This is a genomic window from Novosphingobium sp. BL-A-41-Hi4A-0G, assembly GCF_055521735.1.
Genome location: NZ_CM145501.1, coordinates 1,850,345 through 2,072,723 on the forward strand (window position 1 = coordinate 1,850,345; position 222,379 = coordinate 2,072,723).

Genomic DNA, 222,379 nt, shown 5'->3' on the forward strand with positions numbered 1-222,379 from the left:
AGCGCGGCAAGGGGTTGACGTCGAGCTGTGGGTGCCCGGCCCCGCGCCGTCGGACTGGCTGCCGCCCGAGAGGCCGCGTCCACCGTACTCCGTGGTCTGGATCGACGCCGGCTATCCGGAGCGAGGCGATCCGACACGCGAACAGCGCTATACCTTTTGTGCTGCGGTCAATGATCGGGCGCAGGCACGTGCCGACGGCACCGATGCCCCCGACATTCTGCACGTTGTGTTCGGTGTGTTCGTGATGGAGGTGCTGAACACCGAGGCGTTGCGTCGATCCGGATTGCCTTGCGTAGCTACGGTTCACAACGTTCCGCCGCAAGAATGCCGTTTGGTGGCGCCGGGCGCGGCCCTTCCCATGCGGCTGAAGGAGGAAGCGCGGCTCCAGCTAGTCGGGTGGAAGAACCGCACTCGACTCCGGGCGCATCGCTGGGATGAGGTAGTGGTGCCATCGGAACCGGTGCGCGACTTACTAACCCAAATCGTACCGGGTCAGAGTATCACCGTGATCGGCCACGGCCCTACGAGTGAATTGATAGAGCGGATGAATCCACCGCGCACACGGCGGCCCGAGCCGGGCGCAAGTGTTAGATTGCTGACTGCAGGCGGCTTCGCGCCCCACAAACGCCAGCACCTCATCCCCGAGGTTGCGGCGATGCTGCACAAGGCTGGCGTAGACTTTGAGTGGGATGTGGTCGGTCCAGCGGGCCGTGTCCCTAACTATCATGACGTCGTGGTCCGAGCGGTCGAGGCGACAGGGCTGTCTGATCGGGTGCGGATGATCGCGGGCGTGCCTATCGACAAGTTGGCCACACTTTACGATTCTGCACATATTTACGTCCAGCCGTCGATCGAGGAGGGTTTCTGCATTACTGCACTGGATGCGGCCGCGGCGGGGCTCCCGGTAATTGCTTCGCCCGCCGGTGCACTCGCGCGCATTGCCGAGGCATCGTCCGGGGCGCTGGTTCACAGCGAGCCTAAATCACTGGCGCAGGCTGTAGCAGATTTTGTAGCTCAGGATCGCTGGGGCAACGCCTCCGAGCAAGCACGATCGGTGCGAGCACAGTTTTCCTGGGGAGTGGCTGCAGAAGCCTTGATGGAACGCTATGCTGTCCTAACAGCGCGCTTATAGGTCACAAATGTCTCATATTATACGTGTCGCCCTACTTACCTCGAAGATGTCGTCTGCGGCGGGAGGATTGTCGGTGTCGGTTCCCGGCATGGCCTATGGTCTTGAAGTCTTTCATGACGTCGAAAGTCACGTGCTAGGAACTCTCGATCCGGCCGATCCGGATGCAGCGCAGAAATGGGGGCAGCGGGTGCAAGCCTTTCCGGTCTCCGGGCCCGCCGCACTCCAGCGAGCACCGGACATGGCGCGAGCGCTGGAGCGGCTGAACCCCGATATCGTCGATGTACAAGGTATTTGGACGTGGTCCTCCAAAGTTAGCCTCGATAGGCATCGCCGGCATAGGACACCTTACATTGTCACGCCGCGGGGCATGCTTGATCCTTGGGCGCGCCGCAATTCGGCCTGGAAGAAACGCATGGCTGCGATCTTGTTCGAGACAGCGCATTTGAACGGCGCCTACGCCTTGCGTGCCACCGCCGAGATGGAGGCACAACATTTCCGCGACATGGGCCTCACTAATCCCATCGCGATCGTGCCCAACGGGTTGAACCTTCCTGATCTGGCGCCCCGAACTGATCGCCCCTTACGCTCTGTTTTATTTCTTAGCCGGCTCCACCCCAAGAAGGGCGTGGATTACCTCCTACGAAGTTGGGCTGTGCTGCAGGCGGACTTCCCGGGCTGGGAGATCGTGATCGCTGGCATCGATGAAAACGGTCACGAGGCTGAATTGCAGGTTCTCGCCGCCAAGCTACGGCTCGACCGCGTGCGGTTCGTTGGGCAGTCGCATGGGGCAGCAAAACAGGGTCTTTACCGCGACGCAGATCTCTTTGTGCTCCCCACCCATGCCGAGAACTTCGGACTTGTCGTGGCCGAGGCGCTGGCACAGGAAACGCCGGTCATCACCACTCGGAACGCGCCCTGGGCAGGGCTTGAAACACAAGACTGCGGATGGTGGATCAACCTCGACCAGACCTTACTGATCGAAACAATGCGCGCCGCCATGTCCTTGCCCTCGCAGACGCTCGCAGCTATGGGCCGGCGTGGACGCGTTTGGGTGCAACGTAATTTTGCGATGGCGAAAGTAGCCGATCAGATGCGCGACGTGTATCTTTGGGCCGCTGGCAAAGCGGCGAAACCGGATTGCGTCGATGTCTGAACCCATTCAAAGGCTCGACCTTTTCGAGAACGCTTCTTTCTCGCGGGGAGCATCACGGCTGACGGAACTAGTATGGCTGACCCTGTCAGGCATGTTGGTCTCGAGCTGGCTTCCAGGCTCTGGCTGGCGCGTAGCGATCCTACGTGCATTTGGGGCAAAAATCGGGCGCGGCGTGGTTATCAAGCCCCATGTCACGATCAAGTTTCCCTGGCGGCTGGAGTTGGGCGATCATGTCTGGATCGGCGAATGGGTCTGGATTGACAACTTAGCAAAAGTGACGATCGGATCGCAAAGTTGCATTTCGCAAGAGACCTACCTCTGCACCGGCAGCCATGATTGGAGCGATCCACGGTTTGGCCTGGTTACGCGGCCCATCACCGTTGGCCGCGGCTGCTGGGTGGGGGCTCGCGCCACGCTGGCGCCTGGCTGCGAGATGGAGGACGGCGCGGTTCTAGCTATGACCGTGCTAGGAAGCGGGCGATTGGCGGGGGGCACTATCCACCGCGCCGATGGCAGCACGAACACCCGCCCGACAGCCAGCTCGAGCACGCGATGAGCCTGTCCTACCGTCCAGAGATCGACGGCTTCCGCGCACTGGCGGTGGCCACGGTGGTGCTGTTCCACGCAGGTGTTCCAGGCTTTCAGAACGGCTTTGTTGGGGTCGACATCTTCTTTGTCATCTCGGGATTCTTAATCACCTCGATCATCGTTCGCGAACAGGCGGAGACGGAGTTTTCCTACACCCGCTTTATGATGCGCCGGGCCCGCCGCATCCTGCCGGCGCTGGTGGTCATCATGCTGGCCTGCATTCCCTTCGCCTGGTTCCTTATGTTGCCCGACCCGCTGGAGAACTTCGGCCAGTCGTTGGTTGCGACGGTCTTTTCGGCCAACAACATCCTGCTCTGGCTGACCGCAGGCTACTGGGACCTAGCTTCGGATTACAAGCCGCTGCTTCATACCTGGTCGCTAGGGGTCGAGGAGCAGTTCTACATCCTCTATCCCATGCTTCTGGTTTTTGCTCTGCGCCTGCCGATGCGGGGCTGCTACGCCCTGCTCGCGGCCGTGGCAGCGCTGTCCTTCGCGCTGATGATGTCGGCACTGCAGACCGATCCGGCGGGGGCCTTCTACCTGTTACACACCCGGGCCTGGCAACTGCTGGCTGGCGGCATCGCTGGGCTGATCGCTGGGCGCTCGGGCTCGAGCTTAAGCGGACGGCCGGGCATGGCGGGGCTGGGACTGGCGATGGTGCTTGCTTCGCTGGTCCCATGGCTCAGCATGTCGATGGCGGTGAGGCTGGTGTTGGCCACGCTAGGTACCGCGCTCTACCTCCTATGGGCGCGCGCCGACAGCATGGTGGCTTGGGTCTTCACCCGCCGCCCGGTGATCTTTGTGGGTCTTGTCAGCTACAGCCTCTACTTGTGGCACCAACCGGTCTTTGCCTTCTTGCGTGTCGATCTGCCGAAACCTCCCGGAGGGGGGATGATTGCCTTTGGGATCGCGCTGGCGTTCGTGCTGGCGGTGCTAACTTGGCGTTTCGTCGAGAAGCCATTCCGCTCAGCCCGTCGGATCGGACCGGGCACGTTTTGGACCTTTGCGGGGGGCGGCATAGCGCTAACGGTCTGCATCGGCTTGGCCATGCACCTAACTGCAGGGTTTCCGCAGCGGCTAAACTATCCGGTAGACGAGGGGTACGCGGGGGTTTCCATCACCTACAACGAGCGCGTCCGCGCCCTGCTGCCCCGCGAAATCCCCGAGGGTGCCGAAAGGCCTGCCGTGCTCTTGGCCGGCAACAGCTTTGCCCGCGACTTCTCAAACGTGCTGCTGGAGACGGGACTCGGCCAAAACCTCTCACTACTCTACCGCGACGATCTGTCTGTCTGCGCCGCGGACTGGTCCGACACCGAGCGCGCCCTGGTGGCCCGGCTGGATATGCTGGTCTTCGCCAGCGGCTCCTACCCCGAAAACTGCGTCAATGAGACCCTCTCCGTTGCCCGTCGGGAAGGGGTGCCAGTCTTCTTCGTCGGACCAAAGGAATTCGGCGAGAACCTAAACCCGCTGCTGCGGTTGCCGGCAGAGGCACGCAGCGCAGCCCGGCTGCGGATCAGCGACAGGGTCCGGCAGATCAATGAAAAACAGAAGACGCAGATTGGTTCGCGCTACGTCGATCTCCTGTCGGTTCTGTCCGAGGACGGCGGCGCGACCGTGCGCGTAGCCGACGAGGCAGGTATTCTCCTTACCACTGATCGGGTGCATTTTTCACGGGCGGGAGCGCGTCTTGTCGCGCGCCGGCTGCACGATCTATTTCCTGCGATTTTCGCACTGGCCGGGCAGGATCACACTCTAGATGCAGGACGCTGACACGTGCCGTTCGGATACACCCTCCTAGATCCGCTTGTCGTCCTGCTGGGGACGGCCTTGGCGGGTTATTTCCTTTGCACTAAGCCGATAAGGCTGATGGCTTGGCTGCCGTCCATGCTTGTGCTTTACTTCTTCATTCCCGTCGTAACGCTGCTAACACTGTCGCAGACAGTTCCGCTGCTGCTGGCAGGGCGGGCGTTGTTGAAGGGGCAACTCCAGGCATACGGTCCAGCAAAGCCGGTCCTGCTCTTCTTGCTAGTCGTATTCGTCGCCTCGGCTTTCTATAGTTTGCTACTGGGGCAGGACGGGCCCCGAGTGGCCCTCCGCATCCTCTACTACGTCGGTGTTTTCGCGGTCATGTCCTTCACCTACGAGATGGCGCGCAGAGAAGGTAGCTACGAGCTGTTCCTGAAGGGGCTGGTGCTGCTGGGCATCGCGCTGTCGGTCTATGGGCTCTACCAGATTGTTGCAATCTATACCGGCCTACCCTTCCGTGGCATCCTGCGTGGCGTTGACGGAACGCAGGCGGCATTTGAAGGCAGTTTCTTCCGCATTAACAGCCTGGCCAGCGAACCCAAGCGCTTGGGCTACGTGATGTTTGTCTGTGCGTTGGCCTGCCTGTTTTTGGCCCAGCTCCGGCCGCAGCGCGCGCTCTGGTTGAAATGCACAGGTGCGGGGATCCTAGTGATGTCGATCTTAACATTTGCGACCTCTTACTTCGTCGCGATCATGTGCTTTGCCCTGGCCGCATCGTTCTTATATCCGTCCCGATCGGCGACTTATATCTTTGGCCTCGGACTGCTGTTCGTCGCCGTCCAGACCCTTTTTCCAGAGCTTGGGCTCTTCGATGCCATCCAGGAAGGCTTCGGTCGCCGCAGCCGGGAATTCGAGGTCGGCCTGGATGGGCGGCAAGTCTATCGGCAGGAATTTTTTGCTTGGGATTACTTGGGCAACCACCCGGAGGCATGGCTCTTCGGCGTGGGCCTCGGGCAGTATTTTCAGACCCTCTCTAACACATACGGCTTCGTTGCGGGGATCAGCGAATATGGTACGCTGCTGCCCCTCAACTCTAACGCCCTTGAGTTGGTGTACGACTTTGGCGGGATCGCGACGGCAGCATTTTATGGCGCGATCTTTTTGCTGATCCTTGCTCTGCGCAAGCAGGGGGAAACCTTCGTGTGTCTCGCACTGCTGTTTGTTGTGGTGCAGAGCTTTTTTATCTTGACGCTGAATTTTGTGGTGCTCTTCGCCGGCATCGGCGCAGGCCGTCTGGCGCTGGCTCGGTTGAGACTTAGACAGGTCTCGGCACGGGCGCTCACCGCCAGGATCCAAATGTCCTAGCACTGTTTGGGCATCTTTATGATTGGAGGGTCTGTCGCAGGGAAAGCGGGGGCGGCTCAGGGCCCTGAAGGCGCTTGATGGATACAGCTGCTAGTTGGCAGGCTTGCCTTTCAAATAACCAATCTCACCCCCCCACACCGCCAAAAACAAAGACGATTGCCTTCGTGACAAAACTCTGCACTGGACCATTTAGTAATGACGATTTCCATCATCACCGCCGTATTCAATAGAGCCAGCTACATTGCGCGCGCCATCGATACCGTTCAGCGGCAAACTTTTGCTGACACTGAACACCTCATTATCGATGGGCAGTCTACAGACGGTACGCTTGAGGAGGTCTCACGCCGTCGCACGCATTCGCTGCGCCTTATCAGCGAGCCCGACAGGGGGATCTATGATGCCCTCAACAAGGGAATAGGCTTGGCGCGCGGCGATATTCTCGGTGTGGTGCACTCAGACGACTTTCTTGCCCATGACCGCGTTCTGGAGCGCGTGGCGGGAGCCTTCGAAGACCCCGCAATCGACGCAGTTTATGGCGACCTCGATTATGTTTCGGCAGACAATCCCGACCGTATTATCCGGCATTGGCGTGCGGGGAGTTTCAGGCATGATAATCTGAGGCGGGGGTGGATGCCGCCACACCCGGCGCTGTTTATCAGGCGCCGGGTGGTTGAAGCCCACGGGGCTTATGATCTGCGATATCGCATCGCGGCCGACTACGACGCCATCCTGCGCTGGTTCGGCCGCGGCGGCATTCGCGCGACATACATCCCCGAGGTTCTTGTCAAGATGCGCCTGGGAGGCGAAAGTAACCGCTCACTCGAGCGCATCCTGCTCAAGAGCCGGGAGGACCTTGAGGCCCTGCGCAGGAACGAGATTGGCGGCCTCGGGACCCTTGCGCTGAAGAACATTTCTAAACTCAACCAGTTCATCATTCGACCCCGAAGGCGCAGCACATGAACAAGAGTGCACTCATCACCGGCATAACGGGACAGGACGGGTCCTACCTCGCCGAATTTCTGCTCGCCAAGGGCTACGAGGTTCACGGCATCAAGCGCCGCGCCTCGTCCTTCAACACGCAGCGCATCGACCATATTTACGAGGATCCCCACACCCCCCACCCGAAGCTCAAGCTGCACTATGGGGACCTCACTGACACGTCGAACCTGACGCGCATCCTCCAGGAAGTGCAGCCCGACGAGATTTACAATCTCGGCGCGCAGAGCCACGTCGCGGTAAGTTTTGAGGCGCCGGAATACACCGCCGACGTCGACGCGATCGGCACGCTGCGCCTGCTCGAGGCGATCCGCTTTCTCGGCCTCGAGAAGAAGACGCGCTTCTACCAAGCCTCGACCTCGGAGCTCTACGGCTTGATCCAGGAGAGCCCACAGCGCGAGACGACGCCCTTCCACCCGCGCTCGCCCTACGCCGTCGCCAAGCTCTACGCCTACTGGATTGCCGTGAATTATCGCGAAGCCTACGGTATTTACGCCTGTAACGGCATTCTCTTCAATCACGAGAGCCCGCGCCGCGGCGAGACCTTCGTCACGCGCAAGATTACCCGGGGCCTGGCCAACATCAGCCAGGGCCTCGAGAGCTGCCTATACATGGGCAATATCGACGCCCTGCGCGACTGGGGCCACGCCAAGGACTACGTCCGCATGCAGTGGATGATGCTGCAGCAGGATGCGCCAGAGGATTTTGTCATCGCGACGGGCCTCCAATACTCCGTCCGCGAATTCATTACCTGGGCCGCGGAGGATCTTGGAATTACGCTGAGCTTCGAGGGCGAGGGCCTCGAGGAGCGCGGCGTCGTCGAGACCGTCAGCGGCAACATCTCGACGGCCCTGAAGCCGGGGGACGTCGTCGTCCGGATCGACCCGCGCTACTTCCGGCCTGCCGAGGTCGAGACCCTGCTGGGCGACCCGACGAAGGCGCGGGAGAGGCTGGGATGGGTCCCTGAGATCACCGCCCGGGAGATGTGCGCGGAAATGGTTGCCGCAGATCTCGAGACTGCCCGGAGCCACGCGCTGCTGAAGGCGCATGGATTTACGGCGCCCTTGGCCTCCGAGAATTGAGGGGAGGCAGGCAATGCGCATCTACGTCGCCGGACACCGCGGCATGGTTGGGTCTGCCATCGCGAGGAGGCTAGAGGCTGAGGGGGCGACCCTGATTGTCCGCACGCGCGCCGAACTTGACTTGACCAGCCAGATCGCCGTCCGCGACTTCATGGCCTCTGAGAAGCCAGACGCCGTCATTCTGGCGGCCGCGAGGGTGGGCGGCATTCTTGCCAACGACACCTACCCCGCTGAATTCATATATGAAAATCTGATGATGGAGTGCAACGTCATCCATCAGGCCTTTAGGGCCGGAGTTCGGCGGCTCCTCTTTCTCGGATCTTCATGCATTTATCCGCTCGATGCGGCGCAGCCGATGGCGGAAGAGGCGCTGCTTACGGGTGTGCTGGAGCCAACCAACGAACCATACGCCATCGCCAAGATCGCTGGCATCAAGCTGTGCGAGAGTTACAATCGGCAATATGGTACGGACTACCGCAGCGTGATGCCTACCAACCTCTACGGACCCGGCGACAACTTTCACTACGAGAACTCGCATGTCCTCCCCGCCTTGCTCCGTCGTTTTCATGACGCTGTCGAGACGGGGCAGGAAGAAGTGGCCATCTGGGGAACGGGCAGGCCAAGGCGCGAATTTCTTCACGTCGACGACATGGCCGAGGCCTCACTCTTCGTAATGCATCTCGACTATAACACCTATCGTGCAAATACCCAGCCGATGCTTAGCCATATCAATGTTGGTTGCGGTGCCGATGTCTCGATCGCAGAGCTGGCCACGATGCTCGCAGAGGTGACAGGGTTCAAGGGGCGCATCGTGTTCGACGCGACAAAACCCGACGGCACTGCGCGCAAGCTGATGGAAGTAAAGCGCCTGACTGCGATGGGTTGGACGGCGCGAATACCGCTTCGGAACGGGATTGAGCAAACCTATCAGTGGTTTCTTGATAATCAGGCAGCCCTCAGATTGAAGTAAGTGGGAGGCCGAATGATGCCATTCGCAATTCGAAATGAACATCCAATGATGGGTAAACGCAAAAGCCCCCACGTGCTGTGTTTGGGTGGCTTGTTTGATGGCAGGTTTTTGGGGAGAGCGGATGTCGGTCCAATTGTAGGGCAGCAGGTCGTCGATGGGATCTTCATCACTGCGAAGGACGATCCGGCTGAATTGAAGGCATATCCTTCCAAGGTAGCCATCTAAAGAGTTTTGCGGACGCGGTAGCCTCACACTGCTTGTCCAGTGACACTGCCAATGAAGGCCTGATCCATCTCCGGCTCATGCCATTTTTCCGTGAGCCTGCCCCAACGATCGAGACTATTCTGGAACTCATAATCATCGATCAGCAGGTGATATGTATAGATCCTGTTCACGATTTGCATCATCAGGGCACGCATCTGGCCCTGGTCGAGGTGAGCGGCGCAGTTCCAGGCAATTTCACGCCCATCAGCGTCAATGACGCGAACGTCGGAGTAGTCGCCGGCATGAGTGACCGGGACGATGCCGGAATGAAGGGTTTCAAGCCCGGTATTGCGGACGCACATCATGGCGAGCGTCTTCGCCATCATGGCGGCAATGCGCTTTTCGTCGGCCTTGGTCATGAACGCAGTATATCGGCAATTGCCCGTGGGTATAGGTGGCCGAAACGGACTGAGGTCGAGTGGCAGACCTCAGCCCGCTTGCACTAAGCGGCCAACCAAACTCGGTTAAGAATTTCCGCCGCCAGCGCAGCCTTATCCTGCGGCAAGAACCTGCCATAATGCTTGGCCACCACCTCAGGCGTGTCCTGAATAGCGTAGCTCGCTTGTTCGTAGGACCCAGTCTGCTTAAGGATATGTGTCGCAAGCACGTCGCGCACATTATGGGGCCCATGCGGCAATAGCCCCTTAATCACGCCGCGACCGGTGTACGGGTTCCAGATACCGTAACGCTGGATCGCTAGTCGCCAGGCCTCGTAAAAGGCGTTCTGGTCGTAGGAGTCATCCTGGCTGGTGATCTTCACCGTCTTCACGAACAGCGTTCCGGGATCGGGCGCGTCGATCAGAAGCTGGTGGCGATGGGTTCGGATATAGGCATCGAGGTATCGATAGAGGCCGCCCAGATCAGGCAAAACCAGCCGGAACGGTCGCCCGCCAAAAAAGGAAGATCCTGCATTCTTGAACGCCGCGGCGGGGATCAGAACTTCCCAGCCATCCGCCCGGTCGCTCCAGCGCAGCTCTCCCCGGCGCATCGTCTCCAACTGGCGTTCCGTGCGTGGGTTCTGCCCACGCGGACAGAGCATCAACTGCCGCAGATTTTTCTGCCGCAGCCCCAGGTGCAGACCAAGCCGAAGGATCAGAAATGACCGAACCGCCTCGGCAGCCTGCCGCGGATAACGGCGTGCGTCAGGCAAAGTACGCAGGATCTCCTCGGTGATCTTGCGGTATTCGGCAACTGGGCTGTCAGCCTCCAGGATCGGCAGGATCGGCTCGAACGGGTCACGGTGGACCTGCGCGACGCGCTCCACTCCTTTTGCCCGGGCCGTGCCGTGCGCATACATCGCGTCACAGGCAGCTGCCCAATCCGACTGGGCCAGTTCGATATCAGCCTCAGACACCAGATTAGGGATCGGCCGCAAGCGATCCGCCAGATGGGGCATCTGCCGTATCCAGCCGGTATCGGCCCGCGTCAGAGCAACCCCGAGGCGAAGCATGTCGACTTCCCAGCGCGTGTAAAACCCGCGGCGCCGTTCACGCCACTGCACATACCAGTCCCAGACTGTCGGGAAGACCAGAAGCCCAAAGGTCAGATCGGAAAGCGCCACACCGAAGCCGGCAATTACGCCCTTGGGAGCAGCAGCCAATGCCCCAAACATCAGGCCAAGATGCTCGATCTTCTGGGCCGAGGTTTCTTCACCCCACACCCCGTTCCGCTGGTAGCCAATCTCGGTCAGTGTCGCTGTCTTGAAGGAGACCAGTCGTTGCATTTCATCATTCAGGCGTGGTGGTGCATCATAGGCTGCAGACAACGCCTCGGGGTCTTCGTCAGCGACTGCCTCGGACGCAGGCATGGGGCTGCGCTTACGGCCCGTGATGGCCGGAAAGCGGATGGCATAACGATGCTTCATCGCCTCGGCTTGGAACCGCCGATATTCGGTCGATCCGGTGATGATATGAGTGCGCACCCATTCGACGATCTCGCGGCGCTCCCTCGCTGAGCGGCTATTGAAATCGTCCGGCAGGTGCCAGGCCAAACGGCGCTGTTCAGCCGGCGCGATCCCGATCAGCTTGTGCCCGGACACGGCTCGGGCCGGGTGCGGAAGCAATGCACGAAAATGGCCAGTTGGTAGCCGGTAGCGATCCTCGATTCGAGAAAGCATCTCGAAGCTCTTGGCACTGCGCGGGGCTCTGCGACCGGCCGTCCAGGATTGGATCGTGGTCCGGTCGAAGGTTTCTCCCGGGCGAATGAGAGCACGCCATAGCCCCCAATAGGTGTCGCCATGGCGGCGCATGTGGAGCGCGAGGGATTCGTTAAAGGTGCCGGGTTCGATCCAGTCCGTGAACAATGGCTTGGGGTATTCGACAATGGGAGCCGGCTTTTGACCGCGCCGTCGGCCGGTGGTGATGGCGGTCGTTGGTTTGGCGGAGACCGAGGACTTACGACGTACAGGTTTACTTGAAGGCATGGATAATGTGGCCCGTGTTTTCAGTTGATATGACTTGCCGCTGGGCGGCGAGCCGGGCCGTAACGGGCTCACCCGCCCTCAACACACGCATTGCAATTTGTGCACAAAATCAGACGCGTCATCTGATTCAAGTGGCTGTATTTAAGCCATTTCGTATTTTCGACCCCCGGTCGCTAATTCGCGGTTGCGTGAATTTTGGATCGGAGGCGGTTTCCCCCTCGAACCCTTTATAGTTTTACCCTCCCCCCCCGGGGGCGCGGAAATTCCCGCCAGTCAGGCCACCAACTCCGCGCCTGTCACCACTTCGCAGTCGGCTAATGCTCCCAGCCGCTCGGTGAGCCACGCCGCAGGGTCTGGGATCAAATTCAGGTTGAACATCGCGGTCCGGACCTTCTGACCGGATCCCTCAGGCCGGTAGGTCACCGCAGCCGAGGAGCGGGACATTTCGCTATTATAGAAGATCCTATAATAGCAATTTGTCCCGGTCCTCTGCCCGTCCTTCCGCGCCGCCTCGTAGTTTGGCCACAGGTCGGGGAAGCACTTCGCCCGGTCCGCGGCGTTGTCGAGAACTGCCCCGCGCACCGCCATCATGTCGGTGCGGCTGGGAACAAGGTCAGCCCAGTCGATCACCTCGTCTGCGGTGATGGGCAGGACGATATCCGTCAGCAGATCGACCTGAAGAGGGCTCTCGGCGGTGCGGTTGACACCCCGGCCCCGTCCCAGCGCCTGAACCAGTTCCGCCTCACAGATATTCCAACGGATGGCCTCTGCAATCGGGTCGGGATGATGTTCCCCCATGACCATGCGCGATCGACCATTAGGACGACGGATCACACGCTCGGTCAGCGGGTACCACCAGCTTTTGAACCGCCCCGGCTTTCCCGGAGGCTCCTATCTGTGAGAAGGAGCCACGATGAGCGCTACAAGGAACAAGTTCTCGCCTGAGTTTCGCGACCGTGCGGTGCGGATGGTGGAGGAGCACCGGGGAGATTACCCGTCGGAGTGGGCGGCGATGACGTCGATCGCCGGGAAGGTTGGCTGCACGACCGAGACACTGCGCCGCTGGTGCCGTGAGGAGGCGAGCCGACGAGCAGGGCCAGCGGCGCAGGCTGTCAGTGATCGTGATCGGGTCAAGGCCCTGGAGCGCGAGGTCAAGGAACTGCGCCGGGCCAACGAGATCCTTCGCAAAGCCTCGGCATATTTTGCGCAGGCGGAGCTCGACCGCCACGGCAAATGGTGATGTCGTTCATCGACGCTCACCGGAAGGAATTGGGTATCGAGCCGATCTGCCGGGAACTGGCAATCGCCCCTTCCTCCTACCACGAATATGCCGCCCGCCTTGCCGATCCCGGCAGGCGCCCCGCCCGTGTCCGGCGCGATGACGAGATGCGCGAGGCGATCAAGCGCGTCCACGAGAACAGCTTTGGCCTCTATGGTGCCCGCAAGGTCTGGCACCAGATGCGCCGCGAGGGGATCAAGGTGGCCAAGTGCACCGTCGAGCGGCTGATGCGCACCATGGGCCTGGCAGGCGTGCGCCGGGGCAAGACGACGGTGACGACCATCAGCAACCCCAAGGCACCGTGCCCGCTGGACAAGGTCAACCGCGAGTTCCGCGTCAGCCGGCCCAATGCGCTGTGGGTGGTCGACTTCACCTACGTCCATACCTGGGCCGGGTTCGTCTATGTCGCGTTCGTGATCGATGCCTTCGCCCGCCGGATTGTGGGCTGGAAGGTCAGCACCAGCGCCACGGCGGGCTTCGTACTGGATGCCCTGGAGCAGGCGATCCATGCCCGCAGGCCAAGTCCAGATGATGGCTTGATCCACCACAGCGACAGGGGCGTTCAATACCTGGCGATGAACTACACGCAGCGTCTGGCCGAAGCCAACCTCGTGCCGTCTGTGGGCAGCGTCGGCGACAGCTATGACAACGCCTTGGCCGAGACCATCAACGGTCTCTATAAGGCCGAGGTCATCTGGCGGCAGCGCTCATGGCCGAGCGCATCGGCCGTGGAAATGGCAACGCTGCGCTGGGTGGACTGGTTCAACAATCACCGCCTGTTCGGACCCATCGGGCACATCCCACCCGCCGAAGCCGAAGCCAACTACTATGCGGCCAACGAGACCCTCGATATGGTCGCATGACTCAATTGAAAATGCCTCCGGGAAAGCCGGGGCGGTTCACAGCCACCCGTTACGTTCTTTGGCGACGCCAGCAGCAAGGGCCATGATTTCATGGTGGCAGGCGGTTTTGCCGTTTCGTCTCACCGCATACAGGAAATCGAACAGAAAGTCGCCACTCTACGAGAAATAGCCGGTGTGAGTGAGTTCCACTGGTCTGAGTATTCAGGTGGGGCAAGCCGTGCCGGGTACGAGGCATTGGTCGATTATGCGTTCGAATTGGTAAGGAACGGTAATGCAGCCCTGCACGTGATCATTGCTCCGTTCAAAGGATATCGGCACAAAGCCAAGCCCGGTCAAAACCGGGATACGAGCGTCAACAGAATGTATTTTCAATTGCTCCTGCATCGCCCCGCGCGGTTCTATGGGAAAACCAGGCATATCCACGTTCGTCTAGATGGCGGCAGTGACTCAAAAGACATTTGCGAGATGCGTAACGAACTGTGCGCGAAAGCCTATCACCAGCACAAGACACGTCCCAACTGCATCCGCAGCCTGCAATCAATGCCGTCGCACGTATCGGGCATAATCCAAATGGCAGACGTGATACTTGGCGGTATCGCGGCTAAGAGAAACGGCTTAATTCACAAGACGGAAAAAGGCCCTCTTGCGGACCGCATTCTTGATAAGTCGGGTCATGGAGCTTGGCACTTGGACACTCACATCAACGCTCGAAAGCTCACAGTGTGGAATTTTAGCGGGAGTTGATGGGGTTACCCCGTAGCCTATCCGCAGAAAACTGCGTCACGGGCGCTCTGGCCGTATTCGGACTACGGGGGCCTAATCCTACTTATACCGATCAAATACGAACTCAAGCTGAACCGCATCCACCTAACTCAAGCGAGGGTCAGCTTGCCGAAACAGGCCCACCATAGCTCAGACGCTTGCCGATGATACCACGCAGAACATTCCCAGCGCGATCCTTATCGTTGCAACCGAGCGTTTCGCCGTTGTTATAGCGGAACTCATATTCGGCAAGGTAGCGGTGCAGGTGCTGTTCCAGATAAAAAGGTACTGTCACGCACTTCGACGCTGTGGACCCGTTCTGGGGTGTGCGTCGAAAGGATAAAGGGTTGTTCCTCTCGGCCATGGTCAGTTCGTACAAGTTGCGGTTAGGGCCGTTCGTTCCTGCCGTTGGCGTCGCCTGCAATCTGACCCGCTCGACTGTCAGCTATTATCGCCAAAGTGGTTGCGATACGCAGTTCGAGATCAGGAAGATTTACTGAACCCTTCGACTGCGCAGAATCGTGTGCATAGAGGAATCGTGGGTCCCATCTGCCAAGATTGGGGGGTGGCACCCCGGTGGGGTTCGGTAATGGCGATTTTCTGGAGGGGGTGGGGGCATCAAACTGCCCACCCACCGCTTGCACGGTTCGAACCCAATTCCGGTTGGTGGGTGGAAAGGTGGGTAGCTTGGTGGCTATGCTCGTAAGCGCCTGATTTTATTCAGGTGGTGGCGGAGCGGGAGGGATTCGAACCCTCGATACGCTTTTGACGTATACTCACTTTCCAGGCGAGCGCCTTCGACCACTCGGCCACCGCTCCGCATTGCTCTGGAAGTGCGCCCCTAGCGGCACATGATCGCTTTCGCAAGGCGTCGGTTCCTGCAATGATCAAGTAATGTCGATCCTCGCCTTTCTTGCCGCTGTCGCGGCCTCGCCTGCCCCCGCAACGCCGGTGCTCTCGCCTGGCGAAATCGTGGCTGCATCGCCCGCGACCGACTGGTCGCCGATTTCTCCGGACGACCTTCTGGTCATGGACCTCGCCCCCGAAGCTTCGGGCAAGCCACGCCGCGTCGTGTTCCAGTTGCTGCCCGATCCGTTCTCGCAAGGCTGGGTCGGCAATGTCCGCACGCTGGCCGCCACGCACTGGTGGGACGGGCTCTCGGTCTATCGCGTGCAGGACAACTGGGTGGCGCAGTGGGGCGATGGCGAAGGCGAGGACAGGCTGAAGGCCAAGCCCCTGCCTGAAGGCCTCGCCCGCGTGCCGCAGGAGCGCTACGTGCTGCGCCCCGAAGGCCCCGAACGCAGTGCCACGCATGAAGAACTCGACACCTGGCTTGCCACGATCGAAGGCACCCACGGCGCGTGGCATGCGCTGACCGGGAAAGGCGCCGCGATCAAGGATACCGACCCTTACGCCGACGAGACCTTCTTCTATCGCGGCTGGCCGCTTGCCGCCTCGCGCAAGGGGCCGAGCGCCTGGCCGGTGCACTGCTATGCCAGCATCGGCGTCGCCCGCGACGGCCCGCCCGATACCGGAACCGGCGCCGAACTTTACGCCGTGATCGGCCATGCGCCGCGCCAGCTTGACCGCAACCTTGCGGTGATCGGTCGCGTGATCGAGGGCATCCAGTACCTCTCCACCCTGCCGCGCGGGGCTGCGCCGATGGGCGTCTATGCCGATCCGGCAGAGCGCACGCCGATCATTTCGCTCCACCCCGCCGCAGAAGTGCCCGACCTCCCACCTTACGAATACCTCTCCACCGAAAGCCCCTCGTTCCGCCGTTATGCCGATGCGAGCGCCAACCACCGTGAGCCGTTCTATGTCCAGCCCGCCGGCGGCATCGACATCTGCAATCTCAAAGTCCCGGTGCGCCACCGCAAATGAGCGACGCTGCCTATGACGTGACGACAACGCTGTGGCGCTGGTCCGGCGGGGTCAATGGCGGCGACTGGTTCTTCGTCACGCTGGATGGCGCGGTGGGTGAAGCGCTCTCTGCCACGGCACTGATGCACCGCCTCGAAACGGGCCGCCGCTCCGGCTGGGGCTCGGTCAAGGTCGGGGTGCAAGTCGGCGATACCGAATGGCGCACCTCGGCATTCCCCAGCAAGGAGCACGGCTGGATGGTCCCGATCAAGGCCGCCGTGCGCCAGGCCGAAGGACTGGCTGAAGGCGAGCCCTTTGACCTGACACTCAAGTTCTAGGCCCCTTGCTCACCCCCGACCCCTCCCGCCTGCGGGAGGGGAGGCCAAACGCAGCGCAGCAAATCCAGCCCTACCGCAGGCGGGAGGGGCGCGAGACTTGGCCTTTCGCAGAAAGGCTTAGTCGCAGCGGGGTGGGCAATCCGCAGCCAAGACCGTAAACCCTGCCTTCCCGCCAACCCCAAGGACACCACGTGCCCCACAACGTCGCCCTCGTCGGCTATGGTTACGCCGGAAAGACCTTCCATGCCCCGCTGATCATGGCCGAACCCGGCTTGCGCCTTGCCGCCGTCGTCTCCAGCGATCCGGCCAAAGTTCATGCCGACCTGCCCGGAATGCGCGTCGAGACAGACATCGCCACCGTGCTTGCCGACCCGGCAATAGACCTCGTCGTCATCGCCACGCCGAACGACAGCCACGCCCCCCTTGCCCACGCCGCCATCGCGGCTGGCAAGGCGGTGGTCGTGGACAAGCCCCTCGCTCTCACCCTCGAAGATGCCCGCAGCATCGCGGCGCACGCCGCCGGGAAAGGCACTCTGCTCAGCGTGTTCCACAACCGGCGCTGGGACGGTGATTTTCTCACGATCCAGAGCGCCTTGCAGCAAGGCCTGATCGGCAAGGTTGCCCACTTCGAAAGCCATTTTGACCGCTTCCGCCCGCAAGTGCGCGATCGCTGGCGCGAGAACCCCGGCCCCGGCAGCGGCGTCTGGGCCGATCTCGGGCCGCACCTCGTCGATCAGGCGCTCTGCCTGTTCGGCCTGCCAAGGCGCGTGCTAGCCAGCCTCGGTGCCTTGCGCGAAGGCGCGCGAACCGACGACTGGTCGCATGTCGTGCTCGAATATCCTCGCCTGCGCTGCGTCCTCCACGCCGGAATGCTGGTGGCAGGTGGCTCCCCCCGCTTCGTCGTCCACGGCAGTTCCGGCAGCCTGGTAAAGCACGGCCTCGACCCGCAGGAGGCGCAACTGCTCGATGGTCTGCGCCCCGGCGCGCCGGATTGGGGCCGCGAACCGTCTCCCCTCACCCGCTACGATGCCGAGGGGCAAACCCATCCACTCGCCATGCATCCGGGTGCCTATCAGGCCTATTACGCCGGGATTGCGGCGGCTCTCGACGGTGCGCCGCTTGCCGTAACGCCTGAGCAGGCACTAGCAGTGATGGCCGTGGTAGAAGCCGCCGCCGAGTCCGCACGCACCGGCATGGCGCAAGCGGTCCCACCATTCCGGTTGTAAATCGCCTGTCCTACACGCCCGCATCCGGGGCAGGCTCCGCTGTGCTCCTTGAACCGTCAATCGCTCGTGCCTCACTGGACACTAAGCCTGCGCCCTTCGTACATCCGGCACGCAGGCTTGGGTCAGCGACTCACCACTGACTCGTCATTGCGAGCGAAGCGAAGCAATCCAGAGCGTGGCGGGTTGTGCTCTGGATTGCTTCGCTTCGCTCGCAATGACGAATGGGAAACATTCGGTCAGCATCCCCGAAAATCACCACGAAAAGGCCCCCGAAGTTTTCTCTCTGGACAGTGTAAACAGCGTAAACCCCTGTTCACATATGCGAACAGGCTATCGCCCGCGCAGCACCGTCTCCACCGCATCGCAGATCTGCTGGACCGAGAAGGGCTTGGCGAGGAAGTGCATGTTGGGAATGTCGATCTCGCGCCGCAACTGCTCCTCGGCATAGCCCGACATGAACAGAAACGGCAGTTCGGGGCGAAGGGTGCGAATCTCGCGGGCCATTGCCGGGCCGTCCATCGTCGGCATGACCACGTCGGAGACGACCAGATCGAAGCTGCCCTTGCCGATGGCTTCAAGCCCCTCCTCGCCGTCAGCCGCGGTCGTCACCTCATAACCCTGCCGCACCAGCGCGCGTTCGGCGACGGCCCGTACGGTGTCCTCATCCTCCACCAGCAGGATGCGCCCGCCGCCCGACCATTCGCGCTTCGGCTCGGCCGTAGTGCGCACCGCAGGCGCTGCTTCGGCGGCATCGGGAACGTGGACGGGCAGGTAGATGCTGAAGCGGGTGAACTTGCCGACCTCGCTTTCGGCAAAGATGAAGCCGCCCGATTGCTTGACGATGCCATAGACCGTCGACAGCCCGAGCCCGGTGCCCTTGCCCTTTTCCTTGGTGGTGAAGAACGGCTCGAAGATCTTGCCGATCTGCCCAGGCTTGATGCCATGGCCGTTGTCCTCGACGATCAGCGCGGTGTAGTCCCCCACCGGCAGAATCTCGCTCTTCATCGCGCGCACGTCGGCAGCGGTCACGCGCCGGGTCATCAGCTTGACCACGCCGCCGCCCTTGGCGCCTGCTGCGGAAAGCTTGTCGTTGATCGCATCGCGCGCGTTGACCGCGAGGTTGAGCAAGACCTGTTCAAGCTGGGTCGGGTCGGCCCGCACGAAGCCGAGATCGCGGTCGTGCGTAACTTCGAGCGTGATCTTCTCGCCGATCAGCCGCTTGAGCAGCGCGGAGACTTCGGCCACGACATCGGGCAGCTGGAGCACCTGCGGGCGCAGCGTCTGCTGTCGCGAGAAGGCGAGCAACTGCCGGGTCAGCGATGCCGCACGGTTCGAGTTGGCCTTGACCTGCTGGATGTCGTCATAATCGCTGTCGCCCGGCGTGTGACGCATCAGCATGAGGTCGCAGTAGCCGATGATCGCGGTCAGCACGTTGTTGAAATCGTGCGCGACGCCGCCTGCCAGCTGGCCCACCGCCTGCATCTTGGTCGCCTGAGCAATCTCGCGCTTGAGCCGGGTCTCTTCGGACGAGTCCTTGAGGCTGAGCAGCACCGCCCCCTCGCCAAGCCCGCGCACGCCGGCAAGGCTGAGCGAGACGGGCTCGTCAGGCGCAGCGCGAAGGCGCACGGCCACGTCGCCCGCCGTTGCCTGGCCCTGCGCGTAACGGCGCACCGCATCGAGCAGCGCGCCCTTGTCTTCCTTGATCACGAGGTCCGACGGGTACGGCGGCGGAATGCGGTCCTCATGTCCCGCGGCGCGCAGGAACGCGGCGTTGGCGAAGAGGAAGCGGCCATCGCGGTCGGTCATGGCAAGGCCGAGCGGCAGACGCGCCAGCAGCGCCTCGATCTGCGGCAGCCCCGCGCTCACTTCGCCGACGCCGCCCTGGCTGTCGATCAGCAAGAACAGCGAGGCGGTGCGCGCCGGGTCGATATTGGCGATGCCGTCGGGGTCGGCGACTGGCAGGTGGACGAGCTTGACCGGTGTGCCCTTGCGCCCCTCGCGGGCATAGAAGATGCGGTCGCTCTCGTCGCTGGCGAGGTAGGAGACGAAGTCCGCGCCGGTCAGATCCTGCGTGGCCGAGCCGGTGGCGCGCTGGGCGAAGGCGCTGTTGGCGGCGAGGATTGCACCGTCCGGCGCGACGACGGCGGACTGCAGCCCCTCGCGCGCCAGGGCACGGCCGAGCTTGCCGCCGATGTGCCCGGCCATGTCGGCCACGAGATCGTGGGTGACGACGGGCAGGAACCGCCAGACAAGAAAGTCCTCGCCCCGCCCTGCCCGCGACAGTTCGGCGCGCCATGTGCCTTGCGAGGACGCCAGCCCTTCCGCCGAGGCACTGCCATCGCGCCAGGCGGCACGGGTGGCGGCTTCGAGCAGTTCGGTCGAGGCGCGCTCCAGCGGCAGGCGCGGCGGCGCGGCGGCAGGGCCGAACCATTCGCCCATCAGCGCGTTGGCGCAGACCAGACGCCCGGCACGGTCGGTAATCGCGATGCCAACATCGCTGCGTTCGATCGCGGCGTTGGTCACCGACCAGTCCGGAATAGCGAACTCGGCTTCCGTCGCAACTTGCGGAGACCGGAACGCAAGACGCAGCGCGGCACCGATCACGCCTACGCCACCGACGAAGCCTGCAACCAGCAGGGGCTGGCCCGAGACCGCCCACAACACGCCAGCGCTCGCCAGCACGGCAGCGCCAAGCATCAGCCAGTCGCGCAGCGGCGCGGGCGCGTCAGGTACCGTCGCCGCCTCGCTGCCCGAGCTGGGCATCAGTCAGGGAAATCCCGCGCGGCGGCGCGGAGTTTGCGGACCTTGCGCTTGTGCGCGGTCCACCAGCGCCAGCCGAGTGCGGAGATGACATAGCCAATGCCTGCCGCCACCACCGAAATCAGGAACAGCCCGATGATCAGCGACGGCGCAGCATCGGTTCCGAGCCAGGCGAGCCAGTCGGAAATGCTCGCCCCCTTGGCGACAAGCGCGTGGACGGTCGAAAAATCGGCGTGGTAGCCAAAGCTGTTGCCCACCGCGATGGCGCCGGGGAGGAATACGAACAGCGTGGTCGGCGGGATCGAGATGAAGGTCATCAGCACGGCAAGCGGGATGTTGCCCCGGCACGGCACGCACATCAAGGCCGCGCCGACGATCTGCACGCCGGGGATCAGCGCGAAGATGCCGATGAACAGGCCAGCGGCCACGCCACGCGGCACCGAACGGCGGGTGAAGCGCCACAGTTCATGGCGCGCGGCGAGCGGACGGGCGAAGCGGTTCTGCTCCATCTGCTCGCGCGTCGGCATGTTGGCCCGCGCCCAGTTGACGATCCTGTCGAACATCGCCTGCTTGTTCTACCCGTTTCCCGTCCGCCCCGCCACGGGACATCACATCGCAACTAGACCGGAATTCCTTGCCGGTCGGTGAAGTGGATTACCGCTGAGGTGACTTAGCCGTGATCCTTCATGATCCGGGCCTTGTCCCGCTTCCAGTCGCGGTCCTTGATGGTGGCGCGCTTGTCGGCAACGTTCTTGCCCTTGGCGAGCGCGAGTTCGACCTTGGCGCGGCCCCGGCTGTTGAAATAGATCGACAGCGGCACCAGCGTCATGCCCTTGCGCTCCACCGCGCCTGTAAACTTGGCGATCTGCCGCTCTTTCAGCAGCAGCTTGCGCGGGCGCTTAGGGACGTGGTTGAAGCGGTTGCCATGGCTGAATTCTGGCACGTTGGAATTGACCAGCCAGACCTCGCCGTTCTTCACCTCGGCATAGCTTTCGGCGATCGAGCCTTCGCCGAAGCGCAAGGATTTCACCTCGGTGCCGGTCAGGCAGATGCCCGCCTCGTACTTCTCCTCGATGAAGTACTCGAACCGCGCCTTGCGATTCTCGGCGACGACTTTGGTCTTGTCGAATTCAGGATGTACGGGACGTGCCATGGTCCCGCCCATGTAGGCGCTGCCCCGACAAAGCGGAAGGGGAACTTCGCACTTTGTCGGGCAGCTGTTCCTCAGATCAGGCCAGCGTGCTCCAGCGCGGCATCGACCTTGGCGCGGGCTTCGGGGCTGGCGGGGACGAGCGGCAGGCGCAGCTCGTCGGTCAGGCCTTCGAACACGCGGCTGAGCGCGTACTTCACCGGCGCGGGCGAGGCGTCGGAGAACATCGCGTAGTGCAGCGGATAGAGCTTGTCGTTCAGCTCGCGCGCCTTTTCGAGATCGTTGGCGGCGCAGGCGGCCTGGAATTCGGCGCAAAGCTTGGGCGCGACGTTGGCCGTCACCGAGATGCACCCTACGGCCCCGGCAGCGTTGGCGGGGAGCGCCAGTTCATCATCACCCGAAAGCTGGCAGAAGTGCTTGCCGATGCCCATCCGGTGGTCGGTCACGCGCGAAAGGTCGCCGCTCGCGTCCTTGATTGCGATGATCTTGTCCGGATAGCGCTTGGCCAGTTCGCACACCGTTTCGGGCAGGATGTCGGTCACCGTGCGACCCGGCACGTTGTAAAGCACGATCGGCAGGTCGTTGTGCTCGGCAAGGTAGCTGAAGTGGGCGATGATGCCCGCCTGGCTTGGCCGGTTGTAGTAGGGCGCAACGCAGAGCGCAGCCGAAGCGCCGCACTTCTTCGAGAAGTTCATGTGCAGCAGCGCGTTCATCGTGTCGTTGCTGCCGCAGCCTGCGATCACTGGCACGCGGCCCGCTGCCTGTTCGACGCAGACTTCGATCACGCGATGGTGCTCGGCATTGGACAGGGTCGATGCCTCACCGGTAGTGCCGCAGGGCACCAGCGCGGACGAGCCGTTCTCGATCTGCCAGTCGACCAGGCGGCGGAAAGTTCTCTCGTCAAACGCTCCATCGCGAAAAGGAGTCACAAGGGCCGGAATCGAGCCGGAAAACATGGACAATATCCCTCAATTTATCCCATAGTCGTGTTCGGCTTACGACGAGCCGAACCCGGCGGGGGTCTGTTCAGCGCCTGATAAGGAGCCGCTCCATAGTATGTCCGGCATGGACGTGAAAGCCTTGATGTTGCGATGGGGTCTGGCCGGGGTGCTGTTGCAGACGGTTGCCGCGTCGAGCGCGGTTCACGCAAGCGGTGCCGATGGCGCGGACGGGTCCGACTGGGACCGGGCGCGGGCCAATCTGGTGGCCGGTCAAGGCGGGCCGATGATGGCGGCGGTGGAGCGGTGGAAGCTGCTCTCCAGTTCCAACCGCTTCGGCTTTTCCGATTATTCGAGCTTCGTCCTGTCCTATCCGGGCTTTCCGGACGAGGAGAAGCTGCGTCGCTATGCCGAGCTTTCGCTGGAGCGGGACTTTGCCGATCCTTCGCGCCTCGTGGCCTATTTCAGCCAGAAACCGCCGCTGACCAACCTTGGCCGCGCGCAATATGCGCTGGCTTTGACGCAGCTTGCACGGCCTGAGGCGCGCGAGGCGGCGCGGGCGGCATGGCGTGGTGGAGCAATGACCGATGCTGCCGAGAGCGCGCTGTTCTCGGCCTGGGGCACGAGCTTTACGGCTGAAGATCACGATGCGCGGATGGACGCGCTGCTGTGGGCAGGTGCGGCGGATCAGGCGGCGCGGCAGATCGTGTGGGTCAGCCCCGCGCGCAAGGCGATTGACGGGGCGCGGCTGGCGGCGATGCAGGGGGGCGATCCCTATGCCCTGCTGGCAGGCGTGCCCGCGCAGCATTTCAACGCCGATCCGGGCTTCATCTTCCAGCGCGTGCGCCAGTTGCGCAAGAGCGGACAGGGTGCGGCGGCACGCGATCTGCTGGCCAATCGTCCATTGCTGGCAAGGCAACCGCTCGACCGTGAAAAGTGGGTCGAGGAACTGCTGGTCAATGCGCGGGGCGCGGCCACATCAGGCGATGCGCGTGCGGCGATGCGGATCGCGGCGGGGATCGATGACGCCTTTGCGCCGGGCGAGGACGTCAGCCAGCTGAACTACGGGCTGCGCGATGATTACACCTCGCTGATGTGGCTTGGCGGCACGCAAGGGTGGTTCAACCTTGGTGACTATGCGGGCGCGGCGCCGCTGTTCTGGCGCTATGGCGCGGCTGCGCGGACGCCGGGGACGCGCTCGAAGGGGTTCTACTGGGCTGGCAAGGCCGCGGCGCGAGCCGGTCAGCAGGACGAGGCGCGGCGCTATTTCGAGATGGCGGCGCAGTATGGCGACCAGTTCTACGGGCTGCTGGCGCTGGAGCGGCTGGGCCGTCCGGTGCCGCAATATGCGACCGACTCTTCGGTCCAGCCCTCACCCGACGAGCGCAGCCGGTTCTACAGCCAGCCGCTGACGCTGGCCGTGCGCGAGGTTGCCCGCAATGGCGACTGGAAGACGACCGTGCGCTTCTTCAAGGAAGTGGCAGAGCAGCAGCAGAGCGAAGCGCAGCACATGATGGTGGCGAACCTTGCGCGCGAGCTGGGGCGGCGCGATCTGGGCGTGATCGTAGGGCAGGCAGCGGCCGCACGCGGCTACCTCGATTTCCAGCACATCGCCTTCCCGCTGATCCCGGTGCCGCCGGGTTATGAGGCCAAGTGGACCAGCATTCACGCGATCAGCCGTCAGGAAAGCCAGTTCGCGCAGAACGCCGTCAGCCATGCCGGCGCGCGGGGCCTGATGCAGCTCATGCCGGGGACGGCCAACGAGCAGGCGGGCAAGCTCGGCCTGTCTTACAACGCCTCGGCTCTGACGCAGGATGCGGGGTATAATCTGCAGCTCGGCTCAGGCTATTTCCAGCGGATGCTCGATTATTACGGCGGTTCGTGGCCACTGGCGGTTGCAGCCTATAACGCGGGGCCGGGCAACGTGAACAAGTTCCTGCGCGCCAACGGCGACCCGCGCAAGGGCGAGATCGACTGGATCGAATGGATCGAACGCATCCCGCTCTCGGAAACCCGCAACTACGTCCAGCGCGTGCTGGAAAACGCGGTGGTCTATGAGGCAATGAACCCGCAATATGCGAGCTATCGGGGGAGCAATCCGATGAGCTACTTTATTGGCAAGCGGGAGCCGGGGTGAGTGGGTTCACCTGCACAGCTTTGACGTGGGCTGCCTGACATATACCAGCCGTGTGCCATCCGAAGCATATATCTCAAAGCGTCCGGAATACTCGCGAGGATGCCTAATTCGGTTTCGATTTTTTCCTTCTTCAGGAAGAAGCGACCAGAAGTAACCGATCCCCCTTGCCTGTTCGAAGTGGTACTTCCCGTCTGCTTGGAGTTTGGGCTGCAGGGCTGGCCTGACGCTTAGCTGATAACTCGTTTTTGATTGTTGCGGCTCGTAGCTCAATCTTCGCGCATCAGGCTCCGCGATGCGGATTGTCGACAATCCGATTTCGAGTGGCGGAGCCCCGGGTGCGGCATAGCAACCAACGACCATGCTGGGTTGAATCTCTTCTCTTTGCACAAACAACGCGATGAACACCATGGGCACAACCACCGCCCCCATGGTCAATGCGAAGAAGGTGATGCGAACGCGGAGGGGAACGCCAGAGAGGATACTTGATGCCATTGCTAAAATCATACAGCGGCTTGATGGCGTAACAACCGCAGACGTCGCTGAAATGGCATCAGCGAACGGCCTGTTCCTTGGGACTTGCAAGGAAAAGCGGGATCCCGGGTCGAGCCCGGGATGACGGGGTTGGTGTTAAGATAGCAGTTATTCATCCTCCCTGTTTTTGCGGAGCACAAATGGGGAGGTGTCAGCGGCGTAGCCGGTGACGGAGGGGTTCTTCGTTTCTGCCCCCTCCACCAGCCGCTGCGCGAGCGGTCCCCCTCCGCATTTGTCCTGCGGAAAAATGGGGTGGATTTGTTGTTTCGACCAACATCATCGCCCACAAGCGCCTCATGAAGCCTGACGGTCACCCCATTACTCCCGCCGGATTTGCCGCCTTGCGCGCGCGGTACGATCATCTGCTCGGCACCGAACGGCCCGCCATTGTCGAGATCGTCAGCTGGGCTGCGGGCAACGGCGACCGGAGCGAGAACGGCGATTATCTCTATGGGCGCAAGCGGATGCGGGAGATTGATCGGGAGCTGGCGTTTCTGGCGCGGCGGATGAAGGCGGCGCGGGTGGTCGATCCCCGGGCGCAGGAGGACCGGACGCGCGTGCTGTTCGGCGCGACGGTGGAGATTGCCGACGAGGACGACAACCGCCGCGTGCTGACGCTGGTGGGGGATGACGAGCAGGATGCCTCGAACAACCTGATCGGCTGGAGCGCGCCGATTGCCAAGGCCCTGCGCGGGGCGCGAGTAGGCGATTTGCGCGTGGTGCGGCTGCCTTCGGGGGAGAAGGAGTGGGAAATCATGAGCATTTCCTATCCCGACGCCGCAGGCTAAAGCCCTGCCCATGAAACGCGGTCGCTTCTATATCATGCGCCATGGCGAGACGGTCTATAACGCGACGCGTCGGCTGCAGGCGAACCACATCCATACGCCGCTGACCCGGCAGGGCTTCGAGCAGGCCGTCGCGATGGGCTGTGCGCTGCGGCGCGAACTGGGCGAGCGGCCGCAGGTGACGCTGCATATATCGGATACCGGGCGGGCTTTGCAGACGGCGGCGCTGATTGCCGAGGAGCTGGGGCTCGACTGGTTTTCAGGGCGGCGGACGCTGGATCTCAAAGAGATCGACATGGGATCGTGGTGCGGGCGGTCCTATAGCGACGTGGAGGACGAAGTCGGACCGATCGTGGTGGAAGACCACCTGCTGCGCCCTGCCCCCGATGGTGAGGACTACCCGATGATTGCGGCGCGGCTGAACCGCTGGCTTGATGGGCTGGAGGATGACAGCGGCGATCACATCGTGGTGATGCATGGCATTTCGAGCCGGGTGCTGCGCGGCATCATGGCGGGCTATCCGGTGCATCCCGTGCATGGCGCACCGATTGCGCCCTCGCTGGTGCAAGGCTCGATCGCGCTCGTGGAGGATGGCGCGGAGAGCGTGCTGTTCGGATCGGAACGCGGGATCGAACACGCCTGATGGGCGAGGTCGTGAACCTTCGTGCCGTGCGCAAGGCCAAGGGGCGCGAGGCGCGGGCGGCGGAGGCGCAGGCCAACCGGGCGAAGTTCGGGCGGACCAAGGGTGAGAAGCTGCGCGAGGTGCAGGAGGCCGAGCGGGCGGCGAAGGTGCTTGAGGGCGCCAGACGGGAGGAGCCGTGAGGAAGCTGCTGCTCCTGGCGGTTCTCGCCCTATCTGGCACCGCAATCGCGCGCGACAGCCTGGGCGTGTTCGGCGCCTGGGGCGCGTTCCGCGATCCGGGCGTGCCACGCTGCTATGCGATTGCCATGGCCGAGAAGGTGGCGGGGCGCGAGCAGGCGTTCCAACCTTACTTTACCGTGGGGTACTGGCCAAAGCGCGGCATTCGTGGCGCGGTGCATGTGCGGCTGGCGCGGCGGCTGGCGGCGGGATCGAAAGTGATCGTCTCATTCCCGGAAGCCAACTTTGCGCTGCAGACGGGGCAGGCCGATGCCTGGCCGGTTGACCAGACCGCCAACGCCGGGATCGTCGCGCAGATGCGCAGTGCCGGGAGCATGGTGGTGATTGCCAAGGGTGCGGATGGGCGCTCGTTCCGGGATCGCTATGTGCTTGAGGGTGCGGCTTCGGCGATGGATGCGGCAGCGTTGGGGTGTGGGCGGTAGGGTTTCGTATCGTCGTAACAGGCCCTCCCCCGGCCCCTTCCGCCTGCGGCAGGGGAGGCAGCGAAAAGGGCGAGCCTTGCGGCCCGCCCTTCCCGTTTTGCTTCTGGCGTGACGATTAGAAGCGCACGCCGACGCCTGCCGTCACCGAGTGACGGTCGGTGTCGATGTTGAAGCGGCTCGAGTCCGGCGTGTCGCCGTTGAAGTCGAATTCGCCCTTGCTGTAGTTGGCGTACTTGTATTCGAGCTTCACGAACGCGTTGCTGCCGACCTTCTGTTCGACGCCTGCGCCGACGCGATAGCCATCGGTGTCGAGACGCTGGCGAAGATTGACGGTGCCGTTGGTGCCCTGAAGGTTGTAGCGGGCGTTGCTGTAGCCGCCCTTGACGTAGACCATCGTGCTCGGGCTCATCGCGTAGCCGAGACGGGCGCCCACGTAGTACTGGCGACCGGCTTCAACGCGGCCGAGGTTGAACACGTTGGGCTGGTCGTTGTTGTTGTCCCACTTGGCGCTGCTGTCGGTGATTTCGGCTTCGACACCGGCGACAAGGTTGGTGCCCAGCGGGATGTCATAACCGATCGCACCACCATATTCGACGCCGTCGATCGACTGCTTCAGGTCGCGGGTGCCATCGACATCTTCGGTGCTGCCCGAGCGGTTGTGGTCGTAACCGACAAGAGCTTCGGCATGGAAACCGCTGAACGCCTCGGCGGGGGTGGCGTCCTGCGCGAACGCAGGAACTGCGGCGAGCGCGGTGCCGGCGGCGAGGATTGCGCAGATCTTTTTCATGTCAGACTCCATTCGAAACATAGGCTGCCGGTTCTCGTTATCGTTGCGACCCGACAGTGGTTCTCCGAATGCGTGGGGAAGCGATCCGGTTTCATGAACGTGAGACAACAAGAAACCGTGATATTTCAGCCACATCTCTTGCGACGATATGGTAGCTGGAACCGATGAGCCGGGGGAACAGGATGGTCTGTGCGACGTTCGCGCGAGCTGGTTCGCAGCCTGTTTGCTTGTGCGGGCGGCTCGCACTATATGCGCGCGATGCAGTGCTCAGCCGATCCCAGCCCTTCCCTGCCCGCCAACATGCCGATTGCAGGCCACTTCGATCCCGTGCCTGTGCCGCGCGAGGTGACCGCGCGCGAGGATGGCCGGGTCGACCTGATCGGGTTGACCAAGAAGCAGATTGCCGGACTGTTCGAAGCTGCAGGGCTGGACGCCAAGGCGGCCAAGCTACGCGCCAAGCAGGTGTTTCACTGGCTCTACCATCGCGGCGTGACCGATTTCGAGGCGATGACAGACATCGCCAAGACCATGCGGCCGTGGCTGGCCGCCCGCTTCGTGATCGGGCGGCCGGAAATTGTCGAGGCGCAGGTTTCGACCGATGGCACGCGCAAGTGGCTGCTGCGTACGGCCGACAACCATGACTTCGAGATGGTGTTCATTCCCGACGCGGACCGGGGCACGCTGTGCGTTTCAAGTCAGGTGGGCTGCACGCTCAACTGCCGGTTCTGTCACACCGGCACGATGCGCCTGGTGCGCAACCTGACGCCGGGCGAGATCGTCGGGCAAGTGATGCTGGCGCGCGATGCGCTGGGCGAGTGGCCCAAGGCAGGCGGCACGATGGCGGGCCTCGATTTCGATGACGACGACGAGGATGCCGCCAGTGCCTATACCCCGGATGGCCGTCTGCTCACCAATATCGTGATGATGGGCATGGGCGAGCCGCTCTACAATTTCGATAATGTGCGCGATGCGCTCAAGCTGGTGATGGATGGTGATGGCCTTGCCCTGTCGAAGCGCCGCATCACGCTTTCGACCAGCGGCGTGGTGCCGATGATGGCGCGCGCGGGCGAGGAGATCGGCGTGAACCTTGCCGTCTCGCTCCACGCGGTGACCAAGGACGTGCGCGACGAGATCGTACCGATCAACCGCAAGTACGGCATCGAGGAACTGCTGCAGGCCTGTGCCGACTACCCCGGCGCTTCGAATGCACGGCGGATCACGTTCGAGTACGTGATGCTCAAGGACAAGAACGACAGCGACGAGGACGCGCGCGAGCTGGTGCGGCTGATCAAGCAGTACAAGCTTCCGGCCAAGGTCAACCTGATCCCGTTCAACCCGTGGGACGGCGCGCCTTACGAATGTTCCAGCCCCGAGCGGATCAAGAGCTTTGCCAAGATCGTGTTCGACGCAGGCATCAGTGCTCCGGTGCGCACCCCGCGCGGGCGCGACATCGATGCGGCTTGTGGACAGCTGAAGACGGCTGCGGAAAAGAAGAGCCGCGCAGAACTCGACCGGCTGGCGGAAGAAAAGCAGGCTGCGCTGGGCTAACCCGCCTCAGCCGACCTTGCGCTGGACGACCGCTTCGGGCTCTGACGTCACGGGTGGCTTTCCGGCGACAGCGGCAATGCGGCCGCCTTCGTCAAGGCGCAGCGGCATCGAGAACTCGACGCCCATGCGATCATCGCTCGACCAGCGGCAGGTGGCGGTCACGGCGTGATTGTCGGCCAGCAGCACGCGGAAGATCGTGCCGGGGGGCACGTTCCACAGCCCTTCGATCAGCGCGCCGGTCTGGCTGATGTTGCGGACCATGGCGTTGTAGCGATGGCCTCCGTGATCCAGCACGACCTTGCGCAGCATCGACTGGCGCGCTGCGCGGGAAGATCGAGGGCCCTGCGCGATGGCCATGAGACCGGTGGAAAGGCGCGCGGCGGCATTCATGGCCGATAGCGGACGCTCGTAGATGTAACCCTGCACATGGCTGCAGCCGAGCATGCGGACGAGATCGAGCTCGTCGAGCGTTTCGACGCCTTCTGCCGTGGTTTCCATGCCGAGCGCTTCGGCAAGGCTGACGATCGAGGCGATGATCGCGCCGTTGCGGCTGCCGGGCTGGGTCGCACCGCGCACGAAGGACTGGTCGATCTTGATCTTGTCGAAGGGCGCCGAGCGCAAGTAGCCGAGCGAGGAATAGCCGGTGCCGAAATCGTCGAGGGCAAGGCGGACGCCGATGGCCTTGAGCGACTTGAACATCTGGTCGGTGCCCTCATCATCGTTGAGGAAGACGCTTTCGGTAATTTCCAGTTCAAGGCGCTCGGCAGCAACCTGGGAACTTGCCAGCGCATTGGTGACGACGATGGGCAGCGAGGGGTTGGCGAACTGCAATGGCGAGACGTTGACCGCGACACGCACGTTCTCAGGCCAGCGCGAGAGGTCCTGGCAGGCGGTGCGCAAGGCCCACTCCCCGATGGGGGCAATGAGGCCGGTGTCTTCTGCGATGGGGATGAACCGGGTCGGGCTGATCCAGCCATGCTGGGGGTGGTTCCAGCGCAGCAGCGCCTCGAAACCGGTGATCTTCTCGGTCGCTGTCTGGACGACCGGCTGGTAATAGAGCTCGAGGCCGCCGTTGGAGACCGCGTCGCGCAGGTCTTCTTCCATCTGGCGGCGCTCTTCGGCGTCGCTGTGAAGGTCGGCTGCGTAGAAGTGATAGCGACCGCGCCCGCCATCCTTGGCGGCATAGAGCGCAAGGTCGGCGTTGCGGATCAGGGCTTCGCTGGTCACGCCGTCGTCGGGCGCGAGTGCAATGCCGACCGATGCGCCGATCATCACGCGGCTGCCCTCGATCGAATAGGGCTGGGACAGGCTCTCGATGATACGGTGTGCAAGGTGACCGAGCTGCTCGCGCTCGATCTTGCCGGGCAGGATCACCTGGAATTCGTCACCGCCCAAGCGGCCGACGCGGCCCATCTTGCCGACAACACGCTCGAGCCGCTGGGCAACCTGCTTGAGCAGGGCATCGCCCGCCGGATGGCCAAGAGTATCATTGACCTGCTTGAAGCGGTCGAGATCGAGCAGGAAGACCGAGCAGGCGCGATGGTGGACCTGCGGGGCGAGGAGGATTTTCTCCAGCGTCTGCGACATGCGGAAGCGGTTGGACAGGCCGGTCAGCGAATCGTAGTGCGCAAGGCGCGAGGCGTGCTCCTGCGAGCGGCGCTTTTCGGTGAGATCGGTGCCCGAGCCGCGGAAGCCGGTGAAGTTGTTGAAGGTGTCGTAAGTCGGGCGGCCAGTAATCGACCACCAGCGCTCTTCATCCGAGGTTGCCGCGCGCACGGCCAGTTCGCTGAAGCTGGAGCGGGCCGAGAGGTGGAAGGCAAGGGTGCGCTCGCCCTCGCCCGATTGCTCGGTCAGGTTGAACAGTTCGGAGAACGGGCGACCGATGAGGTCCGGCACCTTGCGTCCGAGAATCTCGGCAACGGGCGTGGAGAGGTAGGTCAGCTGACCGCGCCGGTCGGTTTCCCAGAACCAGCCCTGCCCGGTTTCCTCGTAGTCGGCGAGGATTTCCTGCGCACGGGTCTGTGCGCGCTGGTCGCTCTCCACTTTCTCGCGCAGGAGCAGGTCGATCTTGCGCTGGCGCAGATAGGCGACGATGGCGATGGTCACGCCGATCGCAAGCGAGAAGTAGCCTCCGAATGTGCTGGCAACGCAGGTTATTCCCGACCAGATCGATACCTGCGAGGCCAGAACGCCAAGCAGGCGTCCGGACTGGACAACGGTTGCGAGAAGCGAAACCGTAGCGACCGCGACAAGGCAGTAGAACCAGTCAACCTGCCCCGAACTGCCCCAGACGCCCATAGCCGAGCCAAACAGGAACATCGGCAGCGCGACGGCGAGCCCCATCGCAATCATGCGCTGGCCGGTCTCCATCTGCCGTGTTTCTTCCCGGCGCACGGCCAGACGCGAAAGATGGGCAGCAATCGCAGCCATAACGGCGAGAAGTGCGGCAAGGGTCTGTGGGATGACGAGGTTGTAGGCTGCAATTGCGATCGGAATCAGCAGCATGGGAATAGCCATTTGCGGCCATTCCGGCGCGACCAGCCGATTCGTCGGGTCGCTGCCGAACAGGAAGCTGGCCCCGGCTTCGCGGCTCGCCGGAACGGGCACGCGCTCGCGCCGCCGGGTGCGGGCGAAATCGCGTTTGGCTCCTTCCTGCTTCGTTTCGGCGGCAACTTCTGCGGACATATCCGCTTTCTGCACCGTCGGGCTTTGAGAAACCGTTAAGCTCACACCATTGAGGTGCTTTTGCTGCGACTGCGAAGGTGCTAGGCCGCAGTTGGAACGTGGGGGTTCAGTGTCGGATACAGTTGATATGGCAATGATCGGCGTCGCCGGACGCAGGCTGCACCTCGCGCGATGGCATGAGGGCAGGCGAAGTGCACATCGCCCTTTGCTGATGCTCAATGGCATCGGCATGAATCTCGAGCTACTGGAGCCCCTTGCCCGCGCGCTGCCCGAGCGCGAGGTGATCTGCTTTGACATGCCCGGTATCGGCAGTTCGCCCGATCCGATCCTCCCTTACACCATTCCGAGCATGGCGCTGACTACTGCGGCACTGCTGGACCGGCTGGGCATCGACGAGGTCGACATTCTCGGGATCAGCTGGGGCGGCGCGCTGGCCCAGCAATTCGCGTTCCAGCATCGCGCCCGCACTGGCCGCATCGTGCTGGCCGCAACGGCTTCAGGTGGTGCGACGATGGTGCCGGGCAACGCTTCGATGCTGGCCCACCTTGCCGACCCGCGCGAATACACGGTCGAGAGGACACTCAGGCGCAACCTCGCCTCGATCTACAATGGCGGTGGCAGCGGCAAGGTCTCGCTCAATGCGGCAAAGGCGCCCTCGCCGCTTGGCTTCTCCTACCAGATGATGGCCTTTGCGGGCTGGTCGAGCGTGCCGTTCCTGCCGCTGCTCAACATGCCGGTGATGGTCATGGCCGACGAGGAGGACCAGTTGGTCCCGCCGTCCAACGCGCATTTCCTGCACAACGCCATCCCGCACAGCCGGATCGAGATGTTCCACGGCGGCGGACACCTTTTCATGCTTTCGCAGCGGGACCGCTTCATCGACAAGCTGCGCGACTTCCTCGACGAGGATATCCACTACGGCTGACACGCCCCAGCCTCTCCCCGCTTTCCTTTTGCCGGTCAGGCGATAGCATCGCGCAAAGACTCGAAAAGGCTGAGGAGAGGCCATGCGGCATATCGCGATCGTCGGTTCAGGACCGGCCGGGTACTACACCGCAGAGGCCGCGCAGAAGCAGTGGGGCGACGATGTCCTGATCGACATCTTCGACATGCTGCCGGTGCCATACGGGCTGATCCGCTTCGGCGTTGCCCCCGATCACCAGTCGATCAAGGGCGTGACGCGCAGATACGAGCAGACCGCTCTGGCGGACAACGTGCGCTTCGTCGGCAACGTGAAAGTCGGCAGCGACGTTTCGATTGCCGAACTGCAGGACCTGTATGATGCGGTCGTGCTGGCGACCGGCGCGCCCCGGGATCGGGATATCGGGGTACCTGGCGATCACCTGAAGAACGTCTTCGGCAGTGCGGCCTTCGTCGGCTGGTACAACGGCCACCCGGAGTTTGCGGCGCTCGATCCCGATCTTTCCGGGCATACCGCCGTGGTCATCGGCATGGGCAACGTCGCGCTCGACGTCACCCGCATTCTTGCCAAGACCCGCGAGGAGTTTGCCGGAAGCGACATCGTTGCCCACGCGCTGGAAGGGCTGATGGCGTCGAAGATCCGGCGGATCGTCATTCTCGGTAGGCGCGGGCCGCACCAGATCATGATGACGCCCAAGGAACTGGGCGAACTCGGGCACCTTTCGCGCACCGCCCCGTGGGTCGATCCGCGCGATCTGCCCGAGGAAGCGGAAGATGCGCTGCTGGAGCCGGGCATCCGCAAGTCGGTCACGCACTTGCGCTCCTTTGCCGCGATACCGGAGAGCCATCGCGCCGATCTGCCGCTTGAAGTTGAGTTCGACTTCTTCGGCGCGCCGCGCGGGTTGCTCGGTGAAGGCAAAGTGCGGGCAATTGCGGTGGAGCGCACGCGTATCGAAGCGGGGCGCGCGGTCGGCACGGGCGAGTTCTACGAAATCCCGGCCAATCTGGTGGTTTCTTGCATAGGCTACCAGACCTCGCCGATCGAGGGCGTACCATTCGACGACCGGGCGGGACGCTTTGCCAATGACGAGGGGCGCATCCTGCCAGGGCTCTATTGCGTCGGCTGGGCACGGCGCGGACCTTCGGGGACGATCGGGACCAACCGACCGGACGGGTTCGGCGTGGTCGAAATGATCGCCGAGGACTTACCCTACGGGAGCCGCAAGGCCGGACGCGCTGGCTTCGACTTGCTGGCCGCAGCGCGAAAGCTGGACATCGTGAGCTTCGACGACTGGAAGAAGATCGAGGAAGCCGAGGAGCAGCGGGCTCGCGATGATTCTCCGCGCGAGAAATTCGTCGATGTCGAGGAAATGATCCGGGCCAGCGGGCACGATTGACGGTTTGGCTACCGGCGATTGACCCCGAGGCAAAGCTCTGACTTAATCGCACGGTTAACGCGACAGGCCGCCGCTGTGAGTCGGCCTGCGTGGGAGAAGGAGCAGGCCAATGGCTGTCTATGACCTCATCATCCGCAATGGCACGATTGTTGATGGCACCGGCGCGCCACGCTTTACTGGTGACGTCGCCATCAAGAACGGACTGATCGCCGCTGTCGGCACGGTGCGTGGCGATGCCGCCGAGGAGATCGATGCAAGCGGGCGCGTGGTGGCACCGGGCTGGGTCGACGTCCACACGCACTATGACGGGCAGGCCACGTGGGATCCGGAAATGGCACCGTCCTCGTGGCATGGCGTGACCACGGTGGTCATGGGCAACTGCGGCGTGGGCTTTGCCCCTGCAGCGCCCGACCGGCACGACTGGCTGATCGGCCTGATGGAAGGCGTTGAGGACATTCCCGGCACCGCGCTGGCTGAAGGGATGAAGTGGGACTGGGAAACCTTCCCCGAGTATCTCGATGCGCTCGAGAAGATGCCACGCGCCGTGGATATCGGAACCCATGTCCCCCACGGCGCAGTGCGCGCCTATGTGCTGGGCGAGCGGGAGAAGCCGGGCGCTGTCCCGACCGCCGACGACATCCGCAAGATGGCCGAGATCGTGGAAGAAGGCGTGCGCGCCGGGGCTCTGGGCTTTTCCACCAGCCGCACGGTGATCCACAAGTCGGTTGATGGTGAAGTGGTGCCGGGCACGACCGCAACCGCTGAGGAACTGATCGAGATCGGCCGGGCGATGGGGCGTGTCGGTCATGGCGTGTTCGAGATGGCTTCGGACATGAAGCGCGAATGGGACGAGTTCGGCTGGATGGGGGCATTAAGCCGCGAAACCGGCCTGCCCGTGACTTACGCCGCACTCCAGTCGATCGCCAAGGAACTGCCGCTGGAGGAACAGATCGCCGAGATGCGCCGCCAGAACGCGCAAGGGGCGAACATCGTCGCGCAGATTGCGCTGCGCGGGAACGGCGTGGTCATGGCGTGGCAGGGAACGATCCATCCCTTCCGCTTCCGCCCGAGCTATGCTGCGATTGCCGACCTGCCTTGGGATGAGCAGCTTGCGCAGCTCAAGGACCCGGCGTTCCGTGAAAAGGTGCTTTCGGAAGCCAACGTCTATCCGGAGAGCGACATCATCGGTCTGCTGATGATGATCTCGCAAGGGTGGCACAACCAGTTCATCATGGACGACGGCTTCGACTACGAGCCTCAGGCCGAGGCCAGCATCCTGGCCAATGCGAAGGCGGCAGGCGTCGCGCCTGATGCCTATGCCTACGACAAGCTGATGGAGAATGACGGCACCGGGTTCATCTACCTGCCGATCCTCAACTATGCCGATGGCAATCTCGATTTCCTCGAGGCCTTGCAGGCATCGGACGACACGGTGAACTCGCTGTCCGATGGTGGCGCGCACTGCGGCACGATCTGCGACGCGGCGAGCCCCACCTTCATGCTCGAACACTGGGTGCGCGACCGCAAGCGGGGCGGCCGCATCAGCCTCGAGCACGCGGTGAAGCGGCAGTGCCACGACACGGCACGGCTCTACGGCCTCGACGACCGTGGCATCCTGGCTCCAGGCTACCTTGCCGACATCAACGTGATCGACTTCGAGAACCTGAAGCTGCTCAAGCCCTGGCTGGCCTTCGACCTGCCGGCGGGCGGCAAGCGCCTGCTCCAGAAGGCGGAAGGCTATGACTACACGATCAAGGGCGGCAAAGTGACCTTCCGCAAGGGCGAATGGACAGGCGCGACGCCGGGCGGGCTGATCCGCGGGCCGCAGCGCGCAGATCTGCTCGAAGCTGCAGAGTAAACGGCCACCTCAGGCGGCGTGACGCAGGCCGGGTGGACCGGCCTCGGCGCCGCCTTCGAGCCGGAAGCGGTCAACCAGCGAAGCGAGGCGCGTGGCCTCTCCGGCGAGGCTGCGAGCAGCCGCTGTCGCCTCTTCGACCATGGCGGCATTCTGCTGGGTCATCGTGTCCATCTCGCGCACGGTCTCGCGAACCTGGCCGATGCTGCCCGCCTGCTCCTGCGCCATTGCGGCAATGCTGCTGGCCAGTCTGGCGACGTGACCGACCTGCTCGACGATCAGGGCAAATGTCTCGCCGGTCTGGCCGACGAGGCTCACACCGCGTTCGACCTGGGTCGAACTGGCCGTGATCAGATGCTTGATATCGCGCGCTGCATCCGCCGTGCGCTGGGCAAGCGCGCGGACTTCGGTCGCCACGACGGCGAAACCACGCCCGGCATCCCCGGCACGCGCGGCCTCGACCCCGGCATTCAGCGCCAGCAAGTTCGTCTGGAAGGCGATCCCGTCGATCACCGAGATGATCTTGCCGATCTCCTGCGCGGAGTTGTGGATGTCATTCATGGCCTGAACCGCCTCACTGACGACGGCCCCGCCCTTGAGCGCTTCACCATGCGCCTGCTGCACGGAATCATGCATGTGAGACGCATCGTCAGCGGTCGTCTTGACCGTGGCGGCGAGCGTCGTCATCGCGGCGGACGCCTCTTCGAGGCTTGCAGCCTGCTGCTCGGTCCGTCGAGCGAGATCGTCGGAGGCCTGCCTGATCTCGCGTGCTCCAACGCCCACTGCGCTCGAAGTATCGGCCACATCTCCAAGCGCGCCCGAGACCTGTCGGCGCATATCGTCGAGATGACGTTGCAGTTCCGCGAAGGCATTGGGGAGATCAGGAGCATGCGTTGCGAAATCGCCCTCTGCCATGCCTTGCAGTGCAGAGCTGACCTCATCGATCACAGCCACGCGTGCCGCTTCCTCGGCGCGAAAGTAGGACGAGATAGCAACCTCCATGTCGAGCAGTGCCATCTTCACCATCGAAGCGACTTCCGCTCCGGCATTGCGGCGCCGCAGGAAGCTGCCCGACCCGGAGAGCATCTTGTCGATGATGCGCTCCAGCACGCTGGCGTAGGCACCGATGTACCATCCAGGTTCAAGGCCGATGCGAGCGTGGACGTTGCCGACGCGTTCGGCGCTGTCGAAATAGCTGCGATCGAGCTTTCCGCCGAACATGCCCGCCCAGTGCTCGATCTGCTTGTCGCGCGCATGGCGCATCATCTGACGCGAGCCGAAGAACCTTGCCGTTTCGGGAGTTGCGGCAATCTGGTCGTAGAGCTGATCCAGTGCGGCGGGCGCATGCTGTGCCATTGTCCGACCCAGCGAACCAAAGCGCGCAATGTCTGCACTGCCAATATTGAAGAAGGCCAGCTTCTTCGAGATTTCCTGATCGGTGAAATTCTTCGCCATACGCGTTGCTCCTCGTCCGGAAACAATCGCGCTTGGCAGTGAAGATCAGCGAAAGGGCTATCGGCGTGGCAATACTGTGCAGGTTGTTGCCACCCGTTAATCTTTGCCCCCTGGTGACCCGAGCCGCAGGACCCTGAAATTACAACAATCTCTGTCAACCTGCCCTTTAGGACATGTCTGGCAGAGATCAGACTCGCATCGGCATAAGTACGTAGAGTGCCGGCGACTTCTCGTCCCGACGGATCAGCGTGGGCGCGCCAGCATCGGCAAGATGCAGTTCCACCGTGTCGCCATCGATCTGGCTGAGGATGTCCTTGAGATAGTTGGCATTGAAGCCGATTTCGAACCCGGCGGACGTGTAGTTCGCGGGCAGTTCTTCGGCGGCGGTGCCATTGTCGGGGCTGGTCACGGACAGCGTCACGCGATCGGTTTCGAGCGCCATCTTGACCGCGCGGGTCTTTTCGGTGGCAATGGTCGCCACGCGATCGACGCCCTCGAAGAACGAACGCGGATCGAGCTTGAGCAGCTTGTCGTTGCCGGTGGGAATGACGCGGCTGTAATCGGGGAACGTGCCGTCGATCAGCTTGCTGGTCAGCACGACGCCGTTTTCGCCGCCAAGGGTAAAGCGGACCTTGCTGGCCGAAAGATCGATCAGCACAGCCGAATCCAGCACTTCTTCGAGCAGCTTGCGCAGCTCGCCCACGCATTTGCGCGGGACGATCACGTCGGGCATGCCTTCCGCACCTTCGGGGCGGGCGATGGTGAAGCGGGCGAGGCGATGGCCGTCCGTCGCTGCAGCCTTGAGCACCGGCTGGGCATCGTCCGAAACGTGGAGGAAGATGCCGTTGAGGTAATAGCGCGTCTCTTCGGTGGAGATCGCAAAGCGCGTGCGGTCAATCAGTTCGGCCAGCGTTCGCGCCGGAATCTCGAAGCTGGTCGGCAGGTCACCCTCGACGATCACCGGGAAATCATCGCGCGGCAGGGTAGGCAGTTGGAAGCGGCTGCGCCCGGCCTTGACGATCATGCGGTTGTCGGACGTTTCGAGGCTGACCTGCGATCCGTCCTGCAGCTTGCGGGCGATGTCGAACAGGAGGTGCGCCGAGACGGTGATCGCCCCTGCCGATTCCACCGAGACGGCGGCCATCGTTTCCACGATCTGCAGATCAAGGTCGGTCGCCATCAGGCGGACCGTGCCATCGGGCGCAGCCTCGATCAGCACGTTCGACAGGATCGGAATCGTGTTGCGGCGTTCGACCACCGACTGGACGTGGGACAGGCAGCGCAGGAGCGTCGCGCGTTCGATCGTCGCCTTCATTCTCGTCTCGATCCCCCCGGGGAGTGGGCCGATAGCCTGCCCCCGTGAATATGGCTGAACCGGGGAATCACGCTCCCCGGCGTATGGTTCGAACTATCTGTCTTAACGCAGAGGCGAGGCTCGGCAAGCACCGGCCCCGCCCTTGCGCCCTAAGTTGGGGATAAAACCGCCTGATTCAGCCCATAACGGCGAATTACGAGATCCCCTAGGACATCATCGCCATGCCGCCGTTGACGTGCAGAGTCTGGCCGGTGACGTAGCCGGCTTCCTTCGAGGCGAGATAGGCAACAGCCGCGCCGATGTCCGAGCCCTCGCCCATGCGGCCCATCGGGATGCGGGCATTGAGCGCGTCCTTCTGGCCATCGGGCAGGACGTCGGTCATCGCGGTGCGGATGAAGCCGGGGGCGACACAGTTGACCGTCACGCCGCGGCTGGCGAGTTCCTGCCCCAGCGACTTCGACATGCCAACGAGGCCCGCCTTGGCTGCGGCATAATTGACCTGCCCCGGATTGCCGGTCGCGCCGACGACGCTGGTGATGGTGACGATCCGGCCGAAACGGGCCTTCATCATCGGCTTGGTGGCGGCGCGCATCAGGCGAAACGCAGCTTCGAGGTTCACGCGGATGACCGCGTCCCACTCCTCGTCCTTCATCCGCATGGCAAGATTGTCGCGCGTGATGCCGGCGTTGTTGACGAGGATGTCGAGCTTGCCGAGCGTATCCATGGCAGCGGGCACGAGATGCTCGACCTGCTCGGTGTTCGACAGGTCGCAGGTGATCTCGACGTGATCGTGACCGTATGTGTCGTTCAGCTCCTCGCGGAAGGCGCGCAGTTTGGCCGGGTTGGTGCCGGACAAGGCAATGCGTGCCCCCTGCTTGGCGAGCGCGTGACAGATCGAAGACCCGATGCCACCGGCTGCGCCGGTCACAAGGGCAGTCATGCCGGTCAGGTCAAAAAGGCGGTTTTCCATGGGCTCACAGCTCCTTGAGGATGGCTTCGATGTCGGCCATGCCGATCACGCTGGTGACGGAGACGTCGGCGACCGAGCGGTTGATCATGGGGCCGAGGACCTTGCCGCCGAGTTCGATGAACTGTTCGACGCCCGCATCCTTCATTGCAATGGCGCTTTCACGCCAGCGGACGCGGCCCGTGACCTGTTCGACGAGGAGACGCTTCACTTCGGCAGGGTCTGTCACGACCGATGCGGTGACGTTGGCGAAGAGGGCCACGCGCAGCGCAGCGGGCGGCGTCTTTTCGAAGGCTTCGGCCATCGCATCGGCAGCGGGCTGCATCAGCGGGCAATGGAACGGGGCCGAGACGGGCAGCAGCACGCCGCGCTTGATGCCGTGGTCCTTGACCAGCGCGACCGCGCGCTCGATCGCGGCCTTGTGGCCCGACAGCACGACTTGCGTCGGGTCATTGTCATTGGCTACCGTGCAGACTTCGCCTTCGGCTGCGGCTTCGGCCAGAGCGGTGGCCTTCTCGATGTCGGCACCGAGCAGCGCACACATTGCGCCTTGCCCGACCGGCACGGCAGCCTGCATCGACTGGCCGCGCAGCTTGAGCAGACGAGCGGTGTCGGAAAGGCTGAAGGCGCCAGCGGCGCAGAGTGCGGTGTATTCGCCGAGGCTGTGGCCGGCGACGAAATCGGCCTTCTCGGCAAGGGTGATGCCGCCTTCCCGCTCGAGCACGCGCAGCACGGCGATGGCATTGGCCATGATCGCGGGCTGGGCATTTTCAGTAAGGGTGAGAACGTCTTCGGGGCCTTCCTTCATGATCTGGAAGAGCTTCTGGCCGAGAGCGTCATCCACTTCCTCGAACACCTCGCGCGCGGCGGCGCTCGCCTCGGCTAGTTCGAGGCCCATGCCGACTTTCTGGCTGCCCTGCCCCGGGAAAACGAATGCTCGCATCGAACTCTCCTGTTTCGCGCCCTGATACATTGGTCGCGCGCCCTATTGCCGCCGCCCGTTTCAGGCAAGCCCGAAGGGGACGATCCTGTTGTCTATGTCGTGACCGATGTCGGCTGAACCGAGGAACGGAATGCCTGTCCGGGCACACCAGTGACGGGCCATTTCCTCCACTTCGCAGCCGAAGGGCCGGTCGTTCTCGGGCACCTGGCTGACGCGACCGAGGCGCAGGCCTGCAATGCCGGTGGAAGCAAGGTTATTGGTCACGTGGAACAGCAGGCGGTCCACCGCATAGTGGTATTCGGCCACTTCCTCGACCATCACGACATGGCCGGAAAGGTCGGGCATGAACGGTGTCCCGCAGAGCATGGCCAGCGTCATCAGGTTGAAGGCAACGGCAGGTCTGCCATCAGCAAGTGACGGCTCGAGCCCGTCACGCGATCCGGACAGCCAGCCGAGCGTTCGGCGCACCGCTGCCTCTCCGCCCTCGCGGCGCAAATCCACCGGCATGGGGGCATGGACAGAACGACCGATGCGCGCGCGGTACAGCGCGGCAAGCAGCGTGCCGCCATCGGAATAGCCAAGATATTGCTTGTCGTAGGCCGCGGCTTCGAGCAGCGGGAGCGCGTCCATCGCGATGCGGTTAGCACCATATCCGCCGCGAACGAACCATACGGCATCGAAAGCCGGGTCGTTGGCGCATTCGACAAAGGCCGAGAGACGCCGGGCATCCGGTCCGGCGAAATGGCCCTCGCTGGCAAAGCACTGGTCGTCGAAGACAAGTTCGAGCGACGGAAACTCTTCTTGCGCAAGGGCAGAAACACGGGCCGCATCATCGCGGGTGAACGGCGTCGAAGGGGCGCAGATGGCGATGCGTCGGGTCACGCCCCATCCCTAGCCGGTTTCGTCCATGCGGTAAAAGCGGCAATCGGGTGGTTGTCACCGGCGGCGCGGGCGCATACCGGATAGTCATGACCGACGCCGTGCCCCCAGCCCCCTCTCTCACGCCGAGCGATCTTGCCGATCGCGACTGGTTTTTCTGTGGCATCGGTGGATCGGGGATGCTGCCGCTGGCGCTGATCCTGCGCGGCATGGGCGCCAGGGTTGCCGGGTCCGACCGCAGCCGCGATCAGGGGCGGACGCCGGAGAAGTTCGCCTGGCTCGAAAGCCTAGGGTTTGCACTGTCTCCGCAGGACGGATCGGGGATCACTTCAGCCGAACAGATTCTTGTCGCCTCGGCGGCAGTGGAAGACACCGTGCCCGAAGTGGTCCGCGCAAAGGCGCTGGGCTGCACACGGATGAGCCGCGCGCAGCTGCTCTCGGCCCTGTTCAACGCCGCGCCGCAGGGCATTGCGGTGGGGGGCACGAGCGGCAAGTCCACGGTCACGGGCATGATCGGCTGTATCCTCAGCGGCGCGGGCCGCGATCCGACGATCATGAACGGCGCGGTGATGAAGAACTTCGTCTCGCCCGATGCCCCGTTTGCTTCTGCCCGGGTCGGGCAAGGCGAGGCATTTGTTTCGGAAGTGGACGAAAGCGACGGCTCTATCGCGCTCTATGACCCCGAAGTCGCCGTGCTCAACAATGTAAGTCTCGATCACAAGAGTCTCGAAGAACTGCGCGCGTTGTTTGGGGATTTCGTCGCGCGGGCAAAGGTCGCGGTGATCAATGCCGACGATGCCGAGAGCATGGGCCTGATCGGGCGTGCGAGCCGTGTAGTGACATTCGGCTTTGGTACCGAAGCGCAGATCTCGGTCGAAGAAGGCAGCGTAAGCGAAGGCCCGACAAGCATTTCTGCGCGAGTAATCGACCGGCGCGACGGTTCGGTGCATGCGCTCGCACTACAGGTGCCGGGGCGGCATAACCTTGCCAATGCGCTGGCGGCGATAGCGGCAGCAACAGCCGCCGGTATCCCGATGAACGAGGCCGTGGCGCAGCTTGCCGGATTTGCAGGCCTTGCCCGCCGGTTCGACATTGTCGGCACGTCAGCTTCAGGCGTGACGGTGATCGACGATTTCGGGCATAATCCCGAGAAGGTCGCGGCGACCCTCGCCACGCTCAAAGCCCATCCGGGGCGCGTGATCGCATTCTTCCAGCCGCACGGTTACGGCCCCTTGCGGCAGATGGGGCACGAACTGGCCGAAGTTCTGGCCACGCGGCTTTCGCCCGATGACATCACGATCCTGTGCGATCCGGTCTATTTCGGCGGCACGGTCGACCGCTCGGTCGGTTCCGAGCGGATCGTGGCGATGATCCGCGAGCATGGCGGACTTGCCGAACATGTCCCGTCGCGCGCCGATTGTGCCGACAGGATCGTCGAACTCGCCCGCCCCGGCGACCGGATCGTGGTGATGGGCGCACGAGACGACACGCTCGCCAGATTCGCACGCGAGATACTGGACCGATTGTCCTGACCTGCACGGCGGACAAGGTTTGAGCCCCGTCCGCCGGTTGACGCGAACACGCCCCGATGGCGCTCAGTCGAAGCGCTTTTCCAGCAGGACCAGATGAGGATCGCCCTCGATGCCGTGGGGCACGAAGCCTCGCTCACGTTCCAGTTCGATTGCCGCGTGGTTGTCACGGTCCTCGATCGAGATCACACTTTTGAGGCCGCGCTTGCGCGCTTCCTCGCCGAGCATATCCAGTATCGCCCAGCCAATGCCCCGGCCGCGATAATCACCATCGATCGAAACGGCGATCTCGCCAGTCTCCATCCTCGCATCGCAAGCAAGCATGGCCGAAGCGACCAGTGCGCCGGTCTCATGTTCGAACACCAGGAAGCTTTCGGTACGCCAGTGATCGCAGTGGGTCAGCGGTGCGAGTTGATCATGCCCGACATGTCGCGCAGCCGAGAGAAAGCGGAACCGGCGATCATCGTCCCTGACCCGCTCGAAGAACGCTTCGAGTGCGGGTTCATCTTCGGCGAAGGCAGACCGCACATCGAGTTTGGTGCCGTCACGGGTCTCATAGATACGATGCGGCGCAAGGTCCGCGAGCGTGGCACAGGTCATTGGTCGGTCTCCTCCGAGATGCTTGAAGTCGACCGACCTGTTACCACCGGCCGCAACTCCGGACTTGATCCAGCGCAACCGCCTTCGGCTATGCGCTTGCAAAGAACGCCGCCCCGCTTGCGAGGGACGCGCGAAGCATGAAAAAGCACCTGCCCCTGAAAGTTGGCGAAATCCGGTCGTTCTTACGCATGTGGTTAACGCATCAGGAGGACTTGCCATGTGGCTCGAAAATCATGCGGACGAACACGATGCCAAGCGCCGCGCGCCGCGCGTCGGAATCGAGCTTCCCGTGCGCTGCAAGCGTGGTGCAACACGGTCAACGGTCATGCTTAAGGATCTCAATCCTTACGGCGCACGGATCGAGGGACTCGAGAAAATGCGGGTCGACGAGCCGATCTACCTGATGCTCCCGGGCCTGCAGCCCAAGCTCGCCTTCGTGGTGTGGAGCCGCGACCGGGTTTCGGGTCTCGAGTTCGAGCATCGCCTGCATGACGATGTATTCGAAACGCTCGTCAGCGAGTTCGCGATCCGGCACTATCGCGAGGGCAACGCGCCCAAGCTGGCGCCCGTCCGCCACGCCGCCTGATGCGGCAGGATCAGTGCTTGCCCCGCGCCTTGCCGATCATGTGGACGACAAATGCAACGATGCTGCCTAGCACCAGCCCGACGAGCGCTGACGACACGGCGTAAGTCAGCCAGCCGAGCACGCCGCCGAGCGCTCCTGTAGCATGTTCAACCGCGTGCTGGGCGGCATGGGCAACTCCGGCAGGGCCGGACACGCCGAGAACTTCCAGGCCGTGCAGTATGATGCCGCCTCCAACCCAGAGCATCGCTGCGGTGCCGACCGTTGCGAGCAGCGACAACAGCACCGGCATGGCGCGCAGGAGGAATGCACCCGTGCTGCGGGCGAGAGCGGATGGCTTCCTTGCCAGATGCAGGCCGATGTCATCCATCTTCACGATCAGGCCGACCGCGCCATAGACAGCCACGGTAATCGCGATACCGACGACCGCGAGGATCAGCGCCTGCTGGACAATGCCTTCGCTGGCCACTTCAGCCAGCGCGATCGCCATGATCTCGGCCGAGAGAATGAGGTCGGTCCGCACCGCACCGGAAACGCGCTCGTTCTCGAACGTCGTGGCATCGGTAGGGTGGTCTTCCAACGTCTGCCCATGCCTTTCGCCACCGAGCTTCTCGATCACCTTCTCGGCGCCTTCGAAGCACAGGAACAAACCGCCCGCCATGAGCAGCGGCGTGATCGCACTGGGCAGGAACGCGCTAAGCAGGAGCGCGGCCGGAAGCAGGATGACCAGCTTGTTGAACAGGCTGCCCCGGGCAATGCGGGCGATCACCGGAAGTTCGCGGTCCGGCGTGAACTCCGTGACGTAGGACGGGGTCACCGCCGCATCGTCGATGACCACGCCTGCAGCCTTGGTCCCCGCCTTGGCAGCGGCGGCGCTCACATCGTCAAGCGAAGCAGCGGCAGCACGGGCAATGACGGAAACGTCGTCGAGCAGGGCGACTAGGCCGGAGGGCATGAGCGGGAAACGTCCTTGAGAAATGCGATCGCGGCGCAGATGTGCGGTAACGACCGACGGAGCGCAAGGGTCCCGAAGCGGCTTTTTACGTCCTGTCGCGCGATCCCGGCACTGCAACCTGAATGAAACGGGGCTTGCCCTTGGGTTCGGCAGCCGCCGAAGCTGCAGCCAGCGTCGAGGGCGGGACGCGGTGCCGGGTGCAGAGGCCTCCTGCCCCATCGCTGGTCAGAGACTGCTCGAATTCGACGCCGATGACCGCCTCTTCCGATCGCACGACCATTGACACGACAAGTTGACCGCCGCCCAGATCGACCACCAGACTCGTGCCGACCGGAACCCCCAGCAGGCCATCGATACGCGCACCGGTCCGTGAAAGATCGCGCATGACTGCTTCGTAACGATGGTCTTCGTGGATAACGGTGACCCGGCGGAACACCGAGCGCCGCTCGGGGCGATGGCGTTTCGGTCCGCTGGGTTCCAGCTTGAGATCGCCGCTCGCAAGCTTCGTCTCGACCTCAGCCAGTGGCATGGCGCGGGCAAAGAGGTGCCCCTGCACGAGCTTCGCGCCGCGCTTCTTCACGACGTCCAGCTGGTCGAAGGCCTCGACGCCCTCGACCGTGGTCTCCATGCCGAGCGCATCGGCAAGCCCGAGAATGGCGGAGATGATCTTGGCGCTGTTGTTGTCTTTCGCCGCGCAGGTCTCGACGAAGCTGCGATCGATCTTGAGCTTGTCGAACGGGGCCGAGCGCAAGTAGCTGAGCGACGAATAGCCGGTACCGAAATCGTCCAGTGCCAGGCGAACCCCAAGGCCCTTGAGCGCCGCAAACGTCTCGTCCACCGCCTCGCTTTCGCGCATGAACACGGTTTCGGTCAGCTCCAGTTCCAGCCGTTCCGGATCGAGCCCACTGACGGCGAGTGCCGAGGCAACCGACCCGACAAAGCCTGGCACTGCGAACTGCACCGCCGAGACGTTGACCGCCAGCCGCACGTTGTCGGGCCACTTCGCCGCATCCTCGCACGCCTTGCGCAAGGCCCATTCGCCCAGCGGCACGATCAGGTTGCTTTCCTCGGCAATCGGAATGAACAGCGAGGGCGGAATTGGCCCCCGCTCGGGATGATTCCAGCGCAAAAGCGCCTCGAAGCCGACGACGTAGCTGTCGGCAATCCGGACCACGGGCTGGTAATGGAGTTCGAGTTCGTCGCGGGTCAACGCTTCGCGCAAGTCCTGATTGAGCACGGTGCGCTCCTGCGCCTCGTCCTTCAGGTCTGCCGAGAAGAAGCGGAACTGGCCACGCCCGCCGTTCTTTGCCGCGTAGAGCGCTAGGTCGGCCGAGGCGACGAGCGCTTCGCGATCTTCGCCATCGTGCGGGGATACCGCGATGCCGACGGACGTCCCGATCACCGCGCGCTTTCCGCCAATGGCATAAGGCTGCGACACCATCTGGATGATCTTGGCGGCAAGCTCTCCCAGCCGTCCGCGATCGTCGAGATCGGGAAGGATTACCTGGAATTCATCCCCGCCAAGGCGTCCGATGTCGCCCCGCTCGCCGATCACCTTGCGCAGGCGCTCGGCCACCTGCCGCAGGAGTTCGTCGCCGGCGGGGTGGCCCATCGTGTCATTGACGTGCTTGAACTTGTCGAGATCGAGCATGAGCAGGCCGCAGCAGCGCCCCGCCGGGCGGAACGCGGCAAGCACGGCGTCAAGCCTGCGGGTCATACGATGGCGGTTGTACAGGCCGGTCAGCGAATCGTATTCGGCGGCGCGCTCGTCATCGCGCTTGCGGGTGTATTCGCGGGTAACGTTGCGCGCGAACCCGGTGTAGCCGACGAAGCTGCCGTCCTCCGACAGGCGGGGTTGTCCGGAAAGGGACCACCACCTCCCATCCTCCTTGTCGACCGCAAGGCGGACGATGAGGTCGGCGATCCGGCTGCGCGCGGAAAGCTGGAAGCCAAGCGTTCGGGCCGACTGTTCCTGCGCCGCATCGCTGTCGGTTTCGACAAGCGTGGTGAAAGGACGGCCAATCAAAGCCGATGCGCCGGAAAGGGCCGCCGGAGAGATATAGCTCAATCGCCCTTCAGCGTCGGTCGCCCAAAGCCAGCCGAGGCCTGAGCGTTCGAACTCGCTCATGACGGAGAGGCGAAACGCAGGATCGAGATCGGCCGCTTCAGATCGGACGGACGCAGGTTCGGAAGCGTGGCTATTGTCCACGCTGCCCTGCCTAACCAGACTTCTGAAGATTCCTCTTACCGCCATTGTATTCCGGCATTTGCCTTGCAATTTGCACCATGTGCAGCGTGCCCGCATAAACGAAGCCGGTTACTTTCGGCCTAACGCCCGGGACCACCCCAGCCTCGTCTCTGTGAAAACACCATCTCGCGCGCGCGCCACAATGTCGCTAGAGCGCCGGCGATGACGCCGCCCGCCAAACGCCTGCACCACCTCGACGCGGCCCGCGCGCTGTTGCTGTTGCTGGGCCTGCCGTTCCACGTGGCGACCAAGGCGATCTTCGAAAGCGATCCTGCGGCGACCGACTTCCAGCAATCTCTGCTGATCGGTGGATGGGCCTCGATCACCCACGTCTTCCGCATGTTCGCCTTCTTCATGCTGGCCGGATACTTCGCGGGCATGATCCGCGAGCGCAAGGGTACCAAGGCCTGGATTGTCGAGCGGACGCGCCGTCTTGGCCTGCCGTTCCTTGCCAGCCTGCTCACGCTGGGCGCCTTGCAATACCAACTGCAGGACAGCCTGCTGGGCAAGACATCGCCGACCTTCCTAGGCCTGCCGCTCGCACTCGACCACCTCTGGTTCCTCGTCGTGCTGCTAGGGTTCTGCCTGACTTACGCCGCCGTGCCGATGCGCTGGCTGCAACCGGGCGAGCGGATGCAGCGGGCAATGCTGCTGTCAGGTCCAGGGGCTCTGGTCCTGCTCGGCCTGCTCGGCGCCTGGGGACTGGTGCGCTATGCCAGCGAGCAAGTCCCGCCAATTCCGAACGCGCCAAGCGAGACGCTGCTGTGGCAGCAATTCGTGTTCCATGCTGCGGGCTTCGCTCTTGGCATAGTGGCTTGGCATGGCCGCATTGGCGAAAGCCTGTTTGCACTGCGCAGCCGGTGGATCGTTCCGGGCATCGTCCTGCTGCTGGTGCCCTATATCCCGCTCGATCCGCTGATCCGTCCGGCGCTCGGCAAGGATATCTATCCCGATCTTGCAGGCACGCTGGTGCTGCGCGCACTCGAACTGCCGCTGGCCTACCTCATGTCGCTGGCGCTGTTCCGGCTTCTGGCGTGGAGCATACGCGGGCCGAGCCGCGTGGTGACGTTCTTCGTCGACGGCGCACTGGCGATCTACCTGTTCCATCTCGTCTGGGCGATGATGCTACTGCCGCACGCCCGCAGCCTGCCGCTTCCACCGGAAGGGCAATGGCTGCTCGGCGCCTCGGCCGTACTGCTCATGGCCGTGGCGAGCTATCTGGCCGTGCGTTCGACCAATCTCACGTCGATCCTGTTCTGCGGATCACCGCGCACTGTTGAAGAGCAGCGCTTCAGTCCCGCTGCGCCAACACGCCCCTGATTATCAGCGCGAAGGCGCCCACCATCGCAAAGGAAAGCGCGAACAGCAGGCCTCCGACAAGCCATTCCTGCCAGTCGGCCCCAGTGTGTCCTGCAGCGGTGAGCGGCATGGTCAGGCTGCCGACGCCCCAGATCGCGGCAAGAAGCGTCGCGAACCAGTTGGCCGTGGTGCCGAAGAGCAGCAGGCCCCAGACCCACCGCTCCGCGCTGGCACCCAGCTGGACATGCCGCCATGCCGCTCCGAGCGCGATCAACAGGATGCCGTTCATCAGGCCTTCGAGATGCGCGACCAGACCCATGCGTGGATTGGCCAGGGCTCCCGAAACGAAACCGGTCAGCATTCCCGCCATGAGCAACAGGGCTCCAAGAGCCACGAGCCTGCGTTCCATCGTCATTGCCCCTCTCCCTTGCTTTCCTTATCCTTGCGACCGCCCCCGCTCGATCACGGCCAGACGGCGCGCTTCGACGTCGGCGGCGTCGACCTTGCCGTTCATCGCCGTCGAAACCCGCGCTTCCAGCGCCAGCGCCTCGCCAAAGGGAAGCGCATAGCCATCGTCGATCAGCTGCTTGTAGGCGCTTGTCATGCGCGGCTCGATGCTTGCCATGTCCTGCGCCAGCGCAATCGCAGCAGGAAGCAGGTCGGCCGGTGCCACGACGCGATTGACCAGCCCCCACGCCAGCGCCTGCCCGGCGTCGATGAAGTTGCCGGTGAGCGAGAGCTCCTTCGCCCGCGAGATTCCGATCATCCGCGAGAGCTTCTGCGACAGCCCCCAGCCCGGCATGATCCCGACCCGCGCATGGGTATCGGCAAAGCGCGCGTTTTCGGAAGCGATCAGCACATCGCAGGCGAGTGCCAGCTCGAAGCCGCCGGTTATGGCCACGCCGTTGATCGCGCCGACCACTGGCTTGCGGCACTGCTCCACCGCCTTGACCGGATTGCGCGTTGCCTCAGCAGCGTTGGCATCGCCGAGATTGGAGGTGTCTGCGCCAAGCTCCTTGAGATCGAGTCCGGCGGTGAAGGCCCGCTCACCCGCGCCGGTCAGAACCACAGCGCGCACGCCCTCATCGGCATCAACCTCGCGCATGACCCGCGCCAGTTCAGCCCGCAGCGCAGACGACAGCGCGTTCATCGCTTCCGGACGATTGAGCGTGACCACGGCAACCGCGCCATCGCGTTCGATCTTCACAAGCATCGAAATCTCCCTTAAGGGGACGATTAAACGCACTACACGGAGGCTTGGCAAGAGCCCGGACGACAAGATCGCGCTTGCTTTCCGTGCCAGAATCGCTAAGCGCCGCCCCTTCACCGGCATCTGGCCAGTGAAATGCAAGAAAGCCGGAGGGGCCCCGCAATCCCGCGGATCAGCCAGCGATCGGTTAGAGAGATAAGGAAGCACAAAGCATGCCGCTTTACGAGCATGTCTTTTTGGCTCGCCAGGATCTGAGCCAGGCTCAGGTTGACGCGCTTGCCGCCGCCGCCACCGAAATCGTCGAGAGCAACAACGGCAAGGTCACCAAGACCGAGACCTGGGGCCTCCGTTCGCTGGCCTACAAGATCCAGAAGAACCGCAAGGCACACTTCGTCCTGCTGAACATCGAAGCTCCCGGCGCCACCATCGCCGAGCTCGAGCGCCAGACGCAGATCAACGAAGACGTGATCCGCTACATGACCGTCCGCGTTGACGAGCATGAAGGTGGTCCGTCGGTGATGATGCGCAAGAACGACCGCGAGCGCAGCCGCCGCCGCGAACGCGAAGGGGAATAAGACATGGCTCGTCCGTTTTTCCGTCGCCGCAAGAGCTGCCCGTTCTCGGGCAAGAACGCGCCGAAGATCGACTACAAGGATGTGCGCCTGCTTCAGGGCTTCATGTCCGAGCGTGGCAAGATCGTCCCGTCGCGCATCACCGCCGTTTCGGCGAAGAAGCAGCGTGAGCTGAGCCAGGCGATCAAGCGCGCCCGGCACATCGGCCTCCTGCCCTACATCGTCAAGTAAGGAGCGCTACCCATGCAGATCATCCTGCTCGAGCGCATCGAGAAGCTGGGTTCGATCGGTGACGAAGTCACCGTGAAGGACGGCTACGCACGCAACTTCCTTCTTCCCAACAAGAAGGCCCTGCGCGCCAACGAAGCCAACCGCAAGGTCTTCGAAGCCAACCGCGCCCGCATCGAAGCCGAAAACGCCGCCCGCCGTGAAGACGCCAAGGTCGAATCGGCCAACGTCGAAGGCAAGGAAGTCGTGCTCATCCGCGCCTCGTCGAACGCCGGCCAGCTCTACGGCTCGGTCTCGGTCCGCGACATCTCCGACGCACTGGCTGAACAGGGCGCCAAGGTGACCAAGTCGATGGTCGTGCTGGAGCGCCCGATCAAGACGCTGGGCGTGTACACCGTCAAGGTCGCACTGCACCCGGAAGTCTCTGTCAACGTCAAGGTCAACGTCGCCCGTTCGGCCGACGAAGCCGCTCTGCAGTCGCAGGGCGTCAACGTCATCGACGCGATGTTCGACACCGAAGTCGGCGGCTTCACCGAAGCCTACGACCCGAACGCGGAACCCGGTGAAATCCCGGCCGAGCTGCTGGAAGGCAGCGAGGAAGCAGAAGCCTGAGGCTTCGCTACCGCTGCGGCAAACTGAATTGGGGGCGTCCTTCGGGGCGCCCCTTTTTCGTTGGGGCGACTTGGTTGGTGCAGCGGCAAACGCCCTTTTTCGCCGCGCTTCTTTGCAGCGCAACAAAGCCGCGCTACATCCTGTCCGATGGCTACAACCGAAACGATCCTCGCCGAACTTTCCCGCCTTTACGACAGCGCCGTTGCCCAGCTTCGCGAAGACATCGCAGCCTATGCCAACACCGGCGCCACCCCTTCGATCAACAAGCGCCACGATGGCAGCTACTGCTATCCCGAGCTGCGCATCAGGCTGGAAAACGATCCGGACAACGAATCCACAGGGCGCGCCTTCGGGCGGCTGACGCAGCGTGGCGACTATGCCTGCACGGTCACCCGCCCCACCCTGTTTGCCGATTACCTGGCCGAACAGATCGAGCTGATCCGCTCATCCTACAACGTGCGCATCGAAGTCGGTCGGTCACGTCAGGAAATCCCCTTCCCCTACGTGCTCGACGGAGCCTATGGCGCACAGATCGGCAGGGTCAGCCCGCCGGAACTGGCCAAGCATTTCCCGGCCACCGACCTTGCCCATATCGGCGACGAGATTGCCGATGGAGAATACAACGTCGGTGACGGTCCGATGCCGCTCTCACTGTTCGATGGCTTGCGCACCGATTTCAGCCTCGCCCGCCTCGCGCACTATACCGGCACGCAGATCGAAGACTTCCAGCGCTACATCCTGTTCACCAACTATCATCGCTATGTCGACGAATTCGTCGACTGGGCGGGCCAGCAGATCGATGGCGAGAGCTACATCGCGCTCACCGGCGCAGGTGGCCTGAGCCTCGACGCACGGACGGACAATGCTCGCGGGCGCCTGTCCGACACCGCATGGCGGCGGCACCAGATGCCCGCCTACCACCTCGTCGCGCCGGACAAGTCAGGCATCACGCTGGTCAACATCGGCGTCGGCCCGTCCAATGCCAAGACGATCTGCGACCACCTCGCTGTGCTCCGCCCCGAGGCCTGGCTGATGATCGGCCACTGCGGCGGCCTGCGACCCACGCAGAAGATCGGCGACTACGTGCTCGCCCACGCCTATCTGCGCGACGATCACGTGCTCGATCCGGTGCTGCCACCGGAAATCCCCATTCCCGCCATCGCCGAAGTTCAGGTCGCGCTGCAGAGGGCGGCCGAACTCGTCTCGGGCGAAGGCGGCACAGATCTCAAGAAGCGCATGCGCACCGGCACCATCGTCACCACCGATGATCGCAACTGGGAACTGCGCTACAGCCACTCCGCCCGCCGCCTGTCGCTCAGCCGCGCGGTCGGCATCGATATGGAAAGCGCGACGATCGCCGCCCAGGGCTATCGCTTCCGCGTGCCCTACGGAACGCTGCTGTGCGTCTCGGACAAGCCCCTGCATGGCGAGATCAAGCTGCCGGGGCAGGCCAACCGCTTCTACGAGGAAGCCATCGCCGCACACCTCGCCATCGGCACCACCGCCTGCGACCTACTGCGCCGCGAAGGCCCCCGCCTCCACAGCCGCAAGCTGCGCGCGTTCAACGAACCGCCGTTCCGTTGAGGCAATGGGTGGTCTGTTTCTGAAACGTCATGGGCCCCGGCCTTCGCCGGGGTGACGGTGGTGAGATATGGTTAGTTTTCTCGTCACCCCGGCGAAGGCCGGGGCCCATAACCTCTGCCGTGGCACCCGAACCCAGCCGCGCAGAACGACTTAACCAGCCCAACACCTAAAAAGAAAAGGCAACCCGGAGCAGCTAGCCCTGCTCGCGGATTGCCCAGGTTGCGTCCCTGCGCCCGGGGTGGCCGGGGCGGGCTCCGTTACTTGAAAACTTCGGTGCCGAGCGTGTCCATGGCACTGCGGAACATGTCGACCGCATTGGAGAAGACCTCGAAGTCGATGCCCTTTCCGGTCACCACATCCCATGTCATCATCACGCCATCTTCCTTGCCCAGCGATACCGAGGCGAAGCGGGTGTTGCGGTTGAAGCGCACCGCATCTTCTGCGGTGAACTTCTTCTCCGGCGTGAAATTGGCAACGAACTGCAGCGACTGGCAGCTGTCGTGGGTCTTCTCGTTGCATTCGTAGAACAGCAGGGCCGCCTGCCAGCCGCCGATCTCGGTATTGATCAGGGGATCGCCGTTTGCGTCCTTGGCAAGTTCTGCGGTGTAACCGAGGTTCTTGAGCGCTTCGGCAACGCTGTCCGGCTTTACGGCGGACACGGTCGTCGCAGCATTGGCAGCTGCGGGAACCAGAACGCCTGCCAGCATCGCGGCAAGCAGCTTCCTTGAAATCATTGCATCCTCAATCCCGAGAGAGCTCTTGTCGGCCCGTTCGTTATGGAGGGAAGCTGCCACCAATGCCTGAGGTCGGCAAGGGGGTCTTGCAGCCTTTTTCAGTCGCGCAGGAAAGCGACCAGTTCGCGCCCCATTTCGGGCCGCGTCACGCAGCTCATGTGCGTGCCGGGGATGAAGGTCAGCACGGCATCGGCCAGCACTTGCGCCAGCCTTTCGGCAGAGCCGTTGTCGTTGTCCTGATCGCCGCACAGCACCTGCGTCGGCATGGTGATCGCGGCAAGCTCGGCCGGATCGGTATCGGCCATCGTCCCCAGAAGCAGGCGCGCCGCCACGCGATCGACGCCCATGGTCTTGAGGAACTGTTGCGAGAAATAGGCGGGGTCGTCGCGCTTGATCGTGCCGAACCGGTCGATCACGTCGAGGAAGAAATCCTGCCGCCGCGCCCATCCGGCAAGACCCTCGAGCCCCATGCCCGAAAGCACCAGCCTGCGCGGTCGCATCCCGGCAATTACAGCTCGCGCCGAGGTGCGCGAACCGAGCGAGAAGCCGACGAGGTCAAAGTCCGTGAGGCCAAGATGCGCAACCAACGCTTCCAGATCGCGCACGAGCACGTCCTGCGGATAAGCGTCGGGATCGTGTGGCGCGGCGCTCTGCCCATGCACCCGCAAGTCCGGCATCAAGCATTCGAACCCGGCCTCTGCCAGTTGCGCTGCCGTTCCGAACTTGATCCAGTTGACCTCAGCCGAGGAAAACAGCCCATGCAGCAGCACCACCGGCCTTCCCTGCCCCATCCGGTGCAGCGCCAGCGGCGCGCTGCCGTGGCCGGGGAAGGACTCGGTGGTGACTGCCGTCATGGAATGGCTCAGCCCTTCTTGAGGTGGCGGCGGCCGAGCAGTTCGGCGATCTGCACCGCGTTGAGGGCCGCACCCTTGCGCAGGTTGTCAGACACGCACCACAGCGAAAGGCCGCTGTCGACGGTCGGATCTTCACGCACGCGCGAGATGAACGTGGCATAGTCACCAACGCATTCGACCGGGGTCACGTATCCGCCGTTCTCGCGCTTGTCGATCAGCATGACGCCGGGAGCTTCGCGCAGGATGTTCTGGGCCTGCTCGGCGCTGATCTCGTCCTCGAACTCGATGTTCACCGCTTCGGAGTGGCCGACGAAAACCGGCACGCGCACGCAGGTCGCGGTCAGCTTGATCTTGGGATCAAGGATCTTCTTGGTCTCGGCAACCATCTTCCACTCTTCCTTGGTGGAACCGTCGTCGAGGAACACGTCAATGTGCGGGATCACGTTGAACGCGATCTGCTTGGTGAACTTCTTGGCTTCGAGCGGATCGCCCACGAAGATCGCGCGGCTCTGCTCGAACAGCTCGTCCATGCCTTCCTTGCCCGCGCCGGAAACCGACTGGTAGGTGGCAACGACGACGCGCTTGATCCTTGCGGCATCGTGGAGCGGCTTCAAGGCCACGACCAGCTGCGCGGTCGAGCAGTTGGGGTTCGCGATGATGTTCTTCTTGGTGTAGCCGTCGATGGCGTCCGGGTTCACCTCAGGCACGATCAGCGGCACGTCCGGGTCCATGCGGTAGAGCGACGAGTTGTCGATCACCACGCAGCCTGCAGCGGCAGCCTTGGGGGCATAGATCTGGGTCGGGCCCGAACCTGCGGCGAAGAGCGCAATGTCCCAGCCGGCGAAGTCGAAGTTCTCGATGTTGCGGACCTTGAGCTTCTTGCCGGTCTCACCAAAATCGATCTCGGTGCCCTGCGAGCGCGGCGAGGCGACTGCCGCGATCTCGTCGCAGGGAAACTCGCGCTCGGCCAGAATGTTGAGCATCTCGCGGCCCACATTCCCCGTCGCGCCGACCACTACAACCCGGTAACCCATTTCCATTCCCTTCCTGCGGCCCGCCCTTCGTTCAGCGGACGGGCCGTGCTCTAGCGGCTGGTTCCGACCAGCCAAGTGTTTTGGGCTTTAGGCCCATGAAGTGAGGCTACTTCCCGCTCCCCGCGCCATTACGGTCAAGGAAGCGGAAAATCGTCTCGTACAAGTGCTGGCTCACCTTCGGGCCGCTGATGCGGTGGGTGTAGCCGGGATAGAGCATCATCTCGAACGGCACCGCCTCGGCCTGCATCTTGGCGATAATCGCGCTGGCGTTCTCGAACACCACGTTGTCATCGGCCATGCCGTGGATGATCAGCAGCGGATCGCTGATCTTGCTCGTTTCGGCCAGCGCGTTCGACTTTTCATAGACCTTTGGCAGCTTGGTCGGGTCGCCAAGATAGCGCTCGGTATAGGTCGTGTCGTACATCTGCCACTTGGTCACCGGCGCCACGGCGATGCCCGCCGCATAGGCGCCCGGATTGGCCTCGAGCATCTTGATCGACATGTATCCGCCATAGGACCAGCCGAAAGTGCTGATCTTGTCAGCATCGACGAACGGCTGCTTCTTAAGCCACATCGCGCCTGCCAGCTGGTCCTCGACCTCGACCGAGCCCATCGCATGATGCAGCGCCGAGGCGAACTTCACGCCACGGTTCTCCGACCCGCGATTATCGATGGCGAAGTAGATGTAACCCTTGTCGACAATCGCCTGCGCCAGCGCACCCTGGAAGCCCTTGCCCACCACCTGCGCGGTCGGCCCGCCATAGTGGTAGGTGAAGACGGGGTACTTCTTGCCGGGCTCCAGCGGCGGCGTGATCATCATGTAGTACAGCGGGGTACCGTCAGCCGCCGGGATCGTACCGAACTGTGCAGGGCGATGGCTGGCAAGGTAGGGCGCATAGGGGTGCGCGCCTGCAACCTTGTTCTCCTCGATCCACGCAAGGCGCTTGCCGGTAGTGTCGGCAATGTACGACTGCGCCGGCTGCGCGTCTGACGAGCGCGAGATCATCAGCGTCTGCCCGCTCTTGTCCATGCTCGCGCCGTTGACCCAGCCGAGCTCGGTCAGTCGCGTCAGCTTGCCCGGAGCCTTGAGGTCCATCGCATAGACCTGTTGCGCCAGAACGTCGTCCTTGGTGCCGGTGAGGTAAAGCTTGCCGCCCTTCTCATCGACGCCGACGAGCCCGGTAACGACCCACTCGCCCTTGGTCAGCTGGCTCCACTTGCCCTTGTTGAAGCGATAGAGGTGCCCGAACCCGTCACGCTGAGACCACCAAACCAGACTGCCGTCCGAAAGGAAGCGGTAGCTGTCGGACAGGTCGATCCAGTGCTTGTCCGCTGCCTTCTCGCTGAACAGCACGCTCGACTTGCCGGTTGCAGGATCGACCTTGAGCATGTCGAGCACGGTTTGCTCACGGTTCATCCGCTGGACGTAGAGCGTCTTGCCATCGGGTGCCCAGTCGACGCGGGCGAGGTAGATGTCCTTGTTCGCGCCAAGGTCGACCTGCACCCGGTTCGAACCGTCCGGACCCATGACATAGAGCGAGACTTCGGCATTGGGCGTGCCCGCCGCCGGATAGCGCTGGTCGAAAGTCTTGGTGCCTTCCGCGCCGATCGCCGCGCGCGTGACCACGCCGACCATGCTCTCGTCGAAGCGCTCGACCGCAATGCGGCTTTCATCGGGCGACCACCAGAAGCCGTTGAAGCGGTTCATTTCCTCCTGCGCAACGAACTCGGCCTCGCCCCAATGGACGTCTACGTTCGTCTCCTCGGGCGTAATCGCCTGCGCTGCTGCACCGGTCACCGGCCCCGCCCACAAGCGCCGGTCGCGCACGAAGGCGATATGCTCGCCCTTCGGCCCGAGCTTCGGCGTCAACTCACCGCCCTTGGTACCCTCGACCTTGCGCACCGATCCGTCGAGACCGGCCAGCAGCAGATCGCCGTCCACCGGCACCAGCACCGACTTGCCGTCCGCAGCCCACTCGTAGGAAACGATGCCCTTGAGATCGCCGATGCGCTGCCGCTCGCGCTGCATCTTCTCGGCCTCGGTCAACTGGCGACCGGACGAGAGCTTGAGCGAATCCACCAGCATCTTCCACTCGCCGGTCTGGCGGTCGAAGCCCCACAGGTCGTAGCGCTCGCGGTCGTCGGCGCGGTTGCGCAGCAGCGTCAGGTAGCGGCCATCGGGCGAAAGCTTCACCGCGCGCGGTGCCGGACCATTCAGGCTCGGGCTGGCAAAAACGCGCTCGAACGTCAGGTTCTTGGCTTCAGCGGGCGCGGCAGTGGTCATCGGTGATCCCTGTTGGGCAAGCGCGGGCGCGGCGATGATGGTTGAAAGCGCGCAGGCGGCGAGCAGGCGAAAATGACGCATGGGTTTTCGGTATCCTCTGGCCCGGCTTGTCACCGGGGCATGTTTGCGATGCGCCTAGGTGGCCCGAAATGGTTGCGTATGAAAGCAGAAAAGGCGCCCTGGCTCTGAGCCAGGACGCCTTTCTAACACGTTAGCCGTGTCGCGGCGTTTAGTCCCTTGGGCTCAGGCCTTGGTGACCTTGCGCTCAGCAATACGCGCCGATTTGCCGGTGCGGCCACGAAGATAGTAGAGCTTCGCACGACGCACGACACCACGGCGCACCACGGTAATCGAATCGATGTTGGGCGAGTAGAGCGGGAACACGCGCTCCACGCCTTCGCCGAACGAGATCTTGCGAACGGTGAAGTTCGAGCCGAGGCCACGGTTCGAGCGCGCGATGCACACGCCTTCGTAGGCCTGGATACGGGTACGCTCGCCTTCGACGACGCGCACGCCGACGCGGACGGTGTCGCCTGCGCGGAAGTCCGGAATTTCCTTCTTCGCCTTGAATTCGGCGATGGCTTCAGCTTCAAGCTGCTGAATCAGGTTCATTTTCAATCGTCCTGCACTTCACGCTGCGCGCCAGAGGCAGACTGGACCCGAGCGCCGATGTGGCGCTCCCAAAGGTCCGGCCTGCGTAACCGTGTGTCGATCTCGGACTGTGACTTGCGCCAAGCCGCGATCTTCGCATGATCCCCCGATCGCAGCACTTCAGGGATCGTGCGCCCTTCCCACTCAGCAGGTCGGGTGTAGTGCGGGTATTCAAGGAGGCCGTTCTCGAACGACTCCTCATGCCCGCTAGAAGCCGCGCCCATTACGCCGGGAAGCAGCCGAATGCAAGCGTCGAGCAGCATCAGCGCGGCACATTCCCCGCCCGAAAGCACGATGTCGCCGACCGAGACTTCCTCGACCTCTCTCCCCTCGAAAATCCGCTCGTCAAACCCCTCGAACCGGCCACAGAGGACGATCACGCCAGGCCCCTCGGCAAGCTCCCGAACGCGCTCCTGCGTCAGCGGCTTGCCGCGGGGAGTCATGGCGATCACAGGGCAGCCGGGGTGGCTTTCCCGCGCATGGTCGATGGCTTTGGAAAGCACATCCACCCGTAACACCATCCCCGCCCCGCCCCCTGCCGGCGTGTCGTCGACGGTCCTGTGCCTGTCGATGGCAAAGTCCCGAATCTGCACCGCATCCATCGCCCACGTCCCCTCCCGCAACGCGCGCCCGGCAAGACTGACGCCAAGCGGGCCGGGGAACATCTCGGGGTAAAGGGTGAGGACTGTGGCGGCGAAGGTCATGGTTCCAGCCAATGGCCTGCTTCGATCACTTTCGCAATGTGCCCCAGCTCCAGCCGCTCGTAGGGGCTGGGGTCGAAAAGCCGCCCCCGGATCGGCCATGTGATCAAGCGCCAGACCAGCCAGAATGGAGCCAATGGGGATATGCCTTCATCGAGCAAAGCGAAACGCTGCCAAGGCCATTGCCACACTTGATCGCCAAACTCCTGCGCGAGTGCTTCGGCAAGGTCTTCGACGTCACCACCGGATATGCCGATATCCTGATCAATCGCAGACGCAAAAGTCAGTCGATCCCGCCGCACACCTGTCTGTTCAGCGACAATCTCCATGACCCGGTCCAAAGTCGAGGACATCAAACCGTCCAGTTCTCAACCACCAACCCCGGCACATCCCGGAAGTCCGCTTCGTTGTCCGTCACCACGATCAACCCGTGCGACAGTGCATGCGCCGCGATCAGCCGGTCATAGCTCGCGCGCTTGAACGGGAGTTCTGCATAAGCCTGCGTCGCCTTGAAATCGAAGTCCAGCACCGGCACTTCCTCCACGAACGCCCTAAGCTGCTCAGTCGCAGGTGGCTTTTCGTTCGCCGATCCAAAGGCGACCTCGGCGTAACAGATCGCCGACGTCACCATCTCGCCCGCCTCGCATTGCGAAGCACGCGCATAGACGCCCGCATCCTGATTCATGACCAGCGCGATGATGATGTTGCTGTCGAGCAGGTATTTCACTGCCCGTCCTTTGAAGGATCACGGCTGCGCAACGGGCGATCTTCGAAGACCCGATCCTCGCGCCGGATCGGCTTGAGGCTCGTCGCAGAGCCCGCAACCTTGGCAATGTTGAACATCCGCTTGGGCTGCTCGACAGGCTCGTAGGAAAGGAACTGCCCATCCTCGACCAAAAGGTCCATCTCCATTCCGGCGGAAAGCTTTGTGCCAGCCGGGATGCGGACGGCAAGAGAATTACCCGACCTGAACACCTTGGTGCGGTGACGCTGCTTCTCGATGGTTTTCAGCCAAGGGGCAGAACCAAACACCCGCATGTTGAATTTCTTGCGTTCTTCGCGAACCTTGCCGTCTTCCGCCATCACGGCCTCCGTATATACGCAATGTATATACTACTCCGCCCAGCCCGCCTCAATCACAATCCGCTCGTCGGTCCATTCCGGAACCGCTTGCGGCTTCATCGGCACCATGAAGGTCTTGCCGTCGGCCTTGCGGATCTCGATCACGTCGCCCGCGCCGAAGTTTTCGACGCCGACGCATTCGCCAAGCGTCTCGCCCTCGGTCGATACCGCAGGCAGGCCGAGCAGGTCGGCGTGGTAATATTCGCCCTCGGCCAGTGGCGGGAGCGAGGAGCGGGGCACCGTCAATGCCGTGCCGCGCAGCTTTTCCGCCGCCGTGCGATCAGTGACTTCGGCAAAGCGGGCAATTGCGCCGCCCTTGCCGTCATCGCGCATCGACGTGACGGTAAGCGCAGAATCGTTGAAGGCGCGGTAACGCTTCAACGCGCCCGCGCCTTCACCGAACAGCTTCAAGCGGACCTCGCCCGCCACTCCATGCGCGCCGATGATGGCGGCGAGAACAACCTGCCGCTCAGCCATGCGCAGCCCCTCCCGCAGGCGGGAGGGGTTTGGGGTGGGCGCGGGAGGGCACTGCGCTGTGCAGGCCCACCCCCAGCCCCTCCCGCTTGCGGGAGGGGAGAAGCAGCATCAGGCTTCCGTCTGCTCTTCAGCAGCGGCTTCAGCCGGAGCTTCTTCAGCCACGGGAGCGGCCGATGCGGCAGCAGCAGCTTCAGCGGCTTCACGAGCCTTCTCGGCCTTTTCCTCGGCGCGCTCCTTGGCCTTCTTGCCGGGTTCACCAGCCTGCGGGTTGTTGGTAGCCTTGCGCTCCTTGATGCCGGCCTTGTCGAGCATGCGGGCAACGCGGTCGGTCGGCTGGGCGCCAACGCCGAGCCAGTAGCGCACGCGGTCTTCGACCAGACGGACGCGGTTTTCATCGTCCTTGGCCAGCAGCGGGTTGTAGGTGCCAACCTGCTCCAGGTACTTGCCGTCGCGCGGGGCGCGGCTGTTGGAGACGACGACCTTGTAGTACGGGCGCTTCTTCGAGCCACCACGCGAAAGACGAAGAGAAACAGACATTTGATCAACCTTTCAGCGAAACTGTATTAATCGGGAAACTTCAGGAAATTCAGCGCTTCTTGAGCAGGTCACCAAGGTTGCCGGGAAGCCCCCCGGAACCGAGGCCGGGCAGTCCGCCCCCGCCCATGCCTCCCCCAAGACCACCGAGGCCTCCGGGACCCATTTGCTGGTCGAGCCCCGGCATGGCGGCACCAAGGCCACCCTTGCCGAACAGCGCGCCCAGCCCCTTGAGGCCGCCCATCTTCTTGATCTGCTTCATGGCCTTGGCCATTTCCTGATGCATCTTCAGAAGCTTGTTGACGTCCTGCACTTGCGTGCCGGAGCCCTTGGCCACGCGGATCTTGCGCTTGGCGTTCAAGAGTTCGGGCTTCTCGCGCTCCTTGGGCGTCATCGAACCGATGATCGCGTCCATGCGCAGCAGCACCTTGTCGTCCATGCCGGACTGCGCCATCGCCGCCTTGGCCTTCTTCATGCCGGGCATCATGCCCGCCAGAACGCCAAGACCGCCCATGTTCTGCATCTGCCGCAGCTGGGTGCGAAGGTCGTTCATGTCGAACTGCCCCTTCGACATGCGCTGCGCCAGCTTTTCGGCATCTTCGGCATCGATCGTCGCCGCCGCCTTCTCGACGATGGAGACAATGTCGCCCATGCCGAGGATGCGGCCCGCCACGCGTTCCGGGTGGAACGGTTCGATTGCGTCGAGCTTTTCGCCGGTGCCGGCAAACTTGATCGGCTTGCCGGTGACCGCGCGCATCGACAGCGCCGCACCACCGCGCGCGTCGCCGTCCATGCGGGTCAGCACGACACCGGTAAGATCAACCTCGCCCGAGAACGACTGCGCGACGTTGACCGCGTCCTGACCCGTCAGCGAGTCAACGACGAGCAGCGTTTCGCGCGGCACCGAGACGGCGGCGACCGCCTTCATCTCGTCCATCAGCGACTGGTCGACGTGGAGACGGCCTGCGGTGTCGAGCAGAAGCACGTCGACAGCCTGCAGCTTGGCGGCATTCACCGCGCGCGTGGCAATGTCGACCGGCATCTGGCCTGCGATGATCGGCAGCGTGGCAACGCCCGCCTGCTCACCCAGCACCTTGAGCTGCTCCTGCGCCGCCGGACGGTTTACGTCCAGCGAGGCCATCAGGACCTTCTTGCCCTGCTTTTCCTTCAGCAGCTTGGCGATCTTGGCGGTGCTGGTCGTCTTGCCCGAACCCTGCAGGCCGACCATCATGATCACGACCGGCGGCGCGGCATTAAGGTCAAGCTCAGCGGTGCCACCGCCGAGCATCTCGACCAGCGCATCGTTGACGATCTTGACGACCTGCTGGCCGGGAGTAACCGACTTCAGGACCGACTGGCCGACGGCCTGCTCGGAAACGGAATCGATGAAACGGCGAACAACGGGCAGCGCAACGTCGGCTTCGAGCAGCGCGATGCGCACTTCGCGCATGGCCGCAAGGACGTCTTCCTCACGCAGCGCGCCGCGGCCGCGCAGGCGGTCGAATACGCCTCCAAGCCGGTCTGACAGACTATCGAACACGCGTCGTTCCCATCACCATGCCCTTGATCGCATGCCATTTTCGCGTAACGCGAAAAACGCCGGTGGGCGAAACCTCGCCGACCAGCGTGTGGCATCCTGAACAGGGGCCGTTGTCGAATCCGCAAGACGCAAAGGCGCTTGCAGGGGCGGCCCTTAGCCTTGCTTGCGCCCGAAGGCAAGCGGATTGGCCCGGTCCCATGCCAGACCATGCTGCCGGACGCCCGGAACACCGCGAGGTTAAGGACGGCCTTAACCAAAACTTCAGGACGTTCCCCTACCTCTAACGCCGTAGGGCCAAAGGCACGTCCGACAGGGACCGGTCTGCGGCGCGGAGGAAGGCGAAAGCAGGGGTATGGCGACAGCGCCGCTAAACGCAGGACCAGCAGGTCCGGGACCACTCACGAGCGAGGGGACAGACCCGTCGGGCCATCGCAACCCCCACGATTTCGTGGGGCTCGGCATCATCGTTGCCGCGGTTCTGCTGTTCGTCGCCAACGGTTCCTCCGTGCTGCACGATTTTCTGCAGGCACTCGCCACCGGTACGCGTCCGCGCGAACCGATGCTTGGCACCGCGTTGGTCCTCAACATCGCGCTGCTGTTGTTTGGCTGGCGCCGCTACGTCGATCTGACACGCGAGGTCGATCAGCGTCGCGAGGCCGAAGAGACTGCCCACAAGCTCGCCCACACCGATCCGCTGACCGGCTGCCTCAACCGCCGCAGCATCGGCCCTGCCTTGCAGGACATGATCCAGACGGCCCGCACCACCGGTCACGAGGTCGTGGCGATGATGATGGACCTCGACAACTTCAAGCGCTCGAACGACGTCCACGGCCATCAGGCGGGCGACGCCGTGTTGCTCCACACCGCCGAACGCATCCGCGCGATCCTGCCCGAACGCTCGATCATGGCGCGTCTCGGCGGCGACGAGTTCGCCTTCGCCGCGATTTACGATCCCGACCATGCCGAAGCGATCGACCGGCTGATGATCCGGCTCAACGCCTCGATCGCTCGACCGGTCGATGTCGATGGCATGTCGCTGGAGGTTACCGCGTCGATCGGCCTTGCCAACACCACGCCCGCCGATCAGGCGATCCTTGCCGAAACGCTGCTGCACCGCGCCGACCTTGCTATGTACCAGGCAAAGAAGGCCGGACGGAACCGCTACTGCTGGTTCGAACACAACATGGAAAGCGAACTGCGCTTCCGCAGCGAACTGGAACGCGGCATCCGCGAGGGGATTCCGCGGGGCGAGTTCGTCCCCTATTACGAAAAGCAGATCGATCTCGATACCGGCGAACTGGCGGGCTTCGAAATGCTGGCCCGCTGGAAAAGCCCCAAGCACGGCCTTCTGAGCCCCGAACTGTTCATCCCGATTGCCGAGGAGATCGGCCTGATCTCGGAGCTTTCGGAAAACCTCATCCGTCAGGCACTGCGCGATGCGCGCGAGTGGGACCCGAAGCTCACGCTTTCGGTAAACATCTCGCCGCTTCAGTTGCGCGATCCGTGGTTTGCGCAGAAGCTGCTCAAGCTGCTGGTGGAAGCCAACTTCCCCCCGCACCGCCTCGACATCGAGATCACCGAGACCTGCCTGCACGAGAACATCGGCGTGGTCCGCACGCTGATCACCAGCCTAAAGAACCAGGGCATCCGCATCAGCCTCGACGATTTCGGCACGGGCTATTCAAGCCTCGCGCAATTGCGCACCCTGCCGTTCGACCAGATCAAGATCGACCGCTTCTTCGTGTCGAATCTCGGCAAGAACAAGGACAGCGCGACAATCATCGAGGCGATCTCCTCGCTCGGCAAGGGCATGGACCTGCCGATCACCGCCGAGGGAATCGAGACGCCGGAGGTTCTGGACGAGCTGCGCAAATATGGCTCGTTCAAGGGGCAGGGCTTCCTCTATGGCCAGCCCGCCGATGCCGACGCAGTCCGCGCCCTGCTCGCCGACAGCAAAATGCTGCCCTCGGCTCCGGAAGTCGAAGCCACGGAAGAGACACCTCGCTCGGCAACAGCCTGAATTCGGCTCTTTGCATTGCCATGAAGCGCACGAATCCCTAAGTCGCGCGCCATGCGCATTTCCTTCCGCAAGATGCACGGCCTCGGCAACGATTTCGTCGTGATCGACGCCCGCGAGGCGCCGGTTCCCATGACCACGCGGCGCGCTGCCGCACTGGCCGACCGCCGCACCGGCATCGGCTGTGATCAGCTGATCGTGCTCGAACCGTCTGATGTCGCGAATGTGCGGATGCGGATCTTCAACAATGATGGCAGCGAGGTCGAAGCCTGCGGCAATGCCAGCCGCGCTGTTGGACTTCTCCTTGGCGGCACCCAGAGCATCGAGACGCTCGGTGGCCTCATTCGCTCCGAAGCGGGTGTGGAAGGGGTGTCGGTCGATATGGGTTCGCCCCGCTTTGGCTGGCAAGAGATACCCCTGAGTTATGCCATGGATACCTTGGAGTTGCCGGTTGGCTGGGAAGAGTTGGAGAATCCCGTCGGCGTCAATGTCGGCAACCCTCACGCGGTATTTTTCGTGCCGGATGCCGATGCCGTCGACCTCGAAAGACTGGGTCCAAGTATTGAAAATGACCCGGTTTTTCCCGAACGCGTGAACGTCAATGTCGCCAGCGTGGTCGGCCCTGACCACCTCAAGCTGCGGGTGTGGGAGCGTGGTGCGGGCCTGACGCGGGCTTGCGGCACCGGGGCATGTGCCACGGCCGTCGCCGCCATGCGCCGCAAGCTGACCGGCCGCAAGGTCCGGGTGGACCTGCCCGGCGGACCGCTGACGATTGCCTGGCCCAAAGGCGGCACCATCGAGATGACCGGCCCTGCCGCGCTGAGCTTCGAAGGATCGTTCGAGGACACCGACTTCCCGGCATGAGCGGGCCGATCGTCTCTCTGGGCTGCCGCCTCAACATTGCGGAAAGCGAGGCGATACGCGGGTTTCTCGCCGATGGTCCGCCGACGGTCGTGGTCAATTCCTGCGCGGTGACGGCAGAAGCCGTGCGCCAGTCGCGCCGTGCGGTGCGGCGGCTGCGGCGCGAAAATCCCGATGCGCGTCTGGTGGTTACGGGCTGCGCGGCAACGATTGAACAGGACGCCTTTGCCGCCATGGCCGAGGTCGATGCAGTGGTGCCCAATGCCGACAAGCTGAAACCGGCAGCCTGGCATACAAGCGATGGCAGGAAGCCGGTCATTTGCACCGAGACGAGCAAGCATACCCGCGCTTTCATCCCGGTGCAGAACGGCTGCGATCATGCCTGCACGTTCTGTATCATCCCGCAAGGCCGCGGCAGCAGCGCTTCACTTGCCGTGGCTGACGTGATCGAGGCCATCGCCCGGCATGACGGCGTCGGCGAAGTCGTGCTGACGGGCGTGGACGTCACCTCGTGGGGGGCGGACCTGCCGGGCGAGCCGCGCCTTGGCGATCTGGTTTCGGCGATCCTGAACGCCTTCCCCGCCCTGCCCCGCCTGCGCCTGTCCTCGCTCGACGGGGTGGAAATCGACCCGCTGCTGTTCGACCTGATCACCACCGAACGACGCGTGATGCCGCACGTCCACCTCTCGCTGCAATCGGGCAGCGACATGATCCTCAAGCGGATGAAGCGGCGGCATTCTCGCGAGCAGGCGATCAGGCTGGTGCAGCAGATGAAGGCGCTCCGGCCCGAGATTGCCATTGGCGCAGACCTGATCGCGGGTTTTCCAACCGAAACTCCCGAAATGCATGCCGACAACGTCTCGATCGTGCGCGAGTGCGGCATCGTCCATGGCCACGTGTTCCCCTATTCCCCCCGCCCCGGCACGCCAGCGGCGCGAATGCCGCAAGTCGAGCCGGTGATCGTGCGCGAGCGGGCCGCCGAGGTGCGCGCTGCCGTTGCCGATCAACGTGCGCGCTGGCTCGCCTCATTGCTCAGCCATCCGGCACAGGTGCTTGCCGAGCGCGATGGAACCGGCCATGCGGGACACTTTGCAAGCTATCGCGTTCCGCAAGGCACTCCGGTGGGCAGCCTTGTCATGGTGACGCCGACAAAGATCGTTGAAGGAATACTGGAATGAGTGGCGAAAGCTGGTCCGATCGAATCCTCGGGGGCTTCCGCAAGACGTCCGAGCGGCTCGCCGAGAACCTCGGCGGCATTGTCGGTGCCTCGCGCCTGACCGAGGCGCAGCTTGACGATATCGAAGATGCGCTGATCCTTTCGGACCTCGGCCCGCGTGCAGCAGGGCGCATCCGCGAACGACTGAAGGGCGCACGGTTCGAGAACGGCGTGGACGAGCAGGGCTTGAAGGAAGCCGTCGCCGAGGAAATCGCTGCGATCCTGCGCCCCGTGGCCAAGCCGCTCGAGATCGTCGCCTTCCCGCGCCCGCAAGTGATCCTCGTGATCGGCGTGAACGGATCGGGAAAGACCACGACCATCGCCAAGCTGGCCCACCTGTTCCAGGAGCAGGACTACGGCGTCATGCTGGCAGCGGGCGACACCTTCCGCGCGGCTGCCATCGGCCAGCTCAAGGTGTGGGCCGAGCGGCTTGGCGTGCCGATCGTGACCGGGCCGGAAGGGGGCGACCCTGCGGCCATCGTGTTCGATGCGGTGAAGACCGCGACCGACACCGGCATCGATACGCTGATCGTCGATACCGCAGGACGCCTGCAGAACAAGCGCGAGCTGATGGACGAGCTGGCCAAGGTGCGCCGCGTGCTTGGCCGCCTGAACCCCGAAGCGCCGCATGACGTGGTGCTGGTGCTCGATGCCACCAACGGGCAGAATGCGCTGCAGCAGATCGAGATCTTCAAGGAGGTGGCGGGCGTGACCGGGCTTATCATGACCAAGCTGGACGGCACCGCGCGCGGCGGCGTTCTGGTTGCAGCAGCAGAGCAGTACGGGTTGCCGATCCACGCCATCGGTGTGGGCGAAAAGATCGACGACCTGCGGCCCTTCGACCCCGACCTCGTCGCCAAGGTCATCGCGGGAGTGTTCCGGTGAGCGAAGTCCAGAAGAAGTCCGAGACGAAGCCAAAGTCCTCCTGGGTCAACCTGCTGGTGGACTACGGCCCGCTGCTCGTGTTCTTCCTCGCCTATCGCCATTTCAAGCGCGATGGTGGCGATGCGGGGCTTGCCGAAGTGGTGGCGGTGACCAAGGGCACGGCGGCGTTCATGGTCGCGACCGTCGCGGCGCTGATCATCTCGAAGCTGCGCCTTGGCAAGATCTCGCCGATGCTCTGGCTGTCGACGGTGCTGATCCTCGGATTTGGCACGCTGACGGTCCTGCTGGGCGATCCGTTCTGGATCCAGGTCAAGCCGACCGCGATCTACCTGCTGTTTGCCGCTGTCCTATTTGCCGGGCTCGCCCGAGGCAAAGCGATGCTGCGCTATCTGCTGGAAGCCGCGTTCGACGGACTGGACGAGCAGGGCTGGCTCAAACTTTCGCGCAACTGGGCGTTCTTCTTCCTGTTCCTCGCCGCTCTCAACGAAGTGCTGCGCTACTTCTTCAACACGCAGAACGGCAATTTTGAAATCTGGCTTCAGGCCAAGCTCTGGGGCGTCACCACGCTGTCCTTCCTGTTCACTTTCGCGCAGATTCCGATGCTGATGAAGCACGGGCTTGCGGTCGAGGCCGAAACCGACGTCGAGCAGAACCCGCCGCACGATTGAACGTCCTGCCGACGCCAGCACTCTGCCTGCCCCTAATTTCGTGTGACATTTGCATCACAGCGCCTAATATGTGCGCCAACCGTGGGGGCATGGTCGTGCTCCCGCCATACGACGGTTGCACCATAAGGGGGAAATCTCATGGCCAAGTTCTTTGGCAATCTTCATCTCGTACTTGTCGTCGGCCTCGTCGCAGCCATTGCAGTGATGGTGGGCTACGGGGAGTTCGTTCCGCTCGATGCAAACTCGGTGCTGCGCTGGCTCCACACGTTCTTCGGCATCCTCTGGATCGGTCTGCTTTATTACCTGAACTTCGTCCAGGTGCCGACCATGCCCAAGATCCCCGCCGAGCAGAAGGGCGCGATCACCGGGCATATCGCACCGAAGGTCTTCTTCTTCTTCCGCTACGCCGCGCTGCTGACCGTGCTCACCGGCCTCGCGATCTCGATCGTCAACGGCTATGGCCATGCTGCCCTCACTTTCTCGGGTGAAGACAACGTGAACCTGATCGGCCTTGGCATGTGGCTGGCGATCATCATGGCGTTCAACGTGTGGTTCATCATCTGGCCCGCCCAGAAGAAGATTCTCGGCATCGTCGAAGCTTCGGCTGAAGAGAAGGCTGCTGCCGCTCCGCGCGCCCTTGCCGCCAGCCGCACGAACCTGCTGCTGTCGCTGCCGATGCTCTATTGCATGGTGAGCGCAAACCTCGGCTGATCCCTGCGATCAAGCGAGCCTGAAAAGGGCGCGGCGTCTGGTGACGCTGCGCCTTTTTCTTTGCCCCGGCGAGCCGCTGCACACGCAAAACCCGCAGCGGGATAACAATGCGCTTTCGTGCGTTACTCCTTCGACCCGCCTTGCGGGTGCTACACGATAAGGGGAGTTTTCCACCACATGCGCAAGTTCACACATTTCGCCGCTGCTGCGGCCACTGCGCTTACGCTTTCGGCCTGCTCTGAAAAGACGCAGGATTCGGCCGCCACGACTGCGGAATCCGCTGGTAACGACGTCGCGAACGCAGCCGACAAGGCTGCCGCTGCAACCGATGAACTCGGCAGCAAGGCAGCCGCAGCCGTAGATGACGCAGCTGCCAAGACCGACGAAATGGCCGACAATGCGGCAGCCAAGACCAAGCAGGAGGCGGCTGAAGCCGAAGCCAGCCTGCACAACGAATCCGTCGCGGAAGCCAAGAAGGACTGACGTGACGAACGCCGGGGCGGCCACGCCGCTCCGGCTTTTCCCTAGGTCGTAAACTCATAAAGCGCACCATCGAGGCGCCAGAATGGCGAACATATCGGGCCCAAAGGTCCGCCGCAGGGGCTGGTTGCCCCTGTAAGGGCGTTTCGGTTCGAGATGGAAGCCATTCTGGCGTCCCTTCGGGATTTGACCAAAACGGCCATCTGCTGCGTCAGTCGGGCTTGAAATATCGACATATTCCTGCGCCCTCCTTCCTTGCACCTGGCCGTTTTGCCTCAAACCTCGATGGTGCCCTTTATGAGTTTACGGCCTAGAACAAGGCCGAAAGCTTCTCGATCAGATTGGCCGAGATATAGGGCTTTCCCAGGATCGGACGATCCGCGAACGGCGGCTCTACAGAACCATATCCCGTGGCAATGACGAACGGGATGCCCCGCTCGGCAAGTGCTTCGGCCAGCGGCGTTCCCGGCTCGCCAGCGAGGTTCCAGTCCAGCACTGCGGCATCGACGCCGCCTTCAGCGATCATGACCAGACCCTCGGCGACACGTCCGACAGGTCCGAGCGGCACCGCGCCATTGTCTTCAAGTGTATCGCACAGCATGGCAGCGACGATGAATTCGTCCTCGACCACCAGAATGCGCTTGCCGTCGATCATTGTGCCATCCTGTCCTGCGGAACCGCGATCTGGCATCGCAGCCCCCTGGCGTCGTACTCGAGATTGACACGTCCGCCGAGCTGACGTGGCACCGCTTCTGTCAGCAGACGTGAACCAAAGCCTTTTCGCGAAGGCGGCGTTACCACGGGTCCACCGCTCTCCACCCAATCAAATTCGACCATGCCGTCGTCCCGCACGGACCATCGCACGGAAACGCGTCCGGCGAGGCCCGACAGCGCGCCGTACTTCATCGCGTTGGTCGCAAGCTCATGCAGCACCATGACAAGCGAGACCGTGGCGCTTGCCGGCATGACGACGTCGGGTCCCGCAATATCCACACGCAAGTCATCCGGGCCACAGATGAGCAGCCCCTGCCGCACGATATCGGAAAGGCATGCGCCTGCCCAATTCGTCCGGCTCAGCGCATCGTGGGCACCAGACAGGGCCGAGAGCCGATTGGTGAAGGTCGAGACCTTCCGATCTGGTGCGTCTGCGCTGCGGAACGTCTGATGCGCCATGGCCTGCACCACCATGAGCGTATTCTTTACCCGATGATTGAGTTCCCCGACCAGCAGTTCAAGCCGTTCTTCCAGCTGCTTGCGTTCAGTGATGTCGATCCCGGTGGACTGTGCGACCGACCATGCGCCTTCGTAATCAAATTCCAGCGCATGATTTCGCCACAGCATCCAGCGAGTGCCGCTGGCGGTCTCGAACCGGTTCTCGATAGTGAGTTCGGGCTGTTCGGGCGTGAGATGCCGGAGCATCTCGCGAACGTGTTCCTGATCCTCGCCACTGACGAAGTCCCACAGGTTTCGCCCGGTCAGGTCCTGGGGCTCATGCTCCAGCGTGCGGGCATAGGCGCGATTGACGAACAGGATCGTGCCATCCGCCCTGAACCGGCAGACCGTTTCCAGCTGTGCATCAAGGATTTCGCGCAGCAGCGCGCTATCGGACATTCCTGCGCCCCTGTTGGCCCGAGTTAACGATAGCTAACGGATTTACGCAGAAATCCAAGGGGCTGAAGGCAAAAGCACGACGAAGCGAGTAGCTGAACGCAGGCGTCAGATCTTCAACTGGCTGCCCAGTTCGACGACACGGTTGGTCGGCAAGCGGAAGAACTCCATCGCGCTGGCGGCATTGCGCAGCATCCAGGCAAACAGCTTCTCGCGCCACAGCGCCATGCCCGGCTTGTCGGACGGAATGAGCGTCTGGCGTGAGAGGAAGAAGCTGGTCTTCATCATGTTGAACGGCTCACCGCACATGCTTACGCCCTGAAGCGCGGCAGGAACGTCGGTCTCCTCAAGGAAACCGAAGCGCAGGGTCAATCGGTAGAAGCCGTTGCCGAAGTCCTTCACCGAATAGCGCTCCTCGGGATCGACGTAGGGAACGTCCTCGATCGAGACAGTCAGGATCACCACGCGTTCGTGCAGGACTTTGTTGTGCTTGATGTTGTGCAGCAGCGCCGAGGGCACGCCTGCGGCGGTCGAGGCCATGAAGATCGCCGTTCCGGAAACACGGGCGGCGCTGGAGTGGGCAGACTTGGTGAAGACCTCGAGCGGGATCGTGCCTTCGGCCATGTTCTCGCGCATCAGCGCACGTCCGCGCGACCAGGTGGTCAGCAGCGTGAAGATTGCCACGCCCATGACCAGCGGCACCCAGCCGCCATCGGGGATCTTGGTCATGTTCGCGCCGAGGTAGGCCCCGTCGATCGTGAAGAACAGCGCGAGCATGGCAATGGCCACCGGCGCCTTCCACTGCCACAGTTTGAACAGCACGACGGCGAGCAGGAAGTTGTCGATCAGCATGGCCCCTGTCACCGCGATGCCATAGGCGGCGGTGAGGTTGGACGAGCGCTGGAACACCAGAACCAGCAGGATCACCGCAATCATCAGCGCCCAGTTGATCACCGGGATGTAGATCTGGCCCGCCGCCGTGGAGGTGTGCTTGATCGTCATGCGCGGAATGAAGCCGAGCTGGATCGCCTGCTGCGTCACCGAGAACGCGCCGGAGATCACGGCCTGCGAGGCAATGACCGCCGCGCATGAGGCGATGAACAGCAGCGGCCACTGGAACCACTCAGGCGCCAGGTAATAGAACGGGCTCTCGAGCGCGGCCGGATTGCGGATCAAGAGCGAGGCCTGTCCGAGGTAGTTCAGCACCAGCGCCGGCAGCACGAAGACCAGCCACGAGATGCGGATGGGGCTGCGTCCGAAGTGGCCCATGTCCGCGTAGAGCGCCTCTGCACCCGTCACCGCCAGCACGGCCGCACCCATGGCCAGAAAGCCCCGGTAGGGGTCGGCGAAAAACATGGTCACGGCATGATGCGGGCTCAGCGCGCTTATCACTTGCGGATATTGCGCAATGCTCAGGGCGCCGAGCACGGCGATCGTGCCGAAATAGAGCAGCATGATCGGGCCGAAGAAGGTGGCGACCTTTTCGGTGCCGCGGCTCTGGATGAAGAACAGGCCGATAAGAATGCCGACGACGAGCGGCACGATCAGCGGATGCAGGTCGGGCCGGTAGACTGCGACACCTTCGATGGCGCCCATCACCGAAACCGCCGGGGTGATCATGGAATCACCGTAGAACAGAGCGGTTGCAAACACCCCGAGAAGGATGATGCCCTTGCCCCAGCGCTTGCCGTCGGTGTGCTGGTTGATCAGCGCGAGCAGCGCGAGGCTGCCGCCTTCACCCTTGTTGTCGGCACGCATGATGATCGAGACGTACTTGAACGTCACGATGATCATCATCGACCAGAACATCAGGCTGATGATGCCGTAGATGTGCAGCAGGTCGAGTGGAAGCTTGTGATGCCCGGCGAACGTATCGCGCAAGGCGTAGAGCGGGCTGGTGCCGATATCGCCGAAGACGACGCCGATGGCGCCGACCGCCAGCTTCATCAGCGAACCGTGAGAATGTCCCCCGTGGGCATGGCCTGCCGGATGGGTAACGGCATGCGCAGGCGCAGCCGCGCTGGTACGTTCCGCATCGCTAACGGCATCACTCATGGCAACGGTGCCCCCGGCCTCAAAGCCTCGAACGCTTGCGCCGGAACGGCGGAAACGGCGCGGCGCTTTAGCACTGCCCCAATGGCCCTGCAATGGGCTGGGATGCGCATCTGCCGGTACCTAACGAACGGCAGGGAACGACGTTCCTCGCGCCATATTTTGCAAGATTATTCAGCTGCTTGGCCAGATGACGCAGGTTCTTCCGGCGGGGTCGGAACGGGGGCACCGGCAGTGCCGGCTCCGGAGCTTTGGGCGATGATCGAATCGATCCGCTGGATTCGCTCCACCAGATCCGCGCGATAGGGCGCATCGTCAGGCGAACGGCGCAGGAGTTCAGCCCACATCGCGCGCGCATCGGCCAGGCGACCAGATTGTGCGAGTGCAAGCCCCATGAAGAACGGCGGACCGGGATGGTCGGGCGCGATCGTCGCCGCCTTCTGGAAAGCGAACTGCGCCGCAGGCGTGATCAGGCCATCGCTATGGCCGACCAGTGCGTTGCCAAGGGATACCCAGAGGTCTGGGTCCTTGGGAAACTGCTGGGTCGCCTTGCGCAGGACTTCTGCGGCGGCACCGTACTGTCCTTGCCGGGCAAGCCCATCGGCGAGGATCAGCCAGCTCTGGCCTTGGGCGAACTGGTCGCCCATCTGCTGGCGTTGCTTGACCAGTGCCTCGTCAGCGGCGCGCTTGTTTTCGACCGGGGCCTTGGGGGCGCCGGGTTGTGCGGGAGAGCCCTGCAAAGCGTAGCCTGCAATACCGACGAGCAGCGCAGCGCCCGAAAGCTCCCACGCTGCACGCGGCATCTTGAGCGCGAAGGCGAGCAGGCTGAAGACCGCTGCGGCGATCAGGAGGACGACAACCCAGGTCATTCGGGCTTCTCCGACTTGGCAGCTTTGCGGAAACGCCCGCGCAGCAAGATGGCTGCCAGCAGGAGGATCACCAGCGGCGCAGCAAACAGCGGCCACATGATCGGCTTGTTCTGGGGGGCGTAGCTCACGTAATCGCCATAGCGCTCGATCAGCCAGGCGCGGATCGCCTCGGGGTCCTCACCCGCCTTGATCCGGGTGCGGACCTGATGGCGCATGTCACCGGCCATCGGCGCGTCCGAATCGGAGATCGCCTGGCTCTGGCACTTGAGGCAGCGCAGCGTTTCCATCAGCGCTTGCGCCTTGGCTTCCTGAGCCGGGTCTTCCAGCTGCTTGTAGGCATAAGGTGCGGGCGGCAGCAGATCCTGCGCGGCAATTGGCGCTGCGAACATGACGGCGATGGCCAAGAGCAACCGCATCGTCATTCCCGCGAAGGCGGGAATCCAGCGACCAGCGCGCTGAAATGGATTCCCGCCTTCGCGGGAATGACGAATAATGTCGAGCAAGAGGCGCATCACTGCCCTGCCTCCTTCAGCTTCTCGAGGATCAGCGGCATGTCTTCTTCCCGGATCTCGCCGATGTGCTGGTAGCGGATCACGCCCTTGCCATCGATCACGAAGGTCTCGGGCACGCCCGAAGAGCCGATGGATAGCTGGACCTGCGAGAGGTCATCCTTGCCGATACGCGTGAAGGGATTGCCATTGGTGGCAAGGAATCGCGCGACATCTTCTCGGCGGTCACGAATGGCGACCCCATCAATCTCAACACCCTGCTTGGCGAGTGAGGCCAGTTGGGGGCTTTCGATCGCGCAAGGCACGCACCAGCTGGCGAAGACGTTGAGCAGCTTTGGCTTGCCCACTGCAAAATCGGTGGTGGCAAGGCCCGGGCGATCTTCGACGGCCGCTTCGAGAGCGAACTGCGGCAGCGGCTTGCCGATGAAGGCACTGGCGACTTCCCGGTCTGCCGGACGCACAAGGCCCCAGATCACCAGTGCGAAGAACCCGCCAAACAGGATCAGCGGAAGCCAGATCGCAAGGCCGGGGCGTTTGGGGGCAGGTTCGCTCACTTGAGCTGCTCCAGACGCGACTTGCGGTAGGCGAGCTTGTCAAACACGCGCAGACGCTTGATGTCCTTGGCAACACGGCCAAGCAGGGCGAGCAGCCCGCCGAACGCGACGAGCAGACCGCCAAGCCACAGCAGCGGCACGAACGGCTTCCACCAGAAGCGCATCTGCCAGCGGCCATCCTCACCCTCGTTGCCCAGCACAGCGTAGAGCTGGCCGTTCCAACGGGTGTGGAGGGCGGATTCGGTGCGCTCGCCCGGAGGCGAAGAGAACGTGCGGGCCTGAGGGTGGAGCGTGACCAGTTCTCCGCCCTTGTATGAGGCGGTGACAGTGGCTTCGAGGGCGGTCCAGTTGGGGCCTGCGACCGGTTCAATGCTGAGGAGTTTGAGTTCGATGGGCCCGACGCTCTGCGTGTCGCCCACGTTCATCGCGGCGAGACGCTCGGTCGAGAACGCGCTTTCGCTGGCCGCACCAAGCAGCGCGACGGCGATGCCGAAGTGGCTGATCACCATGCCCCAGATGTTGATCGGGGTGCGACGCAGGTTGCGGCCGCGCAGCGGGAACCAGCTGGCTACGGCAAGGCCCACGCCTACCGCAATGCCCAGCATCGGCAAGAGGCGGATGCCCGGCGCAAGCACGACGACCGCGAGCAGGACGAGCGCGGCGAGCAATGCCGGCACCGCGACCGTGGCGGTGATGCGCCCCGGATTGTCCTTGCGCCAGCGCAGCAGCGGGCCGACCGTCATCACCATCATCATCGGGATCGCAAAGATCGCCGACACAGGGTTGAAGTAGGGCGGGCCCACCGAAACTTTGGCACCGAAGGCTTCGGTCATCAGCGGATAGAGCGTGCCCAGCAGGACGATGCCGAGGATGCCGCAGAGCATCACGTTGTTGAACACAAGGCTCGCCTCGCGGCTGAACGGGCTGAACCGCTCGCCTTCGGTCACTGTTGAGGCGCGGATGCCGAACAGGGCCAGTGCGCCGCCAATGTAGATCGCCAGCAGCGCAAGAATGAACGAGCCGCGCTCCGGATCGACGGCGAAGGCGTGCACCGAAGTGAGGATGCCCGAGCGGACGAGGAACGTGCCGACCATCGACATCGAGAAGGCAATCACGCCCAGCATGACAGTCCATGCGCGCAGGGCGTTACGGCTTGCCAGCACCGATACGGAGTGCAGCAGGGCCGTTGCCGCAAGCCACGGCATCAGCGAGGCGTTTTCGACCGGGTCCCAGAACCACCAGCCGCCCCAGCCGAGCGTGTAGTACGCCCAGTAAGACCCTGCGGTAATGCCGACAGTGAGGAAAATCCACGCGCCTAGCACCCACGGCCGCATTGCACGGGCGAAAGCCGGACCAACGTCACGCGTAACCAGCGCGCCGATGGCGAAACTGAATGCAACCGAGAGACCGACGTAGCCGACGTAGAGCGTGGGCGGATGGAAGGCGAGGCCGATGTCCTGCAACAGCGGGTTGAGGCCCATGCCATCGGGCGCAGGCTCGGGCAGGCGCTCGAACGGGTTCGAGGACAGCAGCAGGAAGGCATAGAAACCAAGGCTGACGAAGGCCTGACCCGCGAGCGTTGCGATCAGCGTATCCTCGCGCAGGCGCTTTTCGACCAGCGCGACGATCCCCCCCGAGACGGCCATGATCGTCACCCACAGCAGCATCGAGCCTTCATGGTTGCCCCATGTGCCCGCGAGCTTGAAGATGAACGGCTTCATCGAATGGCTGTTGGCCGCGACCAGCTTGACCGACAGGTCCGTCTCCAGAAACAGGTCGATCAGTGCGAGGAACGACACCGCGACCAGCGCGCCCTGCATGACGGCAAGCGGACGGACCATGCCCGCCAGCGCCTTACCGCCCGGACGAAGCGCCGATATGCCGGCAAAGAGCTGGAGCAGGGCAAGTGCTGCGGCCATCCACAGGACGGCAAGGCCAATTTCAGCGATCATTTGGTTTCGGCCACCACTTCCTTGGCCTGCGCGGCGGTCATGTCGCCCATCTGGCGGGGAACGTACTTTTCGTCGTGCTTCGCGAGGAGATTGTCGGCCACGAACGTCTCACCCTCCATGCGCCCCTCAGCGACGACGCCAGAGCCTTCGACGAAAAGGTCTGGCGTGATGCCGGTGTAGCGGACGGGCACGCGAGCCTTGCCATCTCCGACGACGAAATCGATCGTTACCCCATCAGCGCGGGTCTTGAGCGAGCCCTTCTCGACCATACCGCCAAGGCGGATGGCGCGGCCTTGCTCAGGCCGGTCCTTCACAAGATCGGATGGTACGTAGAAGTAGCTGGCCTGATTGGACAGGGCATAGGCTGCGAGCAGCCCTGCCCCCACCAGCGCAGCCAGCGCGATGACCAGCAGCACAAGGCGCTGGTGCTTGGGCTTGATGCCGCCGGAAGTACTGCTGCTCACTTGCCTCTCACCTTATCCCGGCGACGCTCTGCCCGCACCATGGCGGCAAGCGTCCAGCCGACCAGCAGCAGCGTGCCGATCACGCCGATCGCCAGGGCTGCTGCCACGTAATCCCACTGTTCAAGACCTTCGCGCATGCCTGCCTTATGCCATTGCTTTGCGGCGCAGACGCGCCTCGGCTTGAATCTCGGCCAGAAGAGTGCGCATGCGCGCGAGAATCACACCGCCGAAGATGAGGCTGAAACCCAGCGCAGCGATCAGCAATGGCCACAGGAACGTGCCGTCGATCGACGACTTGCCCGCCGTGATCGATGGCGGCTGATGCAGGCTGTTCCACCACACCACGGAGCGATTGATGATCGGAATGTTGATCGCGCCGACCAGCCCGAAGATCGCGGTGATCCGGCTGCCGCCACCGCCGCCTGCCATGTCGCGTTGCGCAGCGCCAGAAAGAGCAATGTAGCCGAGATAGAGGAACAGGAGGATCAGGAAGCTGGTCAGCCGTCCGTCCCAGACCCACCAAGTGCCCCACGTCGGCCGGGCCCAGATCGAGCCAGTGGCAAGGCAGATGGCGGTGAAGGTGGCTCCGGGCACCGCCGCTGCGCGTCCGGCAATGGCCGCAAGCGGGTGGCGCCATACCAGTTCGACAAGGCTCGCGATGGCGATCGTCGACCAGCCGGCCATACCCAGCCAGGCGGCAGGCACGTGGATGAACAGGATGCGCACCGTCTCGCCCATCAACCGGTCAGGCGGAACAACGAGCACGCCGTAAAGCACGGCGCCCATCGAAAGCAGCAGGCCGGAGACCAGCAAAAGCGGCATCATCCAGCGGGCAAGGCGCAGGAAACGGGCGGGATTGGCAAAACCGTGCATGGGCGCGGGGCAATCTTATCCTTCTCCCGGCGACCCCCGCCGCCGGTCCGCCCATGCTCTGCCACTTGGCGCGCAAAGGGGCAAGCGCAATGGCTGCGACCGACACCAAAAGGCTAGAGCCCGGAAGGCAACCGGGGACAGCGAATTGTCTGAATTGTCAGGAGAGAATGGGGCGACCGAGGGGGTTCGAACCCCCGACCTCCGGTACCACAAACCGGCGCTCTAACCAGCTGAGCTACGGTCGCCACATTGCTGCGCAAGAACATCCTGCGCGGGCAGGCCCCTTTGCAGAAAGGCGCAGGAAAGGGAAGCGGAAATTTCGTCTAGGTGCGACTTGCCGGGAAATCATCGGTTGTAGCGGTCACCCCAGGTTCGGAAGGCGACCCGTGGCGGCTCGTTGCCCACATCGATCAGCGCCTGTTCGTCCAGCGTGATCGAATCGACGGTGACCGACTGAGTCAGCGCGAACCAACGGCTGCGCACCTGCAACTGGTTGAGCGGCAGGCCGGCTGCCCCTTCCCCGCCAATGCCGCGCAAGGCGTCGTCCGCGCTCGCCCAGCCCAGAGCGGGACGTGCTGCCAGCAGGCCCCGCGCGCGGTCCACCGGGATTGCGGTGGGCGCGATCATCGTCAGCAGAAGCGCCTGATCGGGGCGCAGAGTGTTGACGTTGATCGGCGAGAGGTCTGCCCCCGGCAGCGCGCAAAGCCAAGGGCGCAAGCGTTCATAGAACTGCGGCGTCATGCCCCGGACGGCGCGAATCTCGCTGACGTCGCCGATCAGGCGGCCGGCGGTGCGATAGGGCGTGGGCCGCCCCTGATAGCTGTCGTCCTCGGCACCATTGGGCGCAGGCGTGCTGTCGGTGTCGATCCAGTCGGCAATCGAATCGCTGATGATCGCGGCCTCGGCCTCTGGGATCGCAAGGCCCTTCATCAGGCTGCGCATCTGGTTCAGGCCGACGAGACGCAGGCGCAGTGTGCCTTGTGCATCGGCTTCGACCAGGGAATTGAGATTGAAGCAGTTGCCTGCGTCATCCACGCGGATCGTCACGACGCCGCGCGCCATGGGCAACGGGAAATCGCGGCCGAGCAGGCCGGTGCGATCCACCGTGCGCTCCTGCGAGGTCTCGACCAGAGCCTTGATTCGCGCCATAGCCAGCGTCTCGGCGCTGGTAGCGTAGAGCCGCGCTTGGGTCATCGCCTGCCCGTTCGCGGCAAGTCTTGCCGCAAGGTTCAGGCGATCGAGCATCAGCGCGGCGATCACCGCCATGACCGCCACCAGCAGGAGGACCGACAGCAGCGCCGCCCCCCGCTCCCTGGGATCGCCCGGCCTCATTGGTAGTTCACCCCCACGAGCGAGACGATGCGCAAGGGAGGGACGCCCTTTTGCGGCACCAGCAGTTCGATCGCGACGGGGAGTTCGGTGGTAAGTTGCGGCTCCCAGCGGTCGCGCCAGTTGCCGTCTTTCGTGCGAAAGCGGACCGTTGGCGGGGCGATCAATGGCATGACTTCGGCCCCTGCCTCAGGTACAGCCCCATCGGGAAACGGATAGCCTGCACGGACCAGTGCGTTGGCGGTGAGGCGATACTCTACCTTCTGCAAGGACGGGCGCGGTGCGCCGTCGACATTGTCCCAACCGCTCCGGGTGAAGCGGATCACGACTCCGTCGCGATTGGCCTCGAAGGCCGAATGCGCCGCGCCTGACCGGTCACGCGATGGCCGTGGCACTGCCTGAGCAAGGTCCGCCGTCCAGACCGACAGGAAGCGGCGCTGCGCGGCAATGCTCTCGGTCTTGTTGCGACTGGCAAGCTCAGCATCGACCGAGAACCGCAGCAGCCCCAGTGCGCCCACCGCAATGACCGCGAACAGGGCGAGCGCGATCAGCATCTCGACCAGCGTAAAGCCGTTGCGGGACTGCGGCTGCGTCATGCGCCGGGCAATCGGGTGAAATCGAGCGTGAACGCCTGGCTCGGCGCGCCCGGCGTCGTTTCGCGGACCGACAGGGTGATTCCGAGCACGCCGGCGTCAGTGCGCGTCGCCACGGTGCGGGTCCACTGGAAACGGCGACCGGCGTTCTCGATGGTGCCGCTCGCCGAACCCGCCGGTGGCGGCGCGGGGTCGGTCAGGATCTCTGCCGCCATGTTCTGTGCGACGATCTCGCGCAGCAGACGCTGGTCGAGATCGGCCGTGCGCGAAATGCTCGCCCCTTCCATCTGCAGCAGCGCCAGGGCTGCGATGGCGAAGACCGCCAGCGCCACGAGCAGTTCGAGCAGGGTGAAGCCGTTGGGGCGCCGCTCAACTGGCATCGAGCGCCACCTTGCCATCCCGGCGCAAGTGAACGACCAGCGCACGGTCATCGCGCTTCAGCCTGATAGTCGCATCGGTGCTGGCAAGGCCCAGCGAATCGAACACGATCCGCTGCCTCGCCGCATCCGCGCTGGTGCCCTGATCCCAGCCAGTGAGGTCAAAGCCTCGGCCCGGCATGGGCTGCCATTGCCCCTCGACACGCCGTTCGAAGTAGTAGCCACGCTCGCTGACGATCAACGCCACGGGTCGAGCGCCTATGATTGCCTCGTCGCGCGCCGCGACCGTGCGCGCGGCAAAGCGTTCCGCTTCGTTGCGCAGATGCCTGTCATCCCCCGGGAAAGACAGCACAGCGACCGACGCCAGCAGCCCCATGAGCATCAGCACGACCATCATCTCGACCAGCGAGAAGCCGTTGCGGGTGGCGCGGGTGTTTAAAGATGATGGCACGAAATCTCGCATGGTGCACGAACGTGACGGTTTTACGACCAAGACGCCAGCGCGTTCAAGTTGCAGGCAGTGCCGGGCTCGCGTTAGGACGACACCATGACTGCTGCCGCACCCGAATCTCCGGCCAAGCGCCTGCCCGGCGTCACCGGCATCCTCAAGGTGCCGTCGCCGCGCGTGGAAATGTTCATCCTGCGTGAGTTCCTGTCCGCGGAGGAATGCGCCGGACTGGTCGCCCGGATCGAGCGTGACCGACGCCCCTCCACGATCGCCGATGCCAACGGCGATCACTACTTCCGCACGAGCGAGACCTGCGACCTGCCGATGATGGAGCCGGATGTTGCTGCGCTCGACGCCAAGCTCTCGGCATTGTCCGGCATCGAACCGGTCTTCGGCGAACCGATTCAGGGGCAGCGCTACGAGGAAGGTCAGGAATTCAAGGCGCACACCGACTACTTCGATCCCCACGGAGCCGACTTCCATCGCTTCTGCAGCGTGGCGGGCCAGCGCACGTGGACCTTCATGATCTACCTCAACGATGTCGAGGCAGGCGGCGCCACGCGGTTCAAGGTGATCGACAAGCTGATACAGCCCGAGCGCGGCAAGCTGGTCTGCTGGAACAACCGGCGCCCCGATGGCAGCGTCAACCCGGCTACGCTCCACCACGCGATGAAAGTGCGCAAGGGCCTGAAATACGTCGTGACGAAGTGGTATCGCGAACTGCCCTGGCAGTGATCCCTCGCGTCAGAGTTCCGCTTCCGTGTCCCGAACGGCGCGGATCGTCGGCAGGCAACGGAACAGCGTTTCGACGTCCTGCGCCCCCAGAAGGTCGGTGAACCGCGCCTCGTGCGCATCAATGCGGTTCATCGCTTCGCCCGCCACCTTCTCACCTTCCGGCGTCAGCGTCAGGGCATGACTGCGCCCGTCAAGCCGCCGACGATCGACCAGTCCCCGCTCCATCAGGCGCGAGATTATCGGCACCATGTTCGCGCGCTTGATCGCCAGAGCCTGTCCGACTTCGGTCTGGGAACAATCGGGATTCTCGAAAATCACCAGCAATGTGGTGACTTCAGCCGGGCGCAGGTCCAGATCGGCCAGTTCGCGCGAGAGATCGGCCATCATCACCGCCGAAGCCCGGCGCAACTGGTAGCCAAGACGGCCTTCGAGAGCATTCGTCAGGGTCATGTCGAAGTGTTTAGCTATCGGGAATAGCAATTCCAAACAAAAATGGACCAAAAGAAAAGGGCGGCCAAAGCCGCCCTTCCCGTTGATAGTCTTGCTGCAGCGCTCAGCGCTTGAGCGAAAGACCACCGAAGCGCTTGTTGAACTGGGCAACGCGGCCGCCCTGATCGAGCTGGCGCGTACCGCCGGTCCATGCCGGGTGCGAAGTCGGGTCGATTTCGAGCGCGAGCGTGTCGCCTTCCTTACCCCAGGTGGAGCGGGTCTCGAAAACGGTGCCGTCAGTCATCTGCACCTTGATCATGTGGTAGTCGGGGTGAATGCCAGTCTTCATGTCGGGTACTCCGGTGCGCAGCCGGTTCCGACCGGCCACTAGAATCTGTAAGGGCGCGCGCCTAGCGGAAAGCCGGGAGGATGTCCAGCGTCAGCGGTCTCAACTGTCAGCGATCATCGCGGTGAAGCTGACCTCGCAGGTCACCTTGTCACCGATCATCGCCTTGCCGGCAAACTTGCAGACGCGCGAACGCTTCTGGGTAAACTCGACATGCAGGTCGAGCAGGACGCCGGGCTCCACGGGATTGCGGAACTTGGCTTCCTCGATCGCCATGAAATAGACGAGCTTGCCAGACCCTGCGAGGCCAAGCGATTCAACCGCGAGCACACCCGCCGCCTGCGCCAAGGCCTCGATCTGCAACACGCCGGGCATGATCGGACGGCCGGGAAAATGCCCCTGGAAGAACTGCTCGTTCATCGACACGGCCTTCACCGCGTGGATCCGCTCGTTCAACGTGATCGAAGCCACACGATCGACCAGCAACAGGGGATAGCGGTGCGGAAGCGCCGCCATCACCTTGCGCACGTCATAGTCGGTCATCACGCCCTGCGGCGCGCTCTGTTCCTCGGACATTCTACCCGGCCCCCGACGTAGAAGGCCTCAGCGGCCTTCGGGTGCCTTCTTGGCGGGCTGCGCACCGGCCGCAGGTGCTGCCTGCTGCTGGGCAGCCTGAGCCTGGGCCTGCTGCTCACGCTGCGCGCGCGGCATCCAGCCTGCGGGCGGAACCAGCTGGGCCGACGGGATCAGCACGTTCAGCTCGTTCAGGATATCCTGATTGAGGTTGTAGACCTGACCAGCCTTGATGATCGACTGTGAGTCGAGCACCAGCGTGATCTTCTTCTTGTCCATCGCGGCCTGGGTCGCGGCATCGAGCTTGTCGCCGATCTGCTCCAGAACGTACTGCTGCGAAAGGTTCAGCGGTTCGAGGATCTTCTGGATCTCGGCCTGGCCAGCCTGCTCGATCTGCTGGATCTGCTCGTACTGTGCCTGAAGCGCGGCACGGTTCGGGTTGGCTGCCTTCGAATCAGCCTGCAGCTTGTCGATCAGCGGCTTGAGCTGTGCTTCGATCTGGGCCTTGCGCGCATTGGCCTGATCGATCTGCGGCTTGTAGGTCACCGGGCGCTGCTGCTGCGAAACCTGATAGGCGTTCGACGCAGCCACGACGGCAGGCGGGTTTGCGATGGCTACACCGGCAGCGACAGCGGGGCCAGCCGCAGCGGCAGGAGCCTTGTCATCCTTGGCGGCGAATGCGGGAGCGGTAGCGGCAAGCGCGATGCCTGCGAGAAGCGCGGAAGCGAAACGGATTTTCATCAGAACTGGGTTCCCACGTTGAATGTGAAGGTCTTGGGGTCGTCGCCATTGGCCTTCTTGAGGACCTTGGCAAAGTCGAGGCGGAACGGGCCGAACGGCGAGTTCCAGTTGACGCCGATACCGACCGATACGCGCGGCGAAAGCGTGTCGCCGACATACTCTTCGATATAGCGGGTAGCGGTATTCGCCGTGCCGTCCGACGCGGTCGGGCTGTCGGTTATCCTGCCGGTGAGCTTGTCGGTATAATAGACGACATTGTTCGGGTTCTGCGTGAGTGGGTTCGCGATGCCCCATACAGCACCGGCATCGACGTAAATCGATGGACGCAGCCCCAGTTCGCGCGCTCCCGAGCCCAGCGGGATCTCGAGTTCGGCGCGGGTCAGGTAATAGTACTTGCCGCCCAGCGCGTCATCGACCCACTGGTTGCGGTCGGTCGAAGCCGTGTCGGGGATGTTGTCATTGTTGGTGTCGATGGTCAGGAACTTGCGCAGCACGCGCGGACCGACACCACGGATGTCGAAGCCACGAATCTGCGGCTCGCCAAGGAAGAAACGGTCGGTCAGGCGGACGTCATCGATCGTCGGATCGTTCGAACGGCTCGACAGTGCCTTGATCGCACCGCCTTCAGCGCGGACCGAGAAGATGAACCCGCCACCCACAGGCCAGAACTTGGCCGCATTGGCAGTGATGCGCGCATAGCGGACCGAACCGCCAAGACCTGCAAAGTCGGCACCAACCACGAACTGGGTGCCCCGGCTCGGACGCAGACGGTTGTCGAGCGTGTCATAGACCAGAGATGCACCGAGGATCGAACTGGTGCGCTTGCCGATGGCGTCGCAAAGGTAGCGCCCCGCCAACAGGATGCTGCACTGATTGTTGACGTAGAACGTGCTCTTGTCGAGCGTAACGTCGTCGAGGTTGAAGGTGTAGCGCCCGATCAGCGACATGTATTCGGACAGCGGCACGCCTACGCGCGCCGAGAAGCCGGTCGTCGCCTGCTTGTAGGTGGTGTTGCGGTTCGAGTTGAATTGGTTGAAGCTGTTGAGGTCGCGCCGGTAGATGTCGACGCCGAGCGACACGTTCTTGTCGAACAGATAGGGTTCGGTGAAGCTCACCTGCACCGAGCGGGTAAAGCGAGAATAGTCGACCGACAGGCCGATGGTCTGGCCACGCCCGCGGAAGTTGTTCTGGCGGATCGAGCCCTGGAAGATGAAGCTTTCAAGGCTCGAGAAGCCGGCCGAGAGCTGCAACTCGCCGGTGGGGCGCTCTTCCACGTTGGCTTCAAGCACGATGCGGTCGGGCGCGCTGCCCGGCTTCTGCTCGACCTCGAACTTCTCCTGGAAGTAGCCGAGCGACTTGATGCGGTTGGTCGAACGCTTGACCTGGAAGGTGTTGAATGCGTCACCCTCGGCAATACGGAACTCGCGACGGACGACCTTGTCCTGCGTCAGCGTATTGCCGTTGACGTCCACGCGCTCGACGTAGACGCGCGGCGCTTCGGCAATGCGGAAGGTGACCGACATCGTCAGGTCATCTTTGTTGCGCGCGAAGTCCGGGCGAACGTCCGCGAAAGCGTAACCGAAGGCACCGGCCGTCTCCGTCAAAGCATCGACCTGATCTTCGACCGCCTTGGCGTTGTACCAGTCACCGGCCTTGATCGGGAGACGCTTGGACATCGCGTCGCTGTCAAAGTCACGCAACTGGCTGTCGACCTTGACGTCGCCGAACTTGTAGCGGTCGCCTTCTTCCACCACGTAGGTGATGATGAAGTCACGCTTGTCCGGCGTAAGCTCGGCCACGGCCGAAACCACGCGGAAATCGGCATAGCCTTCGGTCAGGTAGAACTGGCGCAGCTTCTGCTGGTCGAACGCGAGGCGGTCAGGGTCATAGCTCGTGCCACTGGAAAACAGGCGGAAGAAGCGCGCCTGCTTGGTGACCATCTCGCCACGCAGCTTGCCATCGGAAAACTTCTCGTTGCCGATGATGTTGATCTGACGGACCTTTGACTTGGGTCCCTCGCTGATCTCGAACACGATGTCGACGCGGTTCTGGTCGAGCATGACCATCTTCGGCTCGACCGTCGCGGCGAAGCGGCCCTGACGCTTGTACAGCTCGATGATGCGGGCAACGTCGGCGCGGACTTTCGACCGCGTGAAGATCTGGCGTGCCGCGAGCTTGATCTCGGGCAGGATCTTGTCTTCCTTGAGGCGCTTGTTGCCTTCAAGGATGATGCGGTTGATGACCGGGTTTTCCTTGACCTGCACGATCACGTCGCCGCCGTTGTTGCGGATCGAGACGTCGGCAAAGAGTTCCGTCGCGTAGAGGTCCTTAAGCGCCTGGTCACCGGAGGCCTGCGTATAGGTCTGGCCGGGACGAAGGCGGATGTAGGACAGGATGGTATCGGGCTCGAGCCGCTGCGAACCCTGCACGGTTACCGTGCGGATCACGTCTCCTGCAGGTGCGGGCACGGCAGCCGGAAGTGCCGGGGCGGCGGGAGCGGCGACAGGAGCCACAGTCTGTGCAGAAACGGCCTGCGGGACCGTGACCAATGCACTGGTAGCCAGCAGGCCAGCGCACAGCGGGGAGGCCTTGGCGCTCCGATTTCCTGCCCGGCCCGCGTTACGTCCAATCATCACCAAGCGCCATCCCGTAATAAAGTGGCAGCTGGACGCCTGCGAGGAGGGTCCGGCCGCGGCAAGCAATGTAGCCCTCTGCCCGATGCCACAAGGCCAATCAAGCAAACATTGCCCCGCATTTCTGTGGAAAGACATTCTGTGGAAATCCGCCCGTCACCCCTGACCGCCGAATACCACGCGCCCCCGCACCGGACGCAATCAAACTCGCCTCACCCTCCGAACAGCTTGAGCGACGCCACATCGTTGATCGTGACGAACACCATCAGCGCCATGACGAACGCAAGACCGGTGCGGAAAGCCCACTCCTGCCCACGCTGGCCCACCGGCTTCCTGCGGATCGCCTCGGCCGCGTAGAAAGCGAGGTGGCCCCCGTCGAGGACCGGGATTGGCAGGAGGTTAATGAACCCCAAGTTAATCGAGATCAGCGCCACGAACGTGACGAAAGGCTGCCACCCGGAAACCAGCTGCTCGCCGGAATACTTGGCAATCTTGATCGGCCCGCCAAGCTCCTTGACCTCGCGCTTGCCCGAGATGATCTGGCCGATGCCGTTGACCATCATCGATATGATGCTGCCGGTCTGACGGACACCATCGACCGCAGCGTCTATCGGCCCGACCCTGACGATTTCGTAGCTTTTCGGCCCGATGCCGAGGAAACCGATCTTCTGCGTGTTGCCGAACCGGTCACTCTCGATCTTCACCGCAGCGCTCGTGGCGAGATTGAGCCTTTGATCGCCACGCAGGACGACGATGTCGAGCGGCTCGCCCGGATTCTGCCCGACTTCGAGGCGGACATCTAGGAACGAATCCATTTCGTGGCCACGGATCGCAACGATGCGGTCACCGATTTTTATCCCGGACCGCTCGGCAGCCGATCCAGCCTGAACCTCGCCGACGACCGGCGGCACCACGATCTTGCCATAGGCGAGCGTGAAACCGCCCAGAATCAACACTGCGAACAGGAGATTGGTGACAGGCCCGGCCAGCACGATCAGCGAACGTTGCCACAGGGGCTTGGCCTGAAACGTGCGGTTGCGCTCTTCGGCCGGAAGTAAAAGCCATTCGGGACTTGGCTGGCTTGCCGGGTTCATGTCGCCCGCGAACTGGACGTAGCCGCCAAGCGGCAGCGCCGAGAGCTTCCAGCGGGTGCCGCGCTTGTCCGTCCAGCCTGCCAGTTCCTTGCCGAAGCCGATGGAAAAGACGTCAGCCTTCACGCCGAACCAGCGGCCAACCAGATAATGTCCCAGCTCGTGGATGAACACCAAAGGCCCCAGCACCAGCACGAAGGCCAGCAGCGTTGTCAGAATTCCGGGGCTTTCGATCGGTGGCATCAGAGTGCGGTTTCCATCAGTTCTCGTGCCCTCACCCGGGCCTCCGCGTCGATAGCGACGACATCGTCGAGGCAGCCAGGCGCAGGCGGCAATCCGCGCGCGAGCACGGCCTCGACCGATTGCACGATCCGGGTGAACCCAATCTGACCACCAAGGAACGCTGCAACCGCGATCTCGTTGGCGGCGTTCATCGTTGCCGGTGCCGCGCCGCCTTCGATCACGACGTTGCGTGCCACGCGCGTGGCTGGAAAGCGCGTTTCGTCGGGCGCGCGGAACGTCAGTTGTCCGATGGCGGCAAGATCGAGCGGCGCGCAGGGCGTGTGCATCCGGGCCGGCCATGCCAGCGCCGAGGCAATCGGCACGCGCATGTCCGAGGGCCCAAGTTGTGCCAGCGTCGAACCATCGCGGTATTCGACCATAGAATGGACGACCGACTGCGGGTGCACGATGATCCGCAGGCGCTCCACGCCCACCGGGAACAGGTGGTAGGCCTCGATAAACTCGAGCCCCTTGTTCATCATAGTCGCCGAATCGACGCTGATCTTGGCGCCCATCGACCAGTTGGGATGCTTGACCGCCTCGGCAGGCGTCGCCCGCTCCAGCTGGTCCAGCGTCCAATCGCGGAACGGGCCGCCGCTTGCGGTCAGCGTGATCGCGTGGACATGAGCCATATCGTTGCCGGCAAGGCACTGGAAGATCGCGTTATGCTCGGAATCGACCGGCAACAGTGTCGCCCCATGCTTCGCCACGGCAGCGGTCATGACGTCGCCTGCCGAAACCAGCGCTTCCTTGTTGGCAAGGGCGATTACCCCGCCCTGCTCTATCGCAGCCATCGTAGGCGCCAGGCCCGCGCAGCCGACGATGGCTGCAACGGTGATGTCAGCCCCCCGCGCAGCCGCCTCAACAAGAGCAGGCGCTCCTGCTGCGGCATGGATGTTGGTCCCGGAAAGCGCCTCGCGCAGCGCAGGCAATGCAGCTTCATCAGCCACCACGGCAACTTCTGCACCGAACTCGCGCGCCAGCTTGGCAAGCCCTGCCGCATCGCCATTGGCGGTCAGCGCGACCACCTGCCACTCCTCACGGTTGCGGCGGATCAGGTCGAGCGTGGAGGCGCCGATGGAACCGGTAGCGCCAAGAACCGAGATCGAACGCGCCATCGCCTCAGCCCCCTGCCTGCGAAGCGGCCCAGGCCGTGCCGACGATGATTGCCACCGGAAGGAGTCCGTCAACGCGGTCGAACAGGCCGCCGTGCCCCGGGATCAACCGCGAGGAATCCTTCACCTCTGCCCGCCGCTTGAGCCACGATTCATAGAAGTCTCCGGCCTGCGCGAACACTGCCAGCACGGCCCCAGCCAACGCTGCCCCACCGAGGTTCGCCACCTCCAGCGCCGCCGCGACACTCGGCCCCGTCGGCCCGATTGCAGACACGAGATAACTTGCCGAAAGCACGACCAGCCCTGCCCAGATACCCGCAGCCGCCATGCCACCGGCGAGGCCCGACCATGTTTTCGATGGACTGATCCTGGGTGCAATCTTGGGCCCGCCCAAGGTGCTCCCGGTGAAGTAGGCACCGGTATCAGTGCAGATGACCAACCCCAGCACAGCCAGCATCAGCGGCTCGGGCATCACCGCCAAAGCCAGCCCGGCCCAGCCAACGTAAATCGCGCCGAAGATGACCATCGACGAAAGCCGCGCCGGGCTGTCAGCGATCTTAGCGGCCAGGCGAACGTACTCGACGAAAACCCCGAACGCGACCGCCGCCACGAACAGGTCGAGCCACAGCCCGCCCATCCACAACGCCCCGCCCGCAATCGCCAGCATGACCACGGCCGAAGCGAGGCGCACCGGCAGGTCGGACTTTTTCGGCGCCTCCGCTGGCGTCATCGGGCTGGCTTCAGCGTCCACCGAAGCGCCTCTCGCGCGATGCGAACTGCTCCAGCGCCTCGCGCAGGTGCGCTGCGGTGAAGTCCGGCCAGAGCACATCGGTGAACCACATCTCGGCGTAGGCCGCCTGCCACAGCAGGAAGTTCGAAAGACGGATCTCGCCCGAGGTCCGGATCAGAAGATCCAGCGGCGGGAGGCAGGCGGTATCGAGTTCGGCCTCGATGGCTTCGGGCGTGATCTCGCCCTTGGCTGCAGCCTTGGCGGCCGCCCGGGCGATCTCCTGCTGCGATCCGTAGTTCAGGGCGATGGCCAACGTGGTGCCGGTATTGCCCGCCGTACGCGCCATCGCATCCTCGATCAGTTCCACGATATCGGGCGCAAGCACCTGATAATCGCCGATGATCTTCAGACGCGTGTTGTTGCTGACGAGTTCGGCCAGATCGTTGCGAATGAAGGCACGAAGCAGGCCCATCAGGTCCGCGATCTCGTCAGCCGGACGCTTCCAGTTCTCTGACGAGAACGCATAGAGCGTCAGCGCCTCGAGCCCCATGTCGCGCGCGGCGCGGGCAATCTCGCGCACCGTGTCGACGCCCCGCTTGTGCCCGAAGGCGCGCGGCATCATGCGCTTCTTCGCCCACCGTCCGTTGCCATCCATGATGATGGCAACGTGCCTTGCGCCACAGGACGCCGGGCCACCCGTCGAGGCGGGGAGCGCCGTCACTTGCCGAGGATTTCCTTTTCCTTGGCAGCGGCGGCTTCATCGGCCTGCTTGATCAGATCGTCGGTCAGCTTCTGCAAGTCGGTCTCGGCGCGCTTGCGTTCGTCTTCCGAGATTTCTTTCTTGTTCTCGTCAGCCTTGAGCGCGTCCATGCCATCGCGGCGCACGTTGCGGATCGCAATGCGGGCGTTCTCGGCGTACTTGCTGGCCAGCTTGGCGAGTTCCTTGCGACGCTCTTCGGTCAGGTCCGGAATCGGCAGGCGCAGGGTCTGTCCGTCGCTGATCGGGTTGAGGCCGAGGCCCGCCGAACGGATCGCCTTTTCGACCGGCGTCACGTTCGACTTGTCCCACACCTGCACCGAAAGCATCCGCGGCTCGGGCGCCGAAACGCTGGCGACCTGCGACAGCGGCATATGGCTGCCATAGACTTCGACCGTGATGGGATCGAGCAGCGAGGTGTTGGCACGGCCGGTGCGCAGGCCGGAAAGATCGCCCTTGAGCGATTCGACCGCGCCCTTCATGCGGCGTTCCAGATCGGCCTTGTCGTACTTGGCCATGTCAGGCTTCCTTCTTCACAATGGTCTGCGTTCCCCCGCCCGCCAGAACGCGGGCAAGATTGCCCCGCTCGCGGATGGAGAAGACGACGATCGGTATGGAGTTGTCACGGCACAGCGCAACCGCGCTCGCGTCCATGACCTTCAGGTTGTCTGCAAGAACCGTGTCGTAATCGACGGTATCATAACGCTTTGCCGAGGCATCCTTCTTGGGATCGGCATCATAGACGCCATCGACGCTGGTGCCCTTGAACAACGCATCGCACTTCATCTCGGCAGCGCGCAACGCAGCGCCCGAATCCGTCGTGAAATAGGGGCTGCCGACACCGGCGGCGAAAATGACCACGCGGCCCTTCTCAAGGTGCCGCTCGGCACGACGGCGGATGACCGGCTCGCACACTTCGTCCATCTGTATGGCCGATTGCACGCGGGTCTCGACGCCGACCTGCTCGAGCGCGTTCTGCATCGCCAGCGCATTCATGATCGTGGCGAGCATGCCCATGTAGTCCGCCTGGGCGCGATCCATGCCCTTGGCAGCACCCGCCATGCCGCGGAAGATATTGCCGCCGCCGATCACCAGGCAAAGCTGCAACCCGCTGTCGCGCGCGTCCTTCACTTCCTGCGCCAGACGGGCGACGTAATCCGTGTCGATCCCGAACTGCTGTTCCCCCATCAGCACTTCGCCCGAAAGCTTCAGGAGGATGCGCTTGAGGGGAGGAAGGCTCATGGGTCTGTGGTACTCGTCACGGATTGGAATTGGCGGCCCTTATAGCCCGGTGAAGGGCGGTGCCAAGGGCGCGCACAAGAAACAGGCGTAACAATCCCCGCACCGACGGACCGCTCTTGCGAGGCAGCCCGCCCATGCGGGGATCGTTGAATGCCAGACTTACTTGATGCCGGCGGCAGCAGCCACTTCGGCAGCGAAGTCGGTCTCTTCCTTCTCGATGCCTTCGCCGAGCTGGAAGCGGACATAGTCCTTCAGCACGATCTTGGTGCCGGCTTCCTTGCCAGCTGCATCGACGACCTGCTGGATGGTCGACTTGTTGTCCATCACGAAGATCTGCGAAAGCAGAGCGTTTTCCTTGGCATACTTGGCGACGGCACCGTCCACCATCTTGGCCTGGACTTCAGCCGGCTTGCCGCTCTCGGCAGCCTTTTCCGCCGCGATCTTGCGCTCGCGGGCGATCAGTTCGGCGTCGAGGTCGTCGGCGGTCAGCGCCAGCGGGAAAGCCGCTGCGATGTGCATCGCGATCTGCTTGCCGAGCGCTTCGAGCTTGTCTGCCGCAGCATCCGATTCGAGCGCGACGAGCACGCCGATCTTGCCGAGGTTGGCGGCCGCAGCGTTGTGCATGTAGGGCACGACGACGCCATTGGCGACTTCGACGTGCTTGATGCGGCGCAGCTGCTGGTTTTCACCGATGGTCGCGACGTTGTTGGTCAGCTTGTCGGCAACCGTGCCGCCGTCCGGATAGGCAGCAGCCTTGAGCGTCTCGACGTCCGAAGCGCCGGTCGCCAGCGCAACTTCGGTCGCCTTGCGGACGAAGTCCTGGAACTGGTCGTTCTTGGCAACGAAGTCGGTTTCCGAGTTCACTTCGACGGCAACGCCCTTGGTGCCCGAAACGGTCACGCCGACAAGGCCTTCAGCGGCCGTGCGGCTCGACTTCTTGGCAGCAGCGGCGAGGCCCTTGGCGCGCAGCGCGTCAACGGCGGCTTCGAAGTCGCCACCGGCTTCGTCGAGAGCCTTCTTGCAATCCATCATGCCGGCGCCAGTGCGCTCGCGCAGGTTCTTCACGTCAGCGGCGGTGTAAGCCATTGCGTTGATCCTTTATCTTGAAACACAGGAAGGCCGCAGCACTGCCGCGGCCCGTAAATCGCATCCGGGACAATTCGGTGACGGCCCGCCCTGCATGAGGGGCCGTCACTCGAAAATCCGGATCAGGCTTCCGCGGCTTCTTCAGCCAGCGGTTCAGCCATGGCGCCAAGGTCTGCACCCGAAGCGATGGCAGCGTCACGACCGCCCTTGGTCGCGGCAGCAGCAACGGCTTCGCAGTAGAGGCGGATGGCGCGGCTTGCGTCGTCGTTCGCCGGAACCGGGAACGCGATGCCGTCGGGCGAGACGTTCGAGTCGAGGATCGCGACGACCGGGATGCCAAGGACGTTGGCTTCCTTGATCGCCAGCTCTTCCTTGTTGGCGTCGATCACGAACATCACGTCCGGGATGCCGCCCATGTCGCGGATGCCGCCGAGCGACAGCTCGAGCTTGTCGCGCTCGCGCGTCAGCTGAAGGACTTCCTTCTTGGTCAGGCCAGCCGTGTCACCGGCAAGCTGCTCTTCAAGAGCCTTGAAGCGCTTGATCGAGCCCGAGATGGTCTTCCAGTTGGTGAGCATGCCGCCCAGCCAGCGGTGGTTCACGTAGTGCTGGCCCGAAGCACGGGCTGCCTGTGCGATCGGTTCCTGCGCCTGGCGCTTGGTGCCGACGAACAGGACCTTGCCGCCTGCCTGGACGGTTGCCGAGATGAACTCGAGCGCGCGGGCAAAAAGCGGAACGGTCTGCGACAGGTCGAGGATGTGGATGCCGTTGCGGGCGCCGAAGATGTACGGCTTCATCCGCGGGTTCCAGCGGTGGGTCTGGTGGCCGAAGTGGGCCCCGGCTTCGATAAGCTGATGCATCGTGACGACAGGTGCCGCCATAGGTAATTCCTTTCCGGTTGAACCTCCGGGAAGCTGGAACCGCTGCGGAGATCCCGCTGTCGGCACCGGTGAATATGCTTCCCGTGTGGATTGTCGCGCTCTTCAGGCGGGCACCATGCCCGTCAAAGTCCTGCGACCGGGCCGCCCCTAGAGCACTCCGACGTGAAAATCCAGCACGGAATCGCGAGCGGAGGGAAGCGGTGCGAAGGCAGATTGATCCAGTTTCGCCAGATCTCGTGTAAAATTTTCGCCTTCAAATCATGGCTTTGCGCAGGGGCACACTGCTTTGACGGGAATATTGCACGTTCCGCCTTGACGGAACGGAACAAAAAGAGAACATTGTCTCCATATCCGAATCGGTCTTCGGACAGACAGGAACGATACAACAATCCACAAGTTTTCCACAGGCCTGTCCGATTTCGTCAGGAAACGGTCAGGGGAAGGAAAGCCAAGGGATAAACGCAAGGACACGCGCAATGCTCGCTCTCGTTTGCACTCTCGTCTTCGCTGCAGCCGCCACCTTCGCTGTGGCCGCGATCTTCGTGACGATGCAGGGGCGCAAAGCGCAGATCACGGCGCTCCTTGCCGAGTATCGCTCGCTTCAGCGCGATCGCGAGTTTCTGGTTGCGATCACCAGCCGCGAAGTCGAAGCAAACCGCGCATCCGTCTCGCCGCAGCTTCGCCGCACCACGCGCCGTCTGTTCAGGCAGGCGGAAGCGGCTCGTTCCGCACGGTCGCTGCGCGCTGTCGCTTGACCTTGGCATAACGGACCACGCCCACCGGTATCAGCAGCAAATAGACGATGCAGATACCGGAAAGAGTCAGCCAAGGCTCGGTCAGCAGCGCGGCAATCACGAGACCCACCAGCGCGATCAGCTCAAGCCGAACACTGCGTCGCGGCCGCATTGCCGACCAGCCTAGCGTTGCCAGGTTCGATATCATCAGAAATGCGATCAGCACCAGCCACGGGCCGACAAGCAAGGGTGAACGGAACAGCGGGTTGTCGGTTACGATCCACAGGTAGAGCGGCAGGAAGGCCAGCCCCGCCCCGACCGGCGCAGGAACCCCGGTCAGAAATCCGGCTGACTTGTGGGGCTGGTCCTCGACATCGATGCGGGCATTGAACCGCGCCAGGCGCAGCGCGCAGGCAATCGCCACTGCCAGCGCCGCAAACCAGCCGATGCGCGGCGCTTCCTGAAGCGACCACAGGAACAGGATCAGCGCAGGCGCCACGCCGAACGAGACGTTGTCGGCCAGACTGTCGAGTTCCGCACCGAAGCGAGACTGCGCCTTGAGCAGCCGTGCGATGCGGCCGTCTATGCCATCGAGCATCCCGGCAATGATCACCGCCGCCACGGCCTTGCGCCAGTCTTCGGCGACCTGCACCGGATCGGTGCCCGAGGCCGCCGTCACGGCAAAGCGGATGCCAGTCAGGCCCGAGCAGAGCGCGGCTGTGGTGATCGCGTTGGGCGTCATCGCCCGCAGCGTCAGCCCACCGGGCAAGCGCCCCCGACGAAGTCCGGCCGCCTTGCCCTCTTCCATCACCGGCTCCACTTCACTGGCCGATACCCTCGATCATCGGGGCCTCGCCGATCTCGGCAAGGATCGTTTCGCCGGCAACGCACTTCTGGCCCATTAGGACCTTGGGTTCGGTGCCCGCAGGAAGATAGACATCGACGCGGCTGCCAAAGCGGATCAGGCCGACACGCTGGCCGACGGCGACAATATCGCCACCCTTGACGAACGGCACGATGCGACGGGCCACGAGGCCCGCGATCTGGGTAAAGCCGATCTGCACGCCATCGCCACGCTCGACGAGGAAATGCTGGCGCTCGTTCTCTTCGCTTGCCTTGTCGAGATCGGCATTGAGGAACTTGCCGGGGATATAGACAACCCGGCGGATCGTGCCCGCAATCGGCGAACGGTTGATGTGCACGTCGAACACCGACATGAAGATCGACACGCGCGTCACCGGCGCATCGCTCATGCCGCGAACGCCGGAACCGTCGTCAGCACACAGCTCGCGGGGCGGCGGTACTTTCTGGATCAGCGTGATCAGGCCATCGGCGGGCGAGACCACGAACTTGTCGTCACGCGGGGTGACTCGCACCGGATCGCGGAAGAACGCGAGCACGCCAAGCGTGAGGAACGCGAGCGGCCAGGCGATGGTCTCCCACGCCATGAGCGCAGCACCAAGGCTCAGCGCTCCGGAAATCAGGCCGAACTTGCGGCCTTCGGGATGGATGGATGGCCAGGACCACCCGGCGGTACCGCGACCACGGTTATCGAGAATTTCACCGGACATTCGCCCCATCTAGGCGTTGGCCGTCGCGGGGACAAGCCGCGTTGCCGGATTCAGCCGATCTGCGCTGAGGCAGGCGGCATGACCCGCATCAGGAAATCGATGACCGCCTCGTTGAACTGGTCGTTCTTGTCGCCTGCAACCATGTGCCCGGCACCGCCGATATCGGCCACTTCGAGATGGGGTATGCGTCCGACCAGATCGGCCACGCCATCCTCCGTGACGATATCGGACTTCATCCCGCGAACCAGCAAAGTCGGAACACGGCCGGGCCATTCAGCACCTTCGAGCAATTCGTCGATCGCCGCGTGACGCTTCCCACCAACCAGAAACTTCGGATCCCAGTGCCAATAGAAGCGACCGTCCGCCCCTTCCCGCAGGTTCTTGCGCAATCCATCGAGACGCGCTGGCCGCGGGCGATCCGGGTAATAGGCTGAAATCGCGTCCGCGACTTCTTCCAGCGAGCCGAAGCCGTCTGGATTGGCCGACATGAAACCGACGATCCTTTCGACGCCGGTCGGCGAAATCTGCACCACGACATCGACCAGCACCAGCGCGTCCGGAACCGTGCCATGGCAAGCAGCCGCCATCGAAGACAGCCCGCCCAGCGAAGCGCCCACAAAGGCGAAAGGCCCCTGCGCCAGCGCCGCCACCGCCGCCAGATCGCTTGCGCGGCGGGCATAGGAATAATCGCCCTCCGGCTCCCAGTCGCTATCGCCATGGCCGAGGAGATCATAGTTGATCACGTGGAAACCGGCGTCCGCCAGTTCGTGCCCCGCCCTGTCCCAGCTGTGCCGGGTCTGCCCCCCACCATGTCCGAGAATCACCGTGGGCGCAGCACGGTCGCCGAGTTCATCAGCCACGATGGTCAACCCGCCCGCAACGGGGATGCGTATCGTTGTCATGCTCGAACCCTGACCCAGGCCCGCAGGACATGCAACGACAATCTTAATCGCCTGATTAAGTCAGGCACTCTAGCCCTCAGGGGAAGAAGCAGCGGTGGTGGACAGGGCTAGATTCGAACTAGCGTACGCTTGCGCGGGCAGATTTACAGTCTGCTGCCTTTAACCACTCGGCCACCTGTCCACACCAGTGCTGCCGGTGCCGGATTTCCCCGAAAGGAAAGCCGATTTTGATGGTCCCCGAAGAGACCGTCCGGCCGAGAGGCGGCCCCTTTGGCGAAGGGAGACTTGCCTGTCAATGGGCAGGCTGGCATGCGCGGCACGAAATTTATCAACACGCTTGCAGAAAAGGTGCCTCATGCCCCGTCACGACGATCAACCCAAAGGCCGCGCCCTGCGCGGTCGCGCCGGTCGCAACAAGGGCGGGCGCGGTTCGGGCCGCGGCAGCGCGGGCTCGATCCGCCTGTGGGGACGCCACGCGGTAGAAGCCGCGCTTACCAATCCCAATCGCGATGCGAAAAAGCTGTGGGGCACGCGCGAGGCGATTCAGGAAATGCTCGACGCGCACGACGCCGAACTGCCCGCCACCCTGCCCGTGGAATACGCGCAGGCCGCAGACCTTGGCCGACTCGTCGCCCGCGATGCACCGCACCAGGGCCTGGTGCTCGATTGCGCCCCGCTCGACGACGTGGTTCTCGACGACATTCTCGACGAAGCCGATGGCCGCACCATCGTGATTCTCGATTCGGTCACCGATCCGCACAACGTCGGCGCGATTCTGCGCTCCTGCGCGGCGTTCGGCGTTGCTGCTCTCGTTACCCAGGACCGCCACGCCCCGCCCGAATCGGGCGTGCTTGCCAAGTCCGCATCGGGAGCGCTCGAAATCGTGCCTTGGGTGCGCGTGGTGAACCTGTCTCGCGCGCTGGAGCGAATGAGCGAGGAAGGCTACTGGCGCATCGGCCTTGATGGCGATGGCAAGGCGGTGTTCCCCTCTGCCCTGCCGGCCGGACCCGTCGCCCTGGTTCTGGGCGCCGAGGGCGAAGGCCTGCGCCACAACGTCGCGCAGCACTGCGATTCGATCGCGCGGCTTCCGATTGCTTCGGCCATCGAAAGCCTTAACGTGTCCAACGCAGCGGCCATCGCGCTCTATGCAGTGGCAACGCGCGAGGGGTAATCATACGGGCACAGGAGGGGCAGATGCGGCGTTCCTTGGCACTGGCAGCAGTCGGACTGGCGACACTGCTCCTCGCAGGCTGCCTCCTCCTTCCCGGCAAGTTCACCTCAGCGATAGATTTGCGCAAGGACGGCACCTTCAGCTTCACCTACAAGGGCGACATCCATGTCCTCGCCCTGTCAAAGCTCGCCGCCGAGGAGCGTGACCGCAAGATCGACACGGCCACGTTCGAGCCATCCACCTGCTACAACGACGAGACCGGCGAGGAGCGCACCTGCACGGCCGATGAAATCGCCACCCTGCGCAAGGATTGGGAAGAGACGGTCGCTCAGCAGAAGAGCGCTGCAGAAGAAAAGAAGAAGTCCGACGAGCAGATGGCCAAGGCTATGCTTGGCGGCATCGATCCCTCCGACCCACGCGCCGCGCAGGAGTTTGCCGATCGCCTGCGCCGCCAGAAGGGCTGGAAGTCGGTCGTCGACAAGGGCGACGGGCGCTTCGAGGTGGAATACACCATCACCGGCAAGCTGACCCACGATTTCAGCTTCCCCACGGTCGAAAAGCTGCCGATGGTCATGCCTTTCGTGACCATGATCCGCCGCGCCGATGGCAGCGTGCGCATCGACGCGCCCGCTTTCGCTGCCGGGGCCGGCAACTCGCCCTTCATGGGCATGGCCGCGATGGCCGCCGATGAGAAGAGCCAGAAGGCCGGAGGCGATGGCGTGCCGGTTCTCGACGGAACGCTGGTGCTGACCACAGACGGCGATATCCTCGCCAACAACACCGACGAAGGCCCGACCGCCGGAACTTGGGGCAAGATGCTGCAGTGGAAGGTCAATGCGCGCACAAAGGACGCGCCCACTGCGCTCGTTCGGATCAATCCATAAGAAAAGCCGCGCCTGTCGCAGGGACGAGCGCGGCTTCTAGCTGTCAGGGCTTACGCCCCATCAGCGCATGATCAGTTGACTGCGTCCTTCAGGCCCTTGCCAGCCTTGAACTTGGGCTGGGCAGAAGCCTTGATCGACATGGGTTCACCGGTCCGCGGATTACGGCCCGTGGAAGCCTTGCGCTTGGCAACAGAGAAAGTGCCAAAACCGACCAGGCGCACTTCTTCGCCCTGGGCCAGCGCACCGGAGATCGATTCGAAGACGGCTTCAACAGCCTTGGTCGCATCGCCCTTCGACAGGCCGCTGACGTCGGCGACAGCGCCGATCAGATCGTTCTTGTTCATTGCGGAACCCCCTAAGCCTTTATTCTTTGGAAAGATTGGATTTGAATCGCCTTTCGGGTGACGCGAAAGAGAGCCGAGAATCAATCACCTGTCAAAGGTTAAAGCAGAGTAACACGGCTATTTGCGGCGAAAGAAAGGGCGCCTTTCAAAAACAACGGGGGCAAGCGCAACAATCGTGCGCCCGCCCCCGGCTTTGATGATGTCCTGTCAGTGTGCTGTTGGCGTCTGAGGCTGTCCCGGAGCACTCGTAGCAGGTTGCGAGGCCAGATCATCCGCCTCGGTCCATTCAATCGGTTGCGGAATACTGGTCAGAGCCCGCGCCAAGACTTCGTCGACGTGAGCAACCGGGAGAATCTCCAGCCCTTCCTTGATGTTGGCTGGGATCTCGGCAAGGTCCTTGCGGTTCTCTTCCGGGATCAGCACCATCTTTATGCCGCCGCGCAGTGCCGCCAGCAGCTTTTCCTTCAAGCCGCCAATCGCCAGCACACGCCCGCGCAGCGTCACCTCACCGGTCATCGCCACGTCCGCCCGCACCGGAATGCCGGTGAGCGTCGAGACCATGGCCGTGACCATGCCGATGCCCGCGCTCGGCCCGTCCTTGGGCACTGCGCCTTCGGGCAAGTGGATGTGCAGATCCTTGCGGTTGAAGATCGAAGGCCGGATGCCATAGGCCGGGCTGCGCGCCTTGACGAAGCTGAACGCCATCTGGACGCTCTCGCTCATCACCTCGCCCAGCTTGCCCGTCGTCTTGACTGCGCCCTTCCCGGGCACCGTCACACTCTCGATCGTCAGCAGTTCGCCGCCAACTTCGGTCCAGGCAAGGCCGGTCACCGCACCGACCTGGTTCTCCTCGTCCGAGACGCCATGGCGGAACTTCCTGACACCGGCAAAGTCGGCAAGGTTCTCGGGCGTGATCGTCACGCTCCTGGTCTTGCCTTCGAGGATCTGGCGCAGCGACTTGCGCGCCAGACGCGCCACTTCGCGCTCCAGCGTGCGTACGCCAGCCTCGCGGGTGTAGTAGCGGATCAGGTCGCGCAAGGCCTCGGTTTCAAGCGTGAACTCGCCCTTCTTGAGGCCGTGGGCTTCCACCTGCTTGGCGATCAGGTGACGCTCTGCAATCTCGACCTTCTCGTCCTCGGTGTAGCCCTCGAGCCGGATGATCTCCATGCGATCAAGCAGCGGCTGCGGCAGGTTCAGGCTGTTCGCGGTGCACACGAACATCACGTCCGACAGATCGAAGTCCAGCTCCAGATAGTGGTCCTGGAACTTGGCGTTCTGTTCGGGATCAAGCACTTCGAGCAGCGCCGATGCCGGATCGCCACGGAAGTCCTGACCGAGCTTGTCGATCTCGTCGAGCAGGAACAGCGGGTTGGCCGTGCCAGCCTTCTTGAGGTTGGTCACGATCTTGCCCGGCAGCGAGCCGATATAGGTGCGGCGGTGGCCGCGAATCTCTGCCTCGTCGCGGACGCCGCCCAACGACTGGCGCACGAACTGGCGTCCGGTCGCCTTGGCGATCGACTTGCCGAGCGAGGTCTTGCCCACGCCCGGAGGGCCGACGAGGCACAGGATCGGCCCCTTCAGCTTGTTCGTTCGCGCCTGCACCGCCAGATACTCGATGATCCGGTCCTTGACCTTGTCGAGCGCGTAGTGATCCGCATCCAGCACTGCCTGCGCCGCCGGAATATCGCGCTTGAGCTTGCTGCGCTTGCCCCAGGGCAGGCCCAGCAGCACGTCGAGGTAGTTGCGGATGACGGTCGCCTCGGCGCTCATCGGCTGCATGGTCTTGAGCTTCTTCAGCTCGGTCTGCGCCTTGGCCTTGGCTTCCTTGGAAAGCTTGAGCTTGTCGATCTTCTCCTGAAGCTCGGCAATCTCGTTGGCTTCCTCGCCATCGCCGCCGCCCAGTTCTGACTGGATCGCCTTGAGCTGTTCGTTGAGGTAGTATTCGCGCTGCGTCTTCTCCATCTGGCGCTTCACGCGGCCACGGATCTTGCGCTCCACCTGCAGCACGCCAAGCTCGCCCTCCATGAACGAGAGCACCATTTCGAGCCGCTTCATCGGATCGGATTCGGAAAGCACGGCCTGCTTGTCGGCCACCTTGGCCGCAAGGTTGGCCGCGACCGAATCCGCGAGCTTGCCCGCGTCCTCGATATCGCCGAGCTGGCCGCCCGCATCCTGGGGCAGCTTCTTGGAAAGCTTGGCATATTCGGCAAACTGGTCGACCACCGAGCGCATCATCGCCGAGATTTCGGTGCCCTCGACGATGGCGGGCTCCTGCGGCTCGACCTGCGCGACCAGCATCGCGCCATGCGAGGTCGTTTCCTCGCGCAGGTTCTTCAGCTCGGCCCGTTCGCGCCCTTCGACCAGCACGCGCACCGTGCCGTCGGGCAGCTTCAAAAGTTGAAGCACGCTTGCGATCACGCCGGTGTCGTAGAGATCGTCGCGATCCGGATCGTCACAGCCAGGGTCAAGCTGGGCGAGCAGGAAGATATCCTTGTTGCCAGCCATGGCCGCTTCAAGCGCCGCCACCGATTTCTCGCGCCCGACGAACAGCGGCACGACCATGCCGGGGAACACGACGATGTCGCGAAGGGGAAGCAGGGGATAGAGATTCATGGGCACTTCGTTTCCGTCCTGCCGGGCACGCCGCCCGACGCTTTCCCGGGATATGGGGACCGAGTGCCTTCGCCGCAATGGTTTCGCGCACAAGGGCTGTGGATCATGCTTCCCGAGGCACCAAGGTACACGAACCGATCTGCCATTCGTAAACCGGATATTAGGTATAGTTGCGCATTGGGGTTGCAGGACTGGAAGGATTGCACCGGGGATGCTGCGCACACGAACAACGCTGATCGTCGGCGCAGGTGCAAGCGCCGAGCTGCAGTTTCCGTCCAACGCGGAACTGCTGGCACGAATCATCCAGGGCTATGACTTCAAGCGCACCGCATCCGACACCTCGACACGCGACGGCCAGCTTCTCCTGCGCAACATCTACAAGCTGGCAGAGCGCCACAACAAGAAGGTCGAGGAAGTCGCCGCCGCCGCCGAGCGTCTGCGCAATGCCTGCCGCCTAGGCCGTTCGATCGATACCGTGCTCGAACAGTACGACCATGATCCACTCGTCATGGCCTGCGGCAAGCTCGCCATCTCCTTCTTCATGGGGCAGGCAGAAGCCCGCAGCAACCTCAAGGACGCGCCGCGCGTCCCCGGCGAACTCCCGCTACAGGGCAAGATCGCCGAGTACTGGATCTACCAGCTCGGCCAGCTGATCACCTCGGGCGTGCCGCGCAGCCGCATCGGCCAGACGCTCGAGCAGATCACCATCGTCAACTTCAACTACGACCGCTCGGTCGAGCACTTCCTGCCCTACGCGCTAGTCATGGCTTACGGGATCGACCTCAAGGAAGCCCAGCAGGTCATCGCCGACAAGCTCGACATCGTGCACCCGCACGGTGCCATTGGCCGCCTGCCATGGCAGAAGGGCGAAGCGCCGCTGGCCGAATGGGGCGTCGAGCAGCCGTGGAACATCCACGCCATCGCCGCCCAGCTGAAATCGCTCAACGAACGCGGCGCAGACCGCAACGCCCTGCGCGACATCCGGCTCGCCGTCGCCAGCGCCAAGCGCCTCGTCTTCCTCGGCTTCGGTTTCCAGCCCCAGAACGTCGACCTGCTGTTCGAGAACACCCTCTCGCACAACCCCGAAGTGCTCATCTCGACGTATGGCATGAGCACCGGCAACGCTTCCACCGTCGCCCAGATGATGCGCCGCCTCGCAGGGCTTGAAAGCGACGATCAGCTGATGATGTCCCCCGGCAAGGCCTGGGAAGTCCTGCGCGATTACTCGCTGCTGCTGGAAAGCTGACGGACTTTAGCGCCCCACCGGCAGCGGCTGCACTACCCGTTCCGATACGAACACCGGGGCAGGCGGTGTGGCCGGAACGGGCTCGCTGCTGGCAGGTGGCATCGCTGGCGGCGGTGTCGGCGTCAGTGCCGGCAGCGTAACCGTACCTTCCTTCTGGAAGTCGGCCTTCCCCTTCAGCGCATCGATCTCGGCCTGCCGCGACTTCAGGTAAAGCTCGCGATAGCTGGCGTAAGGGTTCGATTCCTCGCGGATTCGCTTGAACAGTTCATCGTTCATCACCCGCTCGTCAAGCGAGCGGATCACGAAGCTGCCATAGACATAGGCCGGATGGCGCAGCGGCCCGCCCACCGTGAACGGCAGCAGGAGCCGGTCGAGGCCCAGACCGATCACGTCGCGCAAAGTCGTCGGCCCCACCAGCGGCAGGAACATGTACGGCCCCGGCCCGATGCCATAATAGCCCATGGTATAGGCAAAGCCGTTGCGCCTGTAGGGCAGGTTGAACGGCTTGTTTTTCGCCACATCGATCAGGCCGCCCACGCCTACGGTGGAATTGATCGCGAAACGCCCGACCGTTTCGGCAGCCTTCCCCGGCTTCAACTGCAGCAGGAAGTTGAGCGCAACGATCGGTTCGGTCAGGTTGCGCAGGAAATTGCGCAAGCCCATCCGCACCGGACGCGGCACGCCCTTTTCATAGACCCGCGCGACCGGCGCGATCACGGCGTCGTCAACCGCTTGGACCGCATCGTAGCTGGCCTGGTTCACGGCCTGCATCGGGTCCTGCTTGGTCGAACGCTCGCCGGCGACGACAATCGTGCCCTGCTCCTGTTCGATCTGGTCAAGCGATGGCGCGGGAGCCTGCGGCAGGGCTACCGGAACGGCAGGCGCAGGAACTGACGGATCGGCAGGAGTCGGCGACGCAGGCGCACCGCCAGGAACAGGCGCAGCCTGTTGCGCCTCGGTCTGCGCGGGAACAGCCAGCGACACATCCCGCCCCGCCTCCGGAAGGGCAAGCAGGGCAGCACTGGCAAGCAAGGTAACGCTCAAGCAATAGTTCCTGCCGGGCTGATCACTGGATCAATCGCCCGATTAATGATCACATGGCAATCATACCAGCGAACCGCAAGCCCGCACGGCCATGACGAATGCCGGAACCAGTCCAACCGTTCAGAACGGAAGCTTGAAGCCCGGCGGGATGCCCGCAGCCATCTGGACTTTCTGCATTTCCTCGGCCGCAGCCGCATCGGCCTTGCCGCGCGCATCGTTGAACGCCGCTGCCACGAGGTCTTCCAGAATGCCCTTCTCCGACGGCGCGAGCAGGCTGTCATCAATGGCGACGCCGATCACCCGGCCCTTGGCCGAAGCGCGAATCTTCACAAGGCCACCGCCAGCCGCACCCTCGACTTCGATGTTGTCGAGCGTCGCTTGCGCGTCCTCCATCTGCTTCTGGATGGTCTGCGCCGCCTTCTGGGCGGCCTGGATCATCTCTTCCATCGACTTCATGCGCGTTTGCTCCAGGGTCTCTTCTCGTGCTCTCGCGAGCTGTCTTCATCCACGATCACCGCGCCCGGAAAGGCTTCCAGCGCGGCCTTGACCAGCGGGTCCTGCCGCATTGCCGCCTCGGCCTCGGCTGCCTTGGCAGCCTTGGCTTCCTCGAGGCTCGGCAGGGCATCGCCCTCCCCGCGCTCGACAATCCAGTTCTCGCCCGTCACGTGGTTGAGCGCGCGGCGAATATCCGCCGCCGGGTCTCCCGGCAAGCCCGGAGCCAGTTGATAACGCAGCAATCCCTTCCGCAGTTCAACCACCCGCACGCCAAGCCGCATCGTCGCTCCGACGAGCGGCGAGACATGCTCGACCTGCTCGACCAGCGCCACCCAATCAGCTCCCGCCGCAACCGGAGCAGCAGCCTGCGCGACTGTAGCCGCACCCGCGCCGCCATCAGCCGCAGGCGCCGCAATCGCAGGGCGTGAGGCGATCTCTTCCAGCTTCTTCACCAGACCGCCCGGATCGGGCATGTCCGCCGCGTGCATCACCCGCAGCAGCGCCATCTGCGCCGCCACCAGAGGATCGGGCGCGGTCTTCACTTCCTCGTAGCCCTTGAGCAGCAACTGCCATAGCCGGTGCAACTGCCCCGCCGAAAGCGCCTTGGCCCAGGCTTCCAGCGCCTCGCGCTCCTCGGTCGAGCGGATGTCCGGCCCGACCCCGCCGATCTGCGTCACCGTCACGCGATGAACCACGTCCATCTGCGCGCGCATCATCGCAATCGGCTCGATCCCCAGCGCGTACTGCTGTGCCACTTCCGAGAGCACCACATCGCCCTTGCCCGAAAGCACGGCCTCCAGCAGGCGACGCTGCATGGTCTTGTCGGCAAGGCCCAGCATCTGCCGCACCTGCTCGGCACTGACCCGCGTGCGCCCGTCCTCGCTGCCGACCAGATCGGCGTGGCTGATCGCCTGGTCGAGGATTGACAGACCATCGCGCACCGATCCTTCGGCCGCTGCTGCCACCATCGAAAGCGCCTCGGCTTCGGCCTCGACGCCTTCCTTCTCGCAGATCATCGCGAAGTGGCTGGCGAGCAGCGGTGCCGGAATGCGCTTGAGGTCAAACCGCTGGCAACGCGACAGCACCGTGACCGGCAGCTTGTCCACCTCGGTCGTCGCGAAGAGGAACTTCACATGCGCAGGCGGTTCCTCAAGCGTCTTGAGCAAGGCATTGAACGCATTGCGAGAAAGCATGTGAACTTCGTCGACGATGTAGATCTTGTAGCGCGCCGACACCGCGGCATAGCGCACCGCCTCGATGATCTCGCGCACGTCGTCGACGCCGGTGTTGGACGCGGCGTCCATCTCGATCACGTCGATATGCCGCCCTTCGGCAATCGCGCGGCAGGGCTCACACACCCCACAAGGATCGATCGTCGGCCCGCCCTGCCCGTCCGGACCGATGCAATTGAGCGCCTTGGCGATCAGGCGCGCGGTCGATGTCTTGCCCACCCCGCGCACGCCGGTCATCAAAAACGCATGGGCCAGACGGTCACGCTTGATGGCGTTGGCCAGCGTCTGGACCATCGCGTCCTGCCCGATCAGTTCGGCAAAGGTCTGCGAACGATACTTGCGCGCCAGCACGCGATAGGGCTGGACGGCAGGTGCAACAGGCGGCGCAGAAACGGGTGCGACAGGCGCTGGCGGCGCAGTCTCGCGCACCACTTCGGGCGCAGCGGAAGACACCGGCGCCGGTTCCGCCGCAGGCGCCGGATCACCAAACATCGAAGCCTGCCCCGCCGCTTCAAGCTCTGCGGCAGAGGGCTTGTTCTCCTCCTCTTGCGGAGGATCGCCAAACATGTCGGTGGAATCGGCCATCATCGCCTTAGGTAAGCGCTCGCAGCGCGATTGTCGAATGCCCGGGAGGGCCGAAACGGTGGATTGACTCATAAGTTGCAAACTGCAACTTTCAAACCATGGACACTGTCATCCCCGGCCGCTTCACTGCTGACTTCGACCGCTCGCTGGTGATCTTCGTCATCGGCATGCGCATCAACCATTTCCGCAAGGTGGGCAAATGGCTGCCGGTCGCCCGCGCCATGGGCCCGATGATCGAGGAACTCGCCCGCAATCCGCAAAGCGGCTTCCTCGGCACGGAATTCATGCTGCGCAACCTGCGCACCGTGGTGCTGATGCAGTACTGGCGCGATTTCGACAGCCTCGAAGCCTATGCGCGCGACCGCGACCACAAGCACTGGCCAGCGTGGGTTTCGTTCAACAAGGCCGTGGGCAGCGACGGCACCGTCGGCATTTTCCACGAAACCTACGCGGTCTCCGCCGGAGCCTATGAGACCATCTACGGCAACATGCCGCCCTTCGGCCTCGGCAAGGTCGCAGGGCTCATCCCCGCAACAGGCAAGCGCAACGAAGCGCGCTCGCGGATGAAGTCAGCGGTTGAGGGGTAAAAAGGAGCCGGCCGACCCGCCGCAACCCGTTGTGGCTGCTTCCTTCCGGACCTGACCAGGTTGGCGGACGCAAGCGTCCGACCGACTCCCGGCGCGGCATATGGAGAGGAAGCAGAGGCTTGTCCAGCCCCATCCTGCCAATATGCGGCATCGGTCCGCTTCCCCGGCCCGGCTACCTATCGAGGTATGCTTCGGGTGGCCGGGCCGGGGGAGCGGGCCGGTGCCGCAAGCCTTCCGCGGATGCGGAAGGCGCACCTATCAGCGAAAGTTATCCGCGTAGCTCTGCAGCTTCAGCTTGCGCGGCGGCGTCGGAATCACGCGCGCTTCGATGCCATAGCGCTCGGCATAGGCCTGCGCGTCTTCCTGCGAATTGAAGGCAAGCGTCACCTGGCTCTGCGTATCACCCGATCCGGCCCAGCCCATCAGCGGGTCCGGACGGCGCGCTTCGGCGGGTTCGAATTCCAGGAGCCAGTCGCTGGTCCGGGCCTTGCCGGACTGCATGGCGTTCTTCGGGCGCTGATAGATGCGTGCTGACATGGCGCGCGCTTTCGGTCGAATCGCGCTGCAAATCAAGTCCGCATTCGCGTCACGACCGACCCTTTTGCGCATTGAAGGCGTTCTTGGTCTTCAGGCTCGGGTCTTCGGCCCAGGGTTCGTCCGGCCAGCGATGCTTGGGGTAACGCCCTTTCATGTCCTTGACGACATCGCGCCACGATCCACGCCAGAACCCCGGCAAGTCGGCCGTGGTTTGGATCGGCTTGCCGCCGGGGCTGGTCAGGCTGAGCAGCAGCGGCTTGGGCGGCTGTCCCACGCAAGGGTGCTTCTCCAGCCCGAACAGCGCCTGCACCCGCAGTTCCACGCAAGGCCCGCCTTCGTGGCCATAGTCGATGGCATGGCCGGTCCCGGCGGGCGAGCGGAATTCTGCAGGGGCCAACAGGTCGAGCGTCTGCCGCTCGTTCCAGTCCAGCCGGTTCAGCAGCGCTTCGTGCAAGCGACCCGCGCCGATCTCCAGATCGCGCCTGCCGCCCAGCAGCGGCCCCATCCACTCCTCAAGCGATTCCAGCAATGCACTTTCCGACAAGGCCCCAAGCCCCGCATAGCCAGCCCGCACGATCAGCGCCCGCGCCGCCTCGCCCAACGGCAGCAATTCCAGACCACCCTCGCGGACAACCTCGATCAGCTTGGCCTTCACCGCATCCGGATCAGGCTTGGGATCAGGCACCCGCGCCAGCACGATTGCCCCCAGCCTGCGCTCCAGCCGCGCCTCCACGCGCCCCTCGCCCGCATTCCATGTCAACGAGTGGCGCTCTTCGATCCGGTGCGAGAGATGGCGCGTAACCTCCTCGTCTTCCAGCGCAATTGCCGCCGTGATCCGCGCGCCCTTGGCTTCTCCCTGCGCATCGCCGATCACCAGCCACTTCGCCGTGGCCAGGGGCGATGCCGGATCGAGCCGATACCCGCGCCCACCGCTCGAAAGCCACTCCTCCCCCGAAGCCCCCCGCGCCCGCGCAATCCGGTCAGGAAAGGCCTCGGCTAGAAGCACCCCCAGCGGAACTTCGCTCTTGCGTCCTTCGACAGGCTCAGGACGAGCGGCGTCTGTACTGGAACCCCGCTCATGCTGAGCTTGTCGAAGCACCTTGTTGGCCAACTCAGCCCACCGCGCCGCCAACTTGTGCGAGCCTTCTGCCCTGCCCCCGCGCTCGCCAGCCCACCGATCCAACCGCCGCGCCAGATCCTCAGTCCGCCCGCCGAGCTCACGCTCCTGCAACAGCAAAGCCAGCCGCGCCGCCTCATCCGCCTGCCCGCGCTCGGCCGCAAACAGCAGCATGTGCGCCAGTGCCGGCTCCATCGGCAACCGCGCCATCGCCTGCCCGTGCGCGGTGATCCGCCCTTCTGGATCAAGCGCGCCCAAGGCCTGCAAGCTCGCTCGCGCCGCCGCCATCGCCGCAACCGGCGGCGGATCAAGCCAGGCCATCGCCGCCGGATCGCCCGCGCCCCACTGCGCCAGCGTCAGCGCAAGCGGAGCAAGATCGCTCGTCACCACTTCGGGCGGATCGAATGCAGGCCGCCCCGCATGCGCCGCTTCCTCCCACAGCCGGTAGGCCACTCCCGGCCCCTGCCGCGCCGCACGCCCCGCCCGCTGCGCTGCCGAGGCCTGGCTCGCCCGCGTCGTCACCAGTCGCGTGACGCCTGCCGACTTGTCGAACTCCGCCCGCCGCGAAAGCCCGGCATCGACCACCACCGAAACCCCATCGAGCGTCAGCGAGGTCTCGGCAATGCTCGTCGCCAGCACGATCCGCCGCCGACCCTGCGGATCACGCCGGATCGCCGCGCGCTGCCCCGCCGGTTCAACCTGCCCATGCAACGGCAGCACCAGCGCCTGCGGCAATCGCTCGGCAAGCAAATCCGCCGTCCGCTCGATCTGCGCCACGCCCGGCAGGAAGGCGAGAATGTCCCCCGTCTCCTCACGCCACGCGGTCTGGATCGCCGAGGTCATCGCCGCCTCGACCTTCAAGTCAGGCCGCGAGCCCAGCCACTTCACCGTCAGGGGATGCGCCTTGCCTTCGCTCTCAACCACAGGCGCAGCACCCAGCAATGCCGCAAAACGCGATCCATCGATCGTGGCAGACATGACCACGATCCGCAGATCCTCACGCAGCACCCCTTGCGCCTCGACCGCCAGCGCCAGCCCAAGATCGCTGTCGAGATGCCGCTCATGTGCCTCGTCGAACAGCACCGCCGAAACGCCCTGTAATTCGGGATCGTTGAGGATCGTCGAAACGAAGATCGCCTCGGTCACCACCAGCACCCGCGTCCTGGCAGAGCGCCTGGCATCAAGCCGTGTGACATAGCCGATGGTCTGCCCCGCCTCCTCGCCCAGCAGTTCGGCCATACGCTCGGCCGCTGCCCGAGCCGCCACGCGCCGGGGCGAAAGCACGATGACTTGCCCGGAACACCACGGCTCGCCCAGCAAGGCAGGCGCGACCGCCGTCGTCTTGCCCGCCCCCGGCGGCGCGATCAGCACCGAACTCGGCCCCGCCCGCAACGCAGCAAGTAGGTCAGGCAGGACGGCATGGATCGGCAGGTCGCTCACGCGGGGCGCTTTACGGCTCCTTGCGGCCGGAAGGCAACGATTTGCCGCCGCCTCCGTTCAAGCTTGCATCAGGCTTGCGGTGCGATAGGGCCGGAAAAGATGAAGACTACGCTGGAATTCGTGGTGGCCTTGACCACCGGCATACTCTTCAGCGGAGCCATGATCGGCGCTATCGTCCTCGGCATCGGCGCGGTCTGCGGCGGCAGCTGTTGGCTGCTGTGGAAGCGCTTCAGCCGCCGCAAGTAACTCAGGCCGCGCGGGCGAACAGCCAGGCCGAAGCCAGCCAGCACGATCCGAAAGCAAGGGTCAGCGCGACCGTTTCGCCGCCCCCGCCGACGATCAATCCGACCAGAGCCTGCACGACCGCCATCGCCAGCATCGCCCGGACCATGGCCCTGGCCGAGAACTTTCCGAGCGCGGAGACAATCAATCCCACAAGCGGCACGGTCATGAACCAGACGTTCGCGGCATTGTCCTCCGAGCCCACGAGCCCGACGGCAAGGTTCGCCCAGATCATCACCAGAGCCACGCCGATGCCCAGGAACGCACCCGCTCCATAGGCAAGGCTACCGTTGATACGCACCGCCAGTTCCAGCGCCGCGCCCGTACTGCAGAGCAGCAGCGCAGCGACGAGGAAGTCACCCACCGTCCAGTTCACACCCCAGCGCAGGTGCTGTTCGAACTGCATCGCGATCAATGGGAACAGTAGCACAAGCGCTACCATGAACCACCCTACAGGTCGCACCAGCGACATCGCTCCGCGCCATGATTTCGCATTATCTGTCAACATCTTGGCGCACTCCATTGGCAGTGCTCAAAAATGCGCCGGATCGACCCGAAACGTCAATCCTCGATCACCCCATCGGATAGGGAATTTCGCGGCTCACGCGGTTGATCGCCTTCATCACGTCGTCTGGGAGCACGAGATCGGCCGCTGCAAGGATCGGATCGACATGCGCCTCGGCACTGACGCCGACAATCGTCGAAGCCACGAAATCATGCTGCTTCGACCATGCCACCGCCATCGTCACCGGATCGAGTCCCGCCTCGGCGGCAATGGCCATGAACCGCTCGGTCGAGGCGATGGAACGTTCGTTCACGAACCGCTTGCCCATCTGCGCCTGCCGCCCTTCCATGGCGAGGTAGCGCGAGAACCGCGCCCCCTCAGGCCGCGCGCCGCCGCTGTACTTGCCCGAAAGCACGCCGCCTGCGATCGGCGAATAGGGGATCAGGCTCACCCCTTCCATCCGGCAGACCTGTGCCAGCTCATCCTCGAAACGGCGGTTGTTCAGGCTGAAGTTGTTCTGGATCGTCTGGTAGCGCACCGTGCCGAGCTTCTCGGCGGCGGCGAGCGACTTCATCAGACCCCAGCTCGTCTCGTTCGAACAGCCGGTGATCCGCACCTTGCCCGCGCGGACCAGCTCGTCGAGCACTTCCATGGTCTCGTCATAAGGCGTGTCGTGGTCGGGCCAGTGGGTCTGGTAGAGGTCGATATAGTCGGTACCGAGCCTCTTCAGGCTGGCATCGATCGCCGTCTCGATATTGCGCCGGTCCAGCGCAGTCATCCCGTTGCGGCAGGGTGAGCGGAACCAGACGTGGCTCGGCCCCGAAACCTTGGTGGCAAGGATAACCGCATCGCGCGGCTTGGTCTTGAGCCACTTGCCGACGATCTCCTCGGTGCGCCCCACCCACTTGATGTCGGGTGGCACCGGATAGCCCTCGGCCGTATCGAAGAAGTTGATTCCGGCATCGAAGCTGCGGTCAAGGATGCGCAACGATTCCGCCTCGTCCACCTGGCTGCCGAAGGTCATCGTCCCCATGCAGATGTCCGAAACGACAATGGCCGAGCGGCCAAGACGGCGATGCTGCATCAGGTATTCTCCGGTTGGATCAGAAGCGGCGGGCCACCGCAAACAGCGCGGCTTCGGTCATCGCGACCTTGGCGGCACTCGCCGGGAACCCGGCAATCGCGTCAATCGCGCGCTGCGCATACATCCGCGCCCGCTCGCGCGTCGCGTTCACCGCATCGTGGCGGCGGATCAGCGCGATGGCATGGGCGAGATCATCGTCCGACGAGCGATCTCCGGCGATGGCATCCTGCCAGAACCGGCGTTCGTCCTCGTCGCCCCGGGCATAGGCCAGGATCACCGGCAGGGTCATCTTGCCCTCGCGGAAATCGTCGCCCTGGTCCTTGCCCATCTCGGCGGCGTCCGAATCGTAATCGATCGCATCGTCGGCCAACTGGAACGCGATGCCGAGATTGCGACCATAGGAATCGAGCGCCATTTCATCGGCTTCGGAACGCTCTGCCACCACCGCCGCGATCCGGCAGGCCGCGGAAAACAGCGCCGCCGTCTTGGCCGCAATGATGTCGAGGTACATTTCCTCGGTCGTCTCGATCTGCCTCTGCGCCACCAGCTGGTCGACCTCGCCTTCCGAGATCACCGCCGATGCGTTCGACAGGATGCGCAGCACCTTGAGCGAGCCGTCCTCGACCATCAGTTCGAAGCTGCGGCTGAACAGGAAGTCGCCCACCAGCACGGTTGCCGGGTTGCCGTAGACGATGTTCGCGGTCTTCTTGCCGCGCCGCATGTCGGAACCATCGACCACGTCGTCGTGCAACAGGGTCGCGGTGTGGATGAACTCCACCGCTGCTGCCAGCTTGTAGTGGCGGCTGCCGCCGTATCCCAGCAACGAGGCGCTCGCCAGCGTCAGCATCGGGCGCATCCGCTTGCCGCCGCCGGCAATCAGGTGCCCGGCCAGCGTCGGGATCAACGGGATGCGCGATTGCATCCTGTCGAGAATCACGGCGTTGACGCTGTTCATGCCTTCGGCAACGAGGGCCATCATCGGCGTCAGCGAAGGTTCGGCCTTGCGCGGCAGGGGGTGGACGGTCGCAGTCATCGGCTTGACCGCTTGGCGACAAGGCGGGCGCTTGGCAAGATGCAACTTGCACTGTAGCGGCTGCGGCAGACCTTTGGGCGTGATTTGGACGGGGTAGATTGATGAGCGAAGATCCGGTTCTGGCAGGCTACCGCCAGTCCATCGACAACATCGATGCGGCAATGATCCACATCCTCGCCGAACGCTTCCGCATCACCCAGGCAGTCGGCGCCTACAAGGCCACGAACAAGCTCCCCGCCTCCGATCCGGGCCGTGAGGAACGCCAGATCACCCGGCTGCGCAAGCTGGCCGAAGACGCCAAGCTTGACCCGGAATTCTCCGAAAAGTTCCTGCGCTTCATTATTCAGGAAGTGATCCGCCACCATGAACGCGCGGCGGGTTCGTCGGACTGACGTCCGATGCCCACCCCAGCCCCTCCCGCATGCGGGAGGGAGTACAAGCGCCTCTCTTAAGCCCTCCCGCAAGCGGGAGGGCCGCGAGACTTGCTGAACGCAGTGAAGTTAGTCGCAGCGGGGTGGGCACCGGCCCTGAGCCCTAACCCAAAACCTCAATCCTCCAGCGGCACCCCGGGCACCTGCTTGGCCGTGCGAATCGTCAGCGAAGTCTTCACGCTCGCCACGTTGGGTGCAGGCGTCAGCTTGCTAGTGAGGAATTCCTGAAAGCTCTGCAGATCGCGGCTGACGATCTTGAGTATGAAGTCGATCTCGCCGTTCAGCATGTGGCACTCGCGCACTTCGGCCAGCGTGCGCATATGGTCCTCGAACTGGCGGAGTGATTCCTCGGCCTGGCTCTTGAGGCTGACGAGCGCGAAGACGGTGATCGCAAAACCCAGCTTCGAAGCATCGAGTTCGGCATGGTAGCCCTTGATCACCCCGGCATCTTCCAATGCCCGGACCCGGCGCAGGCATGGCGGTGCAGTCAGCCCGACGCGCTGGGCCAGTTCGACATTGGTGACGCGCCCTTCCGCCTGCAATTCGGCAAGGAGCCGCCGGTCGATACCATCAAGGGTTGCCATGCTGTATGTTCGTCCGTTTCGCTGAACCCGGTCAGGGCCTTGCGGAAAGAAGCGAGAATCGCAACTTTCCGCACAAAATCCATTGTCCGGGATAATTTTATTGTTTCATATCGCAATCGTCCCACATTGCAACGCAGTGGATAGTTGCCTTTCGGAAAGGGGTACGATTTGTTAGCCTTCGACAGGCTAATGATCTGTCCCTGTCACACCGGTCGGAGCCACGCGCTGCGCTATCTCGAATTCCTCACGCGGAGCCCTGATGATCGTCGATGACCGCCTTGAAACCGTGCTGCGTACCCACGTGGCCGGCAAGACGGCAGCTGCCACGCAATTGCGCCAGCTGGTCGACCTGCTTGGCCCGGTTCCACTCGCAGCTTGGAAGGCCCAGCACGCGAGCGCGCTGCAGCGCATCGATTCGCTGTGCGAGATGCTGGACGACGAAGGCTGCGCCACGGTCCTGCGTTCGCTCGCGCATCGCTCTCCCGTGCTCGTCTATCACTTTGCGCAGCAGGGCCCGCGCACGGCAGCTGCAGCGGTAGCGGCAGCCCGGCTGACCGAGGACGACTGGCTCGCCCTGATCCCGCGCCTGCCAACGCAAGCGCGCGGCTTCGTCCGCCACCGCGGCGATCTGGGCGAACGCGTGCGCGCCATGCTGTCACAGCTTGGCGTCAATGATTTCCTCCTGCCAGAACCAGCATCCGCCCTTGTTGCACTGGAGGCCGCCGCACCGGAACCGGTTGTGGTGGAACCACCTGCACCTGCACCGGCACCCGCTCCGTTCAGCAGACCGGTTGCGCCAGAACCTGAACCAGTCGCTGAGACTGTGCCCGAACCCGTTGCACCTCAGTCCATCGCGTCGCTCTCACCGGACGACGGCATCGGCGCCATCGTCCGCCGGATCGAGGCGTTCCGCCGCAAGCGTGACAAGCGTCAAGCCGCAACGCCCGCCATTCCGCGCGCCGACGGAGTCGCCCCGCTCCTGCCCTTCGGCGAGGAGCAACTCCCGCCGCGCAAGCCCCCCCTGTCGATAGACTTGCGCACCGATGCCGATGGCACGGTTGTTCACGCTACGATCGACCCACCGGGCATGCTCGTCGGCACCCGCCTGTTCAGCGCCGATGCTGCTGCTGCAGTGCATTGCGATCAGGCGATGGCCCACGCCTTCCGCCAGCGCCAGCCGATTGATGCCGGCGTGCTCGCTATCGAAGGGGCCGAGTTCGTCGCAGGCATCTGGCAGGCCGATGGCACGCCGCTCTTCGCCCGCGATGGCGGTCGCTTCACCGGCTACCTCCTGCGCCTGCGCCGCGCTGCCAGCCACAACGTCGAAGTCCAGCCTGAACCGCAGCCGCTCCTCGCAGCCGCCGCCGAGGCAGATCGCCTGCGCCAGCTCCTCCACGAACTGCGCACCCCGATCAATGCGATCCAGGGCTTTGCCGAGATGATCCAGTCCCAGGTCTTTGGCGCAACCCCGCACCAGTACCGCGCCATGGCCGCCAGCATCGCCTCAGATGCCGCCCAGATGCTCGCCGGCTTTGAAGAGATCGAACGGCTCGTGAAGCTCGAAAGCCGCGCCCTGTCGATCGACACAGGCGAGGCCGACGCCGCTGCTATCGTCGCGAGGTTGGTCGAACAGGTCTCGCCGGTGCTTGCCGCCCGCAACGTGCGCCTTGCCGTTGCCATGCCGCCCCAGCCCGTCCCGGTCAGCTTTGCCGCAGACGAGATCGAGCGCACGGTCTGGCGCCTGCTCTCGGTCGTCGCCACCAGCGTCGCCCCGGGCGAGCGCATCACCATCGCGCTTGAAGCGGCCAGCACCACGGCCTTGCTCGCCATTACCCTTCCCGCCTCGCTCGCCCAACTTGACGACACCGCACTGTTCGCGCCCGATGCACCGATGGGCGGCGGTTCGCTTGCCGCATCGGCCATGCTTGGCAACGGCTTCGCCCTGCGCCTGGCCCGCGCTGAGTTCGAGGCAGGCGGCGGTGCCCTGCGCCGCGAGGGCGTGCGCTTCGTCGCCGAACTGCCGCTGGCCGATCAAGCCCCGCCCTTGCGACGAGTGGGCGAGGGATGAACGCCACCTCCGGCCCCCAGATCCTGCGCCAGCCCGGCCCTGCTGATTTCGTCCGGTTCGCGCCCGATTTCGGCACGCGCTTCGTCGTCACGGTCGATACCGAAGAGGAGTTCGACTGGTCCAAGCCGCTCGACCGCACCAGCCACGGCCTCGATCACCTCCCGCGTCTCGCCAAGTTCCAGCAGTTCTGCGAAGGCTTGGGCGTCGTCCCGATCTACCTCGTCGATTTCCCCGTCGCCAGCGATCCGCGCGCGGCCGAAGTGCTCAGGGATGCGGTCAGTGCAGGCCGCGCCGAGATCGGCGTCCAGCTTCACCCCTGGGTCAGTCCCCCACACGAGGAAGACGTAACCGTCCACAACAGCTTCGCGGGCAACCTCCCGCGCGATCTCGAACGCGCCAAGTTCCGCAAGCTGCGCGACACCATCGAGCAGGCCTTCGGCGTCGGCCCGATGATCTACCGCGCCGGTCGCTACGGCGTCGGCCCCAACACCGCCGAAATCCTCTCCGAATGCGCGATCGGTATCGACACCTCGGTCCGCTCCCGCTTCGACTACAGCTCGACCGGCGGCCCCAATTTCCGCGAACACCCCTTGCGCCCATGGTGGATCGACCGGCGCAATGGCCTCATGGAAATGCCGCTGACCACGGTCTTCGCAGGCCACCTGCGGCATCAGGGCCCGTCGCTTTACCCCGCCCTGTGGCGCGTCCCCCGGCTGCGCGGCGCGCTCGCCCACCTCGGCATGCTCGACCGCATCCCGCTCACCCCCGAAGGCGTCACGCTCGACGAAGCACTCACCGGCATCGACATGGCGCTCGAAGACCAGCTTCCGCTGCTCGTCTTCTCGTTCCACAGCCCCTCGTTGCGCCCCGGCCTCACGCCCTATGTCCGCACCGAGGAAGACCTCGACCTGTTCTATGACTGGTGGCGCGGCATCTTCGCCTACCTGTCGCACCATCGCGTGCGCCCCACCTGCGTGCGCGAGATCATCGCCGCCGCGCAGGTCTGATCCGCACTCGCCAACACGATCTTGCCAAGCGCGCACCGGCCCGCTAGCGGAGGCCGCGATGGGCCTGTAGCTCAGTTGGTTAGAGCTGGCCGCTCATAACGGCTAGGTCGCGGGTTCAAGTCCTGCCGGGCCCACCATCACCCCCACAGACCGCTATCCAGCCGATTGCGCGAGATGTTGCGCAAGCTCCTTGAGATCGCGCGACGATCCCTCGCCCACGAGACCCGGCACACTGCCCGCAATGCGCAAGGCCCCGCCGTGCGCCTCGAGCTGCGTCGCCTCGATCACGGCGAGCGAAGCGGCGCTCAACCGGCGGCACAGTCGCGCGGCAAGCCCCACCGCGCGCGCCTCGGCCAGCAGCTCGGGCGGCGCCAGCCGGGTCCATTGCCCATCGCCTTCACCCTTGCCCACACTCGCCCGCAGCGCCGCCGCCAGCATGGCACGGCCCGCATTGTCCACGCCGACCCAGCGCTTGCGCAGGCCCCAGTCGCGCGGCAGATCGCGCCGCAGGTTGGGCTCGACCCGTCCTGCAGCAAGGCACAGCGCCAATGCCGCGCGGCCCTCCGGCGTCCCGGCAAAAGGCACGACGTCCGCCATCCACCGCACCGCCGCCTCGACCAGCGCCTCGTCCACCGCCATCGGCGTAACGAACGCCATGACGCCTGCCAGCAGCGGGTCCTCGCGCTGCGCCTCGTGCGAGAGCGATCCGAACAGCACCCCCTCGCGGAGGCCCCACGACGAGAACACCACCCGCCCCGGCTCCAGCCGCTGCAGCAGCACCGCCAACAGCGCCGCAGCATCGGGAATGCTGGCAAGACGGCTCGTAGATACGCCGTCCACCGGCTTCAACGCCTGCCCCCGCCGCGCCAGCAACCGTGCCAGCTTCAAAGCTTCAGCCGCATCGAGCGCAAACCCGTGCGTATCCTCCAGCGGCCAGTCCAGCCGCACCATCATCGCCCGCGCCAGCGCGCGCATCGATCCGCCGACAAGGTAGAGCGTCACCCCCGGCTCAGCCACCCAGTCCGCCTTGGCCAGCATCCGCCCGATCTCGCGCACGAACACCCGGTCACCCTTGGCACGCAAGGCCGGGAGCCGCAGCGACCCCAGCGGCAGGCTTACCCCATGGCTGGTCCCGCCATCGGCCACGTCGACCAGTTCAAGGCTGCCACCGCCCAGATCGCCAACAATCCCGGATGCATCGGGAAAAGCGCCAAGCACCCCCGTTGCACTCGTCTCGGCCTCTTCCACGCCCGAAAGCAGGCGCGGTTCGAAACCGATCTGGCGGATTTGCTCAAGAAACTCGCGCCCGTTGCTGGCATCGCGTGCCGCCGCCGTTGCCACCACGTCCACACGCGGCACCCCGGCAAGATCGATCAGCGCCTTGTAGCGCCGCAGCGCCGCCAGCACCGACCCTACCGCCTTGTCCGAAAGCCTGCCCGTCTCGGCCACATGTTTGCCGAGCTTGGCCGTCACCTTCTCGTTCAGCAGCGTGACCGGCGCGCGCGGCGGGCCGCCATAGACGACCAGCCGCACCGTGTTGGAGCCGATGTCGATGATCGCGCGCGATTGCGCCCAGGAATAGATGGTCTGCGCCGTGTTCACTCAGCCACGGTTAGCCGCACCGCGCCGCAACGCAAGCTTGGGAACTTTTCGTCCCCGGGAAAGCGCTGCTCCGCGCCCGGAAAGCGACGGGTTGGTCATGAAGTAGCCGTGCAGATTGAACGAAGGGTCACCCTTCTCAAACCGCTTGTACTCGCCATCCGGGCCCAGCGCCCAGCTCTGTTCGGTATCGAGCAGATTGGCGAGCATGACCTGGTCGAGGATCTGGTCGTGCACCGTCGGGTTCTTCACCGGCACCAGCACTTCCACGCGCCGTCCCATGTTGCGACTCATCCCGTCGGCCGAGGAGATGAACACCCGCGCCCGCTTGTTCGGCAGCCTGCCGCCATTGCCGAACGCCCAGATGCGGCTGTGCTCCAGAAACCGCCCGATGATCGACTTGACCTCGATCGTCTCGGAAAGCCCCTCGACGCCGGGCTTGAGGCAGCAGATCCCGCGCACCACCAGCCGGATTTCCACACCCGCCCTGCTCGCCAGATAGAGCCGGTCGATCAGGTCCGGGTCGGTCAGCTGGTTGAGCTTGGCCCAGATCATCGCGGGCCGCCCTTTCTTCGCCAGCATCACTTCGCGGTCGATGCACTCGTAAAGCTTCTCGCGCAGGTTGATCGGGCTGATCGCCAGCAGCTCGGTATGCTTCGGCTCGACATAGCCCGTCACGAAATTGAACAGCTGCCCCGCATCGCGGCCCATGCGCGGATCGGCGGTGAAGAACGACAGGTCGGTATAGATGCGCGCGGTCACCGGATGGTAGTTGCCGGTGCCGAAGTGGCAGTAGGTGCGATAGCCGCTGCCGCCACCGGCCTGCGCCTCGCGCCGCACCACCATGCTCACCTTGGCGTGGGTCTTCCAGTCGACGAAGCCGTAGATCACCTGCACGCCCGCGCGTTCCAGCTGCGCGGCCCACATCAGGTTCTGCTCCTCGTCGAAGCGCGCCTTCAGCTCCACCACCGCCGTGACCGACTTGCCCGCCTCTGCCGCCGCGATCAGCGCCGCGATCACCGCAGACTGCTTGCCCGCGCGGTAGAGCGTCTGCTTGATCGCCACGACATCGGGATCGGCCGCCGCCTGCCGCAGGAAATCGATCACCACCTCGAAGCTCTCGTAAGGATGGTGGATCACCAGATCCTTCTCGCGAATCGCGGCAAAGCAATCGCCGTCATGCTCGAGAATGCGCTCGGGGTAACGCGGGTTGTAGGGGTCGAACTTCAGATCCTGCCGGTCTTCCTCGACCACCGCCGAAAGCCCGCTGATCGCCAGCAGCCCCCGGCTCTTGATCACCAGCGCATGGTCAAGCCGCAACTGCTCGCGCAACAGCTTCTCGGCATCGGCATCGAAGTTCTCCTGCAGGTGCAGCAGGATCACCTTGCCGCGCCGCCGCCGCTGGATCGCGGTGCGGAAATAACGCACGAGGTCCTCGGCGTCCTCTTCCACTTCGATGTCGCTGTCGCGCAGCACACGGAACGTGCCGTCACCCAGAATGCGGAATCCGGGGAACAGCAGCGTGGCATGACGCCGCACCAGCTCCTCAATGCCGATCCACGAAGCCTTGCGCCCCGGCAGTCGCACGAACCGGGGCAGCGCGGGCGGTATCAGGATCATCTCCGTCACCCCGGCGCCATCGGCGCTGCGCTGCAGCTGGAACAGGATGCCGGTGCCCTGGTTGGCGATGAACGGGAACGGATGCGCCGGGTCAATCGCCTGCGGCGTCAGCACCGGAACGACATGCTCCTCGAAGTAGTCGCGCAGCCACTCGGCCTCGCCCTTGTTCAGCACGTCGTTGTCGATCAGCCGGATGTCCGCTTCAACCAGCGCATCCTTCAGGCCGAACAAAACGTCCTGCTGCGCGTCGATCAGGTCCTTCACCGCCTCCAGCAGCGCGCCCAGCTGTTGCTGCGGGGTCTGCCCGTCGATCGAAAGCTCGTCGATCTGCCGCCGCACCTGCGCGGCAATCCCCGCCACGCGCACCATCATGAACTCGTCGAGATTGCTGCCGCTGATCGAAAGGAAGCGAAGGCGTTCCAGCAACGGGTAATCGGCATTGACCGCCTCGGCCAGCACGCGCCGATTGAACGCCAGCCAGCTCAGCTCCCGATTGAAGAACCGCTCCTGCACCGGTGGCAGGCCTTCGACCTGCGCCAACTGATCACCTGCCGACATACTCAGCGCCATTGCGCATCCCGCGTTACAGTCCTGTGACACTCGGGTTCCGGATGATTGCTGTCAACGGCTTGGCCAAGAAAATGAGGCCTGTAACGATAGCAAGCACAGCTTCGTCCGATGCACGGTCATCCCCTGCACCCTCGTCATTGCGAGGAGCGAAGCGACGAAGCAATCCAGAGCGCCGTGCAACACGCTCTGGATTGCTTCGCTCTGCTGGCAATGACGATGAAACGGAGGCGGGGGCCTCGGTGTTGCTACGGAACGCTCAGCACCTGCCAGCCCCTCCAACTGCGTCCCGAACGCGCTGCAACGCCGCCTCTACCGGCGAACCTTCCCCCAGCATCGCGAAAGTGCCGTTCATCGCGAAAACACAATGCCCATGCACTGTTGCAAGCAATGACCGGGTCAGAGCCTCCGCCTCCTCCTGCCGATCCTCCGGCAAGGCGATGCGCACTTCGGCAATCACGATCTCGAAGATTGCCCGAACCTGTTGCTGATAGCTCTCGGGCGAGGCCGTGTCCTCTGGCAGGCGGAAATCGTAGATCGCGGACCATGCGTGGCGATGTCCGGCGGCAAACTCGAAGTAAGCCGCAATCGCCCGCCGCAGCCGGTCTGCCCCGTCTGCGCTTTCTGCCAGCCGCCGTTCGAGATGATCGCGCCACAGCGCCAGCGTGCGGCCGTTGATCGCCAGGATCAGGCTGTCGTAGCTGCCGAACACATTATAGATCGTGCCAATGGAATAGCCGATCCGCTTGGCAACCTCGCGCGCGGAGAAGTGGGCAAAGCCCACTTCCTCCATGTGGCGATGGCCGGTGGCGATGATGATCTCGCGAAGTTCGGCGCGGCTGTGGTCGGAACGGCGAGCCATGGCTGTCAGTCCGCCTTGCGCACGAAGGGATACTTGAACTGGGCAAGGTAACCCTGCGGCACGCTCTCCGGCACGCCATATCCCGTGGGCCAGCGACCTTCGGGGAAGTGATAGGTGCCGAACAGCCGGTCGAGCAGCGGGAAGTGGATCGCGAAGTTCTTGTCGATGGCCTCCGGCTCGATCGCATGGTGCCAATGGTGGAAGCGCGGCGTGACGAGGAACTTGCCGAGCCGGTCAAAGTCGCCCCGCACGTTGGCATGGACCAGCGAGGCATAGATATAGACCATCCCGACATAGGCCTGCATGACCGATGGCGCAAAGCCCAGCGTCAGCAGCGGCAGCGAGGTGATGCCACGCAGCGCGACGATCTCGACGAAGTGCATCCGCGCTCCGGCCAGCCAGTCCATCGCCTTGGCGCTGTGATGCACCGCATGGAAGCCCCACAGGAACGGCACGGTGTGGAAGAGGCGGTGGAACCAGTACTGGGCGATATCGGTCAGCACCATCGCCAGCGCAAACTGCACCACCCACGGCAGCGAACCCACTGCGGCGCGCGCTGCGTCGAGCCACTCGAAACGCGCGTTGACATAGCTTGAAGGCGCCAGCGCGAGGAAGGTGATGACCTGCACCATCATCGAGCTGACAAGGAAGTAGAACAGGTCCTCGCGCCACTCGATGCGGAACAGCCGCTGGTCGGGGCGGCGCGGCCAGATCCGCTCGATCGGGGCGAACATCAGGCCGGTGGCGAGCATGTTCACCGCAAAGAAGTCCACGCCGAAGAAAATGCCCCAGTCATGCGTCTCGTGCGGCTGCACTGCTGCACCGCCGAGGATCGTGGCGGTTAGCGCCATCATCAGCGCCGTCGACCCAAGCACCTTGCGCGGGCGCAGCATCAGGCTGACCAGCGCGAGCGCATAAGAGCCTAGCAGCGTGACATGGACCAGCGGCCGGAACCCGCTCCAGTCGCGCACCGCCTCCAGTTCGGGCATCGAGAACATCGCAGGCCAGCGCAGCGCCGCGACAAAGCACAGGCCGATGGCCGCCAGCAGGATTGCAAAGAACCCCGAAAACCAGCCCGTCCCGAACCCGCGCGCCGCCACCGGCGCTTCCAGATCATGCTTCAGGCTCCCCCAGAACCCACGCTTCACCGCCATGAAGAATCCCCTTCGTCCAATCACGATGAAGCTTATCTAGTTCAGGAATTGAACGGTGTCTAATATTTTATTGAACACCGTCTTTTTTCTTCTGCAGCCGTGGAGCATGTTGCTGGAATTTGACGAAAACCAAATCCCGTGGCGCGACTCACCCTCTCCGACGCAATGCTGTCGGGCGCATTCCCGCACACCAATGGCAAACCATGAAACGCGGCCTCTTTCGCACGATTGACAGCTACCTGGGCGAATGTGCCCGCGTCCACGAGGACGCCGGCGACGCCTTCCCCTACCTTAGGCCCGACCTCTACAGGCTGCTCGGCTTCCAGCCCGCGTATGAGGACCTGCCGCTGGTCGCCCCGCAGCAGACAACGGACGCCCGCCGCCACTAAGCACAGCTGCAAAGCTTGATGGGTTTCAACTCCGCTTGCCTACATCGGGCGAGTATGACAGGGACTCGCGCGCCCGATTTTCCCTGAATTTCCGAAGCGGACGCGTCCTTTTTTCATGCTTACCATCAACGGCATCACCGTGCGCCTCGGCGGACGCGACATCATTTCCCGCGCCTCGGCCGCCATCCCGCCCCGCGCCCGCGTCGGTCTCGTCGGGCGCAACGGGGCGGGCAAGTCCACCCTGGTGAAAGCCATCATCGGCGAGATCGAGCCTGACGAAGGCGCGATCGAGATGCCCCGCCGCACCCGCCTCGGCTACCTCGCGCAGGAAGCCCCGGCAGGCAGCGCCACCCCGTTCGAGACCGTGCTCGCCGCCGATGTCGAGCGCACGCAATTGCTCGCAGAGGCCGAGACCTGCACCGACCCCGACCGGCTGGGCGACATCCACGACCGCCTCCTTGCCATCGATGCCTACAGCGCCGACGCCCGCGCCGCGCGCATCCTGATCGGCCTCGGCTTCGACGAGGAGATGCAGGCTGCCCCGCTCGACAGTTTCTCCGGCGGCTGGCGGATGCGCGTCGCGCTCGCCTCGCTCCTCTTCTCTGCGCCCGACATGCTGCTGCTCGACGAGCCGTCGAACCACCTCGACCTTGAAGCGACGCTGTGGCTCGAGAACTTCCTCAAGGCCTATCCCGGCACGCTGCTGCTGATCAGCCACGAGCGTGATCTGCTCAACAACGTGGCCGATCACATCGTCCACCTCCACGCCGGCAAGCTCACGCTCTACCCCGGCGGCTACGACAGCTTCGAGCGCCAGCGCAACGAACGCCTCGCCCAGCAGGCTGCCGCTCGCGCCGCGCAGGAAGCGCAAGCGGACCGGCTCAAGGACTACATCGCCCGCAACTCCGCACGCGCCTCCACCGCCAAGCAGGCGCAGTCGCGCGCCAAGATGCTGGCCAAGATGCAGCCGATCGCGGCGGTGGTCGAAGATCCCTCGCTCAGCTTCGATTTCCCCGACCCCGAGGAACTGCGCCCGCCGCTGATCACGCTCGATCTTGCCAGCGTTGGCTACACCCCCGGCAAGCCGGTGCTGCAGCGGCTCAACCTGCGCATCGATCCCGATGACCGCATCGCCCTGCTCGGCCGCAACGGCAACGGCAAGACAACGCTCGCCCGCCTGCTCGCCGCGCAGCTCGCGCCGATGGACGGGGCGATGACGGCGACGGGGAAGATGCAGGTCGGCTACTTCACCCAGTACCAGGTCGAGGAGATCGCCGATGGCGGCACCCCGCTCGAACTGATGACCCGCGCGATGGAAGGCAAGAGCCCCGCCGCCGTCCGCGCGCAGCTGGGCCGCTTCGGCTTCTCGGGCAACCGCGCGACGAGCCAAGTCGGCACGCTGTCGGGCGGTGAGCGGGCGCGGCTTGCCCTCGCCCTCGTCACCCGCGATGCGCCGCACATGCTGGTGCTCGACGAGCCGACCAACCACCTCGACATCGACGCCCGCGAGGCGCTGGTCCACGCGCTCAATGCCTACAAGGGCGCGGTGATCCTGATCAGCCACGACCGGCACATGGCCGAACTCGTGGCCGACCGTCTGGTCCTCGTCGACGGCGGCACCGCGAAGCCGTTCGACGGCAGCATCGAGGACTACATCGACTTCATCCTCGGCCGCAACCAGCCCAGGGCGGATGGCGGGTCCGACACGCCGACCAAGGGCGGCGGCGCGCAGGACCGCAAGGCTCGGGCTGCGGCGCGCGATACGTACAAGGCGCTGCAGAAGAAGCAGACCGAGGCGGAAAAGCGCGTGTCCAAGCTGCAGGCCGAACTCGCGCAGATCGACCGCGCGATGTTCGAACCCGCCAGCGCCGCGCCGGAATTCGCCAAGCTCACCATGAGCGACCTGTCGCAGCGGCGGGGCAAGCTTGCCAGGGAGCTGGAAGAGGCGGAACTGGCGTGGCTTGAGGCTGGCGAGGCGCTGGAGGACTGTGGTTCAGGGGCCAGTTGAGGCCTCCTGTTACCAGCGCTGATGGCGAGGTTCCGCACCGCAGTACGCTGAGGGGTTTACGGGGTTTACACGGTTCAGGGAGCCTTGCCCCCGCCGCCCCTTTCCCGTCATCCCGGCGCAGGCCGGGAGCCATTTCGGCAGTTGCACTGATGACGCTGACGGCGTGGGCCCCGGCCTGCGCCGGGGCGACGGTGTCTGGCTGGGACTGCGCTGCAGACTTCCCGTCATCCCGGCGCAGGCCGGGAGCCATTTCGTTCGTTGCGCCCAAGACGCCAGCGCCGTGGGCCCCGGCCTGCGCCGGGGCGACGGTTGGTGTGGGGGCTGCAGGCGTTGCGGTTGGTGTTAAAGTTGCGTGTGGTGTGCGGCTGGGATCAGCCTCACCGACCAATGCTGCGTCATCCCGGCGGAGGCCGGGAGCCATTTCGGTCGTTGCGCTGACGACGCCAGCGCCGTGGGCCCCGGCCTGCGCCGGGGTGACGGCGTGTGTGGGGGTGGCGGAGGGTGTGGGAGCGGCGCCTGCTTCTGCATCCTCGCACGGGAACAGAGCGGCGAGTTTGGCTTCGCGGCGGTTCTGGGCGGCGGCCCAGCTTTCGCGTGCGATCTGGCGGGCCTGCGCCATGTGGGTGTCGTGCGCTTCCTGCCAGTCGTCCCAGGCCTCGTCGGGCTGGTCGTCGAGCGGCAGGGGGCAGGCGCGCTGGAAGTCCTGTTCGGCCTGCTTTTCGCAAAGCTTGAGGAAGCGGTCCTGCGCCGGGTCGGCAAAGCCGGTGGCGGCGGCGACATCCGCGCCCTCGGCCAGGGCCAGGAGCATGCGGTCGAAGTCCTCGGCGAGGTGGTGGACGGCCTGAGGCGCTTGCGAGGCGCGGGCGTCGAGGCGGGCGAGGTGCGCGAGCAGGAGCCGCGCGTCGAAGCGCCGCCGCTCGCCCACCGCCTCGCCCCGGAACCAGATCGTCTCGGTGGTGCCGTGGAGCGCGCGCTCGGCAAGGACCTGCTCGGCCGCCTCGCGCGCATGGAGCAGCCCTGCGTCCCACGCGGCGGCAAAGGCCGGATCGCGGCGGCGGCGGACATAGGCCGTCTGCGAAGACACCCCCGCCACCCGCGCCGCCTGCCGCACCTGCCCGCTGCGGCTGAGGTGTTCGAGGAAACGCGCGATGCGGGTGGGCGTGAACTGGTTGGGGTGGAGGAGTGATTCCGTCGCCTCCCCTCCCGCAGGCAGGTGGGCGTCCCTTAGTCTCTCCCCTCCCGCAAGCGGGAGGGGCCGGGGGTGGGCCCTTCCTTCTTCTGCGTAAAACCCGAGTTCGCCTACCGGCGAATGCCCACCGCGCCCTTGTTCGCCTACCGGCGAATGCCCACCCCTAACCCCTCCCGCCTGCGGGAGGGGGACTGCAGCGCTTACGGGAAAAGCAGCGTTCAACCACGATTCGCCCGGAAGCCCGATGTCCCGGCTTGCTGGAATCCAGCCGCGGCCGAAGCCGGAGGGCGCGCGCGGTGCGGCGGCGTGGGGATCGGTGGCGTGCGACATGGACGACTCCCGTTTGGAACGAAACGGGAACTTCTAGGCGAGGATGGGGGGTGTAGGAAAATGGTTTCTGTTTCACGCAGCGACGCGGAGGAGAAGGGAGACGCGGAGTGTCTCCCCACCTTCCCGTCATCCCGGGCTCGACCCGGGATCCCGGTTCTTGCGGCAGGCGCGCAATGGGAGAAAAAGCGGGACCCCGGACCAGGTCCGGGGTGACGGTGGAGTGGGATTGGGAGTTTAGCAACCTCTCACCGTAATCCGCGAGCACGGCATATCGCCATTTTGAAGCCTCATGCATTTAGGATTCTCTTGCCAACCGGCAAACTTTGGATGATGCACCGGCCATGCTTGAAACGCTCCGAATTTCACGTTTTAAATCTGTCAAAGAACAACGGCTCGACCTCGGCCGTGTGAACCTCTTTATCGGTGGTAATGGGACCGGCAAATCCAACCTGCTTGAAGCAATCGGTCTCGCATCAGCATGCTTGGGCAGAGGCTTAGGTGACTCCGATATCGCGAGAAAAGGACTCCGTCTTACTCCGGCAGAACTGATGAAATCTTCATTTAAGAATGAAGAATTACCAAAAACGCTAGAGCTGGAATCTACCTTTTCTGGTGGAGTGAACTATCGCTGCTCCCTTATTAGCAGCGAAAGAGACCCGCTACTAAGAATATTCTCCGAATCTGCCTCTCTGGCCAACCATAAGCTATTCGGTCGCAGCAACCGCGGCGCGAAGGTCGGCGGCGAATCCATGGGGCACTCAGACCGGTTAGATCCTAGCCGTGGAATTTGGGACCAAATTAAAACTACATTCGATGGACCACCTGACGCAGCTAAGGTGTTCGAGCAGTTTTCCCGCTACGTAATTTACACACCGCAGGCTGATTTCTTACGAGGCAGGCAAAGCGGTCGCGTCGATACACCCCCTATTGGGCTGCATGGAGAAGGACTTCCTGAAGCTGTATCTAGCTTTCTGGATTTATGGCGAGAATTTCAGTTAAATTTGGAAAAAAGTGATAATGATCGTCGCATCGTCGACCTATGCATTGACTTAGTCTGGCTTCCAGGCTGGGCGGGAACATATGGAGTCAAGAAGGTTATTCCACCTTTTGGGGTACATCACGGAGTGCCGAGCTTAACATCTCGCGACATTGCAGACCGGTCGAGCGAAACGGTATACTTTGTAGACAGGTACATGCACTCGAGCCGAAACAGGCTGTCAGTCTATGACAGCAGCGAAGGAACTCTGTTTCTATTGTTCGCCGGAATAATTCTAGGGCATCCAAATGCACCAAAGGTCTTTGCGCTAGATAACGTCGACAGCGCGCTGAACCCTCGATTGACTCGACTTTTAGTCGAAAAAATCATCGAAGTCAGCAAGCTTCAATCCGATTCGGAAAGACAAATTGGAGCTGAGCAGGTTTTTTTAACGAGTCACAACCCAACCGCACTTGATGCATTTGACTTGTTCGACAATGATGTTCGGATCTACGTTGTAAAACGGAATGAAAAAGGTCATACAGTCGCTGATCGCCTTCAGCCTCCTAAAGGAGTTACGCGTGAAGATTGGTTGCTTAAGACCGGTGGCCGAAATCTGTCTCAGCTTTGGTTAGACAACCTTATACCAGGCGCTCTTGGATTATGAACATTGGAGTAGTGTGCGAGGGTCGGTCTGACTATCCTGCGATAACGCATTTTTTGAGTGCCGCCTTGGATAATATGGGCATTAAGGCCAGCTTCGAACCTCTTTATCCACGCTTTGACCGCACACGTCCGGAAGGAGGATGGGCCAATGTTCTGCTTTGGCTTGAGAAAAATCCTCCTGATTTCAGAATCCAAAACTACTTTTCCGGTGGCTTATTCTCAGATAACTTAGGACGCTCGCCCTTAGATGCAATAATCATGCAGCTTGATAGCGATGTACTGGAAGACTCCTCATTCAGGCAGTTCGTTGCAGCAAAATTTCAATATACCCCGCCAAAATCAGATGATTCCACAACCAGAGCTAACGCAGTAAGAGAAGTTTTGACATTGGCGGCGAAATTACATGAAATGACCGAAAAAGATGCGACCAGACACATTCCTACTCCGGCAGTGGAGTCGACCGAGAACTGGTGTATCGCGGCTTTCCATGGGCAACCTCGCATGTGGGAGTTACTGAGGGGCCAAGAGTTAATTGATGCCTTCATGGCTGTTCTCGAGACTTCAGAGGGACGAGTCCCACAGGAAAATTACAACAATATAGATAAGTCATATCAGCGACGCAATGCTTATTGCGAGCGCCATAAAGGTGGCTTTCAGCGTATTATTAGCTCGTGCCCCTGCTTTTCAGAAACAGTACGTCAATTAAGTGCGCTATAATTTCCAGCGACATTCGTGAGATTGCGGATGAATTGCGGTGACGCGTGTAAAGTCCCCGATTAGCCGTTCGGATTACGGTGACAGCTCACTCAAACCCCAATTCGCCGACCACTTTGGCAGCGCCGAGGACCACCGGTCGGGGATCAGCGGTGTTGTGTTGGCATCCTTCGACAGGCTCAGGATGAGCGGGGCTTGGGTGGTGGGGTGGCGCTCTTGCGAGGGTGCCCCTCCACCATCCTTCGGATGGTCCCCCTCCCCGTGACGGGGAGGAACCGGGGTGCCCCTCCACCACCTTCGGTGGTTCCCCTCCCCCGGTGGGGGATCAACTAGCGGTTCAGCAACGGGGCCATGTACTGGCCGGTGAAGCTGCGGGGGTTTTTGGCGACGTGTTCGGGGGTGCCTTCGGCGACGATCTCGCCGCCGCGGACGCCGCCTTCGGGGCCGAGGTCGATGATCCAGTCGGCGGTCTTGATCACGTCGAGGTTGTGTTCGATCACGACGACGGAGTTGCCCTGTTCGACGAGGCGGTGGAGGACTTCCAGCAGCTTGCGCACGTCTTCGAAGTGGAGGCCGGTGGTGGGCTCGTCGAGGATGTAGAGGGTTTGCCCGGTGCTGCGGCGGGCGAGTTCCTTGGCGAGTTTGACGCGTTGCGCTTCACCGCCCGATAGCGTCGTCGCCTGCTGGCCGACCTTGACGTAGCCCAGGCCCACTTCGTTGAGCATGTGCATCCGGTCACGGATCGGGGGGACGGCCTTGAAGAACTCTTCGGCGTCCTCGATCGTCATGTCGAGCACGTCGGCGATGGAGTGGCCCTTGAACTTCACCTCGAGCGTTTCGCGGTTGTAGCGCTTGCCGTCGCACTCCTCGCAGGTGACGTAGACGTCGGGGAGGAAGTGCATCTCGATCTTGATCAGGCCATCGCCCTGGCACTTTTCGCAGCGGCCGCCCTTGACGTTGAAGCTGAAGCGGCCGGCCTTGTAGCCGCGCGCGGCGCTTTCGGGGAGGCCGGCGAACCAGTCACGGATCAGGGTGAAGGCGCCGGTGTAGGTGGCGGGGTTGGAGCGCGGGGTGCGGCCGATGGGGGACTGGTCGATCTCGATCACCTTGTCGCAGTGTTCGAGGCCGGTGACGCGATCGTGCGCTCCCGCGATCACGCGCGCGCCGTTCAGCGTGCGGGCGGCGACGGCGTGGAGCGTGTCGATGGTGAAGCTCGACTTGCCCGAGCCGGAGACGCCGGTGACGCAGGTGAAGGTGCCGAGGGGGACTTTGGCGCTGACGTTCTGCAGGTTGTTGGCGCGCGCGCCCTCCACGCCGATGAACAGGCCGTTGCCCTTGCGGCGGTGCTTGGGGACTTCGATGCGGCGGGCGCCGGTGAGGTACTGGCCGGTGAGGCTGTTCGGGTTGTCGAGAATGTCCTGCAAACGCCCTTGCGCCACGATCTCGCCGCCGTGGACGCCTGCGCCGGGGCCGAGATCGACGACGTGATCGGCGGTGCGGATGGCGTCCTCGTCATGCTCGACCACGATCACGGTGTTGCCGAGATCGCGCAGGCGCTTGAGGGTTTCGAGCAAGCGGTCGTTGTCGCGCTGGTGGAGGCCGATGCTGGGTTCGTCGAGCACGTAGAGCACGCCCGAGAGGCCGGAGCCGATCTGGGAGGCGAGGCGGATGCGCTGGCTCTCGCCGCCCGAGAGGGTGCCGGAGGTGCGATCGAGGTTGAGGTAATCGAGGCCGACGTTGTTGAGGAAGCCGAGGCGCTCGTTGATTTCCTTGAGGATGGCCTTGGCGATCTGGCTCTGCTGGCTGGTGAGCTTTTCATCGAGCGCGCCGTACCATTCGACCGCGGCAGCGACGGAGAGGCGGGTGATGGAGGAGATATCGGCGCCTGCGACCTTGACGCTGAGCGCCTCGGGCTTGAGGCGCTTGCCTTCGCAGGTCTCGCACGGCTGGGCCGTCTGGAACTTGGACAGCTCCTCGCGCATCCAGGCAGATTCGGTCTGCAGCATGCGGCGGTTGAGGTTGCCGATCACGCCTTCGAAGGCCTTGTTGACGGTGTAGGACTTCTTGCCGTCAATGAAGGTGAGCGGCACGGCCTTGCCGGCGGTGCCGTAGAGAATGACGATCTTGACCTCGGGGGAGAGCTTGTCCCACGGCGTATCGAGGCTGAAGCCGAAATGCGCGGCGAGGCTGGCGAGGACCTGCATGTAATAGGGCGACGGCGGGTTGCTCTTGGCCCAGGGGACGACGGCGCCCTGCTTCAAGGACAGGTTCTCGTTAGGCACGACGAGCTGCGGATCGAACAGCAGCTTTTCGCCGAGGCCGTCGCAGGCGGGGCACGCGCCTTGCGGGGCGTTGAACGAAAACAGGCGCGGTTCGATGGACTCGATGGTGAAGCCGCTGACGGGGCAGGCGAACTTTTCGGAGAAGACGATGCGGTTGGGCGGGAGGCCGGTGCGCTTCATGCCGCCCTTGCCTTTCGCCTCTTCCTCACGGCCGGGAACGGGGCCATCGGCGAGATCGATGTAGGCGAGGCCGTCGGCCAGCTTGAGGGCCTGTTCGAAGCTGTCGGCGAGGCGGGTCTGGATGCCGTCGCGGACGGCGATGCGGTCGACCACCACCTCGATGTCGTGCTTGAGCTTCTTGTCGAGCGCGGGGGCGTCTTCGATGGGCATCATTTCGCCGTTGATGCGGACGCGGGTGTAGCCGGCCTTCTGCCATTCGGCGAGTTCGCGGCGGTATTCGCCCTTGCGGCCGCGCACGACGGGGGCGAGGAGATAGGCGCGGGTGCCTTCGGGCAGGGCCATGACGCGGTCGACCATCTGCGACACGGTCTGCGCCGAGATCGGCTCGCCGGTGGCGGGGCTGTAGGGGATGCCGACGCGCGCCCAGAGCAGGCGCATGTAGTCATAGACTTCGGTGACCGTCGCCACTGTGGAGCGCGGGTTGCGGCTTGTGGTCTTCTGCTCGATCGAGATGGCGGGCGAGAGGCCGTCGATATGCTCGACATCGGGCTTCTGCATCATCTCGAGGAACTGGCGCGCGTAGGCCGACAGCGATTCCACGTAGCGGCGCTGGCCTTCGGCATAGATCGTATCGAACGCGAGGCTGGATTTGCCGGAGCCCGACAGGCCGGTGATGACGATCAGGCTGTCGCGCGGGAGATCGATGTCGATCCCCTTGAGATTGTGTTCACGAGCGCCGCGGACGGAAATGGTAGTGAGAGACATGCGCGGCGGTGTTCCATATTTGTTCGATTGAGGCAAGGCCCCCTGCCCTGCGTCTCCGCATGTGGGGAGCGCGGGGGTGCGGTGCAATACGGGCTTTGGGGGAAACGACCCGGTGCGCAAAGGCTCCGGTGTGGTGCGGGTGATCACTTGGCAAGGAGGGAAATGTAAGGAATATAGGAACAAACACGTAGGCTGGCCTCTTGAAAATCGACGAGTTCATCGAACGCTGGCGCAACAATGAAGGCGGGGCGGAGCGTGCCAATTTCCCGCTGTTCCTGAGCGAACTGGCTCAATTGCTTGACCTGCCGCGCCCCAATCCTGCCGACGCGACCCATGCCAACAACGATTACGTCTTCGAACGCGCAGTAACCTTCAAGGACGAGGCCGGACGTGCCGGGCATGGGCGGATCGACCTCTACAAGCGCGGATGCTTCGTGCTGGAGGCCAAGCAGAGCCGGGAACGGGGCGGCGCGAAGGAAGTGACGTTGGCCGCAGAGCAGGCCGCACTGCCGGGGCTGGACGCCAATGGCCCGCGCGGGCGGCGCAGCGCGAACCGGGCGTGGGACGTGCTGATGCGCAACGCGCGCGAGCAGGCGGAACAATATGCCCGCGCCCTGCCGGTGGAGCATGGCTGGCCGCCGTTCATCCTGGTGTGCGACGTGGGCCACGCGATCGAGGTGTTTGCCGACTTTTCGGGGCAGGGAAAGAACTACCGCCAGTTTCCCGACCGTGGCGGCTTCCGCATCTATCTGGACGACTTGCGCGAGCCGGAGATTCAGGAGCGGCTGCGCGCGATCTGGACCGACCCGCACAGCCTTGACCCGGCCAAGCGCGCCGCAAAGGTGACGCGCGACATTGCCGGGCGGCTGGCGAGCGTGAGCAAGCTGCTGGAAGACCGCGGATACAAGCCCGAACCGGTAGCGCATTTCCTGATGCGGTGCCTGTTCACGATGTTTGCCGAAGACACCGGCCTTTTGGAGCGCGGCAGCTTTACCGAAGTTCTGGCCGATGCGCGGGGCAACCCGGAAAGCTTTGCGCCGATGCTGGAAGACCTGTGGCGTTCGATGGACGCAGGCGGTTTCAGCCCGGTCCTGCGCAAGACGGTGCGCAAATTCAACGGCGGGCTGTTCCATGAACGGAGCGCGATCCCGCTGCAGAAGGAAGAGATCGGCGAGCTTTACGAAGCGGCGAGGCACGACTGGACCGAAGTGGAACCCGCGATCTTCGGCACGCTGCTGGAACAGGCGCTGGACAAGGACGAGCGCAAGCGGCTGGGCGCGCATTACACCCCGCGCGCCTATGTGGAGCGGCTGGTGAACGCCACGGTGATCGACCCGCTGCAGGCCGAATGGGAAGGCGCGGTGCTGGGCACGGTGGAGCGCGAGCGCGAGACCGACCCTGCCGCCGCGATCAAGGCGGTGCACGATTTCCATGAGAAGCTGGCGCACACCCGCGTGCTGGACCCGGCCTGCGGCACCGGCAATTTCCTGTACGTGGCGCTGGAACTGATGAAGCGGCTGGAAGGCGACGTGCTGGAAGTGCTGGCCGATTTGGGCGGGCAGGAAGCGCTGGCGCTGGAAACCAGCACGGTGCATCCGCGCAACTTCCTGGGGATGGAACTGAACCCGCGTGCCGCCGCGATTGCCGAACTGGTGCTGTGGCTGGGATACCTGCAATGGCAGATGCGCAACGGCACCAGCATCAGCGACCCGGTGCTGGAAAAGCTGGCGAACATCACCGCGATGGATGCGGTGGTGAAGCACGATGGCGAATTCCCGCGCGCCGATGGCACCGGCACCGAACTGCGCAACCCGCGCCGCCCGGAATGGCCGGAGGCGGATTACATCGTGGGCAATCCGCCGTTTATTGGGGGCAAGGACATCCGCAGCCGGTTGGGCGATGCCTATGCCACGGCGCTGTGGAAGGCGAACCCCAAGATCAACAAGAGCGCGGACTTCGTGATGTACTGGTGGGACCGCGCCGCCGACCAGATGACGCGCAAAGGATCGCGGCTGAAGCGGTTCGGCTTTGTCACGACCAATTCGATCACGCAGGAATTCAGCCGCCGCACGATTGCCAAGTATCTGGACGGGCGGGTGCCGGTTTCACTGGTGCTGGCCATTCCGGATCATCCGTGGACCAAGGCGACCCGCGACACGGCGGCAGTGCGGATTGCGATGACGGTGGCGGAACCGGGCAAGTGAAGCGTCCCGGGTTTTCCGGAGGCAGTTTGAATTGGGACATGCCACCAAATCGAGGGTCTCGTTGGCTGCATAGTAGTTGGCCTCGGCCTCAGCAGGCGGGATGTGTCCGATGGGGCCGAGCAGGCGATGGTTGTTGAACCAATCGACCCAGCGCAGGGTTGCCATTTCCACGGCTGACACGCTGGGCCATGACCGCTGCCGCCAGATGACTTCGGCCTTATAGAGGCCGTTGATCGTCTCGGCCAAGGCATTGTCATAGCTGTCGCCGACGCTGCCGACCGACGGCACAAGGTTCGCCTCGGCGAGGCGCTGGGTGTAGTTCATGGCAAGGTATTGAACGCCCCGGTCGCTATGGTGGATCAGTCCGTCATCGGGGCCGGGGCGGCGGGCGTGGATCGCCTGTTCGAGGGCATCTAGGACGAAGCCGGCGGTCGCCGAGCTGCTAACCTTCCAGCCCACGATCCGTCGGGCATAGGCATCGATCACGAAGGCTACGTAAACGAACCCTGCCCAGGTGTGGACGTAGGTGAAGTCGACCACCCACAGGGCATTGGGGCGACTGACGCGGAACTCACGGTTGACCTTGTCCAGCGGGCATGGCGCCTTCGGATCGCCGACCGTGGTGATAGTCTTCTTGCCACGCCGCACACCTGCCAGCCCCATGGCTGCCATCAGGCGTTCCACTGTGCACTTGGCGATCACCACGCCTTCGCGCCGCAGCTGGTGCCAGACCTTGCGCGTCCCATAGAGACCGAAGCTGGCCTCATGGACGCGCTTGATCTGTGCCCGCATCTCATCGTCCCGTCGTGCCCGAGCCGGTCGCCTGCCGGGATCGGCAAGGCGGGCAGCATGCTCGTGATAGGAGGACGGGGCGATCGCCAGTTCACGGCAGATCGGCTCGATACCCAGGTCCTCGCGATGGGCGTCGATGAACGCCATCATCATCTGCCGTGGCGGTCGAGCTCCGCCATCGCAAAATACGCGGAAGCCTTGCGCAGGATCTCGTTGGCCCGCCGTAGCTCCTTGACCTCCCGCTCCAGCAACTTGAGGCGTTCCCGGTCAGTGGCGGCCTGCGCCACTGGCCCCGCTCGTCGGCTCGCCTCCTCGCGGCACCAGCGGCGCAGCGTCTCGGTCGTGCAGCCAACCTTCCCGGCGATCGAGGTCATCGCCGCCCACTCCGACGGATAATCCCCTCGATGCTCATCGACCATCCGCACGGCACGGTCGCGAAACTCAGGCGAAAACTTGTTCCTTGTAGCGCTCATCACAGCTCCTTCTCACAGATAGGAGCCTCCGGAAAACCCGGGACGCTTCAAAGGGCGAGCCGCTGGACATCGTGGAGCAGGACCAGCGCCAGCGCGGGCTGATCGATCTGATCTGCGAATTACATGACCGGATCGATGCGGAAGTGGCCGATGCCTATGGCTGGCCGCGCGATCTTTCGGACGAGGACATTGTGGCGAGGCTGGTGGCGCTGAACGCAGAGCGCCATGCAGAGGAGCAGCGCGGGATCGTGCGCTGGCTGCGGCCCGAATACCAGATCCCGAAGGCGGGCGTGGTGGAATTCAAGCGGCCCGAACCGGGTACGCAGATCGAGGCGCTGCTGCCCGACGTTGAGACGCGCAAGCCGCAATTCCCGCGCGACGCGATTGGGCAGACGGCAGCGGTGATCGACGCATTGCGCGCAGGCGCACCCGATGCCGAGGACATCGCCCGCCGCTTCTCGCAAGGGATGAAAGTGGCGCGGCGGGTGCAGGCGACGCTCGATGCGCTGGAGCGGCTGGGCCATGTCCATCGCGGGCCTGCGGGCTATTCCTTGCGCAAGGTGGCGTGAGGCTCCGCCTTCGCGGGGATGGTCCGGGGGCCATCCTTCGACAGGCTCAGGATGAGCGGGATTGGTGGTGGTCGGATTTGTTGCCCCTCCCGCAGGCGGGAGGGGTTGGGGTGGGCTTTTGCCGTCAGGCGAACCGGGTTTGGGCGCTGGCTTTGAAGTGACAGGCCCACCCCCGGCCCCTTCCGCTTGGCGGAGGGGGGAAACGTGGGATGCCCCTCCCGTTTGCGGGAGGGGGGATTCGAGGGTGGCTTTTGCCTTTCGACGGGGCGCTGTTGCGATGGTGCCCCTCCACCATCCTGCGGATGGTTCCCCTCCCCCGGTGGGGGAGGAATTGGGGTGCCCCTCCACCACCTTCGGTGGTCCCCCTCCCCGGGGCGGGGAGGAACTGGGTCAGTTCTTCTTGCCGAGGGTTACGCCCGAGAAGGTTGAGGCGGTGGCGCTTTGGCCGTTGGGGGAATCGAGGTTGAGGGTGAAGGCGCCGCCCCACTCGGCCGCGTTCACGCCGAAGAACAGGCCGTTGAGGAAGCTGGTGCTGCTGACGTTGGTGCCGATGCCGCGCAGGGTGAAGCTGTTGCCTACGCCGCAACCGGGGCACACACCGGCGAGCGAGCCGCTGTAGGTGAAGCTGCCGAGGTTGCTGGCGGCATCGCTGGTCACGTCGGTGGCGGTGAGCGCGAGGACGGCGCTGCCCGTGCCGGCACCGAAGTCTGCGGTGAAGGTGCTGGTGCCCGAAAGCGAAGCCTCGTTCTGGGTCGCGCCGTTGCGGCCATAGCCATAGACCACGCCCGAGTAGCTGGCAGAGCCGGTGCGCGGAATCTGGAAGCTGGGGGTGAGGCCGCCGAAGGGCACGTAGTAGCGCGTCGAGACCTCGCGACCATCGACGGTGTCGGTGCGCACGACTTCGGCAAAGCTGGCGTACGTCAGCGCGAGAGCGGGGTTGCCGCTGCCGGGCTTGAAAACGCGGGCGGTGTAGTCTGCGCCGCGATAGACGTCGAAAGTGCTGGTGCTTTCGGCGACCTTGTAATCCGCGGCGGCAAGCGTCTGCGCGAGCTGCTTGGCGGTGCCGAAGTTTGTCCCGGTGGTCTTCGAAGTGAGGATGTAGGACTTGTCGGTGGGATTGTAGGTGACCTCGATGTTGCTATCGAGCAGGCTCTGGTTCGAATTGAGGCTGGGGACGACATAGTACTGCGCAGAGCCGCCATTGAGCACGGTGGTGGTGGTGAGCGCAGCAAGGCCCGATTGCGAGGCGGTGCTGTCAGCCCCGCGAGCCCCGGCAAGGGTTGCGGCCATGATCGAGCCGCCGCTGCTGCTGGCCTGGACGACCGCGCCGACCTGCTCTGCCGCCGGGCCGAAGAGCTTGCCGGTGAGCGTGCCGCTGTAGTCGGTCGTGCCATCGAACGCGATCGTGCCGGTGAAGCTGTTGGCGCTGGAGGACAGGGTGCCGCTGCCGGTCCAGTTGCCGGTGTCGAGCTGCGTGCCGGGGTTGGCGGCGCCGATGCCGGGAACAGAGTTGCCCACGGTATAGTTGCCGAGCGTGGTGAGCGCACCGCTCTGGAAATTGAGGCTGAGGCTGCCCTGCCCGTTCACGCTGCGGAAGGGCGAGCCGTTGGCGGCAATGCCGCCATTGAGCGCGACGTTGAACGAGGCCGAGCCGGTGCGCGGGGTGGCGGCATCGGTGGTGGGGAAGCCATAGACGAAGGCATCGATCTGGCCGACGCTCGAACGGCGGTCTGTCAGCACGCCGGCGCGCAGGTAATCGGTGCTGGTGTAGAACTCGTAGGACAGCGGCGTGTCGATGCCGCGCCGGGGCTGCCACAGGATGCGGCCGTCGGTGCCGTAGAACACCAGCGGCGAGCCGTTCTCGCCCTGATGGACAGCGCTGACGGCGGTTCCGGCCGAGACCGAGGAGAGATTGCCCCCGGTGCCGAGCGTGCCCTTGGCCGAGGCGGCGAGCGGCTGGTAGAACTGGTCGGTGGCAGGCACGTCAAGATTGGTCGAGGTGTTGACGGGCGTGGTGCCGCGCACGCCATAGAGCACGCCGGTGGCAGCGACATCGGGGTTGGGGTTGTTGGAGAAGGTTGCGCCCACTTCCTCGGCTGCGGGGCCGAAGAAGGAGCCGCGCAACTGCCCGGTGCCGGTGCTGTCGAGCGTGAGTTCGCCAAGGAAGCTGTTGGCGCTGCGCGAGAGCAGCGCGAAGGCACGCCAGCCGAAGTTGCGCGCGACGGCGCCGGTTTCGACGTCGGTCTCGTCATAGAAGCCGCGCCCGGCCATGCCCCCGGAGAGGAAATCGACCGAGAGCGTACCTGTGCCGCCGAGCGCGTAGATCTTCGAGCTGAAATTGCGCGCGCCGAGCAGGCGGACGTCGTAGCTGGCAGAGCCGGTACGTGGCAGGGCGGAATCGGGCGTGTGCACGCCATAGGCGAACGAGGTCACGCGGCCGTCAACCGTACTGCTGCCCGTCGTTACCCGCTGCCACACGCCCGCGCCGACATAGCGCGTCTGCCCGGCACCGGTGCCGGTGGTGGTGAGCGAGAGGAACTCGGTCGTGCTGCCGGAGACGACCTTGTAGGTGGTGATCGCGCTGTTTGACTGGGTGGGGTCGATATTGGCGGGCAGGAAGGTGCGCGAGCGGGTAGCGTCGGACACGGTCCATGACTGGTTGGTGGCGTTGTAGGACACCGTAAGCGTCAGCGCCGCGGCGGTGGCGGTGCCGTTCGCCCCGCTAAGGGGAAAGCTTAGCGAGGCGACCGAAGCGTTGTTGCGGAAGGTCTCGCTGACCAGCGGGGCGACGAGGCTCGTGTTTGCGGTGGGGGTGGGGGTTGGCGTGGGTGTGGGTGTGGGTGTGGGTGTGGGTGTGGGTGTGGGTGTGGGTGTGGGTGTGGGTGTGGGTGTCGGAGTGGGCGTCGGCGTCGGAGTGGGCGTCGGCGTCGGAGTGGGTGTTGGAGTCGGCGTGGGCGTCGGAGTGGGCGTCGGAGTGGGCGTCGGAGTGGGCGTCGGAGTGGGCACAGGCGTGGGCGTGCTGCTGACGCCGCCGCCACCGCAGGCTGCAAGCATCAGCGCGATGGTCAAGGCCGAAGCGGTTGCGGCGCGACGATTATGGTTAGTCATTGAACGCTCTCCCCTCAGAATGCCGATGTCACGCCAAGTTCTGCGGCGCGGCGGCTGAAATCGAATATCCCGACGGTCGAGCGATTGCGCTCGGCCCGAAGGCGCAGGAAGGGCGCGATGCCCTTCCACTGGATGGCGCGGAATGTGGCGGCAAAGCCGATGGTCAGCCGCTCGTCGACGCGCTTTTTCGGATAGAGGAACAGGCGCTCGTCCGCTTCGAGGCGGGTGTAGCTGCCGTCGAGGACCAGCGTGGTGCGGCCCAGTTCGCGGAACAGATAGACCGAGCTGCCGCCGGTCCAGTCCGACCAACCCGGATCGCGCGCCGCGGTGCGGCTTGCGCGCAACTGCACGCCGCCGCCGAAGCGCGCGCTGAACGCGCGGTCGAGGCCGAGGGTGGCGGCGTAGATCGTCGAATCCTGCAGATCGTTGCGGCGGTTGTCGAGCCGCGAGAGCGCGGTTTCGGCGCGGAGCTGGGTGCGTTTGCCGAGGGGGTGCTGCCAGACTGCCGAGCCGCCCCAGCCCTTGCTGAAAGGCTGCTGCCCGAACCAGCGCCACGAGGGGCCTGCGGAGAAGGTAATGCGGTCCTGGCCGGACTGGAATTCCGGGCCGAGCTGGAGCGCGAGGGCGTAATCGTCGAACTGGCCGGTGCGGTAGAAATCGCCGCTGCCCGAAATGCGGGCGAGCAGGCGGGTCTTTGTGCCGAGGGGCAAGCGGGCATAGCCCTGTGCGCGAGCGGCGAGGCCGAGGCCGGACTTGGCGCGGGCATCGTCGCTGAGGGTGAAATCGCCGATCACGGTTCCGAGCGTATCGGACCGGGTCGCGCGGTTGATGTTGCTGTCCGGTGCAAGCGCGAGTTCGATGCTGCCGCCGACCGGCTTGGCGGCGGCGAGCGCGGAGGCATAGAAGCGCACCGCGCGCTCGACATCGGGCGGGAGTTGGCCACTGGCCTGCGCGGCGCGGAACTCGCGCTCGGCCGCCCCAAGGCGACCGAGCAGAGCGTTCATGCGGGCCAGTTCGAGGCGGACGCGGGCGACATCGGGCTTTTCGTCGAGAATGCGGCGAAGCTCGATCGCGGCATCGCGCGGACGGCCCATGCGGTCCGCCAGCATCAGTGCCAGCCGGAAGCGCGCCTCCGTGCGCAGTTCGACGTCCGGGTTGGTGGCCAGCGCCCGGTAGGCCGCTTCGGCAGTGGCGAAATCACCCGCATCGCGCGCGGAATCGGCGAACTGGAACAACTGGGCAGCGCTTAACTGGAGCTGCTGCGGCTTGGCGGGCGGCGGAGCAGATGGCGCCTGCGGGAGCTCCTGCGCACAGGATAGCTGAGGCGAAACGCCAAGCAGGATGACGCCTGCCGTTGCACGAACCGCCCATTGCCCGACCAAAGATTCTCTTTCCACAAACGTTCGATAAGCCGGGCGATTGCGATGGCAAGCGGGATTTGCCGTTCTTTGCCGATGGAAGTCGTAACTTTGTCGAAACCATACAATCCTCCATTACGGAAGTTTGCTAGGTTTCCATGACGAAAACGCAAGTATCTGGATTTTTGCGGAATGGTAATCGAAGTCCCTCGCGCCCCCGCCCAAGCCCCGGCTGACGTTTCATCCGCCATGGATGGATCAGTCGCCCGGCGCGCGCCGGCGCAGAGCCTGTTCTGCCGCAGCGGAGCAGCGTGCGACGATCGTCCGGCGATCTCGCAGCGGGTGCGCGAAAGTTTCGCTGCCTATTTCGCCGCCGATTTTGCTGCTGCCATGACCGAGCATCGCCATGAGAACGACGAGCGGAGTGCCGATACGGCGGCTTGAGGTTCGCATCCGACGACAGGCTCAGGGTGAGCGGACGTTGGTGCCCTTCCTGCCCGAAGAAGTAGGGCGTTTTGGCGGGTGCCCCTCCACCATCCCGGATCGGGTCCGGGATGGCCCCCTCCCCGTGCCGGGGAGGAATTACAAGGCCAGCGCTTGGTGGCCGGGTTGTCCTAGCCAGGTGGCTTTCAGGTTCCAGACTTTGGCGATGACGTCTTCGGACAGGGCCTCTTGCGGGGGGCCTTGGGCGATGAGGTGGCCCTTGTCGAGGACGAGGACGTGATCGGCATGGTTCATGGCCAACGCGAGATCGTGGACGACGAGGACGACGCCCCTGCCCTCGTGCGCCAGTTCCCGCAGTCGCCGGATCAGGGCTTGCTGGTGGGCAAGATCGAGCGCGGCAAGCGGTTCGTCGGCAAGTATCCACTGCGGCTGGGTAGCGAGGACGCGGGCTAGCAGGGCACGGGCGCGTTCTCCGCCGGACAGGGTGGACAGGGCGCGCTCGGCCAGGGGCTCAAGCTGCATCGTCGCGATGGCCTGTTCGACCGCAGCCGCGTTCTCGGAGGGGCCGGTGCGGTGCGGCAGACGGCCGAGGCCGACAAGGGTGCGGACGGCGAGGTTCCATGCGACCTCGCCCGACTGCGGCAGGTAACCGATGCGGCGGGCGCGCTCCTGCGGGGGCAGCTGCGTCAGGGGCTGGCTGGTGAGCGTGACCGTTCCGCGTTCTGGCGGGATCAGGCCTGCCAGTGCTGCGAGGAGCGAGGACTTGCCTGCGCCGTTGGGGCCGACAATGGCGGTGACGCGGCCCGAACGCAGTTGCGCGGTCACCTCGTGAAGCCGGTTGGAGACAGTCAGTCCGAGTGCTTCCAGCATTACGCCAGTTCCCGCCGCAGCTTGAGGAGGAGGCGCAGGAAGAATGGGGCTCCGGCAAGGCTGAGCGCGATGCCAAGGCGCAGTTCGCCGCCCTGCAGGGGGAGAATGCGGCACAGGCAATCGGCGACGAGGAGCAGGAGCGCTCCGGCGAGCGCCGAGGGGACCAGCGTGGCCGAAGGGCGCTGGTCGGTGAAAGGGCGGACGAAGTGCGGGACCATCAGGCCGACGAAACCGATCATGCCCGCAACCGCCACGCCGCTGCCTACGATCAGGCCGATGGCGACGACCATTGTGGCGAGAAGGCGAGCGGGCTCCACGCCGAGCGAGCGGGCGGCAGCCTCGCCCAGGGCCAGCGCATCGAGCGCGGGCGCTGCGCGCCAAAGGGCGATGAGGCCGAGCGCGGTGAGCGGGGCGGCGAGGTGGACTTCGTGCCAGCCGCGATCGGCAAGTGCGCCCATCAGCCAGGTGACGATCTCTGACAGCGCGAAGGGATTGGGCGAGAGGCTGATGGCGAGGCTGGTAAGCGCGCCTGCGAGGCTGGCGATCATCATGCCGGCCAGCGTGAACAGGGCGATGCCGCCGCTGCGTCCGGCGATCAGCGCGAGCAGGGCCATGGCTCCCGCGGCTCCGGTCAAGGCGAAGAGCGGCAGGGTGAGGCTTTGCGTTTCATAGCCGGTGTAGAAGGACAGGACTGCGCCGAGGGCGGCGGCAGGCGCGATGCCGAAAAGGCCGGGGTCGGCCAGCGGGTTGCGCAGGTAGCCTTGCATGGCCGCGCCTGCCGCGCCGAGGCCGGAGCCAAGGATCAAGGCGAGGAGCGCGCGGGGGAGGCGCAGTTCCATGAGGATCGCGGTGGCGTTGGGGAGCGGGGGGCCGAGCGGGTCGATCCAGACTTGCCCGGCGAGGAGCGAGAGCGGGAGGGCCAGCGCGAGGGCGATGAGGAGGATGGGGGTGAGGTTGCGGCTCACTGCGGGTGCCCCTCCACCATCTTCGATGGTCCCCCTCCCCGTACCGGGGAGGAACGGCGGACTTCGGCCAGACGCTCGGCGGCGGCGATCAGGGTGGGGCCGCCACAGTAGAGGAGTTTGGGGTTAAGGGTGGCGCGGCGGGTTGTGCGCAGGGCCTTGAGTGCGGGGTGGCTGAGGACACGGTCGTCGCCCTTCCCTGTCTCGGCAGTCTGGCCTGCGACGAGGATCAGTTCGGGCGGGTCTGCGAGCATCTTCTCGAGCGGGAGAAGATCGGCTTGCCCCAGCCCGCGCGCGGCGGCGAAATTGACATAGCCGGTGCGGCGCAGGAGATCGGCGATCAGGGTGCCGTCGCCGGGGACCAGCCCGCCCGATTGCCAGACGACGGTGGGGATAGGGCGTGTGCCGGGGCGCGGGGTGGCGGCGGCGAGTGCGGCATCGATGCGTTGGATCAGGGCTTCGCCTCGGTCGGGATGGCCCGAGAGGGTGGCGATCTGGCGGATCTGGTCGCGGCTGGCCTCCACCGTGCTGGCCATGCCGAGCGTTTCGAGGCGCAGGCCGAGGCGCTTGTAGGCGCTGGCCGTGGCGGGATCGATGAACGTGCTGCCGAGGACGAGATCGGGTTTGAGCGCGAGGACCTCTTCCACAGTGCCGCGCGTGGACGGCAGCGCGCTGGCGAGGCGTGCGTCCATCGAGGAGGAGCGCGGGTCCTTGCTGTAGTGCGAGATGGCGAGGATCTGCGCGGGGTCTGCCACTTCGGCGAGGATCGCGTCAGTGCAGGGATTGAGGCTGACGAGTGTCGGGTGCGTCTGTGCGCGGGGTTCGGGGGTGGCGTTGGTGTGGGGGATGCAACTGGCGGTGAGGAGAGCTGCAGACAACACCACCCCCTGACCCACTCCTTTGAAAAGGAGCGGGAGACGTGTGCGCAGACGTTCCGTAACACCGCCGAGGTCCCCGCCTTCGCGGGGACACAGAGGTTTGGAACGAGGCGCGGGTGCTGTCATCAGTAGCGCGCGCGGATGCCGAGGTAGGCGGCGCGGCCCCAGGTGCCGTAGTCGGCGACGGTCTGGTACCTGGCGTCGAAAAGGTTTTCGACGCGGCCGTAGAGTTCGACCTTCTCCGTGAGGGGGAAGCTCGCGCGCACGGTAGTCAGCGCGTAGCCATCGAGGCGGCGGGTGTTTGACGCGTTGTCAAAGCTGTCTCCCACAAGGCGCAGGTCGGCCCCGAGGGTGAGGCCTGCGAGCGGGGTTGCCCAGTCGCTCGAGAGGGTGAGCGCCTGGGCGGGACGGCGGGCGAGGTCCTTGCCACGGTTGGCATTGCCGGGAGTGCGGTTCTCGGTTTCGAGGTAGGTGTACGCCGCCTGCAGGTGCAGCGTATCGGTGGGACGGGCGCCGAGTTCGGCTTCGACGCCCTGCGCGCGGGCGAGGCCGACGTTGTCGTAGAGGCCGAAGGGCCGCGTGGCGCAGGCGTTGAGGCTGGCGCAGGAAACGAAGGTGATCAGGTTGCGGCTGTCGCGGCGGAACACGGTGACGGCAGCGTGGACCTTGCCATAAGCCGCGCCCCATTCGAGGCCTGCGTCATAGCTCTTGCTACGCTCGGGGTTGAGCGCGGCGTTGCCGTAGTCCGAGAGCAGCTGGTAGAGCGTGGGGGCCTTGAAGCCCTCGCCGTAGGAGGCACGCAGGCGCAGGTTTTCGACGAGTTCGAACGAGCCGTTGGCGCCGAAGGTCCATGCGGTGCCGAAGCGGCTGTGATCGTCGACGCGGACACCCGCGGCGATGCTGGCGCGGTCGGTGCTCCAGCCGAGCAGGGCATGGCCGCTGGTGAGGCGTGCCTTTGCTTCTGCATCGAAAGTGCTGGAGAAGCGGGTCCATTCACTGTCACCGCCGAAATCGAGGGTGAAATCGGCGGGGAGGTTGAGACGGCCGGTCAGGTCGACGCGTTCGGAGCGGCCCTTGTAGCCATAGGACGGGTCGGTGCCGAAGGTCGGGTCGAAGTAGTCGCGCTTGGTGTCGGAGATGGCAAAGCCGGTGTTGAGCGTGAGGGCGCTGCCGGTGTAGCGCAGGCCGACGCGGCCCGAGGCCTGGCGGGTGGTCTGGTATTCCGGGGTGTCGCCGAAGCTGTAGGTCGGCGGGGCGAAACCGTCGATGTCGGTACGGGTGTCGGCGTAGCGGGCGGTGGCGACGATCGCGAGGTCCTGCGAGAGGTTCACGCGGCCACGTCCGCCGACGCGCCATTGGCGGAAGCCGTCAGGCTCGGTGCCGGATGCGGCAGCGGAGACGCCGTTGCTTTCGGAATAGCCGCCGTTGAGGGTGAGTGCGCCGAAGTCACCGGAAAGACCGGCAGCGGCATCGGCGAGGTAGCTGTCGTTGGCGCCGAGTTCGGCGCTGGCTTCGACGCCGTTCAGGTCACGCGACTGGACTGCGATCACGCCGCCGATGGCCGCGCTGCCCCAGACGATGGAGTTGGAGCCGCGCAGGACGTCGATCCGCTCGACGCCGCCGGGAGTCAGCGTGCCGAAATCGAAGCCGCCCGAGGGGGCCGAGACGTCTTCGAGGCGGACGCCATCGACGAGGACGAGGACCTGCTCGGCGTCAGAGCCGCGCAGGCGCACGCCGGTGAAGCTGCCGGGTCCGCCGTTGCGGGTGATGGTGAGGCCGGGGACGCGTTCGAGGACGCGGGTGATGTCGGGGCCCTGGATCGACTGGATTTCGGCGGCGGTGATGACGGTGACGGGCTGGCCCACCTTCGTCAGGCTCGTCTGACTGCCGGTGGCGATGACGGTGATGGAATCGGCGCGGATCGAGTCACCGGTGACGATATCGTCGGCGCCTTGGGCAAACGCGGGGCTGGCAAACGCGAGGGCGGAAACGGAAAGCAGGTACTTGTTCACGAAACGTAACTCCGGCCACGAACGGTTGATGCCGTTCGTGGCGAGAGGTGCGCTGGGCCTTGGAATAGGCGCGCCTCGTCGCGTGCGCCCGGTACACCCCGCCCGGCCGCGGAACGACTACCATCGGCAGGTTTCCTGGCTCCCGGGTCATCACACGTTGCCTGCCTTCCCAGCGCCGGGATCGATCCGGCACCAGTGGCATCGTCTGGCAGCGCGCTCTCCGGTTACAGTTGCGGGGGCAGCGCCGGATTGGAACCGGCTTCCCTCTTAGCCCGGGTCAGCGGGCACCGTTGGCGTCGGGGGCGGAACTAGCGCCATCGATGTTGCAGTGCAAGAGCGGACATGCACTTCGGGGCAGGTCCGGGGAGCAGGTTAACCGGATGGCAGCGGTTTGTGCCGCATCGGGACAGCGGCGAAAGCGCGGGTGCAGGCCCAAGCGCAAAAGGTTAGCGCAATTGAGGATTTTCAGGATTCGCCGCAGACCCATGCCACTCGAGCTTGCCTACTCGCCGATCGAACTGCCTGCGCAAGCGGCGGTGATGGCGGCTGAGCTGCGGCCGCGCGATTTTGCCGCGCGCATCCGGCGGCGGGACATGCGCTCGATCCGCCGGACGTTGCGCGCGCCTTCGGTGATCAAGCAGCGGCTGGGCGGCGTGGCGATGTTCGGCATCTTCGCGCTGCTGCTCGGGCCGACCGGATGGGGCGAGCCGGGCGGCGTGCAGGCGGCGGTTGCCAGATCGCAGATGGCGGGTCTCCAGCCGTTCGAGCGCGGGGGTGACAGCTTTCCGGGTTCGGCGTTCTACTGGCTCGACACCAGCGACAGCGGGCTGATCGCCCCGACCGAAGCGCAGGCAAAATGGGACCAGAGCCATTCCGATGCCGAGATCGCCACGGCGCGTCCGGTCATGGCGGCGGGCAGCAGCGAGGACCGCTGGCGGGCGCTGCAGTGCCTGACGTCGGCGATCTATTACGAAGCGGCGAGCGAACCCGATGCGGGGCAGCGCGCGGTGGCGCAGGTGGTGCTCAACCGCGTGGCGCATCCGGCATGGCCGAACACGGTGTGCGGCGTGGTCTATCAGGGGTCGGAGCGGCCGGGGTGCCAGTTCTCTTTCGCCTGCGATGGCTCGCTGGCAAGGAAGCCGATGAAGGCGTTCTGGGACCGGGCGCGGCGCGTGGCCGCCGATGCCCTGGCGGGTTACGTCTATGCGCCGGTCGGCCTTGCCACGCATTACCATACGACGGCGGTGCATCCTTACTGGGCGCCGAGCCTGAACTTCATCGGCACGATCGGCGCGCACCGCTTTTACAGCTGGGCAGGCGCGGCGGGGCGGCCCGCGGCGTTTACGGCGCGCTATTTCGGCGGGGAACCGCTGGCCGCGCCGCATCCCCGGACGTGGACGCCCTCGCCCGTCGACATCGCCGATCCGCTGGCACTGGAGAAGGCGTTTGAGGCCGGGCGGATCGTGGCTCCGGCTGCGAGTGTGGTGCCGGTAACTGGCGTGCCGCAGGGTGTGTCCGGGCAGAGCCTTGTGCGGCCGCAAGTGTTGCCGGGGACGAAGGCGGGCGCTGCCGAGGCTCCGGTTTCGGGCAGCGGATCGGTGCTGCCGGGATATGAAAACGCGAACAAGTGGATTGCGCAGCCGGGAGCTTGATGGCCGCAAGGATGGTGCCTGAAGCCCCTCCACCATCCCGGATCACGTCCGGGATGGTCCGCCTCGCCCTTTGTGCTGCGCAAAAACGGGGAGGAACTGGCGATTGATCGCAAATCCGTTTCGCAACGGGTGGTTATCGCTTCCTTTACCGTGTCGTCACACACACTCTTAGCGCAGATGGGCCTAGAGCGGGGTCGTGGAGAACGGTTCCGAATGTCCCCGGGGCCGTAGAGAGATACGAGGTACCATGCTGCGTTTTGCGCCCCGTTACGGCATCATTTCCCCCTGCCTGTCGCGCTCGATCCAAGGGCGGCACTTGCGGGCGGTGAATGACAATGCCGAAAACTGGAGCGGTTCGTGGGCGCAGCAGGGCGAGGCGCTCGACACGGCGCTTCGGCTGTTTGCGGCACACGGCTTTTCGGCAGCAGCGCGGGCACGGGATGCTGCGGTCATTGCCGAGCGCAGTGGCGAGGACGGGCGGGTCGCGTTCTGGGTGGAAGTCTGCGCAACGCTCGACCGGCGCATGGCGCGCGACTTCATGAAGCGGCGGCGGAGCTGATTGTTACCTGACGAGTTTGCGGAGAGGAAAAGCGCAAATGGAAGCCCCGGTGGAAACGCCGGGGCTTTTTTGCTGTTCGGATAGTTCGTGCACAGAGGTTGCGTCTCCGCGAAGGCGGGGACCTCGGGAGGTTTCGGGAGATGTTGAGTTTCAACACCGAGGCCCCCGCCTTCGCGGGGGCGCAATGGTTCGGAAGCACGGCTTTTGCTATTGCGAACTGTTATCGCAAAAAGGCGGAAACTAGCCGTTTTTCGCGGTTGCATTCGTGTGCGTGCAGGCTTAGGGGCCGAGTCATTCTGCCAGAACTTTCCTGTCTCGCGGGGCACGGGGAGGACTTGGGCGCAAGCTCTGCTGGCATCTGTATGCTTGTCCCCGCGAACGGGAAAGGACCGTAGAGCATGGCACGCAAGAAGATCGCGCTGATCGGCGCGGGCAATATCGGGGGCACGCTCGCCCACCTCGCCGCCCAGAAGGAACTGGGTGACATCGTCCTGTTCGACGTGGTCGAAGGCGTGCCGCAGGGCAAGGCGCTCGACCTGTCGCAGTGCGGTCCGGTCGAAGGCTTCGACGCCAAGATCACCGGCACCAACGACTATGCCGACATTGCCGGTGCCGACGTGATCATCGTGACCGCAGGCGTTGCCCGCAAGCCGGGCATGAGCCGCGACGACCTGCTCGGCATCAACCTCAAGGTGATGAAGGCCGTGGGCGAAGGCATTGCTGCCAACGCACCCGACGCGTTCGTCATCTGCATCACCAACCCGCTTGACGCGATGGTCTGGGCGCTGCGCGAATTCTCCGGCCTGCCGCACAACAAGGTTGTCGGCATGGCGGGCGTGCTGGATTCGGCTCGCTTCAGCACCTTCCTCGCCTGGGAATTCGGCGTCTCGATCCGCGACGTGAACACTTTCGTGCTCGGCGGCCACGGCGACACCATGGTGCCCGTCACCCAGTACTCGACCGTCAACGGCATTCCGGTGCCGGATCTGGTCAAGATGGGCCTGTCCACCCAGGAAAAGATCGACGCGATCGTGCAGCGCACCCGTTCGGGCGGCGGCGAGATCGTCGGCCTGCTCAAGACCGGTTCGGCGTTCTACGCGCCTGCCGCCTCGGGCATCGCCATGGCTGAAGCCTACCTCAACGACCAGAAGCGCATCCTGCCTTGCGCGGCTTACGTTGACGGCGAGTACGGCGTTGACGGCCTCTACGTTGGCGTGCCGGTGATGATCGGCGCGAACGGCGTGGAAAAGGTGATCGAGATCGAACTCGACGACGAAGCCAAGGGCAACCTTCAGGTCTCGGTCGACGCGGTCAAGGAACTGCTGGAAGCTTGCAAGGGCATCGATCCCTCGCTCGCCTGATCAAATCTTCAAACACAGTTGCGCCCCATCCTCCCCTGGGGCCACCTGACTGCCGAGCCGCCCGTGCCGCAAGCAGCGGCGGCGGGCGGCAAAAACGGAAAGGAACGACATGAGCATTCTCGTCGACAAGAATACCAAGGTCATCACCCAGGGGATGACGGGCAAGACCGGCAGCTTCCACACGCAGGCCGCGCTTGATTACGGCACGCAGATGGTTGGCGGCGTTACGCCCGGCAAGGGCGGCACCAGCCACATCGGCCTGCCCCAGTTCGACACTGTGGCAGAAGCCAAGGCCGTGACCGGCGCGACCGCTTCGTGCGTCTATGTGCCGCCTTCGGGCTGCGCCGATGCCATCCTCGAGGCGATCGATGCCGAGATGGAACTGATCGTGGCGATCACCGAGGGCGTGCCCGTGCTCGACATGGTCAAGGTCAAGCGCGCGCTTTCGGGTTCGAAGAGCCGCCTGATCGGTCCGAACTGCCCCGGCGTGCTGACGCCGAATCAGTGCAAGATCGGCATCATGCCGGGTTCGATCTTCAAGGAAGGCTCTGTGGGCGTCGTCTCGCGCTCGGGCACGCTGACCTATGAAGCGGTGTTCCAGACCTCGGCCATCGGCCTTGGCCAGACCACGGCTGTCGGCATCGGCGGTGACCCGGTCAACGGCACCAACTTCATCGACGTGCTCGAACTGTTCCTGGCGGACGAAGCCACCAAGTCGATCATCATGATCGGCGAAATCGGTGGCGACGCCGAGGAGCAGGCCGCGCAGTTCCTGATCGACGAGGCCAAGCGTGGCCGCAAGAAGCCGATGGCCGGCTTCATCGCGGGCCGCACCGCGCCTCCGGGCCGCCGCATGGGCCACGCCGGGGCGATCGTCTCGGGCGGCAAGGGCGATGCCGAAAGCAAGATCGCAGCGATGGAAGCAGCCGGGATCAAGGTCTCGTCCTCGCCTTCGCTGCTCGGCGAAACGCTCGCCGAAGTGCTGAAGGAACGCGTCTGATCGCGTGAACAAGCTACCGCCCGGATAGGCAACCTTGCGTAGGGTGCCGCCGGGCGGATGCTTCAAGAATATCCGGTAGGCCAAGGCCCGTGCTGAAGCCCGCCGCAGTTACGAATTTTTGCGCGCCGGGTCGCGGTGTGCCGGAAGGGTCGGCTCTGCCCTGAAGCAGAGCGGGAAAATGTCCGAAGCCCCCAACCTCCCCGGGGGGACCAGGAGTTGAAAATGGGTTCTGAACTGCACGATTTCGACGTGGATCCCGCTCAGGAAGGTCCGCAGCCCGGTCCCTCGTGGCAGAGCAAGCGCTGGCCGATCACGGATGCCGCTGCTGGCGATGACCTGACCCAGGCAATGGACCCGATGGCGCTCAAGCTTGCCATCGGGAAGTCCGCCAAGAAGGGCGGCGCGCAGCTGGACGAAGCAGCGCTGCAGCAGGCGGCGATGGATTCGATCCGCGCGATGACGCTGATCCGCACCTATCGCGTGCGCGGGCATCTGGCCGCCGATCTCGATCCGCTGGGCCTTGCCCGCCAGAAGCTCCCGGCCGACATCTCGCCCGAATACCATGGCTTCACCGCTGCGGACGCCAAGCGCAAGATCTATCTCGGCGGCGTGCTCGGCCTCGAATGGGCCACGCTTGAGGAACTGGTCGCGATCCTGCGTGCCAACTACTGCGGGCACGTCGGCTTCGAATACATGCATATCGCCGACGTGGAGGAACGCAAGTTCATCCAGGACCGCATCGAAGGCGGCGACAAGTCGATCGACTTCACGCCTGCCGGCAAGAAGGCGATCCTCGCCGCCGTGGTACGTGGCGAACAGTACGAGAAGTTCCTCGGCAAGAAGTACGTCGGCACAAAGCGCTTCGGACTTGATGGCGGGGAATCGATGATCCCGGCGCTTGAGGCAATCATCAAGTACGGCGGCCAGCTCGGCGTGCGCGAGATCGTTTACGGCATGGCCCACCGCGGTCGCCTCAACGTGCTCGCCAACGTGATGGCCAAGCCCTATCGCGTGATCTTCCACGAATTCTCGGGCGGCAGCGCCAACCCGCAGGATGTGGGTGGTTCGGGCGACGTGAAGTACCACCTCGGCACTTCGACCGACCGCGAGTTCGACGGGACCAAGGTGCACATGAGCCTTGTGCCCAACCCCTCGCACCTCGAGACGGTCGACCCGATCGTGCTCGGCAAGGTCCGCGCGCAGCAGGTGTTCCGCGACGACATCGGCGATGACGTGGGGCCGAACGCGCGCCACAAGCAGGTGCTGCCGGTGCTGATCCACGGTGACGCAGCCTTTGCAGGCCAGGGCATCGTGTGGGAATGCTTCGGCCTTTCGGGCGTGCGCGGCTACAACACCGGCGGCTGCATCCACTTCATCATCAACAACCAGATCGGCTTCACCACCTCGCCCCAGTTCTCGCGCGGGTCTCCTTACCCGTCGGACGTGGCCAAGGGCGTGCAGGCACCGATCCTCCACGTTAACGGCGATGATCCGGAAGCAGTGACCTTCGCCTGCAAGCTGGCGATCGACTACCGCCAGAAGTTCGGCCGCGACATCGTGGTAGACATGTGGTGCTATCGCCGCTTCGGCCACAACGAGGGCGACGAGCCTTCGTTCACGCAGCCGCTGATGTACGCCAAGATCCGCCAGCATCCGGGCGTGAGCGACATCTATGCCAAGCGCCTTGTCGGCGAAGGCGTGATCGACGCCAACTACAAGGGCGAGATCGAGAGCCACTTCGTGGCGACGCTCGAGACCGAGTTCGAGGCGGCCAAGGGCTACAAGGCCAACGAGGCCGACTGGTTCGGCGGCCGCTGGTCGGGCCTGAACAAGCCGGCCGATCCGGTGACCGCGCGCCGCAACGTGGCGACCGGGATCGACCAGAAGCTGTTCGACAGCCTTGGCCGCACGCTGACCACGGTCCCTGAGGACCTCACCGTCCACAAGACCCTGGGCCGCGTGATCGACGCCAAGCGCGAGATGTTCAGCACAGGTCAGGGCTTCGACTGGGCGACCGGTGAGGCGCTGGCGTTCGGCAGCCTCGTGTCCGAAGGCTATGGCGTGCGCCTGTCCGGGCAGGACTGCGGGCGTGGCACATTCAGCCAGCGTCACGCGGTGTGGGTCGACCAGACCGACGAGCGCAAGTACGTTCCGCTCAAGACGCTGCCGCATGGCACGTTCGAAGTGCTGGATTCGACGCTGTCGGAATATGGCGTGCTCGGCTTCGAGTATGGCTATGCCAGCGCTGACCCGAAGAGCCTCGTGCTGTGGGAAGCGCAGTTCGGCGACTTCGCCAACGGCGCGCAGATCGTGATCGACCAGTACATTGCCGCATCCGAGGCCAAGTGGCTGCGCGCCAACGGCCTCGTCATGCTGCTGCCGCACGGATACGAAGGACAGGGGCCGGAACACTCGTCTGCCCGCATGGAGCGCTATCTGCAGCTGTGCGCAGAAGACAACATCCAGGTGTGCAACATCACCACGCCGGCCAACTACTTCCACGTGCTGCGCCGGCAGATGCACCGTCCGTTCCGCAAGCCGCTGATCATCATGACGCCCAAGAGCCTGCTGCGCCACCCGCTGGCAAAGTCGGTTGCTTCGGACTTCATCGGCGACGGGCACTTCATGCGCATCCTGTCGGACATCAATCCGGCAGCCGACAAGGACACCCGCAAGGTCGTGCTGTGCTCGGGCAAGGTTGCCTATGACTTGATCGAGGCGCGCGATGCCGCGGGCATCACCGATACGCAGATCATCCGCCTCGAACAGCTCTACCCCTTCCCCGGCGAGCCGCTGGCCCTGCGCCTTTCGCGCATGCCGAACCTCGAAGAAGTGGTGTGGTGCCAGGAAGAGCCGCGCAACAACGGTTCGTGGTTCTTTGTCGAGCCGCTGATCGAGGAATCGCTGAAGGCTGCCAAGAGCAAGGTTGCACGTCCGCGCTATGCTGGTCGTGCAGCGGCGGCATCGCCCGCCACGGGCCTCGCCAGCCGCCACACCAGCGAGCAGGGCGCATTGGTTGCCGATGCGCTGGGCCTTTCGGTGCGTGGCGAGATCCGTCGTCAAAAGAAGAACTGATTTTCCTTCTCCCCGAGGAATGAGACTATGTCGATTGAAGTGAAGGTCCCGACGCTGGGCGAAAGCGTCAGCGAAGCAACCGTCGGCCAGTGGCTGAAGAAGCCCGGCGAGGCCGTGGCGCTGGACGAACCCATCGTCAGCCTCGAGACCGACAAGGTCGCGGTTGAAGTGCCTGCGCCTGCTGCGGGCGTGCTGGGCGCGCTGGTGGCCAATGAAGGCGATACGGTGAACGTCGGCGCGCTGCTCGCGCTGATCGAGCAAGGTGGTTCGGCTGCTGCGGTGCCAGCTGCTGCTCCGGCTCCTGCCGCTGCACCTGCTGCGGCTCCGGCTGTAGAGGCCGCTGCTGCTCCGTCCGGTGACGCTGCCGCACTTTCGCCTGCCGTGCGCCGCGCGGTGCTGGAATACGGCATCGATCCTTCGACCGTGAAGGGCACTGGCAAGGACGGCCGCCTGACCAAGGAAGACGTGATGGCCGCCGCTGCTGCCAAGCAGGCCGCGCCTGCCGCTGCGGTCTCGGTTCCTGTCGCAGCGCCTGCCGCTGCGGTTTCGGGTGGTCGCAACGAAGAGCGCGTCAAGATGACGCGCCTGCGCCAGACCATCGCAAAGCGCCTCAAGAGCGCGCAGGAAACCGCCGCCCTGCTCACCACGTTCAACGACGTGGACATGAGCGCGGTGATGGAAGCGCGCAACAAGTACAAGGACGTGTTCGAGAAGAAGCACGGCGTGAAGCTTGGCCTGATGTCGTTCTTCGCCAAGGCATCGGTGCTGGCGCTGAAGGACATCCCTTCGGTCAACGCGCAGATCCAGAGTGATGAGATCGTCTACTTCGACTATGTCGACATCTCGGTCGCGGTCTCGGCGCCGAACGGCCTCGTCGTGCCGGTGGTGCGCGATGTCGACAAGCTGAGCTTTGCGGACATCGAGAAGGCTATCGCGAACTACGGCAAGGCCGCGCGCGACGGCACGCTGACCATGGCCGACATGGCGGGCGGCACGTTCACCATCTCCAACGGCGGTGTGTTCGGCGGCCTGATGTCGACCCCGATCATCAACCCGCCGCAGTCGGCCGTGCTCGGCCTGCACCGCATCGAGGACCGTCCGGTTGTCCGTAATGGCGAGATCGTGATCCGCCCGATGATGTACATCGCGCTGTCTTACGACCACCGTATCATCGACGGTCGCGAGGCGGTGACCGCGCTCAAGACGATCAAGGAAGCGATTGAAGATCCGACGCGGCTGCTGATCGATCTTTGATTTGTAACGATACCTTCGTCATTCCCGCACAGGCGGGAATCCAGTTCCAAGCGTTGTCGCTGGATTCCCGCCTTCGCGGGAATGACGAAAAGCTGGTAAAGGCGAGCTTCAGTTTGCTGAACGCCAGTCACGCAACGGAGCCGGAAAATGGCTGAATACGATTACGACGTCCTTGTCATCGGTGCCGGTCCCGGCGGTTATGTCGCGGCGATCCGCGCGGCGCAGCTGGGGCTGAAGACCGCTTGTGCCGAAGGGCGCGAGACGCTGGGGGGCACGTGCCTCAACGTCGGGTGCATTCCGTCGAAGGCGCTGCTGCACGGGTCGGAGAAGTTCGACGAAGCGGTGAACGGCACTTTTGACACCTACGGCATCAAGACCGGGCCGGTAACGCTCGACCTGACCGCAATGCAGGGGCAGAAGCTGGACTCGGTCAAGCAGCTGACCGGCGGGATCGAGTTCCTGTTCAAGAAGAACAAGGTGACCTGGCTCAAGGGTTACGCGCAGTTCGAGGACGCGCACTCGGTGAACGTGGCTGGCCAGAAGGTGACTGCGAAGAACATCGTGATCGCCACCGGTTCGAGCGTTACGCCGCTTCCGGGCGTGACCGTGGACAACGATGCGGGCGTGATCGTGGACAGCACCGGCGCGCTGGCGCTGGATCGCGTGCCGAACCACCTGGTGGTGATCGGTGGCGGCGTGATCGGGCTTGAGCTGGGTTCGGTCTGGCGCCGTCTGGGCGCGAAGGTGACGGTCGTGGAATTCCTCGACCAATTGCTGCCCGGCATGGACGGCGACGTGCGCAAGGAAGCTGCCAAGATCTTCAAGAAGCAGGGCATGGACCTGAAGCTCGGCACGAAGGTGACCGGCGTTTCGGTGAGCGGCAAGACCGCGACGCTGACGGTCGAGCCTTCGAAGGGCGGCGAGGCAGCGACGATCGAGGCCGATTGCGTGCTGGTCGCCATTGGTCGTCGTCCGAACGTGGATGGTCTGGGCCTCGACAAGATCGGTCTGGAGCTGAACGCGCGCGGGCAGATCGAGACCGACCATGACTTTGCCACCAAGGTTCCGGGCGTCTGGGCCATCGGCGACGTGATCCCCGGCCCGATGCTGGCGCACAAGGCCGAGGACGAAGGCATTGCCGTGGCCGAGAACATTGCAGGGCTTACCGGCATCGTGAACCATGACCTGATCCCGGGCGTGGTCTATACGATGCCCGAGTTCGCAGGCGTGGGGCTGACCGAGGAAGCCGCCCGCGAAAAGGGTGAGATCAAGGTCGGCAAGTTCCCGATGCTCGCCAACAGCCGCGCCAAGACCAACCATGAGCCGGACGGCTTCGTGAAGGTCATCTCGGACGCCAAGACCGACCGCGTGCTGGGCGTGTGGTGCATCGCAAGCGTAGCGGGCACGATGATCGCACAGGCAACGCAGGCGATGGAATTCGGCGCGACTTCGGAAGACATCGCCTATACCTGCCACGCGCACCCGACGCATTCGGAAGCGCTGAAGGAAGCGGCGATGGCGGTGACGGGCAAGCCGATCCACATGTGATTGCAGGCCAAGCCGCATGAACGGGGCCGTCCTTCGGGGCGGCCCTTTTCGTTTGTGCTGAAACCTGCCCACCCCGCTGCGACTAACTTCACTGCGTTCAGCAAGTCTCGCGGTCCTCCCGCCTGCGGGAGGGCTTGAAACGTCGGTTTGTGGCTCCCCTCCCGCAAGCGGGAGGGGTTGGGGGTGGGCAAGCGCGCGGACATGTCCTAACCGCAGGGTTTGAATCGAAGGAGTGCCGCAATGGCGATCAAGCTTACCCTGACCGAAGACGAGACCGAGATCCTGATCGATGCGCTGGAAGCCGACATGGAAGGCTATCTGGAATCGGCCAAGGAAGCGCGCGGGAACAACAACCGCGAGGATGTGAAGACCTTCACCGAAGCGGCTGAACGCATTCAGGCGCTGAAGGCCAGGCTGGAAGCGCTGCTCGGGCAGTAAGGCGCGGTGCGCCTCGCACGCACATTGGGCCTGCGCTATCCGCTGGTGCAGGCACCGATGGCAGGGACGTCCACCCCTGCCCTCGCTGCTGCGGTATGCGAGGCGGGTGGACTGGGGTCAGTCGCGGTTGGCGCGGTGGATGCTGCCGCGGCGCGGGCGATGATTGCGGATTTGCGTTCGAGGACCAAAAGGCCGTTCAACGTCAATGCCTTCGTGCACAGGAAGGCAGAGCGCAATGCTGCGCTGGAACAGGCGTGGATTGCGGCGATGGGGCCGCTGTTCGACAGGTTCGGGGTGCAACCGCCTCGGGAATTGCGCGAAATCTATCGCTCGCTTAACGACGATCCGGACATGCTGGCGGTGCTAGTGGAGGCCGCGCCTGCGGTGGTGAGCTTCCATTTCGGTCTGCCCCGGCCCGACGCGGTGGCGGCGTTGAAGGCGCGGGGGTGCCTGCTGTTTGCGAGCGCGACGTCTTTGGCCGAGGCCGAGGCGGGCGTGGCGGCAGGTATGGATGCCATCGTCGCGCAAGGGTTCGAGGCAGGTGGGCATCGCGGGGTGTTCGATCCTGCTGTGCCGGATGCGCAATTGGACACGCTGGATCTGGTGCGACAGCTTGCCGAGCCGATCGCGGTTCCGGTGATTGCCGCGGGCGGGATCATGGATGGGGCGGACATTCGTGCAGCGCTGGCTGCTGGAGCGGATGCAGTGCAGATGGGCACGGCGTTCGTCGGCTGCCCGGAAAGCGCGGCGGACGAAGGCTATCGTGTCTTGCTGACCGAGGCTGCGGGAACGACGTTGACGGCGGCGATTTCCGGGCGACCGGCACGGTGTCTGGACAATGCCTTCGTGGCTTGGGCGAAGGAGACTTCTGCGACGATTCCGGGCTACCCCATGACTTACGATGCGGGCAAGGCGCTGATCGGGGCGGCTAAGGCTGCGGGCGAACCCGGCTGGGGCGCGCATTGGGCGGGAACGGCCTTTGCGCGGGCGCGGCCGATGCCTGCGGGAGAACTCGTCGCACTGTTGGCGCAGGAGGCCGGATTCGATGCCTGATATGCCCAGTGCCGACCTTTCCGCGCTGATCGGGCTGCTCGATCTTGTCGGCATTGCGGTGTTCGCGCTGACCGGCGCGCTGCTCGCGGCGCAATTGCGGCAGACGTTCGTGACGATGGCGTTCTTTGCGCTGGTGACGGGCGTGGGCGGGGGTTCGGTGCGCGACCTGCTGATCGGAGCGCCGGTGTTCTGGGTGCGCGATCCGTGGGTGGCGCCGGTGTGCCTTGGCGTGGCGCTGGTCGCTTGGTTCACGCCGCATCGCTGGTGGGAAGCTCCCGTCAAAAATTGGCCTGTGCTGGAATGGGCCGACGCGGCGGGGCTCGGCGCTTACGCTGTGCTGGGGACGGCCAAGGCTCTGGCGTTTGGCGTGCCGCCAGTGCCTGCGGTGCTGATGGGGGTGATCACCGGGTGCGTGGGCGGGATCATCCGCGACGTGCTGGCAGGGCGGCCCTCGATCCTGATGCGGCCGGAGTTGTATGTGACGGCAGCGGCGCTCTCGTCCGTGCTTTGCGCAGGCGGCGCGGTGCTGGGGCTGGACCGGGGGCTGGTGTGGCCGGTGGCGGCGGTGGCCGGGTTCGGGCTGCGGGGTGCGGCGATCTGGTGGCGGCTGGGGTTGCCGGTCTATTCGGCGGAGCGTGAGGGCTAGACAGGCCCTCCCCTCCCGCATCCGGGAGGGGAGAAGCAGAGGTCAGCCGATCATTTCGACGACGACCTTGCCCATGGCCTGGCGGTTTTCGAGCAGGGCGATGGCTTCGCGGCCCTGGTCGAGCGTGTAGCGCTGCGAGACGCGGGGATTGATCTTGCCGGCCTTGAGCAGGTCGAACAGTTCGGCGACCTGCGCCTTGAACTTCTCGGGCTCGCGCGTGGTGAAGCCGCCCCAGAATACGCCGCAGACGTCGCAGGATTTCAGCAGGGTGAGGTTGAGCGGCATGCGCGCAATGCCGGCAGGGAAGCCGACGACGAGGAAGCGGCCTTCCCACGCGATGGCGCGCAGCGCGGGCTCGGAATAGTCGCCGCCGACGATGTCATAGACGATGTTCGCGCCGTTCGGGCCGCAGGCGGCCTTGAACTGGTCGGCAAGGGCCTTGGACTGGGCCTTGTCGAAGGGTGGACGGCCATAGATCACGACGTCGTCCGCGCCAGCCTCGCGCGCGACTTGCGCTTTTTCCTCGCTGGAGACGGCAGCGATCACGCGGGCGCCGAAGGCCTTGGCGAGTTCGATGGCGGAAAGGCCGACGCCGCCGGCTGCGCCAAGGACAAGCACGGTATCGCCCACCTTGATGTGGCCGCGATCCTTGAGACCGTGGATCGTGGTGCCGTAGGTCATCAGAAGCGACGCGCCGGTGGCGTAGTCGACACCCTCGGGCAGCGCGAAGAGGCGGGCGACGGGGGCGACGACCTTTTCGGCGAGGCCGCCATTGCCGATCATGGCGATCACGCGATCGCCCACGGCCCAGCCGGTGACGCCCTCGCCTAGCGCCTCGATCTCGCCCGCCAGTTCGCTGCCCGGTGCGTAGGGACGCTCCGGCCGGAACTGGTAGAGATCGCGGATCATCAGCGTGTCGGGGAAGTTGATCGAGCAGGCGCGGACGCGCACCAGCACTTCGCCCTTGCCCGGCACCGGATCGGGCAGGTCGTCGAGCACGAGGGTTTCGGGGCCGCCCGCCGCGTGGGTGCGTAGAGCTTTCATCGATCATTCTCCCTAAAGCCTGTGCGGAATCAATCCGCTTGGGCGATAGGGAAGCAAGTTTTGGCGGGCTTGGGAAGCCCCGTTAAACGCGCAATTAAGCTGCCGCTACGGCATCCGTGCCACGGGCAAGGAAGGGCAGGCTGTCGCGCATCTTCGCCTCATGGGTGGAGATGGCATCGCCGCGGGCCATGGTCAGGCCCACTTCGTCGAGGCCGTTCAGCAGACAATGCTTGCGGAAGGCGTCGATCTCGAAAGTGAAGCGGTCCTGAAACGGGGTTGTGACGGTCTGTGTTTCAAGGTCGATCGAGACGGGATCGGTCTGCGCGACTTCCATCAGGCGGTCGATCGCTTCCTGCGGCAGGACGACGGTGAGAATGCCGTTCTTGAAGGCGTTGCCGGAAAAGATGTCGGAAAACGACGGGGCGATTACGGCCTTGATGCCCAAGTCGCCCAGCGCCCAGGCGGCGTGTTCGCGGCTCGAGCCACAGCCGAAGTTGTCGCCCGCGATGAGGATGGGCGAGCCGGAGAATTCGGCGCTGTCGAAGATGTTGTCGGGATCGGCGCGCAGGGCTTCGAACGCGCCTTTGCCGAGGCCTTGACGCGTGATCGTCTTGAGCCACTTGGCGGGGATGATTACGTCGGTATCGACGTTCTTGCGGCCGAACGGGATGGCCCGTCCTTCGATCTGCTTCACCGGTTCCATGGCGTCGCTATAGCTTGCGGGTTTGGTGATGCAATGCCCGTTTTGTGGAGGCTTTTGGCGCAAGATAGTTGCGTGACGGCGAGGTTATGGATCCCGGCCTTCGCCGGGATGACGGGGGCAGGAGAGATGCTCTCTCATTTTCGTCGCCCCGGCGGAGGCCGGGGCCCATTAAGCCCGCGAACTCAGTCCGTCTCGGGTGTGTCGACCGGGGGGGCCTTGGGTTCGGTCTTTTCGGCGCGTTCCTTGCGGCGCGAGGCGTAGAGGAGGGCGGCGGCCAGTGCTGCCGAGCCGATTGCCGCGCCCGCCATGGCTGCCTTGCCGGTCCAGTCCGTCTTCTTGGTCACGCTTGAAACTCCTTGAATCTGGAGACGAAGATTGGCCGGTCGCGCGACGATTGCAAGGATCAGGCGAGGAATTTCCGCAAGTTCGTCCATTGCGCCAGCTTGGCCTCGAAGGTCAGCGCGGCGTGGGCGGGGCTGCTGGAGGGCAGGCGCAGCAGGGTGAACTCCCCTGCCCCGGCCAGTTGCGGCGCGCCGACGCTCGCCGATTTCGCGCCGTTGAAGGCTATGCAGCGCAGGGCGGGAAGCGAGGCTGCGAGCGTGGCGAGCGGGTTGGGCGCGATCTCGCGAATGGCGGTATCGAGACTGCCGCGCCGGGTGGCCGAGCCGATCGAATCCCACAGGCCGATGCCGTGGGCGAGCAGCGTTTCGAGGCGCTGGTCGTATGCCTTCGCTTCGAGGTCCTCGGCGATCACTGCGCTGACCAGACGCCAGAACTGGTTGCGCGGGTTGGCATAGTAACGCGCGGCGGCAAGGCTCGCTTCGCCGGGCAGACTGCCGAGGATGAGGACTTGCGTGCGCTCGTCGGTGACAGGGGCGAAGGAAGCCTTGCGGGTCGTCATGTCGGCAACGGAGCCGCCTCGTCCTTGGCAGGCGTGCCGCAGGTCATGCAGAAGCGGAAGAAGGCCATCTTGCGGGTGTTGCAGCTGTGGCAGTGGTCGAACAGGGTCATGCCGCAGTGGACGCAGAAGTTGGCTTCGGCCTCGCCCGTGGTCGAGATCGGTCGGTCGCAGCCGGGGCAGACCTTGGCGGCCATCTTCTTGAACGCCTCGTCATGGCTGACGCGGGCGCGGCGGTCCTGTTCGGCCTGGGCTTCGACCTCCTGCCGATGCGCGAGATAGGCACGCATGTTCTTGATCAGGAAGTGCCCGGCGGCAAAGGTAAGGACTATGCCGACGATGTAGCGGATGTAGCCGCCGTAGCTGGGGAGGTAGGGCACGAGTTCGACGAAGAACACGAACACGGCAGCCAGCACGAAGCCGCGCATCAGCGGCCAGTGATCGCTCTTGCGCTTCTTCACCACCATCCACGTGGCGGCCACGAGCATCGGCAGGGTGATGGCCAAGCGCAAGGCGAAGACTCGCAGTTCCTGCCAGAACATCGCCCGTTCCTGCGCGGGGATGGCGTCGGTGATCAGGCGGTTCTCTTCACCGCGCAAAGCGTTCTCGCGCTGGTCGAGCGGGGCGCGCTGGTTCTCGAGGGCGGCGATGGCCTGCTGGATCGCGCGTTCGTTGGCCTTGAGCTGTTCGAGTTCGCGCGTGCGGGCGAGGACTTCGGGGTCCTGCTGGGGGTTGGTGGTAGCGGTGCGCGCGGCAATCCAGGCCTTGAAGGTTTCATTAGCGGTGCCTGACTGGCGCTGCGCCTGTTCAAGCTGGAGCCGCTGGATTTCCAGCTTGTCGTCGATGGCGGTCCTGCTGTCGGCAATCTTGCGGATTTCCTCACGGACGGCGCGGATCGCGGGGGTGTCGTCGGCAGGGGCAGTATAGACTTGCTCCTCGACCATCGGCAGATCGCCAATCACGAGATTGCCGAGGCCGATGATGAAGCCGGCGAACACAATGGATACGAGCCAGAGCACGCCGCGATAGACGCGTTCGGGCACGCGCACGCCCTTGATCATGTCCATGGCTCACCCCTCCTTGGTTTGGGTGGGGAGGCTAAGCTTCGGGCGGGGCGTTGTAAATCGGGGGCAGGACGCTTCGTCCCCACGCTCTGCTCATCCTGAGCCTGTCGAAGGGTGCCGGAACCACGGTTGCGTGCCATGCTTCGACAAGCTCAGCATGAGCGGGGTTGGGGAAGTGGGCCAGTCTTACTTCTGAACCAGCGGGCTGACCGGGTCGCGGTTGGTTTCCCATTGTTCCCATTTGTCGCCGAGTCCGGGGTGGTCGAGCGCGCCTTCGCGCATGGCGGCGGCGGCCTGGGCGGCGGGGAGCGGGGGAAGCGGGCCGTTGTCGCCGAGCATGAGCTCGTCACCCAACAGGCGGAAGGCCTGGGGGCCGGGGCGGAAGGCTTGCACCACAGTCATCACGCTGCCCCCGTACTGGACGACGTCGATCACCAGCGCGTCGACATCGCCGGTGGGCGTGCCGACCTTGACCTGGCGGGCGATGGCGCAATCGGGCCATTGCGCCGCGCCGCCGGTGATGAAGGCACGGGCAGCGTCGTCCTGATCCTTCGGGGTTGCGCCCTCAAATGTCTGGAGCTGGCGGTTGCCGTCAGCGCGCATGCACAGCGATTGCGGCTGGTAGTGGCCGCCGGGCGGCAGGTCCGACGCGGTCCAGAACGCATGGGCCATGAGAAACCCGGCGAGCTGGAGCGCGGCTGTCGGAAGGCCTGCCACGGCTGCGTCAGCCGATCAGCTTGCGCACGTCAGTCAAGCGGCCGGTGACGGCGGCGGCGGCTGCCATGGCCGGGCTGACGAGGTGGGTGCGCGCGCCGGGGCCTTGCCGTCCGACGAAGTTGCGGTTCGAGGTGGAAGCGCAACGTTCGCCCGCGGGCACCTTGTCGGGGTTCATGCCGAGGCAGGCCGAACAGCCGGGCTCGCGCCATTCGAAGCCGGCTTCGGTGAAGATCTTGTCGAGCCCTTCGTCCTCTGCCTGCTTCTTGACGAGGCCTGAGCCGGGAACGACGATCGCCCACTTGACGTTGTCGGCCTTCTTGCGGCCCTTGAGCACGGCGGCGGCGGCGCGCATGTCTTCGATGCGGCTGTTGGTGCACGAGCCGATGAAGATGTTCTGGACCTCGACGTCTTCCATGCGCTGGCCGGGGGTCAGCCCCATGTAGGCGAGGCTGGCCTTGGCGGCTTCCTGCTTGGACGGATCGGCGAAGCTTTCGGGCGCGGGGACGAGGCCGCAGATCGGCAGGACGTCTTCGGGGCTGGTGCCCCAGGTGACCGAAGGTGCGATGTCCTTGGCATCGATCACCACGACCTTGTCGTAGGTTGCGCCCGGATCGGTGGCGAGGCTCTTCCACCAGGCCACGGCCTTGTCCCAGTCCTCGCCCTTGGGCGCGTAGGGGCGGCCCTTGAGGTAGGCGAAAGTCTTTTCATCGGGGGCGCACAGCCCGGCGCGGGCGCCGTGCTCGATGGCCATGTTGGAGATGGTCAGGCGGCCTTCGATGGACAGGTCGCGGATGACCTGCCCGGTGTATTCGATGACCGAGCCGGTGCCGCCCGCCGCGCCCAATACGCCGGTGATGTGCAGGACGACGTCCTTGGCGGTGACACCGGGCATCAGCGTGCCTTCGACGCGCACTTCCATCGACTTGGACTGCTTGAGCAGCAGGGTCTGCGTGGCGAGCACATGCTCGACCTCGCTGGTGCCTATGCCGAAAGCGAGGGCACCGAGGCCGCCGTGGCAGGCAGTGTGGCTGTCACCGCAGACGATGGTCGCGCCGGGCAGCGAGAAGCCCTGCTCCGGTCCGACGACGTGCACGATGCCCTGCTCTGCGTCGGCATCGCCGATGTAGCGGATGCCGAAGGCGGGGGCGTTGCGCTCCAGCGCTTCGAGCTGCTGCGCCGACTCCGGATCGGCAATGGGAACGCGCTTTCCGTCAGCCGTGCGGCGCGCGGTCGTGGGCAGGTTGTGGTCCGGCACGGCGAGCGTGAGATCGGGGCGGCGCACCTTGCGACCGGCTGCGCGCAAGGCTTCGAAGGCCTGCGGGCTGGTCACTTCGTGGACGAGGTGACGGTCGATATAGATGAGCGCGGTGCCATCGTCGCGCTGTTCGACGACGTGGGCGTCCCAGATCTTCTGGTAGAGTGTGCGGGGTGCTGCAGAGTTCGACATGGGCACAGCGGTTAGGCCCGCCCTTCCCGCAATTCAAGCAGGAAAGGGCGGGCCTTGGTTCCACAAAGCGCAATTTTGTTACGCCCTGCGCTTACTTTCAGCCACGACGTCCGTCGCGATCCCACTTCTCGGCGCGCAGGCGCTGGGTGATGTTGGCGACACGGCGTTCGAGCGTGCGATATTCGCCCGACGACAGGCCACGGTCGGCGTAGCGATTGTAGGTTGCCTTGAGGTCGCGCGCGTCGCGGCGCAGGCCCTGGGCTTCGCGCGGGGAGATGGCGCGGTTGCGCTGGGCGCGGTCGATGCGGTTGTCGAGCTGCCAGATGTCGCGGCGGACATCGGCGTTGCGGCCCGGCGTCATGTAGGCAGCTTCGGCGCGGTTGCCGCCGGGGTAGCGGTCATTGTCGTGAGCGAGCGCCGGGGTGGCTACGCCCGCGACGAGGGTTCCGAGAACGGCTGCGAGAATGGTCTTGCGCATGGGATAAGCTCCTCATTGGTCTGTGAGGACATAGTGGTCTTGCGCGGCTGAACGGCAGACAAACGAGGCGTCGCGACTTTCGGGCAAAGTGTAAGAATGTGTCGCGGGGAGGCTTTGCGCGTTGTATGGCACGGCCATGCAGACGCTTGTTGCCATCCTGATCATCGTTGCCACCGTGCTGGTCATGGAATTCGTTGCGTGGTCCAGCCACAAGTACGTGATGCACGGCTTCGGCTGGGGCTGGCACCGCGATCATCACGAGCCGCATGAGGGGTTCTTCGAGAAGAACGACCTTTATGCGGTGGTGGGCGCGGCGATCTCGATCAGCTTCTTCATGTTGGGCAGTCCGCTGGTCATGGGGGCCGAGGCGTGGTGGCCGGCAACATTCATCGGGCTTGGCGTGATGGCTTACGGGGCGATCTATACGCTGGTGCACGATGGGCTTGTCCATCAGCGCTGGTTCCGCTGGGTGCCGAAGCGCGGCTATGCCAAGCGGCTGGTGCAGGCGCACAAGCTGCACCATGCAACCATCGGCAAGGAGGGCGGGGTGAGCTTCGGCTTCATCATCGCGCGCGATCCGTTGGCGCTGAAGCGGGAGTTGCGGGCGCAACGCGAGCAGGGGATTGCGGTGCTGCGGGAAGCGGTGGATTGAGCGCTCAGCTCGCCCAGATGAAGCGTACGAGCGCCATCGAGAACGCGAACAGGTAAGCGTAACCGAAGCTGTCGAGCCGGACAAGCATCTGACCCCGCTTGTTTCGAGCCCTGCCAATCAGAGCCATGAATGCACCGATGGCGAGAGGCGTGACCGCAAGGTTGATTGCGCGCAACGCAGGGTTCCGGATGGCCGAAGCAGGAAACAGAAACAGGCTGATCCCACCCGCAATCAAGCCCCATAAAGTATATCCAACGATCGAGAACGCCGGAGTACGGGGCTTTCTGAGTGGATCAGCCAATGCGCGCAAGCCAAGCTCCGCAAGCAGCTCGAACAGCACCTGCAGCAATATCTCGCCGAAGATCTGGAAGATGAATTCGAAGATAAGCTCCATATACTGGCTGAATACGACAGCCCGAAGATCCGACAAGTCTTTCTTCTTACAATTCAGGCCAGCCTGATCTCGTTCAGTACGCCTTTGGCCAGATTGCGGAAGCGCAGGGCGTCGGAGACGGAGATGGGCTGGTTGTGGGCGGCGGCGTTACGTAGTGCGCGCATCTCGCCGATCATGCCGAGCGTCCGGGCCGGCAATATGCCGCGCCTGCCAAGCGCCCGGCTGGCTTCGGCGGCATCGGGACTTGCGATCTGGTGATCGTGGGCAAGCGCGGTGAGCGCATCTTCAACGCGCGACCAAGCGTCAAGCACGGCGGCGTTGGGCGATAGATCCAGCAACTGCAGGAAGCGACCGTGATCGCCAGAAAGCGCGAGTTCCGGACCCGTTTCGGGCTCCGGCGGCAGCGGCGGCGCTTCGGATTCGAGGCGATCGAGCCGCTGCGCGAAGCGGGCCGACTTGTCGCCCCAACTCAATTCGTCGAGCCGCGCCAGCAGGGTCAACAGAGGGCGGCGGAAGATCAGGGCTATCGTCAGCGCAGCCAGCGGCCATGCGAGCGCGCCGAGGACCGAAGCGGTCCAGCCTAGCCAGTCAGTGCCGGAGCCTGCCGGGCCCACGGTGAGCGAAATCATCGTGCGAATCCAATTTCTTCGAGTCCAGGTGGTTCATATCGGATTTGGAACAAAATAAGAACATGTCAATCCTGGTCGATAAGCATGCCGCAGGCGAATTTTCGCTTCGACTTGCGGAGCCATTCCTTTAGTTATCTCGGTAACATATCTTTCAGTATATGGGGTAACGCATTGGGAAACCGCGCGCGCAAGCGGCTGGCGCTGCTCTCGGCCTTGGTCGGCCTGATCATGCTGGCCGGGGTCGGCTTCACAGCAGGGACAGCAAGCTCGGCCTCTGAGCTTCGACCGAGGCAATGCTTCACCGCATTACCCGGTGCCAAAGGCAGGACCTTCTTCGTCGATCCCGTAGCGGGTCGCGATGATGGAGATGGCTCATTCCAGCGGCCCTGGCGCAGTCTATCGAAGGTGCTCGGCGACGGCCTTGTGGGCGACCACATCCGCGATGCGACGCTGGCGCAAAAGCTGGTCGCCAAGGCAAAAGGCAGCTGGCGCGACATCCCGTTGCGCCTGAACGGGCGCGCCGTGGTCCATGGTGGCGACACGATCATGCTGAGGACTGGAAACCACGGACGCATTGCGATCGCGAGCCTTGCCAACGATCAGCCTATCACCATTACAGCCGCGCCAGGCGCAAAAGCGCAAGTCGATGGCATTTCGGTGGCCGATGCCCGGAACTTCACATTCCGCAATCTGGTGGTGGCGCCTGCACGTTCCGAAGCACAGGGTTTTCTGGTTACGACGCGCCCCCGCCCCGACGTGAAGATATCGCGCGACATCCGCTTCGCCGGGATGACGCTGGATGGGCCGGGTAGCATCGCGAGTTCGTCTCCCGCCGACTGGGCGAGGCAAGGCGATAGCGGGGCGCTGCTGGCGGGCGACTGCATCAGCTTCGAGGACAGCAAAATCCGCGACGTGCGCTTCGGCTTCGTCATCTACCAGTCGGACCGGGTGACGGTGGCACGCAACGATATTCGCGGATTTTCGGTCGATGGCGTGGACTTTTCAGGCAATGATATCCTCATCGCCGACAACGTCATTGCAGATCATTGGCCGACGGGTGATTCCCTGCATCCCGATTGCATGCAGGGCCAGACGAGCGCTGCAAATCCCTCGTATTCGCGCGTCACGATTACCGGGAACATCTGCCTTTCCGATACGGTCAGCCGACATTCCAAAAACCTGCAAGGCATCAATATCTTCATCGGAAGGTGGAGGGATGTGACGGTCTCGTGCAACTTCGTCAGACCGTCGATCTATCATGGCATTGCCATGTATGGCCTCGACAATGCGAAGATCGACAGGAACGTGGTGCTGGGTTGGCGAAACGAATATCCCGCGTGGATCGGCGCATTCCGATCTTTGGAAGGCCGGCAACCGACGGGGAACGTGATCAGCAACAATGAAGCTTTCGCCTATATCAACGCCATTCATGGCAGTGACGTACCCCCCGACCGCGTGATCGACTCCTTCAGGATGGGGGCGAATGCTCGAGAATTCCGGTCAATCGTCGGCGAGCCGATCACCGGCGTGACGCTGACCGGCAATGCATGGATAAGGCCCGGCCCCGATCTCTCCCATGACCCGCGCTTTACCACGGCTGACGAAGCTGCGCCACCTGGGTTCCTGTCAGTCGAGCAAGCACGGGCCAGACTGCACGCGCTCTGCCCCCGTACCTAAGCCGCAAGCGTCAGATGGCTCTGGAGCCAGCAGGTGACTGGTCGCTCGAACAAGCGGTGCGCCAGGTGCGCGACCATGATTGAAATGGTGCAGACCAGAACGATGAAACCGATTTCGAGGCCGGGACCATAGGGCCAGCGAAAATGGCGCCAGAGCATCTGCACGGCGAGCATCAGCGGAATGTGGACGAGGTAGAGCGCGTAGGAAATGTCGCCGCCGCGGTTCCACAGGGCGGCGTGCCAGAGCTTTAGCGGGCCGAGGACGGTGGCGGCGAGCATGAGGGCTCCGGCGATGCCCCATGTCAGGGTACGCTCCCAGCCGGTCATGCGCGGGCCAGTGTCGATCTCGCCATAGGCCACCAGTGCAACGGCAATTGCGAGCATGGCAACGCGAGCGAGCGGCGGAAGCGTCATGCCGCGCAGGTAGAGTAGGCCCAGCACCATGCCGCCTGCGAATTCGAGCAGGATCGGCCGCGTCCAGTACCACAGCGGCATGGGCAGGACGACCGCGCTGCCGATGGCGACCAGAGCCGCAAGCGCGAGGCCCAGACGCAGGGTCGTGCCGCGCACCTTGGCGGCCATCGCGGCGGCAAAGCTCAGGTAGAACAGCATCTCGAAGTTGAGCGTCCAGCCGACCTCGAGCAGCGGGGCGATGCGGTGGGCGGCGGTATCGGAGACGTAGGGGACGAACAGCAGCGACGCGAGCAGTCCGCGCGAGTCCGGCACAGGGCCGTATTTTGTGAGCCACGCCAGCATGGCAAGAGTGCCCGCCCAGTACAGTGGCACGATCCGAAGCAGTCGGCGCAACAGGAAGGTCTGGCGCGCACCCGGCTTGCCGTGCAGCCCTTGCGAGGAATGGACCATGATGAAGCCGGAGATGACGAAGAACAGGTCGACCCCGAAGGCGCCCTTGGTCAGCCATTCTGGCCGGGAAAGCTGCACGCCGAGAAAGCGGCCGGTATGATAGCCCATGAGTTCGGCATGAAGCAGGAGCACCAGGCTGGCGGCGATCAGGCGCAGCATCTGCACGCTGACGATCCGTCCTTGTGCCACTGGTGCATTCATTCCGCGCGGGTCCATATCCAGGTGCCGGTGACGCCCATGACGGCGACCGGGATCAGCACCCACGGCCATCCTGCCGTTACCGCAGTGAGAATAACGCCTGCACCCATTGCGATCAGTGCGCCTTGCTTGGCCTTGCGCGAGATGGCGCGACGGGTCTGCCACTGGCGCAAGGGCGGGCCATAGCGGGGGTGATCAAGCAGGCGCTGCTCCCACGCGGGGTTGGAGCGGGCGAAGCAGAAGGTGGCGAGGAGCAGGAAGGGGACCGTGGGCAGGATCGGCAGGAATGCGCCGATCGCGCCCAAGGCAACGCAAGTGACGCCACCTGCGAGGTAGAGGTGGCGGCGCAAGTCCCCTGCCCCGCCGTCAGGCCGTGGCGGCGATGCGCGCGGCGTGCTCTCGCACCAGCGCGATCATGTTGGGGACGCCTTGGGTGCGGTTCGAGGACAGCTGCTTCTTCAGGTCGAACGGAGCAAGTTCCTCGGCGATGTCGGTTCCGGCCACTTGCGCGGCGGGCCTGTCCTGCACGGCGGCGAGGACCAGCGCCACGATGCCCTTGGTGATCGCGGCATTGCTGTCAGCGAGGAAGTGGAGCTTTCCGCCCTCGCCTTGCGTGGGATAGACCCAGACGCTGGCCGAGCATCCGCGCACCAGCGTGGCATCGGTCTTCAGGGCATCGGGCATGTCTTCAAGCTCGCGACCGAGTTCGATCAGGAGCCGGTAGCGTTCGTCGCCGTCGAGGAATTCGTACTCTTCGAGGATGTCTTCAAGGCTGCGCATGGAGCGGCATTAGCGAGCGGTTGGGGTGGCGTCCATGGCCTGTGTGGGCATAGCATCAAGGCGCTCCCTCCTTCGGCGTCATCCCGGCGGAAGAAGCGATCCATTGCGTTGATGTTTTGCCTGACCGTGAGGTCATGGGCCCCGGCCTGCGCCGTGAACCGCCCCGGCTTTCCCGGAGGCATTTTCAATTGAGTCATGCGACCATATCGAGGGTCTCGTTGGCCGCATAGTAGTTGGCTTCGGCTTCGGCGGGTGGGATGTGCCCGATGGGTCCGAACAGGCGGTGATTGTTGAACCAGTCCACCCAGCGCAGCGTTGCCATTTCCACGGCCGATGCGCTCGGCCATGAGCGCTGCCGCCAGATGACCTCGGCCTTATAGAGACCGTTGATGGTCTCGGCCAAGGCGTTGTCATAGCTGTCGCCGACGCTGCCCACAGACGGCACGAGGTTGGCTTCGGCCAGACGCTGCGTGTAGTTCATCGCCAGGTATTGAACGCCCCTGTCGCTGTGGTGGATCAAGCCATCATCTGGACTTGGCCTGCGGGCATGGATCGCCTGCTCCAGGGCATCCAGTACGAAGCCCGCCGTGGCGCTGGTGCTGACCTTCCAGCCCACAATCCGGCGGGCGAAGGCATCGATCACGAACGCGACATAGACGAACCCGGCCCAGGTATGGACGTAGGTGAAGTCGACCACCCACAGCGCATTGGGCCGGCTGACGCGGAACTCGCGGTTGACCTTGTCCAGCGGGCACGGTGCCTTGGGGTTGCTGATGGTCGTCACCGTCGTCTTGCCCCGGCGCACGCCTGCCAGGCCCATGGTGCGCATCAGCCGCTCGACGGTGCACTTGGCCACCTTGATCCCCTCGCGGCGCATCTGGTGCCAGACCTTGCGGGCACCATAGAGGCCAAAGCTGTTCTCGTGGACGCGCTTGATCGCCTCGCGCATCTCGTCATCGCGCCGGACACGGGCGGGGCGCCTGCCGGGATCGGCAAGGCGGGCGGCATATTCGTGGTAGGAGGAAGGGGCGATTGCCAGTTCCCGGCAGATCGGCTCGATACCCAATTCCTTCCGGTGAGCGTCGATGAACGACATCACCATTTGCCGTGGCGGTCGAGCTCCGCCTGCGCAAAATATGCCGAGGCTTTGCGAAGGATCTCGTTGGCCCGGCGCAGTTCCTTGACCTCGCGCTCCAGGGCCTTGACCCGATCACGATCACTGACAGCCTGCGCCGCTGGCCCTGCTCGTCGGCTCGCCTCCTCACGGCACCAGCGGCGCAGTGTCTCGGTCGTGCAGCCAACCTTCCCGGCGATCGACGTCATCGCCGCCCACTCCGACGGGTAATCTCCCCGGTGCTCCTCCACCATCCGCACCGCACGGTCGCGAAACTCAGGCGAGAACTTGTTCCTTGTAGCGCTCATCGTGGCTCCTTCTCACAGATAGGAGCCTCCGGGAAAGCCGGGGCGGTTCACAGGGGTGACGAGAGTTGTGCGTGGGAGGGAGGGTGTGTGTGGGAGAGTGCGATTGGTCAATCACACCACAAACTTCGCGTCATCCCGGCGAAGGCCGGGATCCATTACGCTGATGTCATGCCTGACCGCGAGGTTATGGGCCCCGGCCTTCGCCGGGGTGACGGTTGTGGTGGAATGGTTGGAAGCTAGCCCGAAAGGCCACCGGGGCGCGTCAGGGCGTACCAGATCACGTAGATCCATGAGAGGACGCCGTGGACGAGGGCCCAGATGATCGACTTGTGCAGGCTCCACGAAATGGAGACAGCGATGGCCGAGCCGAGACCGATGCCGGCCTTGGCGGCGCCTTCGGTGTGGCGGCTCACAGGTCCACCCCTGCAGCGATGGCTTCGAGCTTGCGCAGGCGTTCACGCATGTCGGCAAGTTCGATGAGGCTTCCTGCGTCACCCGTTTCCATGCGTTCGAGTTCCATGCGCTTGAGGGCGAGCCAGCCGTCCCAGCCGCGCAGGGCAGCGAGGGCGACCATGGCGAGGCCGGTGAGGCCGGAGAGAGCAAGGGCGATATCCGAGGTCATGTCGGCAACTCCTTGTTGCATTGCCTGTCGCGGTTCAACGGTCGCGAAGGGATTCAATCTCGCGCGAGAGGCGGCGGGTTTCGCCTTCGTCGGTGGCGATGCGGTCGAGCACTTCGAGCCGCTTGCGCAAGTCGGCGACTTCGCGTTCGAGGCTGGCGGTGTAGGCGGGGTCGACCGGTGGCTGATCACGGAACCCGCGTTGGGCGTTGTCGCGATTCATGCGTATCCGGGCAAAGGCGATGATCGCGACGATAGCGACCAAGGTGGCTCCAAAGCTCACTGCGGCAGTCCTCAGTTGACCTTGACGTCGCGCAGGTTCTCGATCTGAAGCGCGAGGTCGGAATTGTTCTCGGTGGCGATGCGTTCAAGCACGCGGACGCGCTGTTCGAGGCGTTCAGCCTGGGCGGCGTACTGGGCGGCCTTTTCAGCCGTCTGCTTCGAGAGCAGTTCCAGTTCGCGCTCCCGGAAGGCGAGACGGCGCTTGTAGATATCCGCACCGATCCCGAGCACGATCGGCAGGACGATGACCATGAACACCAGCGTCAGGACGACATCCTCGTTCATTGCGCCTTCTCCTGGGCCGGACGCAGCGCCTCGATCTGGCGGGACACGTCGAAGCCGCTGTCGGTGACGATGGCCTCGACATTGGCGAGCCGCTGGTGCGTCTTGTCCAGCTGGTCGCGCAGGAAGGCGTTTTCCTCGCGCAGCTTGGCGTAGGCGTCCTGGTCGGCCCGGTCGGTCTTGCCGCCCCACTCGTCTTCGAGGGCATAGCCGTGACGCGCGCGGATCCAGTTGTTGATCACCCAGCCGCCGGTGGAAATCGCGATGATGGCGAGGACGAATTCAGGACCACCCCAGTTCATTACTGCCTCCTGTCTTCGAGCGCGGCACTGTCACGACGGAGCGCCTCGATCTGGGCTGCGGTGTCGAAGCCCTTGTCGGTGACGATACGTTCGAGCACGCGGACGCGCTCTTCGAGTTCGCGGGTGTGCTGGGCGTATTGCGCGGCCTTTTCGGCGCTGAGTTCGGCGGTGGCCTTGATCTGCAGCTCGGCGATCTTGGTGCGATGCTTGGTCCAGATCGCGACGATCGGAATGCAAAGCGCAATGATTGGGATCATCACACCGAGTTCAGCTACGTTCATGGTATTCAGTCCCCTCAGGTCGGTAGTGCTCTCAGCGCAGCTTCTCGATTTCGGCCGAGAGGCGCGGGTTGGAATTGACGTAGAAGCTCTCGACATCGGCCAGGCGGCGGTCGATGTCGCGGAATTCGGCACGGATCTCGCGGGCAGTGCGGGTGGGCGACTGGCGTACGCCCTGCCAGAACTTCTGCTCCTGACGGTCCCCGTAGAGATGGCCGGGCTTCTTGTTGGCAAGGAAGCCGAGGATGAAGTAGCCCGGAATGGTGAGCCATCCCATGCCGGCGACCGTGGACAGGGCGACGCCGAGGCGGACCCAGAGCACGTCGACCCCGGTGTAATCGGCAACCCCGGCGCAGACGCCCATGAACTTGCCGTTGACCTTGTCGCGATAGAAGCGGGTGCGTGGGCTGTTCACTTCGAGGTCCTTCCCTGTTCGGCGAACATCCGGTCGAGTTCGCGCAGTTTCTGATTGTCGGTCTCGCGGTCATGCATGATCCGCGCGGGCTTGAATTCGGGATTGTCGGCAGCGACGAGGCGCTCGACGGTGTCCATGCGTTCATCGAGACGGCGAGCAAGCTGGTAGAGTTCTTCCAGCAGCGCCTCGTCGCCCGTTGTCAGCGTCGGTGCGGTCTTCCACCGGGTGATGTAGTGGAGGATCAACCAGGGCAGGCCAACGAAGATCGAAACGATCGCGATGGCCGGGATCATGTCGTCCATGGCTCAGGCTTCCTTTCCGAGCTGGCGCTTCATCGCTTCGAGTTCCTCGTCGATCTTGTCCTGCCCGGCGAGCGCGGCGATCTCGTCGGCGAGGCTGGGCTTGGTGTTGCCATCGGCGAGGCTGAGCGCGTCGGCGCGGCCTTCGGCGTAGTCTACGCGGCGTTCGAGCTGGTCGAAGCGGGCCATTGCCTCGTCTACGCGCTCGCTGGCGAGCAAGGACCGCAGGCGGACGCGGTTTTCGGCGCTTTCGAGGCGCGCGGCGATCGCGGTCTGGCGGCTGCGGGCTTCGCGCAGGCGGGTCTGCAGCTTCTCGATGTCCTGCTCGTAGGCGCGCATCGCATCGTCGAGCACGGTGATCTCGGTCTTGAGCTGGTCGGCCATGTCGGCGGCTTTCTTCTTCTCGACCAGAGCGGCACGGGCCAGATCCTCGCGGTCCTTTGACAGCGCGAGCTGAGCCTTTTCCGACCAATCGGCCTGAAGGCGTTCCAGCTTGGACACGTGGCGGCCCATTTCCTTCTGATCGGCAATGGTGCGGGCAGCCGAAGCGCGGACTTCCACGAGCGTCTCTTCCATCTCCATGATGATCATCCGGATCATCTTGGCAGGATCGTCCGCCTTATCAAGCAAGTCGTTGAAATTGGCGGCAATGATGTCGCGAGTCCGCGAGAAAATACCCATCAGGTTGACTCCGGGAGTGAAGAGGGGGCGGGATTGGCCATTGCCGCCACCATTGCTGAAATTGCGAAGGCGATCCAGTTCCGCATCGAGGCGGGTGGTGCGGCCACCCTCCTGAAGTTCGGAGCGGATCGGGGTGAGCTCGTCAGCCATCATGCCAGCTCACCGGTGATCGCAGCGCTCGAGGCCATGACGGTGGGGACGGCGTTCACCTGCTGGGTCAGGGCGAAGCAGCACATCACGACCATCGCACCGATGCTGGCAAGGCTGGCGCGGCCGAGCTGGGTGGAGAAGAAGCGAGCGGTGTACATTTTCGTGACCTTTCGGCGGGTTACTTGTCAGTTCGTCCCTGCTCGCTGCCGGATGTTCATGGTAGAGCAAGGCGCGTGCCAAACTGCGGATAGCGCGGAAATCCGCCAGTTTTGGGGCTTCACCCTCCTTTAATGTTGGGAATTCTTGCCGAGACTTGGGAAAATGCGCTAATCTTGTGGCATGGATCGGGAAGTTCAGTTCATCGGCCAATCAGGCGCGTTCCTCGATGCAGTCGAGCGCGCGAGCCGTGCCGCGCCGATGCGTCGCCCTGTGCTGGTGATCGGGGAGCGCGGGACCGGCAAGGAACTGATCGCCGAACGCCTCCACCGCCTGTCCTCGCGCTGGACCGAGCCGCTGGTGACGATGAACTGCGCGGCCCTGCCAGAGACGCTGATCGAGGCCGAACTGTTCGGGCACGAGGCAGGTGCCTTCACCGGCGCGACGCGGGCGCGGACCGGACGCTTCGAGGAGGCGGACAAGGGCACTTTGTTCCTCGACGAACTCGGCACACTGTCGATGGGTGCGCAGGAGCGCCTGCTGCGCGCGGTTGAATATGGCGAAGTCACCCGGATCGGATCGAGCAAGCCGGTGCGGGTGGACGTGCGCATCGTTGCAGCGACGAACGAGGACCTGCCGAAGATGGCCGAGCAAGGCCGGTTCCGCCCGGACTTGCTCGACCGGCTGAGCTTCGAGGTGATCACCCTGCCCCCGCTGCGGGTGCGCGAAGGCGACATTGCGGTGCTGGCGGACTACTTCGGGCGGCGCATGGCCGCGGAACTGCACTGGGATTCCTGGCCGGGCTTTTCGGCTTCGGTGCAGAAGGCGATGGAAGACTACCTATGGCCCGGCAATGTGCGCGAGTTGCGCAACGTGGTGGAGCGCGCCGTCTATCGCTGGGACGACTGGACCAAGCCGATCGGCCACGTGCAATTCGATCCGTTCGAGAGCCCGTGGAAGCCGGTCGCGCCGACACGTCCGGAGACGGTGGAAAGCGGAGCGAGCGCGCCGGTGCGTGCGGCAGCCCCCTCAGGCGATCTCGACAGCGTGGCAGACTTGCGCGCCGCGGTGGATGCGCACGAGCGCGCGATCATCGAACACCATCTGGGCCGTAACCGCTTCAACCAGCGGCAGACGGCAAAAGCCCTCGGGTTGACCTACGACCAGTTGCGCCATTGCATGAAGAAGCATGGGCTGAGTGATAAGGGTTGAGTGACGGGGGTAAGGTTTCACTTTGCCCTGAAACCGCCTAACGCCGACGGATCATGTCCCTCACCCGCCTCACCTTGCGCGATTTTCGCAACCATGCCGCGACGCGGCTGGTGGGAATGCGTGCGTTCAATGTGCTGGTGGGGGAGAACGGCGCGGGCAAGACCAATGTGCTCGAAGCCATCAGCCTGCTTGCGCCGGGGCGGGGCCTCAGGCGGGCACAGCCGGCGGAGATGGCCGGGCGCGATGGCGGCGGCGGGTTTGCCGTGGCGGCGGAGATGGAGGACGGGGGCGTGCAGATCGGCACATCGACCGATGCTTCGGCCCCGAACCGTCGCATGGTGCGGATAAACGGGGCGGAAGGCCCGGCGGCGCGTCTGGGCGAGTGGCTTTCGATCACCTGGCTGACGCCCGCAATGGATCGGCTCTTTGCCGAAAGCGCCGGATCGCGGCGGCGGTTTCTGGACCGGCTGGTGCTGGCGCGGGAGCCCGGACACGCGCGCAATGCCACGCGCTACGAGACGGCATTGCGCGAGCGGAACCGTCTGCTGGGCGAACCTGCCGAGCCAGATCCGCTGTGGCTTGACGGGATCGAAGCGCAGATGGCTGAGGCCGGCGCGGCGATGGCGGCGGCGCGGGCGGCGCTGGTGGCTGATCTCGGGCGGGAGCTGGAGACGGTGCCGGAACAGCCCTTTGCGCGGCCTTCGCTGCGCTATGCCAGCGAAGTGCCGCTGGAGAGCGATGCTTTGCGCGTTATGCTGCGCGAAGGGCGGCGGCGGGATCGCGCTGCGGGGCGCTCACTGACCGGGCCGCATCGTGATGATCTGGCGGTGACGCTTGCAGCCAAGAATGCCCCGGCGGCGGATTGCTCGACCGGGGAGCAGAAGGCGATGCTGATTGCCATCGTGCTCGCGCATGCTGGGTTGACTTCGGGTGAGCGCCCTCGCCTGCTGCTGCTCGACGAGATCGCCGCGCACCTCGATCCGGTGCGGCGGTCGGCGCTGTTCGAACGGCTGGCCCAGAGTGGGGCGCAGGTCTGGATGACGGGGACGGAGATGGCCCCCTTTGCCGAGATTGCAGATCAAAGCGCGGTGTGGTCGGTGCGCGATGGGGTGGTCCATCCGCAATAGTTTCCTGCTCTCCCGCGCAGGCGGGGGCCTCGGTGCTGTTACGGAAGATTTGCGTAAAACGCCTGAGGCCCCCGCCTGCGCGGGGGAGCAGTGAGCTTAGGGTTTTGTCGCCGCTTTCAGCGCTTGCGCCACCTGGTCCTTCGTCGCCGCCACGATCCTGTCCACACCCTGCGCATTGGGGTGCACGTTGTCCTCCAGCATCAGCGCCTTGTTGCCTAGAACCGGGGCGAGGAAGAACGGGACGAGGCCTGCCTTGTGCTTCTTCGCAAGCTCGGGCCAGATCGGATTGAACTGCTTCTGGTAGTCCGCGCCGAGATTGGGCGCGGCGAGCATTCCGGTGAGGACGACCGGTATCTGCCGCTTGTCGAACTCGGTCAGGATCGCGTCGAGATTGGCGCGGGTTTCGGCCGGGGGCAGCCCGCGCAGCATGTCGTTGCCGCCGAGCCCGACGAGCGCGAGGGTTGGCTTTACGGGCTGGTTGTCTAGCGTGAAGGTCAGGCGCTGGAGCGCGGCAGCGGTCGTGTCGCCCGATACGCCTGCATTGACCACGCGAGCAGGCACGCCCGAAGCGTTGAGCGCGACTTCGAGGCGCGGCGGATAGCCCTCGCCGGGGTTGAGCTGGTATCCGGCGTAGAGGCTGTCACCGAAGGCAAGGATCACCGGGGCGTTGACGGGGACTGGCGCTGCCGCCGTTGCAGAAGTCGATGGTTGCGGTGCGGGTGCCTGCTCTGGCGAACATGCTGCGATTAGAAGCGTGGCGAGAACAGCGTAGCGGCGCATTGAAACTCCTCGGGCGCGCCCCCAAGTGCCGGTTGCACGCTGCAACCAATCTATGCCACGTGAGGCCCGTGACAAGCACCCCAAAACCGGTAATCGCCGCCTCGGCCCTCACCCTCTCGCTTGGCAGTGGGGAGGCGCGGGTCGAAATCCTGCGTGGGATCGATCTTTCCGTTGGTACGGGCGAGACGGTGGGACTGCTGGGGCCATCCGGCTCAGGCAAGTCGTCGCTGCTGGCGATCCTTTCGGGGCTGGAGCGGGCGAGCGGTGGTTTGCTCAATGTGGCGGGCGCAGACTTCACCGCGCTCGACGAAGACGGCCTTGCAGCAGCGCGTCGCGGACGGATCGGGATCGTGTTGCAGGCCTTCCACCTGCTGCCGACGATGACGGCGCTGGAGAACGTGGCGACGCCACTTGAGTTGGCAGGCATGGCGAATGCCATGGCGCGTGCAGAGGCTGAGCTTGTTGCGGTCGGCCTCGGGCATCGGATGCATCACTATCCGGCGCAGCTTTCGGGCGGGGAGCAGCAGCGCGTGGCGATCGCGCGTGCGCTCGCGCCAAAGCCTGCGATCCTGTTCGCTGACGAGCCGACCGGCAATCTCGATCATGCAACCGGCGAAGCGGTGGCCGACCTTCTGTTTGCCCGTGCGGCAGAAGCCGGGGCCACCTTCATCATGGTCACGCACGACGAGGCGCTGGCGGCGCGGTGCGGGCGGATCGTGCGGCTGGCCGATGGCCACATCGTCTCGGACATCAGCGCGTGAACCTTTCGTGGGGCGCCGCATGGGCGTTGGCGCGGCGCGGGCTGGACTGGCGGTTCAAGGGCCTGCGACTGCTACTGGTGTGCCTTGTCCTCGGGACCGCCGCCCTGTCTGCCATCGGCACGCTGACCGGCGCGATCGAGCGCGAGCTGGCGACGCGTGGGCGCGAGATGCTGGGCGGGGATCTGGAATTCACGCTGGCGGCGCGGATGCCCTCGCCAGACGAACGCGCCACGATTGCAGCGCTGGGCGAGGTTTCGGAAGGGGCGCGATTGCAGGCGATGGCGCGTGTGCCTTCCGATGATACGCGCACGACGCCGGTCGAGTTGAAGGCGGTCGATGGCAAGTGGCCGCTTTATGGGCAGTTCACGCTTGAGGGCGGCAAGGCAGCGGGTGCGCCTGAGGGCATGGCCGCGTGGATTGCGCCGGGCGTGGCGGATCGGCTGGGCGTTGGCGTTGGAGACCGATTGCGGGTGGGTGAAGCGGATCTAACCGTCGGCGGGGTAATCGGGTCCGAACCCGATCGGCTGGCCGAGGGCTTCTCGCTCGGGCCGACGGTGATTGTCAGCAAGGCCGGGCTCGATGCCTCGAAGCTGGTGCAGCCCGGATCGATGGTGCGCACGAAGCTGCGGGTGAAGCTGCCCGCGAGTGCCGATGCGGTAGCGCTTGGCGAGCGGATCAAGGCGCAGTTCCCACTGGCGGGATACGAGGTGCGCACGCGCGAGAAGGCCTCGCCGGGGCTCGACCGGTTCGTTTCGCGCATGGGGCAGTTCCTCGTGCTGGTGGCGCTGGCGGCCTTGGCAATTGCCGGGATCGGCATCGGCAACGGGGTCAATTCCTACCTTGAAGCGCGGCGCGGGAGTATCGCCACGCTCAAGATTCTGGGCGCTTCGGGCGGAGACATTGCGCGGATCTACCTGCTGCAATTGGCTGCGGCATCGTCGCTGGCGATTCTTGGCGGACTGGTGATCGGGGTGAGCATCACGCCGCTGATCGGGAAAGCGCTGCAAGGACTGCTGCCGATAGAGGCAGGTTTCGTGCTGGACTGGGGCGCGCTGGCGATTGCGGCGGCCTATGGCGCGCTGATCGCGCTGACTTTTGCCGCGCCGCCGCTGGCGCGGGCCAAGGCGTTTCCGGCGATGGCGCTCATGCGAGCGCGGGTCAGCCCATTGGCGGGTGGTTGGCAGGGCGCGGTGCTGCCCGTCGCTTTGGGGCTTGGCGGGATCGTGGCGCTGGCGGTGCTGACCGCGCCGCAGAAGCTGCTGGCGGCCGGGTTCCTTGGCGGCGCAGCAGCGCTGTTCCTGCTCCTCTCCGCGCTCGGCTGGGGGTTGCAGCGGCTGGCGGCGAAGCTGCCGCGGCCCAAGGGCGCGATTGCGCGGATGGCGCTGGCCAACCTGCACCGGCCGGGCGCGCAGACGTCGGCGCTGGTGGTGGCGCTGGGCTTCGGGCTTGCCGCCTTCGTGCTGCTGGCGGGGGTCCAGACCAGCCTCGACGGCAACATCGCATTGCGCGTGCCCAACAAGGCGCCGGACTACTTCGTGCTCGACCTGCCGCAGGGAAAGACAGCCGAGTTCGACCGGATCGTGCAAGCGTCAGCGCCAAATGCGGCGATTCGCAAGGTGCCAGCCTTGCGTGGCTCGATCATCGCCTATGGCCCGCAAAACGCGATGACGCGCGTGGCGGACCTGAAGGAGATACCCGAGAACGCCTGGCCACTCCGCGGGGATCGCGGGCTGACCTATTCGGACGAACTGCCCGAAGGCAACGTGCTGACCGCCGGGGACTGGTGGCCCAAAGGCTACTCTGGCGAGCCGCTGGTATCGGTGGACGATGACTTGCGCGAGGCGCTGGGCCTGAAGCTGGGCGACAGGATTGCGGTGTCGATCCTTGGCGTGGAGCGCAGCGCGACAATCGCCTCGTTCCGCCGGATCGACTGGGAGAACATGGGCTTCAACTATGTGCTGGTGTTCAGCCCCAATGCGATTGCCGATGCGCCACACAACCTTGCGGCGACAATCAGCCTGCCGGAGGGCGCGAAGACGCCAGAAGTGCGTCGCGCGATCTTGGGCGGCCTTGTGAAGGCTCTGCCCTCAAGCTCGGTGATCGAGATCGGGCCGGTGCTGGGGCAGGCGCGCGAGATCCTGTCGCAGATGGGCACCGCGATCCTTGCGGCAGCAAGCGTGGCGATCCTTGCCGGGATGGCGGTGCTCGCGGGCGCGATTGCGGCGGCGCGAGAGCGCAAGACCTATGACAACGTGATCCTGCGCGTGCTGGGTGCAAGCAGGCGGCAGTTACTGGTGCTGCTGCTGGCGGAATACGGACTGCTCAGCGCGCTGCTGGCAGGCGTAGCGCTGGTGCTTGGCACGGGCGTCGCTTGGGGCGTGATCGTGCTGCTGTTCGAGTTTGACTGGCTGCCCGACTGGCCGCGCATCCTTGGCGTGCTGGGCGGCGGCGTGGCGCTGGTGATGGTGCTGGCGGTGGCAGGCTCGGTCGGGCTGCTGCGAACCCGACCGGCACAGGTGCTGCGCGAGCTTTAGGAGAAAAGGTCGACCTCGCGCCTGTCCTTGGGATCGGGACCGTAGCGATTGGGACCAGTGGTACCGTCGCGGCACATGTAGGCGATGTAGACGCCCTTGAAGAAAATGCCGACCACCGGCAGCGCCGACGCGATGGTATTGCCGAGATACCACCAGCCGCTGCGTTCGATATCGTGCAAGCGACGGATCGAAACTGCGAGCGACGGGACCAGCGAACCAACAAAAAAGGCCCCGAACACACCGATCACCACATCAACCAGAGGATTGATGAAGAGCTGGTCTACCCGAATCGGCTCCTTCTGGATCAGGAGGGCCGGAACGTCCACTCCAGCGAGCCAGACCAGCACAGTCGCTCCGACAAATGCGAACGCGAACAGCGCTGTAAACCACCAGTACTCGGCCCGCTGTGAACGGCCGGAGAACCGGGCGTAACGGCGATAGGGCAGCAGAGCCCAGTCCAGCGGACTGCGCCGGGTGGGCCAATCCATCATCCCTCCTGTCATCAGCCGAACACGTCCGACGGATCGTCAGGCTGCGTCGGATCGGCACCGTACTTGTTGGTGCCATCGGTGCCCTTGATGCACATCATCACCAGCAGGCCGAGCGACGACAGGATGTTGACGAAGGGCACGAAGCCAAGCACCGCGAACAGGACATAGAGCCAGCCCGACAGATTGAGATCGTGGAACCGCCGGATGGTGACCGCGATCATCGCCGGGAAGGTCACGATCGCCCAGAGATAAAGCGGGATGAACAGCAGCAGCATGATCGCGACGCCGCCACCGAGCAGGCCTGCCTGCAGGTTTTCCGGAGCGAAGGCGCTTGCACCGAAGACCATTGCGAAAAGGGTAATGTACGCTGCGACGATGATGAAGTTCAGCAAAGTGAACATCCAGAACTCGCGCCGTGACGAGCGTCCGGCAATGGCGCCATAAAGGCGCCTGTACGGCATCAGCATCCATTCCATGGTCATTCCCCCGTCTGACTTCGCCCTCGACCGGCAAAGGACAAGCAGACGACCACGGATTTGCGTCTGGCGCAAGTATCGGTGGTCACAATCGGTGTCAGTTGCCCACGACCATGAACGGAGCCCAAAGCGCCGGATTGCGTGCCTCCTCCGGCTTGCCTTGCTTCATCACCTTGAGGATAGCGCGGCGCAGGGCTTCGTCAGCTGTGGCTCCCTTGGCCGACGCATCGAGCAGTTCGACCGACAGGCGCGCGGCGACGTCGTCTCGCACTGGCCAGTGGCTGGCGACAACCCGACGGGCTCCGGCAAAAAGGAAGGCACGCGCAAGACCGGTGTAGCCTGCAGCGCTCGGCTGGTCGCCTGCAGCGGTGTCGCAGGCCGAGAGGATCACCCAGTCCGCATCCAGCCGCAGGCGTGCCGCTTCAGACGCCGTTAGCAGGCCGTCGTTGTCCTCGCTTTCTTCCGCTGGCGGGGTGAGCACCAGTGCAGGTTCGCTGCGCGCATCGAAGGCGCCTGAAACAAGGCCGTGCGTGGCGAAGAGCAGGACGCCAGCGTTCGAGTAATCCAGCGCGCGAACGGCAGGTTCGGTGGCGTTCTGTCCGGTCAGCAGGATCGACCGCGCAGGCTTGCGGACATGGGCGGCCACAGCCGCAATCTCGCGCTCGGCACCGGGAAGCGACACAAGCCGGCTGACACGTGCGGAGCGGGTTTCGCCGCCTGCAAAGATGTCGGCCCCGGCCGTGATCGCCTGTGTTCCGCCAAGCGCCGGTGCGCCGATTGCGATCACGTCGCGGCGCGCATCTGCCCGCTTCGGCGATTGTCCGAGCGTGGCGAGCGAAGGCAGGACCGAGATGGCATGGTCTTCGACCAGCCATCGCGTGTCGCTCAGCGACTTGCCCTGACGGCTGGCAAGAAGCGTCAGCGGCAGGGCGGACAGGATGTCGCCGGTCACCACGCGCAGGCGCTGCTTTTCCGGTACGAGGGCACGGACTTCCGGCGTGAAAATGACCTGGTAGATTTCATGCGCTGCGGCAGTGTCGAAGGGAACGAGTGCGCCGTTTTCGGTTCCCGCGCGGATGCGGCGGACGAGGCCGCGCAAGGCCTCGCGCCGGATCGGCGCGTGGCCAATGGCGATGCGGTCATGGGTAAGTGCCATGGTATAAAGGCCGAGATCGCTTTCCTCGACCACCAGCAGCGTTTCATCTCGGCCAAGGCGCGCCTGCGTTTCAGCAAGTGTGACCGGGCGGGGACGGAGCAGCGAGCGGAAGCCCGGAGACCGGGCGTCAAGCTCTGCATCAAGTGCGGCAAGCGCAGCGCGAGCGTGGGCAACGGCCTTTTCAAGAGGGGCGCGCTCGGCCCCCTGCTCCAGGCCAGCCGCGCGCAATAGGGCGGCATCAGCATCGGCGAGTTTTCCGGCAGCTTCCTGCCGTCGGCGCAGAAGCAGGCCGAGTTCCGTATTCCCCGCCTGTTCACGCGCAGTCACGGCAACCGCGGCGCGGCTGGCATCGGTCTCGACCAAAACCTGGAGCACTTCGAAGGCGAAGTCGTTGTCACCAGCCAGAATGGCAGTTTCGAGTGCATGACTGAAGGCCTCGATATTGTCGATCACGCCGACGACGCGGTTTTGCGAGACTTCGAGACTGTTGTTGACCGCGATTGAAGTGCGGAAGGCATCGCGGACTTCGGCCAGCCCCTCTGCCGCCCGTCCACGGCGCGCCTTGATCCAGCCGAGCGAAATGCGGCTGTTGAGCGCCTGGAAATGGGTTGGGGGACGAAGACGCTTGAGGGTCGACGCGGCGTCTTGCGCCATTGCTTCCGCTTCCTCCAGCCGCCCTGCGTGTGTATAGGATTGCGCCAACTTGAAGTTATTGAGAGCAACGGCGAGTTCATGCTGTCTTGGCATCTTTGCCAGCATGGCGATGCCGGTTTCGCGCATCTTCATCCCGAGCGCACGGTCTCCGGCGCGGTCCGCAGCGGTGCCTCCATTGATATAGGCTCCTGCTGTTGACGGTATCGCACCAGCCACCGCGAACTGCTCCGCAGACTTCTGAAAGAAGGGGAGCGCATCTGCAGGACGGTCAGACATCAACAGTGCGACGCCAAGCGCAGACAGAGCGTCGGCACGTTCGCCGATAATCGTGGACTTCAGCTTTTCCCCCACGTCGACCGACTGGCGCAGCCAGGGAATCGCCTCGTTGATCCGCCCCTGCATCAGCAATTCGGTGCCGAGCAGATTGGGCAGCTTTGCCCGATAGGGCTGACGGGGCTTGAGCGTCTCGATTTCCGAAACCAGCTTGCGAAGAAGAGGCTCCGACAGAGCCGCCTGGCGAGAGTAAACGAGCGCAATGGCATACTGAAACGCCGAATCTATGCGCTCATCGTCTCCCACTGGCCTCAGCTTGTTCATTACCTCCCAGCCATGCCGGGTGCGTTGTATCCCTTCGTCAAATTGGCTCTCGCTGACCAGAAGGCGACCGAGCATCGTGTCCGCCAAGGCGATTTCAGCGCTATCTTCGTTATGCACCTTGGACAGAAGCGCTCTCGCTTCCCGCACAAGTTCGATAGCCTGCCCGTATTCCTGCAACTGGGACTTGTTGTTTGCATCAGCGATCAGGATGTCTGCAGTAACCGACGGCTCGGACTTCGTATCGAGAGATCTCGCACGCACTACGGCATCGTTAGCCTCGGCCAACCGGTCGAGCTTGGCCAGTATCGTCGCCCTTTGGGCATAGAGGCGCGCGCGCGCTGCGCGCTCCTTTGTCGTTTCGATCAGCCGATCGCACTCGCGAAGAGCCGCCTCCGGCTCATTGGCCACGTCCATGGAGGGCACGGTTTGCGGCAAGGCCGGGACGGCTCCAATCGAGCAAACCAGCGCTGCCAGCAGCGCCGCCCAAATCATTCTTGCCATCCCCTGCCCCCGGCTCATCCAAATCGGAGGAAAGGTTAATCGAAGTTAAGCGCGTTACCAGTGCCTTTCGGCACAAAGCCACCCGTTCCGCATCACTTCAGCCAGCCGGCCTCGCGATACCACGCCGCCGTGGCGTGGAGGCCCATGCGGGTTTCTACCTGGGGGAGCCAGAGTTCGGGCGGGGGCTGGTTGCCTTCGCCTGCGCGCCAGTCCGGGTGGCACATGTAGCCGACACGGTCCATCGTCAGCTTGGCGCCCTTGCCACGGAAGCGCGCGTCGAGCCTTGCGCCGAGGCGCAGCATTCCGGCGGGCAGGTTGATCGCGGTGGCGCGCTTGCCCATGGCCATGCCAATGGCGCGGGCGAGATCGGTGTTGGTCCAGCCGCCGGGGGTGCCGTCATCAGGCTCGAAGGTCATGTGCGTCACCTCCTCGCTGCCGGGAATCAGGGCGAGCAGGAGGCGGGCGAGGTCGTTGACGTGGATGATCGAAAGGTGGCCCTGCGGCGGCAACGGCACCACGCCGCGCCGGGCCAGCTTGAACAGCTCGAACATCTCGGTATCGCGCGGGCCATAGACGGCGGGCGGGCGCACCACGGTCCAGTCCAGGCTGCTGGCCTTGACGATCTTCTCGCCGCGCAGCTTGGAACGACCGTAGATCGACAGGTCCGGCTCGCGCGCTGAGAGCGAGGAGACGTGGACGAAGCGCGGCACGCCAGCTTCGAGCGCAGCGTTTACGACGTTCAGCGTGCCCCAGACGTTGCCGTCCTCGAAACCCTTTGCGTCCGGCGCGCTGACCACGCCGGCAATGTGCAGGACAACGCTGGCGCGGCCGACGAGGCGCTGGAGCGCGCGCTTGTCGTTGAGGTCGCCCTGCACCCATTCGACCCCGGCACGGGCATCCTGCGGGCGGCGGGCAAGGGCGCGGACCTCTATTCCGGCGCGGGCGGCATAATCGAGCACGGCCTGACCGACGAACCCGGTCGCCCCGGTAATCGCCAGCAATTCTGCGGCCATTACAGAAGCACCATCTGGTCGCGATGGATCAGGGCCGAGCGGGGAGCGTAACCGAGAAGCTCTTCGTGCTCGCGACTGTGGCGGCCCTTGAGGCGGGCACATTCGGCGGCGTCGTATTCGGACAGGCCGCGCGCGAGAGTCTGGCCATCCGGACCGACAACCGCGATGGCATCGCCGCGCTGGAAATCGCCATCGACGCTGGTGATCCCGGCGGCGAGCAGGCTGGAGCCACGCGTCAGTGCGGCAGCGGCTCCGGCATCGACATGGACGGTCCCGCGCATCCGCATCCGCCCGCCCAGCCACGCCTTGCGCGCCTGCTTGCGCCCGCGCGGCAGGAACAGCGTGCCGCGATCCGTGCGCATTGCAGAACCGATTGGAGATACGGGCTGGCCATCGATGATGGCCAACGCCATGCCCGCCAGTTCGGCGATCTCTGCCGCCTGCAGCTTCGAGGTCATGCCGCCCGAGCCGAGACCGGAGGACGAGCCGCCGGTGGCCATGGCGTGGATTTCAGGCGTCACGCCCTTCACCACAGGAATGCGGGTTGCGCCGGGCTCGCGCGGGTCGCGGTCATAGAGGCCGTCGATATCGGACAGCAGCAGCACGCCGCTGGCGCCTGCCGCCTGTCCCACGCGAGCTGCGAGCCGGTCATTGTCGCCGAAGCGGATTTCCTGCGTGGCGACGGAATCGTTCTCGTTGATCACCGGCACCGCACCGGCGGCCAGCAGCGTGCCGAGCGTGGCGGTAACGTTGAGGTAACGGCGGCGGTCTTCGAGGTCTTCGAGCGTCAACAGGATCTGCGCTGCGGTGAGGTCATGGGCAGCAAGCAGTTCCGCCCAGAGGCCCGCTAGCGCGATTTGCCCGACCGACGCCGCGGCCTGGGCATCGGAAAGACTGCCCCGGCCGCCCTTGGCCAAGCCAAGCTTGCGCGCGCCGAGCGCGATCGCGCCAGAGGACACGACGATGACTTCCTGCCCGGCCGCGCGTGCCGCAGCGATCTCGGCCACCAGCGCGGTCAGCCATTCGCGGCGCGGCGCACCATCCTTGCCGACGAGCAGCGCCGAGCCGACCTTGACCACAAGGCGCGGGCAGGTCTTGGCGTCGGTCAGGTGGGCAAGCTGGCTGATCTTCATGAGGGCCGCTTAGGGTATTTGTGACGGGGCGTGAAGGGTTACCGGTCCTGCGCGCGGCGCGCTTGGACGATCAGATCGGCGACCAGGGCTTCTCGTCTGCCTGTTCCTCGACCTGCCCGGTCGGGCGTTCGGTTATCGTGGCAGCGGGCAGGTGCTCGAGCACGGCGTCGAGCAGGGCGTCCATGCCCTTCCCCGTTGCGCCCGAGATTGGATAGACCTTGGTCGCGCCGGCTGCGCGCAGTTCCTTGGTGAAGGCTTTGACCAGTTCGGCGTCGACAAGATCGATCTTGTTGAGTGCGATCAGGCGCGGCTTTTCATCAAGGCCTGAACCATAAGCCTCAAGCTCACCCTCGACGATCTGCATGGCTTCGGCAGGATCGGTCTCGCTGTGGATGTCGATCAGGTGGATCAGCACCCGGCAGCGTTCGATATGGCCAAGGAAGCGGTCACCGATGCCGACGCCTTCGGCCGCGCCTTCGATCAGGCCGGGAATGTCGGCCAGCACGAACTCGCGGTTGCGATGGCTGACCACGCCAAGCTGCGGGCGCAGCGTGGTGAAGGCATATTCGCCGACCTTGGCCTTGGTGTTGGTGATCTTGTTGATGAAGGTCGATTTGCCAGCATTGGGCAGGCCGACAAGGCCAGCGTCCGCCATCAGCTTGAGGCGCAGCCAGACGTACATTTCCTCGCCGGGCCAACCGGGGCCGTGCTGGCGCGGGGCGCGGTTCGTCGAGGACTTGTAGGACGCATTGCCACGCCCGCCATCGCCGCCGCGCAAAAGAACGACGCGCTTGCCCACTTCGGTGAGGTCGAGCAGTACGGTCTCGCGGTCATCATCGAGCACCTGCGTGCCGACGGGGACCTTGATCACGAGATCCTCGCCGCCGGCGCCGGTGCGGTTGGTGCCCGCACCGCCCTGCCCCCGCTGCGCCTTGAAGTGCTGGGTGTAGCGGAAGTCGATCAGGGTATTCAGACCGGCAACGGCCTCGAACACGATGTCGCCGCCCTTGCCGCCGTTGCCACCATTGGGACCGCCGTACTCTTCGTACTTCTCCCGCCGGAAGCTGACCGCACCGGGACCGCCCTGCCCGGAGCGGATGAAAATCTTGGCTTGGTCGAGAAAATGCATGTCGGTAAAATGTCCACTGACAGGCCCGAATGCAATAGCGCCGGGCCCCCTAAGCGAGCCTGTTGGTCCCGTTCATGGAGTTCCTGGAGCCTCGAACCGCAAGGCGCCTGCCGATCAGGCGGTTCGATGATACCTGGTGGAGCCGAGGGGGATCGAACCCCTGACCTCGTCATTGCGAACGACGCGCTCTCCCATCTGAGCTACGGCCCCGTTCCCGGTATCGCCCCGCGGGACAACCGCAGGGAGCGCCGCCATTAGCGCAGCGTCCCTTGCGTGAAAAGTGGCATTTTCGAGATTCTTTGGCAGTGGCTCTCGATCAGTTCCCTGCCCCGCTCCGGTTGGTAACGGTGGTGGACGAGACCACGACCGGCTGCTGCGGTGCATTCACCAGTGCGCCGTACTGAGCCTGCCAGATCGCCAGATCATTGCGGTAGACTTCGTAGCGGCGGTAGAAATCGTCGAACACGACTTCGATGCTCGGCAGGCTGCGAACCGCGAAGGCCTCAAGCTCTGCCGACTTGATCGCCGCGCCATCGCGCGTAACCGCCATCACCGCATCGCAGAAGTCCGAGAGCGTCGGCGGCAGCGCGTAGTGATTGTAGACCGAGGTGATGTAAGCCTCGCGCGGGGCGATGAACTTCTGCCCGTACTTGGCCTTGAACTCGGTATCGAGCTTCTTGTTTACGACGTTCAGCGCCTTGGCATGCGTGGTCAGGAAGGCCTTGTAGCGCGGCAGGATGTCGGCGTGCTTGGGCGCGCTGCAATTGAGCGCGGCCACGTTGTAGGCCGAGCGCAGGTTCCACACCATCTGCGCGGTGGTGATGTTGCGGTTGACCGACAGGCGCAAACCGTTCGCATCAGCGGGAGGCAAGAAGATATTGTCCGATGCGCCGTTGGGCGGCATCGGCTTGGGCGGAATTACCACGACCTTTGGCGGGGGAGGCGGCGGAGGCGGTGGTGGCGGTGGCGGCGGTGCGCATGAAGCAAGGCCGATGGCCAGAGCCATTGCCGCGATGGCAGGCGCATGAAGACGCCGAAAGCGAAACATTGGCATTCCCCCAAAGGTAGCCGATTGGCCGATGATCCCATTGACGCAACGTGCAAAATTGCGCCGGTCATCCTTTCTGCAAGATGAAGGCAACACTAGCGCCACTACTCACACATGAGAATCCCCTGAAAAAGAAAAACCCGGCGAACCGTTGCGGCCCGCCGGGTCAATCTCGTTCAGTCTGGTTGCTTCAGCGGATCAGCGGCGATCGCCCATGAACTGCAGCAGGAACTGGAACATGTTGATGAAGTCGAGGTAGAGGCTCAGCGCGCCGAGGACGACCGCCTTGCCAGCGAAATCGGTTCCGGCGACATAGGCATACTGCTCCTTGAGCTTCTGCGTATCGTAGGCGGTGAGGCCAGCGAAGATCAGGACGCCGAGGAAGCTGATCGCCCAGGCGAGGCCGGAGGACTTCAGGAAGATGTTCAGCAGCGATGCGATGATGATGCCGAACAGGCCCATGATCAGGAAGCTGCCCATGCCCGACAGGTCCTTCTTCGTGGTATAGCCATAGAGGCTCAGACCCGCGAAGGCACCAGCGGTAGCGAAGAACGTCGTGGCGATCGACGCGCCGGTGTAGACGAGGAAGATCGTCGACATCGACAGACCCATGGCGACCGCGAAGCCCCAGAACATGCCCTGAATCGCGGTGGTCGAGAACTTGTTCGCACCGAAGCTCATGAACATCACGAAGGCCAGCGGCGAGAGCATGACCAGCCAGATCAACGGGGTGCCGAGCAGAGCAAGGGTAAGGCCGGAATTGGCCGAAAGCAGCGCGACGATGCCCGAGAGCAGCACGCCCGAGGCCATGTAATTGTAGATCGACAGCATGTGGCGACGCAGGCCCGCATCGAACACCTCGCTGCGGCCCTGAAGGCCGGAGAGGCCCGGAGACGCGCCGAAACCCGTCCCAGTGGGCCGAGGGTCGTTCCAGTTTGCCATTTTCAAAGCTCCGTTCTGTGGCCCCTTTGGCCACGTCACTGGAATATCGGCGCTTTGGCCCCTGCTTTCAAGTGAAACCGAAGCAATGAACCGGCAATCAAATGTAACGAATTGTTTCGCGGGGTCAGGCCTTGGCGCGGGCCTGCTCGGTCATTTCTGCGCTGCGGTCGCGCGCGCCGCGCAAGGTGTCTTCCATCAGGGCGACAAGGCGGCGGTCCTTGTCCAGAATGTCGATGCCGACTTGCGTGACACCGCCCGGGCTCGCAACGCGGCGGGCGAGCTCGCCCGGGCCGTGTTCGGAGGCTGCGGCGAGCATGGCCGCCCCTTCGACCATGGACAGCGCGAGGCGGTCCGCCTGCTCGCGGGGAAGCCCGAGCGAGGCTGCGCCTTCGGCCAGTGCATCGATGAAGCGATAAACGAAAGCAGGGCCTGACCCTGCCAGCGCGGTCACGAGGTCCATCTGATCCTCGCCCGAGAGCCACTCTGCCTGCCCCAGCGGCGCCATCAGTACATCGGTCTGGGCGCGCGCAGTGGCGTCAGCCTCACCGACGAGCGCGATCGGCGACTTGCCGAGCGCTGCGGCGAGATTTGGCATGACGCGCACGATTGCGCGGGCTTCGGGGAAGTTCGAGCGGAGCGTGGCGAGATCGACACCGGCGAGGATCGACAGCAGCAGCGTGTTCGGACCTACGAAGGGACGCACGGCAGCAGCAGCATCAGGCAACTGCTGCGGCTTGAAGCCGAGCAGGACGACATCGAACGCCCCCTCGCCCTCGGGCGCGGCCTTGAGCAGGCGCGTGCCCTGCGGGGCAGCTTCGAGATAGGGATCGACGATGGTGAAGGTCTGGGGCGCGATACCGCCTGCGAGCCAGCCCTTGAGCATGGCACCGCCCATGTTGCCGCAGCCGAACTGGAGGAAGGTCATGGTCATGGGCAGATTCCTTGAGTCGCGTTTGCGGGCTCAATGCCGGGGCGCGGTGCTCATCGCAACGTGGAAACCTGAAAAAGGCACTGCTCCCCCGCGAAGGCGGGGGCCTCGGTCCTTTTACGCCAGTGTTCGGTGACAACACCGAGGTCCCCACATGCGCGGGGACGCCACCCTGTCAGCCTCAGGCTTCCCCGGCCGCGTCCACCATTGCGCTGGCGAGCGCGTCTGCCGGGCTCTTGTCGCCCCACAGGATAAACTGGAACGCGGGGTAGAACCGGTCGCATTCGTCCACAGCCGCCTCGATCGCTGCCTGCGCCTGGCTGATGCTGAGCAGGCCTTCGTCGCCCAGCATGAGACCATGGCGGTAGAGCAGCACCGAACCGTTCGACCAGATGTCGAAGTGGCCGATCCAGACCTGCTCATTGATCAGCGCCATCAGTTCGTAGACGGCAAGCTTCTTGTCATCGGGGATGCGAATGTCGGGCAGGCACAGGATCTGCAGGACGTGATCCTCGATCCGCCAGATGGCCCGAAGCTGGTAGTTCGCCCAGGACCCCTGGATTTCGCCGGTCACTTCGTCATCCGAAACGAATTCGCACGGCCAGCCGCGCGCCTCGAACAACGAGGCGATCATGTCGACAGGCGCTGCCTCTTCGCGCTCGTTGTCGTCATGGCCGGTCCGCATGGTACGTCCCCTGAACACGTGATCGGGCCTCCTCGGCTGGTCGGCCCGGCAGGGCGATCTGCCCTGACTGCTGCTCACCCCGTCAATGGCGGTTCACACCCCCACCCGACAATCGCGGGTTAACAGGCGGTTGGGCAAAACTCGACAACCTTGTGGGAAAGCTGTGGACAAGGAGTGAACAGCGCTGCTCGGCGCATGTTCCTGCCAAGTCAGCCTATTTGAGCGAAAGCGTGTCCACGGCCTGCCCCGCAGGACTGGTCCACTGATAGCTGGATACGCCGCTTTTCTTGAGCCTGGTGACGAATTCCTGCGCGTCGGCCTCGCTTTCGAAAGGCCCGGTGAGCAGGCGGAAATTGCTGCGCCAAGGCGAGATGTAGGGCTTGCGGCCACGCAGGACTTCTGGCGCTTCCTTGACCAGGCGGCGCCACTCGTTGTCCATCATGTCCTTGTTGCCGCCGGTCAGGACCTGAACCCAGATGCGGCTGGGATGGCTTGGCGCGGCCTTCTTTGCCTTGGCGTCCTTTGCCTCCTTGGCATCCTTTGCCGCGGCCTTGGGGTCCTTGATCGGCTTGCCGTCCTTGCCGAGCTTGACCGCCTCCTTGGCCGAGGGCTTCTCCGGTTCCTTGGCGGGAATGCGCGACACATCGGTCGGCCCATCGGGGCGCTCACCGCGTGCATCGGCCTTCGTCGCCTTCGCGGCGGGCTTGGGCGCAATCCGGGTGATGTCGACCGCTGCGACCTGCGCTTTGCGCTCTTCCTCGGGGGGAGCGAAGGACTTGAACAGCGAAGCTAGATCGCGCGGGGGGGGCGGAGAAGCCGTAGCGGTCTGAACAGGCGTCGTCACTGCGGCCGGGGTGGAAGCGGTTGTGACAGATGGCGTCGGCGTGCTTGCTGCAACTTGCGTAACCGGTTGCGACGGTGGAGCCGGGGTCGCCACAGGAGGCGGAGCCGGTGCCGGGGCATTCTGGGTGGTGGTGGTCGAGCCAACTTTCGCCAGATCGAAGCTGCCGGCAGTGCCCAGCGTCGGTTGCGGGGCGGCAGATGATGTCTGTGACGGCTGAGGCTGCGTCGATGGTTGAGCCGGAAGCGATGCGGGCTTGGGCGGGGCCGAGGTTGCTGCGGCAACCTGCACAGGCGCCCGCGCTTCCGGCGGCGGGGCCGTGAGGTCCTGCTGGAAGCCCGGCTTCGCAACGGCAGACGATGAGGACACGATCGTCGTGGTAGGTGTGGGTGTTGACGTCGGAGTGGCCGGAGGCCGACTGGCAGGCGGCTGTGCGAGACGGATCGGCGGCACGGCAGGACGCGCCGAACCCGGTGGCACGTCGAGCGCTGAAAGCACCGTCGGGCGGGGCACCACGGGCTGAGTTGTTGCCGGGGCCGGTGGTGCCGACACGCTTGCATATGTCTGCGAAGGGGTCGGCGTGGGTTGCGCGGTCGTCGTTGCAGGACGCGTGCTTGCCGGGGCTGCCACAGTCTCGATCCTGCCCGGACGACGACGCTTTTCTCTGCTTGGCTTTTCCGTCGATGCGGCCGACGGTCCAAGCGGAGCGCCGCTCGGGATCAGCCCCGCTTCGGCTTGACGAGGCGCGCGGGGATTGAGCGCTGCGTACTGGACAACGCGCGGATCGTCCCGGCCAATGTCTGCCGCCCGCGGAAAACGGCCGAAGTTGGCGGCAGCGGCCTGCTGCGCGGGCGTGAGGCGCGGCATGTAGCGCAGATAGGGCGCAATTCCGGCTGCAAGGTCCTGCGGCATCGATGCGTAGGCGATGGCCACCGCCTCGTCCGAGCCACCGGTGACAGCCATGGCGAAGGTGCGGGTGCGCCATGCCGCACGGTCCTGCTTCTCGATCAGCGGCGCGAGCAGCGCCTCTGCGCCACGACGGTCGCCCGCGATGGCAAGGCTCATGGCATAGCGGCGCGTGATCTCGGCGTCGGTACCGCGGCTGAGCGCCACCTGATACCAGCGCTGGGCCCGGCCATTGTCACCGACCAGATCGTAGGCCAGCGCGCGATCCGCCGCCATTGCGAAAGTATCGGCTCCGGCGCGCTCTGCCTCGTCGAACGAGCGGATCGCTTCAACAGGATTTTCGGCGACAAGCTGCGCCTTGCCCATCAAGGCCTTGGTTCGGCCGTTGCCGGGCTGGACTTCATCCGCCCTTGCAAGAAAGCCGATGGCAGCATCGCTGTCGCCAAGCTTCAGCGCAGCGTCGGCGGCATCGAACAGGGCAGATACGTTGCGCGGATCGGCAGCAAGGCGCGCAAGCGCAGCGTTGAGATCGCGCGTGGGGCTTTGCGCGGTCGACTGCACGACCGGGCGCGATACCGTGACGGGACCATCGGGATCATCGTCCCCCCTGCCCGAAGCCTGTGCGAGGGCCGGGGTCGCAGCTGTGGCCAGCAGAAACGCGACCGTCAGGCGCACGCCGTCGGTGCCGAGAAAACGCGCGATGGGGAAGCGGTTGATCATCCTGCCGCGCTCTATACCGATCCCAAGATGAAGCGGCGGCAACAGGTGCCGCCTCTCATCCGATTTTACTGGTTGTTTTGACGGCCGAGGAAGCGCGGAATGTTCAGCGCGCTGCCATCGTCGTCGCCATCATCGTCACCGCCGCGGTTGCCGCGCGAAAGATTGGCCATGCGTTCGAACAGGGTGCTGCCGCCTGCAGGCTTGGCAGGCTCGGCTTCGGGCGCGCGACCAAGACGCGGCATGGCCGGGCCCGGTTCAGGTGCGGGAGCAGCTTCGGGAGCAGGCTCAACAGGTGCTTCCATGCCACCCAGTGACAGTTCGCCCGGATCGTGTTCTTCCTGCGCTTCGGAAAGATCGAGCGTCAGATCGAACGGTTCGGGCTCCGGTTCTGCAGCAGGCGCAGCGGGCTGCACCTGCTCTGCCGCAGGCGACCATGCCGGTTGCGCAGGCTCGGCCGGGGGCGGCGTGTAGACAGGTGCGGCGGGCGCTGCCGTCGGGACGGCGGGGCCACGCGAGGTGTTGGGGATCGAAACCGGGCGCGAGGCAATTTCGGCCTGCTCCTGACTCTGTTCGATGCCAGTGGCGACAACCGAGACGCGGATCTTGCCATCGAGGTCAGGATTGAAGGCCGAGCCCCAGATGATGTTCGCATTGGGATCGACCAGTTCACGAATGTGGTTAGCGGCTTCGTCGACCTCGAGCAGCTTCATGTCGTCGCCGCCGATGATCGAGATGATCACGCCCTTGGCACCCTGCATCGAAACGCCATCGAGCAGCGGGTTGGCAATGGCGCGTTCGGCGGCTTCGAGCGCGCGGTTCGGACCTTCGCCCTCGCCCGTGCCCATCATCGCCTTGCCCATCTCGCCCATGACCGAGCGGACGTCGGCGAAGTCGAGGTTGATCAGGCCCGGCATGACCATCAGGTCGGTGATCGAGCGGACGCCCTGCTGGAGGACTTCGTCAGCCAGCTGGAACGCTTCCTTGAAGGTCGTCTCCGCCTTGGCCACCAGGAACAGGTTCTGGTTGGGAATGACGATCAGCGTATCGACGTGCTTCTGCAGCTCCTCGATACCGCTTTCGGCCGAGCGCATGCGGCGCGTACCTTCGAACAGGAATGGCTTGGTCACCACGCCCACGGTGAGCACGCCCTTGCGGCGCGCTGCTTCGGCGATGACCGGAGCCGCCCCGGTGCCGGTGCCGCCACCCATGCCAGCGGCGATGAACACCATGTGCACGCCTTCCAGCGCACGCTCGAGTTCCTCGATCGTCTCTTCGGCAGCGGCGCGGCCGACTTCGGGACGTGCGCCTGCGCCAAGCCCCTGCGTGATGTCGGGCCCGAGCTGGATGCGGTTTTCCGCGATCGAGTTGTTCAGCGCCTGCGCGTCGGTGTTGACGACGATGAACTCGACGCCCTCGATCTGCGCGTTGATCATGTTGGCGATGGCATTGCCGCCTGCGCCACCAACCCCGATCACCGTGATCCGGGGACGAAGCTCGTCGATGGCCGGCGGTCCGATGTTGATGCTCATAGTCGGTCTCCCAATCGGGTCATTGGCCTCGCTGATGGCAAACATGCGCGTTCAGCGAGATTGCAAAACTTCACATTAACCTGTTGCACAAGGCAGCTTTACGAATCAAAGGCGGTTTTGCCTTTTCCACAAGTTGCATAGGCGTGACAGGCCGCAATTCGTCGAGTTCGGAGCGGTAAGGCTCAAAACCCGCTTCAGAAGTAATCCTTAACTGCACGCCACAGGCGAATCAGCAGGTTCATGCCCTTGTATGAACCGGTCGGAACGAAGGCCGGACCGATCGCGCGAATGTCCACCGGATCGGCCGCAGCAAAGAGCACGAGGCCGACCAGCGTCGACGAACTTGGCGTGGCGTGGCCCGGCGGAAGACCCAGCATGGTTGGCGGCGAGCCGATGCGGACCGGGCGCCCGAGCGCCGATTGCGCATAGTCTGCAAGCCCCGGCAGTTGCGCACCGCCTCCGGTGAGAACGACCTGCTGGCCGGTCTGGCCGACAAAGCCCATCGCCTTTAGCGCCTTGCCGACTTCCTCGGTGAAGAAGCCGAGCTGCTGGGTGATCACCGAGATCAGTTCCGCACGCGGAATGCGGTTCTTGTCATCGGCATGGCGGGCGACGGGGCCACCCTCGGGATCGCCCGGCGCATTGACCGGGATCATCTCGCGGTGGTCGGCAGGGCTGGCGATGGCCGAGCCGGACATGCACTTGAGGCGTTCTGCCTGATAGCGGCGGATGCCGAAAGCCGAGGCGATGGCGTCCGTGATGTCGCCCGACCCGTACTGGATCACCTGCATGCCGAGCAGCATGCCGGCGGCATAGACCGAGACGGTAGTGACTTCAGCACCGAATTCCACCAGCGCCACGCCAAGCTCGCGCTCCTCCGGCGTCAGGCAGGCATGCCCCGCCGCGACGGGCGAGCCGACCACGGCCTCGACATCAAGGTGCGCGTTCTGCACAGCCTCGCGGATGTTGCGCACAGGTGCGCCATCGGCGAGCATCACGTGGATGTCGACTGCCAGCCGCTCGGCATGGAGCCCTTTGGGGTTGGGCACGCCATGGGCGCCATCGAGCGTGTAGTGCGCAGGCTGGGCATGGAGCACGGTTCGGCCATCGGGCTGGATTACCTCGCGTCCTGCCACCAGCAGGTGCTCGATATCGTCCTGCTCGATCCGCCGCCCGCCGACTTCGACCTCGACCCGCGCCGTGGTGCTGGCGAGCCCTGCACCGGAACAACCGATCCAGACCTTCTGGATATCGACATTGGCCATCTTCTCGGCGCGCTCGATCGCGTCGCGTACCGAATGCGTCGCGGCCTGCATGTCGGTCACGTAGCCGCGCTTGATCCCCTGCGCGGCGCGGTGGCCCGATCCCAGAACGACCATCTCGCCGGTTTCCGATAGCCCAGCGATCATCGCGGAAACCCGGAACGAGCCAATGTTGACGGCAGCAAAGACCTTGGTGATGCGGGGCGTAGCCATCGTGCCGGATCAGCCCTCGTCGCTCTTGGCGGCGGCAGCAAGACGCTTGGCTTCGGCCTTGGCCTGTTCTGCGGCACGCTTCTGCGCGGCGACTTCTTCGGCGTGGCCGGGCACGCGCATGTAGATGCGATCGGGTGCGCGCATGTCGAACGCTGCGACCTTGCCACCGAGCAGGCGGTTGACGCCGTCCATCCGGGCAAAGCTCAGCAAGGCCCCCGCCGATTTCTCGTCGCCTTCGGGCAGCGCAAGCACTTGTCCTGTCTTGAAGGTCAGATTCCAGCGGCGATTGCCCACCCATTCGGCCTCGGCAACCTGCGGCTTGAGCGCAGGCGCGGCATCGAGCAAGCGCGTCAGATCCTCGACCCGCTGGCCCACGCCAAGGCCGGAGAGCACCAGCATGCCCTTGGCCTTGTCGGGCTTCACGGTTTCGAGTTCGGTGCCGGTATCGTCGATCAGCACCATCCGGTCGGGCTTGCGCAGCACCGCGTGAGGGCTGCGCTCGACGATGTCGATCACCAAGGTATCGGGCAGCTTGCGCGAGACGCGGGCGTCCTTGACCCACGGCAGCTGGTTCAGCTCATCGCGCAATGCGGCGAGATCGAGCGTGGTCATCGCCCGGTCGTTCTGGCCTAGCACGCGCTCGTAGATGCGCTGTTCGTTCATGCGGTTGACGCCGCGCACTTCGAGGTGGCTGACCTTGAAGCCCGCGTCTGATGCGATCAGCGCGGCCTGTTCAGACGCTAGTGCCGGAATCCCCGCCATGACCGCGACAGTCCAGACGATCCCGACAGCGACCGCCAGGATCAAAGTCATCACGATCCGGTGCAGCGTCTCCTCGCTGAACGGCAGCCAGTGCATGACCGTGTCGAGCACCGACCCGGTCTGCTGGCGCGCAGACTGGACCTTGCGCTGCGTCGTGCGCGCAGCCGCAGCCCGCCGCACGCCCTTTCCGCCACGCTTGATCGTCTGCGCCATGGTTCAGACCTTCCTTCTGTCAGCTTTGGCGTCTTTCAGGGCCTCGGCAATGATCGCCTCGACCAGATCGGGATAGTCCATGCCCAGCGCCTTGGCCTGTTCGGGCACTAGGCTGAGCGGGGTCATACCCGGCTGGGTGTTCACTTCGAGCAGGAACAGGCCCTCGACGCCCTGTTCATCGTCCCAGCGGAAGTCCGAGCGGCTGGTGCCCTTGCAGCCGAGCAACTGGTGCGAACGCAGCGCGATCTGCTTGCAGGCTTCGGTGATCTCGTCGGGGATGTCTGCCGGACAGATATGGTCGGTCATGCCATCGGTGTACTTGGCATCGAAATCGTAGAAGCCGGACTTGGGCTTGAGTTCGGTGACGAGCAGCGAGCGATCCCCGATCACCGCCGTGGTCAACTCGCGGCCACGGATGAAGGGTTCGGCCAAAAGTTCATCAAACTCCTGCCACGGCCCGCGCGCATCGGCGCTGATCGGATTGCCGTAGTTGCCATCCGCCGTGACGATGGCGACGCCGACCGACGAGCCCTCGTTCACCGGCTTGAGCACGTAAGGGCGCGGCAAGGGATCGCCCTTGTATAGTTCCTGCGTGCGCACGATGCGCCCACCGGGCATCGGAATACCATGCGGCACCAGCGCCTGCTTGGTCAGTTCCTTGTCGATCGCGATGACCGAAGTGGCGAGGCCTGAGTGCGTGTAGGTCAGCCCCATGATGTCCATCAGGCCCTGAATCGAGCCGTCCTCTCCGGGTGTGCCGTGGAGCGCATTGAAAACGACATCGGGCTTGGCCTCGGCGAGGCGCAGCGCAACCTCGCGGTCCATGTCGATGCGCGTGACCTCGTGGCCCTTGGACTCAAGCGCCTTGGCCACGCCCTCGCCCGACATGAGCGACACCGGCCGTTCGCTCGACCACCCACCCATCAGCACCGCGACATGAAGTTTCGGAAGCGTCACGGTCTGCCAATCCTCTTGATTTCCCATTCGAGCTCGACGCCCGACATTTGCCTAACGCGCTTGCGCACTTCCTCGCCCAAGGCTTCAATGTCGGCGCTGGTCGCCTCACCGGTGTTTATCAGGAAGTTGGTGTGTTTCTCGCTCACCTGCGCGCCGCCAAGCGTCAGCCCACGGCAACCGGCCTTGTCGACCAGTTCCCAAGCCTTGCCGCCTTCGGGGTTCTTGAAGGTGGAGCCGCCGGTCTTGGAGCGGAGCGGCTGCGAGGCTTCGCGGGCGGCGCTGATGCGGTCCATTTCGGCCTGAATGGTCTCGTGTTCGCCCGGATGACCCCGGAACCGCGCAGCAACTACAATTGAGCCGTCGGTCAGGTCCGAATGGCGATAGGTGTAGCCCAGTTCCGACAGCGGCAGCGTAGCGATTTCGCCCGAGCGGATCACAACGTCGCAATCGACGAGCACATCCTTGACCTCGCGCCCATAGGCCCCGCCGTTCATCCGCACGAAGCCGCCGACCGTGCCGGGGATCGAGCGCAGGAATTCTAGGCCCGCAATGCCATTGTCGCGCGCGGTGGAGGACACGAGAATGCCGCTCGCCCCGCCGCCACAGTTCAGCGTGACTTCGTCGAGCTTCTCGACCTTGGCAAAGGCCTTGCCGAGGCGAACCACGACGCCTGGCACCCCGCCATCGCGCACGATCAGGTTGGAGCCGAGGCCAAGCGCCATGATCGGCACCTCCGGCGCAAGGCTCGCGAGGAAGTCCTGCAGATCGGACACGTCCTTTGGTTCAAACAGCCAGTCAGCCGTGCCGCCGGACTTGAACCAGACCATCGGCGCAAGCGGTGCATTGGGTGTCAGCTTGCCGCGAACCGATGGCAGCGTGAGCGTGGTCACCCCTGCCCCCTTTCGCGCGCAATCGCATCGGCAAGGCCCGCCGCCCACTTGGTGATATCGCCCGCGCCAAGGCAAACGACCATGTCTCCTGCCTGCACCGTGGCGGAAAGTTCCTTCGCGAGCGCATCCGGCCCGGCGGTCAAATGCGCCGAGCGATGCCCGCGTGCCTTGATGCCCTCGACCATGGCGGCGCTGTCCACGCCCTCGATCGGCTGTTCGCCGGCCGGATAGACCGGCGCGGCATAGACCACATCCGCATCGTTGAACGCGCCTTGGAAGTCTTCCATGTGATCGCGCAACCGGGTGAAGCGGTGCGGCTGGACCACGGCGATGACGCGGCCCTGCACACCCTCACGCGCTGCTGCAAGAACGGCGCGGATTTCGACCGGATGATGGCCGTAGTCATCGATCACGGTGACACCGTCCACCTCACCCACCTTGGTGAAGCGGCGCTTTACCCCGCCGAACTTGCCGAAGCCGGTGCGGATCAGGTCGTCCGAAACGCCCATCTCCACCGCCACAGCCACAGCTGCCAGCGCGTTCTGGACATTGTGACGGCCCGGCATCGGCAGCTCGATGCCCTCGATCCGGCGGAACGAACCATCGCGCTGGCGCAGCACCGCGGTAAAGCGGTTGCCGCCGGGAATGGGCGTCACGGCCTCGCCGCGCACGTCAGCTTGCGCGGAGAAACCATAGGTCACCACGCGGCGGTCGCGCACCTTGGGGATGATCGCCTGCACTTCGGGATGATCGATGCAGAGCATCGCCGCGCCATAGAACGGCACGTTCTCGATGAATTCAACGAAGGCCGACTTCACCTTGTCGAAGCTGCCGTAATGGTCGAGATGCTCGGGGTCGATGTTGGTGACGACTGCCAGCGTGCCATCAAGACGCAGGAACGATCCGTCGCTCTCGTCGGCCTCCACCACCATCCACTCGCTGTCACCCAGACGGGCGTTGGAGCCGTAGGAGTTGATGATGCCGCCGTTGATCACGGTCGGGTCCACGCCACCTGCATCGAGCAGGCAGGCGACCATCGACGTCGTCGTGGTCTTGCCGTGCGTGCCAGCCACGGCAACCGTGTTCTTGAGCCGCATCAGCTCTGCCAGCATTTCCGCGCGGCGAACCACGGGGATTCGGTTTTCGAGCGCGGCGACGACTTCGGGATTGTCGCGCTTCACGGCGGTCGAGGTGACCACAACGGCCACGCCATCGACGTTCTCGGTCTTCTGCCCGATCATCACCTTGATGCCGCGGGAGCGCAGGCCCTCGACGACATAGCTTTCGGCCATGTCGGAACCCTGCACCGAATAGCCCATGTTGTGCATGACCTCGGCGATGCCCGACATGCCGATGCCGCCGATGCCGACGAAGTGGATCGTCCCGATCTCGGTGCCGACGCCCTTCATGCCAGTTGCCCCTGTGCCGAACTCGCAGGGCTGCGCGTATCGACGCGGATCACGTCCATGATCGGCTCCCCGCCGAAGCTCTCGACCAGATCGGCAAGATCGCTCACGGCGTTAGGCAGGCCACAGTTCCACGCGGCGTGCGCGGCATTGGCAAGGGTGTGCGGGTGCTGGGCCATGGCCTGAATCTGTTTCGCCAGTTCCTTGGGGGTAAAGCCGGTCTGCCGGATAGCGCGCGCGCCACCTGCCGCGACCATCTCGCGCGTGTTGGCGGCCTGATGGTCGTCCGTCGCAATGGGCAGCGGCACGAGGATAGCGGGGCGTCCGACCGCAGTCAGCTCCGCAATGGTCGAAGCGCCTGCCCGCCCGATAAACAGGTGCGTTCCGGCAAGCCGCGCCTGCATGTCTTCAAAATAGGTGCCAAGTTCCGCTGGAATCTCATGCGCAGCATAGCGCGCGCGAACCGCTTCGAGGTCTTCCGGGCGGCACTGCTGCGTCACCTGCAAGCGATGGCGCAATGCGGGCGGCAGCATGGCCAGACCATCGGGCACCACCTCCGACAGGATCGAAGCGCCCTGACTCCCACCAGTCACCAACACACGAAACAGACTGTCCTCGGTGAATTCCGGGAACGGTTCACCGCGCAGCGCCAGCACTTCCGGCCGCACCGGATTGCCCACACGGTGGACCTTGCCCCACAGCTTCGGATCGAGCCGGTCAACCTCGCCATAGGCGGTCGCGATGGCATCGACGCGGCTCGCGAGGAAGCGGTTCACCCGCCCCAGCACCGCGTTCTGTTCGTGGATCACCGTCGGAATCTTGGCCAAATGCGCACCGAGCAGCGCAGGCAGCGCGGGGTAGCCGCCAAAGCCGATCACGCAGGACGGTTCAAAACTTTCGAACAGGCGCAACGCCATCGCGCGGCCCTGCCAGATCGCGCGCAGGCCCTTGAGCAGCGCGACCGGATTCTTGGCCAGACGCCCGGCAGGAAGCACGTGTGCAGGCATGAAGTCGGGCTTACCGGGAATTTTCGCGCCACGCTCGTCAGTCACCAGCGCGACGTGGTGGCCGCGCCGATCAAGCTCCACCGCCAGCGCGAAGGCCGGAATGAGGTGTCCGCCGGTGCCGCCTGCCGCGAGCACGTAATGCCTGGAAGCGCCGCTCATTTGCGCACCAGTTCCGTTACGTCGAACTTCTCGCGCGAAAGGTAGGGGTTGCGCCGCGTGATCGCGAGCAGCAGCCCGACGCCCATGAGCAGCGCGATGGTGGACGATCCGCCGTAGCTGATCAGCGGCAAGGTCATGCCTTTCGAAGGGAAAAGTTGCAGGTTCACAAGGATGTTGATGAACGCCTGCCCGACCAGCTGTGCGGTCAGCCCGGCTGCCGCAAGGATAGTGAACAGATCGTCCTCGTCGAGCAGGCGCATCAGCACGCGCAGCGCGATCGCGCAATAGATCGTGACGATCACCGCGCAGGCAATCAGCCCGAATTCCTCACCCACCACCGAAAAGATGTAGTCGGTATGGGCTTCGGGCAGCGCATTCTTGCGGCTGCCGAGCCAGAGGCCGGTGCCGCTCCAACCGCCGTTCATCAGAGTGCGCATGGCAAGATCGACCTGGTCGAACTCGCTGCCGCCCGAAATGAAGTTGTCGATACGATGTGTGGCGTTGGGATAGAAGAAGTAAGCTGCGATGACAGCAAGGATCAGGGCGCCCATCGCATAGAGGATCTTGTTGACCGACAGGCCTGAAAGCAGCGCGAGCACGAACCAGACGCCACCGAACAACATGGTAGAGCCGAAATCCGGCTGGGCCATCAGCAGCACGCCGACAAGGCCCATGATCGCAACCGTGATCGGGATGACCGGGATATTCGGATCGCGCACCCGCCACGACAGGATCCACGCCAGCGCAATGGCAAAGCCCGGCTTGAGGAATTCGGAAGGTTGCAGGCTGAAACCGATCCACAACCAGCGCTTGGCGCCCTTCACCTCGCTCCCGACCAGCGGCACCAGTACCAGCGCCACGACCATCGCCGCAGCCAGCACGATCGCTCCTCGCCGCGCAGCCTCCTTGGGCAGGACCGATGCGAAGAACATCGCGACCAGCCCCACCGCAACCCAGCGCAGGTGAATCCAGAAGAAGTATAGATCGCCCAGAGACTTGCTGCTGGTGGAAAGGCGATGCGCCGAAGCAGGCGACGCTGCAGCCACTGCAATGCAACCGATGGTCACCAGCGACAGGATCAGCGTCAGCAGCACGCGGTCGATCTCGCGCCACCAGATCAGCAGTTCGCTGCGACGGCTGCGGCGGAAGCGCGCGCCATGGCCGACCACGCGAACGCCGCCATCGGGCATCGTGGTGGTGACCAGACGAGTGGGGGTCGGCGTCGTGCTCATGCGCCGGCATCCGGGGGACACGGGGCATCGGCATCCGCAATCAGCGCCTCAACGATCTGGCGGAAGCTGTCGCCCCTCGCCTCGAAATCGCGGAACTGGTCGAAGCTGGCGCAGGCTGGCGAGAGCATCACCACATCACCGGGTTGCGCTGCCTCCATCGCCTGGCGCACCGCATCGCACATCATCTCGCTGCGGGTGACGGGCATGATCGGATCGAGAATGTCGGCAAACATCGGCCCGGCCTCGCCGATTGTATAGGCGGCGACCACGTGATCGAAATAGGGCGCACACTCGTCGAGATTGTCGCTCTTGGGCAGACCGCCGAGGATCCAGTGGATGCGAGGATACGCCCCCAGCGCAGGCGCGGTCGAGGCCGGATTGGTCGCCTTGCTGTCGTTGACGAACAGCACGCCGCCCGCCTCCGCCACGCGCTCCATCCGGTGCGGCAGGCCGACGAAGCTGGCCAGCGCGGGACGCCACACGTCTTCGCCGATGCCAAGCTGGCGCGCAATCTCGACGGCGATCGCCGCGTTCTGGAGGTTGTGCGGGCCCTGCAACGAAGGCCACGCCGCTTGTCCCTCAAGCGCATCAGGCTGGACCACATGCACGAAACCCGCGTCATGGGATGCGGACGTTTCGCGCGCGATCTTCAGAGTGTGTTCGTCCCCGCAACCGAATACTGCGCGGTTCCGGCCAGACTGCATCTGAAACAGTCGCGCCTTGGCTGCGGCATAGCCTTCGAAACCGTTGTAGCGATCCAGATGATCGGGGCTGAGATTGATAAGCGCAGCCACATCGCAATCGAGGCTCTGCGTCAGGTCGATCTGGTAGCTCGAAAGCTCGAGCACATAGACACCGCCCTCTGGCAGAGGCTCCTGTCCCAGCACCGGCAGCCCGATATTCCCGCCGAGCCGCGCTTCTAGCCCCGCCGCCTTGCAGATATGGTGGACCAGCATCGTCGTTGTCGACTTGCCGTTGGTACCAGTGATGCCAACGACACGATGCGGCGGAAGGTCTGCGCGCGCCTGTGCGAAGAGTTCGATGTCGCCGATCACCGGCACCCCGAAGGAGGCGGCGTGGGCGGCAATCGGATGGCGGTTCAACGGCACGCCGGGGCTGACGACGACGCCTGCAAACCCGGTCAGGTCTATCGCCAGCGGATCTGCGATGGTGCAACGACCTTCGTAAGCCGCGCGCGGTTCCTCGCGGCTGTCCCACACGGTAACCTCCGCCCCGCCCGCCAGCAGCGCCTCGACGCTCGCCTGCCCCGAACGGGCAAGGCCGAGCACCGCGAAGCGCTTACCGGTAAAGGCGGGCGAGACGATCATCGCACCTTCAGCGTGGCAAGGCCGATCAGCGCGAGCACGATCGACACGATCCAGAAGCGGATCACGACGGTCGATTCCTTCCAGCCAAGCTGCTCGAAGTGGTGGTGGATCGGGGCCATGCGGAACACGCGCTTGCCGGTGCGCTTGTAGACCGCGACCTGCACGATCACCGACACGGCCTCCATCACGAACAGCCCGCCGACAATGGCCAACACGATCTCGTGATGCGCTGCAACCGCGATCACGCCCAAAGCACCGCCTAGAGCGAGACTGCCGGTATCACCCATGAACACGGCCGCAGGCGGCGCGTTGAACCACAGGAACGCCAAGCCTGCTCCCATCATCGCCGCACAGAAGATCGCCAGTTCACCTGCGCCCTTCACGTGCGGAATGCCGAGGTAGCTGGAATAGTCCACACGACCCGCCAGATAGGCAATGATCGCAAAAGTCCCCGCAGCAATGATCACCGGCATGATCGCCAGGCCGTCGAGCCCGTCCGTCAGGTTCACCGCATTGCCCGCACCCACGATCACGAAGATCGCGAACAGGTAATAGAACGGCCCCAGCGGAATATAGAGGTTGCTGAAAACCGGAACGTAAAGGTGCGTTTCGCCAACAGCCAGCCACGCAGCTACGGCAGCTACCACGAACTCGCCGGCAAGGCGCACCTTGGCCGGCACGCCCTTGTGCGCATACTTGGTGACCTTGTCGTAGTCATCGAGGAAGCCGATCAGTCCGAAGCCCAGCGTGACCACCACGCAGGACCAGACGAGGCGGCTCGACACGTCCATCCACAGCAGCAACGACAGCGTCAATGCGGTGACGATCATCAGCCCGCCCATGGTGGGCGTGCCGCGCTTGGCGAGGTGCGATTGCGGGCCGTCCTCGCGGATCGGCTGGCCCTTGCCCTGACGCACGCGCAGCATGTTGATGAAGCGCGGGCCGATGATCAGACCGATCAGCAGCGCGGTCAGCAGCGTCGCCCCGGCGCGGAACGTCTGGTAGCGGATGAGGTTGCTGAATCCCTCGAAGTGCAGCCACTCGGCCAGCTGGTAGAGCATTCACCGTTCCCTGGTGGTGAGCGAACGCACGATCGCGCCAAGTCCCACCGAATTCGACCCCTTGACGAGGATGGCATCACCCCCGCGCACGCCATCGGCAGCCAGGCATTCCGCCGCTTCCGAAGCCGTCTGCACATGCGTCACATCGACCTGACCGGCAAGCGAGGACGCGCCGTTTTTCCCCAGCACGTCGGCCAGTGGCGCCATTTCGGCTCCAACCAGCACCAGCCTGTCGACCTTGCCCTCGGCAACGGGACCGGCCAGTTCGGCGTGATAGCGCGCCTCGCCCTCGCCCAGTTCCTTCATCGCGCCAAGGATGGCGACGCGGCGCGCGGCAGGGGTTGCGCCAAGCTGGCGCAGCGTCACCGCCATCGAGGCCGGGTTGGCGTTGTAGCTCTCATCGATCAGCAGCGCCTTGCCCGAACCGTCGCCGCCGGTGGCAGCGATTTCGTGGCGAGCACCCCGTCCGGCAAGGCCTTCCAGCTCGGCCAGCGCCAGCCCCGCCGCGCCCAGATCGCCGCCGATGGCTTCTACCGCCGCCATGATCGCCAGCGAGTTGGCCACCCAGTGCTCGCCCGGCTGCGAAATGGTGTAGCACACCTTGCGCCCGCCGAGGTCAGCCGTCACCAGCGTCCCCCCACCGGCCGCCGCCACCGCATCGAGCAGGCGCACGTTCGCTTCGGCATGGCGGCCAAAGCTGACCACCCGTTCCGCGTGCTGCACCGCCTTGGCGCGGAGGCGTTCGTAATGGCGATTGTCGTGCGGGATGATCGCGACGCCGCCGTGCTCGAGGCCTTCGAAGATCTCCGCCTTGGCGTCGGCAATCGCCTCCTCACCCGAGAAGTGGCCGATATGCGCTGGCGCGATGGTGGTCACGATCGCCACATGGGGGCGCACCAATTGCGTCAGCGCCGAAAGCTCGCCAGCGTGGTTCATGCCCATCTCGAACACGCCGAAGCTGGTGCGCGCGGGCATCCGCGCAAGGCTGAGCGGTACGCCGACATGGTTGTTGTAGCTCTTGACCGAACGATGGGCACGGCCCCTGCTGGCGCGGTCCAATGCAGCGTAGAGCGCTTCCTTGACCCCGGTCTTGCCAGCTGAGCCGGTGACTCCGATGATGCCCGCGTCTACCCGATTTCGCGCGGCCTTTCCCAGATCCTCAAGCGCATTTGACGTGTTCGGCACGAGGATGTGCGATCCAAAGCAGCCATGCTCCACCACAGTGCCCGCCGCTCCGCGCCCGAACGCGCCCTCGAGGTAGCGATGGCCGTCCGAAGCCTCACCCTTGAGCGCGAAGAACAGATCGCCCTCCACCACCTCGCGGCTGTCGATCTCGACGCCGGACACTGCAAACTGTCCGCTCGCCCTGCCGCCCGTAGCCCGCGCGATTTCCTCGCTTGTCCAAAGCGCAAGACCCGCCGCATCCGACGGGTCCTCGGGCCATGAAATCAGAGCGGGATGGGCGGTCATGTCGTGCACTCCCTTGCGACCTGTACGTCATCGAACGGCAAGACGCGCACGGCATCGCCCCTGCCCACGATCTGTCCCTGTTCGTGCCCCTTCCCCGCAACAAGGACGATATCGTCGCGCCCTGCCTCGGCAATCGCCGCAGCGATCGCGGCGCGGCGATCCCCGATCTCGCGCGCCTTGCCGTCGCAGCCTGCCATGACGGCCGCGCGGATCTCCGCAGGGTCTTCGCCACGAGGATTGTCATCCGTGACAATTACCAGGTCAGAGCCTGCACAAGCCGCGCGGCCCATTTCCGGGCGCTTGCCGCCATCGCGGTCACCGCCTGCGCCGAACACCGTGATCAACCGGCCCTCGGTGTGGGGCCGCAGTGCTGCAATCGCGGCTTCGATGGCATCAGGCGTATGCGCATAGTCGACATAGACCGGCGCCCCTGACCGATTGATCGCAGCGCGCTCCAGACGCCCGCGCACCGGCTGCAATCGGCCAAGAGCATCGAACACCTTGTCGGCATCGGTTCCCGAAGCAATAGCCAGCCCTGCCGAAACCAGCGCATTTGCCGCCTGATACGCCCCGATCAACGGCAGGTTTACCTTGCGCGCCTTGCCTTCGAATTCGATCTCCAGCGTCTGCCCCAATTGCGTGGGCGTACGGGCGAGCAGGCGGACTTCCGTCCCCTGCTCGCCCACACCGAGCAGCCGCAGACCCCGTCGGCGGACGTGCTCTACCGCCCGTTCAGACCATTCGTCGTCCATCCAGACGACGGCCGTGCCGCTCTCTTCCACGACATGGTCGAACAGGCGCATCTTGGCCGCGAAATAGTCCTCCATCGACGCATGGTAATCGAGATGGTCGCGGCTGAGGTTAGTGAAGGCTCCGGCAACGACGCGCAGGCCTTCGTTGCGGTACTGCGAGAGTCCGTGACTCGATGCCTCGTAGGCAACATGGCTCACGCCTTCGCGGGCAAGGCCGGTCATGTTCGAGAGGAATGTGACGATGTCGGGCGTGGTGAGGCCAGTCGAGACACTTTCGTCCGCTGTTGTGACGCCCAGCGTGCCGATCGAAGCCGCAGAGTATCCGGCCATCCGCCAGATCTGCCGCGTCATCTCCACGGTCGAGGTCTTGCCGTTGGTCCCGGTAACGGCAACGACCGTTTCGGGCACCGGCTGGAAGAAGTGCGCGGCGAGTGCGGCAAAAGCGCGGCGCGGCTCCTCGTCGGCGACATGGACTGAGCCTTCGACCTTTGCCTCCGGCCGGGCCACGACCGCGACGGCTCCGGCCTTCACCGCATCGGCAATGAAATCCTCGCCGTTGAAGCGCGTGCCGGGAAACGCGCCGAACACCGTGCCTGGCGCCACCTTGCGATGGTCGATGGCAAAGCCGGTGACGCTGGCATCGCCGTTCTCGACCGCGAAGCCCGCCGCATCAAGGATCGGCCCGAGCTTCATTCACCTTCTCCGTTGCCGACGAGCGGCGAAAGATCCGAAATGTCGATGTCGCGCGTGTCGTCAGGCACCACGCCAAGGAACGGTCCGATTCGCGGCACTACGCGACCTACGATTGGCGCTGCGTTCCAAGCGGCAGTGCGCTGAAACGATGTCGCAGCCGTACCCTTGGGCTCGTCGAGCATGGCGATCACGACATAGCGTGGCTTGTCCATAGGGAACGCGGCAGCGAAAGTCGCAACGAGCGACGTGCGGTTGTAGCCACCCTTGCCGCCCGGCTTTTCCGCCGAACCGGTCTTGCCGCCAACGCGGAAGCCTGCGGCATTGGCGCTCTTGCCGGTACCATCCACCACGATCATCCGCAGCAACTGGCGCATACGCGCGCTGGTCGAGGCCTTGTAGACCCGGCGCCCCTCGGGAACCTGTGTCGGTTCGCGCTTGAACAGGGTGGCGGGCCGCCAGATGCCGCCGTTGACCATTGCGGCATAGGCGGCGGCGAGGTGGAGCGGAGTAACCGCGATGCCGTGGCCATAGCTGACCGTCATCGTCGTGATCCGGGCCCATTCTCCCGTCTTCTCGTGCCCGCGCGGCCAGAGCGGGAAACCGCGCGCTGGCAGTTCGATATAGGGCCGCTCGTTCATGCCGAGCGCGGCCATCGTCTTCTTTAGCCCAGCCCCGCCGAGCTTGTCGGCCACTTGCGCGGTGACGATGTTCGACGAATGGATCAGCGCTTCGGGCACATTCAGAGATGCGCCGAAGCTATGGCTGTCACGGATGCGGAAACCGCCGATTTCGAGCGGGCGATCAGAGGGATAGCGCACCGAAAGATCGGTCACGACGCCAGCGTCGATCGCAGCGGCAATCGACAGCGGCTTGAACGTGGAGCCGAGCTCATAGACCTGGTTGGTGACCTTGTTGAACACCAGGTTGTTCAGCGCCTTGTCCGACCGGTTGGGATTGAACGAGGGCAGCGAGGCAAGCGCGATGACTTCGCCGGTATCTACATCGAGGATCACGCCGGCTGCGCCCTTGGCCTCCGTTTCCAGCATGCCACGGCCCAACTCGTCCTCGAGCGCGCCTTGCGCACGCATATCTATCGACAGGGCAACCGGCTTGCCACGCTTGGCCGGGTCGAGCAGGTCCTTTTCGAGCACCTGTTCCATGCCGACATGGCCATGGCCTTCGCTGTCGACATAGCCGAGCACATGCGCGCCCAGCGAGCCTTGCGGATAATAGCGCTGGTTCTCGCGCGGAAATTCGAGGGCGGGTTCACCCAGCGCGAAGATGCGATTGGCCTCTTCGGGCATGACCCGCTGGCGCAGGTAGCTTGGCTTGTCGGACTTCAGGCGGCGGAGCAGATCGTTGTAGTCAGCGTCAGGAAAGATCGCGAGCAGCGCCTTGGCCACTTCCTCGGGCGACTTGACCAGCGGCGATCCATTCTCGCCGAACGCCTTAGGATTGTACCACAGGGCGTAGGACGGGAAGGCGCGGGCCAGCGGCACGCCATTTCGATCAGTAATCTCCCCGCGCGGAGGCAGCAGCGCTTCGGCCAGCGAGCGCCGTTCGGGCGAGCCTTCGAAGAAGCCTAGCTGAGCAATGCGGGCAAGTGCGGCAAACCCGAAGAACAGGATGAAGCCTGCCACCACCAGTGCGCGCACCTTGGCCTCGACCAGCGAGCGCTGGCGAACGTTGGCCAGCTTGACGCGGCCCGAGGCGATGGCGGCGGAGGCGGTGAGTGCGTTCACCGGGCTGCCTTAGCCTCCTTGCCCTTGGCGGCGCGAGGGGTCGGAGCCGACTTGTCCTTCTTCGGGGCCGACTTATCCGCAGTTGCGACAGTCTTGACCTTGGGCTTGGCCTTGTCGGCCTTGGCAACCGCAGCCTTTTCCTTGGGCGCGTCCTTGGTCTTCTCCGCAACCTTGGCCTCAGCCTTCTTTGCGGGGCGCTCCTTCTCCGAAGCCGTTTCCTTGCGCACGGGGCCCCGCGGACGGGCGTCGATCACTTTGCCCAGCCGGTCCTTCAAGGTCTCGACCGCCTCGGCGTGCGCCACCTTGCGTGCAGGACGGTCAGAGGCGGTGTCATCCTCGTCCGATGGCGAAACCGCCTTGCGATCGTTGCTCGCCAGCACCTTGCCGGTCAGCGGCGAGACCATTGAGGGAAAAGCCGCCGAGGCGATCACGCTGTCGTCCACGCTGGCCACGCGGATCGGCTCTGGCGCGTCGGGCTGCGTCGGCACACTCAACTCGGCCAGCTGGCGCTCACCCTCGAGGTACTGGCTTGCGCTCGGCGCGGCATAGCCGAACTCGACGTCGTTCCAAGCCTTGAGCTGCTGCTGGTTGGAGCGGGTCTCGAACTCGGTCTCGAGATACATCTTCTCCTGCTTGAGCGCGACGATCCGCGCTTCGGCATGGTGAATCTGGCTGCGAAGCGCATTGACGCGGAAGGCCAGCACCATGACCAGCGCCAGGCACAGACCGAGCAGAACGAGCCATCCAACGGAGCGCAGGCGGCTTGCCGTGGTGATCATGCCGCAGCCCTCCCGGCACCATTGCGCGCAGGTGCCGTGGTACGTTCGGCCCAGCGCAGCGTGGCAGAGCGAGCGCGGGGGTTGCGCTCTTCTTCTGCGGGCGTCGGGCGGATCGCGGCCGAAGGCTTGGCGAAGACCGGCTCAACCTTGGAAGCCATCTGCGGCAAATGGCGCGAACCTGCAGGCACGGCCCCAGCCGCCTCGCGCAGGAACTGTTTGACGATGCGGTCCTCAAGGCTGTGGAAGCTCACCACTGCGATGCGGCCACCGGGAGCAAGCACCTTCTCGGCGGCTGCAAGGCCAGCGATCAGCTCGTCCAGTTCGCCATTCACGTGAATGCGTACAGCCTGGAAACTGCGGGTGGCCGGATCCTTCTGCGCCTTGGGACCCTTGATGTCGGGGCGATAGCCGAGCGCCTTGCGCACGACGTTGGCAAATTGTCCGGTGTTGGTCAGCGGGCGGGCGGCAACGATGGCGCGGGCGATCCGGCGCGACTGGCGTTCTTCGCCATAGCGGTAGAGAACGTCCGCTATATCCCCCTCGCCTGCTTCATTCAGGAAATCCGCCGCACTTGGACCGTCCTGTGACATTCGCATGTCTAACGGACCGTCGGATGAGAAGGCAAATCCGCGCCCCGGCTGGTCAAGCTGCATGGAGCTTACCCCGATATCGAAAACGACACCCTGAACGCCTGCGATTCCGGCCTCCGCAAGTCCTTCTGCGAGTTCGGAAAAGCGGCGGGCATGGAGAACCAGCCGTGGATCTTTTCCACAGGTTTCTCCCCAGAGCTTTCCCGCAGCGATCGCATCGGGATCGCGGTCAAACGCATGGACCGTCGCACCCGATTCCAGCAACCGCCGGGTATAGCCGCCAGCGCCGAACGTGGCATCGACAATGATGTCGCCGGGCTTGGGCTCAAGCGCCTCGATCACTTCCTCGAGCAGCACGGGAATGTGCGGGGCCTTTGCGGGAGCGTCGGTCACTTGCGCTTCCCCTTGGCAGCTTCGGCCATCTTGGCACGGCAGTTCGCCTTGGCGGTGTCCCATGCCTCGCCTTGCTCGAACAGCACGCGCGGACTCCAGATCGTGATCTGGCGACCGCCGCCCTGAAAATAGAGACCGTCCTCCACCTGCCCCAGTTCGGAGAGGTATTCAGGCAGGACGAAGCGACCGCTTTCATCGAAGCCGACTCGGGTAAAGCCATAGGCTTGCGCCTCGGCAACATCGCGATCGAAGTCGATCCCGAGGCGAAGCTTCTTCTCTTCCTCGCGGTCGATCTCTGCTGCCAGTTCGTCCAGGCGGGACAGGCCGAATCCGGTCAGGCAGGGCAGGCGGGGGTGCTTGTCGAGGCAGAGGATGCGCTGGTTTGCCGAGGCGGTGTAGATGTCTGAGCGGAAGTCGGCAGGCAGGACGAAGCGGCCTTTTTCGCCACGTGGCGAAAAGCCCTGCCCCACCAGATTTACCGGCCCTCCCGCCACGCCTGGACACCCCGCTCGCGGACGCGCGCTCCTTCGCTCGGCCCTGCGCCATCGCGCAAAGCCGACTCATCCCCCGCGGATGCGAATGGAAACTCGTCCCGATAGACGCATTACTAACGCGGGACTGGGCGGGCGAAAAGGGGAAAATGCGGGAAAATGCGGACTAGTTATGATTCCGTAGCATTTTTTCTGCTCGTTACCGCGGCGATAACCATGATGTGCCTCAATTTGTGGCAGCTGAATCGTCCGGAATCCGGCACATGTCCAGCGCAAGGATGGGCCCGGCCCGGCTCTGGCCCGTGTTTTCCCGCACCGGAACGGCGGTTCAGTCCGAAAATGCGTCGCCGAGTAGATAGGAAAGCGCGGTTTCGCGCGATTGCGGGCTATCGGATGTTTCGAGCACTGCGGCATCCGCGACCAGCACGGCCCGCCCTTTCCCGATCTTGCACCGGGCAATCAGACCATCCGGCGTGATCGCACAGCGGGAGTCTTTCCCGCCATCTTTCGACCGGAAGGCGCCGGCAAGGTTCACAGGAACGTGTTCGCCCCCAATTTCCCGCAAGCCTTCCCGCTGGCGGTCATCGAACTGCAACTCCAGCCCCCACCGCCCGAGGATCGGCGAAACCAGAGCGACATCCTGCGGCCTGCGACGGTCGCCAAGGGCAAAGGCGCTCTCCTGCGTCAGCATCGGATCGGCGAATATCAGCACCTTCCCGCCCTGCCGGACCCACGTGTCGAGGGCGACGTTCTCCTCAGGCATCAGCGGTCGGGGCTGCGCAATTACCAGCGCGTCGAGGCGGGATATCTGCAGCAGCGTATCGAGCGGGACCAGATGCCCATGCTGCTCCAGCATGCCTTTGGCCCAGTGCGCCTGCTGCGGTCCATCGACCAGCTCTTTGAGATCGCCCGCCTCGCTCCAGATGATCGGCAGGCTGGTGAACAGGCCAAGCGACCGCTCGTCCGGCTTGCTACGCCCCGCCAACACCCAGACAGCAGCAGCGGCCACGATGGCAATCGCCAGAAGGACAAGAAGGCGGCGACGCATCGCCGGTCAGTTCTTCGGCGCGTTTACCGCAGGGGAAGGCGAAGCTGATGGCTTTTCCTTGGCACTCACCGGTAGTTGCGGAGCCACGCCCATATCAGCCAGAGGGTCCTTGGCCGAAGTCTCGCTCGCCTGCACGGCGGGCGCAGCGGTGTTTACCGCGCTCGCGTCAATGTACTTCGCCCGGTCCATGATCACGTTGGCAAGGCTGACCAGCAGAAGCATCCCTGCCAGCCCGAACAGCCCGACCTGCAACCGGTGCACTGCCTGCGCGCGCAACTCCCGCGTCGTCGGCGGCACATGGGCCAGCGCGCTCGCCGCCGCCACTTCCGCCTCGGTCGGAGGGGGAGCCGGTCGTGCAGCGGGGAAGCCGAACATTGCCATGGCGTCAGTCTAGCCTATTGCTCCAGCCAAGGGAACACCGGCAGTCCCTTGGCCTTGAGCCACTCGGGATTGTAGAGCGAGGACAGGTAGCGGAAGCCCGTATCGCACAGGATCGTCGCCACGCGGCTGCCTTTGCCCAGCTGCTTTGCCAGCGCCACCGCGCCCGCCACGTTGATCCCGCTCGAAAGGCCAAGGCACAGGCCTTCGTCAGCCAGCAGTCGTTCGACCCAGTACAGTCCTTCCTCGTCCGAGATGCGGAACTGCGTGTCGATCGGCGCGCCTTCGAGGTTGGCGGTGATCCGCCCCTGCCCGATGCCTTCTGCAACCGAAGACCCTTCGGCCTTCAACTCGCCATTGGCGTAATAGCTATAGAGCGCCGCGCCGTGCGGGTCGGTGAGCGCGATAGTCACCTTCTCGTCAAACGCCTTCAGACCAAGGCCCACGCCCGCAATCGTCCCGCCCGTACCTGCAGCGCACGTGAAGCCGTCGATGCGGTGCTCCATCTGCTCCCAGATTTCGGGCGCGGTGCTGTCGATGTGGGCGCGGCGGTTGGCGATGTTGTCGAACTGGTTGGCCCAGATCGCACCTTCCGTCTCCTCGGCAATGCGGCGCGAGGTGTGGACGAAGTGCCCCGGGTTCGAGAACGGCGCAGCAGGCACCAGCACAAGCTCGGCCCGCAGCGCGCGAAGCGTGTCCATCTTCTCGCGCGATTGCGTCTCGGGCATCACGATGACCGACTTGTAGCCGCGTGCATTGGCCACCAGCGCAAGACCGATCCCGGTATTGCCCGCGGTGCCTTCCACGATGGTCCCGCCGGGCTTCAACACCCCGCGCTCCTCGGCATCGCGCACGATCCACAGCGCTGCCCGGTCTTTCACCGAAGCGCCGGGATTGGCGAACTCGCACTTGCCGTAGATCTCGGCCCCTGCCGCTTCGCTCGGCCCTTTCAGCAGGACGAGCGGCGTGTTGCCGATGAGCGAAATGGTATCGGGTGCAATCGCTGGAGACATCATGCGCCCCGAGTTAGGGGCACTTCGCGCAAATGCCAACGAATTTGCGCTTGGGGTCCGCCAAGCCCTACTCGCGGCCGGCGCGGATCGCCCCGCCCCCTGCAAACGGCGCAACGGCAATAGCCACCAAACTGCAAGCCCCCAGCAGCATCAGTCCGCCCTCGCCACCCGGCTGCAATGACCCTGCGCCAAAGATCAGGAGCGGCACCGCCAACGGAATCGCCAGCAATCCGCCCAGCGCAGCCCCCGCCCGCAAGCCCGCGGTCAGCGCCGCAATCGTCACGCCAATCGCCGCCAGCCCCGGCGTGCCGAGCAGCAACCCGACCTCGACCGTCCACAGTTGTTGCGCATCGAGCGAAAGCAACCCCGCCGAAATCGGCGCAGCCAGCATCAGCGGCACGCCAAAACTCAGCCAGTGGGCCACAATGCGCACCAGAATCAGCGCCTCTTCCGATATCCCGCGCAAGGCCCACTGGTCGAACATGCCGGCTTCCACGTCCGGCTCGACCAGACGGTCCAGCGGCAGGATCGCCGCCAGCAGCGCCGCCACCCAGATCACCCCCGCCCCGGTCCGCGCCAGCAACCGCGCATCCGGCCCCACTGCGAAGGGAAACAGCATCGCCACTGCAAGGAAGAACAACAGCGGCAGCACAGCCCCGCCCCGCCCTTGCGCGCCGCGCGTCAGCAGCACCAGATCGCGCACGAAGATCGGCCAGAGCTTGCGGATCACGGCTGATAGTCCAGCAGCTCGACCACTTTCACTGCATCGAGCGAGAGCGGCTGATGCGAAGCGATGATCACGGCACCGCCTGCGCCACAATGCGCCTTGATCGCGGCCTGCGCGATGCACGACCAATGCGTGTCCAGCCCGTTCAGCGGCTCGTCCAGCAACCACAGTGGCGCCCCGCTCGCGGCAACGCGAGCCAGCGCCGCACGCTTGCGCTGACCGGTGGAAAGATAGCGCACCGGCACGTCGAGCAGGTCAGCCAGCCCGAAGTCGGCTTCCACCTGCGCCGCACGGTCAATCCGCTGCCAGAACGCCAGAGCGCGCTCGAGTGGTTCGTGCCCATCAAGAGCCAGCCGCTCATCGGAAAGCGCCAGACCGCCCGTGCGCTCCACCGTCCCGGCAAAGGGCCGCAGCAGCCCTGCCAGGATACGGATCAGGCTCGATTTGCCGATGCCATTAGGCCCGGCCAGATGCACCACTTCGCCCTCGGAAAGGGCAAACGACAGCCCCCGGAACAAAATCCGGTCCCCGCGCCTGCAGGCAATATCCGTGGCGACGAGACCGCACTCTTGCATGGAAACACGCGATAGGGGAAACGGCGGCAACTGCCAAGGATGCCAGAAGGACCAATCATGACCGTAGCCCGCCTGACCGACGCCGAACGCGATTCGCTGCTGGCCGAACTCCCCGAATGGCAATTGCGCAGCGACGGCCTCGCCATCACCCGCACCTTCCGCTTTGGCGATTTCTCCGAGGCCTGGGCCTTCATGAACCGCGTCGCCCTCTACGCCGAAAAGGCCGACCACCACCCCGAATGGTTCAACGTCTACAACCGGGTGGAAGTAACGCTGACCACGCATGATGCCGATGGGCTGTCAGCAAGGGATGCAGCGATGGCGCGGGCGATGGAAACCTATCTCTGATGCGGCAATTTTCGCCTGAGCGACATCTGTGACCCAGCGTCGCCCCGGACCTGATCCGGGGCCCCGCTTTTCTCGGGCGGCACAAACAAAGCTCTCTACTTCCCCAAAGGCCGCTCCGCAGACCGCATCTGCTTGCGCAAGGCCCCCGGCATCCAGCGTGAGGCGAATGCCAGCCGCCGCGCGGTCTTGCCGACGAGCGTATGCACCTTGTCGCCCTGCACCGCCGCCCAGGCGGCCTCGGCCACCTCGCTTACCGGCGTGATCTCCAGCCCCGCGCCGCGCACCCGCGTACGGATGTCTTCATTGCTGGCGCGGTTGGGGGCGTGGTCGAGCAGCGGCGTCTCAATGAACCCAGGCATCAGGTCGCGCACCTTGATCCCGTCATCCGCCCATTCGCCATCCAGCGATTCGGTGATCGCACGCACCCCGAACTTGGTCGCGGAATAGACCGAAGCTCCGGGCGAGCCGTAGATTCCCGCCGCGCTCGCCGTGTTGAGCAGGCACGATCCCGGCCCACTTGCCTTCAACCATGGATGCGCCGCCTGCGCGCCGAAGATCACGCCCTTGAGATTGATGTCGAGCGTGCGCTCGATCTCCTCGGAAGTCAGGTCAACAATCGCGCCGCCAATCGGAATGCCGGCATTGTTGAACACCACATCGATCCCACCGCCCGCAGCCTTCGCGCAATCGGCCAGAGCCTGATCCCACGCCGCCCGGTCGCGCACGTCCAGCTTGTGCAGCGAGCTTTGCCCCGGCGGCAGCAGCGTCGCGGTCTCGGCCATGCCGTGCTCGTTGATGTCCGCTATCCCCACGAACCAGCCGCCTTGCGCAAAGCGCTGCGCCACCGCGCGCCCGATGCCTGATGCGCCCCCGGTTATGAAGATCGTCCTGCGCGCCATGCGGCACCCCTCCTGCTCACATTATTGTCAGCAGCAGATTACAGCGCCGGATTGTTATAGCAATGCCATGTAAAGATCGCCGCCGCCCCGCGATGGGGCCGCCAGTCCTCGGCCAGTGCGCGCGTTTCCTTCTCGCTCGGTCGTTCGGCAAGGCCCAGCAGCTTGCCCAGCCCCACCTGCACCGCCAGATCGCCCGCAGGCCAGATGTCCGGGCGTCCTTCGGCGAACAGCAGGTAGATCTCCGCCGACCAGCGTCCGATGCCCTTGATCCTGACCAGCTCGGCAATCGCCTCCTCGTCATCTTTGGGCAAGGCATCGAGATCGAGTTCGCCCGATACCACCAGCTCGCACAACGACCGCGCGTAACCCTGCTTCTGGCGCGACAGCCCGCAGGCCCGCAGCGAATCGAAATCGGCGGCCAGCAAGTTATGCGGCGGCATGTCCTCGCCCAGCAGCGCCTCCAGCTTGTTCCAGACCGAAGCGGCCGCCGAGACGCTCACCTGCTGGCCGACAATGGTGCGCAGCAGCGTGCGGTAACCGGTCTCACGGATACGCGGTTCGGGATAACCCACCCGCTCGATTGCACTGGCCAGCAGCGGGTTGCGCGCCGCGATGTGGTCCAGCCCTTCGCGAATGACCTCGCCCGTCAGTCCCACCCTAGTTCTCCGCAACAGAGTTTTGGCCGGATCGGCAGTTGCCAAACCCGATAGGGCGCGATAGCAGCGCCGTCCAAAGGCGAACAGGGGGCGCGGGGACTGCGTTTGGACCCGTCGCCGCATTTGGAGAACGAACGATGCCGAAGATCGTGGTTGTCAATCGTGCGGGTGAAGAGAAGACGGTCGAGGCCGATGCCGGCCTGTCGGTAATGGAAGCGATCCGCGACAACGGATTCGACGAGCTGCTCGCGCTGTGCGGCGGCTGCTGCTCGTGCGCGACCTGCCACATCTACGTCGACCCCGCGTTCGCAGACAAGGTCTCGCCGATGAGCGAAGACGAGAACGACCTGCTCGACAGCTCGGACCACCGCAACGAAACCTCGCGCCTGTCCTGCCAGGTTCAGCTGACCAGCGCGCTTGACGGCCTGCGCGTGACGATCGCGCCGGAAGACTGATCTTGCGCGCCTTTGCGCCGACTGAAAGGGCCCGCCTCCACCCGGAGTGCGGGCCTTTTTCTTGTCCAACGCTCGGCGCGGTGCCTTTCCGCCTGATGCACCGAACGACTCCCGACCACCTGTGTCCATCGCTGGAGGCGCGCGGAACGGAGAACCGCTACGCACCCTTCGCAGGAGATCATGTCGTCCGTGCATTTTTTCCAGGAACCATTTTGTGGCTCGTGCGTGAACCTCTCCCCATGCCCCTTCCACCTCTTCAACGACGGCTCTGGACGCGCAAGATTTGAAACCGTAACAAGTTTCCTGCGCAATTAAGTTTACTCCTAACGATAGGTATGTCTAAATATCTTCCAATTTGCGACGAACCGTTTCTGAGAATATTTTATATCTATCTTTCAGTATCTTGTTACATGAACACAACACTAACTAACGTTTAATGTGGGAACTCCGGTTTCCCGTTTGAACGCGGCGATCTGCCTCGCCACACAGGCGCCTCTCTCCCCCCAGCCGCTAGCCGACCGCACTCGCGGAGGCCACGCAGCGAGGTGGAAGGGCCTGCTTCCAGTCCATGGAAACAGACGTTCAGGACAAGAGGACTGCCACGTGAACATCAAGTATCTCTCCGCGCTCCGTACGGGCGCAACACCGCTGGCGATGGGCTTCGCGCTGATCTCCACCGCGGCTTTCGCGCAGGACGCGTTTACAACTGCCGCGCCGCAAAGCGTCGATTGCAGCACGACCCCCGACGATCCCAGCTGCGGCGATGCCCAGACCATCGTCGTCACCGGCTCGATCCTGCGCCGCACCGATACCGAGACCGTCTCGCCGGTCACCACGGTGACGCAGGAGAACCTCGATCAACGCGGCATCTCGACCGTGCAGGAAGGCCTGCAGACGCTGGCCGCCAACAACGGCCCGGCGCTGACCAACTCGTTCACCGCCAATGGCGCCTTCGCAGCCGGTGCCTCGGCCATCTCGCTGCGCGGCCTTTCGACCAACTCGACGCTGGTCCTGTTCGACGGCATGCGCGCCGCCTACTACCCGCTGGCCGATGACGGCTCGCGCAACTTCGTCGACCTCAACACCATCCCCGACGACATCGTCGACCGCGTGCAGGTGCTGCGTGACGGCGCTTCGGCAGCCTACGGCGCCGACGCGATCGCGGGCGTGGTCAACATCATCACCAAGCGCGAATTCAAAGGCGTGCGCGCACGGGGCGAAGCCGGCGTATCCGAGCGGGGCGATGCGCCGCAGTATCGCCTCTCGCTGACCGCCGGCAAGGGCGACATCGAGGAAGACGGCTACAACGCCTATATCTCGGGCTTCTACTATCGCAGCAAGAAGCTGATGAACCGCGACCGCGGCTATCCGTTCAA

General features: G+C 64.3%; 216 protein-coding genes, 5 tRNA genes, 1 other RNA gene, 3 pseudogenes, 1 riboswitch and 3 other annotated features (2 of these 229 cut by a window edge). Of the genes and pseudogenes, 75 read left to right on the forward strand and 150 right to left on the reverse strand.

The annotated features are described in order from the left end of the window. From ACZ1JX_RS08880 to ACZ1JX_RS08920, 9 genes are all read left to right on the forward strand, one after another. Positions 1–1,132 carry the 3' portion of a glycosyltransferase family 4 protein gene (locus ACZ1JX_RS08880; protein WP_465123205.1) on the forward strand. 83 nt of this gene lie to the left of the window's left edge, so the window shows 1,132 of its 1,215 coding nt (coding positions 84–1,215); the start codon falls outside the window, past its left edge; the stop codon is at positions 1,130–1,132. Between the two features lie 73 nt (positions 1,133–1,205). Next, complete coding sequence (locus tag ACZ1JX_RS08885) at positions 1,206–2,285, forward strand: glycosyltransferase (protein WP_465123206.1); 1,080 nt, start codon at positions 1,206–1,208, stop codon at positions 2,283–2,285. Continuing rightward, complete coding sequence (locus ACZ1JX_RS08890) at positions 2,278–2,841, forward strand: WcaF family extracellular polysaccharide biosynthesis acetyltransferase (protein ID WP_465123207.1); 564 nt, start codon at positions 2,278–2,280, stop codon at positions 2,839–2,841. Before ACZ1JX_RS08885 ends, ACZ1JX_RS08890 begins: the two co-directional genes overlap by 8 nt. Continuing rightward, the gene (locus ACZ1JX_RS08895) at positions 2,838–4,643 is read left to right on the forward strand and encodes an acyltransferase family protein (protein WP_465123208.1); all 1,806 of its coding nucleotides are present in this window, start codon (positions 2,838–2,840) and stop codon (positions 4,641–4,643) included. The genes ACZ1JX_RS08890 and ACZ1JX_RS08895 overlap by 4 nt, the downstream gene beginning before the upstream one ends. 3 nt (positions 4,644–4,646) lie before the next feature. Next, the gene (locus ACZ1JX_RS08900) at positions 4,647–5,984 is read left to right on the forward strand and encodes a hypothetical protein (RefSeq protein ID WP_465123209.1); all 1,338 of its coding nucleotides are present in this window, start codon (positions 4,647–4,649) and stop codon (positions 5,982–5,984) included. A gap of 195 nt (positions 5,985–6,179) precedes the next feature. Further along, the gene (locus ACZ1JX_RS08905; RefSeq protein ID WP_465123210.1) at positions 6,180–6,944 is read left to right on the forward strand and encodes a glycosyltransferase family 2 protein; all 765 of its coding nucleotides are present in this window, start codon (positions 6,180–6,182) and stop codon (positions 6,942–6,944) included. Beyond that, entirely contained in the window at positions 6,941–8,062 is a 1,122-nt protein-coding gene (gmd, locus tag ACZ1JX_RS08910) for a GDP-mannose 4,6-dehydratase (RefSeq protein WP_465123211.1), read from the forward strand. Before ACZ1JX_RS08905 ends, gmd begins: the two co-directional genes overlap by 4 nt. Positions 8,063–8,075: 13 nt before the next feature. Further along, on the forward strand, positions 8,076–9,032 hold the full coding sequence (fcl, locus tag ACZ1JX_RS08915) for a GDP-L-fucose synthase (RefSeq protein WP_465123212.1): 957 nt from the start codon (positions 8,076–8,078) through the stop codon (positions 9,030–9,032). 12 nt (positions 9,033–9,044) lie between these two features. Next, positions 9,045–9,257, forward strand: coding sequence for a hypothetical protein (locus tag ACZ1JX_RS08920; RefSeq protein WP_465123213.1), 213 nt, complete (start codon positions 9,045–9,047; stop codon positions 9,255–9,257). A 23-nt stretch (positions 9,258–9,280) separates the two neighbouring features. On the opposite strand, the gene ACZ1JX_RS08925 is transcribed toward ACZ1JX_RS08920, so the two are convergent. The 3 genes from ACZ1JX_RS08925 to ACZ1JX_RS08935 form a co-directional block, all read right to left on the reverse strand. Beyond that, positions 9,281–9,655: a hypothetical protein gene (locus ACZ1JX_RS08925; protein ID WP_465123214.1), complete on the reverse strand. Its 375-nt coding sequence runs from the start codon at positions 9,653–9,655 to the stop codon at positions 9,281–9,283. 83 nt (positions 9,656–9,738) lie between these two features. Further along, positions 9,739–11,598 carry a hypothetical protein gene (locus ACZ1JX_RS08930; RefSeq protein WP_465123215.1) on the reverse strand — a complete coding sequence of 620 codons (1,860 nt, stop codon included), beginning with the start codon at positions 11,596–11,598 and terminating at the stop codon, positions 9,739–9,741. 393 nt (positions 11,599–11,991) lie between these two features. After that, entirely contained in the window at positions 11,992–12,522 is a 531-nt protein-coding gene (locus tag ACZ1JX_RS08935; RefSeq protein ID WP_465123216.1) for a hypothetical protein, read from the reverse strand. A gap of 109 nt (positions 12,523–12,631) precedes the next feature. On the opposite strand from ACZ1JX_RS08935, the gene ACZ1JX_RS08940 reads away from it, so the two are divergent. Together ACZ1JX_RS08940 and ACZ1JX_RS08945 are read left to right on the forward strand one after the other, a co-directional pair. After that, positions 12,632–13,860 (forward strand): IS3 family transposase gene (locus ACZ1JX_RS08940; protein ID WP_465123188.1). Its coding sequence is split into 2 segments (ribosomal slippage): positions 12,632–12,920 and positions 12,920–13,860, totalling 1,230 coding nucleotides; the frame shifts between segments, so codons are not numbered across the junction. Further along, positions 12,913–13,027: a sequence feature (AL1L pseudoknot), on the forward strand. (Overlaps the previous gene by 115 nt.) A 75-nt stretch (positions 13,861–13,935) precedes the next feature. Next, positions 13,936–14,604: pseudogene (locus ACZ1JX_RS08945) on the forward strand (DUF3800 domain-containing protein); the annotation flags it as partial. 139 nt (positions 14,605–14,743) lie between these two features. On the opposite strand, the pseudogene ACZ1JX_RS08950 reads toward ACZ1JX_RS08945, so the two are convergent. Together ACZ1JX_RS08950 and ACZ1JX_RS08955 are read right to left on the reverse strand one after the other, a co-directional pair. Continuing rightward, positions 14,744–14,896, reverse strand: a pseudogene (locus tag ACZ1JX_RS08950) (IS1595 family transposase); the annotation flags it as partial. 454 nt (positions 14,897–15,350) lie between these two features. Continuing rightward, positions 15,351–15,441, reverse strand: a tRNA-Ser gene (locus tag ACZ1JX_RS08955). Between the two features lie 75 nt (positions 15,442–15,516). Here ACZ1JX_RS08955 and ACZ1JX_RS08960 point away from each other — a divergent pair. From ACZ1JX_RS08960 to ACZ1JX_RS08970, 3 genes are all read left to right on the forward strand, one after another. Next, on the forward strand, positions 15,517–16,506 hold the full coding sequence (locus ACZ1JX_RS08960) for a peptidylprolyl isomerase (protein ID WP_465123217.1): 990 nt from the start codon (positions 15,517–15,519) through the stop codon (positions 16,504–16,506). Further along, positions 16,503–16,823, forward strand: a complete 321-nt coding sequence (locus ACZ1JX_RS08965; protein WP_465123218.1) for a DUF1905 domain-containing protein — start codon at positions 16,503–16,505, stop codon at positions 16,821–16,823. The genes ACZ1JX_RS08960 and ACZ1JX_RS08965 overlap by 4 nt, the downstream gene beginning before the upstream one ends. Before the next feature lie 191 nt (positions 16,824–17,014). Beyond that, positions 17,015–18,049, forward strand: coding sequence for an oxidoreductase (locus ACZ1JX_RS08970; protein ID WP_465123219.1), 1,035 nt, complete (start codon positions 17,015–17,017; stop codon positions 18,047–18,049). A gap of 330 nt (positions 18,050–18,379) precedes the next feature. On the opposite strand, the gene ACZ1JX_RS08975 is transcribed toward ACZ1JX_RS08970, so the two are convergent. From ACZ1JX_RS08975 to dapA, 4 genes are all read right to left on the reverse strand, one after another. Next, positions 18,380–20,812, reverse strand: coding sequence for a hybrid sensor histidine kinase/response regulator (locus tag ACZ1JX_RS08975; RefSeq protein WP_465123220.1), 2,433 nt, complete (start codon positions 20,810–20,812; stop codon positions 18,380–18,382). Continuing rightward, complete coding sequence (locus tag ACZ1JX_RS08980) at positions 20,812–21,372, reverse strand: DUF2062 domain-containing protein (protein WP_465123221.1); 561 nt, start codon at positions 21,370–21,372, stop codon at positions 20,812–20,814. The genes ACZ1JX_RS08975 and ACZ1JX_RS08980 overlap by 1 nt, the downstream gene beginning before the upstream one ends. A gap of 107 nt (positions 21,373–21,479) precedes the next feature. Then, complete coding sequence (smpB, locus tag ACZ1JX_RS08985) at positions 21,480–21,962, reverse strand: SsrA-binding protein SmpB (RefSeq protein ID WP_144907656.1); 483 nt, start codon at positions 21,960–21,962, stop codon at positions 21,480–21,482. A 71-nt stretch (positions 21,963–22,033) separates the two neighbouring features. Beyond that, positions 22,034–22,915, reverse strand: a complete 882-nt coding sequence (gene dapA / locus ACZ1JX_RS08990; protein WP_465123222.1) for a 4-hydroxy-tetrahydrodipicolinate synthase — start codon at positions 22,913–22,915, stop codon at positions 22,034–22,036. Between the two features lie 109 nt (positions 22,916–23,024). Between dapA and ACZ1JX_RS08995 the strand changes: the two genes are divergently transcribed. Then, positions 23,025–25,034, forward strand: coding sequence for a lytic transglycosylase domain-containing protein (locus ACZ1JX_RS08995; RefSeq protein WP_465123223.1), 2,010 nt, complete (start codon positions 23,025–23,027; stop codon positions 25,032–25,034). A gap of 6 nt (positions 25,035–25,040) precedes the next feature. On the opposite strand, the gene ACZ1JX_RS09000 is transcribed toward ACZ1JX_RS08995, so the two are convergent. Further along, positions 25,041–25,526 carry a hypothetical protein gene (locus ACZ1JX_RS09000; RefSeq protein ID WP_465123224.1) on the reverse strand — a complete coding sequence of 162 codons (486 nt, stop codon included), beginning with the start codon at positions 25,524–25,526 and terminating at the stop codon, positions 25,041–25,043. A 335-nt stretch (positions 25,527–25,861) separates the two neighbouring features. Here ACZ1JX_RS09000 and greB point away from each other — a divergent pair, with 335 nt between their 5' ends. The 4 genes from greB to ACZ1JX_RS09020 are packed head-to-tail and all read left to right on the forward strand — an operon-like array spanning position 25,862 to position 27,651. Continuing rightward, positions 25,862–26,353, forward strand: coding sequence for a transcription elongation factor GreB (gene greB, locus ACZ1JX_RS09005; protein ID WP_465123225.1), 492 nt, complete (start codon positions 25,862–25,864; stop codon positions 26,351–26,353). A 10-nt stretch (positions 26,354–26,363) separates the two neighbouring features. Further along, positions 26,364–26,993: a phosphoglycerate mutase family protein gene (locus ACZ1JX_RS09010; protein ID WP_465123226.1), complete on the forward strand. Its 630-nt coding sequence runs from the start codon at positions 26,364–26,366 to the stop codon at positions 26,991–26,993. Beyond that, positions 26,993–27,172 (forward strand): DUF4169 family protein, encoded by a 180-nt coding sequence (locus ACZ1JX_RS09015; protein WP_465123227.1) that lies wholly within the window; start codon positions 26,993–26,995, stop codon positions 27,170–27,172. The genes ACZ1JX_RS09010 and ACZ1JX_RS09015 overlap by 1 nt, the downstream gene beginning before the upstream one ends. Continuing rightward, the gene (locus ACZ1JX_RS09020) at positions 27,169–27,651 is read left to right on the forward strand and encodes a hypothetical protein (RefSeq protein ID WP_465123228.1); all 483 of its coding nucleotides are present in this window, start codon (positions 27,169–27,171) and stop codon (positions 27,649–27,651) included. Before ACZ1JX_RS09015 ends, ACZ1JX_RS09020 begins: the two co-directional genes overlap by 4 nt. A 115-nt stretch (positions 27,652–27,766) precedes the next feature. Here the strand turns inward: ACZ1JX_RS09020 and ACZ1JX_RS09025 are convergent, their stop codons facing one another. Continuing rightward, a complete protein-coding gene (locus ACZ1JX_RS09025; RefSeq protein ID WP_465123229.1) occupies positions 27,767–28,438 on the reverse strand; it encodes an outer membrane protein in 672 nt (223 codons plus the stop codon). Positions 28,439–28,696: 258 nt separating this feature from the next. Here ACZ1JX_RS09025 and rlmN point away from each other — a divergent pair, with 258 nt between their 5' ends. Then, positions 28,697–29,986 carry a 23S rRNA (adenine(2503)-C(2))-methyltransferase RlmN gene (gene rlmN / locus ACZ1JX_RS09030; protein ID WP_465126384.1) on the forward strand — a complete coding sequence of 430 codons (1,290 nt, stop codon included), beginning with the start codon at positions 28,697–28,699 and terminating at the stop codon, positions 29,984–29,986. Positions 29,987–29,992: 6 nt separating this feature from the next. Here rlmN and ACZ1JX_RS09035 read toward each other — a convergent pair whose 3' ends face one another. Further along, positions 29,993–32,671, reverse strand: a complete 2,679-nt coding sequence (locus ACZ1JX_RS09035) for an EAL domain-containing protein (protein ID WP_465123230.1) — start codon at positions 32,669–32,671, stop codon at positions 29,993–29,995. Between the two features lie 127 nt (positions 32,672–32,798). Here ACZ1JX_RS09035 and ACZ1JX_RS09040 point away from each other — a divergent pair, with 127 nt between their 5' ends. From ACZ1JX_RS09040 to ACZ1JX_RS09050, 3 genes are all read left to right on the forward strand, one after another. Continuing rightward, on the forward strand, positions 32,799–33,596 hold the full coding sequence (locus ACZ1JX_RS09040; RefSeq protein WP_465123231.1) for an alpha/beta fold hydrolase: 798 nt from the start codon (positions 32,799–32,801) through the stop codon (positions 33,594–33,596). Positions 33,597–33,678: 82 nt separating this feature from the next. After that, positions 33,679–34,989, forward strand: coding sequence for an FAD-dependent oxidoreductase (locus tag ACZ1JX_RS09045; RefSeq protein ID WP_465123232.1), 1,311 nt, complete (start codon positions 33,679–33,681; stop codon positions 34,987–34,989). 109 nt (positions 34,990–35,098) lie between these two features. Further along, positions 35,099–36,847, forward strand: a complete 1,749-nt coding sequence (locus tag ACZ1JX_RS09050; protein WP_465123233.1) for an N-acyl-D-amino-acid deacylase family protein — start codon at positions 35,099–35,101, stop codon at positions 36,845–36,847. Between the two features lie 9 nt (positions 36,848–36,856). Here ACZ1JX_RS09050 and ACZ1JX_RS09055 read toward each other — a convergent pair whose 3' ends face one another. From ACZ1JX_RS09055 to ACZ1JX_RS09075, 5 genes are all read right to left on the reverse strand, one after another. Continuing rightward, on the reverse strand, positions 36,857–38,299 hold the full coding sequence (locus ACZ1JX_RS09055) for a methyl-accepting chemotaxis protein (protein WP_465123235.1): 1,443 nt from the start codon (positions 38,297–38,299) through the stop codon (positions 36,857–36,859). Between the two features lie 187 nt (positions 38,300–38,486). Next, a complete protein-coding gene (gene dnaN, locus ACZ1JX_RS09060) occupies positions 38,487–39,614 on the reverse strand; it encodes a DNA polymerase III subunit beta (protein WP_465123236.1) in 1,128 nt (375 codons plus the stop codon). Between the two features lie 205 nt (positions 39,615–39,819). Beyond that, positions 39,820–40,584, reverse strand: coding sequence for a 3-oxoacyl-[acyl-carrier-protein] reductase (fabG, locus tag ACZ1JX_RS09065; RefSeq protein ID WP_465123237.1), 765 nt, complete (start codon positions 40,582–40,584; stop codon positions 39,820–39,822). 4 nt (positions 40,585–40,588) lie between these two features. Beyond that, positions 40,589–41,524: an ACP S-malonyltransferase gene (fabD, locus tag ACZ1JX_RS09070; RefSeq protein ID WP_465123238.1), complete on the reverse strand. Its 936-nt coding sequence runs from the start codon at positions 41,522–41,524 to the stop codon at positions 40,589–40,591. A gap of 60 nt (positions 41,525–41,584) precedes the next feature. Beyond that, positions 41,585–42,406 (reverse strand): LD-carboxypeptidase, encoded by an 822-nt coding sequence (locus ACZ1JX_RS09075; protein WP_465123239.1) that lies wholly within the window; start codon positions 42,404–42,406, stop codon positions 41,585–41,587. Between the two features lie 86 nt (positions 42,407–42,492). Here ACZ1JX_RS09075 and ACZ1JX_RS09080 point away from each other — a divergent pair, with 86 nt between their 5' ends. Beyond that, positions 42,493–43,935 carry a glutamate ligase domain-containing protein gene (locus ACZ1JX_RS09080; RefSeq protein ID WP_465123240.1) on the forward strand — a complete coding sequence of 481 codons (1,443 nt, stop codon included), beginning with the start codon at positions 42,493–42,495 and terminating at the stop codon, positions 43,933–43,935. A 63-nt stretch (positions 43,936–43,998) separates the two neighbouring features. Here the strand turns inward: ACZ1JX_RS09080 and ACZ1JX_RS09085 are convergent, their stop codons facing one another. After that, positions 43,999–44,532 (reverse strand): N-acetyltransferase family protein, encoded by a 534-nt coding sequence (locus ACZ1JX_RS09085; protein WP_465123241.1) that lies wholly within the window; start codon positions 44,530–44,532, stop codon positions 43,999–44,001. Positions 44,533–44,749: 217 nt separating this feature from the next. Between ACZ1JX_RS09085 and ACZ1JX_RS09090 the strand changes: the two genes are divergently transcribed. Continuing rightward, positions 44,750–45,118, forward strand: coding sequence for a PilZ domain-containing protein (locus ACZ1JX_RS09090; protein WP_465123242.1), 369 nt, complete (start codon positions 44,750–44,752; stop codon positions 45,116–45,118). Between the two features lie 10 nt (positions 45,119–45,128). On the opposite strand, the gene ACZ1JX_RS09095 is transcribed toward ACZ1JX_RS09090, so the two are convergent. Next, entirely contained in the window at positions 45,129–46,070 is a 942-nt protein-coding gene (locus ACZ1JX_RS09095; RefSeq protein ID WP_465123244.1) for a DUF808 domain-containing protein, read from the reverse strand. Positions 46,071–46,155: 85 nt separating this feature from the next. Further along, positions 46,156–48,198 carry an EAL domain-containing protein gene (locus tag ACZ1JX_RS09100; RefSeq protein WP_465123245.1) on the reverse strand — a complete coding sequence of 681 codons (2,043 nt, stop codon included), beginning with the start codon at positions 48,196–48,198 and terminating at the stop codon, positions 46,156–46,158. A 282-nt stretch (positions 48,199–48,480) separates the two neighbouring features. Between ACZ1JX_RS09100 and ACZ1JX_RS09105 the strand changes: the two genes are divergently transcribed. Then, entirely contained in the window at positions 48,481–49,638 is a 1,158-nt protein-coding gene (locus tag ACZ1JX_RS09105) for an acyltransferase family protein (RefSeq protein WP_465123246.1), read from the forward strand. Here the strand turns inward: ACZ1JX_RS09105 and ACZ1JX_RS09110 are convergent. Together ACZ1JX_RS09110 and ACZ1JX_RS09115 are read right to left on the reverse strand one after the other, a co-directional pair. After that, the gene (locus tag ACZ1JX_RS09110; protein ID WP_465123247.1) at positions 49,610–50,032 is read right to left on the reverse strand and encodes a hypothetical protein; all 423 of its coding nucleotides are present in this window, start codon (positions 50,030–50,032) and stop codon (positions 49,610–49,612) included. The genes ACZ1JX_RS09105 and ACZ1JX_RS09110 overlap by 29 nt on opposite strands. Before the next feature lie 21 nt (positions 50,033–50,053). Beyond that, positions 50,054–50,830 (reverse strand): enoyl-CoA hydratase, encoded by a 777-nt coding sequence (locus tag ACZ1JX_RS09115; protein ID WP_465123248.1) that lies wholly within the window; start codon positions 50,828–50,830, stop codon positions 50,054–50,056. 209 nt (positions 50,831–51,039) lie between these two features. On the opposite strand from ACZ1JX_RS09115, the gene rpsF reads away from it, so the two are divergent. The 4 genes from rpsF to ACZ1JX_RS09135 all read left to right on the forward strand — a co-directional run bounded on the left by rpsF (position 51,040) and on the right by ACZ1JX_RS09135 (position 53,823). Beyond that, the gene (gene rpsF, locus ACZ1JX_RS09120; protein ID WP_144906398.1) at positions 51,040–51,402 is read left to right on the forward strand and encodes a 30S ribosomal protein S6; all 363 of its coding nucleotides are present in this window, start codon (positions 51,040–51,042) and stop codon (positions 51,400–51,402) included. A gap of 3 nt (positions 51,403–51,405) precedes the next feature. Continuing rightward, complete coding sequence (gene rpsR, locus ACZ1JX_RS09125; protein ID WP_011445073.1) at positions 51,406–51,630, forward strand: 30S ribosomal protein S18; 225 nt, start codon at positions 51,406–51,408, stop codon at positions 51,628–51,630. 12 nt (positions 51,631–51,642) lie between these two features. Then, positions 51,643–52,239: a 50S ribosomal protein L9 gene (gene rplI / locus ACZ1JX_RS09130; protein ID WP_465123249.1), complete on the forward strand. Its 597-nt coding sequence runs from the start codon at positions 51,643–51,645 to the stop codon at positions 52,237–52,239. A gap of 147 nt (positions 52,240–52,386) precedes the next feature. Further along, entirely contained in the window at positions 52,387–53,823 is a 1,437-nt protein-coding gene (locus ACZ1JX_RS09135) for an AMP nucleosidase (RefSeq protein WP_465123250.1), read from the forward strand. Positions 53,824–54,080: 257 nt separating this feature from the next. Here the strand turns inward: ACZ1JX_RS09135 and ACZ1JX_RS09140 are convergent, their stop codons facing one another. The 12 genes from ACZ1JX_RS09140 to ffh form a co-directional block, all read right to left on the reverse strand. Beyond that, positions 54,081–54,557: a YbjN domain-containing protein gene (locus ACZ1JX_RS09140; RefSeq protein WP_465123251.1), complete on the reverse strand. Its 477-nt coding sequence runs from the start codon at positions 54,555–54,557 to the stop codon at positions 54,081–54,083. A gap of 98 nt (positions 54,558–54,655) precedes the next feature. Beyond that, the gene (locus ACZ1JX_RS09145; RefSeq protein ID WP_465123252.1) at positions 54,656–55,411 is read right to left on the reverse strand and encodes an alpha/beta fold hydrolase; all 756 of its coding nucleotides are present in this window, start codon (positions 55,409–55,411) and stop codon (positions 54,656–54,658) included. 8 nt (positions 55,412–55,419) lie between these two features. Continuing rightward, on the reverse strand, positions 55,420–56,445 hold the full coding sequence (locus ACZ1JX_RS09150) for an aspartate-semialdehyde dehydrogenase (RefSeq protein ID WP_465123253.1): 1,026 nt from the start codon (positions 56,443–56,445) through the stop codon (positions 55,420–55,422). 106 nt (positions 56,446–56,551) lie between these two features. Continuing rightward, positions 56,552–58,810, reverse strand: a complete 2,259-nt coding sequence (locus ACZ1JX_RS09155; RefSeq protein ID WP_465123254.1) for a S9 family peptidase — start codon at positions 58,808–58,810, stop codon at positions 56,552–56,554. 162 nt (positions 58,811–58,972) lie between these two features. After that, positions 58,973–59,341, reverse strand: coding sequence for a 50S ribosomal protein L19 (gene rplS / locus ACZ1JX_RS09160; RefSeq protein ID WP_465123255.1), 369 nt, complete (start codon positions 59,339–59,341; stop codon positions 58,973–58,975). Between the two features lie 2 nt (positions 59,342–59,343). Further along, a complete protein-coding gene (trmD, locus tag ACZ1JX_RS09165) occupies positions 59,344–60,084 on the reverse strand; it encodes a tRNA (guanosine(37)-N1)-methyltransferase TrmD (protein ID WP_465123256.1) in 741 nt (246 codons plus the stop codon). After that, the gene (locus ACZ1JX_RS09170; protein ID WP_465123257.1) at positions 60,081–60,410 is read right to left on the reverse strand and encodes an acyl carrier protein; all 330 of its coding nucleotides are present in this window, start codon (positions 60,408–60,410) and stop codon (positions 60,081–60,083) included. Before ACZ1JX_RS09170 ends, trmD begins: the two co-directional genes overlap by 4 nt. A 23-nt stretch (positions 60,411–60,433) precedes the next feature. Then, positions 60,434–60,808, reverse strand: coding sequence for a PIN domain-containing protein (locus ACZ1JX_RS09175; RefSeq protein ID WP_465123258.1), 375 nt, complete (start codon positions 60,806–60,808; stop codon positions 60,434–60,436). Further along, positions 60,805–61,164: an AbrB/MazE/SpoVT family DNA-binding domain-containing protein gene (locus tag ACZ1JX_RS09180; protein ID WP_465126385.1), complete on the reverse strand. Its 360-nt coding sequence runs from the start codon at positions 61,162–61,164 to the stop codon at positions 60,805–60,807. The genes ACZ1JX_RS09175 and ACZ1JX_RS09180 overlap by 4 nt, the downstream gene beginning before the upstream one ends. Positions 61,165–61,194: 30 nt before the next feature. Next, positions 61,195–61,680 (reverse strand): ribosome maturation factor RimM, encoded by a 486-nt coding sequence (gene rimM, locus ACZ1JX_RS09185; protein ID WP_465123259.1) that lies wholly within the window; start codon positions 61,678–61,680, stop codon positions 61,195–61,197. 108 nt (positions 61,681–61,788) lie between these two features. After that, positions 61,789–62,217 (reverse strand): 30S ribosomal protein S16, encoded by a 429-nt coding sequence (rpsP, locus tag ACZ1JX_RS09190; protein ID WP_465123260.1) that lies wholly within the window; start codon positions 62,215–62,217, stop codon positions 61,789–61,791. A 49-nt stretch (positions 62,218–62,266) separates the two neighbouring features. Next, positions 62,267–63,754: a signal recognition particle protein gene (gene ffh / locus ACZ1JX_RS09195; protein ID WP_465123261.1), complete on the reverse strand. Its 1,488-nt coding sequence runs from the start codon at positions 63,752–63,754 to the stop codon at positions 62,267–62,269. 352 nt (positions 63,755–64,106) lie between these two features. Here ffh and ACZ1JX_RS09200 point away from each other — a divergent pair, with 352 nt between their 5' ends. From ACZ1JX_RS09200 to ACZ1JX_RS09230, 7 genes are all read left to right on the forward strand, one after another. Further along, positions 64,107–65,774 (forward strand): putative bifunctional diguanylate cyclase/phosphodiesterase, encoded by a 1,668-nt coding sequence (locus tag ACZ1JX_RS09200; protein WP_465123262.1) that lies wholly within the window; start codon positions 64,107–64,109, stop codon positions 65,772–65,774. A 51-nt stretch (positions 65,775–65,825) separates the two neighbouring features. Further along, entirely contained in the window at positions 65,826–66,635 is an 810-nt protein-coding gene (gene dapF, locus ACZ1JX_RS09205) for a diaminopimelate epimerase (RefSeq protein WP_465123263.1), read from the forward strand. Beyond that, positions 66,632–67,810, forward strand: coding sequence for a MiaB/RimO family radical SAM methylthiotransferase (locus ACZ1JX_RS09210; protein ID WP_465123264.1), 1,179 nt, complete (start codon positions 66,632–66,634; stop codon positions 67,808–67,810). Before dapF ends, ACZ1JX_RS09210 begins: the two co-directional genes overlap by 4 nt. Then, entirely contained in the window at positions 67,807–68,733 is a 927-nt protein-coding gene (gene ftsY, locus ACZ1JX_RS09215; protein ID WP_465123265.1) for a signal recognition particle-docking protein FtsY, read from the forward strand. Before ACZ1JX_RS09210 ends, ftsY begins: the two co-directional genes overlap by 4 nt. After that, positions 68,730–69,401 (forward strand): inner membrane-spanning protein YciB, encoded by a 672-nt coding sequence (locus ACZ1JX_RS09220; RefSeq protein WP_465123266.1) that lies wholly within the window; start codon positions 68,730–68,732, stop codon positions 69,399–69,401. The genes ftsY and ACZ1JX_RS09220 overlap by 4 nt, the downstream gene beginning before the upstream one ends. A gap of 138 nt (positions 69,402–69,539) precedes the next feature. Next, positions 69,540–70,112: a urate hydroxylase PuuD gene (locus ACZ1JX_RS09225; protein ID WP_465123267.1), complete on the forward strand. Its 573-nt coding sequence runs from the start codon at positions 69,540–69,542 to the stop codon at positions 70,110–70,112. 177 nt (positions 70,113–70,289) lie between these two features. Next, a complete protein-coding gene (locus ACZ1JX_RS09230) occupies positions 70,290–70,595 on the forward strand; it encodes a hypothetical protein (protein WP_465123268.1) in 306 nt (101 codons plus the stop codon). Positions 70,596–70,902: 307 nt separating this feature from the next. Here ACZ1JX_RS09230 and ACZ1JX_RS09235 read toward each other — a convergent pair whose 3' ends face one another. The 15 genes from ACZ1JX_RS09235 to ACZ1JX_RS09305 form a co-directional block, all read right to left on the reverse strand. Further along, positions 70,903–71,247, reverse strand: a complete 345-nt coding sequence (locus ACZ1JX_RS09235) for a response regulator (RefSeq protein ID WP_465123269.1) — start codon at positions 71,245–71,247, stop codon at positions 70,903–70,905. After that, entirely contained in the window at positions 71,244–72,203 is a 960-nt protein-coding gene (locus tag ACZ1JX_RS09240) for a sensor histidine kinase (protein WP_465123270.1), read from the reverse strand. The genes ACZ1JX_RS09235 and ACZ1JX_RS09240 overlap by 4 nt, the downstream gene beginning before the upstream one ends. Positions 72,204–72,308: 105 nt before the next feature. Continuing rightward, a complete protein-coding gene (locus tag ACZ1JX_RS09245; protein ID WP_465123271.1) occupies positions 72,309–74,255 on the reverse strand; it encodes a potassium transporter Kup in 1,947 nt (648 codons plus the stop codon). A gap of 167 nt (positions 74,256–74,422) precedes the next feature. After that, positions 74,423–75,121, reverse strand: a complete 699-nt coding sequence (locus ACZ1JX_RS09250) for a tetratricopeptide repeat protein (protein ID WP_465123272.1) — start codon at positions 75,119–75,121, stop codon at positions 74,423–74,425. After that, positions 75,118–75,537, reverse strand: a complete 420-nt coding sequence (locus ACZ1JX_RS09255) for a cytochrome c-type biogenesis protein (protein WP_465126386.1) — start codon at positions 75,535–75,537, stop codon at positions 75,118–75,120. The genes ACZ1JX_RS09250 and ACZ1JX_RS09255 overlap by 4 nt, the downstream gene beginning before the upstream one ends. Before the next feature lie 95 nt (positions 75,538–75,632). Next, a complete protein-coding gene (locus ACZ1JX_RS09260) occupies positions 75,633–76,184 on the reverse strand; it encodes a DsbE family thiol:disulfide interchange protein (RefSeq protein ID WP_465123273.1) in 552 nt (183 codons plus the stop codon). Next, positions 76,181–78,136, reverse strand: a complete 1,956-nt coding sequence (locus tag ACZ1JX_RS09265) for a heme lyase CcmF/NrfE family subunit (RefSeq protein ID WP_465123274.1) — start codon at positions 78,134–78,136, stop codon at positions 76,181–76,183. The genes ACZ1JX_RS09260 and ACZ1JX_RS09265 overlap by 4 nt, the downstream gene beginning before the upstream one ends. Next, on the reverse strand, positions 78,133–78,600 hold the full coding sequence (gene ccmE / locus ACZ1JX_RS09270) for a cytochrome c maturation protein CcmE (protein WP_465123275.1): 468 nt from the start codon (positions 78,598–78,600) through the stop codon (positions 78,133–78,135). Before ccmE ends, ACZ1JX_RS09265 begins: the two co-directional genes overlap by 4 nt. Continuing rightward, a complete protein-coding gene (locus ACZ1JX_RS09275; protein ID WP_465123276.1) occupies positions 78,597–78,737 on the reverse strand; it encodes a hypothetical protein in 141 nt (46 codons plus the stop codon). Before ACZ1JX_RS09275 ends, ccmE begins: the two co-directional genes overlap by 4 nt. Before the next feature lie 7 nt (positions 78,738–78,744). Beyond that, the gene (ccmC, locus tag ACZ1JX_RS09280) at positions 78,745–79,473 is read right to left on the reverse strand and encodes a heme ABC transporter permease CcmC (RefSeq protein ID WP_465123277.1); all 729 of its coding nucleotides are present in this window, start codon (positions 79,471–79,473) and stop codon (positions 78,745–78,747) included. Positions 79,474–79,641: 168 nt separating this feature from the next. Next, a tRNA-His gene (locus ACZ1JX_RS09285) sits at positions 79,642–79,718 on the reverse strand. A gap of 100 nt (positions 79,719–79,818) precedes the next feature. Beyond that, positions 79,819–80,805 carry a type II secretion system minor pseudopilin GspK gene (gspK, locus tag ACZ1JX_RS09290; protein ID WP_465123278.1) on the reverse strand — a complete coding sequence of 329 codons (987 nt, stop codon included), beginning with the start codon at positions 80,803–80,805 and terminating at the stop codon, positions 79,819–79,821. Further along, a complete protein-coding gene (gene gspJ, locus ACZ1JX_RS09295) occupies positions 80,802–81,398 on the reverse strand; it encodes a type II secretion system minor pseudopilin GspJ (protein WP_465123279.1) in 597 nt (198 codons plus the stop codon). Before gspJ ends, gspK begins: the two co-directional genes overlap by 4 nt. Further along, complete coding sequence (gspI, locus tag ACZ1JX_RS09300) at positions 81,395–81,775, reverse strand: type II secretion system minor pseudopilin GspI (protein ID WP_465123280.1); 381 nt, start codon at positions 81,773–81,775, stop codon at positions 81,395–81,397. The genes gspJ and gspI overlap by 4 nt, the downstream gene beginning before the upstream one ends. Then, positions 81,765–82,223 carry a GspH/FimT family pseudopilin gene (locus tag ACZ1JX_RS09305; protein ID WP_465123281.1) on the reverse strand — a complete coding sequence of 153 codons (459 nt, stop codon included), beginning with the start codon at positions 82,221–82,223 and terminating at the stop codon, positions 81,765–81,767. The genes gspI and ACZ1JX_RS09305 overlap by 11 nt, the downstream gene beginning before the upstream one ends. 96 nt (positions 82,224–82,319) lie before the next feature. Here ACZ1JX_RS09305 and ACZ1JX_RS09310 point away from each other — a divergent pair, with 96 nt between their 5' ends. Next, on the forward strand, positions 82,320–82,955 hold the full coding sequence (locus ACZ1JX_RS09310) for a prolyl hydroxylase family protein (protein ID WP_465123282.1): 636 nt from the start codon (positions 82,320–82,322) through the stop codon (positions 82,953–82,955). A 9-nt stretch (positions 82,956–82,964) separates the two neighbouring features. Here ACZ1JX_RS09310 and ACZ1JX_RS09315 read toward each other — a convergent pair whose 3' ends face one another. The 13 genes from ACZ1JX_RS09315 to rpsB form a co-directional block, all read right to left on the reverse strand. Further along, positions 82,965–83,405 (reverse strand): MarR family winged helix-turn-helix transcriptional regulator, encoded by a 441-nt coding sequence (locus tag ACZ1JX_RS09315; RefSeq protein ID WP_465123284.1) that lies wholly within the window; start codon positions 83,403–83,405, stop codon positions 82,965–82,967. Between the two features lie 103 nt (positions 83,406–83,508). Continuing rightward, positions 83,509–83,733, reverse strand: a complete 225-nt coding sequence (rpmE, locus tag ACZ1JX_RS09320; RefSeq protein ID WP_039337458.1) for a 50S ribosomal protein L31 — start codon at positions 83,731–83,733, stop codon at positions 83,509–83,511. Between the two features lie 99 nt (positions 83,734–83,832). Next, a complete protein-coding gene (fabZ, locus tag ACZ1JX_RS09325; RefSeq protein ID WP_465123287.1) occupies positions 83,833–84,306 on the reverse strand; it encodes a 3-hydroxyacyl-ACP dehydratase FabZ in 474 nt (157 codons plus the stop codon). A gap of 27 nt (positions 84,307–84,333) precedes the next feature. After that, positions 84,334–85,044 (reverse strand): OmpH family outer membrane protein, encoded by a 711-nt coding sequence (locus ACZ1JX_RS09330; protein ID WP_465123288.1) that lies wholly within the window; start codon positions 85,042–85,044, stop codon positions 84,334–84,336. Next, positions 85,044–87,677 (reverse strand): outer membrane protein assembly factor BamA, encoded by a 2,634-nt coding sequence (gene bamA / locus ACZ1JX_RS09335; RefSeq protein ID WP_465123289.1) that lies wholly within the window; start codon positions 87,675–87,677, stop codon positions 85,044–85,046. The genes ACZ1JX_RS09330 and bamA overlap by 1 nt, the downstream gene beginning before the upstream one ends. Before the next feature lie 212 nt (positions 87,678–87,889). Then, the gene (gene rseP, locus ACZ1JX_RS09340; protein ID WP_465123290.1) at positions 87,890–89,011 is read right to left on the reverse strand and encodes an RIP metalloprotease RseP; all 1,122 of its coding nucleotides are present in this window, start codon (positions 89,009–89,011) and stop codon (positions 87,890–87,892) included. Next, positions 89,011–90,168, reverse strand: a complete 1,158-nt coding sequence (dxr, locus tag ACZ1JX_RS09345) for a 1-deoxy-D-xylulose-5-phosphate reductoisomerase (protein WP_465123291.1) — start codon at positions 90,166–90,168, stop codon at positions 89,011–89,013. The genes rseP and dxr overlap by 1 nt, the downstream gene beginning before the upstream one ends. A 4-nt stretch (positions 90,169–90,172) precedes the next feature. Then, on the reverse strand, positions 90,173–90,916 hold the full coding sequence (locus ACZ1JX_RS09350) for a phosphatidate cytidylyltransferase (protein WP_465123292.1): 744 nt from the start codon (positions 90,914–90,916) through the stop codon (positions 90,173–90,175). Next, positions 90,906–91,550: a polyprenyl diphosphate synthase gene (gene uppS, locus ACZ1JX_RS09355; protein WP_465126387.1), complete on the reverse strand. Its 645-nt coding sequence runs from the start codon at positions 91,548–91,550 to the stop codon at positions 90,906–90,908. Before uppS ends, ACZ1JX_RS09350 begins: the two co-directional genes overlap by 11 nt. Positions 91,551–91,612: 62 nt before the next feature. Further along, on the reverse strand, positions 91,613–92,170 hold the full coding sequence (gene frr / locus ACZ1JX_RS09360) for a ribosome recycling factor (protein WP_465123293.1): 558 nt from the start codon (positions 92,168–92,170) through the stop codon (positions 91,613–91,615). Position 92,171: 1 nt separating this feature from the next. Next, positions 92,172–92,894 (reverse strand): UMP kinase, encoded by a 723-nt coding sequence (gene pyrH, locus ACZ1JX_RS09365; RefSeq protein WP_465123294.1) that lies wholly within the window; start codon positions 92,892–92,894, stop codon positions 92,172–92,174. 159 nt (positions 92,895–93,053) lie between these two features. Further along, complete coding sequence (tsf, locus tag ACZ1JX_RS09370; protein ID WP_465123295.1) at positions 93,054–93,980, reverse strand: translation elongation factor Ts; 927 nt, start codon at positions 93,978–93,980, stop codon at positions 93,054–93,056. 122 nt (positions 93,981–94,102) lie between these two features. Continuing rightward, positions 94,103–94,858, reverse strand: coding sequence for a 30S ribosomal protein S2 (gene rpsB, locus ACZ1JX_RS09375; protein ID WP_465123296.1), 756 nt, complete (start codon positions 94,856–94,858; stop codon positions 94,103–94,105). A 476-nt stretch (positions 94,859–95,334) separates the two neighbouring features. On the opposite strand from rpsB, the gene ACZ1JX_RS09380 reads away from it, so the two are divergent. Continuing rightward, complete coding sequence (locus ACZ1JX_RS09380) at positions 95,335–95,613, forward strand: hypothetical protein (protein ID WP_465123297.1); 279 nt, start codon at positions 95,335–95,337, stop codon at positions 95,611–95,613. Here the strand turns inward: ACZ1JX_RS09380 and ACZ1JX_RS09385 are convergent. From ACZ1JX_RS09385 to ACZ1JX_RS09400, 4 genes are all read right to left on the reverse strand, one after another. Further along, positions 95,561–96,400: a CDP-alcohol phosphatidyltransferase family protein gene (locus ACZ1JX_RS09385; protein ID WP_465123298.1), complete on the reverse strand. Its 840-nt coding sequence runs from the start codon at positions 96,398–96,400 to the stop codon at positions 95,561–95,563. The genes ACZ1JX_RS09380 and ACZ1JX_RS09385 overlap by 53 nt on opposite strands. Before the next feature lie 13 nt (positions 96,401–96,413). Further along, the gene (locus tag ACZ1JX_RS09390) at positions 96,414–97,163 is read right to left on the reverse strand and encodes a phosphatidylserine decarboxylase (RefSeq protein ID WP_465123299.1); all 750 of its coding nucleotides are present in this window, start codon (positions 97,161–97,163) and stop codon (positions 96,414–96,416) included. Positions 97,164–97,213: 50 nt separating this feature from the next. After that, positions 97,214–98,065 carry an alpha/beta fold hydrolase gene (locus ACZ1JX_RS09395; protein WP_465123300.1) on the reverse strand — a complete coding sequence of 284 codons (852 nt, stop codon included), beginning with the start codon at positions 98,063–98,065 and terminating at the stop codon, positions 97,214–97,216. Between the two features lie 95 nt (positions 98,066–98,160). Then, positions 98,161–98,246 (reverse strand) — tRNA-Tyr (locus ACZ1JX_RS09400). 174 nt (positions 98,247–98,420) lie between these two features. On the opposite strand from ACZ1JX_RS09400, the gene rlmB reads away from it, so the two are divergent. Then, positions 98,421–99,236 carry a 23S rRNA (guanosine(2251)-2'-O)-methyltransferase RlmB gene (gene rlmB, locus ACZ1JX_RS09405; protein ID WP_465123301.1) on the forward strand — a complete coding sequence of 272 codons (816 nt, stop codon included), beginning with the start codon at positions 98,421–98,423 and terminating at the stop codon, positions 99,234–99,236. Positions 99,237–99,259: 23 nt separating this feature from the next. Continuing rightward, positions 99,260–100,120 carry a hypothetical protein gene (locus ACZ1JX_RS09410; RefSeq protein WP_465123302.1) on the forward strand — a complete coding sequence of 287 codons (861 nt, stop codon included), beginning with the start codon at positions 99,260–99,262 and terminating at the stop codon, positions 100,118–100,120. Between the two features lie 71 nt (positions 100,121–100,191). Here ACZ1JX_RS09410 and ACZ1JX_RS09415 read toward each other — a convergent pair whose 3' ends face one another. Both ACZ1JX_RS09415 and lon read right to left on the reverse strand, forming a co-directional pair. Beyond that, on the reverse strand, positions 100,192–100,464 hold the full coding sequence (locus ACZ1JX_RS09415; RefSeq protein ID WP_144906496.1) for an HU family DNA-binding protein: 273 nt from the start codon (positions 100,462–100,464) through the stop codon (positions 100,192–100,194). Positions 100,465–100,671: 207 nt separating this feature from the next. Further along, positions 100,672–103,077, reverse strand: a complete 2,406-nt coding sequence (lon, locus tag ACZ1JX_RS09420; protein ID WP_465123303.1) for an endopeptidase La — start codon at positions 103,075–103,077, stop codon at positions 100,672–100,674. Between the two features lie 211 nt (positions 103,078–103,288). On the opposite strand from lon, the gene ACZ1JX_RS09425 reads away from it, so the two are divergent. Beyond that, a complete protein-coding gene (locus ACZ1JX_RS09425) occupies positions 103,289–104,323 on the forward strand; it encodes a hypothetical protein (RefSeq protein WP_465123304.1) in 1,035 nt (344 codons plus the stop codon). A gap of 6 nt (positions 104,324–104,329) precedes the next feature. Here the strand turns inward: ACZ1JX_RS09425 and ACZ1JX_RS09430 are convergent, their stop codons facing one another. The 3 genes from ACZ1JX_RS09430 to ACZ1JX_RS09440 form a co-directional block, all read right to left on the reverse strand. Continuing rightward, the gene (locus ACZ1JX_RS09430) at positions 104,330–105,367 is read right to left on the reverse strand and encodes an MlaA family lipoprotein (RefSeq protein WP_465123306.1); all 1,038 of its coding nucleotides are present in this window, start codon (positions 105,365–105,367) and stop codon (positions 104,330–104,332) included. 120 nt (positions 105,368–105,487) lie between these two features. Next, on the reverse strand, positions 105,488–105,823 hold the full coding sequence (locus tag ACZ1JX_RS09435; RefSeq protein ID WP_465123307.1) for a YbaB/EbfC family nucleoid-associated protein: 336 nt from the start codon (positions 105,821–105,823) through the stop codon (positions 105,488–105,490). After that, complete coding sequence (locus tag ACZ1JX_RS09440) at positions 105,820–107,679, reverse strand: DNA polymerase III subunit gamma/tau (protein ID WP_465126388.1); 1,860 nt, start codon at positions 107,677–107,679, stop codon at positions 105,820–105,822. The genes ACZ1JX_RS09435 and ACZ1JX_RS09440 overlap by 4 nt, the downstream gene beginning before the upstream one ends. A 98-nt stretch (positions 107,680–107,777) precedes the next feature. Here ACZ1JX_RS09440 and ACZ1JX_RS09445 point away from each other — a divergent pair, with 98 nt between their 5' ends. After that, complete coding sequence (locus tag ACZ1JX_RS09445; protein WP_465123308.1) at positions 107,778–108,266, forward strand: DUF4188 domain-containing protein; 489 nt, start codon at positions 107,778–107,780, stop codon at positions 108,264–108,266. Here the strand turns inward: ACZ1JX_RS09445 and ffs are convergent. The 3 genes from ffs to hrpB form a co-directional block, all read right to left on the reverse strand. Then, positions 108,264–108,358, reverse strand: an RNA gene (ffs, locus tag ACZ1JX_RS09450) — signal recognition particle sRNA small type. The two genes, ACZ1JX_RS09445 and ffs, sit on opposite strands and share 3 nt — an antisense overlap. Positions 108,359–108,524: 166 nt before the next feature. Beyond that, positions 108,525–108,803: an ETC complex I subunit gene (locus ACZ1JX_RS09455; RefSeq protein ID WP_465123309.1), complete on the reverse strand. Its 279-nt coding sequence runs from the start codon at positions 108,801–108,803 to the stop codon at positions 108,525–108,527. 49 nt (positions 108,804–108,852) lie between these two features. Continuing rightward, positions 108,853–111,360, reverse strand: a complete 2,508-nt coding sequence (hrpB, locus tag ACZ1JX_RS09460; RefSeq protein ID WP_465123310.1) for an ATP-dependent helicase HrpB — start codon at positions 111,358–111,360, stop codon at positions 108,853–108,855. Between the two features lie 99 nt (positions 111,361–111,459). Here hrpB and ACZ1JX_RS09465 point away from each other — a divergent pair, with 99 nt between their 5' ends. Continuing rightward, the gene (locus tag ACZ1JX_RS09465; protein ID WP_465123311.1) at positions 111,460–111,606 is read left to right on the forward strand and encodes a hypothetical protein; all 147 of its coding nucleotides are present in this window, start codon (positions 111,460–111,462) and stop codon (positions 111,604–111,606) included. Between the two features lies 1 nt (position 111,607). On the opposite strand, the gene ACZ1JX_RS09470 is transcribed toward ACZ1JX_RS09465, so the two are convergent. The 3 genes from ACZ1JX_RS09470 to ACZ1JX_RS09480 all read right to left on the reverse strand — a co-directional run bounded on the left by ACZ1JX_RS09470 (position 111,608) and on the right by ACZ1JX_RS09480 (position 114,264). Continuing rightward, complete coding sequence (locus ACZ1JX_RS09470) at positions 111,608–112,150, reverse strand: hypothetical protein (RefSeq protein WP_465123312.1); 543 nt, start codon at positions 112,148–112,150, stop codon at positions 111,608–111,610. Positions 112,151–112,214: 64 nt separating this feature from the next. Beyond that, positions 112,215–113,231 carry an aldo/keto reductase gene (locus ACZ1JX_RS09475; protein ID WP_465123313.1) on the reverse strand — a complete coding sequence of 339 codons (1,017 nt, stop codon included), beginning with the start codon at positions 113,229–113,231 and terminating at the stop codon, positions 112,215–112,217. Between the two features lie 19 nt (positions 113,232–113,250). Next, the gene (locus ACZ1JX_RS09480; protein ID WP_465123314.1) at positions 113,251–114,264 is read right to left on the reverse strand and encodes a polyprenyl synthetase family protein; all 1,014 of its coding nucleotides are present in this window, start codon (positions 114,262–114,264) and stop codon (positions 113,251–113,253) included. Between the two features lie 101 nt (positions 114,265–114,365). Here ACZ1JX_RS09480 and ACZ1JX_RS09485 point away from each other — a divergent pair, with 101 nt between their 5' ends. Next, positions 114,366–114,656 carry a chorismate mutase gene (locus ACZ1JX_RS09485; protein ID WP_465123315.1) on the forward strand — a complete coding sequence of 97 codons (291 nt, stop codon included), beginning with the start codon at positions 114,366–114,368 and terminating at the stop codon, positions 114,654–114,656. A gap of 155 nt (positions 114,657–114,811) precedes the next feature. Here the strand turns inward: ACZ1JX_RS09485 and ACZ1JX_RS09490 are convergent, their stop codons facing one another. Then, the gene (locus ACZ1JX_RS09490) at positions 114,812–115,279 is read right to left on the reverse strand and encodes an Lrp/AsnC family transcriptional regulator (RefSeq protein WP_465123316.1); all 468 of its coding nucleotides are present in this window, start codon (positions 115,277–115,279) and stop codon (positions 114,812–114,814) included. A 259-nt stretch (positions 115,280–115,538) separates the two neighbouring features. Between ACZ1JX_RS09490 and ACZ1JX_RS09495 the strand changes: the two genes are divergently transcribed. The 3 genes from ACZ1JX_RS09495 (at position 115,539) to ACZ1JX_RS09505 (ending at position 118,491) form a co-directional block, all read left to right on the forward strand. Further along, positions 115,539–117,347 (forward strand): sensor histidine kinase, encoded by a 1,809-nt coding sequence (locus tag ACZ1JX_RS09495; protein WP_465123317.1) that lies wholly within the window; start codon positions 115,539–115,541, stop codon positions 117,345–117,347. Further along, complete coding sequence (locus ACZ1JX_RS09500; protein ID WP_465123318.1) at positions 117,344–118,354, forward strand: polysaccharide deacetylase family protein; 1,011 nt, start codon at positions 117,344–117,346, stop codon at positions 118,352–118,354. The genes ACZ1JX_RS09495 and ACZ1JX_RS09500 overlap by 4 nt, the downstream gene beginning before the upstream one ends. Positions 118,355–118,414: 60 nt before the next feature. After that, a tRNA-Ile gene (locus ACZ1JX_RS09505) sits at positions 118,415–118,491 on the forward strand. Positions 118,492–118,507: 16 nt separating this feature from the next. On the opposite strand, the gene ACZ1JX_RS09510 is transcribed toward ACZ1JX_RS09505, so the two are convergent. The 4 genes from ACZ1JX_RS09510 to ACZ1JX_RS09525 form a co-directional block, all read right to left on the reverse strand. Continuing rightward, a complete protein-coding gene (locus tag ACZ1JX_RS09510) occupies positions 118,508–119,956 on the reverse strand; it encodes a Ppx/GppA phosphatase family protein (protein ID WP_465123319.1) in 1,449 nt (482 codons plus the stop codon). After that, positions 119,957–122,131, reverse strand: coding sequence for an RNA degradosome polyphosphate kinase (locus tag ACZ1JX_RS09515; protein WP_465126389.1), 2,175 nt, complete (start codon positions 122,129–122,131; stop codon positions 119,957–119,959). Between the two features lie 268 nt (positions 122,132–122,399). After that, complete coding sequence (locus tag ACZ1JX_RS09520) at positions 122,400–123,002, reverse strand: TetR/AcrR family transcriptional regulator (RefSeq protein WP_465123320.1); 603 nt, start codon at positions 123,000–123,002, stop codon at positions 122,400–122,402. Positions 123,003–123,007: 5 nt separating this feature from the next. Next, positions 123,008–124,156: a sterol desaturase family protein gene (locus ACZ1JX_RS09525; protein ID WP_465123321.1), complete on the reverse strand. Its 1,149-nt coding sequence runs from the start codon at positions 124,154–124,156 to the stop codon at positions 123,008–123,010. A 203-nt stretch (positions 124,157–124,359) separates the two neighbouring features. On the opposite strand from ACZ1JX_RS09525, the gene ACZ1JX_RS09530 reads away from it, so the two are divergent. From ACZ1JX_RS09530 to ACZ1JX_RS09550, 5 genes are all read left to right on the forward strand, one after another. Further along, entirely contained in the window at positions 124,360–124,545 is a 186-nt protein-coding gene (locus ACZ1JX_RS09530; protein ID WP_465123322.1) for a hypothetical protein, read from the forward strand. Positions 124,546–124,660: 115 nt separating this feature from the next. Next, positions 124,661–126,553: an ABC-F family ATP-binding cassette domain-containing protein gene (locus ACZ1JX_RS09535; protein WP_465123323.1), complete on the forward strand. Its 1,893-nt coding sequence runs from the start codon at positions 124,661–124,663 to the stop codon at positions 126,551–126,553. 352 nt (positions 126,554–126,905) lie between these two features. Next, a complete protein-coding gene (locus tag ACZ1JX_RS09540) occupies positions 126,906–127,739 on the forward strand; it encodes a hypothetical protein (RefSeq protein ID WP_465123324.1) in 834 nt (277 codons plus the stop codon). A gap of 656 nt (positions 127,740–128,395) precedes the next feature. Next, positions 128,396–129,715 carry an AAA family ATPase gene (locus tag ACZ1JX_RS09545; protein ID WP_465123325.1) on the forward strand — a complete coding sequence of 440 codons (1,320 nt, stop codon included), beginning with the start codon at positions 128,396–128,398 and terminating at the stop codon, positions 129,713–129,715. Between the two features lie 53 nt (positions 129,716–129,768). After that, positions 129,769–130,431: a hypothetical protein gene (locus ACZ1JX_RS09550; RefSeq protein ID WP_465123326.1), complete on the forward strand. Its 663-nt coding sequence runs from the start codon at positions 129,769–129,771 to the stop codon at positions 130,429–130,431. A gap of 326 nt (positions 130,432–130,757) precedes the next feature. On the opposite strand, the gene uvrA is transcribed toward ACZ1JX_RS09550, so the two are convergent. Continuing rightward, a complete protein-coding gene (gene uvrA / locus ACZ1JX_RS09555; protein ID WP_465123327.1) occupies positions 130,758–133,655 on the reverse strand; it encodes an excinuclease ABC subunit UvrA in 2,898 nt (965 codons plus the stop codon). Positions 133,656–133,855: 200 nt separating this feature from the next. Between uvrA and ACZ1JX_RS09560 the strand changes: the two genes are divergently transcribed. Then, the gene (locus ACZ1JX_RS09560) at positions 133,856–135,859 is read left to right on the forward strand and encodes a DNA methyltransferase (RefSeq protein WP_465123328.1); all 2,004 of its coding nucleotides are present in this window, start codon (positions 133,856–133,858) and stop codon (positions 135,857–135,859) included. 39 nt (positions 135,860–135,898) lie between these two features. Here ACZ1JX_RS09560 and ACZ1JX_RS09565 read toward each other — a convergent pair. Continuing rightward, positions 135,899–137,124, reverse strand: a pseudogene (locus ACZ1JX_RS09565) (IS3 family transposase); the annotation flags it as partial. Further along, positions 136,729–136,843: a sequence feature (AL1L pseudoknot), on the reverse strand. Its footprint overlaps the pseudogene before it by 115 nt. Before the next feature lie 71 nt (positions 137,125–137,195). On the opposite strand from ACZ1JX_RS09565, the gene ACZ1JX_RS09570 reads away from it, so the two are divergent. Then, positions 137,196–137,693 carry a hypothetical protein gene (locus ACZ1JX_RS09570; protein ID WP_465123329.1) on the forward strand — a complete coding sequence of 166 codons (498 nt, stop codon included), beginning with the start codon at positions 137,196–137,198 and terminating at the stop codon, positions 137,691–137,693. A gap of 390 nt (positions 137,694–138,083) precedes the next feature. Here ACZ1JX_RS09570 and ACZ1JX_RS09575 read toward each other — a convergent pair whose 3' ends face one another. After that, positions 138,084–140,801 (reverse strand): transferrin-binding protein-like solute binding protein, encoded by a 2,718-nt coding sequence (locus ACZ1JX_RS09575; protein WP_465123330.1) that lies wholly within the window; start codon positions 140,799–140,801, stop codon positions 138,084–138,086. Positions 140,802–140,815: 14 nt separating this feature from the next. Beyond that, positions 140,816–142,183, reverse strand: coding sequence for a surface lipoprotein assembly modifier (locus tag ACZ1JX_RS09580; RefSeq protein ID WP_465123331.1), 1,368 nt, complete (start codon positions 142,181–142,183; stop codon positions 140,816–140,818). A 168-nt stretch (positions 142,184–142,351) separates the two neighbouring features. On the opposite strand from ACZ1JX_RS09580, the gene ACZ1JX_RS09585 reads away from it, so the two are divergent. Further along, positions 142,352–142,603, forward strand: a complete 252-nt coding sequence (locus ACZ1JX_RS09585) for a hypothetical protein (protein ID WP_465123332.1) — start codon at positions 142,352–142,354, stop codon at positions 142,601–142,603. Positions 142,604–142,741: 138 nt separating this feature from the next. Here the strand turns inward: ACZ1JX_RS09585 and ACZ1JX_RS09590 are convergent, their stop codons facing one another. From ACZ1JX_RS09590 to ACZ1JX_RS09605, 4 genes are all read right to left on the reverse strand, one after another. After that, complete coding sequence (locus ACZ1JX_RS09590; RefSeq protein ID WP_465123333.1) at positions 142,742–143,473, reverse strand: ABC transporter ATP-binding protein; 732 nt, start codon at positions 143,471–143,473, stop codon at positions 142,742–142,744. After that, entirely contained in the window at positions 143,473–144,438 is a 966-nt protein-coding gene (locus tag ACZ1JX_RS09595) for a FecCD family ABC transporter permease (protein ID WP_465123334.1), read from the reverse strand. The genes ACZ1JX_RS09590 and ACZ1JX_RS09595 overlap by 1 nt, the downstream gene beginning before the upstream one ends. Then, on the reverse strand, positions 144,435–145,313 hold the full coding sequence (locus tag ACZ1JX_RS09600; RefSeq protein ID WP_465123335.1) for an ABC transporter substrate-binding protein: 879 nt from the start codon (positions 145,311–145,313) through the stop codon (positions 144,435–144,437). Before ACZ1JX_RS09600 ends, ACZ1JX_RS09595 begins: the two co-directional genes overlap by 4 nt. Positions 145,314–145,438: 125 nt before the next feature. Beyond that, on the reverse strand, positions 145,439–147,325 hold the full coding sequence (locus tag ACZ1JX_RS09605) for a TonB-dependent receptor plug domain-containing protein (RefSeq protein ID WP_465123336.1): 1,887 nt from the start codon (positions 147,323–147,325) through the stop codon (positions 145,439–145,441). A 108-nt stretch (positions 147,326–147,433) separates the two neighbouring features. Beyond that, positions 147,434–147,632, reverse strand: a riboswitch (cobalamin riboswitch). A gap of 178 nt (positions 147,633–147,810) precedes the next feature. On the opposite strand from ACZ1JX_RS09605, the gene ACZ1JX_RS09610 reads away from it, so the two are divergent. The 10 genes from ACZ1JX_RS09610 (at position 147,811) to ACZ1JX_RS09655 (ending at position 159,911) form a co-directional block, all read left to right on the forward strand. After that, positions 147,811–148,977, forward strand: coding sequence for a cell wall hydrolase (locus ACZ1JX_RS09610; RefSeq protein WP_465123337.1), 1,167 nt, complete (start codon positions 147,811–147,813; stop codon positions 148,975–148,977). A gap of 247 nt (positions 148,978–149,224) precedes the next feature. Then, positions 149,225–149,536 (forward strand): hypothetical protein, encoded by a 312-nt coding sequence (locus ACZ1JX_RS09615; RefSeq protein ID WP_465123338.1) that lies wholly within the window; start codon positions 149,225–149,227, stop codon positions 149,534–149,536. A 398-nt stretch (positions 149,537–149,934) separates the two neighbouring features. Next, positions 149,935–150,897 (forward strand): malate dehydrogenase, encoded by a 963-nt coding sequence (mdh, locus tag ACZ1JX_RS09620; RefSeq protein ID WP_465123339.1) that lies wholly within the window; start codon positions 149,935–149,937, stop codon positions 150,895–150,897. A 109-nt stretch (positions 150,898–151,006) separates the two neighbouring features. Next, the gene (gene sucD, locus ACZ1JX_RS09625; protein WP_465123340.1) at positions 151,007–151,897 is read left to right on the forward strand and encodes a succinate--CoA ligase subunit alpha; all 891 of its coding nucleotides are present in this window, start codon (positions 151,007–151,009) and stop codon (positions 151,895–151,897) included. A 222-nt stretch (positions 151,898–152,119) separates the two neighbouring features. Next, positions 152,120–154,972 (forward strand): 2-oxoglutarate dehydrogenase E1 component, encoded by a 2,853-nt coding sequence (locus ACZ1JX_RS09630; protein ID WP_465123341.1) that lies wholly within the window; start codon positions 152,120–152,122, stop codon positions 154,970–154,972. 27 nt (positions 154,973–154,999) lie between these two features. Then, positions 155,000–156,226: a 2-oxoglutarate dehydrogenase complex dihydrolipoyllysine-residue succinyltransferase gene (odhB, locus tag ACZ1JX_RS09635; protein WP_465123342.1), complete on the forward strand. Its 1,227-nt coding sequence runs from the start codon at positions 155,000–155,002 to the stop codon at positions 156,224–156,226. A 147-nt stretch (positions 156,227–156,373) separates the two neighbouring features. Further along, positions 156,374–157,774, forward strand: coding sequence for a dihydrolipoyl dehydrogenase (gene lpdA, locus ACZ1JX_RS09640; protein WP_465123343.1), 1,401 nt, complete (start codon positions 156,374–156,376; stop codon positions 157,772–157,774). A 240-nt stretch (positions 157,775–158,014) separates the two neighbouring features. Then, a complete protein-coding gene (locus tag ACZ1JX_RS09645; RefSeq protein ID WP_144906573.1) occupies positions 158,015–158,212 on the forward strand; it encodes a hypothetical protein in 198 nt (65 codons plus the stop codon). A gap of 6 nt (positions 158,213–158,218) precedes the next feature. Next, on the forward strand, positions 158,219–159,265 hold the full coding sequence (locus ACZ1JX_RS09650; protein WP_465123344.1) for an NAD(P)H-dependent flavin oxidoreductase: 1,047 nt from the start codon (positions 158,219–158,221) through the stop codon (positions 159,263–159,265). Then, entirely contained in the window at positions 159,258–159,911 is a 654-nt protein-coding gene (locus ACZ1JX_RS09655) for a trimeric intracellular cation channel family protein (protein ID WP_465123345.1), read from the forward strand. Before ACZ1JX_RS09650 ends, ACZ1JX_RS09655 begins: the two co-directional genes overlap by 8 nt. 42 nt (positions 159,912–159,953) lie before the next feature. On the opposite strand, the gene ACZ1JX_RS09660 is transcribed toward ACZ1JX_RS09655, so the two are convergent. From ACZ1JX_RS09660 to ACZ1JX_RS09695, 8 genes are all read right to left on the reverse strand, one after another. Then, a complete protein-coding gene (locus ACZ1JX_RS09660) occupies positions 159,954–160,955 on the reverse strand; it encodes an NADPH:quinone oxidoreductase family protein (RefSeq protein ID WP_465123346.1) in 1,002 nt (333 codons plus the stop codon). 94 nt (positions 160,956–161,049) lie between these two features. Further along, positions 161,050–161,658 carry a 3-isopropylmalate dehydratase small subunit gene (gene leuD, locus ACZ1JX_RS09665; RefSeq protein WP_465123347.1) on the reverse strand — a complete coding sequence of 203 codons (609 nt, stop codon included), beginning with the start codon at positions 161,656–161,658 and terminating at the stop codon, positions 161,050–161,052. Positions 161,659–161,840: 182 nt separating this feature from the next. Continuing rightward, complete coding sequence (locus ACZ1JX_RS09670) at positions 161,841–162,002, reverse strand: LPXTG cell wall anchor domain-containing protein (protein ID WP_144906583.1); 162 nt, start codon at positions 162,000–162,002, stop codon at positions 161,841–161,843. Positions 162,003–162,061: 59 nt separating this feature from the next. Beyond that, positions 162,062–162,559: a DNA-deoxyinosine glycosylase gene (locus ACZ1JX_RS09675; RefSeq protein WP_465123348.1), complete on the reverse strand. Its 498-nt coding sequence runs from the start codon at positions 162,557–162,559 to the stop codon at positions 162,062–162,064. Further along, positions 162,556–163,623, reverse strand: a complete 1,068-nt coding sequence (locus ACZ1JX_RS09680) for a zinc ribbon domain-containing protein (RefSeq protein WP_465123349.1) — start codon at positions 163,621–163,623, stop codon at positions 162,556–162,558. Before ACZ1JX_RS09680 ends, ACZ1JX_RS09675 begins: the two co-directional genes overlap by 4 nt. Positions 163,624–163,806: 183 nt before the next feature. Then, a complete protein-coding gene (locus ACZ1JX_RS09685; protein WP_465123350.1) occupies positions 163,807–164,337 on the reverse strand; it encodes a hypothetical protein in 531 nt (176 codons plus the stop codon). Positions 164,338–164,344: 7 nt separating this feature from the next. After that, a complete protein-coding gene (leuC, locus tag ACZ1JX_RS09690) occupies positions 164,345–165,784 on the reverse strand; it encodes a 3-isopropylmalate dehydratase large subunit (protein WP_465123351.1) in 1,440 nt (479 codons plus the stop codon). Positions 165,785–165,881: 97 nt separating this feature from the next. Next, positions 165,882–166,262, reverse strand: coding sequence for a hypothetical protein (locus tag ACZ1JX_RS09695; RefSeq protein WP_465123352.1), 381 nt, complete (start codon positions 166,260–166,262; stop codon positions 165,882–165,884). Between the two features lie 136 nt (positions 166,263–166,398). Here ACZ1JX_RS09695 and ACZ1JX_RS09700 point away from each other — a divergent pair, with 136 nt between their 5' ends. After that, positions 166,399–166,914 carry a sterol desaturase family protein gene (locus ACZ1JX_RS09700; protein WP_465123353.1) on the forward strand — a complete coding sequence of 172 codons (516 nt, stop codon included), beginning with the start codon at positions 166,399–166,401 and terminating at the stop codon, positions 166,912–166,914. A gap of 4 nt (positions 166,915–166,918) precedes the next feature. Here ACZ1JX_RS09700 and ACZ1JX_RS09705 read toward each other — a convergent pair whose 3' ends face one another. Next, positions 166,919–167,344 carry a hypothetical protein gene (locus ACZ1JX_RS09705; RefSeq protein ID WP_465123354.1) on the reverse strand — a complete coding sequence of 142 codons (426 nt, stop codon included), beginning with the start codon at positions 167,342–167,344 and terminating at the stop codon, positions 166,919–166,921. A 17-nt stretch (positions 167,345–167,361) separates the two neighbouring features. Next, complete coding sequence (locus tag ACZ1JX_RS09710; RefSeq protein WP_465123355.1) at positions 167,362–167,937, reverse strand: hypothetical protein; 576 nt, start codon at positions 167,935–167,937, stop codon at positions 167,362–167,364. Between the two features lie 84 nt (positions 167,938–168,021). Between ACZ1JX_RS09710 and ACZ1JX_RS09715 the strand changes: the two genes are divergently transcribed. Next, entirely contained in the window at positions 168,022–169,614 is a 1,593-nt protein-coding gene (locus ACZ1JX_RS09715; protein WP_465123356.1) for a right-handed parallel beta-helix repeat-containing protein, read from the forward strand. Here ACZ1JX_RS09715 and ACZ1JX_RS09720 read toward each other — a convergent pair. The 14 genes from ACZ1JX_RS09720 to ACZ1JX_RS09785 form a co-directional block, all read right to left on the reverse strand. Then, entirely contained in the window at positions 169,611–170,678 is a 1,068-nt protein-coding gene (locus tag ACZ1JX_RS09720) for an acyltransferase family protein (RefSeq protein ID WP_465123357.1), read from the reverse strand. The two genes, ACZ1JX_RS09715 and ACZ1JX_RS09720, sit on opposite strands and share 4 nt — an antisense overlap. Next, positions 170,675–171,025: a YbaN family protein gene (locus ACZ1JX_RS09725; RefSeq protein ID WP_465123358.1), complete on the reverse strand. Its 351-nt coding sequence runs from the start codon at positions 171,023–171,025 to the stop codon at positions 170,675–170,677. Before ACZ1JX_RS09725 ends, ACZ1JX_RS09720 begins: the two co-directional genes overlap by 4 nt. 16 nt (positions 171,026–171,041) lie before the next feature. Continuing rightward, positions 171,042–171,455, reverse strand: coding sequence for a SufE family protein (locus ACZ1JX_RS09730; RefSeq protein ID WP_465123359.1), 414 nt, complete (start codon positions 171,453–171,455; stop codon positions 171,042–171,044). A 193-nt stretch (positions 171,456–171,648) separates the two neighbouring features. Continuing rightward, positions 171,649–172,877 (reverse strand): IS3 family transposase gene (locus tag ACZ1JX_RS09735; protein WP_465123188.1). Its coding sequence is split into 2 segments (ribosomal slippage): positions 171,649–172,589 and positions 172,589–172,877, totalling 1,230 coding nucleotides; the frame shifts between segments, so codons are not numbered across the junction. Further along, positions 172,482–172,596: a sequence feature (AL1L pseudoknot), on the reverse strand. Its footprint overlaps the gene before it by 115 nt. 236 nt (positions 172,878–173,113) lie before the next feature. After that, on the reverse strand, positions 173,114–173,290 hold the full coding sequence (locus ACZ1JX_RS09740; protein WP_465123360.1) for a hypothetical protein: 177 nt from the start codon (positions 173,288–173,290) through the stop codon (positions 173,114–173,116). Next, entirely contained in the window at positions 173,287–173,499 is a 213-nt protein-coding gene (locus ACZ1JX_RS09745) for a hypothetical protein (RefSeq protein ID WP_465123361.1), read from the reverse strand. Before ACZ1JX_RS09745 ends, ACZ1JX_RS09740 begins: the two co-directional genes overlap by 4 nt. A 34-nt stretch (positions 173,500–173,533) precedes the next feature. Beyond that, positions 173,534–173,761 carry a hypothetical protein gene (locus tag ACZ1JX_RS09750; RefSeq protein WP_465123362.1) on the reverse strand — a complete coding sequence of 76 codons (228 nt, stop codon included), beginning with the start codon at positions 173,759–173,761 and terminating at the stop codon, positions 173,534–173,536. A gap of 29 nt (positions 173,762–173,790) precedes the next feature. After that, positions 173,791–174,063 (reverse strand): hypothetical protein, encoded by a 273-nt coding sequence (locus ACZ1JX_RS09755; RefSeq protein WP_465123363.1) that lies wholly within the window; start codon positions 174,061–174,063, stop codon positions 173,791–173,793. Further along, on the reverse strand, positions 174,060–174,362 hold the full coding sequence (locus ACZ1JX_RS09760; RefSeq protein WP_465123364.1) for a hypothetical protein: 303 nt from the start codon (positions 174,360–174,362) through the stop codon (positions 174,060–174,062). Before ACZ1JX_RS09760 ends, ACZ1JX_RS09755 begins: the two co-directional genes overlap by 4 nt. Next, positions 174,362–174,643 carry a hypothetical protein gene (locus ACZ1JX_RS09765; protein WP_465123365.1) on the reverse strand — a complete coding sequence of 94 codons (282 nt, stop codon included), beginning with the start codon at positions 174,641–174,643 and terminating at the stop codon, positions 174,362–174,364. Before ACZ1JX_RS09765 ends, ACZ1JX_RS09760 begins: the two co-directional genes overlap by 1 nt. Positions 174,644–174,674: 31 nt before the next feature. Further along, on the reverse strand, positions 174,675–175,055 hold the full coding sequence (gene pspC, locus ACZ1JX_RS09770; protein WP_465123366.1) for an envelope stress response membrane protein PspC: 381 nt from the start codon (positions 175,053–175,055) through the stop codon (positions 174,675–174,677). Continuing rightward, positions 175,052–175,348: an envelope stress response membrane protein PspB gene (pspB, locus tag ACZ1JX_RS09775; protein ID WP_465126390.1), complete on the reverse strand. Its 297-nt coding sequence runs from the start codon at positions 175,346–175,348 to the stop codon at positions 175,052–175,054. Before pspB ends, pspC begins: the two co-directional genes overlap by 4 nt. A gap of 12 nt (positions 175,349–175,360) precedes the next feature. Beyond that, positions 175,361–176,185: a phage shock protein PspA gene (gene pspA, locus ACZ1JX_RS09780; RefSeq protein ID WP_465126391.1), complete on the reverse strand. Its 825-nt coding sequence runs from the start codon at positions 176,183–176,185 to the stop codon at positions 175,361–175,363. After that, entirely contained in the window at positions 176,185–176,343 is a 159-nt protein-coding gene (locus ACZ1JX_RS09785) for a hypothetical protein (protein ID WP_465123367.1), read from the reverse strand. The genes pspA and ACZ1JX_RS09785 overlap by 1 nt, the downstream gene beginning before the upstream one ends. A gap of 181 nt (positions 176,344–176,524) precedes the next feature. Between ACZ1JX_RS09785 and pspF the strand changes: the two genes are divergently transcribed. Further along, positions 176,525–177,553, forward strand: a complete 1,029-nt coding sequence (gene pspF, locus ACZ1JX_RS09790; RefSeq protein WP_465123368.1) for a phage shock protein operon transcriptional activator — start codon at positions 176,525–176,527, stop codon at positions 177,551–177,553. A gap of 53 nt (positions 177,554–177,606) precedes the next feature. Next, positions 177,607–178,680, forward strand: a complete 1,074-nt coding sequence (recF, locus tag ACZ1JX_RS09795) for a DNA replication/repair protein RecF (RefSeq protein WP_465123369.1) — start codon at positions 177,607–177,609, stop codon at positions 178,678–178,680. 96 nt (positions 178,681–178,776) lie between these two features. Here the strand turns inward: recF and ACZ1JX_RS09800 are convergent, their stop codons facing one another. Continuing rightward, positions 178,777–179,460 (reverse strand): arylesterase, encoded by a 684-nt coding sequence (locus ACZ1JX_RS09800; RefSeq protein ID WP_465123370.1) that lies wholly within the window; start codon positions 179,458–179,460, stop codon positions 178,777–178,779. 68 nt (positions 179,461–179,528) lie between these two features. On the opposite strand from ACZ1JX_RS09800, the gene ACZ1JX_RS09805 reads away from it, so the two are divergent. Together ACZ1JX_RS09805 and ACZ1JX_RS09810 are read left to right on the forward strand one after the other, a co-directional pair. Next, entirely contained in the window at positions 179,529–180,221 is a 693-nt protein-coding gene (locus ACZ1JX_RS09805; protein WP_465123371.1) for an ABC transporter ATP-binding protein, read from the forward strand. Then, positions 180,218–182,755 (forward strand): ABC transporter permease, encoded by a 2,538-nt coding sequence (locus ACZ1JX_RS09810; RefSeq protein ID WP_465123372.1) that lies wholly within the window; start codon positions 180,218–180,220, stop codon positions 182,753–182,755. The genes ACZ1JX_RS09805 and ACZ1JX_RS09810 overlap by 4 nt, the downstream gene beginning before the upstream one ends. Here the strand turns inward: ACZ1JX_RS09810 and ACZ1JX_RS09815 are convergent. The 33 genes from ACZ1JX_RS09815 to ccmA form a co-directional block, all read right to left on the reverse strand. Next, positions 182,752–183,246, reverse strand: a complete 495-nt coding sequence (locus ACZ1JX_RS09815) for a DUF805 domain-containing protein (RefSeq protein WP_465123373.1) — start codon at positions 183,244–183,246, stop codon at positions 182,752–182,754. The genes ACZ1JX_RS09810 and ACZ1JX_RS09815 overlap by 4 nt on opposite strands. Positions 183,247–183,257: 11 nt before the next feature. Continuing rightward, entirely contained in the window at positions 183,258–183,728 is a 471-nt protein-coding gene (locus ACZ1JX_RS09820; RefSeq protein ID WP_465123374.1) for a DUF805 domain-containing protein, read from the reverse strand. Positions 183,729–183,819: 91 nt separating this feature from the next. Then, positions 183,820–186,630, reverse strand: a complete 2,811-nt coding sequence (locus tag ACZ1JX_RS09825) for a CHAT domain-containing tetratricopeptide repeat protein (RefSeq protein WP_465123375.1) — start codon at positions 186,628–186,630, stop codon at positions 183,820–183,822. 92 nt (positions 186,631–186,722) lie between these two features. Beyond that, a complete protein-coding gene (locus tag ACZ1JX_RS09830) occupies positions 186,723–187,643 on the reverse strand; it encodes an NAD-dependent epimerase/dehydratase family protein (RefSeq protein WP_465123376.1) in 921 nt (306 codons plus the stop codon). Next, entirely contained in the window at positions 187,643–188,776 is a 1,134-nt protein-coding gene (proB, locus tag ACZ1JX_RS09835) for a glutamate 5-kinase (RefSeq protein WP_465123377.1), read from the reverse strand. Before proB ends, ACZ1JX_RS09830 begins: the two co-directional genes overlap by 1 nt. Positions 188,777–188,846: 70 nt before the next feature. Then, positions 188,847–189,905, reverse strand: a complete 1,059-nt coding sequence (gene obgE, locus ACZ1JX_RS09840; RefSeq protein WP_465123378.1) for a GTPase ObgE — start codon at positions 189,903–189,905, stop codon at positions 188,847–188,849. A 134-nt stretch (positions 189,906–190,039) separates the two neighbouring features. Beyond that, positions 190,040–190,115: transfer RNA gene (locus ACZ1JX_RS09845), tRNA-Ala, on the reverse strand. 106 nt (positions 190,116–190,221) lie between these two features. Further along, the gene (locus ACZ1JX_RS09850) at positions 190,222–190,953 is read right to left on the reverse strand and encodes a hypothetical protein (protein WP_465123379.1); all 732 of its coding nucleotides are present in this window, start codon (positions 190,951–190,953) and stop codon (positions 190,222–190,224) included. A 198-nt stretch (positions 190,954–191,151) separates the two neighbouring features. After that, positions 191,152–191,895 carry a Bax inhibitor-1/YccA family protein gene (locus ACZ1JX_RS09855; protein ID WP_465123380.1) on the reverse strand — a complete coding sequence of 248 codons (744 nt, stop codon included), beginning with the start codon at positions 191,893–191,895 and terminating at the stop codon, positions 191,152–191,154. Positions 191,896–192,019: 124 nt separating this feature from the next. Next, a complete protein-coding gene (locus ACZ1JX_RS09860; RefSeq protein ID WP_465123381.1) occupies positions 192,020–192,826 on the reverse strand; it encodes a pyrroline-5-carboxylate reductase family protein in 807 nt (268 codons plus the stop codon). A gap of 178 nt (positions 192,827–193,004) precedes the next feature. Further along, positions 193,005–193,508, reverse strand: coding sequence for a type III secretion system chaperone family protein (locus tag ACZ1JX_RS09865; RefSeq protein WP_144906879.1), 504 nt, complete (start codon positions 193,506–193,508; stop codon positions 193,005–193,007). A gap of 214 nt (positions 193,509–193,722) precedes the next feature. Continuing rightward, complete coding sequence (locus ACZ1JX_RS09870; RefSeq protein ID WP_465123382.1) at positions 193,723–195,975, reverse strand: SPOR domain-containing protein; 2,253 nt, start codon at positions 195,973–195,975, stop codon at positions 193,723–193,725. A gap of 65 nt (positions 195,976–196,040) precedes the next feature. Then, the gene (gene ftsZ, locus ACZ1JX_RS09875; RefSeq protein WP_465123383.1) at positions 196,041–197,504 is read right to left on the reverse strand and encodes a cell division protein FtsZ; all 1,464 of its coding nucleotides are present in this window, start codon (positions 197,502–197,504) and stop codon (positions 196,041–196,043) included. 194 nt (positions 197,505–197,698) lie between these two features. Next, positions 197,699–198,979 (reverse strand): cell division protein FtsA, encoded by a 1,281-nt coding sequence (ftsA, locus tag ACZ1JX_RS09880; protein WP_465123384.1) that lies wholly within the window; start codon positions 198,977–198,979, stop codon positions 197,699–197,701. 9 nt (positions 198,980–198,988) lie between these two features. Then, the gene (locus tag ACZ1JX_RS09885; RefSeq protein WP_465123385.1) at positions 198,989–199,954 is read right to left on the reverse strand and encodes a cell division protein FtsQ/DivIB; all 966 of its coding nucleotides are present in this window, start codon (positions 199,952–199,954) and stop codon (positions 198,989–198,991) included. Between the two features lie 3 nt (positions 199,955–199,957). Continuing rightward, positions 199,958–200,911, reverse strand: coding sequence for a D-alanine--D-alanine ligase (locus ACZ1JX_RS09890; protein ID WP_465123386.1), 954 nt, complete (start codon positions 200,909–200,911; stop codon positions 199,958–199,960). Next, entirely contained in the window at positions 200,908–201,738 is an 831-nt protein-coding gene (gene murB / locus ACZ1JX_RS09895) for a UDP-N-acetylmuramate dehydrogenase (protein ID WP_465126392.1), read from the reverse strand. Before murB ends, ACZ1JX_RS09890 begins: the two co-directional genes overlap by 4 nt. A 59-nt stretch (positions 201,739–201,797) precedes the next feature. Continuing rightward, positions 201,798–203,210, reverse strand: coding sequence for a UDP-N-acetylmuramate--L-alanine ligase (gene murC / locus ACZ1JX_RS09900; protein WP_465123387.1), 1,413 nt, complete (start codon positions 203,208–203,210; stop codon positions 201,798–201,800). Further along, the gene (murG, locus tag ACZ1JX_RS09905; RefSeq protein ID WP_465123388.1) at positions 203,207–204,373 is read right to left on the reverse strand and encodes an undecaprenyldiphospho-muramoylpentapeptide beta-N-acetylglucosaminyltransferase; all 1,167 of its coding nucleotides are present in this window, start codon (positions 204,371–204,373) and stop codon (positions 203,207–203,209) included. The genes murC and murG overlap by 4 nt, the downstream gene beginning before the upstream one ends. Further along, entirely contained in the window at positions 204,370–205,563 is a 1,194-nt protein-coding gene (locus ACZ1JX_RS09910) for an FtsW/RodA/SpoVE family cell cycle protein (protein WP_465126393.1), read from the reverse strand. The genes murG and ACZ1JX_RS09910 overlap by 4 nt, the downstream gene beginning before the upstream one ends. Before the next feature lie 38 nt (positions 205,564–205,601). Beyond that, entirely contained in the window at positions 205,602–206,933 is a 1,332-nt protein-coding gene (murD, locus tag ACZ1JX_RS09915; RefSeq protein ID WP_465123389.1) for a UDP-N-acetylmuramoyl-L-alanine--D-glutamate ligase, read from the reverse strand. Next, positions 206,930–207,994: a phospho-N-acetylmuramoyl-pentapeptide-transferase gene (mraY, locus tag ACZ1JX_RS09920; RefSeq protein WP_465123390.1), complete on the reverse strand. Its 1,065-nt coding sequence runs from the start codon at positions 207,992–207,994 to the stop codon at positions 206,930–206,932. The genes murD and mraY overlap by 4 nt, the downstream gene beginning before the upstream one ends. Continuing rightward, complete coding sequence (locus ACZ1JX_RS09925) at positions 207,995–209,464, reverse strand: UDP-N-acetylmuramoyl-tripeptide--D-alanyl-D-alanine ligase (protein ID WP_465123391.1); 1,470 nt, start codon at positions 209,462–209,464, stop codon at positions 207,995–207,997. It lies immediately after the preceding gene. After that, positions 209,461–210,909 carry a UDP-N-acetylmuramoyl-L-alanyl-D-glutamate--2,6-diaminopimelate ligase gene (locus ACZ1JX_RS09930; RefSeq protein ID WP_465123392.1) on the reverse strand — a complete coding sequence of 483 codons (1,449 nt, stop codon included), beginning with the start codon at positions 210,907–210,909 and terminating at the stop codon, positions 209,461–209,463. The genes ACZ1JX_RS09925 and ACZ1JX_RS09930 overlap by 4 nt, the downstream gene beginning before the upstream one ends. Beyond that, positions 210,906–212,651, reverse strand: coding sequence for a peptidoglycan D,D-transpeptidase FtsI family protein (locus tag ACZ1JX_RS09935; protein ID WP_465123393.1), 1,746 nt, complete (start codon positions 212,649–212,651; stop codon positions 210,906–210,908). Before ACZ1JX_RS09935 ends, ACZ1JX_RS09930 begins: the two co-directional genes overlap by 4 nt. After that, positions 212,648–213,430, reverse strand: a complete 783-nt coding sequence (locus tag ACZ1JX_RS09940) for a hypothetical protein (protein WP_465123394.1) — start codon at positions 213,428–213,430, stop codon at positions 212,648–212,650. The genes ACZ1JX_RS09935 and ACZ1JX_RS09940 overlap by 4 nt, the downstream gene beginning before the upstream one ends. Beyond that, complete coding sequence (gene rsmH, locus ACZ1JX_RS09945) at positions 213,427–214,413, reverse strand: 16S rRNA (cytosine(1402)-N(4))-methyltransferase RsmH (RefSeq protein WP_465123395.1); 987 nt, start codon at positions 214,411–214,413, stop codon at positions 213,427–213,429. Before rsmH ends, ACZ1JX_RS09940 begins: the two co-directional genes overlap by 4 nt. After that, the gene (locus ACZ1JX_RS09950) at positions 214,410–214,907 is read right to left on the reverse strand and encodes a division/cell wall cluster transcriptional repressor MraZ (RefSeq protein ID WP_465123396.1); all 498 of its coding nucleotides are present in this window, start codon (positions 214,905–214,907) and stop codon (positions 214,410–214,412) included. The genes rsmH and ACZ1JX_RS09950 overlap by 4 nt, the downstream gene beginning before the upstream one ends. 325 nt (positions 214,908–215,232) lie before the next feature. Further along, positions 215,233–215,952: a Gldg family protein gene (locus ACZ1JX_RS09955; protein ID WP_465123397.1), complete on the reverse strand. Its 720-nt coding sequence runs from the start codon at positions 215,950–215,952 to the stop codon at positions 215,233–215,235. Positions 215,953–215,958: 6 nt separating this feature from the next. After that, a complete protein-coding gene (locus tag ACZ1JX_RS09960) occupies positions 215,959–216,333 on the reverse strand; it encodes a hypothetical protein (protein ID WP_465123398.1) in 375 nt (124 codons plus the stop codon). Positions 216,334–216,347: 14 nt separating this feature from the next. Beyond that, on the reverse strand, positions 216,348–217,346 hold the full coding sequence (locus ACZ1JX_RS09965; RefSeq protein ID WP_465123399.1) for a cysteine synthase A: 999 nt from the start codon (positions 217,344–217,346) through the stop codon (positions 216,348–216,350). Positions 217,347–217,410: 64 nt separating this feature from the next. Further along, positions 217,411–218,073, reverse strand: a complete 663-nt coding sequence (gene ccmB, locus ACZ1JX_RS09970) for a heme exporter protein CcmB (RefSeq protein ID WP_144906678.1) — start codon at positions 218,071–218,073, stop codon at positions 217,411–217,413. Continuing rightward, the gene (ccmA, locus tag ACZ1JX_RS09975; RefSeq protein WP_465123400.1) at positions 218,070–218,645 is read right to left on the reverse strand and encodes a heme ABC exporter ATP-binding protein CcmA; all 576 of its coding nucleotides are present in this window, start codon (positions 218,643–218,645) and stop codon (positions 218,070–218,072) included. The genes ccmB and ccmA overlap by 4 nt, the downstream gene beginning before the upstream one ends. Positions 218,646–218,702: 57 nt before the next feature. On the opposite strand from ccmA, the gene ACZ1JX_RS09980 reads away from it, so the two are divergent. Then, positions 218,703–218,993, forward strand: a complete 291-nt coding sequence (locus ACZ1JX_RS09980; protein ID WP_465123401.1) for a 4a-hydroxytetrahydrobiopterin dehydratase — start codon at positions 218,703–218,705, stop codon at positions 218,991–218,993. Between the two features lie 95 nt (positions 218,994–219,088). On the opposite strand, the gene ACZ1JX_RS09985 is transcribed toward ACZ1JX_RS09980, so the two are convergent. Beyond that, positions 219,089–219,892: an SDR family oxidoreductase gene (locus tag ACZ1JX_RS09985; RefSeq protein WP_465123402.1), complete on the reverse strand. Its 804-nt coding sequence runs from the start codon at positions 219,890–219,892 to the stop codon at positions 219,089–219,091. A gap of 38 nt (positions 219,893–219,930) precedes the next feature. Continuing rightward, entirely contained in the window at positions 219,931–220,548 is a 618-nt protein-coding gene (locus ACZ1JX_RS09990) for a DNA-3-methyladenine glycosylase family protein (RefSeq protein WP_465123403.1), read from the reverse strand. A 137-nt stretch (positions 220,549–220,685) separates the two neighbouring features. Between ACZ1JX_RS09990 and ACZ1JX_RS09995 the strand changes: the two genes are divergently transcribed. Further along, positions 220,686–221,003 (forward strand): 2Fe-2S iron-sulfur cluster-binding protein, encoded by a 318-nt coding sequence (locus ACZ1JX_RS09995; RefSeq protein ID WP_465123404.1) that lies wholly within the window; start codon positions 220,686–220,688, stop codon positions 221,001–221,003. A 654-nt stretch (positions 221,004–221,657) separates the two neighbouring features. Next, positions 221,658–222,379 carry the 5' portion of a TonB-dependent receptor domain-containing protein gene (locus tag ACZ1JX_RS10000; RefSeq protein ID WP_465126394.1) on the forward strand. Its footprint extends 2,266 nt past the window's final position, so 722 of the gene's 2,988 nt are visible here — the first part of the coding sequence; it begins with the start codon at positions 221,658–221,660; its stop codon lies off the right edge, out of view.

What these genes read in the sequence shown, in the direction of transcription:
- fabD (WP_465123238.1), bottom strand. Translation starts at nt 41,524, where the DNA reads ATGCGAGCATTCGTTTTCCCGGGGCAGGGCAGCCAGAAAGTCGGCATG.
- ACZ1JX_RS09660 (WP_465123346.1), bottom strand. Translation starts at nt 160,955, where the DNA reads ATGAAAGCTCTACGCACCCACGCGGCGGGCGGCCCCGAAACCCTCGTG.
- ACZ1JX_RS08895 (WP_465123208.1), top strand. Translation starts at nt 2,838, where the DNA reads ATGAGCCTGTCCTACCGTCCAGAGATCGACGGCTTCCGCGCACTGGCG.
- ACZ1JX_RS08995 (WP_465123223.1), top strand. Translation starts at nt 23,025, where the DNA reads ATGGACGTGAAAGCCTTGATGTTGCGATGGGGTCTGGCCGGGGTGCTG.
- ACZ1JX_RS09100 (WP_465123245.1), bottom strand. Translation starts at nt 48,198, where the DNA reads ATGAGCGAGTTCGAACGCTCAGGCCTCGGCTGGCTTTGGGCGACCGAC.
- ACZ1JX_RS09410 (WP_465123302.1), top strand. Translation starts at nt 99,260, where the DNA reads ATGCGGCGTTCCTTGGCACTGGCAGCAGTCGGACTGGCGACACTGCTC.
- mdh (WP_465123339.1), top strand. Translation starts at nt 149,935, where the DNA reads ATGGCACGCAAGAAGATCGCGCTGATCGGCGCGGGCAATATCGGGGGC.
- rplS (WP_465123255.1), bottom strand. Translation starts at nt 59,341, where the DNA reads ATGAACCTGATTCAGCAGCTTGAAGCTGAAGCCATCGCCGAATTCAAG.
- gmd (WP_465123211.1), top strand. Translation starts at nt 6,941, where the DNA reads ATGAACAAGAGTGCACTCATCACCGGCATAACGGGACAGGACGGGTCC.
- ACZ1JX_RS09145 (WP_465123252.1), bottom strand. Translation starts at nt 55,411, where the DNA reads ATGACGGCAGTCACCACCGAGTCCTTCCCCGGCCACGGCAGCGCGCCG.
- ACZ1JX_RS09465 (WP_465123311.1), top strand. Translation starts at nt 111,460, where the DNA reads ATGAAGACTACGCTGGAATTCGTGGTGGCCTTGACCACCGGCATACTC.
- ACZ1JX_RS09530 (WP_465123322.1), top strand. Translation starts at nt 124,360, where the DNA reads ATGAAACGCGGCCTCTTTCGCACGATTGACAGCTACCTGGGCGAATGT.
- ACZ1JX_RS09250 (WP_465123272.1), bottom strand. Translation starts at nt 75,121, where the DNA reads ATGACCTGGGTTGTCGTCCTCCTGATCGCCGCAGCGGTCTTCAGCCTG.
- obgE (WP_465123378.1), bottom strand. Translation starts at nt 189,905, where the DNA reads ATGCATTTTCTCGACCAAGCCAAGATTTTCATCCGCTCCGGGCAGGGC.
- ACZ1JX_RS09235 (WP_465123269.1), bottom strand. Translation starts at nt 71,247, where the DNA reads ATGATCGACGGCAAGCGCATTCTGGTGGTCGAGGACGAATTCATCGTC.
- greB (WP_465123225.1), top strand. Translation starts at nt 25,862, where the DNA reads ATGAAGCCTGACGGTCACCCCATTACTCCCGCCGGATTTGCCGCCTTG.
- ccmA (WP_465123400.1), bottom strand. Translation starts at nt 218,645, where the DNA reads ATGCAAGAGTGCGGTCTCGTCGCCACGGATATTGCCTGCAGGCGCGGG.
- ACZ1JX_RS09765 (WP_465123365.1), bottom strand. Translation starts at nt 174,643, where the DNA reads ATGAACGTAGCTGAACTCGGTGTGATGATCCCAATCATTGCGCTTTGC.
- rimM (WP_465123259.1), bottom strand. Translation starts at nt 61,680, where the DNA reads ATGGCTGAGCGGCAGGTTGTTCTCGCCGCCATCATCGGCGCGCATGGA.
- smpB (WP_144907656.1), bottom strand. Translation starts at nt 21,962, where the DNA reads ATGGCACGTCCCGTACATCCTGAATTCGACAAGACCAAAGTCGTCGCC.
- ACZ1JX_RS09115 (WP_465123248.1), bottom strand. Translation starts at nt 50,830, where the DNA reads ATGCTTGTGAAGATCGAACGCGATGGCGCGGTTGCCGTGGTCACGCTC.
- ACZ1JX_RS08980 (WP_465123221.1), bottom strand. Translation starts at nt 21,372, where the DNA reads ATGTTCGACAGGATCGTCAACTGGGCGCGGGCCAACATGCCGACGCGC.
- ACZ1JX_RS09800 (WP_465123370.1), bottom strand. Translation starts at nt 179,460, where the DNA reads ATGCGCCGCTACGCTGTTCTCGCCACGCTTCTAATCGCAGCATGTTCG.
- fcl (WP_465123212.1), top strand. Translation starts at nt 8,076, where the DNA reads ATGCGCATCTACGTCGCCGGACACCGCGGCATGGTTGGGTCTGCCATC.
- ACZ1JX_RS09105 (WP_465123246.1), top strand. Translation starts at nt 48,481, where the DNA reads ATGACGCCGCCCGCCAAACGCCTGCACCACCTCGACGCGGCCCGCGCG.
- ACZ1JX_RS09230 (WP_465123268.1), top strand. Translation starts at nt 70,290, where the DNA reads ATGCGCAAGTTCACACATTTCGCCGCTGCTGCGGCCACTGCGCTTACG.
- ACZ1JX_RS09140 (WP_465123251.1), bottom strand. Translation starts at nt 54,557, where the DNA reads ATGATTTCAAGGAAGCTGCTTGCCGCGATGCTGGCAGGCGTTCTGGTT.
- ACZ1JX_RS09455 (WP_465123309.1), bottom strand. Translation starts at nt 108,803, where the DNA reads ATGTCAGCACGCATCTATCAGCGCCCGAAGAACGCCATGCAGTCCGGC.
- ACZ1JX_RS09080 (WP_465123240.1), top strand. Translation starts at nt 42,493, where the DNA reads ATGACCGACGCCGTGCCCCCAGCCCCCTCTCTCACGCCGAGCGATCTT.
- ACZ1JX_RS09585 (WP_465123332.1), top strand. Translation starts at nt 142,352, where the DNA reads ATGGTAATCGAAGTCCCTCGCGCCCCCGCCCAAGCCCCGGCTGACGTT.
- pyrH (WP_465123294.1), bottom strand. Translation starts at nt 92,894, where the DNA reads ATGAGCCTTCCTCCCCTCAAGCGCATCCTCCTGAAGCTTTCGGGCGAA.
- pspA (WP_465126391.1), bottom strand. Translation starts at nt 176,185, where the DNA reads ATGGCTGACGAGCTCACCCCGATCCGCTCCGAACTTCAGGAGGGTGGC.
- ACZ1JX_RS09515 (WP_465126389.1), bottom strand. Translation starts at nt 122,131, where the DNA reads ATGTCGGCAGGTGATCAGTTGGCGCAGGTCGAAGGCCTGCCACCGGTG.
- dapF (WP_465123263.1), top strand. Translation starts at nt 65,826, where the DNA reads ATGCGCATTTCCTTCCGCAAGATGCACGGCCTCGGCAACGATTTCGTC.
- trmD (WP_465123256.1), bottom strand. Translation starts at nt 60,084, where the DNA reads ATGACCTTCGCCGCCACAGTCCTCACCCTTTACCCCGAGATGTTCCCC.
- pspB (WP_465126390.1), bottom strand. Translation starts at nt 175,348, where the DNA reads ATGATCCCGGCCATCGCGATCGTTTCGATCTTCGTTGGCCTGCCCTGG.
- ACZ1JX_RS09980 (WP_465123401.1), top strand. Translation starts at nt 218,703, where the DNA reads ATGACCGTAGCCCGCCTGACCGACGCCGAACGCGATTCGCTGCTGGCC.
- ACZ1JX_RS09760 (WP_465123364.1), bottom strand. Translation starts at nt 174,362, where the DNA reads ATGAACTGGGGTGGTCCTGAATTCGTCCTCGCCATCATCGCGATTTCC.
- ACZ1JX_RS09885 (WP_465123385.1), bottom strand. Translation starts at nt 199,954, where the DNA reads ATGGCGCAGACGATCAAGCGTGGCGGAAAGGGCGTGCGGCGGGCTGCG.
- murD (WP_465123389.1), bottom strand. Translation starts at nt 206,933, where the DNA reads ATGATCGTCTCGCCCGCCTTTACCGGTAAGCGCTTCGCGGTGCTCGGC.
- recF (WP_465123369.1), top strand. Translation starts at nt 177,607, where the DNA reads ATGTCCCTCACCCGCCTCACCTTGCGCGATTTTCGCAACCATGCCGCG.
- dxr (WP_465123291.1), bottom strand. Translation starts at nt 90,168, where the DNA reads ATGGCGCGTTCGATCTCGGTTCTTGGCGCTACCGGTTCCATCGGCGCC.
- ACZ1JX_RS09485 (WP_465123315.1), top strand. Translation starts at nt 114,366, where the DNA reads ATGAGCGAAGATCCGGTTCTGGCAGGCTACCGCCAGTCCATCGACAAC.
- ACZ1JX_RS09025 (WP_465123229.1), bottom strand. Translation starts at nt 28,438, where the DNA reads ATGAAAAAGATCTGCGCAATCCTCGCCGCCGGCACCGCGCTCGCCGCA.
- ACZ1JX_RS09680 (WP_465123349.1), bottom strand. Translation starts at nt 163,623, where the DNA reads ATGGACATGATCAAGGGCGTGCGCGTGCCCGAACGCGTCTATCGCGGC.
- ACZ1JX_RS09330 (WP_465123288.1), bottom strand. Translation starts at nt 85,044, where the DNA reads ATGAAAATCCGTTTCGCTTCCGCGCTTCTCGCAGGCATCGCGCTTGCC.
- leuC (WP_465123351.1), bottom strand. Translation starts at nt 165,784, where the DNA reads ATGTCGAACTCTGCAGCACCCCGCACACTCTACCAGAAGATCTGGGAC.
- rlmB (WP_465123301.1), top strand. Translation starts at nt 98,421, where the DNA reads ATGCCCCGTCACGACGATCAACCCAAAGGCCGCGCCCTGCGCGGTCGC.
- rplI (WP_465123249.1), top strand. Translation starts at nt 51,643, where the DNA reads ATGCAGATCATCCTGCTCGAGCGCATCGAGAAGCTGGGTTCGATCGGT.
- ACZ1JX_RS09015 (WP_465123227.1), top strand. Translation starts at nt 26,993, where the DNA reads ATGGGCGAGGTCGTGAACCTTCGTGCCGTGCGCAAGGCCAAGGGGCGC.
- ACZ1JX_RS09755 (WP_465123363.1), bottom strand. Translation starts at nt 174,063, where the DNA reads ATGAACGAGGATGTCGTCCTGACGCTGGTGTTCATGGTCATCGTCCTG.
- lpdA (WP_465123343.1), top strand. Translation starts at nt 156,374, where the DNA reads ATGGCTGAATACGATTACGACGTCCTTGTCATCGGTGCCGGTCCCGGC.
- ACZ1JX_RS09245 (WP_465123271.1), bottom strand. Translation starts at nt 74,255, where the DNA reads ATGAGTGATGCCGTTAGCGATGCGGAACGTACCAGCGCGGCTGCGCCT.
- ACZ1JX_RS09865 (WP_144906879.1), bottom strand. Translation starts at nt 193,508, where the DNA reads ATGCGGACCGGCCATGACGACAACGAGCGCGAAGAGGCAGCGCCTGTC.
- ACZ1JX_RS09210 (WP_465123264.1), top strand. Translation starts at nt 66,632, where the DNA reads ATGAGCGGGCCGATCGTCTCTCTGGGCTGCCGCCTCAACATTGCGGAA.
- pspF (WP_465123368.1), top strand. Translation starts at nt 176,525, where the DNA reads ATGGATCGGGAAGTTCAGTTCATCGGCCAATCAGGCGCGTTCCTCGAT.
- ACZ1JX_RS09225 (WP_465123267.1), top strand. Translation starts at nt 69,540, where the DNA reads ATGGCCAAGTTCTTTGGCAATCTTCATCTCGTACTTGTCGTCGGCCTC.
- ftsZ (WP_465123383.1), bottom strand. Translation starts at nt 197,504, where the DNA reads ATGAGCATCAACATCGGACCGCCGGCCATCGACGAGCTTCGTCCCCGG.
- ACZ1JX_RS09435 (WP_465123307.1), bottom strand. Translation starts at nt 105,823, where the DNA reads ATGAAGTCGATGGAAGAGATGATCCAGGCCGCCCAGAAGGCGGCGCAG.
- ACZ1JX_RS09415 (WP_144906496.1), bottom strand. Translation starts at nt 100,464, where the DNA reads ATGAACAAGAACGATCTGATCGGCGCTGTCGCCGACGTCAGCGGCCTG.
- ACZ1JX_RS09830 (WP_465123376.1), bottom strand. Translation starts at nt 187,643, where the DNA reads ATGGCCGCAGAATTGCTGGCGATTACCGGGGCGACCGGGTTCGTCGGT.
- ftsA (WP_465123384.1), bottom strand. Translation starts at nt 198,979, where the DNA reads ATGGCTACGCCCCGCATCACCAAGGTCTTTGCTGCCGTCAACATTGGC.
- ACZ1JX_RS09200 (WP_465123262.1), top strand. Translation starts at nt 64,107, where the DNA reads ATGGCGACAGCGCCGCTAAACGCAGGACCAGCAGGTCCGGGACCACTC.
- ACZ1JX_RS09395 (WP_465123300.1), bottom strand. Translation starts at nt 98,065, where the DNA reads ATGACAACGATACGCATCCCCGTTGCGGGCGGGTTGACCATCGTGGCT.
- ACZ1JX_RS09520 (WP_465123320.1), bottom strand. Translation starts at nt 123,002, where the DNA reads ATGGCTCGCCGTTCCGACCACAGCCGCGCCGAACTTCGCGAGATCATC.
- ACZ1JX_RS09610 (WP_465123337.1), top strand. Translation starts at nt 147,811, where the DNA reads ATGCCACTCGAGCTTGCCTACTCGCCGATCGAACTGCCTGCGCAAGCG.
- ACZ1JX_RS09930 (WP_465123392.1), bottom strand. Translation starts at nt 210,909, where the DNA reads ATGAAGCTCGGGCCGATCCTTGATGCGGCGGGCTTCGCGGTCGAGAAC.
- ACZ1JX_RS09055 (WP_465123235.1), bottom strand. Translation starts at nt 38,299, where the DNA reads ATGGCGAAGAATTTCACCGATCAGGAAATCTCGAAGAAGCTGGCCTTC.
- ACZ1JX_RS09310 (WP_465123282.1), top strand. Translation starts at nt 82,320, where the DNA reads ATGACTGCTGCCGCACCCGAATCTCCGGCCAAGCGCCTGCCCGGCGTC.
- ACZ1JX_RS09645 (WP_144906573.1), top strand. Translation starts at nt 158,015, where the DNA reads ATGGCGATCAAGCTTACCCTGACCGAAGACGAGACCGAGATCCTGATC.
- ACZ1JX_RS08905 (WP_465123210.1), top strand. Translation starts at nt 6,180, where the DNA reads ATGACGATTTCCATCATCACCGCCGTATTCAATAGAGCCAGCTACATT.
- ACZ1JX_RS08890 (WP_465123207.1), top strand. Translation starts at nt 2,278, where the DNA reads ATGTCTGAACCCATTCAAAGGCTCGACCTTTTCGAGAACGCTTCTTTC.
- ACZ1JX_RS09940 (WP_465123394.1), bottom strand. Translation starts at nt 213,430, where the DNA reads ATGATCACCACGGCAAGCCGCCTGCGCTCCGTTGGATGGCTCGTTCTG.
- ACZ1JX_RS09265 (WP_465123274.1), bottom strand. Translation starts at nt 78,136, where the DNA reads ATGATCGCTGAAATTGGCCTTGCCGTCCTGTGGATGGCCGCAGCACTT.
- ACZ1JX_RS09040 (WP_465123231.1), top strand. Translation starts at nt 32,799, where the DNA reads ATGGCAATGATCGGCGTCGCCGGACGCAGGCTGCACCTCGCGCGATGG.
- ACZ1JX_RS09985 (WP_465123402.1), bottom strand. Translation starts at nt 219,892, where the DNA reads ATGGCGCGCAGGACGATCTTCATAACCGGGGGCGCATCAGGCATCGGG.
- rpsB (WP_465123296.1), bottom strand. Translation starts at nt 94,858, where the DNA reads ATGGCGGCACCTGTCGTCACGATGCATCAGCTTATCGAAGCCGGGGCC.
- ACZ1JX_RS09490 (WP_465123316.1), bottom strand. Translation starts at nt 115,279, where the DNA reads ATGGCAACCCTTGATGGTATCGACCGGCGGCTCCTTGCCGAATTGCAG.
- ACZ1JX_RS09470 (WP_465123312.1), bottom strand. Translation starts at nt 112,150, where the DNA reads ATGTTGACAGATAATGCGAAATCATGGCGCGGAGCGATGTCGCTGGTG.
- ACZ1JX_RS09715 (WP_465123356.1), top strand. Translation starts at nt 168,022, where the DNA reads ATGCCGCAGGCGAATTTTCGCTTCGACTTGCGGAGCCATTCCTTTAGT.
- ACZ1JX_RS09995 (WP_465123404.1), top strand. Translation starts at nt 220,686, where the DNA reads ATGCCGAAGATCGTGGTTGTCAATCGTGCGGGTGAAGAGAAGACGGTC.
- ACZ1JX_RS09275 (WP_465123276.1), bottom strand. Translation starts at nt 78,737, where the DNA reads ATGCGCGAAGGTCTTGAACAGTGGGATTACGTGGCAGCAGCCCTGGCG.
- ACZ1JX_RS09910 (WP_465126393.1), bottom strand. Translation starts at nt 205,563, where the DNA reads ATGCCCGATGGCGGCGTTCGCGTGGTCGGCCATGGCGCGCGCTTCCGC.
- rlmN (WP_465126384.1), top strand. Translation starts at nt 28,697, where the DNA reads ATGCAGTGCTCAGCCGATCCCAGCCCTTCCCTGCCCGCCAACATGCCG.
- ACZ1JX_RS08960 (WP_465123217.1), top strand. Translation starts at nt 15,517, where the DNA reads ATGTCGATCCTCGCCTTTCTTGCCGCTGTCGCGGCCTCGCCTGCCCCC.
- ACZ1JX_RS09825 (WP_465123375.1), bottom strand. Translation starts at nt 186,630, where the DNA reads ATGGCAAGAATGATTTGGGCGGCGCTGCTGGCAGCGCTGGTTTGCTCG.
- tsf (WP_465123295.1), bottom strand. Translation starts at nt 93,980, where the DNA reads ATGGCTTACACCGCCGCTGACGTGAAGAACCTGCGCGAGCGCACTGGC.
- ACZ1JX_RS09315 (WP_465123284.1), bottom strand. Translation starts at nt 83,405, where the DNA reads ATGACCCTGACGAATGCTCTCGAAGGCCGTCTTGGCTACCAGTTGCGC.
- ACZ1JX_RS09010 (WP_465123226.1), top strand. Translation starts at nt 26,364, where the DNA reads ATGAAACGCGGTCGCTTCTATATCATGCGCCATGGCGAGACGGTCTAT.
- ACZ1JX_RS09090 (WP_465123242.1), top strand. Translation starts at nt 44,750, where the DNA reads ATGTGGCTCGAAAATCATGCGGACGAACACGATGCCAAGCGCCGCGCG.
- ACZ1JX_RS09710 (WP_465123355.1), bottom strand. Translation starts at nt 167,937, where the DNA reads ATGATTTCGCTCACCGTGGGCCCGGCAGGCTCCGGCACTGACTGGCTA.
- fabG (WP_465123237.1), bottom strand. Translation starts at nt 40,584, where the DNA reads ATGGAAAACCGCCTTTTTGACCTGACCGGCATGACTGCCCTTGTGACC.
- ACZ1JX_RS09095 (WP_465123244.1), bottom strand. Translation starts at nt 46,070, where the DNA reads ATGCCCTCCGGCCTAGTCGCCCTGCTCGACGACGTTTCCGTCATTGCC.
- ACZ1JX_RS09390 (WP_465123299.1), bottom strand. Translation starts at nt 97,163, where the DNA reads ATGTCCGGTGAAATTCTCGATAACCGTGGTCGCGGTACCGCCGGGTGG.
- gspI (WP_465123280.1), bottom strand. Translation starts at nt 81,775, where the DNA reads ATGCCAGTTGAGCGGCGCCCCAACGGCTTCACCCTGCTCGAACTGCTC.
- ACZ1JX_RS09785 (WP_465123367.1), bottom strand. Translation starts at nt 176,343, where the DNA reads ATGTACACCGCTCGCTTCTTCTCCACCCAGCTCGGCCGCGCCAGCCTT.
- ACZ1JX_RS09380 (WP_465123297.1), top strand. Translation starts at nt 95,335, where the DNA reads ATGCTCGCTCTCGTTTGCACTCTCGTCTTCGCTGCAGCCGCCACCTTC.
- ACZ1JX_RS09045 (WP_465123232.1), top strand. Translation starts at nt 33,679, where the DNA reads ATGCGGCATATCGCGATCGTCGGTTCAGGACCGGCCGGGTACTACACC.
- ACZ1JX_RS09385 (WP_465123298.1), bottom strand. Translation starts at nt 96,400, where the DNA reads ATGGAAGAGGGCAAGGCGGCCGGACTTCGTCGGGGGCGCTTGCCCGGT.
- dapA (WP_465123222.1), bottom strand. Translation starts at nt 22,915, where the DNA reads ATGTTTTCCGGCTCGATTCCGGCCCTTGTGACTCCTTTTCGCGATGGA.
- ACZ1JX_RS08975 (WP_465123220.1), bottom strand. Translation starts at nt 20,812, where the DNA reads ATGCCCAGCTCGGGCAGCGAGGCGGCGACGGTACCTGACGCGCCCGCG.
- murC (WP_465123387.1), bottom strand. Translation starts at nt 203,210, where the DNA reads ATGAAGGGCGTCGGCACCGAGATCGGGACGATCCACTTCGTCGGCATC.
- ACZ1JX_RS09850 (WP_465123379.1), bottom strand. Translation starts at nt 190,953, where the DNA reads ATGTTTCGCTTTCGGCGTCTTCATGCGCCTGCCATCGCGGCAATGGCT.
- ACZ1JX_RS08935 (WP_465123216.1), bottom strand. Translation starts at nt 12,522, where the DNA reads ATGGTCATGGGGGAACATCATCCCGACCCGATTGCAGAGGCCATCCGT.
- lon (WP_465123303.1), bottom strand. Translation starts at nt 103,077, where the DNA reads ATGAATCTCTATCCCCTGCTTCCCCTTCGCGACATCGTCGTGTTCCCC.
- ACZ1JX_RS09535 (WP_465123323.1), top strand. Translation starts at nt 124,661, where the DNA reads ATGCTTACCATCAACGGCATCACCGTGCGCCTCGGCGGACGCGACATC.
- frr (WP_465123293.1), bottom strand. Translation starts at nt 92,170, where the DNA reads ATGGCCAAGTACGACAAGGCCGATCTGGAACGCCGCATGAAGGGCGCG.
- ACZ1JX_RS09110 (WP_465123247.1), bottom strand. Translation starts at nt 50,032, where the DNA reads ATGACGATGGAACGCAGGCTCGTGGCTCTTGGAGCCCTGTTGCTCATG.
- ACZ1JX_RS09960 (WP_465123398.1), bottom strand. Translation starts at nt 216,333, where the DNA reads ATGGCAATGTTCGGCTTCCCCGCTGCACGACCGGCTCCCCCTCCGACC.
- sucD (WP_465123340.1), top strand. Translation starts at nt 151,007, where the DNA reads ATGAGCATTCTCGTCGACAAGAATACCAAGGTCATCACCCAGGGGATG.
- ACZ1JX_RS09255 (WP_465126386.1), bottom strand. Translation starts at nt 75,537, where the DNA reads ATGCGGTTGCTCTTGGCCATCGCCGTCATGTTCGCAGCGCCAATTGCC.
- ACZ1JX_RS09135 (WP_465123250.1), top strand. Translation starts at nt 52,387, where the DNA reads ATGGCTACAACCGAAACGATCCTCGCCGAACTTTCCCGCCTTTACGAC.
- dnaN (WP_465123236.1), bottom strand. Translation starts at nt 39,614, where the DNA reads ATGAAGGCGACGATCGAACGCGCGACGCTCCTGCGCTGCCTGTCCCAC.
- ACZ1JX_RS09590 (WP_465123333.1), bottom strand. Translation starts at nt 143,473, where the DNA reads ATGCTGGAAGCACTCGGACTGACTGTCTCCAACCGGCTTCACGAGGTG.
- odhB (WP_465123342.1), top strand. Translation starts at nt 155,000, where the DNA reads ATGTCGATTGAAGTGAAGGTCCCGACGCTGGGCGAAAGCGTCAGCGAA.
- ACZ1JX_RS09475 (WP_465123313.1), bottom strand. Translation starts at nt 113,231, where the DNA reads ATGCAGCATCGCCGTCTTGGCCGCTCGGCCATTGTCGTTTCGGACATC.
- ccmC (WP_465123277.1), bottom strand. Translation starts at nt 79,473, where the DNA reads ATGCACGGTTTTGCCAATCCCGCCCGTTTCCTGCGCCTTGCCCGCTGG.
- ACZ1JX_RS09575 (WP_465123330.1), bottom strand. Translation starts at nt 140,801, where the DNA reads ATGACTAACCATAATCGTCGCGCCGCAACCGCTTCGGCCTTGACCATC.
- ACZ1JX_RS09155 (WP_465123254.1), bottom strand. Translation starts at nt 58,810, where the DNA reads ATGCGTCATTTTCGCCTGCTCGCCGCCTGCGCGCTTTCAACCATCATC.
- ACZ1JX_RS09695 (WP_465123352.1), bottom strand. Translation starts at nt 166,262, where the DNA reads ATGCGCAAGACCATTCTCGCAGCCGTTCTCGGAACCCTCGTCGCGGGC.
- ACZ1JX_RS09000 (WP_465123224.1), bottom strand. Translation starts at nt 25,526, where the DNA reads ATGGCATCAAGTATCCTCTCTGGCGTTCCCCTCCGCGTTCGCATCACC.
- murG (WP_465123388.1), bottom strand. Translation starts at nt 204,373, where the DNA reads ATGAGCGGCGCTTCCAGGCATTACGTGCTCGCGGCAGGCGGCACCGGC.
- ACZ1JX_RS09965 (WP_465123399.1), bottom strand. Translation starts at nt 217,346, where the DNA reads ATGATGTCTCCAGCGATTGCACCCGATACCATTTCGCTCATCGGCAAC.
- ACZ1JX_RS09170 (WP_465123257.1), bottom strand. Translation starts at nt 60,410, where the DNA reads ATGGAGATTGTCGCTGAACAGACAGGTGTGCGGCGGGATCGACTGACT.
- bamA (WP_465123289.1), bottom strand. Translation starts at nt 87,677, where the DNA reads ATGATTGGACGTAACGCGGGCCGGGCAGGAAATCGGAGCGCCAAGGCC.
- ACZ1JX_RS09675 (WP_465123348.1), bottom strand. Translation starts at nt 162,559, where the DNA reads ATGACGACCCGCAAGGCTTCCTTCGCCCCTGTCACCGACGAGCGCACG.
- ACZ1JX_RS09860 (WP_465123381.1), bottom strand. Translation starts at nt 192,826, where the DNA reads ATGACCATGACCTTCCTCCAGTTCGGCTGCGGCAACATGGGCGGTGCC.
- gspK (WP_465123278.1), bottom strand. Translation starts at nt 80,805, where the DNA reads ATGAGGCCGGGCGATCCCAGGGAGCGGGGGGCGGCGCTGCTGTCGGTC.
- ACZ1JX_RS09445 (WP_465123308.1), top strand. Translation starts at nt 107,778, where the DNA reads ATGGACACTGTCATCCCCGGCCGCTTCACTGCTGACTTCGACCGCTCG.
- leuD (WP_465123347.1), bottom strand. Translation starts at nt 161,658, where the DNA reads ATGGAACCGGTGAAGCAGATCGAAGGACGGGCCATCCCGTTCGGCCGC.
- ACZ1JX_RS09655 (WP_465123345.1), top strand. Translation starts at nt 159,258, where the DNA reads ATGCCTGATATGCCCAGTGCCGACCTTTCCGCGCTGATCGGGCTGCTC.
- ACZ1JX_RS09035 (WP_465123230.1), bottom strand. Translation starts at nt 32,671, where the DNA reads ATGTCCGCAGAAGTTGCCGCCGAAACGAAGCAGGAAGGAGCCAAACGC.
- ACZ1JX_RS09820 (WP_465123374.1), bottom strand. Translation starts at nt 183,728, where the DNA reads ATGACCATGGAATGGATGCTGATGCCGTACAGGCGCCTTTATGGCGCC.
- ACZ1JX_RS09525 (WP_465123321.1), bottom strand. Translation starts at nt 124,156, where the DNA reads ATGGCGGTGAAGCGTGGGTTCTGGGGGAGCCTGAAGCATGATCTGGAA.
- ACZ1JX_RS09050 (WP_465123233.1), top strand. Translation starts at nt 35,099, where the DNA reads ATGGCTGTCTATGACCTCATCATCCGCAATGGCACGATTGTTGATGGC.
- ACZ1JX_RS09955 (WP_465123397.1), bottom strand. Translation starts at nt 215,952, where the DNA reads ATGCGTCGCCGCCTTCTTGTCCTTCTGGCGATTGCCATCGTGGCCGCT.
- ACZ1JX_RS09870 (WP_465123382.1), bottom strand. Translation starts at nt 195,975, where the DNA reads ATGATCAACCGCTTCCCCATCGCGCGTTTTCTCGGCACCGACGGCGTG.
- rpmE (WP_039337458.1), bottom strand. Translation starts at nt 83,733, where the DNA reads ATGAAGACTGGCATTCACCCCGACTACCACATGATCAAGGTGCAGATG.
- ACZ1JX_RS09700 (WP_465123353.1), top strand. Translation starts at nt 166,399, where the DNA reads ATGCAGACGCTTGTTGCCATCCTGATCATCGTTGCCACCGTGCTGGTC.
- mraY (WP_465123390.1), bottom strand. Translation starts at nt 207,994, where the DNA reads ATGCTCTACCAGCTGGCCGAGTGGCTGCACTTCGAGGGATTCAGCAAC.
- ACZ1JX_RS09500 (WP_465123318.1), top strand. Translation starts at nt 117,344, where the DNA reads ATGAACGCCACCTCCGGCCCCCAGATCCTGCGCCAGCCCGGCCCTGCT.
- ACZ1JX_RS08925 (WP_465123214.1), bottom strand. Translation starts at nt 9,655, where the DNA reads ATGACCAAGGCCGACGAAAAGCGCATTGCCGCCATGATGGCGAAGACG.
- proB (WP_465123377.1), bottom strand. Translation starts at nt 188,776, where the DNA reads ATGAAGATCAGCCAGCTTGCCCACCTGACCGACGCCAAGACCTGCCCG.
- ACZ1JX_RS09815 (WP_465123373.1), bottom strand. Translation starts at nt 183,246, where the DNA reads ATGATGGATTGGCCCACCCGGCGCAGTCCGCTGGACTGGGCTCTGCTG.
- rpsP (WP_465123260.1), bottom strand. Translation starts at nt 62,217, where the DNA reads ATGTCTGTTTCTCTTCGTCTTTCGCGTGGTGGCTCGAAGAAGCGCCCG.
- ACZ1JX_RS09425 (WP_465123304.1), top strand. Translation starts at nt 103,289, where the DNA reads ATGCTGCGCACACGAACAACGCTGATCGTCGGCGCAGGTGCAAGCGCC.
- uvrA (WP_465123327.1), bottom strand. Translation starts at nt 133,655, where the DNA reads ATGTCTCTCACTACCATTTCCGTCCGCGGCGCTCGTGAACACAATCTC.
- ACZ1JX_RS09855 (WP_465123380.1), bottom strand. Translation starts at nt 191,895, where the DNA reads ATGGCAAACTGGAACGACCCTCGGCCCACTGGGACGGGTTTCGGCGCG.
- rpsR (WP_011445073.1), top strand. Translation starts at nt 51,406, where the DNA reads ATGGCTCGTCCGTTTTTCCGTCGCCGCAAGAGCTGCCCGTTCTCGGGC.
- murB (WP_465126392.1), bottom strand. Translation starts at nt 201,738, where the DNA reads ATGGTCTGGTTCAAGTCCGGCGGCACGGCTGACTGGCTGTTTGAACCA.
- ACZ1JX_RS09925 (WP_465123391.1), bottom strand. Translation starts at nt 209,464, where the DNA reads ATGACCGCCCATCCCGCTCTGATTTCATGGCCCGAGGACCCGTCGGAT.
- ACZ1JX_RS09150 (WP_465123253.1), bottom strand. Translation starts at nt 56,445, where the DNA reads ATGGGTTACCGGGTTGTAGTGGTCGGCGCGACGGGGAATGTGGGCCGC.
- ACZ1JX_RS09730 (WP_465123359.1), bottom strand. Translation starts at nt 171,455, where the DNA reads ATGCGCAGCCTTGAAGACATCCTCGAAGAGTACGAATTCCTCGACGGC.
- ACZ1JX_RS09495 (WP_465123317.1), top strand. Translation starts at nt 115,539, where the DNA reads ATGATCGTCGATGACCGCCTTGAAACCGTGCTGCGTACCCACGTGGCC.
- ACZ1JX_RS08965 (WP_465123218.1), top strand. Translation starts at nt 16,503, where the DNA reads ATGAGCGACGCTGCCTATGACGTGACGACAACGCTGTGGCGCTGGTCC.
- ACZ1JX_RS09440 (WP_465126388.1), bottom strand. Translation starts at nt 107,679, where the DNA reads ATGGCCGATTCCACCGACATGTTTGGCGATCCTCCGCAAGAGGAGGAG.
- rseP (WP_465123290.1), bottom strand. Translation starts at nt 89,011, where the DNA reads ATGCCACCGATCGAAAGCCCCGGAATTCTGACAACGCTGCTGGCCTTC.
- fabZ (WP_465123287.1), bottom strand. Translation starts at nt 84,306, where the DNA reads ATGTCCGAGGAACAGAGCGCGCCGCAGGGCGTGATGACCGACTATGAC.
- uppS (WP_465126387.1), bottom strand. Translation starts at nt 91,550, where the DNA reads ATGGATGGCAACGGACGGTGGGCGAAGAAGCGCATGATGCCGCGCGCC.
- ACZ1JX_RS09615 (WP_465123338.1), top strand. Translation starts at nt 149,225, where the DNA reads ATGCTGCGTTTTGCGCCCCGTTACGGCATCATTTCCCCCTGCCTGTCG.
- rpsF (WP_144906398.1), top strand. Translation starts at nt 51,040, where the DNA reads ATGCCGCTTTACGAGCATGTCTTTTTGGCTCGCCAGGATCTGAGCCAG.
- gspJ (WP_465123279.1), bottom strand. Translation starts at nt 81,398, where the DNA reads ATGACGCAGCCGCAGTCCCGCAACGGCTTTACGCTGGTCGAGATGCTG.
- ftsY (WP_465123265.1), top strand. Translation starts at nt 67,807, where the DNA reads ATGAGTGGCGAAAGCTGGTCCGATCGAATCCTCGGGGGCTTCCGCAAG.
- ACZ1JX_RS09240 (WP_465123270.1), bottom strand. Translation starts at nt 72,203, where the DNA reads ATGTCCGATAGCGCGCTGCTGCGCGAAATCCTTGATGCACAGCTGGAA.
- ACZ1JX_RS08920 (WP_465123213.1), top strand. Translation starts at nt 9,045, where the DNA reads ATGATGCCATTCGCAATTCGAAATGAACATCCAATGATGGGTAAACGC.
- ACZ1JX_RS09630 (WP_465123341.1), top strand. Translation starts at nt 152,120, where the DNA reads ATGGGTTCTGAACTGCACGATTTCGACGTGGATCCCGCTCAGGAAGGT.
- ACZ1JX_RS09180 (WP_465126385.1), bottom strand. Translation starts at nt 61,164, where the DNA reads ATGGCGGAAGACGGCAAGGTTCGCGAAGAACGCAAGAAATTCAACATG.
- ACZ1JX_RS09085 (WP_465123241.1), bottom strand. Translation starts at nt 44,532, where the DNA reads ATGACCTGTGCCACGCTCGCGGACCTTGCGCCGCATCGTATCTATGAG.
- ACZ1JX_RS09480 (WP_465123314.1), bottom strand. Translation starts at nt 114,264, where the DNA reads ATGACTGCGACCGTCCACCCCCTGCCGCGCAAGGCCGAACCTTCGCTG.
- ACZ1JX_RS09745 (WP_465123361.1), bottom strand. Translation starts at nt 173,499, where the DNA reads ATGACCTCGGATATCGCCCTTGCTCTCTCCGGCCTCACCGGCCTCGCC.
- ACZ1JX_RS09720 (WP_465123357.1), bottom strand. Translation starts at nt 170,678, where the DNA reads ATGAATGCACCAGTGGCACAAGGACGGATCGTCAGCGTGCAGATGCTG.